Here is a 230,686-nt window from a genome sequence, read left to right as displayed (position 1 = left end):
TTCGAGCTGGATGACCCGGGTGACACAGTGTTGATGTCACGGCTGATGCGGGAGCTGGCGGATGCTGGAGTGAAACTCGCAGCAACGTCAAACACGCTGCCTGGTTCCCTGGGGGACGGCCGGTTTGCGGCCGTTGACTTCCAGCGGGAGATTCAGGTCCTTTCGGACCAGTTCGACGTCGTCCGGATCGATGGCGAGGATTACCGCCACCGTGGACTCCCGGAAGCCCCGGCACCACTGACGGAACAGCAGGTGCGCCGGCAGGCGCGGCACTTGCCGGACGACGTCACCGTTGCCGAAGACAACTTCGGCGACCTCATCAAGCACCTGGCGGGGGTTCATCCCAGCCGGTACCGGCAACTCATCGACGGAATCGACGCCGTTGCCTGGCACGGGGTGGACACCATCACCGAGCAGGCGGTCGCGCTGCGGTTCGTCGTGCTGGCTGACCGCCTGTATGACCGCGATGTGCCGATCCTCGCGAGTGGTGTGCCGCTGAGTGAACTCTTCACCCAGGAGATGATGTCCGGTGGCTACATGAAGAAGTACTATCGCGCGGTTTCCCGTCTGACTGCCCTGGCGCGTCAGGGCGGCGAAGCAGGCAGCTGAGCCGGACCGGAAGGTTTCCGGGACGACGACAAAGGCGTCGACACTGCCTCTCGGCAGGGTCGACGCCTTCTTGTCGTGCTAAAGGCTGCTGTCAGGCCGAAGTGTTGGGTGACCCAGCCGGCCGGGCGCCGTCCTGACCGTCGACGTTGTCGACCATCGAGGAGGCCTTGGACTGGACCGAGGTGATCTTGTCGGAGTACTTGCCACCGGTCTTGCTGTCGATGAAGCCGCCAGCGTGCCCGATGCCATCCTGGATCTTCCCTGAGTTCTCGCCCACAAGTCCGGCTGCCTTGCCCTTCAACTCTCCGGCCCTGCCTTTGAGCCCGTCAAATACAGACACAGACACCTCCCTTCTTTCCCGTGGAACCTGTTGTTCCACCCACTCCCACAATCATAAGGAGCGGATAGGACGCGGCCAAGGGTTTCAGCTTTCGCCCTGAGCATGAATTTTCTTGCTGCGCGTGCGGCAGTGTGCAAATCTAGGGTGGCCAAGCAGGCACCCGGACGAGGTGCGCCGTACCCGGCCAGTGACAAGACGGCGCTGGAGGAGCGAACGGACCATGGCGTGGTTTGTATTGGTTGTGTCAGGAGTGCTTGAGGCCGTATGGGCTACTGCGCTTGGGAAGTCTGAGGGATTCAGCAGATTGTGGCCGACGGTTATCTTTGCCGTCGGGCTGGTGCTGAGCATGGCTGGTCTTGCGTGGGCCATGCGAACGTTGCCAACCGGAACGTCCTATGCGGTATGGGTGGGCATCGGGGCAGCCCTGACGGTCACCTATGCGATGATTTTCGACGGCGAGGCTGCCTCGCTGCTGAAGGTTCTGCTGGTCCTCGGGATAGTCGGGTGCGTAATCGGCTTGAAGGTCCTTCACTGACCGGTTCGCACCGGAGTAAACAAAGCAGGCTCCCTCCATGAGGAGGGAGCCTGCTGATGTGCTGATGAGAGCGGACGACGGGATTCGAACCCGCGACATCCACCTTGGCAAGGTGGTGCTCTAGCCAGCTGAGCTACGTCCGCGAAAAAGCGCCTCTCATGGAGGCGCCCTGTGTGGGCGATACTGGGATCGAACCAGTGACCTCTTCCGTGTCAGGGAAGCGCGCTACCGCTGCGCCAATCGCCCAGGTCTTGCAATTCACCGTATGGAGGTGGGGACGGGATTCGAACCCGCGTATACGGCTTTGCAGGCCGCTGCCTAGCCACTCGGCCACCCCACCATGACCCGCCGAAACGGGATCACCAGCCGGAGCCAGCGAATACAGTGCCTTGCGAGCGGACGACGGGATTCGAACCCGCGACATCCACCTTGGCAAGGTGGTGCTCTAGCCAGCTGAGCTACGTCCGCAGAGAATCGCCGTGGCTTTGATGGGTTACCCCACGGCCTCCAGCGTCCTTCCAACGAATAAAAACAATATCGGAGGAACCGGGCTTCGTCCAATTGAGTGGCCTGCGGAGCGCCTGGCCCTGCGACGTGCAGTTCTACGGTATACGAACACCATTGCCAAGGTGCGGAAGTGTGCACGGCGCAGAGTTGTCAGACCGGGGTGACACACTTGTTGCATGACCGAGCCGCTCCTCGCACACGCCACAGAACGCGGGCGAATGTATTCCAGATCCGTGACGGATCCACCACTGGTCCCTTCGATCACCACCGTCATCTCACAGGCACAGAGTTCCTCTCTTGATGGCTGGTTCGGATATATGGCCGCGAGTGCCCTTGCACAGGATCCGCGCCTGGCCTCTTCGCTGGGCAACGCAAGCGAGATGCGGGCTGTCATCAAGGACGCTTCGAAGGCGGCCGAGCGTTACCGGGATGATGCTGCGCGGCGCGGAACGCGGGTCCACTACTACTGCGAGCAGGTTGCTCTCCGGGACCTCGGACGGCCCCACCGCCTCGACGAGGCCCGAACGGATCTGGCCCAGCATGGGGAGGATGCCTTCGCTGCCCGATTCGACGAGTGGTGGGATCTTTACCAGGTGAAGCCGATAGCACCCGAGATCACCGTCTGGAACTCCGAATTGGGCTATGCCGGAACCCTCGATCTGGTGGCCACGATCGCCGGACGCCTCTGCATCATCGATTTCAAGACCCGTGCCACCGATCGTGATGGCATGGTGAAGCCGCTGGACGAGAAGGTAGTCATGCAGCTCGCTGCGGGCATGAAGGCACAGGAATCGTTGGTGGACCCGCATGCAGGCACCTGGGAACCCTGGAAATACGGGAAGGATCCCGTTCTGCTGGGTGTGGCGATCGGCCAGACCGAAGTCCGCGCGCATCGGGCCAATCCGGATGTCCTCAAGGAGCACTGGTTCAAGTTCTGCGCCCTGCGGCGAGCATGGGAAGCCGGCGGCAATGCTGCCAGTGCCGGCCGCCCCCTCCTGACCGTGCCGCCTCCGCCGCGGGCTGCTGCAGATCGGGCTGCCACCAGCCGGCCGGAGGGCTCAGCCGGCAGGGACAACACCGCGAGTCAACCCGAGGGCGTGGGTCGCGACGACGCAGATCGGGGCGGAGTTCCAGCGCACTCGATGGAGGGTTGAGCCGCCCGTCTGTCCTAGAATTGACCAAGCATTCCGGACGGAAGGCGTGGTCGACAGCTCGCCAGTCCCGTCCAGGCGTCGCAGACAAATTCCCCAACGCAAAGATGAGGATGTTCAACCGGATGGCGGTTCTGAGTATCAGGATGATCGGTGATCCCGTGCTGCGCACTTCTGCTGTGGAGGTAACCGACTACGGGCCGGACCTGGCGCGGCTGGTGCAGAACATGGTGGAGACCATGCACAGCGTTGATGGTGCAGGGTTGGCGGCGCCCCAGGTTGGTGTGGGGTTACGGGTCTTCACGTATGCGGTTGACGGGGAAGAAGGCCACGTGATCAATCCGCGGTTGACAGTTTCCGGCGGAGTGCAGGCCGACGATCAGGAGGGTTGCCTCTCTGTGCCGGGCATCGGGTTCGCCCTTCCGCGTGCAGACGAGGTCCAGCTGCAAGGGTTCGATGCCACCGGACAACCGGTGCAGCTGGACGCCACGGGGATGCTCGCGCGCTGTTTCCAGCATGAAACCGATCATCTCGACGGGCGTCTCTACATTGACCGCCTGCAGGGCGAGGACCGCCGCTCCGCCATGCGCGCTATCCGGAACGCCAGGTACAGCGATGTCACCCTGGAAACCGTTACCAAGCGGTCAACCAACGTTGGATCAGCGTTCGGTGTCGGAGCTTCCCTGCCAGGCAGCCAGGGAAGCAGGGCATGAGGATTCTCTTTGCCGGAACGCCCCGGGTTGCAGTGCCGTCGTTGAACGAACTCCGTCATGCCGGCCATGAAGTGGTCGCCGTCCTCACCCGTGCGGATGCCCACGTGGGGCGGAAGAAAGTCCTGATGCCGAGTCCCGTGGCCCAGGCTGCAACCGACGCCGGACTGGAAATCATCAAGGCCAACCGTATCGACCAGTCGGTCGTTGCGCGCCTGGCGGAGCTGCACCTGGATGCGGCGGCGATCGTCGCCTATGGCGGCCTCGTTCCGCCCGCCGCGCTCCAGCTGCCCCGGTTTGGCTGGATCAACCTCCATTTCTCCCTGCTCCCCGCGTGGCGCGGTGCGGCGCCCGTCCAGCACGCCCTGATCAACGGGGATGACATCTCCGGGGCATCCACGTTTCTTCTTGAGGAAGGCCTGGACACCGGACCGGTCTTCGGAACCGTGACGGAGCCGGTGCGCCAGGAGGACACAAGCGGCACCCTGTTGGAACGCCTGTCCGAAAGCGGCGCTGTACTTCTTTCCCAGACCCTCGCCGCCATCGAGCAAGGGCGCGCCGTCCCAGTTCCCCAACGGGGAGAGGTGTCACTTGCGCCCAAGCTCTCAAGTGCAGACGGAAGAGTCCGTTGGGCTGATCCGGCCCTCGCAATCAAGCGCCGGATCAGCGGTGTGACACCCGAACCCGGCGCATGGACCCTGCTGGCCGGACAGCGCGTCAAGCTTGGAGCGGTTCTCCTTCGTCCCGACGTGGAGGAGATCCTTTCCGGAGTTGTTCGTGAAAGGGACGGAGCGGTGCTCGTGGGGACCGGTTCACACGCAGTGCAGCTGACGCAGGTTCAGCCTTCAGGCCGCACCATGCTTCCCGCTGCCGAATGGTTCCGCGGATCGCGCCGAGAGGATCTGATTTTCGAATGACACCTGAACACCGCCCCGGAGAATCACGCCGCAACGTGCGGGGGCGCGAGCGCAACAGGTCAGGCGAGCGTAGATTCTCCGCTACGGCGCCGGGAGAACGAACCAGGCGTGCGGACCCCGCCCGCCTGGTCGCCTACGAGGTTCTTCGGGCCGTCGCGGCCGATGACGCCTACGCGAACCTTGTGCTGCCGAGCAGTATCCGCAAACATCGCCTTGGCCGCCAGGATGCAGGGTTCGCCACCGAATTGGCTTACGGGGCGCTCCGGGGCCAGGGCACCTATGACGCCATCCTCTCGCTGTGCGTTGATCGTCCGCTTGCCCAGCTTGACCCGGCAGTCCTCGATGCGCTGCGACTCGGCGTACACCAGCTGATGGCCATGCGCGTGCCACCCCACGCTGCCCTTGACCAGACGGTAGGGCTGGCCAGGGCCGTCATCGGCGCCGGACCGTCCTCCCTCATCAACGCCGTGCTTCGGAAAGTTTCCCGCAGGTCCTTCGCCGAGTGGCTCGATGTGCTGACGGAGGGGATCGACGACCCGGTCCGCGTGAGTTCACTGCGCCACAGCCACCCGGAATGGATTGTCCGCACCATGCGGCAAAGCCTCGTGAATCACGGGCGCTCCGTCGTCGAGATCGATGACCTGTTGGCAGCAGACAACGCGGCCCCGGTCGTCAACCTGATTGCGCTGCCGGGTATCGGAGACCTCGACGAAGCCCTCGTAGCCGGTGCCCGCGCCGGCGAGCTGGTGGAGGACTCAGCGCTGTTCGCCGCTGGTGACGTCGGCCGGCTTGAATCAGTCCGGTCCGGGCGGGTCAGGGTGCAGGACGCCGGATCCCAGCTGGTCGCACGTGCGCTCGCCGCCGTCGAGCTTGATCAGTCGCCGGAAGACGGTGAAAGGTGGCTTGATCTGTGTGCCGGTCCCGGTGGCAAGTCGGCCCTGCTTGCGGCGATCGCCGCCCAGCGCGGTTACACGCTGGTAGCCAACGAACCAGCCGAACACCGTGCAGCGCTCGTCCAGCAGGCCCTTGCCGCAGTGGATCCGGCCGTGTGGAGCGTGCGCGTGGGTGACGGGCGCAGCATCGGCGGTGCCTACCCGGATGGATTCAACCGCATTCTCGTCGACGCGCCGTGCACAGGGCTGGGTGCTCTTCGCCGCAGGCCCGAGGCCCGCTGGCGCCGCCAACCCTCTGATCTCGCCGAACTGGGACCCCTGCAGCGGAACCTGCTCTCGGAGGCCCTGGACACCGTTCGTCCGGGCGGCGTGGTGGCCTATGTCACCTGTTCACCTCATCCGGCAGAAACAACAGCCGTCGTTCAGGACAGCCTGCGCGGCAGGGATGACTTCTTCCTTATGGATGCGGGCCAGGCATTGGATGGGGTGAGCAAGGGCGGTTCCCTCCGGGCCGGCCACGATATGACAGCGCAGTTGTGGCCGCACGTCCACGGTACCGATGCAATGTTCCTCGCCCTGATTCGACGGGCAATCTAGCTTCCGATTCCCGAAGGTCCCACCCTCAAAGAAAGGTCGAGCATGCGAACCTGCTGCATTCACCCAAGCATCCTGTCGGCGGACTTCGTCAACCTGCAGTCCGAACTCGGACGTATCGCGACCGCGGACGCCGTTCACGTGGACGTCATGGACAACAGCTTTGTTCCGAACCTCACGCTCGGGCTTCCGGTAGTGAAGCGGATTCAGGCGGTGAGCCCCGTCCCGCTGGACGTGCACCTCATGATTGACGACGCCGACCGCTGGGCCCCCGAGTACGCTGCCGTCGGTGCCGCTTCAGTGACATTCCATGCCGAGGCGGCTCAGGCACCGATCCGCCTGGCACGGGAATTGCGCTCCACAGGCACACGGGCAGGTATGGCTCTGCGCCCTGCTACCGCCGTCGAGCCCTATCTGGACATGCTTGGCGAACTGGACATGCTGCTCATCATGACAGTGGAACCCGGCTTCGGGGGACAGTCCTTCCTTGATGTGACGCTGCCCAAGATCAGGCGGGCGGCAGAGGCAATCCGCGGCGCAGACCTGCCGCTCGTCATCCAGGTCGACGGAGGTATCACAGCGGAGACCATCGTCCGCGCGGCTGAGGCCGGCGCCACGGTTTTCGTTGCCGGGTCCTCGGTTTATGGTGCCGACGATCCGGCAGAAGCCATCGCCGGGCTCCGCCGGGCAGCGTCCTGACCGAGAATCGGCAGGCGGCAAGAATCAGGTCATGGGTATGCCGGTCAGGCTGATACGCAAGGACCGCGTGTTGGCGGCCGCCTGGCGGAGCACGTCCTGGCGCGGGTCGGGAACGGGCAGGAGCGGCAGGCGGGGGAGCGCACGGTAGGCGGCCAGCTTCTCGTGTGCAAGGCACTCCGAGAAGAGTGTGGCGTCTCCGCCCGGCTGCAGGCAGGACGGTCTGTCCACACCGAACAGGGCAGCCGCCCGTTCGGCTGCCGTTTCGACCAGAGCATCCGCCTGGTTGGCCCTTCGCCGGGCGAACCTCTGCTGGGACCAGCCGCCCGCAGCGGTTCGGGACTGCACATAGCGTGTACCGTTCTTCGAAGCGATAAGGGCTCCTTCCCTGGCAAGTCCAACGCCGTAGCCGCCGCGCCGTATCAGGAGCAACCCCACGGTGACTGGAACGGACGAATACCGGATCAGTGTCTCAACCGCACGCTCCGGCTCACACGGCACCGGTTCGCTGAAGACCTCATCCCTGCTGAGAACGGCCAGGGGAGCGGCGATCTCGGCTGTGCAGCCATTTGCGGCCCGCAGCGTCACAACGCCGGACACGCCGGCGGCATGTTCTGTGGAGAAGGCACCGTTGCGCTCGCCGAAGCGCTCCACCCAGCCGGCCAGCCGCTCGGGCGGGACCAGCACCGAACGTTTGTCCTGCACGTCGCGTCCTCCGGACCCTGGGCATTGAGTGTCAGAGGTTCACAGTAGCCTTGGCACTGTGAACGACCTATTCAGCCTCGACTCCGACGGGTATGACGAGCCGGCGGCCGCTCCGGGAACGGCGCGCAACCGGCCCCGCAGTCCATTGCCGGTGCGCATGCGTCCGCGAACGGTCGATGAGGTGGTCGGGCAGCAGCATCTGCTGGGCGTGGGATCACCGCTACGGACGCTGGCTGCAGGGGAGCCTGCCGCGCGTACAGGAGCTCCGACGTCCGTCATCCTCTGGGGGCCGCCGGGAACAGGAAAAACCACCCTGGCCCACGTGATTGCGCGCGGTCCGGGCCGCAAATTCGTCGAGCTGTCCGCTATTACGGCGGGCGTCAAGGACGTCCGCCGGGTGATGGATGAAGCGCTGTCCAACCGGGACCTGCACCGCATCACCACGGTTCTTTTCCTGGACGAGATCCACCGCTTCAACAAGGCGCAGCAGGATGCGCTGTTGCCGGGCGTCGAGAACGGCTGGGTGGTGCTCATCGCTGCCACTACGGAGAACCCGTCTTTCTCGGTGGTCTCCCCGCTGCTGTCCCGTTCCCTCCTGCAGACGCTGAAGCCACTCACTGAAGACGACATCAGTTCATTGCTGCAGCGCGCGGTGGAGGACCCGCGCGGCCTGGCCGGAGAAGTCGTGCTCGACGACGACGCGCTTGCTCATCTGGTGAGGCTTGCGGCCGGCGATGCCCGGCGGGGACTGACGGCACTTGAGGCCGCTGCCGGCGTCGCGCACTCCGCGCAAATGGAACCGGCGGCGGCCGAGGATGGAGACCGGAAAGAGGAAGAGGGCGACGACGGAGCCCAGCCCGGACCTGTTCGCATCACGCTCCAGCATGCCGAGAAAGCCGTAGACGTCGCTGCCTTGCGCTATGACCGCGCGGGGGACCAGCACTATGACGTGGTCAGCGCGTTCATCAAATCCCTGCGCGGGTCAGATGTGGATGCTGCGCTGCACTACCTGGCCCGCATGCTGGAATCCGGCGAAGATCCCCGCTTCGTGGCACGCAGACTGATGATCTCCGCCGCCGAGGACGTCGGGATGGCAGATCCCACTGCGCTTCAGACGGCGGTTGCAGCGGCACAGGCGGTCCAGTTGATTGGAATGCCGGAGGGCCGCATCATCCTTGCGGAAGCTGTGGTGCATATTGCCACCGCACCGAAGTCAAACGCCGCGTACAACGGAATCAATCGGGCCATTGCGGACGTACGGGCTGGGAAGGGACAGGGCATACCCGCGCACCTTCGTGATGCCCACTATCCCGGCGCACGGCAACTGGGCCACGGAAAAGGGTACGTCTATTCCCACGACGAACCTCACGGAATCGCGAGCCAGCAGTACGCGCCGGATGACCTCGTAGGCACCGACTACTACGTTCCCACTGACCGGGGTACCGAACGGACAGTCTCAGCGCGGCTGGAGAAGCTCCGCGCCATTATTCGGAACCGCTGAGCACTGCTAGGATAGTGCGTTGACTGGCAAGTCGCGGCTCATCCATGCCCGCCACCCGCAGGTCTGAATTCTTTCAGGTCACGCAGGCAGCAGCAGCGGTGAGAACCTGCGGACTGTAGTACCGGAAAGCGGCCCCTTCCGGCTCTCCGAACGTGGAGGCCAGCGACACCAAAGAGCCCATGGCGTTCGCCGTCGTGAGCTGCTTCGCCGCAAAACAGTGAAAGGTAGACGTGGCTAACAACACACGTGCCCGCCGCAAGGTCCGCATCTCGCGGGCCCTCGGCATTGCTCTGACCCCGAAGGCCGAGAAGTACCTGGAGCGTCGTCCGTACGCACCGGGTCAGCACGGCCGCTCCCGTCGTAAGCAGGACAGCGACTACGCAGTACGCCTGCGCGAAAAGCAGCGTCTGCGCGCACAGTACGGTATCCGCGAAGCGCAGATGGCCCGCGTCTTCGAAGAGGCCCGCCGTACAGCCGGCCTGACCGGTGAGAACCTGATCGAACTGCTCGAAATGCGCCTTGACGCACTTGTGCTGCGAGCCGGTTTCGCCCGCACCAGCGCCCAGGCACGCCAGCTCGTGGTTCACCGCCACATCATGGTTGACGGTGCACGCGTGGACCGTCCGTCTTTCCGCGTCAAGGAAGGTCAGCTCATCCACGTGCACAGCCGCAGCGAGACCATGGTTCCGCTGCAGGTTGCCGCAGCAGGTGCTCACCGCGATGTGCTTCCGGCAGTCCCCGCGTACCTCGACGTTCAGATTGAGAAGCTGCAGGCCCGCCTGGTTCGGCGCCCCAAGCGCTCCGAGGTCCCTGTGACCTGTGAAGAGCAGCTCGTGGTGGAATACTACGCCCGCTGATCCAACGCCGAATCCGGCGTTTCGGCAGTACAACTGAACATCAGTTACCCAAGAGCCCGCGGCGCACGCCGCGGGCTCTTGAGTAGGTAAGGTAAATGGGGAATCGCGGGCGGTCGCCCGCTCTGCGCGAAGACTAAGGAGTTGTTCACGAATGTCAGGTGGAGATATCGCCGGGCTGATTGCCGCCGGAGTTTTTGCGGTCCTGGTCGCGCTGCTTGCTATTCCGGTGTGGAAGCTCGGCAAAGTCTTTGATGAGCTTCGCCAGGCCATCCGGTCTGTGAGTGAGGGCACCACGCCGCTCATCGACGAAGTCACCAGCACCGTGTCGACAACCCACCAGCAGTTGAAGAACGTTGACGGGATCACCTCCAACGTGTCGGATGCCTCCGCCAATATCTCCGCGCTTTCGTCGCTGGTCGCAGCCACGGTGGGATCCCCGCTCATCAAGGTGGCTGCGTTCTCCTACGGGGTGCGCAGTGCGCTCGCCTCCAGACGGAAGCCGGCCTCCCGCCGTCGTAGTCGCTGACCTATTGCTCACGCACAAGACGCACGCATAACAGATGAGGAATTCTTGATGATCAAGAGGGTTTTCTGGCTCGCGGCAGGCGCCGCCATCGGTGTCGTAGCGGTACGTAAGGTATCTGCGATGAAGTCGGCTGTCGGCCCCGAGGGACTGAACCGCGCGGTCGCGCAAATGACGGACACCGTCGCCGATTTCGCCGACGTGTTCCGCCAGGGGATGCAGGAGCGCGAGACCGACCTGCGTGCTGCCCTGGGCATCGACGCCGAGCACCGTTCCTGAGCCCTGACATACTCGAAACCGCCGCTGCGCCCCGTCCGCGCGCAACACCGAAGGATCCCCATGAAGTCCCAAGAGATCGCCCGTCGCTGGCTTGACTACTTCGAACGGCAGGGGCACACGCGCGTGCCGTCGGCCTCCTTGGTGTCCAGCGACCCGTCGCTGCTGTTCACCGTCGCAGGCATGGTTCCGTTCATTCCCTACCTGACTGCACGTGAGGTACCTCCCTACAGCCGCGCGACGAGCATCCAGAAGTGCATCCGCACTGCGGACATCGAAGAAGTCGGCAAGACCGCCAGGCACGGCACGTTCTTCCAGATGTGCGGAAACTTCTCCTTCGGCGACTACTTCAAGCAGAACGCCATCCGGATGGCATGGGACCTCCTGACGAGCAGCGTGGAAGACGGCGGCTTCGGATTGGCTGCTGACCGGCTGTGGGTCACGGTGTACCAGGACGACGACGAAGCCCTCGCCATCTGGCGGGACGAAGTGGGCTTCCCGGCCGAGCGCATCCAGAAGATGGGCAAGAAGGACAACTACTGGAACACCGGCCAGCCCGGTCCCGGCGGACCCTGCTCCGAAATCTTCTACGACCGTGGACCTGAGTACGGAAGGGACGGCGGACCGGAGGCTGACGAAGACCGTTACATCGAAATCTGGAACCTCGTGTTCATGCAATACCGGCTTTCGGCTGTGCGAAGCAAGGAAGACTTTGACATCGCCGGCGAACTGCCGCAGAAGAACATCGACACAGGCCTCGGCCTGGAACGCCTGGCGATGGTGCTGCAGGGCGTGGAGAACATGTACGAGACCGACCAGGTGCGCCCTGTCCTTGACAAGGCAGCGGAACTGTCCGGCCGCGAATACACCAGCGCGGAGTCCGATGAGGATCCGCACCATCAGGACGACGTGCGGATGCGTGTCGTGGCCGACCACATCCGCTCAGCTCTCATGCTGATCACCGATGGTGTGACGCCGTCCAACGAGGGCAGGGGCTACGTCCTTCGGCGGCTGATACGCCGCGCCGTGAGAGCCATGCGCCTGCTGGGTGTCGAGAAGGCCTGCCTGCCGGACCTCCTGCCCGTCTCCCGGGACGCCATGAAGGGTGTCTACCCTGAGGTCGCACGCGATTTCGAACGCACCAGCCGGATCGCCTATGCCGAAGAGAAGGCGTTCCTGCGCACCATCGCCTCCGGGACGGCCCGCCTTGAGGAAGCCGTCCGTGAATCGAAGGGCGCCGGGCGCGACCTGTCCGGCGAAGATGCGTTCAGCCTGCACGACACCTACGGGTTCCCCATCGATCTCACCCTCGAAATGGCGGAGGAAGCCGGCGTTAAGGTCGACGCCGAGGGGTTCCGCGCACTGATGCTCGAGCAGCGCCAGCGCGCCCAGGCTGATGCCCGCGGCAAGAAGGCCGGGCACGCCGACATGACGGTTTTCAACGAGCTGCTCACTACTGGTGAGACCGTTTTCACCGGTTATGACGAGCTGACGAGTGAGGCTGTGGTGCGGGGCATCATCAGCAACGGGGCGTCAGTTCCCGCGGCGCGTCAGGGCGAGGACATCGAACTGATCCTTGACCGCACTCCGTTCTACGCCGAGGCAGGTGGGCAGGCCGCGGACGTAGGTTTGATCACCGGAAACGGCTTCACCGTCGAGGTCACCGATGTCCAGAGGCCCATCAAGGGCCTGAGCGTTCACCGTGCGCTGGTACGCGAGGGCGAAGTCACCCAGGGTGCGCCCGTGACCGCCGCCGTCGACCGTCAGCGTCGCCACGCAGGTGAGCAAGCGCACTCGGGAACGCATATCGTCCACGCCGCGCTCCACCAGATCCTCGGCCCTGACGCGCTGCAGCGCGGTTCGTTCAACAAAGCCGGTTACCTGCGGTTCGACTTCTCCTGGGGGGAGGGCATCAGCACCGCGGCCAGGTCTGAGATCGAAGAAGTCTCGAACCTCGCCATCCGCAGCAACCACACTGTCGAAACGAAGGTGATGGGCCTCGATGAAGCCAAGGCACTTGGCGCGACAGCGCTGTTCGGGGAGGCGTACGGAGACCGGGTACGTGTCGTCGAGATCGATGGTGAGTGGTCACGCGAGCTGTGCGGCGGCACCCACGTCGAATCGACGTCGCTGATCGGTACGTTGACGCTGCTCGGTGACCAGTCTGTGGGTTCCGGCAACCGCCGTGTCGAGGCACTCGTCGGCATGGACGCTTTCCGGCACGCTGCCGCCGAGCGCGCCCTTGTCACCGAGCTGTCGGAGATGCTGAAGGTACCCTCTCCGCAGTTGCCGGAACGCCTCGGCGCCACGTTGAACCGCCTCAAGGCGGCCGAGAAGGAACTTGAGCGGCTGAGGAAGGAACAGCTGTCGAACGCTGCTGCCTCTCTCGTCGCTACCGCCCAGGACAGTGCAGGCGTGCGCCTGATCACCCACGACGCCGGAGCTGTCGGCAGCGCGGATGACCTCCGCAATCTGGCGCTCGACCTTCGAGGCCGTCTCGGCCCGGGCGCCGCCGCAGTTGCTGTGGCCGGCGTGAGCAAGGACCGTCCGGTGGTTCTCGTGGTCACCAATGAGGAAGCACGGGCGGCAGGCGTCAAGGCCGGTGCACTGGTCCGTACCGCTGCGGGTATTCTCGGCGGCGGCGGCGGCGGCAAGGACGACATGGCCCAGGGCGGCGGAGCGGATCCGGCCAGAGTGGGTGCAGCGCTGGAATCCATCCGCTCCGCCGTGGTGAACCGGTAGCAGGAGTCTTTCCATCGTGTCTTCCGGAGAGTACCCGCGCGGCGTCAAGATCGGCGTGGACGTCGGCATGGTTCGCGTCGGTGTTGCGGTCAGTGACAGGGACGGTCTCATCGCCACGCCGGTCTGCACACTCAACCGGGACATCCGGAAGAACAGGGACCTCCGCCTGCTGCTCAGGAACATTGTGGAGCTGGCAGCCGTTGAAGTATTTGTCGGGTTGCCCCGCAACCTGAGCGGGACCGAATCCGCATCTACAGCCATGGCACGCAGCTACGCGGCAACCCTCGCGGACATGCTCTCCGAAGCTCGTGTCGATGTGCCGGTGCGACTGATCGACGAGCGGCTCTCCTCCGTTTCGGCCCATAGATCGCTTCGGCAGGCTGGCTTGAACAGTCGCCAACACCGTAAGGTAGTAGATCAGGTGGCAGCCGTGGAGATCCTCCAACATGCCATAGACATGCAACGCAACCTTGAGCGGGATGTGGGGGAGCCGGTCGTTCAGGATCGGCGGCGGAGTCTTGAATCGCCGTCGGTCTCATCTGAGGAGTTAGACATTTCGCAAACCCACAGTGGGAGGAAAGAGGAGCAGTGAGCCATCGTCATCCTCCTTTCCCAGCAGCCGATCACGGAGCCGAGCAGCATCCGGACGATCACTACGAGGAGCACTATCCCGTGCACCCTGAGCCGGTCGAGCAGTTCTTCGAAGCTGATCTTCCGTCCCGCCGCAACCGCCGGCCTTCCAAAGCGCGCCAGCGCCGCCGGAGGCGCAGAACGATCGTCATGCTGATCGTTGTGCTCGGATTCGTTGGAGTAGTGGTTGCCGTCGCAATGTTCCTCAGGAGCCTCCTTGGCGTAGGGGAAGTCACTGATTACGCCGGTCCGGGAACCGGGTCGGTGACTTTCACGGTCGACGCAGGCGCTGGGCCGCTGCTTGTCGGCAATGGTCTGGAGCAACAGGACATCGTTGCGAGTTCGGACGAGTTCCTCAACGCCCTTTCCTCCGTTGCGGACGGCCGTGTCATTCAGCCCGGCGACTACGAACTGAAGTACCAGATGAGTTCCGAGGAAGCGGCCAGGGCGCTGCTCGCCGACGCTGATGCGAAGGTGCACTACGCCGCCGTCGCCCGGGATCTGAGACAGAACGAGGTCTTCGACATCCTGTCTGAGTCGACAGGCATTCCGCGTGAAGAGTTCGCGGCGCTTGCGGAGGATCCGACACAGTTCGGCATTCCGGAGCAGTCCCCCAGCCTGGAGGGTTACCTCTATCCCGGCGAGTACCGTTTCGACCTTGACGTCACGGCCACCGAGGTCATTCAGGAGATGGTGGACAATACCAATGCTGCGCTTGAGGAGGCGGGGGTCACGGATCCCGCAGAGCAATACCGCATCCTCACTATTGCGAGCATTGTGCAGGCCGAGGCCGGTCAGGCGGATTACGCGCAGGTGGCCGGTGCCATCATGAACCGACTGGGACCCAATAACACGGAGACAAACGGTCTGATCCAGTCGGATGCGACCGTCACCTACGGGCTCGACCGCAAAAGCTACAACCTGACGCCCGAGGAAAAAGCGGACACTTCCAACCCGTACAACACGTACGCCAATGAGGGGCTTCCTGTCGGCCCCATCGGTTCTCCGAGCGCGGAAGCGATCGAGGCGGCGGTCAATCCTGCCGATGTGCCGTACTACTACTGGGTAACCGTCAACCTTGACTCCGGAGAAACCAAATTCTCGGAAACGCTTGCCGAACATGCACGGTATGTCGCGGAGTACCAGGCGTGGTGCGCCGACAACGTCGGAAGGTGCGAATAGGTGGTTCCCGATCACACGCCGGCCCGCTACCGGGCCGGCGTTATCGGTCATCCCATCGCACATTCAAAATCCCCCCTCCTGCACCGCGCCGCCTACGCCTTCCTGGGTTTTGACTGCAGCTACACGGCACTCGACACTTCGCCCGCTTCGCTGGAGGACAGAGTGGCGCAGGTCAGGGCAGACGCCGCCTGGCGCGGCCTGTCCGTCACCATGCCCCACAAGGCAGCCTCCCTGGCGCTCATGGACGAACTCGGTCCCAGTGTTGCGGCACTCGGAGTGATCAACACTGTTTGCGCCGGGGGAGAGGGCGAACAGCGGCGTCTGGTTGGCTATAACACCGACATCGAAGGGATTGTCCGGGCAGTTCGCCACGCCGGCGCCGGATCCCCCAAGCAGGCCGTGGTGCTTGGTGGAGGCGGCACGGCCTCCGCGGCTCTCGCTGCCCTGGCACGGATGGGTGCCGAGCGGGTTCACGTCTGCGTGAGATCACCGCAGAAGGCGGAGCCCCTGGCCGAACTCGGTCACCGGCTCGGCATTTCCGTGGAACTCAACGAGTTCGGCGCAGCCGCAGGACTATCCAGCGGCTCGTCGCTGGTGATTTCGACACTCCCGCCACACGGTGCGGATGAGCTGGCCGGCGCACTGGTTGCGGCAGCAGCCCGTGGCGAGCCCCGGCTGCGGCGGCATTTCGGGCCACGGGTGCTCCTTGACGTGGCCTACGATCCCTGGCCCAGTGACCTGGCTCAGGCCTGGTCATCGCTTGGCGGCGTCATTGTTCCCGGCCTGGAAATGCTCCTGTACCAGGCTGTGGAACAGGTAAAACTCTTCGCCGGCGACATCTTCCGCGAGGAGTCGGCTGTCATAAATGTGATGTGTGACGCGGTGGGTGCTCCCCGGCGCTAGCGGCGCCCTTGGGCCGTGGCAGGATAGTTGTATGTTGCGTTGGTTGACGGCCGGGGAATCCCACGGCCCTGCTCTTGTCGGAATTATCGAAGGAATGCCTGCTGGCGTGGAGGTCACCAGCGAGGCCATCCAGGCGGCTCTGGCTCGCCGCCGGCTCGGCTACGGGCGCGGCGCCCGGATGAAGTTCGAACAGGACGAGGTTCGGATCATCGGGGGAGTACGCCACGGATCGACCCAGGGCGGTCCGGTAGCAATCGAGGTAGGAAACACCGAATGGCCCAAGTGGGAACAGGTCATGTCCGCCGATCCGGTGGATGCCGGAATCTTGCGGGACTCCGCGCGTAACGCGCCGCTGACCAGGCCCCGGCCCGGCCACGCGGACTTCACCGGTATGCAGAAGTACGGCTTCGATGAGGCCAGGCCGGTGCTGGAACGCGCCAGCGCAAGGGAAACAGCCGCGCGCGTAGCGCTCGGCACCGTTGCAGCCGGATTCCTGTCGGCCCTCGGTATCGAGCTCGTCAGCCACACCGTCGCCGTGGCTTCTGTCGCCGTTCCGGAAGGATCCGACCTGCCTGGTCCACGCGACGTCCTTGCCCTGGATGAAGACCCGTTGCGGTGCTTTGACCGCGAAACGTCAACCGCAATGGTGGCCGAAGTCGACGCCGCCCACAAGGAGGGCGAGACCCTGGGCGGGGTCGTCGAGGTGCTCGCCTACGGTCTCCCACCTGGACTGGGAAGCTATGTCCACTGGGATCGCCGGCTCGACGCCCGCCTCGCGGGCGCACTGATGGGCATCCAGGCCATCAAGGGTGTCGAGGTGGGGGACGGCTTTGAGACCGCCCGGCGCCGCGGCTCAGCAGCGCATGATGAGATCGTCCGAGAGCAATCCGGGCGGATCGGGCGCACAACCAACCGGGCCGGCGGGATTGAGGGCGGCATGAGCATCGGCGACGTCCTGCGCGTGCGTGCAGCGATGAAACCCATCGCAACGGTTCCGCGGGCCCTCCAAACAATTGACGTGAGTACCGGCGACGCCGCCAAAGCGCACCACCAGCGCTCCGATGTGTGTGCTGTGCCTGCGGCAGGAGTGGTCGCCGAAGCCATGGTTGCCCTGGTCCTCGCAGAAGCGGTAACGGAGAAGTTCGGCGGTGATTCGGTGGGGGAGACGAAGCGCAACCTCGAGTCATATCTGGAGAACATCCCGATGCCCCTGAAATCGGTCGCGCCCTGATGCTGCCGGCGGCCCGTAAACCGCTGGTACTCATCGGACTCATGGCCACCGGGAAATCGACCGTCGGACGGCGGATCGCTTCTCGGCACGGCTGGCGGTTCGTCGATACGGACACAGCGATCGTCGACCGCCATGGCCCGATTCCCGCGATCTTTGCTGATGTCGGCGAACCGGGCTTCCGGCAACTCGAGGCCGGCATCGTGTCCGAGGTCTTTACGGCGGTGGAACCAGGCACAGTCATCTCGCTCGGGGGAGGAGCGGTCCTCAACGAAGGGACACGGCGGCTTCTTGAATCAGCTTTCGTGGTCTTCCTCGACGCCGACCTTTCCACCGTAATGCCGCGACTCGCCGGGGACACCGGCAGGCCGTTACTGGCACGCGATCCCGTCGAGACCTGGGCACGGCTCGAGCAGGAGCGCCGTCCTCTCTACGAAGCTTTGGCGGACGCGGTGGTGGACACACGGAATGCTTCTGAAGAAACAGTGGCTGACCGTCTCGACATGCACCTGCGCCACCACCTCAAGACTGAAGATAAGGACCAACGGCCATGACCGCTGAACCTACTGCCATCCGCGTCACGGGAAGTTCCGCGGCAGAGAATTACGATGTCGTCGTCGGGCACGGCCTGCTGGACCGGCTCTCTCCGCTGCTCGGCGAGCGGGTCCGACGCGTCCTGGTGGTTCACCCCCGCGCCCTGCGATCCACGGGAGACACCGTGCGGGAGCAGCTTGCCGGAGAAGGATTCACAGCGGTCACAGCGGAGATTCCTGACGCCGAAGAAGGCAAGCACATCCAGGTGGCGGCGTTTTGCTGGCAGGTGCTGGGTCAGAACGATTTCACGCGATCCGACGCCATCGTCGCCGTCGGTGGAGGAGCAGTCACCGACGTCGCCGGTTTCGTTGCCGCGACCTGGCTGCGGGGAGTCAAGGTGGTGCATCTGCCTACCACCCTGCTCGGCATGGTGGATGCCGCCGTTGGCGGCAAAACCGGGATCAACACGGCCGAGGGCAAGAACCTGGTCGGTTCCTTCCATCCTCCGGCGGGAGTGCTGGCCGATTTGGACACCCTTCAGACACTTCCGGCCAATGAACTGATCACCGGCATGGCCGAGGTTGTGAAATGCGGATTCATCGCTGACCCCCGCATACTCGAGTTGGTCGAGTCCAATCCTGAAGCGGTCAAGGATCCAACCAGCGGCGCCGTACGCGAACTCGTCGAACGTTCAATCGCCGTGAAGGCTGCTGTTGTTTCCGAGGACCTCAAGGAGTCCGGCCGGCGCGAGTTCCTGAACTACGGGCACACGCTGGCGCACGCAATTGAACTGGCGGAACGCTACTCCTGGCGGCACGGTGCCGCCGTTTCCGTAGGCCTCGTCTTCGCGGCGGAACTGTCCCGGATGGTTGGGCGGCTGGACGATGCCACTGCTGACAGACACCGCTCGATCCTGGAAACCCTTGGTCTTCCCGTCACCTACCGGCGGGACCGCTGGGCAGCGCTCCTGGACGGCATGCGACGCGACAAAAAGGCACGCGGTGATCTGCTGCGCTTCGTGGTGCTCGACGACGTCGCCCGGCCGGGGATCCTTGAGGTTCCGGACACGTCACTTCTCTTCGCCGCCTACCAGGAGATTGCGTCCTGATCCCGGTTACCGCAGGCAGGGTAGACTGGTCTTCGGTCTTTTGGCGGGCAGATCCTGAGCAGTCCTGTGCTGCGCCTGCTGCGACGTAAGCCAAACATCAGTCAATCGACGAAAGAGATTCCGTGGCTACCACGAATGACATCAAGAACGGCACCGTTCTCAAGCTGGAGGGAAACCTCTGGAACGTGCTTGAGTTCCAGCACGTGAAGCCGGGCAAGGGCGGTGCGTTTGTCCGCACCAAGCTTCGCAACATCCTGTCAGGCAAGGTTGTCGACAAGACGTTCAATGCCGGGCTCAAGATCGAGACTGCCACCGTGGACCGCCGCGATTACCAGTACCTGTATAAGGACGGCGACGACTTCGTGTTCATGGACACGACGGACTATGACCAGATCACGGTCCCCGGCGCAACGGTGGGCAACGCAGAGAATTTCATGCTCGAAAGCCAGATGGCCACCATCGCGATGCACGAAGGGTCGCCGCTCTATCTTGAGCTGCCGCCGTCCGTCGTCCTTGAAATCACCTACACGGAACGTGGCCTGCAGGGCGATCGTTCGACCGGCGGCACCAAGCCCGCCACCGTTGAGACCGGGTATGAGATCCAGGTGCCGCTTTTCCTGGAAACCGGCACCAAGGTGAAGGTCGACACCCGCTCCGGTGAGTACCTGGGACGCGTCAACGAGTGAGCGCCCGCAGCAAGGCACGGCGCCGGGCCATGGATATCCTGTTCGAGGCCGAGCAGAGGTCCGTGTCCCCCCTGGAAGCACTGCAGGCACGCCGCGAGAAGACGGATACCGTCATCAATGAGTACTCAGTGGAGATCATCGAGGGCGTGATGGCACACGGCACGCAGATCGATGAGTTCCTTGGCACGTACTCGCAGGGTTGGACGCTCGATCGCATGCCGGCAGTGGACCGCATGATCCTCAGGGTCGGTACCTGGGAGCTGTTGTACAACGAGGATGTGCCGGACACCGTTGCGGTCAGCGAGGCAGTGCAGCTGGCAACCATGTTGTCGACCGACGAGTCACCTACCTTCATCAACGGCCTGCTGGGCAGGCTCCAGCAGCTCAAACCCACACTGCTGGCGTAGTTCCAGCTGCCTATGCCTGCTGGCGCGCCGGGAATTCAGACCCGGCGCGCGGACGCTGCGGTGATGATCCGGCGGCGGGCCGCGTCCAGTTCGTGCAGGAGACGGACCTCAAGTTGAGGATCGAACGCGGTGGCGTGGCCGGCACGGAGCCGCTGGCGCACAAAGGCCAGGCGGACGCCGGTGCTGATGAACTGCTTCATGCCAGCACCTGCCCCGACGCCGCGCGCCCACGCGATCGCCGATGAGCGACCTCGTGGAGCCGCCACCATCTCCAGCTCCTGGTTGGTGAGCCAACCGGCGCCGGAGTATTCCGCCAGTCGCTGATAGGTGACTGCCCGTTCAGCGCGGCGCAACCCCAGGACTACCGCGATCACCACGAGGAACAGCGGCACCTGAACCAGGAAATAGAACGAGAAGAAGTCGTTGAACAGGACGAGCAGTCCGCCGTTCCACAGCATGTGGCCCGCAATGGAGGGAAGAAGGCCGAGGAGGAAGGCACCAGCAAGCCGGCTTTTTCCGCGGCCCTTCGCGACCGCCATTCCGAGGACCAGTCCCAGCGCGCCGCTGAACATGACGTGGGCGAACGGGGAGAACAGTCCCCGCATCACGAATACCGTGACGAGTCCGCCGAGTCCTGCAGGATCAGTGAGCGCCGCCCCGAAGTAGAGGACGTTCTCGGTGAACGCGAAGCCGGCCGCCACCGTTCCGGCGTAGACAATTCCGTCCACCGGGCCGTCGAAGTGGCTGCGTCTGGAGAGCGCAAGAATCAGTACGCCGAGGCCCTTGGCTGCTTCTTCCACCAGCGGCGCCTGGAAGACCGGACCGACGACGTCGGGGCTGGCTCCGTCGAGCCCTGCGCTCAGAAGCGCCGTGACGGTGGGGCCGAGCAGTAGCGTGACGGCTACTGACATCCCGGCTCCCCACAGGAATGCGAAGGTCAGGGCTCCCCGCGGTTCCGGGTCCCACCGGTCCACCCAGCGGATGCCGGCCAGACAGATTGCCAGCGGAACCAGCGCAAGGGCGGCACAGAGAACCAATGCAGCCGTCCCCAGCTGCAGTGTCACCAGCACCGCAACTCCACCAAGGACGAGGGCAGCAAAAATGAGCAGCAAGCCATTGACGACGGCAGCGCCCGCCGGGCTGGAGCGCTTCCTGCCGGGTGGAACTAATCCGATGGGACGGTGGGCAGGGGGTGGGACCGGCGGCCCCGGGCTCACCTGCTGCCACATGCCCAGCGGCGGCGGTGCCTCCTGCCGTGGCTCCCGATGCGTTTCGGAGTAGGGTCGCCCAGGGTTCATACTCATCCCCACAGGATAGGCGGCAGGGGTGCCTGTGGTAGTTTTGAACGCGCAGCCCAACCCTTTAAAGGCCGTCCTGTGAGGCGGAGAAGGAGGACGCGTTCCATGAGTGTACCCAGCTCTCAAACCGGAGGCTCCGTGTTCCGCACGGTCCTCGGTGACGCCGATATTGACCGTGCCCTGACCCGGATCGCTCACGAAATACTCGAAGCGAACAAGGGAGCAGACGACCTCGTCCTGCTGGGTATTCCCCGCCGGGGTTTTCCGATCGCGCAACGGCTTGCCGGCAAGATTGCGCGCACCGATCCGTCCGTGAATCCCGAGCGCATGGTGGGCCGCCTCGATGTCACGATGTTCCGTGACGACCTGCGCAAGCACCCCACCCGTCCGCCGGGTCCCACAAAACTTCCGCCGGCCGGCATCGACAACAAGGTCGTCGTGCTGGTGGATGACGTGCTCTACTCCGGCCGCACAATCCGGGCAGCGCTTGACGCGATCGTCGATGTCGGAAGGCCCCGAATCGTCCGCCTGGCCGTCCTGGTTGACCGCGGACACCGCGAGCTTCCCATTCGAGCCGATCACGTCGGGAAGAATCTCCCCACCTCCTCCGCCGAGAAAGTCCGCGTCCGGATCAGCGAGATCGACTCCGTCGACGAAGTAGTCATCGAGGGACCGGCATGAAGCACCTCCTGTCGACAGAAAACCTGACGGGTTCGGAAGCTATCCGGATCCTGGATACGGCCGAGGAGATGGCCGCCGTCGGTGAGCGGGAAGTGAAGAAGCTGCCGGCGCTGCGCGGGCGAACCGTTGTGAACCTCTTCTTCGAGGACTCGACACGCACTCGCATCTCCTTCGAGGCGGCAGCAAAGAGGTTGTCTGCTGACGTGATCAACTTCGCAGCCAAGGGCTCGTCGGTCTCCAAGGGCGAGTCCCTCAAGGACACGGCACAGACCCTTGAGGCGATGAGCGCCGATGCAGTGGTCATCAGGCACTGGGCGTCCGGGGCTCCCGCAAGGCTTGCGGCCTCTGACTGGATCGACGCCGCCGTCATCAACGCGGGCGACGGAACCCACGAGCACCCCACACAGGCGCTGCTCGATGCCTTCACCCTACGCAGGCACTGGTCGAAGATCGCCGGACGCCCATCCCTCGGTGAGGACCTGCGGGGGCTTCGCATAGCGATTGTGGGTGACGTTCTGCACTCGCGGGTTGCCCGCTCCAATCTCTGGCTGCTCACCACACTCGGTGCGGAGGTGACTCTCGTGGCACCTCCGACCCTGCTGCCCGTCGGTATCGATACCTGGCCCTGCAGGGTCAGCTTCGACCTCGACGAGGTCTTGGCCACCGGCCCGCACGCCATCATGATGCTCCGGGTCCAGGGCGAGCGCATGAACGCCGCTTTCTTTCCCTCCACCCGTGAATATGCCCGCACCTGGGGCTTCGACGACGAGCGGTTGGCCGCGTTTGAGGCCTCCGCCGGCAAGGACACCATCATCATGCATCCTGGCCCTATGAACCGCGGTCTCGAGATCTCCTCAGCTGCCGCTGATTCACCGCGTTCAACAGTGCTCGCCCAGGTACGCAATGGCGTATCCGTCCGAATGGCTGTTCTCTACCTGCTGCTGTCGGGGGATGACTCTGCGCAGCCCACACCCGCCCAGGAGGCAATAACAGTATGAGCACCAGCTACCTGATCAAGGGCGCCACCATCGCCACCGGGGAGACCGGGGTGGACGTCCTGATCTCGGAAGGACGCATTGCTGACCGCGGGCGGTCGGTGTCAGCGGCGGGCGCCGTCGTCATTGATGCTGACGGACTGGTCCTGCTGCCCGGAATGGTGGACATCCACACACACCTCCGGGAACCGGGACGCGAAGACGCCGAGACAGTTCAGACCGGTACCCGGGCTGCTGCAAAGGGCGGCTACACGGCCGTACATGCCATGGCTAACAGCATGCCGGTGGCAGACACCGCAGGAGTGGTTGAACAGGTCTACGCACTCGGTAGGCGTGCCGGCTGGGTCGATGTGCGTCCGGTGGGCGCCGTCACGGTCGGACTTGCTGGGAAGAGGCTCGCGGAGCTCGGAGCGATGGCTGAGTCGCGTGCCGGTGTCCGGGTCTTTTCCGACGACGGCATCTGCGTGTCCGATCCGGTGCTTATGCGGCGGGCACTCGAGTACGTGAAAGCGTTTGACGGCGTGGTCGCCCAGCACGCGCAGGAGCCGCGGCTCACTGAGGGCGCACAGATGAATGAGGGCGCGGTCTCTGCGGTTCTCGGGCTGACGGGTTGGCCGGCGGTTGCCGAGGAGAGCATCATTGCCCGGGACGTACTGTTGGCGCAGCACGTCGGTTCACGCCTCCACGTATGCCACGTCTCAACGGCCGGCTCGGTCGAGATCATCCGATGGGCGAAGCAGCGCGGCGTAAATGTGACCGCGGAAGTCACGCCGCACCACCTCTTGCTGACCGATGAACTCGTCCGTTCCTGGGATCCCGTTTACAAGGTGAACCCGCCACTGCGCACGGACGACGACGTCACGGCTCTCCGCCAGGCGCTGGCTGACGGAACCATCGACGTCGTCGGCACCGATCACGCGCCGCACCCCTCTGAACACAAGGAGTGCGAGTGGGCGCAGGCTGCCATGGGAATGGCAGGCCTGGAAACCGCACTGTCCGTGGTGCAGCACAGCATGATCGAGACCGGGCTCATGGACTGGTCGCGTTTTGCCGAGGCGACGTCAATCCTCCCTGCGCGTATTGGCAGGGTTGCGACGCAGGGGAGGCCGCTGGAGGCAGGCGAAATGGCAAATCTCACACTGGTGGATCCGGCTGCCCGGTGGACGGTCGATCCCCATAAGATGGCAACCAAGGGCCGCAACAGTCCCTTCGCCGGCCTCGAACTGCCGGGCGCCGTCGTCGCAACCTTCTTCGCCGGGCATCCCACCGTGCTCGAAGGGCGGCTCAACACACCGCATCCCGATGCACAAGGGGAATGAAGCGTGGACGTAGCAACAACCGCCGTCGTTATCTCACTGGTAGTGATCGTGCTGCTGGTGGTACTCATGGCTCTCGGCTGGCGCAACCGCCAGGTGCGCCAGCAGGGGCTGCAGGCTCCGACCAGCCCTCCGGAGGATCCCGGGGCTCCGCTCTACGCGGCGGAAGGGCAATACGTGGTCACCACCACCGGCGGTGACTGGCTGGACCGGGTCACAGCCCACGGCCTGGGAAACAAGGCAACAGCGACCGCCGCCGTGTACCCGCACGGACTCCTGTTTGACCGCACCGGTGACAGCGACGTTTACATCGCCAGGGAAAACCTGACGGACGTGCGCCTGGAACGCGGCATGGCCGGGAAATTCGTAGAGAAGGACGGGCTGGTGGTTGTGTCATGGACGATGGATTCCCAGCTGTTCGATACAGGCTTCCGCACCAGGTATTCCGCGGACAAGACGCAGCTTCTGGCCGCGGTCAGCGCACTGATCGAGGACACCGACCCCCTCACCAACCCCACAAGCAAGGAAATACAGTGACGACATACGCGGGAGCAACAGTAACCGGTGCAGAGGCGGTTCTGATCCTGGAAGACGGCCGCACCTTCCGTGGACGCGGCTACGGAGCGCCCGGCACGGCCCTGGGCGAGGCAGTCTTCGCCACCGGGATGACCGGCTATCAGGAAACCATCACCGACCCCTCCTATGCGCGGCAGCTCGTGGTCCAGACGGCACCGCACATCGGTAACACCGGAGTGAATCGCGACGACGCCGAGTCCCGGCGGATCTGGGTGGCCGGCTACATCGTGCGCGACCCCGCGCGGCGCCCTTCCAATTGGCGGTCTGAGAAAAGCCTTGATGACGAGCTCGTCGAACAGGGCGTGGTCGGCATTCAGGGTGTCGATACCCGTGCCATTACCCGTCACCTCCGCGAGCGGGGCGCGATGAAGGCCGGAATCTTCTCCGGACCGGACGCAGCCCGCAGCGATGCCGAGCTCCTCGCCGAGGTGAATGGCCAGCGCAGCATGGAAGGGTTCCGGCTCGCGGAGGAAGTAAGCGTCGATGCCCGCTATGTGGTGGAACCGGCCGACCACGGTTGGGACGGCGAGCCACGGTTCACGGTGGCCGCGCTGGACCTCGGGATCAAGGCCATGACCCCGAAGCACTTCGCCCAGCGTGGCGTGCGCACCGTGGTACTGCCCGCAGATTCAACCTACGACGACGTCGTGGCGGTCGGTGCCGATGGCGTCTTCATGTCCAACGGGCCCGGGGACCCCTCAACGGCGGACGCTCAGGTTTCACTGCTGCGCCAGGTACTCGACGCGCGGTTGCCGTTCTTCGGTATCTGCTTCGGCAACCAGATCCTCGGCCGGGCACTCGGTTTCGGCACGTACAAGCTGCGTTACGGGCACCGGGGAATCAACCAGCCGGTGCTCGACCGGCGCACGGGCAAGGTCGAGATCACCAGCCAGAACCACGGGTTCGCAGTGGACGCACCGCTAGAAGGCCCCGTCACCGCCCCGGAGGAACGATTCGGCCGGGTCGAGGTGAGCCATGTGTGCCTCAATGACGACGTCGTCGAGGGCCTTGCGTGCCTGGATCTGCCGGCGTTCTCGGTGCAGTACCACCCGGAAGCGGCAGCAGGCCCGCACGATTCCGCGTACCTGTTCGACAGGTTCATCGACTTCATGGCTGAGGCAGCCCGCCTGGGCGACGGCTCCGACGAGCTTGATGCCTCCGAAGTCTCCAAAGCTCCCACCCCCGCGCAGGAAGAAAACTAGATGCCCCGCAGAACCGACCTCACCTCCGTCCTGGTCATCGGATCGGGGCCCATCGTCATCGGCCAGGCGGCCGAGTTCGACTACTCAGGCACCCAGGCGCTGCGCGTGTTGAAGGAGGAGGGCCTGAGGGTCATCCTGGTCAACTCCAACCCGGCAACCATCATGACCGACCCGGAGTTCGCCGACGCAACGTACGTCGAGCCGATCACACCGGAAGTGGTCGAAAAGATCATCGCAAAGGAACGCCCCGACGCGATACTCCCCACCCTGGGCGGCCAGACCGCGCTCAACACGGCAATCGCCCTGGACAAGAACGGCGTACTCGAGAAATACGGTGTGGAACTCATCGGCGCGAACATCGCCGCCATCGAACTCGGTGAGGACCGCGAGAAGTTCAAGGGCGTCGTCGAACGCTGCGGCGCTGAGTCCGCGCGCTCCGCCATCATCCATTCCCTGGACGAGGCCTTCGTTGCTGCGGAAGACCTCGGTTACCCGATGGTGGTCCGCCCTTCCTTCACCATGGGCGGTCTGGGCTCCGGCCTTGCCTACACCGAGCAGGACCTGCGGCGCATCGTGGGCCAGGGCCTGCAGTACAGCCCCACCAGCGAGGTGCTGCTCGAGGAGAGCATCCTCGGGTGGAAGGAATACGAGCTGGAAATGATGCGGGACAAGAAGGACAACGTCGTCGTCGTCTGTTCCATCGAGAATTTCGATCCGGTCGGAGTCCACACCGGTGACTCCATCACGGTGGCGCCTGCCCTGACGCTCACCGACAGGGAGTACCAGCGGCTGCGGGACATCTCAATCGCGGTCATTCGCGAAGTGGGCGTGGACACCGGAGGCTGCAATATCCAGTTCGCTGTTGAGCCCGGTACCGGCCGCGTCGTGGTCATCGAGATGAATCCACGCGTGTCGCGGTCCTCGGCCCTGGCCTCGAAGGCCACCGGCTTCGCCATCGCGAAGATCGCCACCAAACTCTCCCTCGGGTACACGCTCGACGAAATCCCGAATGACATCACGCGCAAGACCCCGGCCTCCTTTGAGCCCACACTCGACTACGTTGTGGTCAAGGTTCCCCGGTTCGCGTTCGAGAAGTTCCCCGCCGCGGACGACACGCTGACCACCACGATGAAGTCCGTCGGCGAGGCGATGGCCATGGGCCGAAACTTCACCGAAGCGCTGCAGAAGGCGCTGCGCTCCCTGGAACAGAAGGGGTCCCAGTTGACCTTCGACCCCGTCAGCGAATTCGATGTCCCCGAACTGATCGAGGCTGCCAAGCGGCCGACGACCGAGCGCCTCTCCCAGGTCCAGCGTGCCCTCCTCGGCGGAGCCAGCATCGAAGACCTCTACAAGGCCACCGGTATCGATCCGTGGTTCCTGGACCAGCTCGTCCTCCTCAACGAGGTGGCAGCGACCGTCCGCCAGGAAGGGATCAAGCCTGACACTCTGCGCCTGGCCAAGCGGCACGGCTTCTCCGACGAGCAGATCGGCCTCCTCACCCACACTCCGGAGGCAGTGGTGCGGGGCGTACGCCACGCGCTCGACATCCGGCCGGTCTTCAAGACGGTGGATACCTGCGCAGCCGAGTTTGCCGCGTACACGCCGTACCACTACTCGTCCTACGACGAAGAGGACGAGGTGGGCCTGCACGCCAAGCCGTCCATCATCATCCTGGGCTCCGGCCCGAACCGCATCGGACAGGGCATCGAATTCGATTACTCGTGCGTCCACGCGACCATGGCGCTGCGCAAGGCCGGCTATGAGACGGTGATGGTCAACTGCAATCCGGAGACCGTTTCCACGGACTACGACGTCTCCACCCGCCTCTACTTCGAACCGCTCACCCTGGAGGATGTGCTCGAGGTGATTGCCGCGGAGGAACGCACCGGCGGGGTGATGGGTGTCTTCGTGCAGCTTGGCGGCCAGACACCGCTGAAGCTCGCCCAGGCGCTGGCTGATGCCGGCATCCCGATCCTGGGCACATCGCCTGAGGCCATCGACCTGGCCGAGCACCGCGGGGAGTTCGCGCGGGTCCTGGCGGAAGCCGGACTGATAGCCCCGAAGAACGGCACAGCCGTTTCCTTCGAGGATGCGCGGGCGATCGCCGACGAAATCGGCTACCCGGTTCTGGTCCGCCCGTCGTACGTGCTGGGCGGTCGCGGCATGGAGATCGTGTATGACGAGGCGAACCTGTCCCGTTACATTTCCAATGCGACGGAAATCACTGCGGACCACCCGGTGCTGATTGACCGGTTCCTTGAGGATGCAGTGGAGATCGACGTCGATGCCCTGTACGATGGCAAGGACCTGTATCTCGGCGGCATCATGGAGCACATCGAGGAGGCCGGCATCCACTCCGGAGATTCCGCGTGCGTCCTGCCGCCGATCACTCTGGGTACCGACGTGCTGGACAGGGTCCGTGCAGCAACCCGCGCCATCGCCGAAGGGGTCGGGGTCCGCGGTCTCATCAATATCCAGTTCGCGCTGGCAACAGATGTGCTCTACGTACTCGAAGCCAACCCGCGTGCTTCGCGTACCGTGCCGTTCGTCTCGAAGGCGACGGGTGTGCAGATGGCGAAGGCGGCCGCCCTCATCGGTACCGGCGTGACCATTCACCAGCTCCGCACAGCGTACAAAATCCTGCCCGAGACCGGTGACGGCTCACGGCTCCCGCTGTCCGCTCCTGTGTCCGTGAAGGAGGCTGTGCTTCCGTTCAGCCGTTTCCGTACTCCTGAGGGCACCGTGGTGGATTCGCTTCTGGGTCCCGAGATGCGTTCGACCGGCGAGGTCATGGGCATCGATAAGCACTTCGACACCGCCTTCGCCAAGAGCCAGGCGGCCGCCAACAACGCTCTGCCCACGCAGGGCAAGGTGTTCGTCTCCGTTGCCAACCGGGACAAGCGTTCGATCATCATGGGTGTCAAGCGCCTCTCCGACCTCGGTTTCGAGATCGTCTCCACCGGGGGCACTGCCGATGTCCTGCGCCGCAACGGCATCCAGGCAACACCTGTCCGGAAAGTCGCCGAAGGCAGCAGCGCAGAGGGTGAGGGAACCATCGCAGACCTGGTGGTGGCCGGTGAAATCGACATGGTCTTCAACACGCCCTCGGGCGGGGAAGCACGCAGCGACGGATACCAGCTGCGCGCTGCCGCAACGTCGATCGGCATCCCCTGCATCACCACCGTCGCTGAGTTCAACGCGGCAGTGCAGGCGATTGAGGCGTTGCGCACGTACGAGTGGTCGGTCACAAGCCTGCAGGACCACGCGCGGGCTGTCCGGGGCGAAACCGTTCCGGACCCGGTCGGCGCCTAGGGTGACCTTCGGATCGCGGCTGGGCGCCGCCGTCGGGCGTTTCGGGAGCCTGTGCGTCGGGATCGATCCCCATCCCTCGTTGCTGTCGGCGTGGGGACTTCCTGACACGCCGGCCGGGTTGGACCGGTTCTCGGAAACAGTGTTGGAGGCAGTCGCGGGAAGGGTGGCGGTTGTCAAACCACAGGTCGCCCTGTTCGAGCGGCACGGTTCCCTGGGGATGGCCGTTCTGGAGCGGCTGTTGGCGCACAGCGCCGAGGCCGGCGTACTGACGATCGCCGATGCAAAGCGCGGGGATATCGGCTCGACCATGGCAGGTTATGCCGATGCCTGGCTCCGGAACGGATCCGCGCTGGCAGCGGACGCGCTCACCCTGAGCCCGTACCTGGGTTTTGAGTCGCTTCGCCCGGCACTGACCGCCGCCCGTGAGACCGGACGCGGGGTCTTCGTCCTGGCCCTGACTTCCAATCCTGAGGGCGCGTCAGTTCAGCACGTGGGCGGCGCGGACTCGGTTGCGCACCGCATAGTCCAGGCAGCGGCTGCAGAGAACGACGGCGCCGGCCCGGGTTCGGTCGGTCTGGTGATCGGAGCCACCGCAGGGGCAGCGGTGCAGCAACTCGGGCTGGATCTCAGCACGCTGAACGGGCCCATCCTCGCCCCGGGCGTGGGAGCACAGGGTGCCGGGCGACGGGAGTTGCTGGAGACCTTCGCAGGAGCCTCGGGAGTGATTTTGCCCAACTCGAGCAGGGAGATTCTCAGTGCCGGGCCCGACGTTGCAGGACTCCGCGAGGCGGTTGCCGCGGCGCAACGTTCGGTGGACCTGTCAGGGGCCGCCGGGCCGGGAACGGATTGATTTTCAGTCAGTCGAGCAGATAGGTTCAGTGCAAGCCCAAACTCCAGACCCGTCACTGCCGGTGCTTGACCGACGGTTTCAACTGCCCAGGGAGCCCGAGTGAGCCTGAAGCCTCTCACCGATAGCGAACGAACATTGGCGCGGGAAAAAGCAACGGCGGCCCGGGCTGTACGGGCGGAGCTGAAGTCCCGGCTGAAGTCCGGAGAGGTAACGGTTGACGAGGTCATCAATGGTTCAGCTCCTGAGGAAGCCATTGGAAGGCTGCGGGTTCTGGACCTGCTCAAGGCATTGCCCGGTGTGGGGGAGAAGCGTGCCGCGGGCATCATGGACGCCGTCGGAATCGCAGCTACGCGCAGGGTTCGGGGGCTCGGAGTCCACCAGCGCAAGGCCCTCGTTGAACATTTGACGCACCACCCGGCGAACAACCGCCACTAGAGAAAGAAGTATTCGTGAATCAGCCGCGGCTGACCGTGCTTGCGGGCCCAACGGCTGTGGGCAAAGGGACCGTCTCCACCTACATCCGTGACAACTATCCCGAGGTGGAGCTGTCTGTCTCGGCAACAACCCGACCGCCACGGCCAGGTGAAGTGGATGGGGTCCACTACCACTTCGTCTCTTCCGGGGAGTTCGACGCCCTGGTGGAAAGCGGTCAGATGCTGGAGTGGGCTGTGGTGCACGGGCGCAACCGTTATGGGACGCTGCGGCGGACGGTGAAGTCAGCGATGGACGCCGGAAAATCTGTCCTCCTCGAGATTGACCTGCAGGGTGCCCGGCAGGTCAAAGAGAGCATGCCGGAAGCCAATTTCGTCTTCCTGGCGCCTCCGACGTGGGAGGAAATGGTCCGGCGCCTCATAGGCAGGGGGACCGAAACACCCGAGGAACAACAGCAGCGCCTGGTAACCGCTAAACTGGAACTTGCTGCCGAACCGGAATTTGACCACACAGTGATTAATGACGACGTTCAGCGTGCAGCAGATGAGCTTGTTTCATTGATGGGCCTCACCGCGCACCCGCAGTAAAAAGCACGCGCAGTAGCTTTTGAGGCCCAGCGACTATTGGAGATTTTGTGTCTACTCAGCCCGAAGGCATCATCAACCCGCCGATCGACTCCCTGCTGGAGGCGTCGGATTCGAAGTACGCCCTGGTGATCTACGGCGCAAAGCGTGCCCGCCAGATCAACGCCTACTACTCGCAGCTGCACGAGGGCCTGTTCGAGTACGTCGGACCGCTCGTCGAGACCAAGCTGAATGAGAAGCCCCTGTCGATCGCCCTGCGCGAGATCAATGAGGGAATGCTCGTAGCGGCCCCCGCAGAAGCTTCGGAGTAAGCGCCCCGCCGGTCAGCAGGAAGATTCGACGTGCGTATCGTCCTGGGAGTTGGAGGAGGGATCGCCGCCTACAAGGTGGCGTCCCTCCTGCGTTTGTTCACTGAAGCCGGCCATGAGGTGACGGTCATACCCACCGAGGCAGCGCAACGCTTCGTGGGCACGGCCACCTGGGAAGCGCTGTCAGGTAACCGGGTCAGCAACAGTGTGTTCGACGCAGTCGATCAGGTTCGTCACGTCCGGTTGGGCCAGGAAGCGGACCTTGTGGTGGTAGCACCTGCCACCGCCGACCTGCTCGCCCGCGCAGCGGCCGGAATGGCAGATGACCTCCTCACCGGCACCCTTCTGGTGACCCGCGCTCCGGTTGTGTTCGCGCCGGCCATGCACACCGAAATGTGGCAGCATCCGGCCACCTCCGCCAACGTTGCAACGCTGAGGCTCCGCGGCGCCGTCGTTCTGGAGCCGGCGGTGGGCCGCCTGACCGGCGCGGACAGCGGGCCCGGGCGGTTACCGGAGCCTGAGGAGATCTTCGCTGCCGCACTGAGGGCAGCTTCGGGCACATCGGCCGGGGCAGCACGCCCGCTGGCCGGCCGCACGCTCATCATCACCGCAGGCGGTACCCGCGAACCGCTCGATCCCGTGCGTTTCCTTGGCAACCGGTCCTCCGGGAAGCAGGGCGCGGCACTCGCTGCTGCGGCTCTGGAGGCAGGCGCTACCGTACAGTTCATCGCAGCCCATATGGAGGTGCAGCCTCCGGCCGGCGTGCAGCTGACCGTCGTGGAAACCGCCGAAGAGCTGCGGGAGGCCACGCTGAAGCTGGCCCAGCACTCGGATGCGCTCATCATGGCGGCGGCCGTCGCTGATTTTCGACCGGAGTCAGTGTCGGAAACGAAGGTCAAAAAGCGCGACGACGGTGAGAACCCGGTGATTACGCTCATCCGTAACCCGGACATCCTCGTGGAAACGGTGCAGCAGCGCGCGGAGCTGGGATCGCCCGCGGTGATTGTCGGATTCGCTGCTGAAACGGGCGACGACGACGCCACGCCGCTTGCGCACGGGCAGCAGAAACTCCTGCGCAAGGGCTGCGACCTGCTGATACTGAACAGGGTGGGGCGGACGCTCGTTTTCGGCCAGGATTCCACCGAGATAACCATTCTGGACGCAGGCGGCGCGGAGCCTGAGACCGTGAATGGGAGCAAGACCAGCGTTGCAGCGGTCATCATTGCACGGGTTGCCGCTATCTTGAGCGGCGACGAGAGATCTCACCCGACCAAGTAGAGTGATCTCGTGAATCCTCCCCATACGCCTAGCCCTTCCTTGCGATTGTTCACCTCGGAATCGGTGACCGAGGGCCATCCCGACAAGATCTGCGACCAGATCAGCGACGGCATCCTCGATGCGTTGCTGGCGGCGGATCCGCGGTCCCGCGTAGCGGTGGAAACCCTCGTGACCACGGGCCTGGTGCACGTGGCCGGCGAGGTCACCACCGAGGCCTATGTCGAGATTCCGGAGATCGTCCGGAAAACCATCCTCGGGATCGGCTACGACTCTTCGGCAAACGGTTTCGACGGTGCACGCTGCGGTGTGTCCGTTTCGATCGGGCAGCAGTCGCCGGAGATTGCCTCAGGGGTGTTCAGGTCGCTCGAAACACGAGAGGGCACCAGCACCGACCCCTATGATGCCCAGGGCGCAGGGGACCAGGGGATCATGTTCGGGTACGCCAGCGACGAGACACCAGTGCTGATGCCGACGCCCATCTGGCTGGCCCACCGCTTGTCCGAACAGCTCACCGACGTCCGGAAGAACGGCACGCTGTCCTACCTTCGTCCCGATGGCAAGACGCAGGTCACAGTCGGTTACGACGGCGACAGGCCGGTCAGCGTCGACTCGGTGGTGATTTCCTCCCAGCACGCCGAGGGAGTCGGTCTTGACACGCTGCGGGCCGATCTCGTGGAACACGTGATCAGCCCTGTGCTGGCCACGTCCCATCTCGATGTCTCAAATGTCCGCCACATCCTCAACCCGGGCGGGGAGTTCGTCATCGGCGGGCCGGTCGGAGATGCAGGACTGACGGGCCGCAAGATCATCGTGGACACCTACGGTGGGATGGCCCGCCACGGCGGGGGCGCGTTCAGCGGCAAGGATCCGTCGAAGGTTGACCGCTCGGCCGCCTACGCCATGCGCTGGGTCGCCAAGAACGTGGTGGCTGCCGGGCTTGCCCGCCGCGCGGAGATCCAGATCGCCTATGCCATCGGCATGGCGCAGCCGGTCGGTATCTACGTGGAGACCTTCGGGACCGAGCAGGTCGATCCTGCCGCAATTGGATCGGCTATCGACGAGATCTTCGATCTGCGTCCGCTCGCCATCATCAACTCCCTTGACCTGCTCAGGCCCATCTACCAGAAGACTGCCGCACATGGGCATTTCGGTCGCGAGGGCGAGGGGTTCAATTGGGAACTCACTGACCGCACCGATGAGCTCAAGAGCTACTTCAACGCGTAGGCAGGTACCACCTTCGAACCGATGAGTTCCGACGACGGGCAGCAGCTTTCGCTGCTGCAGGGCTTCAGCGCACCGGCGGTTCCGCGCGGTACGTCACCGGTCGCAGCCGGGCTGCCGGTTGCCCGTGTCATCATCGATTCACCGCTGCCGCATCTCGACCGTCCCTTCGACTACCTGGTTCCGGCCCAGGACGACGACGCAGCCGTCCCCGGCGCGCGGGTCAAGGTCCGGTTCGCCGGGCGGGAACATGCGGCTTTTATCCTTGAGCGGCTTGCCGTCTCGGACAGTCCGGCACGTTTGCTGCCCCTGGCCAGGGTGGTGTCCGGCCAGCCGGTGGCGAGCACGGAGATCCTGGCACTTGCGGCCGCCGTCGCTGCCCGGTACGCCGGCTCCGTGAGCGATGTCCTTCGCTCGGCGGTGCCTCCGCGCGTGGCCCGAGTGGAGAAGGAGTTCGAAGTCGGTGCGGAGCCTGGTGCCGCCGTGCACGCCGGGGAGGAAAGTGGCCGGGCTTCCTTGTATGCCCGGTACGTCAACGGCGCTTCCTTCCTGTCCCGGTTGACGGCAGGTGAGAGTCCGCGGGCTGTGTTGGCAACACTCGGCGGGTACGGGCCGGCCGGCTGGCCGGCAGAACTGGCTGAAGCGGTGCATGCGGCGTGGTCGGCGGGGCGTGGCGCCGTCGTCGTCGTTCCTGACCAGCGGGACCTCCTCCGTGTCGAAGAGGCACTTAGTGCGCGCATCGGTGCGGATGCGTACGTCCGGCTTACGGCCGAAGACGGCCCCACCCCCCGGTACCGCAACTTCCTCAAACTCCTGCATGGAGAGGTCAGGGTGGCGGTGGGTACGCGGTCCGCCGCCTACGCACCGGTGCGGAACCTGGGGCTCGTGTGCCTCTGGGACGACAATGATGAGTCACACAGTGAGCCCCGCGCCCCCTACCCGCACGCCCGCGAGGTGCTCCTGCTGCGCAGTGAGCTGCAGGGTTGCGCCCTCCTGATTGCGTCGGCATCCCGCAGCGTCGAGGCCCAGCGGCTGGTCGACAGCGGCTGGGCACAGTCCCTGTCCGCGGATCGTCCGGCCATCCGGCAGTTGGCCCCGCGCGTCCTCCACTCGGCGGACACCTATCACACGGACCGCGAACCGCTGACGCACCAGGTGCGGATTCCTCCGGTCGCCTGGCGCGCAGCCCGCGACGGGTTGAAGCGCGGGCCGGTACTGATTCAGGTAGCGCGCACCGGGTTCTCACCTGCCCTGGCCTGCCAGGACTGCCGGGAACCCGCCCGCTGCCGGCACTGCGCCGGACCGTTGGCGCAGTCCGGTCGGGGCTCCGCTGTCGCGTGCCGCTGGTGCGGGCGGCCTGATCACTCCTGGCGCTGCCCGACATGCTCGGGCGCCCGGTTCCGTTCCACCGTCAGCGGGGCAGCGCGCACCGCTGAGGAACTGGGTCGGGCATTCCCCGGCGCCGTCGTCATTTCCTCGTCCGGCGATCACATTCTCGATACGGTGGATGCCTCGCCGCGCGTGGTGGTGGCAACTCCCGGCGCCGAACCGGTGGCTGCGTCGGGCTACGCCGCTGTGGTCCTGCTGGACGGAAATGCCCTTCTGGGCAGGGAATCCCTGCGCGCGCTGGAGAGTACCCTTCAGCGCTGGTTCAACGCGGCGGTGCTTGCCCGCCCCGCATCGGCAGGCGGTGTGGTGGTTGTCACCGCAGATGACGACGTCGCCGCCGGGCACCTGGTGCGTTGGGACCCTGCCGGTGCTGCGGCGCGCGAGCTCGCTTTGCGCATGGAACTGGGGCTGCCGCCGGCGGTGCGGTACGCGGCGCTGACCGGTTCCCTGGAGGCACTGGCTGCCTTTCTGGAGGGACTGGACCTGCCGCCGTCGTGCAGGGTGGTTGGTCCGACGGCAGTACGTGAGGCAGCGGGTCCGGCAGCTCCGGAGAAACCGGGTCAACAGTCGGCGGCCGGCTCGCACCGCATCCTGGTGTTCTTCCGGTATCGCGACGCGGCCGACGTTGTCGGTGCGTTGCGGGCGCGCCGGGTTTCGCTCTCGGCCAGGCGGACGTCCGAACCCGTCCACGTTCGAATCGATCCTGTCGGGGCACTTTAGGGCGTCAGCGCTGAACCCGTGTGCGGCGCCGCCCGCCGCCTGCTGGTTTGGCGTGGAGCTCAACAGCTTCCTCAAGCGCGGCGAGGAGCGAGTCAGCCGAGGTGTCCCAGGAATAGGTAAGGGCCTGTGCCCGACCGGCGGAGGACGCGCTTTTCCAGCGAGGCGGATCATCAAGGGCCCGGACGGCCCGGGTGAATTCTTCGGAAGATTCCGGGTCCACATACAGCGCGGCAGTTCCCCCAACCTCACGGAATATCGGTGTGTCCGCGGCGACCACGGGCGTGCCGACCGCCATTGCTTCAATGACGGGAAGCCCGTAGCCCTCGGCTCGGGAAAGTGTCACGAGGGCTGTGGCTGAGCGCAGCAACCGATCGTAGTCCTGGTCACTCACGCCGTTGTGGAAGACGACCGTTGCTCCGCCGGGTACACGCTTTTCAAGCTCCCCCTTCCGCTCAGGTGGAATTCTGCTCAGCAGATGGAGGGTGTAATCGGGCAGGCCTGCCATCCCGGCCAGTAGAGTCTCCACGTTCTTGTAGGGCATGAAGGATCCCATGTAGAGCAGCGACTTGTCCGGGGCAGTCACCGGTGGCCGCGGTACGGCATCTGATTGGGGGGCGTTGCCGACAATGCGGATTGGGCGCCGCGTCAACCGGTGCGTCTCCATCAGCGCGCGGGTGGTCTCCGAGATGGTGGCAACGACGTCGGCCCGGTTCAGAAGCAGCCGCTGCGGCCAGTAGGCCAGGTGGTACAGCCGCCACAGCAAGCGCACCGGCAGGGGCAGGAAGCCCGGCGGCGTTCGGTTCTGGTAGTAAATGAGGTCGTGCAGGGTGAGCACCAGTGGGTAGCGGCGTCCAAACGAGCCCATGGTCTGCATCGGGCAGAACACGGCGTCCGGATTGAGGCGGTTGATGCGCCGGGAGACAAACAGTTCGGCGGGGGAGAGCGGGCTGTTGATCATCACATGCGGCACGTCGGGCAGCAGGGCCAGCTGTCGCGGGTCATGAACGAGCATAGTTAGATCCGCATCCGGCCGCTCTGAAAGCGCTTCGATCAGGCTGGCTCCATAGCGGCTGATGCCGTCGTGGTGGTCGGTGCGGGTGAATCTGGCGTCGATCAGGATCTTCATCGGGTCCTCGCCGTCACAAACTCGGAGATGTGGCGGGCCGCGGCATCAGGGGCTTCGTAATGGATGAGGTGACCCACCTCGGGCAGCACCACGAGTGTTGAATCGGGAATAAGCGCCGCAAGGTCCTCCTGGGTCTGCACCGTGCCGAGATCATCCTTCTCAGCGGCGATCAGGAGCACCGGAAGGTGCAACCGGGAGGCGCTGTCCCGGACCGTCCCGCTGATGGACGCAGTGAATGCCTGCAGGACGACGTCCCGTGAGGCGAACGCACTGAAGTAGGCGCGATGCTGCGCGTGGATCCACCGTCGCAGCGGGCGGTTCCGGGTTTTAGCCATCAGTTCGCTCATGGCGCGCACAATGACGCGGTTGCGCAGCAGTGCCTGACCCGCCTGCTCGGGCAGCGCCGCACCAAGGCGGTAGTACAGCTCTGCCAGGCGGGTGGCAATCCGGCTGGACCCTTCCAGTGCAGGAGCGCTGATCGGGTTGATGAGGACCAACGCAGCGAAGGCGCCCGGAGCGTCTGCCGCGGCCCTGGCTGCAATGATGGACCCGAAGGAATGGCCCACCAGCACTGTTTCCGAACCAAGGGCAAGCCGCTCGATACTGCTCTGGACAAACTCAGCGTACGCCGCGACGTCGTGCTCTTTGTCCATGGATTCGGACTGGCCGAAGCCCGGCAGGTCAGGCACAATAACGCGGTACGTGGGAAGCGCCTCGATAATTCGCAGCAGGCCGTGGTGGTCACCCCGGAATCCGTGCACCATGAAAACCGGTGGCTCATCCGGTGCTCCCTCCTTCGCCGGGAACTCCCAGAACCGCCGCATGCCGCCATCCAGGTTCAGTGACCGCGCCGTGGCTGTGCGTCGCAGGACCACCATCTCAGTTGACCAGGTCCGGATGGGAACCGACCCGGGTATCCGAGTTGAGCTGGGCGATGGCCGCCATGTCCACCGTGTCGAGGGCGAAATCGGAGAGGCTGAGATTCTCCACGATCCGCTCCCGTGAACTGGCCTTTGCCACGGCCGCGCCGCCGCTTTGCAGATGCCAACGCAGTATCACTTGCGCCGGGGACCGGGAGTGCTTGGCGGCGATGTGGGTGATCGTGGGATGTGTGAGCAGGGTCCCGCGCCCGAGCGGGCTCCAGGCCTGTGTGACGATCCCATGCTGAGCATTGAAACTCCTCAGGTCCTGCTGCTGCAGGAAGGGATGCAATTCAATTTGGTTCACAGCAGGCACCACCTCTGTCCGGGACAGAAGGTTCTCCAGGTGGTGTCGCTGAAAGTTTGATACCCCGATTGCACGGACCCTGCCTCGTGAGTACAGCTCCTCAAGTGCCCGCCAGGTGTCGACATACTGGTCTTTGGCCGGGCACGGCCAATGGATCAGATAGAGGTCGAGATAGTCGAGGCCGGAACGCTTGAGGGAGTCCTCGAACGCGGCAAGTGTCGCACGGTAGCCGTGATGCTCATTCCAGACCTTCGAAGTCACGAAGACATCGCCGCGGTCGACATGGCCCGCGTCCACGGCGTCCCGGACGGCGCGGCCCACACCCTCCTCATTGCCGTACATCGCCGCCGTGTCCAGCAGCCGGTAGCCCGCCTCGAGGGCGAGGGTGCAGAGCCCGTGGGCGTCGTCGGCCGGTACCTTGTACAGGCCGTAGCCCAGCCGGTCCATGACGACGCCGTTGGAGACCGATACCTTGCCGGAAGTATGCATGCCCCGACTCTACCGAGAGTGGGAGGTCGGAATGCGTCATGACCGTCGCGTGGGTCGAATCAGCCCTGGCGCACCAGCGCGCGCGCGGAACGTTCATCAAGGATGAGATCGGTTGCCAGTCCGGCAGCGAGCGCGCCGCGCAGGCCGTTGATTTTCGATTCACCGGAAACCACACAGATGCGGCGGCTGACCTGGCCAAGCATCCCGAGGTCCGGTCCGGTGCTTCGCTGGTTGAGGACAATGTCGCTGTGGGAGCCGTCCGCACGGAAGAAGACGGTCGCCACATCGCCGACAACCCGGTTCCTGCGAAGGATGCCGAGGTCTTCTTCATCGAGGTAGCCGCCTGCGTAGACATGGCTGGGAATACCGGAGCCGGTTGACCCTACGCCGAAGATCGCCATGGTCATACGCTCCTGCAGATCGAGAATGCGCCTGACGCTGCGCTCGGCCCACATCGCCGTCTTGGTCTCGGCATGGTCGAAGAAGGCGGGGACCGGGAATTGTTCGACGCGCGCACCGTAGGCGGCGCCGAAGCGGCGGAGAATCTCGCTGGCGTAGGTGATGCCGGTGGTCTGTGTGTTACCTGCGCCGTTCAATTGAACGATCGTGCTGTCATGCGTGACTTTGCGTTTCAGGTGGTGGCTGACCGCACTGATGGTCGACCCCCAGGCCACACCGATGATGGCATTGGAGTCAACGAGCGGTCCCAGCGTCCGTGCTGCCTGGATGGCGACGCGGTCGAGCACATCCGAGTCGCTCACGAGGTCCGTCACGGGAACCACGTGTGCCTCCACATCGAAACGGTTGCGGATTTCCCGCTCGAGAGCCGGCGCCCGGTCAAGGGGATTGTTGATCTGGATCTGGACCAGCCCGGTGTCGCGCGCCATGGACAGAAGCCGGGACACGGTGGACCTGGAGGTCCGCAGTTCGCGGGCTATCGCGTTCATCGTGAGGTCCTGCAGGTAGTACATCTGGGCTGCGCGCAGCGCGTCGCGGTTGCGCGGCTGCGTAACCTCGGAGTTTCGGGCATTTGCGCGGTCAGCGGCGTTCTGGGCGGGGGTGTTCACTGAATTCTCCGAAGGGTATTGCACGTTTGTGCACTGTTGTTGACGAATATTCCCAATGCTCCAAAGAATAGGGTGCAGAACCGGATCGCACCACTAGCCAAGGAGCCCAGTAGCCCGTGAGGAACAGCACCGGGCCGACGACGCCGTCGGCCGAACAGAATCGCCCCATGCGGAACAGCGTCCAGCAACTCAGGACGTCCGCAAGGACATCCGTTTTGATCATCGGGGGCGGAATCAACGGGGTCGGAACGTTTCGTGATCTCTCGCTCCAGGGCATCGACGTCACGCTCGTTGAACGCGGCGATTACTGTCAGGGAGCCTCGGGTGCCTCGTCCCACATGATCCACGGGGGAATCCGGTACCTCGAGAATGGTGAGTTCCGGCTGGTGCGTGAGTCGGTGGTGGAGCGAAATGCCCTGTTGAAGCTAGCGCCGCACTACGTCAAGCCGCTCCAGACGACCATCCCCGTCTTCAGCACGTTCTCCGGCATTCTCGCTGCCCCGCTACGGTTCCTGACCCACCGGCAGGGCGCACCCCGCGAACGCGGCGCCGTCCTGATCAAGGCGGGGCTGACTCTGTATGATGCTTTCTCGCGCGCAGGCGGCACAGTACCCCGCCATAGGTTCGTCGGGCGGAAGGCCTCGCTGGCACAACTGCCCAGGTTGAGGCCGGATGTGAAGTACACGGCTACCTATTTCGACGCCTCCGTGCACAACCCGGAGCGGCTCACGCTCGACGTCCTCCAGGACGGACTGAGCGCCAACCCCCGGTCCCGGGCGGTCAACTACGTCAGCGCGGTGGGCAGCAGCGAGGAGGGCATCGTGCTCCGCGACGAGCTCACCGGTGAAGTATTTCCGGTTCAGGCCGACGTCGTCGTCAACGCTACGGGCGCGTGGGTGGACGGAACCAACAGTGCGCTGGGACAAACCAGCGGCTTCATGGGTGGAACCAAAGGTTCGCACATCGTGCTCGATCATCCGGAACTTCTGGCGGCGTGTGCCGGCCGGGAGATCTTCTTTGAGCACTCGGACGGCCGAATCGTGCTCATCTATCCGATGGGTGACCGGGTGCTGGTCGGCACCACCGATATTGAAACGGACATGGACACCCCGGCTGTCTGCACCGACGCCGAGATCGATTACTTCTTCGACCTGATCCATCATGTGTTTCCGACGGTGCGGGCTACCCGGGACAGCATCGTCTACACGTTCTCCGGTGTTCGCCCGCTGCCCCGCCATGATGAGACCCAGCCAGGCTTCGTCTCGCGGGACTACCGGATCGAACGGGGAACCACCGCCAACCGCCCCATGCTCAGCCTGGTCGGCGGCAAATGGACAACCTTCCGAGCGCTCTCGGAGCATCTCGCGGACGAGGTCCTCGGACTGCTGCAGCGGAGCAGGACCGTCTCCACTGCAGCCATGCCGATCGGCGGCGGATTGGGATTCCCGCAGCAACCGCGTGATGTTGCTGCCTGGATCGAAGCCAACGGATCAGGACTGCCCGCAGAACGCGTCCGGCTCTTGCTCCAGCGCTACGGCACGAGGGCCGCCGACGTCATCACCTTCCTTGCCGCTGGCGAGGATCTCCCGCTGGAGACAACGAGGGAGGTGTCCGCGCGTGAGCTCGAATACATGGTGCGGCAGGAACAGGTCCAGCACATCTCCGATGTCATCATCAGGCGGACAGCACTGGCCTTCAACGGGCTCGTCAGCGCAGAACTGATCGACGAGCTCGCTGATGTCCTCGGCACCCACCTCGGCTGGACCGCGACCGAGCGGAAGAACGAGATCGAAGACACCCGCCGATTGTTGCAGGAACAACACAAGGTGAGTGTGCATAGTTTGGTTGCATAGGTTTCAGGCAACCTTCAGCAGCCCTCGGGTGGCTGAGAACCAACGGCAGCACTTGCCGGGGGAGTAACGCGGTACCGCGACCATCACGGTACCGGGGCCACAACGGCCCACAGGTGAATTAATGGAGGAGTCAAAGATGTCTCTGGAAGTATTCGTCGCCGAAACATTCGGCACGTTCATGCTGCTGTTGCTGGGTACAGGGGTCGTGGCCAACGTTGCACTGGCCGGGACCAAGGGAAATAACGGCGGGTTCCTGATGGTCAACTTCGGCTGGGGCCTTGCGGTCTTCGCCGGTGTCTACGTCGCCGCGCTCTCGGGAGCGCACCTCAACTTCGCCGTCACTGTCGGCCTGTGGGCCAATGGCGACACCGCGGAGTTCGCCCCCGGCGTCGATAAGAACGTGGTCAACGCGCTTGCCTACTTCGCCGCACAGATGCTCGGTTCAATACTCGGTGCGGTCGGATGCTGGCTGGCCTACAAGCAGCATTTCGATGCCGAACCGGATCCCGCCAACAAGCTCGGGGTGTTCTCCACCGGTCCGGCAATCCGTAACTACGGCTGGAACCTCGTGACCGAGATCATCGGCACCTTTGTTCTCGTGTTCGTCATCATCGCCTTCGCCGGTACGCCGTCGGGACTCGGCCCGCTGGCAGTGGCCCTCCTCGTCGTCGGTATCGGCGCGTCGCTGGGTGGACCCACCGGCTACGCCATCAACCCCAACCGTGACCTCGGTCCACGCGTTGCACATGCTTTCCTGCCGATCAAGGGCAAGGGAAGCAGCGACTGGAGCTACGCCTGGGTACCGGTTGTGGGACCGGTCATCGGCGGCCTGCTCGCCGGCCTGGTGGCCATGCTGGTCACCTTCCCGACTCCCGCGGCCTGATCCACACCCGCCGGTGGAACACATGATTCTGATCCACCGCCGTCCACCAATCCAAGAAAAACACTCAATGAGGAGCAGTAATGCCGCAGTACGTTATCGCAATTGACCAGGGAACTACCTCAAGCCGTGCAATCGTCTTCGACCACCAGGGAAATATCGTTTCCTCCGGCCAGAAGGAGCATGAGCAGATCTTCCCCAAGGCCGGCTGGGTGGAGCACAACCCGATCGAAATCTGGGACAACACCCGTGAGGTCATCGGCAACGCACTCTCGAAAGCAAATTTGACCCGTCACGACATCGCCGCGGTCGGCATCACCAACCAGCGCGAGACTGCCGTGGTGTGGGATAAGAACACCGGCCAGCCGGTGTACAACGCGATCGTCTGGCAGGACACGCGTACGCAGCCGATCGTGGACGAGCTTGCTGCTGATGGCGGGGTGGAAAGGTTCAAGCAGCAGGTCGGCCTGCCCCTGGCCACCTACTTCTCCGGAACGAAAATCAAGTGGATTCTCGACAACGTCGACGGCGCCCGCGAGAAGGCGGAAGCCGGCGACCTCCTGTTCGGCAACACGGACTCCTGGGTGACCTGGAACCTGACGGGCGGAACGGATGGCGGTGTGCACATCACCGACGTCACCAACGCTTCCCGCACTCTCTTCATGGACCTCGAGACGCTGAGCTGGGACTCCTCCATCCTTGACACGTTCGGTGTACCGGCCTCCATGATGCCGGAAATCCGATCTTCCTCCGAGGTCTACGGCACGGTCCACAGCTCCCAACTCCTCCGCGAGGTTCCCGTAGCGGGAATTCTCGGTGACCAGCAGGCGGCGACCTTCGGCCAGGCGGCATTTGAGAAGGGTGGCGCGAAGAATACTTACGGCACCGGCAACTTCATGATCGTCAACACCGGTGAGGAGATCGTCCACTCGAAGAACGGCCTGTTGACGACGGTCTGCTACAAGCTTGGCGACGCCAAGACCGTGTACGCACTCGAAGGTTCCATCGCCGTCACCGGCTCACTCATCCAGTGGCTCCGGGACAACCTCGGAATCATCAAGACCGCCCCCGAGGTGGAGCAGCTTGCGAAGTCGGTCGAGGACAACGGAGGCGTCTACATCGTCCCCGCATTCTCCGGCCTCTTCGCACCGTACTGGCGTGCCGACGCCCGCGGCGCCATCGTCGGCCTCACGCGCTTCGTGAACAAGGGTCACATCGCCCGTGCAGCACTTGAGGCAACTGCGTTCCAGACCCGTGAAGTGCTTGACGCCGCCAACGCGGATTCCGGTGTCAACATGGAAGATCTCCGCGTCGACGGCGGCATGGTCGCCAACGACGCGCTGATGCAGTTCCAGGCTGACATCCTCGGCATCCCCGTGATCCGACCGAAAGTCACGGAAACCACGGCACTCGGCGCCGCCTACGCCGCGGGCCTCGCCGTCGACTTCTGGAAGGACACGGACGAGCTGGCCACAAACTGGTCCGAAGACAAGCGCTGGCTCCCCACCATGGACGACGCCGAGCGCGACCGCCAGCTGCGCAATTGGAAGAAGGCCGTCACGAAGACCTTCGACTGGGTGGATGAGGACGTCCAGTAGTTCCCTGTAGTACCAAAAGAGGCGGAGCGGACATCTGTCCGCTCCGCCTCTTTCTTGTTCAGCTCCGCGGCCGGACGGCCGCCGCGGGCCCTCCTTAGCGGAGAATCTCGCCCGAGACGTTGTCCGGATTGCCGAAACGATGCGCCGTTATCGTTACCGCCTGCTCACGCAGGAAGGGCAACATTTCGATCCGTCCGGCCTCCGTGACGGGCCCGCTGTAGATGGCGATGTCCGGATCGCCGTCGGTGGCCGCACACAGTTCCGAGTAGCCGCCGCCCACAAGGCGGACCCGGCCCAGGCCGGCCGACGGGGCGGCACCCAGCCACGCGGCGTCGTCCTCTACCCGGTGGGTGACATCGTGTGCCGACAGGACCGCTGTGAGCGCCGGCGCGAGTGGTTCCGGGGTTGATACCGACATGGTTGAGCCGCTGCGCAGACCTGCCGCTACGACCCGGATGAAGTCACCGGCAGTGCCGGCTTCGTTGAGCCGGACCGTCACCGGAGTGGGCAGGTAACGGAACTCGTTCCGTTCGACGCCGAGGGCTGAGACGTCTTCATGAGCGCCGAAGGTGCGCACCCAGTGACGCTGGTCGTCGGCGGCGGAGCGGGCGAGGAAGCCGCGGTCGCCGTCGGGCACGTCCGCCGCATGCAGGAGCTGGCGGACCGGTCCGCTGAGCGGAGCATGAACATTCCCCGGATGGAGTTCTTCGCGCTCCCAGCTGCCGAGGTGGATGAGGTAGTTCGGCCCACCTGCCTTGGCGCCCGGCCCCACGGACGAGCGCTTCCAACCGCCGAACGGCTGCCGGCGAACGATCGCACCGGTGATGCCGCGGTTGACGTAGAGGTTGCCCGCCTGCACTGATTCGAGCCACTGCGAGACCTCGTCCGGATTCAGGGTGTGGATTCCGCCCGTCAGGCCATAGGCGCTGGCGTTCTGCCACTCGATGGCCTGTTCGAGCGACTCGGCGTGCATGATCCCGAGCACCGGGCCGAAGAATTCCGTCATATGGAAGTAGCTGCCGGGCGTGACGCCGGTGCGAACCCCGGGACTCCAGAGCCGGCCGGTGTCATCGAGCTGCTGTGGCTTGACCAGCCAGGATTCGCCGTCCCCGAGCGAAGTGAAGGCGTCCTTGAGCTTGCCTGCGGCCGGCTCGATGATCGGGCCCATCTCGGTCTCAGGGTCCTCGGGGTAGCCGACCTTCAGGGAAGCCACAGCATCAACCAGTTGATTGCGGAAGCGTGCAGAGGTACCAGCCGAACCCACCAGGATGGCCAGCGACGCGGCGGAGCATTTCTGGCCCGCATGGCCGAAAGCGGACTTTGCGACATCGGCCGCAGCCAGATCGAGGTCTGAGCTGGGCGTCACAATGAGCGAATTCTTGCCGCTGGTCTCCGCGAGCAACGGAAGATCGTTCCGCCAGGACCTGAACAACTTCGCGGTGTCGTAGGCACCGGTGAGAATGACCCTGTCCACCTCCGGGTGGGAGATGAGGTGCTGTCCGACGGGACCCTCGGCGACGTCAGCGAACACCAGCACGTCGCGGGGGATACCCGCGTCCCACAGCGCCTGGACCATGACGGCAGCGCACCGTTTGGCCTGGGGAGCAGGCTTGAGGATGACGGCGCTGCCGGCAGCCAGCGGAGCCAGGACGGAGCCGGCGGGAATGGCCACGGGGAAATTCCACGGCGGAGTAGCCACGGTCAGGGCTGCAGGGACAAAACGGGCGCCCTCCACGGTGTCGAGTTCCTCGGCGAGCAGCGCGTAGTAGCCGGCGAAGTCGATTGCCTCTGAAATCTCCGGATCCGATTCGGCGATGGTCTTGCCTGTCTCGCTTGCCGACACCTCCACGAGGTCCCCGCGGCTGAGGGCGAGCTGGGCCGCTGCGCTGCGCAGCACTTCCGCCCGCTCTGCGCCCGACTTCGAAGCCCAGTCACGCTGTGCGGCGCGTGCCGTACGGACGGCGGTGTCGACGTCGTCGTGAGTTTCCAGCTCGGATGCCTCCACGAGGGCGACGCCCAGGGTGGACGCAGGGACACGGCTGAGAATTTCATGAGCCCACGTCCGGATTGCCGGCAGCGACGGGTCGGAATCGGACTGGTTCCGGAACTCACCGGGCCCGGTTGCGGTGAAGCGGTCCGGCGCCTGCGAACGGTTGGGTTGCGGCACCGTCGGTTCCAGCTCCGCGAGGGATGCGAGGAAGCGTTGCTTCTCGCGTTCGAACAGCTCCTCACTCTTCGTGAGCTCGAAAACGGCGCTCATGAAGTTCTCCTGGCTTGCGTTCTCCTCCAGGCGGCGGATCAGGTAGCTGATGGCGACGTCGAACTGCGCCGGCTTCACCACCGGGGTGTAGAGAAGCAGCGAGCCGACGTCCTTGCGCACCTCTGCGGCCTGGTCTTCAGCCATTCCGAGCAGCATCTCGAACTCGATCCGGTCCTCGACACCGCGGGCAACCGAAAGCGTGCGGGCGAGGGCGATGTCGAAGAGGTTGTGCCCGGCAACGCCGAGCCGAACGGCGTCCGCGTTCTCGGGACGCAGCGCCCAGTCCAGGCAGCGCTTGTAGTTGGTATCGGTGGCCTGCTTGCTCGGAAGTGTGGCCGGCTCCCACCCGTGCACCGCGGCATCCACCATTTCCATGGCGAGGTTGGCGCCCTTCACTAGCCGGACCTTGATGGCTGACCCGCCGGCGGCACGGCGTTCCTGCGCCCAGAAGGTCAGGTCCTGCAGTGCGCCGAGCGCATCCGGCAGGTAGGCCTGCAGCACGATGCCGGCCTCCAGGTTGCGCAGGTCGGGAGTTTCGAGGATGCGTTTGAATACCGCGACCGTGAGATCGAGGTCGTGGTACTCCTCCATGTCCAGGTTGATGAACTTCGGAGCAGGCGAGGACGCCGCAAGCCTGTACAGCGGCAGGAGCCGCTCAGTGACCCGCTCGACGGTCCCATCGAAGTCCCAGAGATTGAGGGTGCTGACCACTGAGGAGACTTTGATGGAGACGTAATCGACGTCGTCGCGTGCCAGGAGGTCCCGCGTGCCGCTGAGCCGGGCGTCCGCTTCCTTGTCGCCCAGGACGGCTTCACCGAGGAGGTTGATGTTGAGGCGGACGCCTTCGCCGCGCAGGGCGGCGATTGACTTGCCGAGATGCGACGGTCGGGCATCAACGATGAGGTGGCCGACCATCTCCCGCAGCACGCGCTGTGCCACCGGTACGACGACGCGGGGCAGGACCGGGGCCATGACCCCTCCCAGCCGAACGGCTCCCTTCATATACCAGGGCAGGAACGACGGCGCCTTCCGGGCAAGCTGCGCAAGGTTCCGTGCGGCGACAGCGGGGTCTTCCGGCCGGATCACCCGATCGACGAAACCGATCGTGAAGTCGAGGCCGTTCTGGTCCTTGAGCACCTCAGCGAGGAGTTGTGCGGACTTAGATCCGCGTGTGCTGCCTGCGGCAGCCGCTCCGGCCGTCCGCTGGGCGGCACCGCCGGATTCGCCGAGGTGCAGCCAGCGCCGCACCAGGGCAACCGCATCATCGCCAAGGGTCTGCGGCGATGGATCTGCGGTGGGAATGGTTTGTGTCATGGTTCTCGTCTACCTAACGACGACGGGCCAGAATGCCTGCAGAGCAGTCCACCTCCTGAGGGTGGCTGGCCGATCAGCCGCGGGCGCATTCCGCCTCGGCATGCTCAGGCGCAATAACAGAAAGTTGCGCCCAATGGAAATATGGTAACTCCTGAAGAACCCTGCCCGGACCAAACTGCGCTAAGGTAAGGAGCATGTTCGCGTACCTGCTCCTTACCTAGCCGCGTATTCCAGCGCGGCCGCCCCTCCTGTGTCGAGGGGCTTTTGTATGTCCGGGGCCTGCCAAGGACTTAGGACATCGTTCCGGGAGCGGGAAAGCGACGGTGAAGGACAGAGAAGACGGTCACCAGTGATCAACAGACAGGGCAAGACAGTGAGCATGAATCCCACGGCGGAAGAGCCGGACGCCGGTACATACAGTTTCGCTGACATCGAAGCGAAGTGGCAGCCTGTGTGGGATCAGCTTGACACCTTCGCACCGGTCGATGACGGCAGCCGGGAACGCCGCTATGTCCTGGACATGTTCCCCTACCCTTCCGGCGACCTCCACATGGGGCACGCGGAAGCCTTCGCGATGGGCGATGTCGTTGCCCGCTACTGGCGTCAGCTCGGTTACGACGTCCTGCACCCGATCGGCTGGGATTCCTTCGGCCTCCCGGCCGAGAACGCCGCCATCAAGCACAACGCGCACCCGAGCGAGTGGACCTACGCGAACATCGACACCCAGGCGGCGTCCTTCAAGCGCTACGCCATCAGCGCCGACTGGTCCCGACGGCTGCAGACCTCGGATCCCGAGTACTACCGCTGGACCCAGTGGCTGTTCCTGCGCTTCTTCGAAAAGGGGCTCGCCTACCGCAAGGATCACCCCGTCAACTGGTGCCCCAGGGACCAGACAGTGCTCGCCAATGAACAGGTTGTCAATGGTGCGTGCGAGCGCTGCGGAAGTCCAGTCACGAAGAAGAGCCTGAACCAGTGGTATTTCCGCATCACCGATTACGCCGACCGCCTGCTCGAGGACATGGAACCGCTGGCCGGGCACTGGCCGGAACGCGTCCTGGCGATGCAGCGGAACTGGATCGGCCGGTCGGAGGGCGCACATGTCACCTTCACGATCGAGGCCGACGGCGCCCTGCCGGCTACCGATGTCGCGGTCTTCACCACGAGGCCCGACACGCTCCACGGTGCCACGTTCTTCGTTGTTGCTGCAGATGCGGATCTCGCCGCGCAGCTGGTGACAGCCGAACATGCTGCCGCCCTGTCCGAATACCGGGAGAGCGTCAACACGCTCAGCGACATCGAGCGCCAATCCACCGAACGGGAGAAGACCGGTGTCTTCACCGGCCGTTACGCAGTGAACCCGCTGAACGGGGAGTTGCTGCCGGTGTGGGCCGCCGACTATGTGCTCGCAGACTACGGCACCGGTGCCATCATGGCCGTTCCTGCACACGATCAGCGTGACCTCGACTTCGCCCGGGCCTTCGATCTGCCGGTCCGCATGGTGGTGGACACGGGGGAAGAGGATCCCGCCGTCTCGGGCAAGGCGACCACGGGGGAGGGGATGCTGGTCAACTCCGGGGAACTGAACGGGCTCGCCAAGGAGGCGGCGATCCAGCGCGCCATCGAACTCGTCGCAGCCCAGGGTACGGGCGAGCGCACGGTCAATTACCGGCTGCGGGACTGGCTGCTCTCGCGCCAGCGCTTCTGGGGAACACCCATCCCGATCATCCACTGCCCTGCGTGCGGCGAGGTCCCCGTACCCGACGAGCAACTCCCGGTACGCCTTCCCAGCGACCTGCGTGGAGAAGACCTCGCGCCGAAAGGCACGTCGCCGCTTGCGGCAGCGACGGACTGGGTCAACGTCCAGTGCCCCCAGTGCTCAGGACCGGCCACCCGGGATACGGACACGATGGACACCTTCGTTGACTCGTCCTGGTACTTCCTGCGATTCGCCGATCCGCACTCCACCGATGTGCCGTTCGACTCCGCAAAGGTCAACGAGTGGCTGCCGGTCGGCCAGTACGTCGGCGGGGTGGAGCACGCCATCCTCCACCTGCTTTACAGCCGGTTCTTCACGAAGGTCCTGTTCGACCTGGGGCTGGTCAACTTCACGGAGCCCTTCTCGGCCCTGCTCAACCAGGGCCAGGTGCTCAACGGCGGCAAGGCAATGAGCAAATCGCTGGGCAACGGCGTCAACCTCGGTGAGCAGCTCGACCGTTACGGCGTGGACGCCATCCGTCTCACGATGGTCTTTGCCTCCCCACCGGAAGATGACGTCGACTGGACGGATGTATCGCCGTCGGGCTCTGCGAAGTTCCTCGCCCGCGCCTGGCGTCTCGGTGCCGACGTTACTTCCGAACCGGGCGCCGATTTCGCGTCCGGTGACCGTGCGTTGCGCTCGGTGACGCACCGTACCGTGGCTGATGCCTCCGACTTGCTGAAGAACAACAAGTTCAACGTGGTTATCGCCAAGGTCATGGAACTGGTGAACGCTACCCGCAAGGCGATCGATTCAGGAGCCGGCGGCGCAGACCCTGCTGTCCGTGAGGCAGCTGAGGTGACGGCGATCATCCTCAGCCTCTTCGCTCCGTACACCGCGGAAGATCTGTGGGAACGGCTTGGCCACCCCGCCTCCGTGGCAGCCGCCGGTTGGCCCGCCGTGGACCACTCGCTGCTGGTTCAGGACACCGTCACGGCTATCGTTCAGGTCCAGGGCAAGGTGCGCGACCGCCTGGAAGTGCCGGCAGACATCACCGAAGACGCGCTGCGTGAGCTGGCGCTCGGTACCGCGCAGGTCCAGCGCACGCTGGCCGGCAGGGACATCCGGACGGTCATCGTCCGTGCACCGAAACTGGTCAACATCGTTCCGGCCTGACCGGTCAGGGAGAGGATTTCGCCGTGGCATGGTTTGACCACCGTGCAGGCCGCGCCGCCGTCGGTACAGAACCGGCGGCGGAACGGACGACGGCGGTCGTCACCGATTCCGCAGCCGCCTTCCCACCGGCGTGGGTCACGGGAGGCGGCCCTGCGGAGAACGTCACGGTCATGCCGATGCCGGTCATCATTTCGGGCCGCCACTACGGCGAAGGGTCCGACAACCTGCTCGAGCCGCTCGCAGTGGCGCTCGCGGAAGGCGCGGAGGTGCGCACGTCGCGGCCTTCACCGGGGCACTTCCAGAGCGTCTACCGTCGGCTGGAGCGCGAAGGCGCCAGTGAGATCGTCTCGATCCACCTTTCCGGTGGATTGTCCGGAACGGTCGACGCCGCACGCTGGGCTGCGCGCACCCTGTCCATCCCGGTGCATGTAGTTGACAGCGGAACCGTTGGAATGGCACTGGGGTGCGGAGTAGCGGCGGCTGCTCGTGCACTTGACGGAGGAGCGACCGCTGCGGAGGCGGCAGCCCGCGCGGCCGTCCTCTGCGCCGGGACTTCCGTGTTGTTCTACGTTCCCAGCCTGGAGCAATTGCGTCGCGGTGGGCGGATCGGTGCCGCGGCCGGCATCTTCGGTGCATTGCTCGCTGTGAAGCCTCTCCTGGTTGTGCGGGATGGGGCGATCGAACCACTCGAGAAGGTCCGCACTGCGGCACGGGCCCGGCAGCGCCTCGACGAACTGGTAGGGGAGGACCTTCGCCGGCGCCCATCAGGCAGTGTTGCCGCGTACCACTACTTCGGCAACAGGCCGGAGGCCGAAACAGCCGCCGCGCGGGCACCCGAAGGGACCGACGCCGTGCTGACCCAGCTGCCGGCCGTCCTGGCCGCGCACACCGGTCTCGGTGTGCTTGCGGTGTCTCTGTCCGACCCGCTGGTGCCGGAAAGCGTCTGATCCTCCGCTCCACGCACGATCTTCTGCTCCACACGGGCAGCGATGCGGGCGGATTGTGCACATAGCCACCGGCAGAGCGGCTGAGGGGATCAAGCATTCGTACGCTGATCCCATGGCAAGGCACCGCTGGGCTACGGGGGAGCGCGTGTCCAGCCCGGACCGGCTGGACCGTGTCCTCAACCTGAACCGTGCGGAGCCGGTTCCGGAAGCCGAGCGGAATTCAGCGGCGGAGCAGGTTCCGGAACCTTCCTGGAGTCGAACGGGCGAGGGTTGGGGCAGCACGTCACCGGACGGTGCCGGCAGCTCCCTGCAGCCCGGTGACGTCGAAGCCGACACACCTCACGAGGACAGCCGGAGCCACCGCCGGCGATGGGTGGCAACGCGCCGGGCCGCGCTGGTGGCAGCGGGCTGCGCTCTGGTGGTCGGCGGCTGGCAGTTCGTCAGTTCCGACAGCGAGCCCGGCGAGGTTGTGCCGATCAGGCCGCCGGGAACCAGTACTGCTGATCCAACGCCCGGTTCTGATTCCTCGGCGAACGCCGCACCTGTCGAGGAAGCGCAGGAAGCCGGTGCGTCCGTGACGGATGCCGAACCGGCCCATGCCGGAACCGTCCTTGTCCATGTTGCAGGAGCTGTGCAGACGCCCGGCGTGGTCGAGACCGCTGCCGGGTCCCGCGTTTTCGAGGTGCTGGAAAAGGCAGGGGGAGCACTGCCTGAAGCGGAGCTCTCGGCTGTGAACCTGGCAGCCGTGGTGCAGGACGGGCAGCAGATCCTGATTCCACGTGCCGGTGAGCCCCTGCAACCCGCTGCCGGCGCATCCGCGCCCGCGCAGGGGACGCAGGATTTGCCCGTGAACCTCAATACCGCCGACGTTCCAGAGCTCGAAGAACTTCCCAGGGTGGGGCCCGTCCTCGCTGAGCGCATCGTCGAGTGGCGGACCCAGCACGGTCCCTTTGCTCGTCCGGAAGACCTCGATGCTGTGCCGGGCATCGGTCCCGCGATGCTCGAATCACTCATACCTCTGGTGACCGTCTGAATGGTACCCACAAGGTCGGGGCGGTGGGAGCATTTTGTTCGGTCTGCCGCGCACGCGCCGAAGTCGACCGGTCCCTCGGCAGTCCTGCCAGGAGGCCGGTCGGCTAGCCCACGGGCGCAACATGGAGCTCGCAGACGGCCGGAACCTGCCGCAGCCCGACCCAGCCCGGCACGGGATCTCCGACTGCTTCCGGGAGCACTCGCGGCCTGGGGAGCAGCAGCGCTGGCTATCCGTCTGGAGGCGCAGGACGCTCTGCTGCTGGGCGGACTACTGGCCCTGGGCACCCTCGGCTGCGCCGCCGTCGTCGTCGTTCGAATCAGGAAGGGCTCTCCCGCAGCGCAGATACTGCTCATCTTTTTGGGCGTGGCAGCGATGATCTGCCTTGCTGCTGCTGCGCACCTGAATCAGCGTTCCTCCGCTCCGCTTTCCGCCGCCATCTCGGCAGAGGCGCACATGACCGTGAAGCTCCGGGCTGTGTCGGACCCCCGCGAGGCGTCAACGGCCGCGCCCGACGGCACTGCCCGGTGGCTCCTCGAAGCAGAGCTTCTGGAGGCAACGTACAACGGATCAAGATTTGCGGCGAGCACGCCGGTGATGGTGCTCGGAAGTGCCGAATGGAGCACCGTGGCCCACGGAGACGTACTGCGCTCTGCGGGGAAGCCGCTGTCAACTGAGCCCGGTGCGCGTGCAGGAGCACTGCTGATTGCGACAACGGCTCCCGTCCTGACGGAGGATCAGCCAACTGCAGGATTGCTGGTCGAGCGGCTGCGGAACCGCTTCCTGACGCTGTCCTCCTCCACCTCCGTGCCCGACGACGGCCTGATGCCCGGGATGGTCATCGGCGCGCGGTCTGCGGTTGAGCAGGATCTGGTGGACACCATGAAGGCGACGGGGCTGACCCACCTGACGGCGGTCTCCGGAGCGAACTGCAGCTATGTGCTCGCCTTTGTGTTCCTCCTCTGTCGCGGATGCCGGCTGCCGCGGTGGGCCGCCGCCGGAGCGGGCGTGGCCGCGCTCGTGGGATTCGTGCTGCTGGTGCGGCCGGAGCCAAGCGTCCTCAGGGCCGCCGTCATGGGCGCTATCGGAGTGCTGGCAGTCCTGACCGGCCGCGGCCGGCTGTCCATGACGCTCCTGTTCCTGTCGATCGCCGCACTCCTGGCCGCAGATCCATGGCTGGGTGTTGAGTACGCGTTCATCCTGTCCGTCGCTGCCACCTGCGGCCTGGTGCTCGCGGGTCCGCTCCTTGCTGCGCGGCTGGCCTCGGTACTGCCGGTGTGGATGGCGCAGCTGGTCGCAGTTCCACTCGCCGCCCAGCTGTTCTGTTCACCGGTCCTTGCCCTGATCCAGCCGAGCCTGCCGACCTATTCCCTGCCGGCCAACATCGCGGCATCCCCACTCGTTCCCTTCATCACCATCACCGGCATGGTGGCCGTCGTCCTGGTGGCTCTGGCGCCATGGGCGGCGGCTCCCTTCGCCGTCGCAGCCGGGTGGGCAGCGGTGGGCGTAGCCGAGATCGCGCGGCTCTTCGCATCCGCCCCGCTCGCTGCCATTCCCTGGCCGGGCGGATGGGGCGGTGCGGTCCTGACGGCCCTCATCAGCGGCCTTGTGCTGGTAGCTGTGGTCTGGGGGCCACAGCTCATCAAAGGCATGCGGGAGGCCCTCCGGGCTCCGGCCACGGCACCCGGGGGACCGGCAGGACGATCGGGTGCGCTGATGCGCACGTCGATCTGGGTATCCGTCGGCTGCGTGCTCGGCGCCGTCGCCGTCTGGGTCTGGAACGGCGCGGGCGGGCGGGAAGCCGGGGACTGGACTGTCGCGGCGTGCGACGTCGGGCAGGGGGACGGACTGGCTGTCAGGACCGGTCCGGGCAGCGCTATGGTGTTCGACGCCGGCCCTGATCCGGGTCCGATGGATGCCTGTCTTGATCGTCTCGGCGTCGACACGGTCGATGTGCTGGTGCTTACCCATCTGCATGAAGACCATTTCGGCGGCATAGCCGGGGTATTCGAGGACCGAACGGTGGACCGCGTGCTCTACTCCACTGCTGAGGACTCCCTGCCCGGCGTCGTGACCGAAGTCACCGGGGGAGCCGGTATAGAAGCGGAAGCTGCTTCTGCCGGCGTCGCAGATACGACAGGCAACGTGAACTGGTCGGTCCTCTGGCCGGCGCCCGGACCGCTCGCCGGCTCAGAGAACAACGCCTCCGCCGTCGTACTCGTTACGGTGGCGGGAGCCGGGGGAGGGCCCGGGCTCACCATCCTTTTCACGGGTGACCTTGAGGAGGACGCCGCAGCACGCTTCCTTGCCGCGCATCCGCACCTTGCTGCCTCCGGAGTGGATATCCTCAAGGTCGCGCACCATGGCGCCCGCAATGGCGGAGCCGACATCATTGAAGCGGTCTCTCCGGAACTGGCGCTCATATCAGCCGGGCAGGAGAATGATTACGGACACCCGCATCCGGAAACACTCGATGCACTTCAGCAGGCGGGCGTAGATGTCGCCCGTACCGACCTGCGCGGTACCATACTGCTCACGCTTCGGGGCGACGACATACATATCGGTTCCTCGCGATGAGTTGGATGCACCGTGTGCCCGTGGCAAAGTTGAGCCAGCCCATCCCTCCATCGATCAGGAGCCGCACCCGTGTCCCCAAGCCCTGCAGCATCGGTTACTGCGAGCTGGCGAGAGGTGGCCCCTGCGCCTGTCATCCTGTTGCTCGGTCCGGAGGAGTACCTCGCCACGCGTGGTTTCGAGTCCGTCCGCCATCACATGCGGGAGATGGAGCCGGGCGCTGAGACAGTGCGCCTTGACGCCGCCCATTATGAGCCCGGCTCCCTGATCATGCTGGGAAGCCCTTCGTTGTTCGGCGGTACGCAGATCATCGAAGCGCGCGGGCTGGCCCAGATGAACGATGCGTTTCTGCAGGATGCCCTGCACTACATCCCGAACCCCGCTCCGGACGTAGTGCTCGTCATGCATCACGCGGGTGGCACACGGGGCAAGAAACTGCTCGATGCTTTGAAGGCGCACAAGACCGTCCTGGTTGAGTGCCAGCCACTGAAGAAGGACTCTGACAAGGCTGACTTCGTTGCAGCTGAATTCCGCAACGCACGACGGCGCATCGAACCTGACGCGGTGCGTGCACTGGTTGCCGCGGTGGGGTCCAGCCTGTCCGAGCTGGCGGCTGCGTGCCACCAGCTCGCGTCGGACGCCGAAGGCGTGATCTCCGCTGAGCTGGTGGAGAAATACTATGGCGGGCGGATAGAGGCGACGGGCTTCAAGGTGGCCGACGCCGCCCTCGCGGGCCGCGGCGGACAGGCACTGGCCATGCTCCGTCACGCGCTCTCCACCGGCGCGGATCCCGTGCCGCTCGTTGCCGCGCTCGCAATGAAGCTGCGCGGAGTGGCGAAAGTCTATGGGGTCAGGGGCAATTCCACTCAACTTGCCAAGGAACTCGGCATGGCGCCCTGGCAGGTTGACCAGGCCCGCCGCGAATCCCAGCGGTGGACCCCGGAGGGTCTGAATCACTGCATCCAGATCCTTGCCGAAGCCGACGCCCAGGTCAAAGGTGAGGCGAGGGATCCCGTGTACGCCGTTGAACGCGCCGTGACGGCAATTGCGTTGGGCGGATCCCGCTAGCCTTGCGTTCCGGGTGAAACAGCGTTCTGGGTGAAACAGCAGCGGCGTTAAACAGCAGTGGCCGGCCCGAAGGCCGGCCACACAGCTTGGTGAAGCCGTGAAACTGAAGGGCAATCAGCCGAGGTTGTTGACCCTCTTGGCGATGCCCGACTTGCGGTTGGCCGCATTGTTCTTGTGCAGAACACCCTTGCTTACGGCCTTGTCGAGCTTCCGGTTGGCAACGGCGAGCGCAGCCACCGCTCCGTCCTTGTCGGTGGACTCCACCGCGGTGGTTACGGCGCGGATAGCGGTCTTCAGCTCGGACTTGACCGAGTTGTTGCGCTGGCGGGCCTTCTCGTTGGTGAGAATGCGCTTCTTCTGGGACTTGATATTTGCCACGTATAAGACTCTCTTTGTATTGCGGACTGGTCTGAGGGATTTCGGTGTGGCCATTGACTGAGCGGCGTGGGGATACCGGGCGGCCGAGCCGAAGTGCCCGTCGACCTGCGCGGACACACAGCTATACAGGTTACCAGAACTGGGCAGGGCTTCGCGCTCCGGGCCCGATTGGGCGGTTCGCGCAGCTCCATCGAAGGACGATTTTCAGGAGAGTCGTCTGTACCGGGACAGAACCCGGTCGAAAAGCGGGCGGTCCAGCGTCGATCCGATGCGCCGCACGGCTTCGGGATCAATCGTCAGCAGGCGTTCCAGGTAGACCTCGCTGGGCCTGCCCCGGCGGTCCCAGGAGCCGCTCCCGATGTCCACATAGCCATCGTGCCGGCTCTTCGCGTTGTTGCGGTCGCGCGAGGTGAGCATGAGGGCGAGCAGCGAGCCGCCGTCCCTGCCGATGATCAGTACGGGCCGATCCTTTCCCTGGTTCGGATCGTCCTCGTACGGCACCCACGTCCACACAATCTCCCCGGGGTCGGCAGTGTTTCCCGGCTGTGGAGCGTAGGTGCCCGGAGGAACGGGTTTGGAAGCGGGCCGGGAGGCGATCGACTTCAGCGCCGCCTCCGCAAGACGGAACAGCGACTGTCCTAGTGATGCCATGGGGCCAGAGTACCGGTCAGATTGCGGGCTCGTGACGTCGCCGTGGGACAATGGAAACTGCACTTTCCGCGCGGGCCGCGGCCCCGGCGTCGTCGTCGTTCTTCCGCGGATTTTCCGAACTGTCCCACAAAGTAAGAGGTACGTCAGTGTCACCCATGGCCCGCACAGCTCCGGTGCCCGCTGCCACGGATCCCGCGATCATCAGAAATTTCTGCATCATCGCCCATATAGACCACGGCAAGTCCACCCTGGCTGACCGGATGCTCCAGCTCACCGGTGTGGTGGAGCAGCGGGATATGAAGGCCCAGTACCTGGACCGCATGGACATCGAGCGTGAACGCGGCATCACCATCAAGTCGCAGGCGGTCAGGCTGCCCTGGGAACTCGATGGCGCCAGCTACGCACTGAACATGATCGACACCCCCGGTCACGTCGACTTCACCTATGAAGTCTCGCGGTCGCTCGCGGCGTGCGAGGGAGCCATTCTGCTCGTGGATGCCGCGCAGGGGATTGAAGCACAGACGCTCGCCAACCTGTACCTCGCCATGGAGAATGACCTCACGATTATTCCGGTGCTCAACAAGATCGACCTGCCGGCCGCGCAGCCGGAGAAGTACGCGGCGGAGTTGGCGAACCTGATCGGCGGCAATCCCGAGGACGTGCTGCTGGTCTCGGGGAAGACGGGCGTCGGCGTGGAAGCGCTGCTGGACAAGATTGTTCGTGACCTTCCGTCACCGGTCGGAGACGCAAGCGCGCCGGCACGGGCCATGATCTTCGATTCCGTCTATGACACCTACCGGGGTGTGGTCACCTATGTCCGTGTGGTCGATGGGCACCTGAGCCCGCGTGAGCGCATTCAGATGATGTCCACCCGGGCCAGCCATGAACTGCTGGAGATCGGTGTCAGTTCGCCGGAACCCACGCCGTCCAAAGGTCTCGGCGTAGGTGAAGTCGGTTACCTCATTACCGGGGTGAAGGATGTCCGCCAGTCCAAGGTCGGCGATACCGTCACCAACCTCGCGAAGCCTGCAGCGGCGTCGTTGAGTGGTTACGCGGACCCCAAACCGATGGTTTTCTCCGGTCTGTACCCGCTGGACGGAGCGGATTACCCGGTGCTGCGGGATGCGCTGGAAAAGCTGATGCTCAATGATGCCGCGCTCGTGTATGAGCCGGAGACCTCCGCCGCCCTGGGATTCGGTTTCCGCGTGGGCTTCCTTGGTCTGCTGCATCTGGAAATCACCCGCGAGCGCCTTGAACGTGAGTACAACCTGAGCCTGATCTCCACTGCACCCAACGTGGAGTATGAGGTGACGCTCGAGGACAAAAAGATCGTCCATGTCACCAATCCCAGCGAGTACCCCGTCGGGAAGATTGCTACAGTCCGCGAACCGATGGTTTCGGCGACCATCCTTGCGCCCAACGAATTCGTCGGCGCCATTATGGAGCTGTGCCAGAGCCGACGCGGCGTCATGGGCGGGATGGACTACCTTTCCGAGGACCGGGTGGAGATCCGGTATCGGCTTCCACTGGCGGAGATCGTCTTCGACTTCTTTGACATCCTCAAGTCCAGGACCCGCGGGTATGGGTCCCTGGACTGGAAGGCTGACGGCGATCAGGTGGCGGATCTGGTCAAGGTGGACATCATGCTTCAGGGGGAACAGGTGGACGCGTTCTCCGCAATCACGCACCGTGACAAGGCCTATGCCTATGGCGTGATGATGACCGGGAAGCTGCGCGAGTTGATTCCGCGGCAGCAGTTCGAGGTGCCTATCCAGGCGGCTATCGGCTCACGGATTATCGCCAGGGAGAGTATCCGGGCCATCCGCAAGGATGTCCTCGCCAAGTGCTACGGCGGTGACATCACCCGGAAGCGGAAGCTGCTGGAGAAGCAGAAGGAAGGCAAGAAGCGCATGAAGATGGTGGGACGCGTCGAAGTTCCGCAGGAAGCGTTCATCGCCGCCCTGTCGTCGGATGAGTCGAAGGACAAAGCCAAGAAGTGACGACGGCGCCAACAGAGGAACGCAGCAGTGCCTAGTACCCTGCCGCTCGGCGATCCTGCACCGGCGGACGGGCTGCTGCCCGCATCCGCTGCCGCCGGTTCACGCGACCGCGCCTTCGGGCTCTATGTACACATTCCGTTCTGCGCTGTCCGCTGCGGCTACTGCGACTTCAATACTTATACCGCGGCCGAGCTCGGCGGGGGAGCATCGCAGGCCAGTTACGCGCTGACTGTCGAGCGGGAGCTGGAATTCGCCGCCGGAGCACTTGAGCAATCCGGCATTGCCCACCGGGCGCTGAGCACGGTCTTTTTCGGGGGAGGCACACCCACGCTGCTTCCGTCGCAGGATCTGGCACGGGTTCTGCAGACGGCGAAGAGCGTATGGGGCCTGGAACCCGGGGCCGAGGTGACAACAGAGGCCAACCCGGATTCGGTGACCCCCGAATCACTGGCGGAACTGGCCCGTGCGGGTTTCACCAGGGTGTCATTCGGGATGCAGTCCGCAGTGCCGCATGTACTCGCCTTACTCGACCGGACCCACGCTCCGGAGCGGGTTCCCCTTGCAGTTGAGTGGGCACGCGCGGCAGGATTGAAGGTCAGCCTCGACCTCATTTACGGAACACCCGGCGAAGAATTGTCGGACTGGGAAAGATCTCTCGAAGCGGCGCTCGTCCTGGAACCGGATCATCTGTCGGCGTACGCCCTGATCATCGAGGAAGGTACCGCGCTGGCCCGGCGGATACGCCGGGGTGAGGTGCCGATGGTCGACGACGACGACCACGCCGACAAGTACGAAATCGCTGAGAACACGCTTCGCGGGGCCGGGATGTCCTGGTACGAGGTGAGTAACTGGGCACGCCATGATGAGGATCAGTGCCGCCACAATCTTGCGTACTGGAAAGGCCACGACTGGTGGGGGGCCGGTCCGGGCGCCCATTCCCATGTGGGCGGCACGCGGTGGTGGAATGTCAAGCACCCCGCCGCCTATGCGCAGCGCCTGGACACTGGCGCGACGCCTGCGGCCGGCAGGGAAATACTCGACGAAACGGCTCGCTACGTTGAGGACGTTCTCCTGCGCTCGCGGTTGGCCGAGGGCTATCCCGTGGCGTCCCTCCGGCCTGACGGACGCCACGCGGTGGCCGGGTTGATCGCCGACGGCCTGATCGAACCGGCTGAAGCTTTCAAAGGTATTGTTCGCCTGAGCGGGCGGGGACGGCTGCTCGCTAACGCCGTCGTCCGGCGGTTGTTGCCGAACTGATCGGCTAGTGGAAGATCCGCAGGTTGAAGGGGTAGCGGTACGGTCTGCCCCGGTTGACGTGGATGCCGGCTGCAACAGAGAACGCCGCCAGCATCACCCAGATGAGCGCATTGAAGACGGCAAAGATTCCACCGATCCCGGGTATCAGGGACAGCAGAAGGCATATTCCGGCAATGATGCTCGGCGGGAAGGTGAAGTTGAACGCTTCCTTCGATTCCTGTTCGGTGAAGGCTCCCCGGTCACGGAAGATCAGGAAGATGATCAGCGACGGCACGAACCCCAGGATGCCGAGGAAGTGGGACAGGGTTGCCCATTGGCGGTCTTCCGACGGACTCAGCGGTGGAGCACTGGAACTGGCACCCTCCAATGCGGGAACGCTGTCCCGGGATGCCGGACGTGACTGGGCGTCACCGTGCCTGTCTGCGCTGTTAGACAACGGAAACTTCCTTCGGGCTGTTGAACTTCACCGCGCCTACGCGCAGAACTTACCTCCCAAGGGTACTTGGTGCGCCGGCCGTGCGCAGTCGTGCAGCCGTGCCGGAGCGTTCAGCGGCTATGCCCCGGCTCCCGGCGCTGTGAGGAAGTCGATGACTTCCTCCACGCGCCCGAGCAATGTTGGTTCGAGGTCAGAGTAGGTGCTGACGCCGCTGAGGATACGCTTCCAGCCGTTCGCCGCATCCGCCTGCGTGGAGTGGGGCCAGCCCAGCCGGCTCAGTATCCCCGTCTTCCAGTCTTCGCCGCGGGGTATGACCGGCCACGCCTCAAGACCGAGAGCGCACGGCTTCACAGCCTGCCACACATCGACGTAGGGGTGCCCGACAATCAGCACGTTCCCGGCTGCGCCCGCCACAGCCATTGCTTCGGCCGCAATACGGGCTTCCTTGGTGCCGGGCAGCAGGTGGTCGACGAGAATTCCCAGGCGGCGGCCCGCGGATGGGGTGAAGTCCCGCACCGCTGCTGCCAGGTCGTCCACTCCATGCAACGGCTCCACCACGATGCCCTCGACCCGCAGGTCGTCTCCCCACACCTTCTCCACGAGCTCGGCATCGTGTTTGCCCTCGACCCAGATCCTGCTTGCCCGCGCTGTGCGGGCCCGCTGTCCCGCAACCCGGACGGAGCCCGAGGCAGTTCTCAGCTGTGTTGCGGACTGCGCGCGCGCGGCAACCATCTCAACCGGCGAACCTTCATGGTGGAAGCCGAAGCCGAGCGGGAAGGTGCGCCGCTTTCCGTGGCGGTCCTCGAGGACCATCACGTGCATTCCACCGGACTTCTCTGTCCGGAGAATCTCGCCCACAAATCCGCTTTGCACGTCTTCAAGGACGACGCCGGGACGGGCTTCGACCTGCGCGGTTGCGGTCGGCCGGGACTGGGTGAGGTCTTGCGCCCCCCACTGGTGATACGACATGTGACTTCGCTCGCTTCCGCAAATCCCTGCCTTCGGAACAGGCACAGCCAATGCTAACAATCGCCCCGAACGTATTAGACTTGGCACTTGGGTGTGTTGAGTGCTAACTCAACTGACCGGGCATCGAAGTACATCGGAGGTGAACATGAGCGAGCCCAGACGGCTTGAAGTCCTGCGGGCCATCGTTGAGGATTACGTCCATTCCCGTGAGCCAGTGGGATCCAAGGCACTGGTCGAGCGCCACAGGCTGGGTGTTTCTTCGGCGACAATCCGCAATGACATGGCACTTCTGGAAGAAGAAGGCCTGATCACCGCTCCGCATACCAGCTCCGGGCGCATTCCGACCGACAAGGGCTACCGTCTGTTCGTCGACCGGATTGCCGAGGTCAAGCCGCTGTCGGCGCCGGAGAAACGGGCCATCCGCGCACTTCTGGAGAGTGCCGACGACCTGGACGACGTCCTGGAGCGCACCGTCCGCCTGCTCGCCCAACTCACCAATCAGGTTGCGGTGGTGCAGTATCCGCATCTGGGTGCGGCGTCCGTCCGCCACATTGAACTCGTGCTGCTCGCTCCCGGCCGCGTACTCGTAGTGCTGATCTCCACGAACGGCGCGGTACAGCAGCGTGTGGTGTCCGTTCCCTCCGAGGCACAGGAGAATGATCTGGCCGACCTGCGTCAGTACTTCCTGGAGCGGGTATCGGGTGTTCGCCTGCCGTCGGTTCCACAGGAACTTGCTGCATGCATCGCGGAGCTTCCCCCGTCGCTGCAGTCTCTTGGCCAGGCACTTGGCCACAGCCTGGAACAGCTGTCGGCCGCCAACCGGGAAGACCGTATTGTGCTGGCGGGCACGGCCAACCTTGCCCGCTCAACCCTCGATTTTCCCTTGACCATCGGTCCGGTCCTCGAAGCCCTTGAGGAACAGGTCGTCATGCTTCGGTTGCTCTCCGAGATGGGCCAGGATGCGCTCGGGATCTCCGTGCGCATCGGCCGGGAGAATCCGTACGGCGGGCTGGCCGAGGCCTCGGTGATCGCTACGGGCTACGGACCGGATTCCCTGGCGAAGGTGGGGGTCCTTGGACCCACCAGAATGGATTACCCCACCACTATGGCTGCCGTGAGGGCCGTCGCACGCTACCTTTCCCGCATCCTCGATGAATCATGACCGGATGACGGAGCCCATGAACCCCAGCCGCTCACGCGGTGAGATAACAGGAAGTGATGTGCAGGAGTGAGTAATCACTATGAGGTCCTTGGCGTTGCACGCGATGCCAGTGGCGAAGAAATCAAGAAGGCCTACCGGAAGCTTGCCCGGAAGCTTCACCCGGACGTCAACGCCGGTACGGAAGCGGCTGAGGAGTTCAAGCTCGTCACCCGCGCGTACGAGGTCCTGTCGGATCCCCAGAAGCGACGCGTCTACGACACCACCGGCAATGAGAACGGCACCGACAACGGATTCGGCGCGGGCTATTCCGGCTCCGGCTTTGCCTTCCAGGACATCTTCGAGACATTCTTCGGCGGCGGTGGCCCCAGCGGCCCGCCATCGCGAACCCAACGCGGACAGGACGCCCTCATCGCCGTCCGGATCGATCTCGAAGATGCGGTCTTCGGTACCAACAAGAAAATCGAGGTGGATTCGGCGGCGGTGTGTCCAACCTGCGACGGATCGTGTACCCAGCCCGGCACGTCGCCGAGAACCTGTGATATTTGCGGCGGATCCGGTCAGGTGCAGCGCGCGGTTCGATCCATCCTGGGTCAGGTAATGACCACGGCGACCTGCGGCACCTGTCAGGGGTACGGAACCGTCATTCCGCATCCCTGCAACGAGTGCAATGGGGACGGCCGTATCCGCTCCCGCCGCAGTCTCACCATCAAGGTGCCTGCCGGTGTCGCCACCGGCACGCGTATCCAGCTCGCCGGCCAGGGCGAGGTCGGCACGGCCGGCGGTCCGCAGGGAGACCTCTACGTTGAAATCCGGGTCAACAGCGACTCAACCTTTCTCCGGGAGGGCGACGACCTTCACGCGACCCTGAGTGTGCCGATGACAGCAGCTGCCCTTGGCACCAACGTGACAATGAAAAGTTTCGACGGTGACCAGGAACTCACGATCAAGCCCGGAACACAGTCAGGCGAAGTGATCACCCTTAGGGGTCTTGGGGTAACGCACCTGCGCGGATACGGCAGAGGAGATCTGCTGGTGCATCTGAGCGTGGAAACACCACGGAATCTCGACAGTGGCCAGGAGGAACTGCTTCGTCGCCTGGCTCAGATGCGTGGCGAAGAGTTCACCGAGGGCCAGCTGGCGAGCAGTGGATCAGGAGTCTTCGCCCGGCTTCGTGAGCGCCTCGGTAATCTCTGACGGGTTATGGGACAGTGACCAACCAGGCTTTCTTCGGCGATCCGGCCGACGTGCAGACCGCTGCTGCCGGCGGCACCTTGATGCTGCGTGGGCCCGAGGCCCATCACGCCGCAGCCGTGAAGCGCGTCAGGCCAGGTGAGAAGATCGATGTGTTGGACGGGGAAGGGCATCGCCTGGGCTGCACCATCGTCGAGGCGACGCCGGACACGGTGGTGGTGACTGTGGACATGATTTCCTTTGATCCGCCTCCCGCGATCCGGCTGGTCCTGGTTCAGGCACTGGCGAAGGGGGACAGGGCGGAGCTCGCAGTAGAGGCGGCAACGGAACTCGGCGTTGACGCGGTGCTCCCCTGGCAGGCGGACCGAAGCATAGTGCGGTGGCGCGCCGAGAAGGCAGGAAAAGGCCGTATCAAGTGGGAGTCCCTCGTCCGTGCAGCGTCGAAGCAGAGCCGGCGCTCACGCGTGCCCGAAGTACTCGATGTGCTGGACACGAAAGGTCTGGGCCGCTGGCTAGACGGTGTGGAACATCCGGTTGTGCTGCATGAGGAAGCGAGCGAGTCGCTCGCGGCATACTGGAGACGGCGGCCGGTCACCCGGTCGGGAACACTGGCCGTCATCGTGGGGCCGGAGGGTGGCATCAGCCCGGACGAACTCGATTTGCTGGCCAACGCGGGGGCGGTTCCGGCGCTGCTCGGAGTCAACGTCCTGCGGGCTTCAACGGCGGGCCCTGCGGCAATTGCCGTGCTGAACCACCTCGCCGGCCGCTGGTAGTTCCGCGTCAGCGAATACTGACCAGCTTGTCATCGGCAACCACGCCGGCAGCGGGATCCGTTCCGGGAAGTTGGCCGGCGGCTTCATAAACCTCGATGAGGAAGGTTCCCGGTTCCAACGCGACGCTGAACTCGTACAGGCCGACGCTGCCGGTTCCGGCATCCACCGGCACGGTTCCTCCGACAACATCCTCGGCCGGAACCCCACCGCCGTCCACGCGCCGCACACGCCACTCAAGGGCTGCATCCGTCGTGGTGGTGCTTCCCTGGACTATCACTGTCCGATCGGAGCGGACCGAGCTGTCCTGCGGGTTGATGATCCAGACTGGCGCAATGGCGCCCACATCCCGTCGAAGCAGGGAACTCAGCTCGACGTGCCCAAAAGCGCTGTAGCCTGCCTTGCCGTCCACCAGGAGGCGGACACTGCTGGGACTTCCGCTGGCAATCAGACCGGAATTGGCGGCTGCAGCCGTCGCGGTGTAGACAAGTTGCTGCACAGCGCGCCCCGCAACCTCCGCATCGATGCCGGCGGCGAAGGCGTCCGAGGAGATGTCGATGGTGACCACATTGTCCGGTGAGATCGATGTATTGACAGCGGACGCTTCCTGCCACGGACTGTAGTAATCGTCATCCAGCGGCTCCGCGCTTGTCATCGCCCACACGGCAGCGGCGATCGGATCTCCAGTTGACTCGGCAGGCAGGAACTCTCGGTAGAGGAGTCCGTTAGCATCGCCGAGCCAGTACACGGGAAGGAGGGAGGCGGTGTCAGGGGCTGCCGGACTCTGAAGGTCGATTTCCGGCATACTGGCCGTTGAATCCAGCAACGTCTCTGCCTCGGTGGCTATCTCCGAGGTGGACTCGGTTTGTCCGCCGATGGTGCAGGCCTGCAGGGCGAGCGCCGCGACGACGAGGATGGACCCCTTCCACCGACGCCCGGGCAGCCGCCGCTTGAGGAGAGGAAGAACGCCCATGCGTGTCCGTCTCCTCTCATTCATCGTGATCGACACTTCGACGCGCAGGGAAAGTGCCGGCGTCGCCGATCAATGGTGACGCAAGCAGGAACCGAACCGCACGGTTTTCCTCTTCAGCTTGGCATAGGAAGGAACCGCTACCAGGTGCTTTTCCCGAATCGCCGCCTGACTGAAACGCTATTGATATCGGGCCGTTGCGTTCCTGAGATATTTGCCGTCCCAGGCAAACTCGGGCTCACGTGCCGTGTGCCCCATGGGAGCGGCAGCAGGGCTGCGGCGGTACGCTAGTAGAAGGCCTTTACATGGGTCTGGACCAACCAGCACATAACCGGGTATCCCGGCGGCACAAGGAGAGATGGAAGGCCCACGGGCCGATACTATGACCGATTCTGCAGTGGGTATGGGGGCAGCAGGCCTGGACAGCCGGGTCGTCCAGTTCGATTCGGCTGATCAAATGGTGCAGGCACTCGGAGCCAACGATGAGGCACTCGCCATGATCGAAGGCGCTTTCCCGGGGGTCAGTCTGCACGTACGCGGGAATGATCTTTCCATCACCGGCCCCGGCACGGACGTTGGGCGCACCGAGCGGCTGATCAGCGAGGTCCGCACCCTCGCAGCCAATCACACTCCGGTTACCGCGCAAGTACTTGAGCAGCTGCTTTTCATGCTCAAGACGCAGGGTGCTGCCAAGCCGGCCGAAGTGCTGTCCATGAACATTCTCTCCTCGCGCGGCCGGACCATCCGCCCCAAGACGGTTAACCAGAAGGACTATGTCGAGGCGATAGATTCGCACACCATCGTTTTCGGCATCGGCCCTGCAGGCACGGGCAAGACTTACCTGGCAATGGCCAAAGCGGTCCAGGCCCTCCAGCACAAGGAAGTCAACCGCATCATCCTGACCCGTCCGGCGGTCGAGGCGGGGGAACGGCTCGGTTTTCTTCCCGGAACCCTGAATGACAAGATCGATCCATATTTGCGCCCGTTGTATGACGCACTGCACGACATGATGGAGCCCGATTCGATTCCGCGCCTGATGGCCGCCGGAACCATCGAGGTGGCCCCGCTCGCGTATATGCGCGGCCGCACCCTGAACGATGCCTTCATCATCCTCGATGAAGCGCAAAACACCACTCCGGAACAGATGAAGATGTTCCTGACGCGTCTCGGATTCGGTTCACGGATGGTGGTGACCGGCGATGTCACCCAGGTAGACCTGCCCGGTGGAACCAGATCAGGCCTCCGGATCGTCAGTGAAATCCTGCAGGGTGTGGAGGACGTTGCCTTCTCCAGACTGGATGCCACCGACGTCGTGCGCCACCGGCTGGTGGGGGACATCGTGTCCGCCTACAGCAGGTGGGACGAGTCTCAGCGGGTGGCCATGAATGGACGACGCAGCACCGGAAAGGCTGCCCGAAATGAGCATTGAGGTGAACAACGAGTCAGGTGTTGACGTGGACGATGAGGCACTCGTCAGGCTCGGTCGCCACGTGCTCGAGCGTCTCTTCGTGCATCCGGAGTCGGAACTTTCGATCATCCTCGTGGACATCGATGCCATGGAGAAGCTCCACATCGAGTGGATGGACGAGCCGGGACCAACAGACGTCCTGTCTTTCCCGATGGACGAGTTGAGGCCCGGCACGGCCACTCGACCAACGGGTTCAGGGATCCTGGGAGATGTGGTCCTCTGTCCCGAAGTGGCCCAGACCCAGGCGGACAACGCCGGACACAGCATGAATGAGGAGCTCCTCCTGCTCACAACTCACGGCATGCTTCATCTGCTGGGGTTCGATCACGCCGAGCCGGAAGAGGAGAAGGAGATGTTCGGCCTTCAGCGCCAGCTCCTTGCCGATTTCCTCGGCGGCTCCGCGCCACGGGAAACCGTTCAGTGAGTGATCTTTCAGCGGCGAGGCAGCTCAGCGAATGATCGTATTCCTTCTGGCCCTGATGGCAATCGTGTTCGTACTGATTGCCGCGCTGGTCACTGCAGCCGAAGCGGCTTTCAGCTATCTGCCCCGTCAGGACGCCGAGGCGCATCTTCACGGTCCGAAGGGGGAGCCTGTCCGGCGCGTCCTCGAATCCCCCGTGGCGCACATGCATGCACTGCGGTTTTGGCGCGTCTGGTTCGAGATGGCCGCTGCGGTAGCTGTTGCGCTGCTGTTTGCTGACGTTCTGGACAACATCTGGGTTGCGGGACTGCTGGCCACGGTGACAATGGCCGGACTCGGGTTCGTACTGGTGGGAGTGTCGCCACGGCAGCTCGGCCGCACCCACGCAGCAACTCTGGTTCCCGTGACGGCCCGCATGGTTGGCGTCCTGCGATCCATCCTTGGACCTGTTCCGCGCTGGTTGGTCGGCATCGGCAGCGCACTGTCTCCAGGGTCTGCCCGGGCCGAGGCGGCGTTCTTCACGGAAGAGGAGTTCCGGGACCTGCTCTCACGGGCCAATGAAGCAGAGATGATCGAGGACAGCGAAGCCGAGTTGATCCACTCGGTCTTTGAGCTGGGAGACACCAAGGTGCGCTCGGTCATGGTACCGCGAACGGACATGGTGTCGATCGAGGCCGGATCCACACTCCGGCAGGCGATGTCCCTCTTCCTCAGGTCCGGATACTCACGCGTTCCTGTGATCGGCGACAACGCTGATGACGTCCGGGGCATTCTGTACCTGAAGGACGTCGTCGCTGTACTGAACGGACACAATCCCAGTGATCGGGACCCGGTCGAAGGCGTCTGCCGGGATGTCCGCTATGTTCCTGAGTCCAAGCCCGTGGGAGATTTCCTTCAGGAACTGCAGCGGGAGTCAACGCATGTAGCCATCGTCATAGATGAGTATGGCGGTACGGCGGGTCTCGTTACGCTGGAGGACCTGATTGAGGAGATCGTCGGTGAAATCGTCGACGAGTACGACTCCGAGGTACCCGAGATGGAACAGTTGCCCGAGGGCGGTTTTCGCGTCAGTGCGCGCATGAGTATCGATGATTTGGGCGAGCTGTTCGACCTGGAGCTTGAGGATGATGAGGTTGACACGGTCGGTGGACTCCTTGCGAAGACTCTCGGGCGGGTGCCCATTGTCGGGAGCGAGGTTCAGGTCGGCGACATCGCCTTGCGGGCGGAACGAGTCGAAGGGCGCCGTAACCGCGTGTCCCACATCCTTGCGTGGAGGCTCGAACGGCCAACGGATGAGGACGCACGCTTAGAGCAGGACAACGAAGTTTCGAGGGAAACGGTGGAGAACAAATGAGCACCCAGCAGTACCGCGCGGGGTTCATCTCGCTGGTCGGTAGGCCCAACGCAGGGAAGTCGACCCTGACGAATGCGCTGGTGGGACAGAAGGTTGCCATCACTTCGGCCAAACCCCAGACAACACGGCACACCATCCGTGGAATTGTGCACCGGGAAGACGCGCAACTCATCCTGGTGGACACACCGGGCCTCCATCGGCCGCGAACTCTTCTCGGTCAACGTCTCAATGACCTCGTCGCTGACACCTTGGCGGAGGTTGACGCCATCGGATTTTGCCTGCCCGCCAACGAGCAGGTCGGCCCGGGCGACCGCTACATTGCGGCGCAACTGGCGCAATTATTGCGGAAGCCGGTTATCGCCGTCGTCACGAAAGCCGACCTCGTGAGCAAAGAGGCGCTGGCGCGCCAACTGCTCGCGGTGACTGAGTTGGGTCGTGAGGTCTCCGGCGAAGAGGGGTGGGCCGACGTCGTGCCTGTGTCCGCAGTGGACGGTTACCAGGTAACCACGGTGGCCGACGTCTTCGCATCACACATGCCGGAGTCTCCTCCGCTGTATCCGGATGGTGCCCTCACCGACGAGCCGGAGGCCGTGATGGTCGCCGAGCTCGTTCGGGAAGCTGCGCTCGAGGGAGTTCGCGACGAACTTCCCCATTCGCTCGCGGTCGTCGTTGAGGAGATTGTTCCGCGCGAGGGGCGCCCCGAGGACAATCCGTTGCTCGATGTCCGCGTGAATCTCTACGTCGAGCGCTCATCGCAGAAGGGGATCGTCATCGGCAAGGGCGGCGCGCGGCTTCGCGAAGTAGGAACTGCAGCGAGAAAGAGCATTGAAGCTCTACTGGGCACGAAGGTCTATCTCGACCTTCATGTGAAGATTGCAAAGGATTGGCAACGGGATCCGAAGCAGCTCGTGAAGCTCGGTTTCTAGCCGGTGCGGACTACCTCTGGGCACTTCGGAGAGCATCTGCTCGTTGAGCTACAGATGCCCTGGGCACAGGGGCCGCAGAACTTTGAATCACGTCGAAAGGGCCGAGCGAGATGAGTGAATCCGGCAGTGAGCGGATTAACTCCACGGATGGCATCCGTTTGGGGACTGGTGGCCGGCATCTCGGCAAGGGACGGCCGCGCGCCCTGCAGATAGTCGCGATCTCGCTCGTTGCAGTGCTCGTGGCGGCCATCGGATTCGTCGCGCTCTCGGTGGTCCGCCTGCAGGGAAACGTTGCCACCGAACCCCTCAATCTCTCTACCGACGGTGAATCCCAACTGCCCGTCGATCTCAGCAGGGATCCTGTCCAAATTCTGATTATCGGCAGCGACACCCGCGCCGGGCAGGGTGGTGCCGGCGAGCCCGAGGATGTCGAGGGCCAGGCGGACGTCATGATGCTCATGACCATGTCCGCAGATCGAAGCAACGTCACCATGGTGAGCTTTCCGCGCGACCTGCTGGTTCCGCTGCCGGCCTGCGAGAATCCGGAGAGCGGAGTAACCAGTGAGCCAATGGCGTTGGGCCAGCTCAACAGCTCACTTGCCAACGGCGGTCCCGGTTGCACTGTCGCGGCCATCAACGAAATCACCGGCCTGCAGATAGACCACTTCATGATGGCTGATTTCAATGCGGTCACTGAGCTTTCCAAGGCAGTGGGTGGCGTGGAAGTCTGTGTCAACCAGGCCGTTGACGACGAATTCTCCGGGTTGGAACTGCCGGCCGGTACCAGCGAGGTGGAGGGTGAGCAGGCTTTGGCCTTCCTGCGCACACGGCACAGCTTCGGCACCGGGGGAGACGAAGGCAGAATCCGCGCGCAGCAGGCTTTTCTCGCGTCGCTGGCGCGGAAGATCAAGGAAGAAGGCACGCTCAGCAACATTCCGCGCCTCTACTCCATTGCCGAAGCGGTCACCCGGAACCTGACGGTCGACGACGGTCTCGCCGAAATTCCGGAGCTGCTCAAACTGGCCGGCCGCCTGCAGGAGGTTGACCTCGGCAACGTCGCATTCGTGACTGTGCCCGTCGTTCCCTATGAACTCGATCCGAATCGTCTCGTCCTGGACGAAGACAAGGCCGATGGCCTCTTCGCGGCCCTTCGCGCCGATCGTGACATCACCGAGCCGGTACAGCAGCCCTCGCCGTCAGCGAGTGCGAGTCCCGAGACGGATCCGTCGGGCACTCCTGAGCCGACGCCGGAACCCGAGCCCACCCCGACCGCCGAGGAGCTCGCTTTCGATCCCGCGTTGGTCCCCTTTACTGTGCTCAATGCTTCCGGAGAGTCGGAGCGGGGCCAGGAACTGCAGGAGGTACTGCTCGCGGAGGGTTATATCCAGGCATCTGTCGCTGATGCAGACGATCGTCCGGCAACCCAACTTTTTGTGGGCCCCGGCTATGAGGGAATCGCACCCGTGGTCGCGGAACTGTTCGGGCTGGCTGATGTCCAGGTGATTCCAAGTGGAACCACAATCGGACTGGAACTTTCCATCGGCAGTGATTTCACCGAGGGTGAGACCATCGAGACCCAAGGCGTCTCCGGCGACCTGAGCGGCCAGACGGCCGCCCAGGTGACCTGCCAATCCTGATCAGCTCTACCAGATCCTGACCCGTTCTTCGGGTGCAAGCCACAGAGCGTCCTTCTGGTTCACGGAGAAAGCGTCATGGAACTCGTCGAGGTTGCGCACGACCTGATTGCACCGGAACTCGTTCGGTGAATGAGGATCGATGGCGATGCGCCGTGCAGCTTCTTCAGGGCGGATGTTCTGACGCCAGCATTCGGCCCAGGAATAGAAGAACCGCTGAAATCCGGTCAGTCCGTCAAGAACAGGCGCCTCTGCTCCATCCAGGCTGATTACATAGGCTGCGAGACTGATTCCCAGTCCGCCGAGGTCGCCGATATTTTCTCCAAGGGTGAGTTTCCCGTTGACCGGATGATCCGCGGCCTCTGTGGGAGCCAGCTCAGCGTATTGGCTGACAAGCCGTCCAGTGAGGGCCTCGAATGCCGTCCGGTCCGCTTCGGACCACCAATTGTGCAGCGCGCCCGTCCCGTCGAACTGTGATCCCTGGTCATCGAAACCGTGCCCGATCTCGTGACCGATGACGGCGCCGATCGCTCCGTAGTTGGCGGCTGGATCAGCATCGGCGTCGAAAAAGGGCGGCTGCAGGATCGCGGCGGGAAAGACGATCTCGTTCATTGTCGGCATGTAGTACGCGTTCACTGTCTGGGGCGTGAGGTGCCACTCGCCCCGGTCAATGGGGCCGTCGAGCTTGGCAAGCTGCCGGTCCGTTTCGAACTCGGTCGCTCTGCGCACATTGCCGTACAGGTCACCGGGGATGACCTGTAGCTTCGAGTAGTCGATCCAGCGATCGGGGTATCCGATCTTCGTGGTGAAGAGACTCAGCTTCTCCAGGGCGCGTGCACGCGTTCGGGAGCTCATCCATTCGAGACCGTTGATCCGCTGTTCGTATGCAGCAAGGACGTTCTCAACCAGTTCCAGCATGGTGGCCTTGTGCGACTCGGGGAAATGGCGTGCCACGTACTCGCGCCCAACGGCCTCGCCCATGGTTCCCTCGACAACAGCGACTCCCCGTTTCCAACGCTCCCTCAGCTGCGGCGTACCGCTCAGCGTGGTCCCGTAGAACGTGAAATGTGCTCCGACGAATTCGTCACTGAGGAACGGGGCTGCGTGCAACAGCACCCTGGCGCCCAGCCAGTTTTTCCACACATCCAGCGGAACTTCTTCCAGCGCACCTGCGAGAGCGTCCACGTAACCCGGCTGGTTGATGATCAATTCACCAGGAATCCCGACGCCGGAAGTCAGTCCAGTGAGCCAGGTTTCCAGAAGCGGCGCATCTCGGATGAGCTCCGCGGTCGTGCGCAGATTGTAGGTGGCCTGTGGGTTGCGCCTGGTTACGGTGTCCATGTGCGAAGCAGCGAGCCGGGCTTCGAGATCGAAGACGCCGGCCGCCGCGGCCCGGCTCTCGGGGCGCCCAGCCAGTTCGAACAGCTGGTGCAGCAGCTCGACGTATCCGAGCCGTGCCCCTTCGAACTTGGCCTCCCGGTAGTAGGACTCATCGGGCAGTCCTAGTCCGGACTGGTAGAGGTGGAGTAGGTAGCGTTCAGGGTTTCCTGCGTCGTTGCTGACGTAAGGCAGGACAATACCGGCTGCGCCGGCGCGGGTGAGCTCAGCGTCCAGACGGACAACGTCTGTGACAGCCGCAGCCGCATCGATTGATTCAAGCATCGGCTGGACCGGTGCGGCGCCCGCTGCGTTGAGGTGATCTGTGTCCATGAAGTCCGCGAAAAGTACTCCGATTCGGAAGCGGTCGCCGTCGTCGTCCGTGTCTGCTGCAGTATCCTCGACGATTCTGCGAACGGCCAACTCGGCAGCATCCGCCAGCTGCGAGAATGAGCCCTCGCGGGCCCGGTCCTCGGGAATGGGAGTGTTTCGAAGCCAACCGCCATTGACGTGGCGGAAGAGGTCGTCCTGGGGGCGAACATCGGGATCGACGTTCGCGACATTGATGCCGGATGCGGTCATGGAAGCTCCTTCGTTGGTGCGTCTTCTCATCCTAGAGGCCGTGCTAGTGTTGAATCGTGCGCGCAGAGCTGCTCCTTCTTAGCTGCCGTGGCGGGGCCCAACCGACTGGTTAGTCAGCACTTGACTACCGTGTCGCAGGCCGAACCCCCGCCGCGGAGTCTGTGTTGCCGGCCGCCATCCTGTGAAGCCAGAGCTTTGAAGCTCACCCAAGGAAAGGCCCCCACCGCCATGCGCAATGCACAGAAACCCTCTGGAATGCCGTTCCACAAGTATGTTCCGTTCCAGGACCAGATCACCGTGGAACTCCCGGACCGCACCTGGCCTGACAGGATCATCACGAAGGCCCCGCGGTGGTGCGCCGTCGACCTCCGTGACGGCAACCAGGCGCTCATCGATCCCATGAGCCCGGAGCGCAAGCACAAGATGTTCGACCTGCTGGTGCAGATGGGCTACAAGGAGATCGAAGTAGGTTTCCCGTCCGCTTCCCAGACCGACTTCGACTTCGTCCGCCAGCTCATTGAGGGCGATCGCATCCCGGATGACGTGACTATCCAGGTACTCACCCAGGCACGCGAGCACCTGATCGAGCGCACCTATGAATCGATCGAAGGCGCTGACCGGGCGATCGTCCACCTGTACAACTCGACCTCGGTGCTCCAGCGCCGTGTGGTGTTCAACCAGGACATGGACGGCATCGTCGACATCGCGCTCACGGGTGCACGGCTGTGCCGCAAGTTCGAGGAGAATATGGGTGACACCCACATCACCTACGAGTATTCGCCGGAATCCTTCACCGGCACCGAACTCGAATTCGCCGCGCGTATCTCCAATGAGGTCGCCGCGGTGTTCGAGGCGTCTTCCGACCGCCAGATGATCCTGAACCTGCCGGCAACCGTGGAGATGGCCACCCCTAATGTCTATGCCGACTCCATCGAGTGGATGTGCCGCAATCTCGCCGACCGGGACGCCGTGATCCTGTCGCTTCACCCCCACAACGATCGCGGCACCGGTGTCGCGGCCGCGGAGCTTGGCTACCTTGCCGGCGCTGACCGCATCGAGGGATGCCTGTTCGGCAATGGGGAACGCACCGGAAATGTTGATCTCGTGACCCTGGGCATGAACCTGTATGGGCAGGGCATCGACCCGCAGATCGACTTCTCCGACATGGATCACGTCCGCCGAACCGCAGAGTACTGCAACCAGCTCAACGTTCCCGAGCGCTCACCCTATGGTGGAGACCTGGTATTCACTGCTTTCTCAGGCTCGCATCAGGATGCGATCAAGAAGGGTTTCGAGCGGATGGAGGCGGATGCAGATACCGCTGGCAAGACGGTCGAGGACATTCCCTGGGCGGTGCCGTACCTGCCGATCGATCCGAAGGACATCGGACGGTCCTACGAGGCTGTGATCCGCGTCAACTCGCAGTCGGGCAAGGGCGGCGTGGCCTACCTGCTCAAGCATGAGCACAGCCTGGACCTGCCTCGTCGGGCGCAGATCGAATTCTCGGGTGTCGTCCAGCGCCGCACGGATACGGTGGGCGGCGAAGTGAGCGGAGCCGAGCTGTGGGAAACCTTCCAGGACGAGTACCTGCCGTCGCGTAACGGGGCGTGGGGTACCTACGTCCTGACCTCGACGAACACCGACACGTCAGAAGACGGCCGGTTCAACCTGACCGCTTCGCTTCTGGTTGACGGCATCCAGCAGCGCCGCTCTGCACAGGGCAACGGACCAATTGATGCCCTCCTGGCCATCCTCGGCCAGGACGGCGTGGACGTGCGCGTCCTCGACTACACCGAACACGCACTGTCATCGGGCGGCAACGCCAGGGCGGCGGCCTACGTCGAGTGCGCGGTGGGGGAGCGGGTGCTATGGGGCATCGGTATTGATGCCAACTCCACCATGGCCTCGCTGAAAGCTGTGATTTCCGCTGTCAACCGAGCTATCCGGGACCGTAGCTAGCATCAGCGGCAGTGCATCCCCTGGCCTGGCGCGGCGATGGCCGCGTCAGGCGCTCCGGATGGGAAAATAGAGCGTGCCCAGATCATTCGCGTCGCGAACCTACACGACGGAAGGCGTCGTCCTTCGCACGTACAAACTCGGTGAAGCCGACCGCATTATCGTGCTCCTGACCAGGGAACACGGTCAGGTACGCGCTGTTGCAAAGGGAGTCCGGCGAACCAGCAGCAAATTCGGAGCGCGCCTGGAACCGTTCATGACAGTGGATCTCCAACTGGTTGCAGGACGCACCCTTGACGTCGTCACACAGGCCCAGACGCGTGGCGCCTACGGGCACGGCATCGCATCCGACTATTCCCGCTACACCGCTGCCGCAGCTATCGCTGAAACCGCTGAGAAGCTCACGGATGCAGACGGCGAGTCCGCAGGGGCACAGTACGGCCTGGTGATCGGTGCCCTGTCCGCGCTCAGCAGGGGCCTCCATCCGGCGGAACTGATTCTTGACTCCTATCTGCTGCGTGCATTGGCCACCGCCGGCTGGGCGCCGAGCTTCACCGACTGCGCACGGTGCGGTGCGGCTGGTCCCCATACGGCGTTCTCGGCCGCTTTGGGCGGTGCCGTGTGTGCCTCCTGCCGGCCGCCCGGTGCAGCATCACCATCACCTGACGCCATGGCCTTGTTGGGGGCGCTGCTGTCGGGAAACTGGGAGATTGTGGACACAGCCGAGGCTTTTGCCCGGCGTGAAAGTGCGGGACTGGTAGCTGCCTACGTACAGTGGCATCTGGAACGAGCAGTGAAGTCCCTCAAACATGTGGAGCGCGTGTGACAAATTCCGCCAGCGAGCCGTCGCAGCCGTGGCCGCATTCCAGCGGTGAGCGTCCGCCTGCCATCCCCGCGGAACTGGTGCCGGCTCACGTGGCGATTGTGATGGATGGCAACGGACGGTGGGCCAACGAGCGTGGGCTCCCCCGTACGGAGGGCCACCGGGCCGGTGAGGCGGCGCTCCTTGACGTCATTGCCGGAGCCATTGACATCGGGGTCAGGTACGTCAGTGTGTATGCATTCTCCACCGAGAACTGGAAGCGTTCCCCGGACGAGGTGCGGTTCCTCATGGGGTTCAGCCGAGATGTGCTGCGGCGGCAGCGGGATCAACTCAACGAGTGGGGAGTGCGCATTCGGTGGGCCGGACGGAGCCCGCGGCTCTGGCGCTCGGTGATCAACGAACTCGAGATCGCAGAGGAGCGGACGCGCTCAAACTCTGTGTGCACCCTGACCATGTGCGTCAACTACGGGGGGCGGGCTGAAATTGCCGATGCGGCCAGGGGCATCGCTGAAGACGTGGCGGCCGGCCGGTTGAAGGCGTCATCTGTCTCGGAGAAGACCATCCAGCGCTACCTGGACGAGCCGGACCTGCCCGATGTCGATCTCTTCCTCCGCACCTCGGGTGAGCAGCGCACATCCAATTTCATGCTGTGGCAGTCCGCATACGCGGAAATGGTTTTCATGGATGTCCTGTGGCCGGATGTCGACCGCCGCACGCTGTGGAAAGCTGTCGATGAGTATGCCGCGCGCGATCGCCGCTATGGCGGAGCAGTCGACAAAGCCCGATCCTAGACGTCCGGCAGAGGCAGGCTCCGGCTGTAGCAGCTTACCCATCGATCGAGTTCGGCATACACCTTCCGACGCACGGGTTGAGGAGAAAGCAGGGTGTCATGGAGTGCGCCCTCGAACCGGCACACGGTGACGTGGGGCCCCAGCTGCAGCGCACGCTGCGTCATGACTGTCACATCGAGCACGCTGTCGGAGGAGAGCATTGCTTCGTTCCATACGGGACTGATGGTTGATCGCGAGGAGGACAGAACCAGGACCGGGATGTCGATGGAGAGTCCCCGGCGCACGTGGGCGTGTCCGCTCAGGACAGCGGTGAGCCAACCGGCCCGGATGGGAAACCCGAATTGCGGCCGCCATTGCCCGTTCAGTTCCCACTCGCCGTCGGCCAGGTTGCTGATGCTTCGCCAGTAGAAGCCGAACTCCGGCAGTTTCAGGCGAGCTTTGGGCCTGAACCTCGTGATCGGCTCCAGCAGTCCCTGCGTGGTGGTGCGGAGGATTGCACTTCCCTGAATGTCCAGCCATGGGCTGTTGAGGATGAGGCTTGATACCCGCCCCGGAAAGCGGTCTGCCCACAGCGACGCGACCAGGGCACCGGTGGAATGTGCCATGAGGGTGATGCCGGACGGCGGCATGCCGGTTCTGGCTGCGATGTCCTCGGCGAGGGTTTTCAATGCGGCGGCGATGTCGTCGTCGTACTCCGACAGGTCCGTTACGTACCCTGGGGTCTGCCATGGCCGCAGGCTTCGTCCATACTTCCGCAGGTCCAGGGCGTAGAAGGCAATACCGCGGTCGCTGAAGAAGTGAGCCAGCTCGTGCTGGAAGAAGTAGTCGCTCCAGCCATGGAGGTACAGCACAGCCCGCACTGCCGACGCCGGTCTATTGCGTTCGCGCAGTCGTTTCAGTGCCGCGCGCGCTGTGCTGCGCAGGCCGGCCGGCGCCGCCACGGCGGGCGGGGTATAGGAGATGAGCGTGGCTACGCAAGGGCCCTCCTCATCTGCGCCAAGGTGAAGTTCGGTCAAGGCAAATCCGTCGCCCAGGTGGTCCGGCTGCCAGTTGATGCCCATTGGTCGAGGATATCGATGCCATCGTCAACTTGGTGAAGCGGCAGCGGCCGTGGCAACTTTGATCTCATGCGAATTTATCCCGCCTTCTTCCGCGTCGTCTTCAGCGGTATGGACCCTGAGCGCGCGCACCGGATCGGCTTCAGCCTGATCCGGTGGACGGGCAGGACCCCGGCGGGCAGTGTGCTGCGCCGTATCACTGCGCCCTCCGCCGAACTGCGGACGACGGCGTTCGGCGTCACCTTCCCGTCACCGTTCGGGCTGGCGGCCGGTTTCGACAAGGAGGGACATGGCATCGCCGCCTTGACGGACCTCGGCTTCGGCCATGTGGAGATCGGAACGATCACCGGACAGGCCCAGCCGGGAAATCCGAAGCCGCGGCTGTTTCGGCTGGTTCATGACCGGGCGGTGATCAACCGGATGGGATTCAATAACGACGGCGCGGCTGCGGTTGCTCCGCGCATCGCCGCTGCACGGCGGACACTTGAGAAGCGCTACCCGTCGATACGGCCTGTCATCGGTGTGAATATCGGCAAAACGAAAACAGTGGACCTGCGCGATGCGGTGGCCGACTACCGAATCTCCGCCAGGGAGCTGGCCCCGGTTGCCGACTACCTGGTGGTCAACGTCAGTTCACCCAACACGCCGGGACTCCGCCTGCTGCAAAGTGTCCGCTCCCTCCGCCCGCTCCTGAAAGCCGTGCGTAAGGCGGCCGATGAGAGCGCGGGCCGTCACATACCGCTGCTGGTGAAAATCGCACCGGACCTGAGCAACGAGGATATCGATGAGGTAGCGGCTCTGGCCCTGGAGCTGGAACTGGACGGCATCATTGCAACAAACACCACCATTACCCGCGGGGGCCTTGTGACCGACGCGGAAACCGTGATGGCCTGTGGGGTGGGTGGGCTGAGTGGTGCTCCGCTCAAGGAACGGTCCCAAGAGGTCCTCAAGCGCTTACGGGAGGCAGCCGGTCCCGAACTGGCCCTGATCTCGGTGGGCGGAGTGGAAACAGCGGACGACGTCGTCGATCGCCTCAACGCTGGAGCCACCCTTGTGCAGGGCTACACAGCATTTCTTTACGAGGGCCCGTTTTGGGCATCGTCAATCAACCGCGCGCTGAGGAAACGCCTGCCTCTGAACCGCTGAAGCGGAGCGCGATGTTCCGCCGCTAAGCGGGGAACTGGCCGCGCTTTACCTGCGGCTTGGGCAGCCGCAGCCGCCGGATCTGCATTGCACGTGAGATTCCATACCAGAGATCCCCGCGTCCCGGTTCGCCGAACTTTTCCGTCAGCCGCGCCTTGAGCTTGCGGCGCAGGAGAAGACAGTCAACGATCACGGCCATGATGATCACCCAGAAGGTGAGCATGACGTAGCCCTGAAGAGTCAGATTGGGAATGAAGCTCAGGAAGACGAAGACCAGCGCCGCAAACATCAGGAACTCGGCGACATTCCAGCGGGCGTCCACATAGTCACGGACATAGCGTCGGGCTGGGCCCTTGTCCCGGAACGGCAAATGCCGCTCATCACCGTTCTCGAGGGCACGCCGCATGCGCAGTTGGTCTTCGCGCCGTGCCAGCCGGCTGGCGTCCCGCGCGGCCTTCCGATCATTAGGAACCAGGGGTCGCTTTCGAGCCGCCTCCTGGACGCTGCGCCTGGGCGTGGGCGCGCCCTTGCCGGCCGTTCTCAATCGTTGCTCCTCCGCAGCCTGTTCGGCGGGATTCTCAACAACGGCAGCGTCTCTTTTTCGTCCAAACACCCCTCTAGGATACCCGTCCTGCGGGTCGTGTGTTCCGCACCCGTGTGTAGGCTCGAAGGCATGAATATGCTTCCTACCACTGCCCTCCCGGACACCACCGTTGCTGCCCTGCGTTCCACCGTCGACTCGGCGTTCAGCCGGACGGTCGAAGAGCTCAAATCGCTCGTCGCCATTCCCGGTGTGGCCTGGGCGGCGTTCGACCCCGCGGAACTTGATCGCAGCGCCGAGGCGGTTGCTTCGCTTGTGAGGTCCACGGGAATCGGGGATGTGCAGATTCTCCGCGTGGACAACAACGGCACGCCGGGTGGTCCTGCCGTCGTCGGACGGCGGCCTGCTGCTGCAGGGAAACCCACCATTCTCCTGTACGCGCACCATGACGTTCAGCCTCCCGGTGAACGGGACCTGTGGGAGAGCGAGCCGTTCATCGCGGAGGAGCGCGGTGACCGGTTGTACGGCAGGGGAGCGGCCGACGACAAAGCCGGCATCATGGCCCACATCGCGGCGGTCCGTGCGGTCGTTAATGTCCTGGGGGAGGACCTTGGACTGGGCATCACCCTGTTCATCGAGGGCGAGGAGGAGGCTGGATCGCCAACGTTCCGCAGTTTCCTCGAGGAACACCGTGAACTTCTGCGCTCCGACGTCATCGTGGTGGCGGACTCAAGCAACTGGAAGGTCGGCGTTCCTGCCCTCACAACCAGCCTGCGCGGATTGGTTGACGGGACCATAGAGGTCAGAGTCCTCGAACACGCGGTCCATTCGGGTATGTTCGGCGGCCCCGTGCTGGACGCGCCGACCCTGCTTGCGCGGCTCATTTCGACACTCCACGACGACGACGGAAGCGTCGCCATCGAGGGGCTTGTTTCGACCGACGACGCGGATGTGGACTACCCGGAAGCAGATTATCGCGCGGATGCTTCGGTTCTCGACGGCGTGCAGCTGGCAGGCACCGGCTCACTTGCCTCGCGGCTATGGACGAAGCCCGCGCTGTCCATCATCGGCATCGATGCGCCAGGCGTGGCTGTATCGTCCAACACACTGTTGCCTACAGCGCGGGCGAAGTTCAGCCTTCGGCTTGCTCCCGGCCAGGACCCGCAGGAGGCTATGGCCGCCGTCGAGCGCCATGTGCGCGCCCATGTCCCGTTCGGGGCCGCGGTAACGTTCACGCCGGGGGAGTCAGGCAACCCCTTCTCCACCGATACAACGAAGCCTGCGGCCCAGATCGCACTATGGGCGTTGCAGACCGCCTGGGGAACGCAGGCCGTGGAAGCCGGAATCGGGGGATCCATACCGTTCATAGCCGATCTGACGGAGGTCTATCCGGAAGCGCAGATTCTGGTGACCGGCGTCGAAGATCCAGACTCCAGGGCGCACAGTGCCAACGAATCACTCCACCTGGGCGAGTTCAACCGTGCGGTGCTCGCGGAGGCGCTGATCCTCGCGCGGCTCAACGCCGGCGGCTGATCAGGTCACAACCGGGCCGCCCATGCTTCGGGGCGGCCCGGAATGTTTGAGGTGGATGGTTTGTTACACAGCTGGGCAGGCTGTGCGCACCGGACGTACCATGGGACGGACAGCTCTGCGAGGCGCTGAGAGCCACACGCCGCCCGGCGTCGTATCCGAGGCGCGCGAGTCGGCGTGGCGGGCACAAAGTTAAGGAGAACGCACATCATGAGCACATCAACGAGCGAACCGACCATCCAGACGGCCGCAGACACCGAACTGCCGGTCCATGAGGTCAACCTGTCGGATGTTGCTGCCGGCAAGGTACGCAGCCTCCTTGAGCAGGAGGGACGGACGGACCTGCGTCTGCGCGTAGCGGTGCAGCCCGGAGGATGTTCGGGCCTGATCTACCAGCTCTACTTCGATGAACGGGTGCTTGATGGGGATGCGGTCCGTGACTTTGACGGCGTGGAGGTCATTGTCGACCGCATGAGCGTTCCCTACCTCGCCGGGGCCTCCATCGACTTTGAGGACACCATTTCCAAACAGGGCTTCACCATCGACAACCCGAACGCCGGCGGGTCCTGCGCATGCGGTGACTCCTTCCATTAGGAGTCCATCCCGAAAGTGAACTCCAAAGCCCCCGTCACGTATCCGAAACAGGTACGGACGGGGGCTTTGTTGTCACACGATGGCTGCCGTTGCGGGTAAGCTCTACAGTGAGTAGTAAAACTGAAAGTGCATCGCGTTTGAGTAGCAGCTCAGGCAGCGTCGTGCACGGAAATGCTGCCACCGTCGGTGGCACCGCACGTGAGAAAAGGAAGGGCCGTCTGTGAGTTCGCAGGACCGAACCGGCAGCCGACGCGCGAAGATTTTCAAGGTCTCAAGCCTCGTGGTCGTGGCTGCGCTGTTCTTGTCTGGTTGTTCATCAGAAGTCCAAAAAGGTTGGTTACCCACCGAGCGTGACACCACCAATCACACCGGCCGGATCATTGACCTGTGGGTCAACTCCTGGATTGCCGCCCTGATAGTAGGCGTCATCACCTGGGGCCTGATCATCTGGTGCATCGTCGCGTACCGACGTCGTCGCAATGAGACCGGGTACCCGCGACAGATCAGCTATAACCTTCCGCTGGAAGTGTTCTATCTGACCATCCCGATCTTCATGGTGCTGGTGCTTTTCTACTTCACCGACCGCGACCAGCAGATCATCGACGCACGTGTTGAGGACCCGGACGTCATCATCGATGTGCGCGGCAAGCAGTGGTCGTGGGACTTCAACTACGTTCTTGAGGACAAGTACTCTTCAGGGGTCCAGGCTCAACTCGACGGCGAGCCAGGCGTGCCGGAAACTCTTCCGACGCTCTATCTGCCGGTTGACCAGACGGTTGAGTTCCGTCTCAACGCGCGTGACGTCATCCATTCGTTCTGGATTCCGGCCTTCCTGCAGAAGCGCGACATGATCCCCGAACGGGAAAACTACATCACCCTGACTCCCACGCGTGAGGGCGTCTTCGAAGGGAAGTGCGCCGAGTTGTGCGGCGAGTACCACTCGGAGATGTTGTTCAACGTAGCGGTTGTGTCTGAGGAGGAGTACCAGTCTTATCTGGAAACCCTTGAGGACGGCCAGCTGGGCGAAGAGTATGACCGCAATCCGCAGACTGTTACCGGCGAGAGCCCCAGCGGAGCTGACGAGCAAATTGGGCAGGATTAATTAGATGTCTACTTACGAGTACACCGCCGAGGACGCCGGCACTACGGTCGCCCCGCGGGTTGTTCCGCGGTCCAAGGGACGCATAGTCGTCAACTGGATCACCTCTACTGATCACAAGACCATCGGGTATATGTACCTGATCGCCTCGTTCGTGTTCTTCTGCCTTGGCGGCGTGATGGCGCTAGTCATCCGCGCCGAGCTGTTCGAGCCTGGTATGCAGATCCTGCAGACCAAGGAGCAGTACAACCAGCTGTTCACCATGCATGGCACCGTCATGCTGCTCATGTTCGCTACCCCGCTGTTCGCCGGGTTCACGAACGTCATCATGCCGTTGCAGATCGGCGCACCCGACGTGGCTTTCCCCCGGCTGAATGCGCTGGCTTTCTGGTTCTTCCTCTTCGGCAGCACCATCGCAGTCTCCGGGTTCATCACGCCGCAGGGCGCGGCATCGTTTGGCTGGTTCGCGTACGCTCCGCTGTCGAATACGACCTTTTCTCCCGGGGTTGGTGGTGACCTGTGGGTCTTTGGGCTTGCGCTTTCGGGATTCGGCACCATCCTCGGCGCTGTCAACTTCATCACCACAATCATTTGCATGCGTGCTCCCGGCATGACGATGTGGCGTATGCCGATCTTCACCTGGAACGCACTGGTCACGTCGATACTCGTTTTGATGGCGTTCCCCCCGCTGGCGGCCGCGCTGTTTGCGCTTGGCGCCGACCGTCGGTTCGGAGCACACATTTTCGATCCGGATAACGGGGGAGCGATCCTGTGGCAGCACCTCTTCTGGTTCTTCGGACACCCAGAGGTGTACATCATTGCGCTTCCGTTCTTCGGCATAGTGTCCGAGATATTCCCTGTCTTCAGCCGCAAGCCAGTCTTCGGCTACAAGGGACTGGTCTTCGCAACGATCGCCATTGCGGCGCTGTCCGTGACGGTGTGGGCACACCACATGTACGTGACCGGCGCTGTTCTGCTGCCGTTCTTCGCTTTCATGACCATGCTGATCGCAGTGCCCACCGGAGTGAAGTTCTTCAACTGGATCGGCACAATGTGGCGGGGTTCAATCACCTTCGAAACCCCGATGCTCTGGAGCCTCGGTTTCCTTGTCACCTTCCTGTTCGGTGGCCTGACCGGCATCATCCTTGCGTCACCGCCACTGGACTTCCATGTGTCCGACACCTACTTTGTGGTGGCTCACTTCCATTACGTGGTCTTCGGTACCGTGGTCTTCGCGATGTTCGCCGGCTTCTACTTCTGGTGGCCGAAATGGACCGGCAAGATGCTGAACGAGCGGTTGGGCAAAATCCACTTCTGGCTCCTGTTCCTCGGCTTCCACGGGACGTTCCTGATTCAGCACTGGCTCGGTGTCATCGGGATGCCCCGCCGTTACGCCGACTATCTGCCTGAGGACATGTTCACCGCTATGAACCAGTTCTCCACCATTGCCTCCTTCGTTCTGGGAGCATCGTTGATTCCATTCTTCTGGAACGTCTACATCACGTGGCGCAGCGGCACCAAGGTCGAGGTCGACGATCCGTGGGGCTTCGGAGCGTCGCTGGAGTGGGCTACTTCCTGCCCGCCACCACGACACAACTTCACCTCCCTGCCCCGTATCCGCTCGGAGCGGCCGGCACTGGACCTGCACCACCCGGAGCTGGCGCAGTGGCACACTCCCAGTTCACCGGCAGGCCAGCTGCTCGGATCCGCTGATCGGAAGGACGCTTAAGTGAAGGTAGAAACACGACTGTTCCTCCTGCTGGTGCCCTTCTTCGTGCCGGTGGCCATCGTTTACGGATTTCTGACCAACTGGACTGAGTGGGTCGGCATTCTGGGGATTCTCCTGGTGGGCGGACTCTCCGCAATGATCGGCTTCTATTTGGGCTTCACTGGTCGACGCGTCGGGCTGCGTCCTGAGGATCGCCGCGATGCGGAAATTCACGAAGGATCAGGCGAACAGGGTCACTTCAGCCCTTGGAGCTGGTGGCCCCTCGTCCTCGGCCTATCTGCTGCAGGAGGGTTCCTGGGACTCGCTGTAGGCTGGTGGATCGTATACGTCGCCGCCGGGCTTGCAGCCATCGCGCTCGTCGGTTGGGTGTTTGAGTACAGCAGGGGAGACCACGCCCACTAGGCGCCTACGAAGCGCTTCATCGAAGGGTCCCGTACATTCAATGTGCGGGACCCTTTGTGCGTCATCCTTCGGCTAGCCGGAATTCCTCCCATTTCCCAGGCTCCTCCTGCCGAGCTGTAGAATGGAGCGAGCATACCGGTCTAGTTCACTGGGGGTGGAACGCCCTTGCATACCAGGAGCCAACATGGCGGATCAGCTCAGCGCACTCAGCACTGCACTCAACGGCAGGGGCGCCAAGCACGTGCAGCTCCGCGAACTGCTGCGGGATTACATCCTGCGGCATGCGGAGCCTGGCACGGCCATCCCTTCCGAGCGAAAGCTGACCGAACACTTCGGCGTTGCGCGGATGACGGTACGCCATGCCATCGATGCGCTGGTCGCCGAAGATGTGTTGGAGCGCATCGTGGGCCTCGGCACCTTCGTTGCCCACACGAAAGTCGACCTGCAGATGAAGCTCACCTCATACAGTGAGGAGATGCACCGCCGGGGTATGGTGCCGGATGCCCGTGTACTCAGCTTCGAGCAGATGGCTGCCACGCCGCTCATTGCCCGCGAGTTGCAGATCGAGCAGGGACTCCCGGTTGTGAGGTTCCGGCGTCAGTTGCTGGCGGATCGTGAACCCATGAGCGTGGATGAGAACTTCATTCCGGCACACCGTGTACCGGGAATGCTTGATGATGACCCGCCCACGTCCCTGTACAACGTTCTCAGCGAGAAGTATGGGCTCGTTATGGAATGGGGAGAAGATACAGTGGAGGCGACTGCGGCATCGCCGTCCATTGCCCGCTTGCTGAACGTCGAGATGGGCGCGCCGCTCCTGAAGATTCAGCGGCACGCCTATGTTGCCCGCGCGATGGTGGACTATTCCGTCTCGTATTACCGGGCCGACCGCTACAAGCTCTGGGTTCCGCTTCAGCGCCCGGGCGTTCGCACTCCCCGGACGTACACTGCCAAGCGCTTCAGCTGAGGTACCTGCCGGAAGGAAAGCCGGTAAGACAAAGGAGCGGGGCGCACAGTGTGCGCCCCGCTCCCTGGCCTTTCAGCCTCCACTACCTACTGGAGATGGCAGCCTTGTCATGCTCGTTCGCAACCTCGCCATGATGGCCGTGGGAGTGAGCTTCCTCGAGCTCGGCCGGCGTCACTGGTGCAACGCGATCCTCGAAGAAGAACTTCGAAGCCCACGCCCGGCCCTTCTCGCCCTTTGACACATGGCCATTCACATCCGCCTGGGCGGACAGGGCCTCGGGGGAATCGAAGCTCACCAACTTGTACCGCTTGTACTCATCCACCGGCTCGTGAACCTCGATGAATTCGCCGTGAGGAAGCCGCACGATGCGACCGGTCTCGCGGCCATGGAGCACAATTTCGCGGTCCTTGCGCTGAAGAGCCAACGCAATCCGGCGGGCGACGATGAATCCGATGAACGGACCGATGATCACCAGAGCCCGGAGCCAATAGGTCACGTCATTCAGCGAGACCATGAAGTGCGTAGCGATGAGGTCGGAGCTGGCTGCTGCCCACATGACGCAGTAGAACACGACGCCTGCCACGCCGATGCCGGTGCGGGTAGGAGCATTACGCGGCCGGTCGAGCAAGTGCTTCTCGCGGCGGTCCTTGGTTACCCAGGCTTCGATCCACGGCCAGGCGAACAGGAGCGTGAAGACGATACCTGCAGGCACGAGCGCAGGGAACAGGACGTTCAGCGAGAGCGTATTGGTGCCCCAGGGGAACGGAATCTGCCACTCGAAGGGGAGACCAGCCAGGATGCCAGGCATAAGCCGCAGCGCGCCATCTACCCAACCGATGTACCAGTCCGGCTGCGTGCCGGCAGAAACAGGGGAGGGGTCGTAGGGTCCGTAGTTCCAGATCGGGTTGATTGTGAACGCTGCCGATATGGCGGCGATGATACCGAAGACAATGAAGAAGAAACCGCCCGCCTTGGCAGCATACACAGGGCCAACCGGGTAGCCCACCACATTGTCGTTGGTGCGGCCGGGGCCGGGGAACTGAGTGTGCTTGTGAACAACGACCAGGAAAAGGTGCATCGCGATCAGAAGGAGAATCAGAGCGGGAATCAGGAGTATGTGGAGCACATACAGGCGCGGAATGATGACGGTGCCCGGGAATTCACCCCCGAACAGGAAGAAGCTGATGTAGGTTCCCACCACCGGAATGGATTTGATCACGCCGTCGATGATACGAAGACCGTTACCGGAAAGAAGGTCGTCCGGAAGCGAGTATCCGGTGAATCCTGCGGCCATCGCCAGGATGAGCAGAACACCTCCGATGACCCAGTTCAGCTCTCGTGGCCGGCGGAATGCACCGGTGAAGAAAACCCGAAGCATGTGCACCGACACTGCAGCGACGAAGAGCAAGGCCGACCAATGGTGTACCTGGCGCATAAACAGCCCGCCGCGGATATCAAACGAGATATCCAGCGAGGAAGCGTACGCCATGGACATTTCGATACCACGCAACGGTACGTAGCTGCCTTCGTAGTGTGTTTCGGCCATCGAAGGGTCGAAGAAGAAGGTCAGGAAGGTGCCGGAGAGCAAAAGGATAACGAAGGAGTAAAGCGCGACCTCGCCGAACATGAAAGTCCAGTGGTCGGGGAAGATCTTTCGCCCAAGCTCTTTGACGATGGCGGAACCGCCAACGCGGGTGTCGACGAAGTTGGTGATCTTGCCAACGCTGGTTTTTGGCTGGTACTGGTGTCCAGTTGCGGTGCTGCTCACACTCCACGCTCCCAGTAACTTGGTCCTACGGGTTCTTGGAAGTCACTCGTCGCTACCAGGTAACCTTCATCATCCACCGAGATGGGCAGTTGTGGTAGCGGCCGGACGGCCGGGCCGAAGATGACCTTGCACTCCTGAGTGAGATCGAAGGTCGACTGATGGCACGGACAGAGCAGGTGATGAGTCTGCTGCTCGTAAAGGGCCACAGGGCAGCCCACGTGGGTACAGATCTTTGAGTAGGCAACAATGCCGTCATAGCCCCAGTCCTCACGCCCCGGAGACGGGTTCAGCGATTCCGGGCTCAGGCGCATCAGGAGGACAACGGCCTTCGCCTTTTCCTCCAGCTTGTGTTCAGCCTCATTGAGGCCCTCCGGGATGACGTGGAACGCCGAGCCCATGGTGACGTCCGATGCCCTGATCGGCGTGCCGCTCGGATCGCGGGTCAAGCGAACGCCTTCATCCCACATGGTCTGGCGAAGCACATCACCGGGCAGGGGACCAAGGTCGCGGAAGATTGCTATGGCCGGGAAGATTGCGAGGATTCCGGCGCCGAGGAGCGTATTGCGGATCAGCGGGCGTCGCTTGATTCCGGATTCTTCCAGGATGTCGCCAACGATCTTCTCGGCGTCAGCCCGGTCTGCTTCCGGTCGGATCTCGTGCCGGTCCTCAGCAATTTCATGGTCGGGCATCAGGGTTTTTGCCCAGTGCACGATCCCGACGCCAATGCCGAGCATGGCAAATGCGGTTCCCAAACCAAGGAGCAGGTTCTGAAGGCGGAGGGTTCCGATGGTCTGATCGAGCGGTATGAAGAAATACCCGAAGAAGAAAAGCAGGGTACCGAAGATGGAGACGAGGAACAGCACTCCCACCTGGCGCTCTGCGCGCTTCTCTGCGCGGGGATCGGTGTCAGCCAAGCGCGGCCGGTGCGGCGGGAGTCCAGGGTCCTGGAACTTCTGCACGCCGCCCTGACCAGGTTTAGCTACGGTAACCGCGTTCTCCGGGCTGCCGTGACTATGGTCGGCCATGATCCCTCTCATCCTTCTTTAGAAACTTCACTCGTCAATCCTGTGTAGTTGGTTATTCTGCGGCATCCGCCCGCTACGAGGAGCGGGATGTCAGCCAGACTGTGAATGCGATGATCACTCCGAGCCCTGCAACCCAGATGAAGAGACCTTCTGACACCGGTCCGAGAGAACCGAGGTCCGCTCCGCCCGGGGAACCCTGCTCTTCAATGATGTTGAGGAAGGCGATAATGTCCTGTTTGTCTTCTGGGGTGATGTTTGCGTCGCTGAATACCGGCATGTTCTGAGGCCCGGTGACCATTGCCTCGTAGATGTGCTTGTCGGTCACGCCTTCGAGCGCCGGGGCGAACTTGCCCCGGGTCAAGGCTCCACCTGCGGCCGCAGCGTTGTGGCACATTGCGCAGTTCACCCGAAAGAGTTCACCGCCGGCGGCGGGGTCGGCACCTTCAAGGCCGAGTTCCTCCTCGCCTGGAATGGACGGACCGGCACCTAGTGAGGCAACGTAGGCCGCCATCTGCTGGATCTGCTCATCAGTGAACTGAACCGGCTTCTGCAGCGCCTGGGGGCCCTGCATCTGCAGCGGCATGCGCCCGGTGCCGACCTGGAAGTCAACGGACGCGGCTCCAACGCCGATCAGCGACGGGCCGTCCTCCGTACCGGAGGCACCCATGCCATGGCAGGTGGCGCAGTTGGCCACGAATAGCTTTTCGCCTTCTTCGATGTCACTGGCCGAGAAAGTGGTTTGTGCCTTGGCCTCGTTCGCGTTGCTCGCGACGGCGTAGATGCCACCTGTTAGCAACAATCCCATGAGCAGCAGCGCTATTGCTGCCAGGGGGTGACGCCGCCTCTGCGAAAGTGCCTTCACGTCCTGTTTCCTGCCTTCTGTATTGCTTCGGTACGTTCCACGATTGGTGTCAGCCATCTTCGCGACCGCCACGCTAATTCTACACCGGGTAGAAAAGGGTTCAAGAGCAATCTACTTCAAGAAGTAGATGATGATGAACAGCCCGATCCACACCACGTCAACGAAGTGCCAGTAATACGAAGTGACGATCGCCGACGTCGCTTCGAAATGCCCGAACCGTTTGGCTGCGTAAGCACGTCCGATGATGAAAAGGAAGGCGATCAGACCGCCGATCACGTGGAGTCCGTGGAAGCCGGTGGTGATGTAGAAGGACGACCCGTAGGCGTTTGCGGAGAGGGTGATTCCTTCGGCGACGAGCTCTGCGTACTCATAGGCCTGAACCGCAACGAAGACCGAGCCCATGAGGAAAGTCAGAAGATACCACTCGACCATGCCCCACCTGGCGATATTGAAGACGCCACCTACCCTGCGCGGCTGGAGCCGCTCTGCAGCGAACACACCCATCTGGCAGGTGAATGAGCTCGAGACCAGGATGATGGTGTTGATCAGCGCGAAGGGCACATTCAACTTCTCGGTTTCGGCAGCCCAGAGTTCACCGGACGTGGAGCGCAATGTGAAGTACATGGCGAAGAGTCCGGCAAAGAACATAAGTTCACTGGAAAGCCATACAACCGTGCCAACCGAGACCATGTTCGGCCGGTTCAGTGTTGGATGCGCAGTGGAGCTGGGGGCATGGGTCGCTGTCGTCACCCTGACATTATGTCTCTAAAAGTTCCCACTTCACCAATGCGAATCGGTGTCGGCGCGCCCCGCACGCACGCGCGGGTACGCAAGTTGCCAGTAACGGCGCGGGAGTAACAACGTGATGAGTTTCTACAATTCGTAGATAACCTAGGGGAGTGACCGCGATTCCCGCTTCCGAAGCCCCTGCAACCAGCTGGCCGCAGCTGATCTCCAAACTCATCGAGGGGAAGGATCTCACCGCGCCGCAGACCCGGTGGGCAATGGATTCCATCATGGAAGGGGTTGCCTCGCACGCCCAGGTCGCCGGATTCCTGGTGGGCCTGCGAGCAAAGGGTGAATCCGTCGAGGAACTGGTGGGGCTTGTCGAAGCGATGCTCTCGCGTGCCCACCGGATCGATGTGGCAGGGCCCGCCCTCGACATCGTGGGCACCGGGGGAGACGGCCTGAACACGCTCAACATCTCGACAATGTCCTCACTGGTGGCCGTCGGTGCCGGTGCCAGGGTAGTCAAGCACGGCAACCGCGGAGCCTCTTCGTCCTCAGGTGCCGCCGATGTCATCGAGGCGCTCGGAGTGCGGCTTGACCTGTCAGTTGACGACGTCGCGCGCTCGGCGGAAGAAGCAAACATCACCTTCTGCTTCGCGCAGGTCTTTCACCCGTCGATGCGCCACGTCGCTGTGCCGCGCAGGGAACTCGGTGTCCCTACCGCCTTTAATTTTTTGGGTCCGCTCAGTAACCCGGCCGGTGTCGAAGCGCAGGCCCTGGGTTGCGCGAGTGAACGTATGGCGCCGCTCATGGCAGGCGTTCTCGCTGCCCGCGGAGTCCGGGCGCTGGTCTTTCGGGGCAGCGACGGCCGCGACAAATTGACAACAAGCGGATCATCCACCGTCTGGGAGGTACGCGGCGGCGCCATCGCCGAACACACGGTCCACCCGGGTGATTTCGACCTGCCGGTGGCGACTGTCGAGGCCCTGCGAGGTTCCGACGCCCAAAGCAACGCGAGAGTGGTCCGTGCACTGCTGGCGGGGGAGAAGGGCCCGGTGCGGGACGCCGTCGTACTTAATGCGGCAGCGGGACTGACAGCGCTGGACACTGAGCACTCGGCCCCGCTCGTTGTGCGCATCAGGGCAAACATGCGCCGCGCAGAGCAGTCTATCGATTCCGGCGCAGCGCAGGCAGCGCTTGACCGGTGGATAGCCGTCACCAGCAGATAGCTGGGCGGTCAGCCCTCGAAGCCAAGGGAGAAGGCGGCGTCGAGATCATGCTTGGAGTAGGACCTGAACGCGATCTGGGTGGTGGTCGACTCGACGCCCTCCACCTTTGAGAGCCGGTCCGCAATCACATCCGCGAGATCTTCGTGGCGGTTCACCCGCGCAATGGCGATGAGATCCCATTCACCTGTGACTGAGTACACCTCGCTGATTCCCTCAAGCTCGGAGATCTCCTGGGCGCACTCCGGGATGCGGCTGGCGTCGGTCTGTATGAGTACGAAAGCGCTGATCATGTGGATGCTCCTTGGGTTCGGCTGGTGGCGGTTGTGGTGGGTGGTAGGGGACGACGGCGCCGCACGAGACGTGCACCGGCACGCGGTGCAGTGAGGAACAGTCCCAGGACGCCGAGCGCGACAATCTGGAAGGACACAGCCGCACCGTCACCGAACAGGACCCGAAGCGCCAGGCCGCCGGCCGCCGTGCCCAGCCATAACGGGAGTGCAGTGCGCAATAGCGAAAGCGCCCGCGGCCACGGGCGCAGAATCGCCGTGGTGACGAGGTATGCAACGAGGAAGGGGAGTGCTGTCCGAGCGACACCGGAGGCGGAAAACGTCCCGTAATGGGAGAGATGTCCGAGGAGCGCAAAGAGGGAAATCAGCACGACGTCGGTGGTCAGCCAGGCTGTATATCCGCGCCTGATTCTAGCCCGGCGGCCGGGACTCGCACTCCTCATAGCCCCAGCCTACTGGTTCAGGAAGCAGGAAACCGCGTGTGTGCACGGCCCCGGCGCAGTGCGATTCGGTGCCCACCTGTTCCATGGTTCCGAAACTCGATCTACCCTTGAAACATGTGCAGGAATATCAGGACACTCCATAATTTTGAGCCCTCCGCCACCAGCGAAGAGGTTCATGCGGCTGCGCTGCAGTACGTCCGGAAAATCAGTGGTGCCACCAAACCATCAAAGGCGAACCAGGAAGCCTTCGATCGCGCTGTGGACGAGATCGGATTCATCACCGAGCGACTCCTGGCGGAGCTGGTCACTTCAGCGCCGCCGAAGGACCGGGACGAGGAGGCCGCGAAGGCGAAGGAGCGTTCAGCGCGCCGGTTCGCAACGGCCTGACTGGTTCGGTCGGTTCCTGTTTTCGCACGATCAAAGAATCAGCGTGCGGAGTACTGGGAGTCGAAACTGTTCGTGGTGCACTATGGTGACGGAGCGCACCGCAAGCGTGCCTTGATGACAGGCACCGGTCGCCCCGGTGATGCGACACGAGGAGACCGATATGACCACCCGCCTGAATCCCTACCTTGGCTTCCGGGATACCGCCAAGGATGCGATGACCTACTACCAGACCGTCTTCGGTGGTGAACTGACTCTCAGCACGTTCCGGGATTTTCAAGCCAGCGAGGACGAGAGCGAGCTGGACAAGATCATGCACGGAATGCTGACCGCCGACAACGGAATGGTCCTGATGGCGGCAGATACTCCCAACAGCATGGACTACACCCCGGGCAATACGTTTTCCATTTCCCTCAGTGGCGAGGACGAAGGAGAGCTTCGCGTTTATTGGGACCGTCTGGCCGGCGAGGGAACAGTGACTGTTCCGCTCGAAGTTGCACCCTGGGGCGACCACTTCGGAATGTGCACTGACAAATACGGTGTTGCCTGGCTGATCAACATCGCCGGTAAGCCGCAGCAGTAGCGTCAGTGGGAATCCAATCCATAAGTTGACATAATGTCGATTATCGGCACTTTACGGGAGGGGTCGGGAAGCGGCAGGCCTGGCGTCTCGCGGCGCAACGTGCTGACGGTTCTGTGCCTGACGGAAATCACCAGTTGGGGTGTTCTCTTCTACGCCTTCCCGGTTCTTGCCGGTGAGATCAGTTCGACCACCGGTTGGACGCTGCCTGTTGTCAACGGCGCGTTCTCGACCGGACTGGTCTGTTCGGCGCTCACCGGACTGGCTGTCGGTCGGATTCTGGACCGCAGCGGGCCCCGGGCCGTGATGACAGCAGGGTCTGTCCTTGCCGGACCCTCGCTGTGCCTGGTCGCTCTGGCCGGTAGCCTACCGATGTTCTTCGCAGGCTGGGTGGCAACAGGAGTAGCCATGGGCATGGTGCTCTACCCGCCGGCGTTCGCCGCTGTGACGCGCTGGTGGAGCATTGGCCGCACCCGCGCGCTGACTATTCTCACCATTGTCGGCGGGCTGGCCAGTACCGTCTTTGCACCCCTGACAGCCTTCATTTCGACCGGTGTCGGTTGGCGCTCAACCTATCTGATCCTTGCGCTCGTACTTCTCGTCGTGACCGTTCCGGCACACTTTTTCGGGCTTCGCCGGCCATGGGAGCCACACCGGGCCGAGGCCTGCGGGGTAAAGCTCACGCACCGTCCGCCCAGTGATATCGCCAGGAGCGTGCCGTTTCTGGCACTCGTGGCGGCTGTCAGCCTGGCCGCCCTGGCGTCCTTCGCCGCCGTCGTCAATCTGGTTCCGCTGCTGACCGAGCGCGGGATCGACACCACGCTGGCCGCCACGGCACTGGGAATCGGCGGCGTCGGCCAGGTTCTCGGCCGCTTGGGCTACAGCCTCTTCGAACGGCTTCCGCTCCGCCTCCGGACCGCGCTGGTGCTCTTGGCAACAACGCTGACGACGGCGCTGCTCGGCCTTACAGAGACTCTCACCGCTGCACTACTGATCGCCCTCGCGGCCGGCGTGGCACGCGGAATCTTCACCCTCTTGCACGCAACCGCGGTTCCAGATCGCTGGGGGTCGGCACACTACGGCCGGCTGACGGCGCTCGTCGCCTCACCCATCACCCTGGCGACGGCGCTGGGCCCCTGGGCAGGCGCAGCTCTCGCCGCGCTGTTCGGAAGCTACTCGCGCGCGTTTCTCGTGCTCGCGGCTATCAACGCCCTCGCCATCCTGCTGGCGTTCTACAGCGTGCCGCGGGAGGTCACCCGCGCCGACCGGCGAACCTAGGATGGGATGATGAATCTCTCCACTCGCGAGAATATCCGGGCACTGGTACGCCACGTCGTCGAACAGGAACAGCCACCGATCGTCCAGCTGGGCGACCCGGTGCTGCGCAACCCCGCCGTGCCCTTCGACGGTCAGCTCGACGATTCTGAGCTGACCGGGCTTCTCGCCGTCATGCGCAGGGCCATGCATGACGCACCGGGGGTCGGGCTGGCTGCACCGCAACTGGGAATACCGCTGCGCCTGGCGGTCATCGAGGACATCATTCCCCAGCCCGACGGGATTGCCGAGCTCTGCGAGCGGCCGCCGCTTCCCTACTTCGCAGTGATCAACCCGGCATACACACCGATCGGCCGGGACACGTCGTCGTTCTTTGAAGGCTGCCTGTCGTTCAGCGGCTGGCAGGCCGTGGTTGAGCGGCATCGCACGGTACAGCTCGAATACCAGACTCCCGAAGGTATGCATGTCACCCGGCAGTTCACCGGATGGTCTGCCCGCATCGTCCAGCACGAAACCGATCACTTGAACGGCGCCATCTACATCGACAAGGCCAACACGCGATCGCTTGTCAGCAGTGCGGCTTACAGTGAGCACTGGGCGCAGCCCGGAATCGAACTGGCCCAGCGCTCACTCAACTTCTAGGTACTTGCACCGCACGTACGCCCTGGGTCAAGCCGGCTGGTTCTTCTTGCTCGGCAACTTGTCAGCCCACCACCGCAGGATGTGCTCGAACCGCTGCCGCCGGTGCCAGGGAGTGCCGGTCCGCGACAGCTCGTGCGTCTCCCCCGGAAAAATCAGCATTTCAGTTTCCACGCCGTGACGCTTCAATGCGGTGTAGTAACGCTGTGCCTGCTCAAGCGGACACCGCAGATCCTCCTCCGAGTGAATGACGAAAGTGGGAGTGCGGACCTTGTCGACGTGCGCATACGGGCTCTGCGCGCGCACCTTCTCGGGGTCCGCGCCGGTGTAGGCCTCGGAAAAGAACCAGCCGATGTCCGACGAGCCGATGAAGGATTCAGGATCGAGGAAGCCCCGTTCAACGATGGCGCCCTGGAAACGGTGGTCGTTCGCGATCAGCCAGGCTGTCAGGTAACCGCCATAGGAGCCGCCCATGACACCCAGCCGATCGCCGTCGAGCTGGTCATACTTCTCCACGGCGCCCTCAAGGAACGCGAGGACATCCTGCATGTCCACGGTGCCCATGGCCTCCTTGATCACGCGGCCATGCTCCTGGCCGTACCCTGCTGCGCCACGGGGATTGCACATGAGAACTGCGTACCCGGCCTCCAGGAACACCTGCGCCTCGTCGAAGTAGCCCCACCCGTATTGCGCATACGGGCCGCCGTGGATGTTGAGGAGGACAGGATGCGGGCCCTCTCCCTCGGGCACCAGGACCCACCCGTGCACGGGATAGCCGTCCGGCGCGCTGAACGTCTCCTCCTGCGGTTCGATGACGGTTGTCCCGGTGCGCAGAGCAGCCGAGAAGTCGGTCATCCGCGTCAACGACTGGCCGTCGATCCGCGCGAGCTCCCCCATGGTGCCCGGTCCCGTGTAGGCGACGACGACGATGCCGCCAACGCTTGCGGCGCCAGTCACGATGTATTCACCGTCCGCCAGGGTCTGCATAGCACCCTGGGAATCGACGCGGCGCAGATCTCCGGTGCCCCGGCTGCGGTTGAAGACAAGGACGCTGTCCGCTCCGGCAGGTACGACCTCGCCTACTTCCCCAAGGTCGAGAATTTCGGGGTCGGTCAGCACGCGCACCCGAGCCGGGTCGTCGGCCGGCGCAACGTACAGTGCCGCGTTTCGCGCGACGAAGTCGACGCCGCTTGGTGACAGCGAACTGCCCAGGTAGAAGAGCCACTGGCCATCCTCGCTGTGCACCGGGCTACCGCAGCTGATGAGTTCGTCGGTTAAGTTACTCAGGCGCTGCCGGTCGGTGCCGTCCAGGGCAATGGAATAGATGTCCGAGCGCAGGTTCGTCGCTGAATCCGGCTCCAGGGCTGCGCTGAACAGGATCCGCGAGCCGTCAGCGGAAAATGTCGGCGCAGAGTGGTCAGCATCGGCATCGGTGAGCTGTCTGGGCTCCGCGAACGCCGACGGTGTGTCCTCCTGCCCGGAGTGTGCCGCCCGCCCGACAGGCGTCACGAAAGGCTCCTCCCCCAGCGACGGAACGTCCAGGAGGAACAACTGGGACCGCTTATCCGCGATGTAGCCGGCACCGTTCATCTGGTACTTGAAGCCGGTGATGAGGCGCGGATCCTCCTGTCCGCCCGATACGCCGTCCACTGTGCCGTAGCGGCCGTCTTCGGGCACACGAGCGGAGAACACCAGTTGCCGGGAGTCGGGTGACCATTCAAACCCGGATACGCCGAGCGGCCGATCCGTCAGCTGCTGCGGCTCCCCTCCCCTGCTGTCCGCAAGATATACCTGGGGCTTACCGTCCTGGTTTGTCCGCAGGAAGGCAAGCGCAGCGCCGTCGGGTGAGTATGTGGGTGAGGTATCCCGGAAGCCACGGGTGAGGCGGCGGGGTGCACCCTCGCCCAGCGGCACCTCCCATAGCTGACCGACGTAAGCGTCGGCGTCGTAGTCCGGCCGGGTTACGGAGACTACGCAGCGTTCGGCGTCCGGGTGGAGCGAGGGTGCGCTTACTGAATTGAGCAGATCAAGTGTGTTTGGTTTCACAGTCCGAGACTATGCCTTTGAGCCGCTGCCGCTCAAAGTGGGAATGGGTCCACTTACGATGGTGGGGTGCCGACTCACCCGGAATCCGTCCTCCTCTGCCCGGTCTGTCGGGATCCGCTGACGGTACGTTCTGCCGTTCCAACAGGGAGATCAAGGGACCACGGCACTCCGCGCGTCCTCTGCTGCGCGCGGGGACACCGCTTCGACGCGGCACGACAGGGTTACTTCAATCTGTTGACCGGGCGGGGAACCGGGTTCAGACCGGATACCGCAGCGATGGTGCAGGCACGTATCGATTTCCTTGAGAAAGGCCACTTCGAGCCGCTCGCGAACGCGGTGATAGCTACCGCACAGAGATTCAGCGGAAAGCAGCCCCTGGTCCTGGATGTCGGAGCGGGCACCGGGTACTACCTCAATGCGCTTCAGGAACAGGTGTCCGTCTCTGCAGCGGTGGCGCTCGACATATCGAAGTATGCATTGAGGCGGTCAGCCAGACTGCTGCCGGATGCGCTGTGCCTCGTGTGCGATGTCTGGCGACCACTGCCGGTGGCTGGAGAGAGCGTGGACCTGCTTCTTAACATCTTCGCTCCGCGGAACGTACCTGAGTTCGCGCGGGTTTGCCGGGACGAAGGGGTTGCGCTGGTGGTCACTCCGCTGCCGCACCATCTTCGGGAAATTGCGGAACCTGCGGGACTCCTCGACATCCGACCAGGGAAGGACATCGAGGTTGCCGCCTCCATGGCCGACTTCTTTGACGTGGTTGACAACGTGAGAGTCGAATTCACGATGGCCCTCTCCCCCGTGGATGTCAGCAATGTAGCGACCATGGGCCCGGCGGGCCACCACAACCTGCCCGGTGATGTCGATCCCCTTCCGCACTCTGCGGACACTACTGCGGCATTCAGCGTTCAGGTCTTCCGCCGGCGCCCACGCACGAGAGATTAGCGGGTCGGGATATTCCGCGAGGGCTATATTTCGTTGCGGGTGTTTGGCATGATGGTAGGAGGCACATGCGGGCGAATTGCGGTGTTGGCAGTGCCGCCACTGAGGGGAAGACGTGATGCTTGACTGGCTGGTACAGAACACCTGGATACTTTGGCTCGTACTTGTGCTCGGTCTGGCCGCCGTCGAGACGCTGACGCTTGACCTGTTCTTTCTCATGCTTGCAACGGGTGCCCTTGCCGGACTGGTGGGAGCCCTGGCCGGAGCCACCTTCTTCATCCAGGTTGTCGTCTTCTGCGTAGTCTCACTTCTGATGGTGCTGCTCGTTCGGCCAGTGGCCCTCAGGCACCTCAAACGCGGCTCGGCCGAGCAGCTCAGCAATATCGACCGACTGATCGGTGAGCAGGCACTCGCTTTGGAACCGGTGACTTCAGTGACTGGAACCGTCAAGATCGGTGGTGACACCTGGACCGCGCGCACCGCCGACGGCTCATCGCTGCCCGCCGGGAGCCGCGCCACTGTCTCTCGGATCGATGGGGCAACCGCCGTCGTCGTCGGCACACAGCAGGCCGAAAGCGGGCCGATCATCCCGTCGTGAGACGGGTCCTGCACCATTCACACAACAAGGGGAACCATGTTCACAGATTCAGGCGCAATCGGACTCACCATTGTTCTGATTGTTCTGATCGTTTTCGTTCTGATCATCCTGGTGAAATCCGTGAGGATCATTCCGCAGGCTCGCGCCGGCGTAGTTGAACGACTCGGAAAGTACCAGCGAACACTCCTGCCGGGACTGACAATCCTGATTCCGTTTGTCGATCGGCTGCTGCCGCTTCTCGACCTACGCGAACAGGTTGTCTCGTTTCCTCCGCAACCTGTGATTACCGAAGACAACCTGGTGGTGTCCATCGATACGGTTGTCTACTTCCAGGTGACGGACGCCCGCGCGGCGACCTATGAGATTGCCAATTACATCCAGGCTGTCGAACAGCTGACCACCACCACGCTTCGAAACGTCGTCGGCGGGCTGAATCTTGAAGAAGCGCTGACCTCTCGGGACCAGATCAATGGCCAACTCCGTGGAGTCCTTGATGACGCCACCGGACGGTGGGGTATCCGGGTCTCACGGGTAGAGCTCAAGGCGATTGATCCCCCGCACTCCATCCAGGACTCGATGGAGAAGCAGATGCGTGCAGAACGCGATCGTCGTGCTGCCATCCTCACTGCCGAAGGAACCAAGCAGTCCCAGATCCTCACCGCGGAGGGTCAACGGCAGGCCGCGATCCTCGCAGCCGAAGGTGATGCAAAGGCTGCCATTTTGAGGGCCGACGGTGAGTCGCAAGCCATTCAGAAAGTCTTCGACGCCATCCACAAGGGGAATCCGACCCAGAAGCTACTCGCTTACCAATACCTGCAGACACTCCCAAAGCTCGCTCAGGGCAATTCAAACAAGCTGTGGATCATCCCAAGCGAAGTAGGGGAAGCGCTCAAGGGTATAGGTAACGTGTTGGGAGCACAGGATCGCGGGGATACGGACGATTCCGGCTATCCCGTACCGGCTGAGGACAACTCGCGCCCCTGACGTCCTCCATGGAGGTCACCTTGTCAGCTTTACCCCGCTGCTCGAATTGGGCTATCCCACAAGCTTCGGTAGAGTGGGGTGTTTGCCGGATAAGCGCACCGTCGGGAACAGACGACGGTTGAGTGACGTTACACCTATGTGACGCGGCGTTGACGTCGTTGTGCTGTACGCCCAAAGGGAGTGCGGCAGAGGCATCTGGGAGTCCAGGATGCCATACGTAGTTTAGGGAGAAAAGATGAGCGACCGTAGCCTGCGGGGTATGCGCCTTGGCGCCCAGAGCATGGAGACTGAGTCCGGCGTGGAGCCGGCGCCCCGCCAGCGTGTTGAGTACCGTTGCGAGGACGGCGAACGCGTCTTTGTGACCTTCGCCGCTGAAGCGGAGATTCCTCCGGTGTGGGTTTCCAAGACCGGCAAGGAAGCGCTGCTGGTGGATGGGGAGCGTCCGGACACCTCCGGAGACAAACACGTCCGTACCCACTGGGACATGCTCCTGGAGCGCCGTTCCATGGCGGAGTTGGAGCAAATCCTTGAGGATCGCCTTACGATCCTCCGGGAGCGCCGCGGAGAGCGCCGCTCCGCCTGATTCATTCACGAGAGCCCGGGAACTTCGGATGAGTTCCCGGGCTCTTCGTTGTCGAACGTGTACTCCTGTCGTGCCGCGCGCCGAGTGCTCAGCCACCGGCCAGTGGCTGATTACCTGTCGGCTGGTCGCCCGGTTAGAGCCGACCACCGCGCTGCCAGACCCCATCGGGTGACGTTTGCAATGGCTTCGAAAACGATATTGCCGCTCATCTTGGAATCGCCATACTCACGCTCCACGAAGGTGATCGGTACCTCGACGATGCGGAGCCCGCTCTTGGCTACGCGGAACGTCATGTCGACCTGAAACCCGTAGCCAACAGAATCCACGGTGGCCAGATCGACGCTTTCGAGGGTCTCCCTGCGAAAAGCCCGATAACCGGCTGTGATGTCGCGGACCGTGAGACCCAGCATCGTCCGTGAATACAGGCTGCCTGCACGGGACAGCAGCTTGCGGTGGAACGGCCAGTTGACCACTGACCCTCCCGGAACCCAGCGGGACCCGATGACCAGGTGAGCGTTTGAGACGGCATCAAGCAGCGCTGGAAGTTGTTCCGGTTGATGTGACCCGTCAGCGTCCATTTCAACGAGGACGTCGTAGCCCCGCTCGAGCGCCCAGCGAAAACCGGCGATGTAGGCAGCCCCCAAACCCTCCTTGCCGTGCCGATGCAACACATGCACTGCGGGATCCTTGCCAGCGATCCTGTCCGCTACCGAGCCCGTGCCGTCTGGACTGTTGTCATCCACCACCAGGACATCCGAGTGCGGGACTGCCGCCCGAAGCCGGTCAAGTGTCAGCGGAAGGGACTGGCGCTCGTTGAAGGTGGGGATGATGGTGACAACGCGCACTCATGAACCTTTCGATGGGCGGGTGCGCTGGGCGCAGCAGCCGAAGAATCCGGACAGGCTTCCCAGTATAGGCAGATGCAATGAAGGCATTATGAACATGGTTACGGGTAGGCTCGCACGCCTTCGGGCCAGCAGTGACCAATCGATCGGCGCTGTTTTCTACTGACGTGCAAACCTACCCGTTGTGATTACCAAGCCTTTCACCGCACGAAAGTCCGCACCATTCACGTCTCTCGTCCCCTTCGGCGTCGCGGTATGCGGTGGCTCGGTCAGGTCTGTCCGGAATGCCGGATTTCAACCCGTAGATCTAAAAGCTTACGGCCTGTGGAGGACGTGTCAACAGCGCTTTGACCTGCTGTTTTATGCGTTTCTGCAGGTCAGCGTACCGGCCGGCAGCCGAGACTGTTTAGCTTTCCTCAAAGCCGGCGTTCATCGGGTGGCAAGCACGCCGCGGGTGTAAAGCTGTTTGCCGTGGTGCACGGTCTCAAGGCAACGCGGCTCGTTTCCGGTGTCCAGTGCGGGAAGCAGAGGTGTGCCTGCCCTCGGGTCGGTGCTCCACGACTGTACTCTGCTGTCCGGCGTCTGGACCATGAGTTCATCCACCTCCCACACCGCGTACGACGCCGGAGACCCGGGAACCAGTTGACCCAGCAATGGGTTGCCGGCACCCACTGCTCGCCATCCCGCACGGGTATGTGCAATGAATGCTGCGCGCGCAGAGACTCGTTCCTCCGGGCTGGCGTGCGTCATGCATGCCCGGACAGACTGCCACGGGGACATTCTGGTCACGGGTGAATCGGATCCCAGGCACACCGGCACGCCCTGATTCAAGAGGCTGCCCACCCGATTCATCGGCATATAGCGGTCATGGCCGAGGCGCTGTTCGTACAGGCCTCCCGGAGCTCCCCATAGCGCGTCGAAACCGGATTGGGCGCTGACGATCGCGCCGAAGTGGACCAGGCTGCGGATGGACTCGTCATCGGCCATCTCGACGTGTTCCAGGCGGTGCCTTGCAGCTCGCACCTTCTCGATTCCGTGAATTGCCGCGGCCTTTTCGAGCCCAGCGATTACCGTATCGAGTCCCTCGTCACCGATCACGTGGAAGCCGGCCTGCCTGCCCGCCGCCGTTGCCGCGCCGAGGTGGGAAGCGACGTCGTCGGCGTGCATGAAGGCGGTTCCACTGGAGTGTGGCGCATCAGCGTAAGGAACGCGCATGCGCGCTGTATGGGAGCCGATCGAACCGTCGACGTTGAGATCGCCGCCCAGCCCCAGTATCCGGCCGCCGAAACCATCGAGAACTGAGCGAAGCTCCTCCTCGGAGGTCACTGCCTGCCCCCAGTAGGCAAGAACTTCTGGATGCGGTCCTTCGAGCGAGAGCAGCGAAAGAACGTCCTCCCGCGGCGCAATGTGCGGTGCAGCCATTTCGACGACTGCGATGATTCCGTCCGCGGCCGCATGGTCCAGCGCGGTCCGCTGCAGTGTCGCCCGCTCAGCCGCACCGGGACTGCGGACGGCGGTCCGCGCGGCGAGGTGCGCCTCGCGGATGACGAACCCGTTGTCCCACCCAGCATGGGTGTGGAGGGCAAGCCGTTGTGCCAGGGACGCTGATACGACGGCGGAATGAACGTCAGCCCGGACAAGGTAGACGTCCCTGCCGCCGGTGGCGTTGTCGAGTTCTGCCGCTGTAGGCGGGCGTCGCTCGGACCACCGCGATTCGTCCCAGCCGTTCCCCATGATTGTTCCGGGGATACTTGCGGCAGCCTTGGCCACCAGTTCCAGCAGTTCGCCGAGGCTGTCGACCTCCGTAAGGTCAAGGGACGTGAGCGCTAGTCCGGTCTCGGTGGTGTGGAAGTGTGAATCGACGAAGCCGGGGGCTATGAGCGCTCCCTGGAGGTCAATCACCTCCATGCTGCTGTCCGCCAGCGACGCCGCCGCATGCTCAGACCCGACCCAGGCCACGGTGTCGCCCGTGACCAGCATCGCGGTTGCGAACGGATCGGCTGCACTATAGACGGAACCGTTGCGGTAAAGAACGGGCTTTCGATCATGTGGGGACACAGGCGTGCAACTTTCGGTGAGGTAAGCCGGCAGGCTATTCGGTAACGGCGGAGTAGGCGACGACGCCACGGCGGATGAGGTCGATCGAACTGATGCACAGGCGGCGGAAGCCAGGCGGAAGGTCCGGCACCTTTGCCAACTGATCGATGAGGTCGATGATCTGCTTTGCCCATCGTACGAAGTCCCCCGCAGCGAGATCGGTACCCTGCAGGGCGCTTTGGAGCCCCTTGCCGCGAGCCCACTTGTAGATGGGCCAGACCAGGCCGAAGTCGGGTTCGCTGGTGACCGAGAGGCGGTACTGCTCCTCCATGTCCGTCAGGCGTGACCACTGGCGGATAACGACGTCGATGGACGTTTCAAGAGACACTGACGGCATCCGTGGACGAAGGCCGCGCTCCTCCCGTTTGGCCTGGTAGACCAGCGCCGACGCAAACGCAGCGAGCTCCGCCGCATCGAGGTCGTCGAATGCGCCGTGTTCAAGCGACAGCGCGATCAGCAGATCCTTCTCGCCATAGATGCGGCGCAGCTTCTGGCCTGCCGGTGTGATGGCCAGACCCTGCTCAGCGTCTTCCTGCAGGTAGCCGTACTGAAGCAGGACTTCGGAAACCCTGTCAAACGTTTTCGCAATGGTGTTTGTGCGGCCCTGGATCTGTTGAGCCAGGCGATCGGTTTCCCGGCGCAGCTTCCACCATCGTTCTGCCCATCGGGCGTGGTTCTCGCGGTCGCTGCAGCCGTGGCAGGGATGCGCCCTGAGCCGGCGGCGGAGCTCAGCGATTGCCTTTTCCTGGCGTTCGGTACCGGTGCCGGGAAACTCGACCGGTGCCCGGGTGGTGGGCGGGCGCCTGTCGTTCAGGGAGTTCCTGAGAGAGGCGGCCAGATCCCGTCGGTCCTTCGGCTTTCGCGCGTCGAACTGTTTGGGGACCCGGACCCGCGAGAGGATGGCTACCGGCCCGTCGAGGTCCTGTACCGACAGCCGGCGAACGTGTTTTTCCATCGTGAGGACGGTGGGGCGGGGATCCCGCGTGGGGTCAGCAGAGAGTACGACGGCATAGCCGGCGATCCGACCGGCAGGAATATCGACAACATCGCCGGGGCGGAGTGCCTCAAGTGAGGCGGCAGCGGCGCTGCGCCGGTTCCGGGTGCCCGCCTTCGACGCGGCTGCCTCGAGATCGGACAATTCACGGCGGATCGACGAGTACTCGGAGAAGTCGCCGAGATGGCACGTCATCGCCTCCTCATAGCCCTTGAGGGATTCCTCGCGCGTGCGGACCTGACGGGCAAGGCCCACTACCGAGCGGTCAGCCTGGAACTGGGCGAACGACGTCTCAAGAATCTCCCGCGTCCGGTACTGTCCGAACTGCGAGACGAGGTTGATGCTCATGTTGTAGGTGGGCCGGAAGCTGGAGTTCAGCGGGTAAGTCCGGCGCGAGGCCAGACCAGCGACCGCCCCGGGATCCGTTCCCGATTGCCAGAGCACGACGGCGTGGCCCTCGACGTCGATCCCGCGCCGGCCCGCGCGGCCCGTGAGCTGCGTGTACTCCCCCGCCGTGATGTTTACGTGGGCCTCGCCATTGAACTTGTCAAGCTTCTCAAGCACCACGGACCGGGCCGGCATATTCACGCCAAGCGCCAGGGTTTCGGTGGCGAAAACGGCTTTGACCAGTCCCTCTTCGAAGAGCTTCTCCACGACCTCTTTGAAGGTAGTCAGCATTCCCGCATGATGTGCGGCGAATCCGCGGATCAATCCTTCGCGCCAGGACCAGAACCCGAGTATCTCCAGGTCTTCCTCGGGGATGTCGAGGGTTGCTTCATCGACGCGGTGGCTGATGATGCCGCGCTCGTACTCCGTGGTGAGCCACAATCCGGCGTCGAGACATTGTGTGACAGCCGCCTCGCAGCCGTTGCGCGAGAAGATAAAGGTGATGGCGGGCAGAAGGCCTTCCCTGTCAAGGGCGGCGATCACCTGAGGGCGGCTTGCCCGTCGTATCGCGGTCTGCGGCTGCTGGTAGCGGTTCGGGCCGCCGCGTCCGCGTTTGCCCCCTCCTGCCCCCCAGCGCGCCCTTTGATTCAATCGGGTTTCGGTGGTGGCCAGGTCCAGCAGCTCCGGGTTCACTGCGAACTTTTCTTCCGCACCGCTGGAGGAGCCCCCGGCCGCCGCCTCGTCGAAGGCGACCTCCCCGGCAAAGAGGTCGAGCAGGTCATGACCGACCATCACGTGCTGCCAGAGTGGTACGGGCCGGTGCTCGGAGACCACCACATCGGTGTCTCCCCGCACGGTATCCAACCAGGAACCGAATTCTTCGGCGTTGGACACCGTTGCGCTCAGGGAAACAACCTTGACTTCGGTTGGCAGGTGGATGATCACCTCTTCCCAGACCGCGCCACGGAACCGGTCAGCCAGGTAGTGCACTTCATCCATGACGACATAGCCGAGACCTGCCAGGGTGTCCGAGTCCGCATACAGCATGTTGCGGAGCACCTCGGTGGTCATGACGACGACGGGTGCTTCAGAGTTGATGCTCGTGTCGCCGGTGAGGAGGCCGACACGGTCGGCGCCGTGGACGGCCGCTAGCTCTGCGTATTTCTGATTGCTGAGCGCCTTGATGGGGGTGGTATAGAACGCCTTCAGGTTGTCCTTCAGCGCCATGTAGATGGCGAATTCCCCGACTACTGTCTTTCCTGCCCCCGTGGGCGCGGCCACGAGCACTCCCCGGCCCGCTTCGAGCGACATGCACGAATCACGCTGGAACTCGTCGAGTTCAAAACCCAGGGTCTGTTCGAACTGGTGAAGCCGGCTCTTCTCGTACCGGTTGCGTGCCTGCGCTGCCTGATACTGCTCGGCTGGGGAGGTCATGGATCAACCCTAGACTCTTCAGCGGTGCGGCTTCTGCACCCTGAGCCTGGGCTCAGAGTGCGTCGATCCCCGATGCGGTGTCAGCGTTCGCTTCAATATCTGCATCCCTCGCAGCGTTTCGCTTGTCGCGGCGTTTGTCATTGATCAGGCAGAGTGCAATTGCCACAAAGAACAGCAGCAGCAGTGGCACGGCAAGATAGAACATGCTCATGGCATCGCCTCCCGGTGCCGCCATCGCCGCGAAGAGGCAGATCAGGAATACGGTGACGCGCCATGACTTCAACACCTGCTTTCCTTTGATGACCCCGACAAGGTTGAGCCCGAAAAGCACCACAGGCAGGAGGAAGGCAATACCGAAGGCGAGCATCAGGCGCAGGAGGAAGGTTATGTACACAGGAACCGAAATGAGGTTTGCGAAACCCTCCGGCGTGAAGTCTGTCAGCACCCGCACGGCGCCGGGCAGGATCAGCCAGGCCAGGTAAAGGCCGCCGATGAACAGCGGGACGGCAACAGCGATGAAGCCGAGCGCAATGCGTCGTTCCTTTACCCGCAGTCCCGGAGTGATGAAGGCCCATAACTGGTAGAGCCAGACCGGGCTGGCAATAACGAGACCGAGGAAGACCGAGATCTGAATCATCAGGTCAAAAGGGGACCCGACGCCGTCGAAGTTCAGCGCCGCATTTCGTCCGTCAATCTCATTGATGTTCCGTACGGGCTCGGCCATCGCTTCGAGCACCGGGTTGTAGATGAAGAATCCGACGACGGTGCCCACTACGAGGGCGATGGCCGACTTGAAGAGCCGGTTGCGCGCCTCGATCAGATGTTCCTTGAGCGCCATCCTCCCCTCGGGGTTCGATTTGCGCCCTTTTACCCGTTGCATCCTGCTCAGTTGGTTGAGGACGTGCTGCCCGGTCCCGAGGGGCGGGTGGAACCGTGCTGGGGATCATTGGTCCGCTGTGCATCATCACGACGCGGCTGATCCACCACTCGCCCTTCGACCGGGGCGGAATCGTCAGGGTCAGTGGAACCGTTTTCTTCCTTCATCTGCCGGACTTCCGACTTGAAGATACGAAGCGACTGGCCGACGCTGCGCGCAAGACCCGGAAGTTTGGGCGCGCCAAACAGCAGGATCGCAAGAGCGATGATGATAAGGATGTGCCAACCCTGGATCTGCATGACGAATGTCCTCTCGGTGAGTCTAGGTTCAAGTCTAGGTCATAGGTGCGGTAAGTCACGCAGGAGCTGAGGCCGCCCGTGCAGTGAGCGCCGCCGCACTCTTCGCTCCAACCGCTGCCACCTACGCGTTCTGGAGGCAACGGCATTCCGAGCTCGGACCTCGGACGGATCCTTGAAGATGGCGAGCTGCACCGGGCGTACCTCAGCCGCCGGCTCCGATGCGTCAAAATCAGGTGCCAACAGCTCCGAAGCTCTCCCTGCCTCCTCCATGAGCGCGGTGAAACCACGAAAGATACGCCAGGCGAGGAAACCCAGAAAGAGAAGCGCCAGGGCGGTAAGCGCAAGCCACAAGAGAATCCACGTCCACCATTCCATGGGCCAAGTCTAGTTGCCGGTGCGCGGTGCGTAGACGGCCAGGGCTGCTTCGACGAAGCGCAGAGCGCTCTCCCGCTCGGTTTCCGGCTCCGCCACGCTGCATTCGCCACCGAGACTCGCCACCAGTCCGGGGAGCCAGGCGGAGGTGCTGACCATGATTTCCGCGGCGACCCTGCCGTCAGCGGTCGTGGCAGTTCGTTCGGCAGCATAGGACTCGACGATCCACTGCGCGCCCGGTGTCAGAACGAGCACAACGGCGCTGTGCGCGCCTGTTGGATCGAAAATGGCGGACGGCGTCTCCGCTTTGGCGGTGGCCGGCAGGTCGGTCAATTCGACCTGCTGCACCCGGTCAAGACGGAAGTTGCGCCGGCCGCCCGCGCTGTGACACCAGGCATCGAGATACCAGGCATCCTGGTGAAGGAATGCGCCGAGCGGCTCGACGAACCTCTCGGTCACCTCGTCGCGGGCAGGTACGACGTAGCGGAGGTGCAGCTGTCTCTGCTGCTCGATTCCGGCACGCACCGTGGCAAGGACGGGAGCTACTTCGTCTTCCGTGATCCTGGTGGCGATTGAGTCATTCATCCGCCCTGCGTCCCCTGCACCGGCGCGGAGCTTCTCCCGTGCCGAGCGGACCGCCGAGTCGTCAGGCAGGCCCGGGAGGTTGATCAGGGCGTCCAGCCCCACCAGCAACGCGCAGACTTCATCCAGCCCGAAGCGGATCGGATCGCCGAGGAACTGCGGGTCGCTGATGTGGATCCGGTCGTCTTCCAGCTGGATGTCGATCAGGCCGTCCGGATAAAAACGCGGGCCGCTGACGAAGATCAACTCGACATCCGTGATCAACTGAGCGGGAGAGATACCGAAGTCGCGGGCGGCTACGGCCACCTCCACCCCGGGGTGGTTAAGGAGATAGGGCACCAGGTCGAGCAACCGCAACAGTCGGTCCTCGGTTGAGCTGGTCGGCCTTCCGGAAGCTGGCTTCGCTGCCTTCCCGTCGAAAGAGTACGACGGCGGCGCGTCCCGCAGCGCCCGCGCCGCACCGTCCAGCCGGCGTCGTACTTCCGCTACGAGCGGTTCAGGGGAAAGCGCCTCTGCGTTCGACCCGAAGGAAGCGATCTCGCGCGCCGCCGCTCCTTCGTCGGCGTAGCTGAACTCAAGAGTGTCCCATCCCCCGCTTCTCGGTGTGGAGTTGGCACCGGGCCGCGTGCGGAGAAGGTGGCAGGTGCCCGTCCGGACGGCGACGGTCGCCCGTCGACCAAGGGCTTCCGCATTGAGTGTTGCGAGGGAAGCTGACATGGAGAAGTGGGGTGGAACACTGTAGATCGCGGTCTGCGTGGCGGGCGGCGTCGTCATGCGGCTGAGTCGGAACCAGCGCTCTGCCTTGCGGTCGAGATCGAAGCCGACTAGGTACCAGTGCCCAAACCGGCTTCCCATTCCCCACGGCTGCACCCTGCGCTCCCGTTCCTCCCCGGTGCTTGCCGCCCGGTACCCGAAGCGAACCGCTCGACGCGCGGAAGTGGCTTGCCAGAGCTCGTCCCAGAACGGTTCGTTTGTTTGGATACGGGCATCGATCGGAGGCGGCGGGGACAACTCCGCGCCTACTCCCCTGCCCTGCAACTTTCGTAGCGCGCGTGATGCCGCCGAACCCAGCGAAGCTTCCTTCCACATCCCTGCCGCGATGGTGAGAGCCGCCGATTCCGCAGCTGTGAAGCTCATCCCCGGGAGGCGATATTCGTCGGCATTGATCCGGTAACGGGTGGACGCATTGTCATTGTCGAACAAAGGGTCTTCCGTGAATGACTCAAGCGGGATCCCCTGTTCGCGCAGCGTTGCTTTGTCCCGGTCGAAGAGCTTCTCCCGTGCGGCAGCGGTGGGTGCCTGTTCGTACTGTTCGATCTCACGGAACAGTTCCTCCTTGGTCCATCCCTGGCGGGTGGACAGGAGCAGCATCACCAGGGTGAGCAGGCGTTCCGTTCGTTTCGCTGACACGGTGGCAAGGATACCTTCCCGGAGAGCTCCAACGATGAAGGGCGGGCAGCCACACCCGTTGGTGTTGCTACCCGCCCGATTTATCGGTCCGTTACCGGACGCCCATCAAATCCACGACGAAGATCAGTGACTCTCCCGGTGCGATGGCGGAGCCTGCACCGCTATCGCCGTACGCCAGATGCGGCGGGATCTCCAGCCGGCGCCGGCCGCCGACCTTCATACCCGCAATACCCTGATCCCATCCCTGGATGACCTGACCCACACCGATGCGGAAATCCAACGGCGCGCCGCGGTTCCACGACGAGTCGAATTCCTCTCCGGTGGAGAATGCCACGCCGACATAGTGGGCGGAGACGGTATCCCCCACCTGGGCTTCGCGGCCTGTCCCTTCGATCAGATCCTTGATGACGAGCTCCGCCGGAAGATCGCCGGGGAAATCGACCTCTGGCTTGGTGCGGTCATATTCGCGCTGTCCGAAAGACATAAGAACTCCTCTTACTCTGCGGGTACTTTTTCAACGACTTCGACATAGAAGGCAAGCGGTCCGGCCGGTCCCTGCGTAGCCTCGTCACCGTAAGCCATGACGGAGGGGATCACCAGGAGAACTTTTGCACCTTCCTTGAGACCGGACAGGCCTTGGGTCCATCCGGGAATAACCCCGCTGAGTGGGAACTCGGACGGCTCGCCGCGCTCAAAGCTGGAATCGAACTGTTCGCCCTGCCATGACCAACCGGTGTAGTTCGCAGCGATGGTGTCGGCCTCGGTGATTTCCTCGCCGGTACCTTCCTCGATGACTTTGACCACGAGGTCTGCCGGGGCTTCGTTGTCCGGGAATTCGATCGACGGAACGCCCTCGTCATCAAGCGTTACGGTAGGGAGCTGGCCGGCCTCTTCGAGGTCCGCTACTTCTTCGGAGGAAAGCTTCTTCGGCGGTGCGGGGGGCGTCTCAGCGCTGATGACCTTGAGAACGAGCAACTGATTCGGCGTCGCAGTCTCTTGTCCTTCGGGTATTTCGAGAGGCGCGGTGTAAGCGATCTGCGACCCGACCTTCGTCCCGACGAGCACTTCATAGAGCTCCGGGTCTACTTCTTTCAGCTGATCGGTGAGCTGCAGGGACTGCGGCTCACCGGCCTCGTACGAATTCTGAAGGACGCTACCGTCGTCGGCGTTCAGAAAGACCAGATGGAACTGCAGGTTCTGCCCGGCCTCAATGACCTCGCCGTCGCCTTCGGTGACAGCCCGGACTGCTGTGTCGGTGATATCAAGCGGGGCATCGAACTCCACTTCAGGTGCGGTGTCCGGTCCGGCGTCCGTGACCTCAACGGATTCGAGGATTTCGGACGCACCAGCCGACTTGCCGCTCTCTTGTTCGAAGTCCGCGGGAGTGCTGGCTCCGCCGCATGCCGTCAGGAACAGCAGCGCGGGCAGCAGGAATGCTAATACTTTGCGCACGGTATTTCTTTCACGTGGGATGGAGAACGCGGGTTCGCGATCCTGCCGGCAGTCCTTGAGACACCGGACCTAACTAGCCTAACGGGTTGGGCCGCGAACTTTCTCCCGTCCGGGCGAGTGCGGGGAGGCCTAGAGGTGCTCGAGAAGAGCGCTCACGCGCTCATCTTCAGCGGCGAACGGGTCCTTGCACAGGATGGTTTGTTGCGCTCGGTCGTTGAGTTTCAGGTGCACCCAGTCGACGGTGAAGTCGCGGTTGGCTTCCTTTGCCCTGCGCACGAACTCGCCCCGCAGCCGGGCTCGGGTGGTCTGTGGCGGGATATCCACGGCGGCCTTGATGTCGACGTCATCTAATACCCGCGCTGTTTCCCCGCGCGCCTGCAACATGAAGAAAAGGCCCCGCGACCGGGAGATGTCGTGGTAAGTGAGATCGAGCTGTGCGATCCGTGCGGCGTCAAGGTCGAGATTGTTTCGTTCCATGTAGCGGTCGACGAGCTTCTTCTTGATTGCCCAGTCAATTTCGCGATCCACCAGCGTGTGGTCGCCGGTCTCAACAGCGTCGAGGGTGCGTTCCCATAGTTCCAGTACTCGGGGAAGGTGCGGAGTGTGGGCGCCTTCGGCGGCGACGAAGGCGCGTGCCCGGCTGAGATACTCGCGCTGGATGTCCAGCGCTGATACACGACGTCCGTTGGCAAGCTTCAACGGTTGCTTGCCGGTGAGGTCGTGGGAAATTTCACGGATGCTCCGGATGGGATTCTCCAACCGGAAGTCCCGCATGATGACGCCCGCTTCAATCATGCGCAGGATCAGATCGACGGACGCGATTTTCAGCAGTGTGGTCGTTTCTGACATGTTCGAGTCCCCGGCGATGACATGCAGCCGCCGGTAGTACTCGGCGTCGGCATGCGGCTCGTCGCGGGTGTTGATGATCGGCCTGGAGCGGGTGGTTGCTGAGGACACACCTTCCCAGATGTGATCGGCGCGCTGTGAGAAGGCGTAAAGGGATCCGGACTGCGTCTTCAGGACTTTGCCCGCTCCGACCAGGAGCTGACGGGTCACAAGGAACGGGATCAGGATGTCGGACAGACGGGAGAATTCCAGCTTGCGCGGGATGAGGTAGTTCTCATGTGAACCGTAGGAGTTGCCCGCGGAATCGGTGTTGTTCTTGAAGAGATAGACCCGGCCGTCGTAACCCTCCTGGGCGAGCTTGCGCTGGGCCTCGGCAATCAGGTCTTCAAGGATGAGTTCGCCGGCACGATCATGCGCTATCAACTGCGCGACGTCGTCGCACTCAGCGGTTGCGTATTCAGGGTGCGAGCCCACGTCCAGATAGAGCCGTGATCCATTGGTCAGGAAGACGTTCGAGGACCGGCCCCAGCTGACCACCTTGCGGAAGAGATAGCGAGCCACCTCCTCCGGCGAGAGCGGCCGCGAGTTGGGACCGGAGTAGGCAATCCCGAATTCCGTCTCGATTCCATAGATTCGACGGTCCATTACAGCGCCGCCCCATCGGGGGTCAGCATGACATCCAGCTCCTGGTTACTGACGCGGCGGAATGCACGAACGGTGCCGCGCGTGGTCAGCGGGCTACGGTCCAGAACCGCGACTTCAAGGGTTTGGGATCCGAGGTGTGCCCTGGGCTCGGAGTTTGGCCCGCCATCATAGCGCAGGGAGTCGACTGCTGCACGGATGCCTTCACCGAAATCCTGGTCAGCGTTCCAGCGGCCCTTGAGGGCTTCGACGACGGCGTCCGCCTGACCTCCCATCACAATAAAGCCGGTCTCATCGGCGATGGAGCCGTCGAAGGTCAATCGATAGATGTGGTCCTGGGTCATGGATGCCCCAACCTCCGCCACAGCAAGCTCCACCTCGAACGGCTTGCTTTCAGCGGTGAATACCGCACCGAGACTCTGGGCGTAGACGCTCGCAAGGCCTCGAGCGGTGACGTCCTCGCGATCATACGAGTACCCGCGCACGTCCGCATACCGGACGCCGGCCTGGCGAAGGCTTTCAAACTCGTTGTACTTGCCCACGGCAGCGAAAGCTATGCGGTCGTAGATCTCACCAAGCTTGTGCAGCGAGGGTGAGGGATTCTCGGCGACCAGGGCGATGCCTTCCCTGCAACTGAGAACGACGACGGACCGGCCGCGCGCAATTCCCTTCCGCGCGAAATCGGCTCGGTCCTTCATGAGTTGTTCGGGAGAAACGTAGAACTGCTGAGTCATTGTCAAGCCTCCCGCCCTGAGACCGAGCGCGACGCGATGATCTCCTCGGCGGCTTCCGCCAGGGTCCGTTCGGGGATCCGCCGCGCTCCTGCCCCGTTGACCGTGTAGACCACGGGCCAGAGCTGCCGCACGACGTCGGGACCGCCGGTCGCGGAGTCATCGTCTGCAGCGTCATACAGGGATTCCACAGCCACCTTCACGGCCTCGTCTTCTCCGAGGTTTGGCTTCCACAGCTTCTTCAGTGCACCGCGGGCGAAAACGGAACCGGAGCCAACTGAGTGGTGCTCCTGTTCTTCGTAGCGGCCGCCAGTGACATCGAAGGAGAAAAGGCGTCCGATTCGGCGGGTGGTGTCGAAACCGGCGAAAAGCGGAACGACGGCCAGGCCCTGGAGGGCCAGCGGCAGGTTTGCCCTGATCATGGCGGCAAGGCGGTTCGCCTTGCCGTCGAGGCTCATTCGTGTGCCCTCGATCTTCTCGTAGTGCTCCAGTTCAACCTGGAACAGTCGCGTGATATCGAGTGCGATTCCAGCGCTTCCGGCAATCCCGAGGACCGAGAACATGTCCGCCGGAAAAACCTTCTCGATGTGGCGGCTGGCAATGATGTTTCCCATCGTTGCGCGCCGGTCACCGGCCATCAGCACGCCGCCTGCATAGGTCAGCGACACGATGGTCGTGGCGTGCGGTGCTAGATCAGCGCCGCCGGCGGCATGGTTTCCTGCATTGCGGGCAGAGGGAAGCGCGGCTGGATTCTGTGCGGCTATGTAGTCGGAGAAAGAGGTGGATGCGGCCCGGCCTATGGTTGCGGCCGCGTCTTCCGGCAGCATGCGCTACTGTCCGCCCTTCTGCACGAATCCCCGGACGAACTCTTCCGCGTTTGATTCCAGTACGCCATCAATTTCATCGAGAAGATCATCCACGCCTTCGGTCTGGCTGCTGTCCTGCGACTGGCCGGCGCCAGGCGCCGGCGCGGGGTCGACGGTGGCCTCGTCCTGCTCCTCGGGGCGCGATCCGGTGTTCCGCTGGTCCTGTGTTGCCATGATGAGAGCCCTTCTCTTCGGCCTGTTGTCGGCTACTTCTATGGTGCCATGCTGGGTTCCGGACCGCCCTGCAGCCGGAGGACAAATTCCTCAGCCGTCCGCGAACCGGCAAACAGGGCCTCCGTCAAAGCGGCTGTCCCGCGAAGGGGTTCCCGCGTCTGGATACGCTGAAGCCTTCGCTGCGACGGCAGTTCGAAGATAATGGAATCCCAGCTCGCGCCGACCACCTCCTTCGGGAAGGAGGAGATGCAGCGTCCGCGAAAGTAGGCCCGGGTGTCCGTGGGCGGATCCGTGACTGCCGCAACGACGTCGTCGTCACTCACCAGGCGTTCCATCGCGTTCCTGGCCGCGAGCCGGTAATAGATTCCCTTGTCCGGTCTGAGATCTGCGTACTGCAGGTCGATCAGCGCCAGCCGGGGATCTTTCCAGTCCAGGGAATCCCGGTCCCGGTATGCCTGCAACACCTTCAGCTTGGCCACCCAGTCAACCTGACGGGCAGCTTCCATGGGATCCCGGCGCAGCGTTCCAAGCAGGGACTCCCAACGGGCAAGCACATCCGCTGTTTGCGCATCCCCGCCGCCCTGCGCGTCCACGGCAGACCGCGCAGCTTCGAGGTACATCTCCTGAACGTCAAGAGCGGTAACCCGTCGGCCGTCGGTGAGTGTGACGAGATGGCGCAGGGAGGGGTCGTGGCTGACTGCCTGCAGCTCGCGGACCGGTTCAGCAATTTCCGGTATGGGAACCAGCTCATTCTCGATCAGCGACAGTATCAGCGAGGTGGTGCCGAGCTTCAGATAGTTGGATACCTCGCTCAGATTCGCATCACCGATGATGACATGCAGTCGGCGATACTTCTCGGCGACCGCATGCGGCTCGTCGCGCGTATTGATGATCGGCCTGCGGACGGTGGTTTCCAGGCCGACTTCATTCTCGAAGAAGTCAGCCCGCTGGCTCAGCTGGAAACCGGGCTGCTGATTGAGGGAGCCCAAACCCACCCGTCCCGCTCCACACATGACCTGTCGGGTCACGAAGAACGGGATCAGTGCGGCGGCGATCCTGCCGAACGGAACGCTTCGGGGTACCAGGTAATTCTCGTGAGACCCGTAGGAGACGCTCTTGCTGTCCGTGTTGTTCTTATAGAGGACTACCGGTGCGAAGCCGGGCGTTGCCGCTATACGCGCCATCGCGCGCTGCCCGACAACATCTCCGGCACGATCCCAGCGCACCACATCCAGTGGATTCGTCACCTCCGGACTTGAGTACTCGGGGTGGGCATGGTCCACGTAAAGCCGGGCCCCGTTGCCCAGAACGAGGTTCATCAGCACAGCAACCTCTTCCGAAGGATCGCTGCCGCCCTGGTCAACAAGCGCAACCTGCTCCGCCGTGAGGACGGCGGGTTCATCGGTGAGCTGGGAAGAATCAGCGACGGACCGGCTCATCTGCCAGCCACGCGCGTCCGACAACGGAGCTTCGTCCGTATAGTCCCAGCGGGTGCCTGCGAGGTTCCCCAAACCTTCGCGCAGTGTTGCAGCGTAGGCGTTCACAACCTGTGTCGAGAGCACTGTTGCGTTCGCGTCGGCGACGCCGGGAGCGATGATCCCGTATTCGGTTTCGGTTCCCATGACCCGGTGTACGGTCAGGGGCGGCACATCGACTGCAGCGGCGGATGAAGATGCCGTCACAGATACTGCCCGGTGTTGGCGGTGGTTTCGATTGTTTTGCCCGGTTCCTGTCCGGCCTTGCCCTGCACGATCGTCCGGATGTATGTGATGCGTTCACCCTTTTTGCCCGAGATGCGCGCCCAGTCGTCCGGATTGGTGGTGTTGGGCATGTCCTCGTGCTCACGGAACTCGTCCACTACTGCCTGCAGAAGGTGCTCGATGCGAAGGCCCTTCTGGCCGTCCAGCAGGAAGTCCTTGATAGCACTCTTCTTCGCGCGGTCCACCACATTCTGAATGACTGCACCCGAGTTGAAGTCCTTGAAGTAGAGCATCTCCGTGTCACCGTTGGCGTAGGTCACCTCCAGGTACTCGTTCGACTTCTCGGTTGAATACATCTTCTCTACTGTGCGGCGCACCATAGCCTGGATAGTGGCGGCGGCGCTGCCGTTGTATTCGGCCAGATCGTCCCGGTGAAGCGGCAGGTTGCCGGTCACGTACTTGGCGAAGATCTCCGCCGCACCCTCTGCATCCGGACGATTGATCTTGATTTTCACATCAAGGCGCCCGGGGCGGAGGATGGCCGGATCGATCATGTCCTCACGGTTTGAGGCACCGATCACAATGACGTTCTCGAGCTTCTCGACGCCGTCGATCTCGCTGAGCAGCTGAGGCACGATGGTTGTCTCTACGTCGGACGACACTCCCGTGCCGCGTGTGCGGAACAGCGAGTCCATCTCGTCGAAAAAGACGACGACGGGCGAGCCGTCCGATGCCTTCTCCCGGGCCCGGGCGAAAATCAGTCGAATGTGTCGTTCTGTTTCGCCGACATACTTGTCCAGCAGCTCGGGGCCCTTGATGTTCAGGAAGTAGCTCCGGGTCTCCTCCGACCCGGTGCGCTCGATGGCCCTCGCCGCCAATGAGTTGGCCACGGCTTTGGCGATGAGTGTCTTGCCACAGCCTGGCGGACCGTAGAGAAGGATCCCCTTCGGAGCCTTCAACCCGTGCTCGCGGTAAAGGTCCGGGTGAAGGAACGGCAGCTCGACGGCGTCCCGAATCTGCTCAATCTGCGGGCCCAGCCCGCCGATATCCTCGTAAGCGATGTCAGGAACCTCTTCGAGGACAAGGTTCTCCACCTCGGAGCGGGCGATTTTCTCCAGGGCATAACCGGTCCGGTTATCCACGGACAATGCATCCCCAACGCGGATCTTCTGCTGCTGCAACGGGCCGCTCAGCCGGACTACGCGTTCTTCATCGGCGCGGCCGATCACCAGAACCCTGTCCTTACCCAACAGCTCCTTAGTGGTCACAAGTTCGCCGGCACGCTCGAATGAAAGCCCCGCGACGATCGTCAGCGACTCGTTGAGCAGAACCTCCTGCCCGGGCATGAGCTGGTCCACGCTCACAAGCGGGCTGACAGCGACCCTGAGTTTCCTGCCCGACTGGAAAATGTCCGCACTGTCCTGTTCGGCGGCCTGCGCGCCGTTGGCGTCGTCGGACGAAATGCGGGCGTTCACCTCGATGACAGTCGCGAAGCTGAAGGGCGCTGCCCCCTCCTTCTCCAGTGCGGCCTTCAACCGCACGATCTCCGTCCGGGCAGCTTCCAGCGCGGAAACGAGCTTGGAGTTGTTCTGGGTGGCGGACGCCAGCTGACGATCGATGTGCCGGAGCTTGTCCCGCAGGACGTTGATCTGGCGCTGGGCAACTGCCAGCTGTCCGTCGCTGGGGGCCGGGTTGGCAGTGGGCGCTGAGCGGGGCGTTCCGGACTCGTTACTCGATGTATCCAACGCGATCGCCACCTTCACCGTTGTCTGTTGCGTTCTCTTTTGACCATAGCGCAGTGCACATCGGATTATGCCTAACGTGACAACTTCGTCACCTTCCGTAGGGGGCGGGTCAGTCGGCCTGCCCGGACACCTGGGATTCGCGCCGTGCCTGCGCTTCCTCAGGAGACAGTGCGCCGCTCTGGATGGTCGAACTTGCGTCACGCGCCACGCGCCGCAGCCGCTTGTCCGAGACTGCGCGCTCGCCCACCGCCTGCGGTGTCCAGGCATTGAGGTCTTCTTCGCTGAAACCGGTCTTCGATGGTCTGCGCTTCGTGCTGATCCCGGTCACGCCGTGGGCCAGACGCCGGGTGATGAGAAGGAATCCGGTGTGCGCCACCATCCGGTGATCTGGGCGCACGGCCAGCCCTTCGAGGTGCCACCCGCGTACCATCGATTCCCAGGCGTCCGGCTCAGTGAACCGGCCATCCGCGCGGATCGCCTCGGCTGTCCGGGAGAGCTGTGTGACAGTTGCCACGTAGCTGATCCATACTCCGCCCGGAGCCAGTACGGTGGCGACGGCGTCGAGGCATTCCCATGGCGCCAGCATGTCCAGAACAACACGATCAATACTTTCGGGTTCCTCTGCTTCCAGAACCTGCTCCTGGAAATCACCCAGGGTGATCTGCCAGGCGGGATGCTCGCCGCCGAAGATCGTCTCGACATTGCCCTTCGCAATGTCCGCAAACTCCTCACGGCGCTCGAATGAATGCAGGTATCCGTTGTCACCGACTGCGCGGAGCAGCGAGATGGACAGTGCGCCCGAGCCCACGCCGGCTTCCACTACCCGGGCTCCCGGGAAGATGTCCGCCATCGTGATGATCTGGCCGGCATCCTTCGGGTATACGACCGCCGCCCCGCGAGGCATCGACAAGACAAAATCAGACAGCAGCGGGCGGAGCGCCTGATACTGCCCGCCGGTCGTGTTGGTGACGATCGTTCCCTCCGGGATCCCGATCAGCTGATCATGGCTGAGGAACCCCTTGTGGGTGTGGAAGGCGCCGCCGGGAGTCAGGGTCACGGTGTTCATGCGCCCCTTTTCGTCGGTCAACTGCACACGCTCACCGGGACGCAGCGGTCCGCGGCGAGCTGCCGCTCCGTGGGGTTGCGGTGCCGTGCGCTGGTTGGACGGAGATTGAGTATCCGTCTCATGCTGGCTGGTGTTCATGAAGTCCTCCGGTGGTTCTGCTGAGGCAACCTGTAGGCGCCTGCGTGCGTAAGTCTCAGTTACTGCCTGGCTGGGGACGACCAGTGATTGCCGCGATGACCACGGACTGATGGAGTAGGCCGGTGACCGAGCCTTGCCTGTCCGTCACGGCATACTCACTTCCAGCGAGTCGCGCCAGGTACTGCACAAGTTCCTGCCCTTCGGCGAATTCAGGCACATGGGCGCCGGGCGCAAGCGCCCGGGCAACAGCGTTGGCGGGCGTCCGCTCGGCCTGTGCAGCCGGAACGGCTGTCAATGCGACCTGATCCACCACCGCTTCCGGCAGCCCGTCCGGACTGGTCAGGACGACGTCGTATCCCGGCCGGTCGGCGAGCAATCGCTTGACCTGCTGCACGGAGGTCCCGGCCGGCACGCCCAGCGCGGGACGCTTCAGTCTCCCTGCGCTGACCTCGGGTAGCCTCAGCCTCATCTGCGCATTGGCTATTGCTGAGCTGGCCCCAAGCCAGAGGAAACCACCCATGACGACGGCGACAATCACCGTGACAGTGCTGGGTTGGGATCCGATGAGAAGCGGCACCAGCACGACGGCAGCGACGAGGAGGACGGCGATCGCCCTTCCCGTCCAGCCGGCGGCCACCGTTCCTTTTTCCTGGCTGCCGGTTGCACGCCAGACAGCGGATTCGACGATCCGCCCGCCGTCGAGGGGCAGGCCGGGCAGTACGTTGAAGGCCGCGACGAGGAAGTTGGCCCAGATCAGGATGTTCGCCAGGAGGTTGGCCACCCCGGATGGCTCGATGAGGACCAGTGCTCCCCAGCCGGCAAGGGCAAGGACCAGATTGGCCGCAGGACCCGCCATGGCAACGATCAGAGACCGGCCGGGGCTGGCGGCGAAGTTTTCGAACTGTGTGTGTCCGCCCCAGAGGTTCAGGACGATCCGTGTAGTCGGCCACCCGAACCTCCGTGCTGAAAGCGCATGGGCAAGTTCATGAATAAGAACAGAAACTGCGAGCAGGACGGCATAAGTGAGCGCAACACCATACGCGCCCAAGCCGATGGCAGGGTACAGGTCTGCCACCTGCGGGCCGAAGACGATCACAACGAAGGCCGTAATGATGAACCATGACCAGGCCAGCACCACCGGGATGCCGAAGATCCGTCCCAGCGGAATGCCTTCCTGCCGGACCGGCTCAGGGCGGCGCGGCCTGTTCACGCAGTTGCCCTTCCGCCGGTGGCGCGTCCCACGTGGGAGCGGACCAGGTTCTGCAGATCTTCCACAGTGCGCCCGGCGAGGGTGGTCCACTGGTAATCAGCGGCATCTTCAGGCAAGGCAACGAAATGCGGCACTCCGAGGGTGACTACGCCGGCGGCCCGGGCTGATGTGACCCCGGGTAGGGAATCCTCGATAGCTACAACGTGCTCCTTGTGCAGCACGCGGGCTTTGGCGAGTGAGTCAAAGGCCGTCTGGTACGCCTCAGGATCCGGCTTTCCCCTGGCTACCTGATCACCCGTTACGAGCAATTCGAACGTGCCGTCCGGCAGATGGCGTGATACTTCGAGCGCCAGCTGCTGCTCCGACATCGTGACCAGTGCACAGGGAACTCCGCCTTCGTGCAGCGCGCTCAGGAGTTCCCGCGCACCAGGTCGCCAAGGAACTGCCTCGCTTACCCTTGCAGTCACCTGATGCGTGAGTGTGTCGATGATCTCGCGCACGCTCAGCTGGACCCCGGCGGCCTGCAACACGCCGGCTGAAAAGGTGAGGGCCTGGCCCACGAGACCCTTTGCCTGCTCATCGGACCACGATCCGCCATGCGCCGCGACCAGCGCACGCTCAGCCTCGATCCAGTACGGCTCCGTATCCACGATCGTGCCATCCATGTCCCACAGCACAGCCTGGAGACCGTGTTCTGAAGGGGCATGGTACCCGGCAGGCTGTCCGACCTCTGAGGGCACAGCCGTATTGCTGAAAGGGGTGACCATGCCCCTAGTCTACGTGGCCACACAGGGCCGGCCGGCGGGTCCGCTCTGCGCGAAGCGGCGTTGGCACGACTGACACGACAGCGGTGGAGGTTTAGGGTGAAACGGTGAGTACGTTCGAAGACAACCAGACTCAGGGTGTTCCTGACGGCATTCCCAGCCTGTTCCCGGCAACGGAGACCGGAGGAAGAGTCACGGTCATGCTCGCTGCGTTCGAGGGATGGAACGACGCCGGCGAAGCCGCCAGCGATGCCCTTAAGTTTCTCGGCAAACAGTGGGGCGGGGAGAAAATTTCGACTATCGATGCTGATGAGTTCTACGACTTCCAGTTCACCCGGCCCGTCATCAAGCGCAACAGTTCCGGACTGCGGCGCATCAAATGGCCCACGACCCGCATCAGTAAGGCCTCAGTGACTGAGAGCAATCTCGACGTCATCCTGGTTCATGGTGTCGAACCGTCCTACAAGTGGCGCGGATACACAGCCGAGCTGGTGGGTATGGCAAAGGAACTCGACGTGGACTGCCTTGTCCTGGTCGGTGCGCTGCTGGCTGATGTACCGCACACCCGTCCGATCCCGATCACGGTCTCCTCCGATGACGACCTGATTCGCGAATCCCTCAACGTCGAGGCCTCCACCTACGAGGGGCCAATCGGGATTGTCGGGGTACTCGCGGAGGTAGGCCAGCTCGCTGACATACCCACATTGTCCATGTGGGCGGCCGTCCCCCACTACGTCGGACAGGCTCCGTCCCCCAAAGCGCAGCTCGCCCTGTTGAACCGGCTCGAAGAACTTCTCCGCGTCGGCCTCGACACGCATGCGCTCGCAGAGGAAGCCGAGGCATGGGAGCGGGGCGTGGATGAGCTGTCCACCGAAGACCCGGAGGTTGCGGCATATGTCCGCCAGCTCGAGGAGGCGAAGGACACCGCGGATCTTCCGGAGGCAAGCGGCGAATCCATTGCCCGTGAGTTTGAGCGTTACCTCAAGAAGCGCCGCAAGGACTAATCCTTCAATCGGATTCCCAGTAGGGCGTCGAACGCGTCAGCAGCCAGGCGCGCTCCAGAGTCTGTTCCAGTGAGGTGCGCAGTCTCAACACACCACCGGTCCACGGCGGCCATAGCCGCCGGAGCATCGAGGTCGTTGGCCAACGCCTTCCGCATCCCTTCGATAAGATCCACGACCGATTCCACCGTCGCAGCAGCGAGCGCAGCACGCCACGTGTCCAGCCTGTAGCGCGCGGTGTCGAGACCATTCGACGTCCATGACCAGTCGGAACGGTAGTGGTTCGCGAGGATGGCGAGGCGAATGGCCGCCGGATCGGTGCCGGCTTCGCGCAACGCTGATACCAGCACCAGATTCCCTTTGGACTTGCTCATTTTCTCGCCGTCGAGTCCGACCATGCCCGCATGTGCGTAATGGCGGGCCAGTGGAAGCCCGGAAATGGCTTGCGCGTGACCAGAACTCATCTCATGGTGCGGGAACATCAGGTCCGCTCCCCCGCCCTGCACCGCGAAGGGTGCCGGGAGGTGCTGGAGCGCAATCACCGAGCACTCGATGTGCCAGCCAGGCCGTCCGGCACCGAGGGACGCACCGTCCCACGCCGGTTCCGACGGCCTGGCGGCCCGCCAGAGGAGAGGGTCGAGTGCATGGCGTTTTCCGGGGCGGGCAGGATCGCCGCCGCGCTCAGCGAAAGTGGGAATCATCTCCTCCTCGCCCAGATGTGAAATGAAACCAAGCTTCCACTGCGTTTCTTGCGAGGCATCCGACAACTCTGTTGCCCGCTCGACCGAGAAGTACACGTCGCCGTCCGGGTCGGTTTCGGAGCCGGGGACCCGGTAGGCAAGGTTGCGCGCCAACAGATCCTCGATGACCGGGACGATGGCAGCGACGGATTCGACCGCTCCCACATAGTGCGCGGGGGCGAGGACGTTGAGCGCCTCCATGTCCGTCCGGAAAAGGTCCGTTTGCGATCCGGCAAGATCCATCCAGTCGACGTTGGTGGCGCTGGCGCGCTCAAGCAGCGGATCGTCCACGTCTGTCACGTTCTGGACGTAGTCCACCTCAGACCCCGCATCCCGCCAGAGCCGGTTCAACAGGTCGAATGCCACGTAGGTGGCCGCGTGGCCCATATGCGTGGCGTCGTAGGGGGTGATCCCGCAGACATACAATCCCTGTCGCTGCCCAGCGGGAAGTTCTACGATGCGCTCCAGAGCGCTGTCCCACAGGCGAATAGGCGGAGGGCTGCCGGGCAGGCCCGTAACGGTCCGGGAATTCCAGGAAATCACTGTTCCACCTTACGTGGTTGGATGGTGGCGAACGGCGCGACGGACTCGTCAGGCGGTGATGACGCCAAAGCCGAGGAGCAGGAAAATTACCAGTCCGAGAGCGATCCGGTACCAGACGAAGACGCCATAGCTGCGGGTCGAAACGAACTTCAGGAACCACCCGATGATGACGTAGCCCACCGCGAAGGCGATTACGGTTGCGAGCAGGGTCTCCAGGCCGCCGTAGGGGCCGGGCGTTCCAGCGCTCTTATAGAGCTGGTAGAGACCGCTGCCAAAGACTGCGGGTATCGCGAGCAGAAAGGAGTATCGGGCGGCCGCCTCGCGTGTGTAGCCCATCAGCAGGCCGGCAGTGATGGTTCCGCCCGAGCGGGAGACCCCGGGGATAAGGGCGAGCGCCTGTGCCAGACCGTACAGGATTCCGTGCTTGTAGGTGAGCCTGTCGAGAGTCAGACGTTGGCGACCAACGGCGTCCGCGATGGCGAGGATCACCCCGAAAACGACGAGCATGGTGGCCACCAGCCACATGCTGCGGAACGTGCTTTCGATCTGCTCCTGAAAAAGCAGCCCGAGGATGACGATGGGCAGGCTGCCGAGTATGACCAGCCACCCCATCCGGGCGTCCGGATCGTCCCGCGCAGTCTTGCCGGTAAGAGAGCCGAACCATGCCCTGATGATTCTGACGATGTCCCTCCAGAAGTACACGATCACCGCGGTTTCCGTACCGAGCTGGGTAATCGCCGTGAAAGCTGCCCCCGGATCCTGTGCCCTGGGCAGAAGCTCTCCGACGATCCGCAGGTGTGCACTGGATGAGATTGGCAGGAATTCGGTAAGGCCCTGAACGAGGCCCAGGACGGCCGCTTCGATCCAATTCACAGATAAGACCCTACGTCACCATGCCCGGCGTGGCCTTCAACGACTTCCGGCCTCCTACCTCCTCGATGACGCTCGGCGCTGGACCCTCGGCCAGTAGGCTTGGGCGTATGCAGTGGCGAAACGCGGGCAGTAGCGGACAACTGGTATCTGTGCTTGGCCTCGGGACAATGACCTGGGGCAGCGACGTTGATGAAGAAGCGGCGCGGGAGCAGTTGCGCCTGTTCGTCGAGGCCGGCGGAACGCTGGTCAGCACGGCCGCACGTTTCTCTGACGGGCAGGCAGAGGCCGTGCTTGGTTCGCTGTTGGGTGATCTTGTCGCGCGTTCCGAGGTGGTGCTTGCCGTGTCCGGCGGTACTCCGCGGCACTGGTCCGGGGGCCGCCTTGACGCATCGCGGAAAGGGTTGCTCGACTCCCTAGATGCTTCGCTGTCGCGCCTGGGTACCGACAGCATTGATTTCTGGATGGCGCCTTCGACGGAGGCAAACGTACCCGTCGATGAGACACTGGCAGCGCTGGAGTACGCCTACCGGTCCGGCCGTGCCCGCTATGTAGGTGTGACCAACTACACAGGCTGGGAACTGACCCGGTTGTGTTCGACAGCTGGTTTCCCCCTCTCCGTCCACGAGACGGAGTACTCGCTGCTCAGTCGGCGGCCCGAGGATGAGGTACTGCCGGCCTCGGGCGCTCTCGGCGTGGGAACCTTCGCTTGGGCGCCACTTGGACGGGGTGCCCTGACAGGCAAATATCGATCGCAAATACCGTCGGACTCACGAGCGGCATCCGATGAGTGGGCTGAGTACCTAGAACCGTACTTGTCCGGGCGTGCAGCACGCATCACCGAAGCGGTCGCCACCGCGGCGAGGGGTTTGGAACTTTCACCCGCCGAAGTAGCGCTTCGCTGGCTTGTCCAGCGACCCACCGTGGCCTCGGCCGTGCTGGGAGCACGCACAGGTGTACAGCTGAAGGAACTGTTGGCGTGTCCCCTGGCTCCGCTTCCCGCACAGATCTCCGAAGTGCTGGACGAAGTTTCCGCGCCACGCTGACCGTTCCCATGCGGGCCCGGTCGCGATCCGGCGGGTCGACAGAAACCGGAGGCCACGTCAGGAGCCGGTGGCCGATTCCCGCACTTCGCCTTTGCTGCTGTTCTCTTCGTCATCTTCCTCTTCGTCATCTTCATAGATGACGAGAGGCGTAACTTCGCCGTGGGCGTCATACAGGGATTCCTCGTACGCTTCGAAAGAATCAGCTATCGAAAGATAGGCGGCCTCGACCGCGGGATCATCCTCTCCCCTGCGTGATGCCGCAGCGGCCAGGTGTTCTTCGAGTGCGGAAACCAGCGATTGCAATGCGACACGCGGATCGATGCTCATGGTCTAGACGTTATCGGTAAAGTGAAGCAAATTGGAGGGAAATGCGCGAACAATTTCTGAACTCAACCGCCATTCGAAAACGGGATTACGGCCGCCAGTACGAGTACCTCGTCCTCACTGTGAACGCCGGCGAACCACTCTCCAGGGCCCGCCAGCTGCTGACCGAGCACGCGGAGTACGGCAAGTGGGAACTGGAGCGGAGCTGCATCTACCTGGGTGGGCACCGACGCTACTGGTTGAGGCGCAAAGTGCTCCGGGTAGAGCGCACGGCCTGATCAGCGGTTCTTATCCCTGCTGCTCCGGCCCAAGCAATGCGGATGCAACGGTGCGCCGTGCCGACTCCAGGTTCGATGGATGGAAGGAACCTGCTGCTACATCCCGTGAGAGGCGACTGATCTCGCTGTCATTGGAGTAACCCTTTCCGCCGGACAGAGATACTGCGGCATCAACCAGCTCGCGGGCGGCACTCGTGGCATGGACCTTCAGCGCCACCAGTTTGGCGAACCAACGGTCCCCATGGTCGATTCCGGAATCAAGGTCAGCGGCGAGCAGCCGAACGTGGGCATCAAGGTTGTCCCAGCTCATGGCGGCATCAGCCACCGCGGAACGGACCGCGGGACGGGATGCAACAGGAATCCCGTCCATTCCCGGAGCCCGCTGGAGCGCCGCCTGTGCAGCAATCTCGAGGGCGCGGTCGGCGATGCCCGCATAGACGGCGCTGATCAGTGTCTCAAATGCCGCAAAAATCGCAAAGACAAGCGGGTCCCGGTTCGGCCCGACCGGTAGCTTCCGAAAGATTCTTTCCGCTGGAATCACGACGCCGTTCAGCCGGGTTGTGTGGGATTGCGTTGCCCGCATGCCCACCGTGTTCCAGTCCTCAATGATTTCCGTGCCCGCCGAGCCGCGGGTGACGAATCCATGGACGAGCCGCTCATCGTCTCCACCCGTGCTCTTCCCGAACACGCCAAGGCGAGTCCATACGGGCGAGAGGCTGGTGAAGATCTTGGTGCCCGTGAACACGTAGCCGTCATCCGGTTGACGCTCGGCGACAGTTTTCGAGTCGAATAGCACCGAATCGTTGCCCGGCTCAGACAGTCCGAAGGCGAACACTTCCCCCGCGGATGCCTCGCTGAGAATGAAGCCAAGCGAATTGTCCCCTGTCTGTGCGAGCAGCCTGGCCACAGCTGTCCAGACCAGGTGCATGTTCACAGCGAGGGCGGTCGCAGGGGCGGCCGCTGCAAGCCTGCGCTGGCAGGCAACTGCCTGGGCCATACCCACGGCTGCCCCGCCGTCGTGCTCCAGGCAGAGCAGGCGCAGATAGCCGCGTGAGGCGAGTTCATCGAAATCTTCCCGGCAGAAAACATTCCGGGCGTCGTAGTCCGCAGCCCGCCCCCGGAACCGCTCCAGGAGGTCCGCGGGAAGGATGTCCTCGGGGACGGAACCCATCAGCTACCCGTAAGCAGCCGATTGAGCACACGCGCACCGAATCGAAGGGAATCGGTGGGCACCCGCTCGTCCACGCCGTGGAACATGCCGGTGAAATCCAGGTCGTCCGGCAAGCGCAAAGGAGCAAAGCCATAGCCGGTGATGCCGAGCCGGCTCAGCGACTTGTTGTCAGTGCCACCGGAAAGCGTATAAGGCAGCACCTTTGCTCCCGGATCTTCAGCGAGTAGTGAATCCACCATGCGGTCCACCAGATTGCCCGCGAACGGCACCTCGAGTGAGACATCCTTATGGGCGTAGCTGACGTCCACGGAATCTCCGGCGAGGGACCTGATCGTCGCGAAGACCTCCTCTTCCTGTCCTGGAAGAGTGCGGACATCAATGAGGGCTTCGGCGCTGCCGGGAATCACGTTGTGCTTGTAGCCGCCCTTCAGCACGGTGGGATTGGACGTGTTCTGCAGCGTCGCGCCGACAAAGCGGGCGACAGTGCCCAGCTCCTTCAGAAGGATGTCCGGATTGTCTGCGTCGAACTCGACCCCCGTCAGTTCCGTAACGCCGTCAAGGAATTGTCGCGTCGTTGGCGTGAGTTCTATCGGCCACGGATGTTCACCGATGCGCGCCACCGCCCGGGCGAGCTGAGTAACCGCGTTATCGGTGTTGATCTGTGAACCGTGACCGGCACGGCCGTGCGCCACCAACCGAAGCCAAGAGATGCCCTTCTCCGCCGTCTGCAAAAGATACGTGCGTTGGCCGCCGATTGTTGCCGAGAAGCCGCCGACCTCCGAGATGGCCTCGGTTGCGCCGTCGAACAGTTCAGGTTTGTTGTCCACCAGCCATGAGGCGCCGTAGTTTCCACCTGCTTCCTCGTCTGCGAAAAACGCAAAAATGAGGTCGCGTTTCGGCCGCATGCCGTCGCGTTGCATGGAGCGCAGGACCGAGAGAATCATGGCGTCCATATCTTTCATGTCCACTGCGCCCCTGCCCCAGATCAATCCGTCGCGCTCCTCCGCACTGAACGGATCGACACTCCAGTCCTCTTTCTGGGCAGGTACGACATCGAGGTGGCCATGAACCACAAGCGCAGGAAGGCTGGAGTCTGTTCCGGACATCCGGGTCAGAACAGAAGCCCGTCCCGGGGCTGACTCGAACAGTTGAGCCTCCAGTCCGACTTCTTCGATGAGTCCCGCCGTGTACTCGGCGGCCTTGCGCTCCCCTGGTCCCTGGTTATCTCCGAAGTTCGAGGTGTCGATCTGGATGAGTTCCCGGCAGATCCGGACGACTTCTTCTTCGGGGGCGATGCCCATTGCAGACCTCCATCGGGTAGTGGGTGTTGGGACCAGCCTACCGATGCCGCGTTTAGGATCCGGCCACACGCTGTGATTTCCAGCACGTTCAACCCGGCTTCGGCTTCGGTTGCCTCAGGCTACGGCTATTCTGATGGGCGTCGACGCCATTTCAGGCGCACCACTTACCTTTACTGGGGAGATCATGAAGACCATCAAGATTGCGGCCACCGCCGCCGTCGCCCTTGCTATGCTCACCGGCTGCGGGGAGTCCACCGACTCCGCCGCCACGCCGTCCAACGCGGCGCCCACTCCGGCAAGCTCCACTGCACCGGCAGAGAATATCGCCGAGCCTGCTGTCAATGACCTCATGGGTGAGCCCACCGCCGACGGCGCCAAGGCCTTCCTGCACCATGTGTTCCAGCTCAAGTCCTATGCTCAGCAGACTGGCGACGTGGAGGCACTGCTTGCCTCGCTCGACGGTGCTGAGGCAGCCGTTACCGATGCAGAAACAATCAAGGGCATCTACGACGACGGCGGCTGGATCCTGGGCGGGCAGCCCAAGGTGAAGCAGATCCTCATCACGACCGCTGCGGACGAGGTCGCGGAGGGCGTGGAGGTTGACGCGATGATCCCGGTCAATCCGGATGCCTACACCGAGTTCAATGAGGCCGGCGACGTGGAGGAGACGCGTCCCTTCGATTCGGCCGGTTCAATCTACTCGGCCACCGTGGTGTACTCCGAGGGTGCCTGGAAGGCCACCTACCTTGAGGAAACACCGGACGCGGAGCTTCCTGCCGCCGAGTAGGACCGTCCAGACGGTACCAAGCACCCGCTCCCTGTATTCGGCAGGAGCGGGTGCTGTCATTTGATGGACCGGAATCGGCAGAAGCGCACCGAACCCGGATGGCTACCGCAGTCGCTATCGATCGGGCGAGAGATCCTCGTAGGTCCTGGTTCGTCGTTCGGTTTTCCGCCTGTTGAAGTAGCCCACGCAGGACAGCACGATTCCTCCCATCAGCAGGACGAGAGCTGTGATCAGGAGGAAGAGCGCCATCGCGAGACCGCCGCTTCCGTCCCGATGAACCACCTCAACATACTGGCTCACACCTGCGATGAGCAGGCCAACTCCGATCAGGGTAGAGATGGACCCCGCGAAGATCTGTCGTCTTCCAGCAGACTCAATGTGCTTCCGCCATGAGTTGGAAATGGAGAGCGACATCCACGGAACAGGGCGGTCAAGACGTCGTTCGTGTTGGTCTCGACGATGACCGAGAAATCCAGGTACTGGTACACGCACCGGGCACCCTGCAGATAGGTCTGATCCGGCTGAGCCAATGCGTCCGCGAGGTCACGCGGTGAGATGTTCCGCTCGACCATCTTCGCGATGGCATGGTCCGGACAAAAAGACTTGACCGTCGACTCGGCTCTCATATTCATTCTGCATGGCGGCCGTCCCTCTCATGGCAGCCGACAGCCCGGCCGCTCTTACTGCTTTGTGTGCGGCCGGGCTTCGAAAGTGCGTGTGACTAGTGGTTTTACTACTGTGCGGCGGTGATGATGAGGTTGTGGTAGCGCTTGCCGGCTTCCCTCGCCTCGAAGCCGACGTCCAGTGGAACAGTCATGACGACATAGTCGCGCGGTGGCACATTGGTGCCGATGAGGACAGGGTAGATGAAGTACCCGTTCTGGTCGGCGACCGCAGTGGCCGGCTCCACGATGTAGTTGGAGTCGGTGTTGGGCCAGCCGAGCCCGACATAGATGCGTTGGCCCGGGGCATACCCGTCCCCGATGACGGCCAGCGTCTGGCCCTGCTGGATCGTCGCCGTCGGGGCCGTCGCCGCGCCGCCCGGGACCGGAGTGACCTTCACCCAGTCGAAGTAGGCAGGGTCGACGTGCGGTGTGGTCCCGTCGGCGATGACAATCGGTGGCGTCATCGGATTCGGCTCACCGTGCGGCGGTGGGACGAACGGGTCGTTCGGCCCGGTCGGCAGTGGCTCAAGGTTCGGTGCCGTTTCCTCGGGAACCTCCACGACCGGCTCTGCGGGTGGTTCTTCCGGCGAGGGCTCAGGAGTCGGTTCTGGGCTCGGCTCGACGGGCTCCTCGGATGCGGTCTCCTCAGCCGGCGGCGTCTCAGTTTCCTCTTCGGTGGGAGAGGTCGAAGGCGAAGCCGATTCGGATGTTGCGGCAGGACGGGCGTCGGGCTCCTCTGCGGTCGTGGAGCAGCCAGCAAGAAGAGCGGCGGCAACGGCGAGAGTGATGATGGATGGCAGCTTGGACAAAGGCGTACTTTCGTGAAGAGTGGATAAATGGTGGCGGAGACTCGCCTGGCAAACCTTGCACTGCTGCATCCCCCACTGCGGACGCTACCGGCTAATTTGCCTTGTCAACAGCACAGAATGGTCACGTAAGCGAACCGTTATGTGTTGAGGTCGGGCGTGCTTCTTTGGCACCGGCATTGGATGTTCCCGAGGCCTAAGCAAGCTGCAGTCGGTCGATATCGACCTGAATTACGCAACCGGTCCGAGGCCAACAGAATATGTCTTAGAGACGGTCAATTAGAGGTCCATCAACCGCCATTCTGATTTGAGCTCAGGAGCTCTCGCCCTCGTACAGGCGGCTGCTCCTTTCGCAAGAGTGAACGGCGAGGCTTGCTTCCTCGGCGTTAGCGCGACCAAGAGTTGCGTCAATGTGGTTACCCCGCATAGCGCCGTACTTGTGAACGGTGTAGCCGTTTGCGTTGGTCAGCAACCCGATATGGTCCTTGAGCATATCGGACACTGTGTACACGGCCTGGTAGTGCTTAAGCACGTTCTCCAATGCTCGTTCCGTGTGTCGTGCGCATGGGCCTCGAGTACCAGAAACATACGTCGCGCATCGTGCTCGTTGTCGAACCTGTGCGATCTCCGCTCCCTGGTCTGCTTGTCCGTCCACCGGATGAACGCAGTTCTACCGTTTTGCGATGTCTCTTTTCTACCCTCGCCATAAAAGTGACTATGCGAGCTTCCGACCCGCAGATGTCGCATTTCCGGGTTCGGGTGGTCGAGAACGCACTCCGCGTGGTCGCGGGCACAAAAAAACCCCGGAAAACCGGGGTTTTTCTTGTGCGCGGAGGGGGACTTGAACCCCCACCCTCAATAAGAGGACTAGCACCTCAAGCTAGCGCGTCTGCCATTCCGCCACCCGCGCAGGTGGTGATTTCGGGGCTCAAAACCCCCGAAAGCAGCGAGAAAAACTCTAACACGATCATGGCCCAAGAGTTTAATCGAGCGCCGTCGACGGGAGCCTTTCCGCTATGGCGCGGATACCTGCCAACGTCTCCTCGAATGAGGTGGACAGCGGTGACAACCCCAGGCGGAGTCCGTCGGGGTTGCGGTAATCGGGAATCACGCCGTCCTGCCACAGCCCTGGCAGCACCGTTCGGAAAGACTCATGGTCAACGGTTAGGTGGCTGCCGCGCTGCGAAGCATCCCGCGGCGATGCGACTTTTACCCCGGCTGGGCCCATCAGTTCGTCGACTGCTTCGATCGCGAAGGACGTCAGCTTCACGGACTTCGCTCGAATGGCGTCAATACCCACGCCCTCAATCAGGTCCAGCATGTCCTGCAGCGCAAGCATTCCGAGGATCGGTGGCGTCCCGGAGATCATGCGTCGGATTCCATCCGCGGGCTGGTAGCTCGAACCCATTCCGAACGGATCAGCACTGCCAAGCCAGCCCTGAATGGGCTGGACGAGATCAGCGAGATGCCGACGCGCCACGTAAGCCCAGGCGGGCGCACCCGGCCCGCCGTTGAGGTATTTGTAGCTGCAGCCCACCGCGAAGTCTGCGCCGCAGGCATCCAATCGCACAGGCACCGACCCTATGGAATGGCTGAGGTCCCACACGATCAGCGCTCCGGCGTCGTGGGCAAGCCCGGTGATAGCTTCCATGTCGGCGATGTGGGCGGAGCGGTAGGCAACATGGCTGAGGACGACGACGGCGGTGTCCGGGCCGAGCACGCTCGCCACCCCCTCGGGTGTGGGACCTGCGTCGGACGCTGACTCCACCCAACGGACCGTCAGCCCGCGGTCGGCGGCGATTCCTTCGACGATGAACCGGTCAGTGGGAAAGTTGTCGCGTTCGATCACTATCTCCGTGCGGCCCGGGCGCGCGGCGAGTGCTGCACGTATGACCTTGTACAGCAGGACGCTGGTGGAATCGGCGACGACACATTGACCGCTCTCCGCACCGAGCAGCACGCGTCCGATGCGGTCCCCCAGGCTCTGGGGAAGCTGCAGCCACTCCTCGTCCCAGCCGCGGATGAGCCTGCCTCCCCACTGTTTCCGAACGAACGCAGGAAGGCGCTCCGTGGTTGCTTTCAGCGGACGCCCGAGTGAATTGCCGTCGAGGTAGGCAACGATCGCGTCGTCGTCGTGCCCTTCAAAGAGCGGGCGGCAGGAGGCCAGGGGGTCCTCCGCATCGAGATTGCGGGCTTGGGCAAGCCGGGAGTCGTTTGTCATGAAATCAGTGTAGGTGCGCCCGCGCCGGCGCCCCGGCGACGCGAAGGCCGGCCCCACCCGATGCGGTGGAGCCGGCCCTCCGGTCCGGTGAGCGTTGTGCGCTAGCGGTTGGACGCGTTGGAGTACGCGCTCTGGATAGAGCCTCCGAAATACGGGCCGTACATGACGTTCTTCTGGGTGTTGTATCCGAAGCTGTTCACCGAGTTCTGGGTGCCGCCTGAGCCGGATCCGATGAACCAGGGGCCGCCGGACGAGCCGCCGGTCATGTCACACGGGATTCCCTGGGACTGCGTGCCGCCGATGCGGTCCCGTGAGGCGGTGCCGTAGCAGTTCTTCAGCGTTTCCCCGTTGAATGGAGCAGCTGCCGGATAGCCGTAGGCGGTGTAGGTGAGGCCGCGGGCGAGGTTGAAGCCGATCTTCGACGCTCCTACCGTGCCGGCAAGGGTGCGCCCGTTCAGCGGCGCCACAACGGCGAAGGCGCCGTCGTAGCTGATGTCGTTACGGGAGATCCATTCGCTGGTGGAGTGCAGCGACGTTGCCGACCACATGCCAAACGGAGCCGAGCCGTTGTTGTAGGCGGGAACGAACACGAACTTGGTGGCCCACCCTGCGTTGATGTCATAGGTGCAGTGCCCGGCTGTGGCAACGGTGCTCTGGTTGGCGCTCTGGACAGAGTTGGCCGAGCAGACGTAGTTCTGGCCGCCGAGCGTGAAGAAGACCTTCCCGATGTGCGATACCGGAGCAGGGCTTCCGGCGCGCTTGACCGGTGCTGCCTTCGGTTGTGGTGCAGCCAGGGTTTCCGAGCCTGCCTTCGGCATGACGGAGCGCCCTTGCTCCGCCCAGCCCTGCGAGTTGATGGTGTTGCCGGGCTTCGCGTTCTTCATCCGTTCCGGCGTCCAGTACGCCTCGAGCGCCTCCTGCGACTCAACCTGTGCGTGGGAGATAGTAGCCGCCGGCGCCTTCAGCGGCGCCTGTGGAGCGGCGTGGGCCGCCCCGCCGGTCATCAGTGCCGTAGCCATCAGCGTCGATGCTGCGAGAACGGCTGCCTTCAAACCTCGTGAATTCACGAAATTCCTCGTTTCGATCAGTGGTGAACCGTCAGCGGTAGCTGACTTCTGGAGTCTGCCCTGTTCGGAACGCCGATCACAGACCAAAAGACCATCTGGGTTGAAACTGGTGGTGAATCAGGCTCTTGCTCTGGACTTTGAAGGACGGTCGTGCAACTATTCCGCGCCTGCGCTACTTCCCAGCCTTTCCAGGCTCCCGGAAAAATGCGTACGACGACGACGCGGATCCCAGGCGACCACCTCGGCCCCGCGCCACTGGGCGGCAACGGAACTGTTTATGCCTGCCGAAAGGAAGACCGCCGAAGGTAGAGAGACCGGCGCCCTGAACTCAACCGACCAGCGGAAGGGCGTTGCGTCTCCCGGTCCCATTTCTGCAGCCATGCGCGAGGCCAGGTACATGCCGTGGGCAATCGGCTGCTTCATGCCTGCTACCCGTGCCAACGGGCCGCTGAGGTGAATGGGATTGTAGTCTCCCGAGACTGCCGCGTAGCGGCGCCCGATGTTCCTCGCCAGCACCCACTCCCGGGTGGGGAATCCCGGTAGCTGTTCCGTTGACCGATCGCCCCCGGACGGCGCCGCGGTTCCCTTTGGACCGTTGGCTTTGACGCCCTTCGCCAGGTAGGTGGACCTGCCCTTCCATACGGGCTCGGAGCTACTCCTGATGTCAACCATTACGTCCACCTGCATACCACTGCGGTGCTGCAACAGATTCTCGACCCAGGCAGTGACACTCAGACACTCGTTGAGCGCGATCGGACGCAGGTGGTGAATCTCGTTGCGGAGGTGGATCATACCGAGCAGTGGAAGCGGAAAGTCAGGCCTGGCGAGAACACTGACTGCGACCGGAAACGCGAGGGTGTGGAGGTACCCCGAAGGCAGAAACTCTGCCCGCGGCCGGCCCATCAGCCGCTGGAAGGCGTCAAGCTTCTCCTGATTGGCGGTGAGGTTGTCAAGCCTGTGCCGCTCTGTCGGTAAACGGTCCGCACGCGCACCCCTGCGCAAGGCACTCCCCGCTGAGCGGGCCAGCGCCGCAGCGTAGAGCGCCGGCAGCTTTGGCGGGGCGTCCAACCGGCGATCCATCAGGCACCCACCAGGTTCTGTCCGCAGACACGCAGCACCTGACCGTTGATTCCGGCGGCGCCGGATGAGGCGAGAAAGGAGACCGCTTCAGCAACATCGAGCGGAAGTCCGCCCTGCTGCAGACTGCTGAGGCGCCGTGCCACCTCGCGGGTGGCGAAAGGAATCTTCGCCGTCATGTCCGTCTCGATGAACCCGGGCGCAACGGCGTTGATCGTGCGTCCGGAGCCCGCCAGGGCATCGGCAGTGGCGCGAACCATGCCGATCACACCTGCCTTGGACGCGGCATAGTTTGTCTGGCCCCGATTGCCCGCGATCCCGCTGGTCGACGCGAGGCACACAATGCTGCCGTCGGCGTCGAAGATATCTGAATCCAACAACTGCTCATTGATGCGCAGCTGCGCCTCCACATTGACAGCGAGTACGGAGTTCCACCGTGCCTCGTCCATGTTGGCGAGCAACCGGTCCCTCGTGATGCCGGCGTTGTGGACCATGATGTCGAGCCCGCCGTACCGGCTGGCAGCGTGCTGCAGGATTCGCTCGCAGGCATCGGGGGCGGTGATATCCACCTGTAAGGCAGTGCCGCCGGCACCGTTCGCGACCTGCGCCAGCTGCTCCCCCGCCGCCGGTACGTCCACAGCGATGATCTGCGCGCCGTCGCGCCGGAGCACGTTGACAATCTCCGCACCGATTCCGCGAGCGGCCCCGGTGACTACAGCCGTGCGGCCGGCGAGCGGCAACACTGCAGGCTTCTGCCTCTTGCCGGAATCCGACCCGACTGTGATGAACTGTCCATCCACATAGGCGCTCTTGCCGGACAGCAGGAATTCAAGCGCATCTCTGACACTGGGTGCGCCTACATCCACACCTTCGCCCAGCAGGATCCCGTTTGCAGTCGCTCCGCCGCGCAGTTCCTTCGCCAGGCTCCGGAGCATCCCGTCGACGGCCTGCCGCGCGGCGGCAACCTGGGGCGGCAGCCCGGAGGCTACCGACCGCGAGATGGTGACGATCCGTCCGCCTGGAAGCAGGTTCCGCAGTCCGTTGCCAAGTTCGAGGAGGACATCCGACAGCTCGCCGGGGTGCGCCAGATCATCAAGTACGACGACGGCCGCGCCGAACTTCTCCTTTGGCCGCAGGTGCCGACGAACGTCGAGGTTCCATTCGAGGAGGGTCTCAGCCGCGGCCTGCGTGCTGCGGGATCGGCCAAGCACCAGGACCGGCCCGGGTACAAGCGGAGCACCCGGAACGTAGCGGCGGAGCGGCACTGGCCGCGGGAGCCCGGCCGCCTTCGCAACCCTGCTGAAGGGCTGGGCATTGACAAGCTTGAGATAGGTGTCCGTCATGTTCAGCGCGCCTCCAGGATAGCCACGACGCCCTGGCCTCCGGCGGCACAGACGGAGATGAGACCGCGCCCCGAGCCCTTCTCGGCGAGGGACTTCGCCAGTGAAGCGACTATCCGTGCACCGGTCGCTGCGAACGGATGGCCCGCGGCCAGCGAAGAGCCGTTGACGTTGAGTTTGGTGCGGTCCACCGTTCCGAGCGCACCGGGCAGACCGAGCTGGGTGCGGCAGAAATCCTCGTCCTCCCAGGCTGCGAGGCTGCTCAGCACGGTGCTTGCGAAGGCTTCGTGAATCTCGAAGAAGTCGAAGTCATCGAAGGTCATGTTGTTGCGTTGCAGCAGGCGCGGCATCGCGTAGACCGGCGCCATCAGGAGCCCCTCCTTGCCGTGCACAAAGTCGACGGCGGCCGCTTCAGCGTCCACAACGTTCGCCAGCATGGGCAGATTGTGCTCGCGCGCATAATCCTCGGAGCCCAGAAGCACCGCTGCCGCACCGTCTGTCAGCGGCGTGGAATTACCGGCGGTCATCGTGGCCTCCCCCGTCAGGTTTCGGCCGAATACCGGCTTGAGCGCTCCCAGCTTCTCGAGGGAGGTGTCGGCGCGCAGATTTCCGTCCCTCGAGACTCCGCGGAAGGGCGTGACGAGGTCATCGAAGAACCCGCGGTCATAGGCGGCAGCCATGTTCGCGTGGCTTGCCAGCGCCAACTCGTCCTGCGCCTGCCTGCTGATGCTCCAGCGCGACGTGGTGATTGCCTGGTGCTCTCCCATGGACAGCCCTGTGCGGGGCTCCGCCGTTGTCGGGGCATTCGGCTTGAGATCGGCGGGGCGAAGTTTGGTCAGCGCGGCAATCTTCTGCGGGGTAGTCCGTGCCCTCGCGAGTTCCAGCAACACCCGCCGCAGGCCCTCGCTCACGGCCACGGGCGCGTCCGAAGCGGAATCGACACCGCCGGCGATCCCCGATTCGATCTGTCCGAGCTTGATCTTGTTGGACAGCCCGATCACCGTTTCAAGGCCGGTAGCACACGCCTGTTGCACATCGTAAGCGGGCGTGTCTGCGGCCAACGCGGATCCGAGCACCGCCTCGCGGGTCAGGTTGAAGTCCCGGGAGTGCTTGAGGACGGCACCGGCCGCGACCTCACCGATCCGCTCGCCCTGTAACCCGAACCGTGCCACCAGGCCGTCCAGAGCGGCCGTCAGCATCTCCTGATTCGACGCGTGGGCGTACTGTGCCCCCGAGCGGGCGAACGGGATCCGGTTCCCACCGATGACGACGGCGGTGCGCGGACTCCCCGTGCCGGGGCTGCTGTGGGAGGTGGTGTTCTGCTGGCTGGGAAGAGTACTCAATGCTGCTCCTTGGGCTCGGATGCATGGAAGCGCCTGGAGGAATTTCACGTCTGATCTCCGGCGGACCACGCCTCAGTTATCGATACTCAGCGTACCTGATACGCTGGGTATCGTGAATCAGGTCATGGCTCCGGTAGGACGCCCCACGGCGGACGGGCGATCCAGCAGATGGTCAAAGCATCGCGAAGCCCGCCGTGCTGAACTGATCAGGACTGCCCGCAAGGCCGTTCACCGGATCGGTCCCGGCGCTTCAATGGAGGACATCGCTTCCGCCGCAGATACCTCGAAGTCTGTCTTCTACCGGTACTTCGGAGACAAGGCTGGTCTACAGCGCGCGATGGGCGAGGTAGTCGTGGGCCGGATGCAGGAGCAACTCATCGAGGCCGCACGGAAGGCCAGCACGCCGAGGGACGGTCTGCGGGCCATGGTTTCGGCATATCTCCAGATGGCGGAATCCTCGCCCAGTGTCTATGTTTTCGTGACCCAGCCGGCACCGGATTCAGGGTCCACGCTGGACGCGTCACCCACGCTCAGCTCCTTCTTCGACGCAATCTCCGCAATGCTTGCCAGTCCCATGGAGGACTATCTCGCCGAAGAACCGAGAGCGGCAGCGGTTGCGCAGCCTCTGGCACTGTGGCCACGCGCCGCCATCGGCATGGTCCGTGCTGCCGGCGAACAATGGCTGTCCATGCCGCCCGGCACCGCGCGACCGTCTGAATCCGATCTTGCGGACTCCATCACTACCTGGCTCTTTGAAGGCATCGCAGCAGCGGTGCCGAACGCTTCCCTTGCCCATACCTCCCGCCGCAATCCACGTTCGAAGGACGAATCATGACCCAGACCGCAACGCGTCCCGAGTTATCGGTCCCCGCTACCCTTCCAATCCACGACGACGACGCCGCCGTCGTCAACGTCGCATCCCTCGGCGAGCAACTGCTCGGCCGTTGGGCCGACTCCCGCCGCGCTGCGCGGGCACTGGCGGCCGACCCGGCCCTCCACAAGGCGGAGGGCGCGTCCTCTGCGGAGCACCGCGCACGCTGCCTGGACCAGCTTCATCTTCTGGTTCAGAATAAAGCGGTACACCGGGCGTTCCCCACAGCGTTGGGCGGTTCCGATGACCACGGCGGGAACGTGGCCGGGTTCGAGGAACTGGTGGTTGCCGACCCCTCCCTCCAAATCAAGGCGGGTGTCCAATGGGGACTGTTCGGGGCCGCGGTGCTGCACCTCGGAACCGAGGAGCACCACCATGAGTTGCTTCCCGGCATCATGAACATGGATATTCCCGGGTGCTTCGCGATGACGGAAACCGGGCACGGATCAGATGTCTCCAGCATCGCCACCACAGCTACCTTCAACCCGGAGAGCAATGAGTTCATCCTCCATACGCCGTTCCGCGCCGCATGGAAGGACTACATCGGCAACGCGGCAAGCGACGGGAAAGCGGCGGTTGTGTTCGCCCAACTGATCACCCGCGGAGTGAACCACGGCGTTCACGCCCTGTACGTGCCGCTGCGGGATGAGGAGGGCAACTTCCTGGAGGGGATCGGCGGCGAGGACGACGGACTGAAGGGCGGCCTGAACGGTATCGACAACGGCCGCCTGCACTTCACGCAGGTACGGGTTCCGCGCGCGAACCTCCTCAACCGCTATGGGAATGTCGCAGCCGACGGAACCTACACCTCATCCATCGAATCCCCCGGCCGGCGCTTTTTCACGATGCTTGGAACGCTCGTGCAGGGTCGCGTCTCCCTCGACGGCGCCGCCGTCGCAGCCTGCAAGCTGGCCATGAAAACCGCGATTCAGTATTCGGTTGAGCGCCGCCAGTTCAGTACTTCCTCCGAGCTGTCCGAGGAAGTACTGCTCGACTACCAGCTTCACCAGCGCCGGCTCTTCCCACGCCTGGCAACCACCTACGCAGCATCGTTCGCACATGAGGAACTGCTGGCGAAGTTCGACGGCGTGTTCTCCGGCGAACATGACACCGACGAGGACCGCCAGGACCTGGAGACCCTCGCGGCAGCGTTGAAGCCGTTATCCACCTGGCACGCACTCGACACGCTGCAGGAGTGCCGGGAAGCGAGCGGAGGGGCAGGGTTCCTTACCGAGAACCGGTACACCTCCCTGCGCGCAGACCTCGATGTGTACACCACTTTCGAGGGTGACAACAATGTGCTGCTTCAACTCGTGGCCAAGCGGCTCCTCGCGGATTACGCCAAAGAGTTCCAGGGAGTCGATTTCGGGGTCCTCGCCCGTTTCGTCGCAACCCAGGCGGCAGACCGGACCCTTCACCGGACGGGCCTGCGGCGAGTGCTGCAGACGGTCGTCGACACCGGGTCGGAGCGGAAATCCGCTATCGCGCTGAGGGACGAGGGAACGCAGCACGAACTGCTGTGCGGCCGTGTGGACACCATGGTCGGCGAGCTCGCCGGAGCCCTCCGTGGTGCGCGCAAACTTCCGCAGGCGAAGGCCGCCGAGATTTTCAACCAGCATCAGCAGGAACTGATTCAGGCGGCCCGCGCCCATGCCGAACTTCTGCAATGGGAAGCGTTCACGGCGGCGCTCGCCCGGACCGAGGATGCCGGGACGCGACAGGTGCTCACCTGGCTCCGCGACCTGTTCGGGTTGTGCCTCATCGAGGAAAACCTCGGCTGGTACCTGATGAACGGCCGGCTGTCAGCGCAGCGCGCCCGAACCCTTGGTCCGTACATCAACCGGCTGCTTCTGAAGCTGCGACCGCACGCTGTCGATCTGGTCGACGCCTTCGGTTACGGCCCTGAGCATGTGCGGGCGGCCATCGCGACGGGAGCCGAGCGGGAGCGGCAGGAAGAATCCCGCGACTACGCGCGTCTTCAGCGAGCCAGCGATGATGCGCCCTTGGATGAGAAGATCCTGATCGCGCGCAAAAATCGATCCAGCTAAAGAACTGATCGGTAAACGCTCAGCGTGGACTCTGCAATGGAGTCCCAGGAGAAGTGCTCCTCTGCCCGGATGCGTCCGCGCGCTCCCATGGCGCGGGCGCGTTCCGGATCGGCAACCAGTGCGTTGAGTGCCTGGGCGAAGTCATCCACGAACCCTTCGGGATCAAGCGGGGTTCCCGTTCCGTCCTGAACCTGCTCGAGGGGCACGAGCACCCCGGTCACGCCGTCGTCCACCACTTCGGGGATGCCGCCGGTTGCACTCGCTACGACCGCAGCGCCGCACGCCATTGCCTCAAGGTTCACAATGCCGAGCGGCTCGTAGATTGAGGGGCAGGCGAAGACCGTTGCGTGGCTGAGTACCTGTACCAGCTCGTGGCGCGGAAGCATCCGCTCGATCAGGATCACCGAACCACGCTGCGCGCGCAGGTCGTCGATCAGGCGGGCGGTCTCGGCTGCGAGCTCAGGCGTATCCGCTGCTCCGAGGCACAGAACCACTTGGACGTCGGCGGCCAGCTTCGCAGCGGCGCGCAGCAGGTAGGGGACACCCTTTTGGCGTGTGTTCCTGCCCACGAAGACCACGCTGGGACGGTCGGGGTCGATTCCCAACGCACGGACGGCGTCGTCATTGGAATCTGCGGTCCACGCCTCAGTGTCAATACCGTTATGAACAACCTGCACGCGGGCCGGATCAACCTCCGGATAACAGCGGAGGATGTCCCGGCGCATGCCGTCGGAAACCGCAATGACCGCCGCAGCAGCCTCATAAGCGGTCTTCTCCACCCAGGACGAAAGCGCATAGCCGCCGCCGAGCTGCTCGGCCTTCCACGGACGCAGCGGCTCCAGGCTGTGTGCACTGAGCACGTGCGGAATGCCGTGCAGGAGCGAGGCGAGATGGCCGGCCATATTGGCGTACCAGGTGTGCGAGTGTACGAGGTCCGAGCCGCTGATGCCCTGCAGGATGGACAGATCCGTGCCCAGTGTCTGAACCGCCGCGTTCGCTTCGGTCAGCCCGTCAGGGACGCCGTAGGTGCTCACCCGGGCGCCGTGATAGTCAGCGGGGGGCTCTGAGCCGAAGCAGTGCACGGCCAAATCGACGCGCCCGGCGAGCACACGGGCCAGTTCGGCAACGTGCACACCTGCGCCGCCGTAGATCTCGGGCGGAAACTCTTTTGTCACAATGTCTATTCGCACAATTCCAACGTAGTGCAGGCCGGGCGAGTCCTCTAGTGTGAGTCGAACGAGGTCATACTCAAGGACGAGCGGAAGGGGTTTACCCGTGGCAGTCAAAAAAGTGCTCGCGGTGGTTCTGGCGGGCGGGGAGGGTAAGCGGCTTATGCCGCTTACGGCGGACCGGGCCAAACCTGCGGTCCCGTTCGCGGGCAGTTACCGGCTCATCGATTTCGCCCTATCGAATGTGGTCAACTCCGGCTACCTCCAGATCGTGGTGCTCACTCAGTACAAGTCGCACAGTCTCGACCGGCACATCTCCGAGACCTGGCGCATGTCCACCCAACTGCAGCAGTACATCGCCTCAGTGCCCGCGCAGCAGCGGCGCGGTAAGAGCTGGTTCTTGGGCAGCGCCAACGCCATCTACCAGTCCCTCAACCTGATCCATGATGCGCGGCCGGACATCGTCGTCGTCATCGGGGCGGACCACGTGTATCGCATGGACTTCGAGCAGATGGTTCACGCACATCAGCAGAGCGGGGCGTCAGTCAGCGTAGCGGCGGTGCGGCAGCCGCTGCACCTCGCCGACCAGTTCGGCGTCATCGAGGTCGATTCCAGCGACCCTGGGCGAATTTCGGCCTTCGTCGAGAAACCCGCAACCACGCCGGGGCTTCCCGATGACCCCGACAGCTTCCTGGCCTCCATGGGCAATTACGTTTTCAACACGGATGCGCTGATCGAAGCGCTCGAAATCGACGCCGCTCGCCTGAACACGAAACATGACATGGGCGGGGATATCATTCCGCACTTCGTGGAGCGCGGAGACGCGGCGGTGTATGACTTCACCACCAACGAGATCCCCGGCTCCACTGATCGGGACAACCAGTACTGGCGCGACGTAGGAACCCTCGATTCCTACTACGACGCGAACATGGATCTCATTACCCCGCTGCCGCTGTTCAACCTGTACAACCTTGAGTGGCCGATCTACACCCGGCAGAGCATCTCCCCGCCCGCCAAGTTCGTGCGCAGTGCCACCGGCGTTTCGGGGGTTGCCCACGACTCCATCGTGTCCAACGGCGTCGTCATTTCCGGCGGCGCGGTTCAGGGATCGGTGCTGGCAACGGATGTTTTCGTCGACGAAGGCGCCGACGTGACGGGCTCTGTCCTGCTCGATCACGTCACGATCGGTTCAGGGGCGGTCGTCCGGAAGGCGATCATCGACAAGAACGTCCGCATTCCCGCCGGGGCGAAGATCGGCGTGGACCGCGAGCTGGATATCAGCCGTGGGTTCACCGTCACGGACTCAGGACTGACTATCCTCAGCAAGGGACAGGTCGTCGAGGGGTAACGGGAGATTGTGCAGCCCGACGAAGGGCGGCGGGCCGCTCGACCCGCAGCCCTTCGTCAGGCGACGCGGGTGATTTCAACCGTCACGTTGAGTGAGGACCCGCCGCCGCCCGAGAGGATTCCCTTCAGGGGCGAGACATCGCGGTAGTCACGGCCCCGCGCCACCGACACATGGAAGTCGCTGACGGGGCCGCTGTTCGTCGGATCCCACCCCCGCCACTCGCCGTCCCACCACTCGACCCAGGCATGGGACTGGCCGGCCACTGCCTCGCCGACTGCCGCCGTCCTGCGCGGGTGCAGGTATCCCGAAATGTATCGGGCCGGGATGCCGAGGCTCCGCAGCGCTCCGATTGCGACGTGAGCAAGGTCCTGACAGACGCCCTGGCGTTCGGACCAGGCGTCGCGTGCATTGGACTGCACACCGGTCACGCCCTGCACGTATTTCATTTCGCCCTTGAGCCAGTCGAAAACGGAGTGTGCGGCGGTGTGAGGGTCCTCGCCGTCGACGACCTCCCGGACGAGCGAGCGTATTTCGGCATCCGGCTGCGTCAGGTGCGTGTCCGGAAGCCAGTCTGCGTAATCGTTCACGACGTCATCAGAGCGCAGATCCTCCCAACTCACCACTTCCTCCGGAGCGGGAATGCGTTCGGTGCGGCTGACTTCCACGAGGGTCCGGGCAGATACTTCCAGCCGGTCGTGGGGCACGTGTACATCGAACGAGGTCACACGGGTTCCCCAGTAGTCACGATAGGTTGCCATCGAGGCACCGGACGGATTGAGGGTGACGGTGGATTCGAGCACCACCTGCTGGGAGTCAGTCAGCGGTGTCATACGCGCTTCGTTGTAGGACAGGGACACACGGCGCAGATAGTCGTAGCCGGTGCGGTGTTCAATCAGCAAGCGGGTCATGAGACCTCCCCAACCCAGGACAGCTCATCTGCCTGCGAGAAGTAGGTGCGTGAGACGGCGTCGGAGGCGCGTGCGCACGCTTTCTGGACTCTTTCCATGTGCTCGGGCAGTTCCAGCATGAGGTCGTCCGTCTGGTGGAATTCAAGGAAGGTGCGGGCCTGGCCAACGATTCTGCTGGCGTCATTGATGAAGCCGACGCGCTGGTAGGCCGGGTTCAGGTTTGCCAGGCATTTCTCGGCGTCGCTGAGGGCATAGACGATCGAGCGCGGAAACAGCCGGTCCAGGAGCAGGAACTGCGCCGCGTGCTGTTCGCCGAAGGATGCGCGACGGGTTCGGAGGAACGACTCGTACGCACCGGCGCAGCGCAGCATGTTCACCCACGACAGGCCGGACGCGTGGACGTCACGCGTGGAGAGCATCCGGGCAGTCATGTCTGCCCGTTCAAGGCTCCGGCCGAGCACCAGGAACTGCCAGCTTTCGTCGTGGCTCATGGTGGTGTCCGACAGACCGCGCACCATTGCGGTGCGTTCGATGACCCAGTGGCAGAAGCGGTAGGTCCCTACTACGTCTTTCCGGTGCTGCGTAAGGCCGTACCAGGTGGTGTTGAGCCCCTCCCACACGCTTCCGGATACCGTTTCCCTGGCTCGACGAGCGTTCTCTCGGGCAGCGCCGAGGGCCCCTGCGATGGACGTTGCGCTGCTGCGGTCGAAGGCGAGCGCCTCGATGAGCTCGGGCAGGCCGAAGTCATCAGACTCGGGCTTGTTGCCCATGACCCCGAGCAACTGGCGCGAAACGTCCCGCTGAACGGGCCGCGGCATCTGGTTCAGCCGCTCAAGGTGAACATCGAGGATCCGGGCGGTGCCGTCAGCCCGCTCGACGTACCTGCCAATCCAGAACAGAGACTCCGCAATCCGGCTAAGCATTGTCCTGCACCTCTCCTTCGCCGCTGTCCTGTTGATGCTGTTGCTGTTGCTGCTCGGGCTGCCGGTCCCGCCAACCCGTCTCCACGGGCCACACGCTGACCCGTTCCCGCAACGGCGCCGCTTCGGGAGGAACAGGCGCGCTGTCCGACTGGCCGTCGACAACCCACGTATCCTTCGAGCCGCCTCCCTGACTGGAGTTCACGATCAGCGAGCCCTCCTTCATGGCCACGCGGGTCAGACCGCCGGGAAGGACCCAGACGTTCTCGCCGTCGTTGACTGCGAACGGACGCAGGTCGACGTGACGGGGACCGAACTGGCCGCCGGACATGGTGGGCACAGTGGAGAGCTGGAGGACGGGCTGCGCGATCCAGCCCCGCGGGTCGGCAAGAATCCTGCCGCGGAGGGCCGCAAGTTCGTCCGCCGTCGCATCGGGACCGATCACCAGGCCCTTGCCTCCCGATCCGTCCACGGGCTTCACCACCAGCTCATCCAACCGGTCGAGCACTTCCTCCCGGGCAGCGGGTTCCTCCAGCCGGAACGTGTCAACGTTGGCGATGATCGGTTCCTCGTTGAGGTAGTAGCGGATCAGGTCCGGCACATAGGTGTAGACGAGCTTGTCATCGGCGACGCCGTTGCCTACCGCGTTCGCGATGGTGACCATGCCGGCGCGCGCAGCGTTCACGATCCCGGGACAGCCGAGCACTGAATCTGCGCGGAACTGCAGGGGGTCGAGGAATTCGTCGTCGATGCGCTTGTAGATCACGTCGACGCGCTGTTCCCCGGCCGTCGTGCGCATGTACACGCGGTTGCCTCGGCAAATGAGGTCCCGTCCCTCGACGAGCTCCACGCCCATGAGCCCGGCGAGCAGAGTGTGTTCGAAATACGCGGAATTGAACACACCCGGGGTGAGCACGACGACGGTCGGATCCTCCGCGCCCGACGGTGCCGTTTTTCGCAGGGCGGCAAGAAGGCGGCGCGGGTACTCCTCGACTGGGCGGACGTGCTGCTGACCGAAGGCCTCGGGAAGCCCCTTCGCCATGGCGCGACGGTTCTCCAGCACGTAGCTGACCCCGCTGGGGACCCTCACGTTGTCCTCGAGGACGCGGAAGGTGCCCGCGGCATCGCGCACGACGTCAATTCCGGAGATATGTACGCGCACCCCTCCGGCGGGATCGAAACCGGCAACCTCCCGGTGAAAGTGCGCCGAGGAAGTGATCAAGCGGCGGGGTATGACGCCGTCACTGACCACGGTCATCTTGTCGTAGATGTCGTTGAGGAAGGCTTCGAGCGCGTGCACCCGCTGCGTCACACCGCGTTCAAGGGAGTCCCAGTCCGAGCCGGCTATGACGCGCGGCACGATATCGAGCGGGAAGGGCCGCTCCTCCCCCGCGAAATCAAAGGTCACTCCACGATCAAGGAACGTCCTCGCCATCGAATCCGCCCGCGCCGTCACATCGGCGAGGTTGAGCTCATCAAGGGCGGCTGCCACCGGTCTGTACTCGGCCCGCGGCTGGTTCGCATCGTCGAACATCTCGTCGTAGGCGGCGGTGCGCCGGGCAACGGTTGCGTAGTCTTCAAAGAGCTCGGACATGGCTCCACAGTGCCATGTATCGGACGTGTTTACCTACCGGGACCTCCGGCGGCACGCCGCCGCCGGACCGTGAACTGCCATCGCGGCAGGCCGCACCGACCGTGGTTGAATAGGCCGGTGCATAACGAGACTCTGCGCCGCGATGAGGCGGCGGACCGGTCAGCGATCATCACCGTCTCCAGTTACGACATCACGCTGGACCTCCGTACCGCGATGGACGCCGAGATTGGGGGATTCCCTTCGCGGACGGTTGTGGCGTTCGACTGCTCATCCCCCGGTGCGGACACCTTCCTCGACTTCATTTCCGCCGGAGTGCAGGCCGTCACGCTGAACGGTACGGTGCTCGAACTTGAGCAGGTTGTTGACGGCGCACGCATCAGACTCCCTCACCTTGCCGAGCAGAACACCGTAATTGTGGACGGTATAGCGCTCTACAGCCGCAGCGGCGAAGGTATGCACCGTTTCGAGGACCCTGCCGACGGCGAGACCTACCTTTACACCCAGTACGAGCCGGCCGATGCCCGCCGCGTCTTCGCCTGCTTCGAACAGCCGGACCTCAAGGCGTCCTTCACTTTCCATGTGCGGGCGCCGGAGTCTTGGACCGTCGCATCGAACGGTGCCGAGAGCAGCCGCGACCAGCACGACGACGGCTCCGCTACCTGGCACTTCGCGCCGACTATGCGCATCCCGACCTACATCACGACAGTATTGGCTGGCCCGTACGAGTCCGTGAGCGACGAATGGACCGGTATTCTGGAGGGCGGTGAGGTGCTCACCATCCCCCTGTCCCTGTTCTGCCGACGGTCGCTCAGCGGTCACCTCGATGCAGCGCGCATCTTCGACACCACCCGGCGCGGACTCACTTACTTCCACGACCTGTTTCACTACCCCTACCCGTTCGGGAAGTACGATCAGGCGTTTGTGCCCGAATACAACCTCGGCGCCATGGAAAACCCGGGTCTGGTGACCTTCACCGAGTCCTATGTGTTCAAGTCGAGGGCCACGCACGCGCAGTACGAGGCGCGGGACAACACGATCATGCACGAGATGGCGCATATGTGGTTCGGCGATCTGGTGACCATGACCTGGTGGGACGATCTGTGGCTGAAGGAATCCTTTGCTGACTTCTCGGGGGCGCTCGCGGTCGCGGAGGCATTGGATTCCCCGACCTCGTGGGTCACCTTCGCCACCCGGCGCAAGGCCTGGGCCTACCTGCAGGACCAGCTGCCTTCCACCCACCCGATTGTCGCGGACATCGTCGATCTGGAGGCGGCAAAACTCAACTTCGACGGCATCACCTATGCCAAGGGCGCGTCGGTCCTCAAACAGCTCGTCGCCTACGTCGGATTCGAAGCCTTTGCGTCCGCGGCACGGTCTTATTTCCGCAAGCACGCCTTCTCCAATACAACCCTCGACGACCTGCTGGCCGCTCTGAGCGAAGCCTCAGGCAGGGACATGTCGGATTGGGCGCAGCGGTGGCTGCAGACCTCGGGAGTCCCGCAACTTGCCGCTCAGGTGGAAACCGACGACGACGGCGTCTATACCTCCGTGGCGATCCTCCAGCACGCGCCGGACCCCGTGACCTCCAGACCCGCCCCCCGCCCGCACAGCGTCCGTCTGGGACTCTACTCCCTCGATGCGAATGGGAGACTGCTTCGCGCAGCCTCCCACGATGTCATGCTGGACGGAGACCGCACAGAGATTCCCGAGCTCGTCGGCAGTGACCAGCCCGACCTGCTGCTCATCAACGATGATGATCTGACGTATGCAAAGCTCGTCTTCGACGATCGCTCCCTTGCGACGCTCCTGTCCTCCGCGGATCGGCTTGAGGAACCCCTGGCGAGGGCAGTGAGCCTGACTGCACTGTGGTCCTCCACCCGCGATGGCCTGCTCAGCGCAGCAGACTACGTGGATGCCATACAGAGGACTGCACTGGTCGAGGAGGGCATCGGAATCCTCCAGCAGCTGCTTCAGAACGCGCGGTACGCGGTCGAACACTACACCCCGGTGTCGGCGCGCAGGGATCTGCGCGAACGCCTCGCGATCTTCCTGCTCCGCGGATTGGAAGCCGCCGGACCGGGTTCCGATCATCAGCTGGTCTGGGCTCGGGCGCTGGCAGCAATCACCCGGAAGACCGCAACCCACACTCCACTGCTTCGCGGACTACTGGAAGGGACGCGGACAATTGACGGTCTAGTGATCGACGACGAACTTGCCTGGCAGCTGTGGCAGGCGCTGGCTGCGCAGAAGCTTGCAACCGTCGAAGAGCTCGAAGCAGCCCTTGAGCGTGACCGCACCGCATCGGGACGGACGGGCTTCACCACAGCCTGCACGTCCTTTCCGGACGCTGCAGTCAAGGCCACGGCCTGGAAAGAGGTCGTCTTCGGCGATCGGCTGTCGAATGAACTGCTCAGCGCCACCATCGCCGGCTTCCAGGAAGGGCCGCCGGACTTGCATGAACCGTATATCGACGCCTATTTCCAGGAGGTCGACAGGGTCTGGCGCGAGCTGCCGATTGAGATGTCAGCCAGGATTGTGCGTGGACTGTATCCCGGCGACCAGGATCTTGTTGCGGGAACCGTTCCGGAAGATCATCCGGTACTGGTGCTGACAGACTCCTGGCTGAAGGAACACGCGAAGTCTCCGCAATCCCTCCGGAGGATCGTGGTGGAGGAACGTGACCACCTGCTGCGCGCGCTGCGCGCCCAGGCTGCTGCGGATTGACGGGTCACGGCACGCGGTAGAGCCATTCGTCGGTGCCGAACTTCTCCTCCACCAGCGCCTGCGCGGTTGTCAGCTCGGCCTGAGTGAGTGTCCCGTCCACGGCCTGGTAGCGCTCCCGGAAGGTCTCGCTCAGGACCTGGATAATCTCCTCACGCGTCAGCCCGGTCTGCCGTCGGAGGGGGTCCACCCGTTTCTTGGCGCTCTTGATCCCCTTGTCGGAAAGCTTCTCGCGTCCTATCCGGAGGATCTCGAGCATCTTGTCGGCATCAATGTCGTAGGACATCGTCACGTGATGGAGCATGCCGCCGTTGCTGAGACGTTTCTGCGCCGCGCCGCCGATCTTGCCGATATCAGTCGCGATGTCGTTGAGCGGCTGGTACCAGGCTGAAATGCCGAGCTTTTTCAACCCTTCCATCACCCAGTCATCGAGGAACGGGTAGGAGTCAGCAAAGCTCAGTCCATCCACCAGCGACTGCGGGAGGTACAGCGAATAGGTGATGGCGTTGCCGTGCTCCATGAACATGGCTCCGCCGCCGCTCATGCGACGGACCACGCTGACGCCGTGGCGAAGGACGGCGTCAGCATCGACTTCGTTGCGCATGGACTGAAAGCTGCCAATGACCACCGAGGGACTCTCCCACTCCCAGAAGCGCAGCGTGGGGTTACGAAGCCCGGCGCCCACCTCGCGGGTCAGCACTTCGTCCATGGCGACGTGCATGGCCGTCGGAAGCGGCGTGGGACCAATGATTTCCCATTGATGGTCAGCGAAGCCCGAAGCCTTTCCCAGCGCCCGGCGGACGGCGGTGGCGATCGCCTCGGGAGAGAATCCGAAGAGTTGCGCATCCGGGCGCAGCTCCCGCCTGATCGCCGCTGCCAGTTCACCGTGGGACGTTTCGGCGTCAAGGCCTTCCAGGGCGGCATTGATGTCATACAGCGCCTCGTCCGGCTCCAGGAAGAAATCTCCGTTCACCGACACACGGCTGAGCTTGCCTCCGACGACGTCGGTGTCCACCACTACCAGCTTCCCGCCGGCGACCTTGTATTCCCCGTGATACTCCCGCATTGCCCCGTGCTCCATGATTCTCCTGCTGCCTCGTCCGGCTACACCTTGGTATATCTGCTTAAAGCACTGGGCCCGAACCGGAAATTCCAGTTCGGGCCCAGTAACGATGTTCAGGCGATTTACTTCTTGCCGAAACCCTTGAAGCGCTGGTTGAAGCGCTCGACGCGGCCAGCGGAGTCCATGATGCGCTGCTTGCCGGTGTAGAACGGGTGGGACTCCGAAGAGATTTCCACCTCTACCAGCGGGTAGGTGTTTCCATCTTCCCATTCAACCGTCTTGTCAGAAGTGACCGTTGAGCGGGTGAGGAACGACTTCTCAGAAGCGAGGTCGCGGAAGACGACCGATGCGTACTTGGGGTGGATATCAGACTTCATGGGAGTACTTTCTGTAGTTGCCTGGATTTTGCCAGGCACCGGTGGTTTGAAAGTTGACGGCCCGTAGGCCAGCAACCAACTCTACCGCACGCGCGCGGGATCCGCGAAAGAGCCATCGACGCGCTGGAGTGCGAGCGGTCGGCACTCCCAGAAGGCAACGGCGCCCGCCGCCGCCACGTTGAGGGAATCCACGGCGGAACTCATGGGAATCCTCACGGAGACATCTGCCTCTTCGAGTGTGGACTGCGAGAGCCCCTCACCCTCGGTACCCAGAATGAGAGCCAGTCGGTCCGGATCGCGCTGCGACAACTCCTGCAGTTCGAGCGAATCCGGCGCCAGGGCCAGTGCCGCCACCAGGAAGCCGGACCCGCGTAGCGTTCCGATGCTGCCCGGCCACGATTCCAGTCTGACCCACGGCACCTGGAAGACCGTTCCCATACTGACCCTGATAGCCCTTCGATACAGCGGATCAGCGCAGCGTGGCGTGATCAGGACCGCGTCCACGCCGAGCGCCGCCGCGGAACGGAAAACGGCGCCCAGGTTGGTGTGATCCACCATGTCTTCGAGGATCGCCACGCGGCGCGCGTTGTGCAGCACGTCCTCCAGCGCCAGCGGAGCAGGGCGGTTCATGGCCGCCAGGGCTCCGCGGTGAAGGTGGAATCCGGTGATTTCCTCCAGTACCGACTCGGACCCGACATAGGCAGGTATGTCCGGGAAACGGGCAAGGACGTCTTTGAGCTCCGGGAGCCATTTGTCCGTCAGGAAGAAGGATCGCGGCGTATGTCCGGCGTCGATGGCCCGCCGGAGAACCTTCGTGCTTTCTGCGATGTACAGGCCTTCAGCCGGCTCGCGGCGTCGACGCAGCTGCGTGTCGGTCAATCCGGTGTAGTCAGTGACCCGGGGGTCCGCTGCATTGGAAAGGCGCTCCAGTGCCACGCTAGCTCACCAGCCGCACGATCATGACGTAGAGGGCAACCAGACCGAGCAGCACAATGACGCTCCGCAGAACGATGGGGGAAAGGCGCCTGCCGACCTTCGAACCGATGATGCCTCCCACAAGGGAACCAACGGCGATGAGCAGGACAACCCACCACTCGATACGGTCAAAGGCGAAAATCATGTAGGAGACAGCCGCAATCAGATTCACACCAAGCACCAGAACGTTCTTCATTGCGTTGGCTGACTGCATGGTGCCGGAAAGAAAGATACCCAGGATTCCCACCAGCAGAATGCCCTGCGCGGCGACGAAATATCCGCCGTAGACGCCGGCCAGGAAGACGAGCACCGTCAGGGCCAGCGGATGGGACGTTGTGGGCGCCCTGGCCTCAGCACGACGCCGCACCCAACGCTGCAGCTTCGGCTGGAAGATCACGAATCCGAGCGCCACCACGATCAGGAACGGCGCGACCAGCTCGAAGACGGTCTCGGGAAGATTAAGGAGGAGGGCTGCTCCGACTATGCCACCGAGCAGCGAAGCCGGCAGCAGCCGGGCAAGAATCCGGCCGTTTCCCTTCAGCTCTTCCCGGTATCCCCACGCACCCGTTACGTTGCCGGCCACGAGGCCCATGGCATTGCTGATGGTAGCGGTCACCGGGGCATACCCCAGGGCAACCAGGATGGGGAAGGTCACGAGGGTGCCGGAACCGACGATGGTGTTGATGGTTCCGGCCCACAAACCGCCGAGCAGTATCAGCGCATCGCGCCACAGGTCCACGAAGTTTCCTCCGCTGCGTCAGGACCGCGCGACGGCGCTGTAACGGCCATCCCGCCGGGTGACCTCGAGAGGCATGTCGAACGCCCGGCTCAGATGTTCGGCCACCAGCACCTCCCCGACGGGTCCGGCCGCCACCACTGCCCCTTCACGCAGGAGCATCGCGTGGGTAAAGCCGGGAGGTACTTCTTCGAGGTGATGCGTCACCAGGACGATCGCCGGCGAATCCTCGTCGGCAGCGAGTTCGCTGAGACGTGCGACGAGGTCCTCGCGCCCGGCCAGATCCAGGCCGGCGGCAGGTTCGTCGAGCAGCAGCAGCTCCGGGTCGGCCATCAGGGCACGCGCTATCTGGACACGTTTGCGTTCGCCCTCGCTCAGGGATGCGAAAGGCCTGTTCATCAGGGTGGAGACACCCCAGGCGTCGAGCAGCCGGAACGCCCTGCGCTCGTCGAGCCGTTCATACTGTTCGCGCCAGCGGCCGGTCACTCCGTAAGAGGCCGTGACGACGACATTGAGAACTGTTTCGTGTTCCGGGATCTGGGACGCCAGCGCCGCCGACGCCAGGCCGATACGGGGCCGCAGCTCGAACACGTCAACGGCTCCCAGCACCTCATCGAGGATTCCCACAACGCCCCGGGTTGGGTGGATCCGCGCGCCCGCGATCTGCAGCAGCGTCGTTTTGCCCGCGCCGTTGGGGCCCATGACCACCCAGCGCTCGCCTTCACGGACCTGCCAGTCGACGTCATCCAGGAGCGCTTTCCCTCCGCGGACAAGGCTCACCCCGGAGAGTTCCAGAACATCACTCATGACAGTAGACACTAGGTTAAGAGCGGCCTTGAACGTTAAATGAATGGCGCGGATGACCGGAGAATCCGTGGAGCCGGTTCCCGGTTTCATCGCCGCCGGGCAGGGCACCATAATGACAGGTGAGACTCGGATCGAGGAAAGGCCGTTGGCACACGTGGCGGAGATGTTCAGGGTGGTCAGCTTCGGCACCCGGTTGGGGGATTCGCACGGCTCCTGGGTGCGCCGCGCCCTGCAGGAAAACGGCGCCGTCGTCGTCGGTGAGAGCAGCACCGACGCCGGCAGCTACCAGGTGGCCTGCCTGACCGTCAGTTCCGACGACGGCATCGACACGCTTCGGACGGCGGTTGCGCCGCTATTGTCGGATGAAACCGGCATCGCGGTGGTGCCGCCCGCGCTCCTCCGTGAGGGAACCAAGCTGCTCATCATGGATGTTGACTCGACGCTCATCAAGCAGGAGGTCATCGAGCTCCTTGCAGCCCACGCCGGCCGGGAGGCGGAGGTTGCTGCCGTCACCGAATCCGCTATGCGGGGTGAACTTGATTTTTCCCAGAGCCTGCATGCCAGGGTCGCCGTGCTTGCCGGGCTGGCAGAAGGGGTCATCGAGGACGTCGGAACCCGGATCGAATTGAGCGAAGGGGCAGAGCAGCTGGTGGAGGCGTTCCTGGATGCGGGTCACCTAGTTGCGGTGGTGTCCGGCGGGTTCAGCCAGATCCTCGAGCCCCTGGCCGCGCGCCTGAACCTGACGCATGCCAAGGCAAATGAGCTCGGTGTGGATGCCGGCACACTCACGGGTTCGGTGATCGGGCCGGTGGTGGACCGGGCGGAGAAGGCGCGCTGCCTGCAGGCATGGGCGGAGGCCGCCGGCATACCGCTCGAACGCACGGTGGCAGTGGGCGACGGCGCCAATGACCTGGACATGCTGGCCGCAGCCGGGCTTGGCGTTGCGTTCAATGCCAAGCCGGCCGTGAGGAAAGCCGCTGATGTTGCGGTGAACTTTCCCTACCTTGACGTGGTCCGCCACTTCGTGCGGCTATAGGACCACGCTCTTCAGGGCGGCCGGCAGGGGTTCAGCGCGTGAAGTGCTCCGCGCCGCCCACGTACTCGGTATGGCCGGTGGGAACATCGGCGGTTGCCATGGCGACAATCTCGGCCGCGAACTCCTCCACCGTGTAGAGGCGTCCGGCTTCCTGCCGGCGGGCCTCGATGGCGCCGGGCGCCGCGCGGTCGAGCAGGGTGGCGGTGACGGTGCCCTCGATCATGTCTCCTGAGACGACGACGAAGCTGATGCCGCGTTCGGTCAGCGCCGGAACCATCTCCCGAAGCGCATCCTCACCGGCGCGCTTGCTGCGCGCAACGGGTTCGTAGGCATCCATCGTTTCCACCGTGTTGATGAAGTGGGCCTGGTGGCTCGTGACAAAGACCACGCGGGCGCCGGCGGGCATGGCTCCGAGGGCTGCCTGGAGCATGCCTACCTGGGCATCGCGGTTGAGCTTGAGCGCGTAGTCCTCCCCGAGTCCGGATTCCATACCGCCGGAAGCGTTGAGGACCAGCAGATCGAGCCCACCAAAATTCTGCACTGCGGCGTCAACAAGTGCCTGGGCGCCCTCCTGCGCAGTCAGGTCCGAGCCCACCGCGACGGCCCGGCCACCGGCAGCCTCGATGCCCGCCACCACCTTGTTGGCCCGGGGCGCTTTCTGCCGGTAATTGACGACGACGGCGGCGCCCTGCGCGGCAAGCAGCTTTGCCACCTCAGCGCCGATTCCGCGGGACGATCCCGTGACGATTGCCGTTGTGCTGTCCAGTGCGCCCATGTCCGGGGCCTCCTTGATTCGGTTGTGCCAATAGCTTTGTGGAGCGGAGAACTGCCGGGCGGTGGTCAGTGACCCATCCCGAGTCCGCCGTCGACGGGGAGAACGGCGCCTGAAATGTAGGCTGCCTCGTCGCTGGCGACCCAGCGGACCACGTTGGCAACCTCGCCCGCATCCGCGAACCGGCCGGCCGGAATAGACGAAAGGTAGGTCTTCTGGGTTTCCGCCGGAAGGGCAGCGGTCATGTCCGTGTTGATGAAGCCGGGAGCAACCACATTGCAGGTAATTCCCCTGGATCCGAGTTCCCGCGTCAGCGAACGGGCGATTCCCACGAGTCCGGCCTTGGATGCAGAGTAGTTGATTTGTCCCGGCGCTCCGTACAGCCCGGAGACAGAAGAGATGAGGACGATCCGGCCCTTGCGAAGGCGAAGCATTCCCCTGCTGGCCCGCTTGATCACCCGGAAGGCGCCGGTGAGGTTCGTGTCCACGACATCCGTGAAATCGGTCTCACTCATCCGAAGAAGCAGGGTGTCCCTGGTGATGCCCGCATTGGCAATGAGCACCTCAACGGCCCCATGGGCGTCCTCCACCTCACTGAAGGCGGCATCAATCTGTTCGGTGTCCGTGACATCCGCTTTCACCCCGAGCATGCCCGCCGGAACATCGCCACTTCGGTAAGTGATGGCCACCCGGTCACCATTGGCGACGAAGGACTGCGCAATGGCCAGTCCGATCCCGCGGTTTCCTCCCGTTACCAGGACGCTGCGCCCGGTCTTGCCCTCGGGCGTTCCAGCGGTGTCTTGTTCCTGCACGGAGTGTCCTTTCGGATGGAGGGTGCTGAGCGTCCGTTCGATCCTATCGGCGATGCAGGTGAACTTTAACAACGGCCGGCGGAGTGAGACAATGGGAGTGTCCCCTTGGAGTGTGATGATCAAGCTGAGCCATCAGTCGAAGCGCCGCCCGGAAGTCCATAACATCAGTGATGCCCGCGAGGCACACAGCGATGACATGCGCCAACGGATGATCAAGTATTCCGTGTCGATGGGAATCCGCATGGTCTGCCTGATCCTCGTCTTCGTGGTGGAGGGCTGGCTGCAGTGGCTCATGATCGCGGGAGCCGTGTTCCTGCCCTATTTCGCGGTGATTATTGCAAACGGCGGTAGTGACACCAGCAACCTGGCCCACAGCGACTCCCTGCTCGACCGGGCGCCCGTCCCGGAGCTGGAAGCGCCGGCACCGGCGGCCCCGAAAGATGAGCCGGTTACGCTGCAGGGAGAGATCATCGACGACCAGCCGAACCTTGATCAGGAAACCGAGGAGAAGGAAGGAACAACGTGAGCATCTTCGACCAGTTGGCTGGCGCAGTTCCCTCGACCGAGCAGCCTTCAACCCGCGCTGCATCGACCGGACACGGCGAACCCATCTGCTCCCGGAAAGCCTGCGGCCGGAGCGCGTCCTGGCAACTTCTCTGGAACAATCCCCGCATTCACACTCCTGAGCGCAGGAAGACGTGGCTGGCCTGCAGCGGGCACCGCGAGTGGCTGGAGGAGTACCTCACCACCAGAGGGCTCTGGAAGCAGACGCTGCCGCTGGAAGGCAGCCCGGCGGCGTCGTGAAGATACTGAAATACCTGGCGACACCCCGCTGGTTCGGCTGGTTGGCGCTCGTTCTGGTGCTGGCCGCAGCCTGCAGCGCATTGGGGCTGTGGCAGCTGGACCGGCGGGACCAGGCCGCGGCTACGGTCAACACGGTTCAGGCAAACTATGACCTGGCGCCGATCCCCTACTCCCCGCCGCTCTTCGAGTCCTTCGAGGGGACAACGGAATGGGCGCCTGTCACGCTCGTCGGGCACTATGACTCCGCCAACCAGCGCATCGTACGAAACCGGCCGCTGGGCGGCCGGCCGGGCTATGAGGTTCTGGTTCCCTTGAAGCTCCAGGACGGCACCGCCGTCGTCATCAACCGGGGGTGGCTGCCCATCGGCAACGACCGCGCAGGCCGGCCGGATACTGTTCCCCCGGCGCCGGACGGCGAAGTAACAGTCGTCGCGCGCATTCGTCCGGCAGAGCCGGAACTGGACCGGTCGGCCCCGCCGGGACAACTGGCGTCCATTGACCTCGCTGCCTATCAATCGCAGCTGGGGTATCCAATCTCCACCGGCGCGTACGGTCTGGTGGCCAACGAAACACCGGCCCCGGCCGCCGCGCCGATCGCGCCGGCCAAGCCGGCCATCGATCTCGGGCCGCACCTGTCCTATTCCATGCAGTGGTTCGCCTTCGGAGTGCTGTTGTTCGTAGGGCTGGGTTATGCCGCCCGCCAGCAGTACCTCATCGACCATGAGGACGAGCACCCGCAGTCCACGCCTTCACGGGCACGACGACGCCCCTCCTCCGAGCAGGAAGAGGACGCAATCCTCGACGCCCAGGGACTCTAGGCGAGCGTCACCAGATCAAGGTAGTCGTCGTTCCAAAGGTCCTCGACGCCGTCAGGAAGCAGCACAACGCGTTCCGGGTTCAGTGCGTCCACGGCGCCTTCGTCGTGGCTGACCAGCACCACCGCGCCGGAGTAGTTCCGCAGCGCGCCAAGGATCTCCGCACGGCTTGCCGGGTCCAGGTTGTTGGTTGGCTCATCCAGCAGCAGCACGTTTGCGGATGATGCCACGATCGTTGCAAGGGCCAGGCGGGTTTTCTCGCCGCCCGACAGGACGCCTGCCGGCTTGTCGACGTCGTCACCGGAGAACAGGAAGGAGCCGAGAATGCCCCGGACCTCCGCGTCCCGCATGTCCGGTGCCGAGGACCGCATGTTTTCGAGGACGGTGCGCTCGGTGTCAAGCGTTTCATGCTCCTGGGCGTAGTAGCCGACCTTCAGGCCGTGGCCCGGCACGATCTTTCCCGTGTCCGGCTGGTCCACCCCCGCAAGCATGCGCAGAAGCGTAGTCTTGCCCGCACCGTTCAATCCGAGGATTACGACCTTGGAGCCACGGTCGATCGCCAGATCGACGTCGGTGAAGATTTCCAGCGACCCGTAGGACTTGCTCAGGCCCTCGGCAGTCATCGGCGTGCGGCCGCATGACGCCGGTTCGGGGAAGCGCAGCGCCGCGACGCGATCCTGTGCGCGTACCTCATCGAGGCCGGATAGCATCCGCTCAGCCCGCTTCGCCATGTTCTGGGCAGCGACCGCCTTGGTTGCCTTGGCGCGCATCTTGTTGGCCTGGTCGATCAGCACCTGGGCCTTCTTCTCGGTGTTGGCCCGTTCCCGCTTCCGCGCCCGCTCATCGGTCTCCCGCTGCTGCACATACCGCTTCCAGCCCATGTTGTACAGGTCGATGGTGGCCCGGTTGGCATCAAGCTGGAACACCTTGTTGACGGTTGCTTCAAGCAGATCAACATCGTGGCTGATGACAATCAGCCCGCCCTGGTGGTTTTTCAGGAATTCCCGCAGCCAGGTGATGGAGTCGGCGTCCAGGTGGTTGGTGGGTTCGTCGAGGAGCATGGTCTCCGCGCCGGAGTAGAGGATGCGGGCGAGTTCCACCCGTCGGCGCTGACCGCCCGACAGTGTTTTCAGCGGCTGGTTGAGGATTCGTTCCGGAAGCGCGAGATTCGAAGAGATGGCAGCGGCCTCGGCTTCTGCCGCGTACCCGCCGTGGGCGAGGAATTCCGTCTCCAGGCGGTCATAGCGGGCCATCGCCTTATCCCTCACGCGGGGATCGTCGCTTGCCATCTCCTCCTGCGTCTCACGCAGCTTCCGGACGACAACGTCCAGGTTGCGGGCAGAAAGAATCCGGTCACGGGCCAGCTGCTCCATGTTGGGAGTGCGCGGGTCCTGCGGCAGATAGCCGATCTCTCCGTTGCGGGTGATTGTGCCGGCGGCCGGCAGACCCTCCCCCGCTAATACCCGGGTCAGCGTTGTCTTGCCGGCGCCGTTTCGCCCGACGAGCCCGATCTTGTCTCCCCGGTCCACCCGGAAGGACACCTGATCCATGAGCAGCCTTGCGCCCGCACGCAATTCAAGATTCGACACGGTAATCACGGTGGCTGGGCCTTTCCTGTTCCGGCGCGGTGGGCCGGACCTCAATGTTGTAGGAAACCTACAAGAGTGTTTGCTTCTTTCCGCACTAATCTCGGTAAGTAACAGCTCACCGTTGTGTAGATCTCACAGAAAGCGTCACGATGCAACAGACGAATCCGGCCCCGCATTCCACACCCACCGATGCTCCGGCACGGGCTCGTTCTTCCTGGAATGCGACCGATCTCTCGCTGATCGCGGTCTTCGCAGCCGTCGTGGCCGCCAGTGCCATCCTACCCGCTATACCGGTGGGGCAGGTGGGGGTGCCCATCACTCTGCAGACGCTGGCGATCATGGTGACCGGAATTGTGCTCGGCCCGTGGCGGGCGGGAGCAGCCCTCAGCCTGTACGTGGCCGTTGCGCTCGCGGGCCTGCCGATCTTCAGCCAGTTTCGAGGCGGTATCGGTGTCCTCTTCGGCCCATCGGCCGGTTACATCATCGCCTTCCCCATTGCAGCCTTTGTGGTCGGCTTCCTCGCACGTATTGTTTTCCGCCGGTTCTCCCGCTACCGGTTCCTCGCTCTGTTCGCGGCCTGCACTGTGACCAGCCTTCTTATCACGCACCCTTTGGGGATCATCGGCATGATGGTCAATGCAAAACTTGACCTCGCCGCGGCCGTCGCAGCCGACGTCGTTTTCCTCCCGGGGGACGTCCTGAAGAACCTGGCAGCTGCCGCAATCGGACTCAGTGTCATCAAGGCGTTCCCCCGTCTCCAGTCCCGTCCGGCGCCGCGGCGCTGAGTCGCGATGATCCGGTTCATCGACGCGGCAGTCCAGGCAGACCATCCTGCACCGCGACAGATCCTGGCGCCGCTGAATCTGTCGCTGGCCGAACGACGCATCAGTATTATCGGCGCAAACGGTTCCGGCAAGTCCACCCTGTTGAAGCTGATGAATTCGCTGGTGCTGCCGACGTCCGGGCGGGTGACGGTCGACGGGCTGGACACCGCGCGCAAGGGCCCGGCGGTCCGGCGAAGCGTTGCCTTCATGTTCACGGACCCGCTGTCCCAGCTGGTGATGCCCACCGGGCGCGAAGACGTGGAGCTGTCCCTGCGCCGGCGCCACCGCAACCGCGAGGAGCGGCGCACTGCAGCCGGTGACGTTCTTGCCCGGTTCGGTCTGGCCCATCTTGCGGACCAGAGTGTGTACGACCTCTCCGGCGGCGAACGCCAACTCCTGGCCCTCGCGACAGTCCTTGCGTGCGATCCGGCAGTCCTCGTTGCCGACGAACCGACCACTCTTCTGGACCTGCGCAATGAGGAACGCGTGCGGCGCCTGTTCCTCGATCTTACCCAGCAGGTCATTTTCACCACCCACTCGCTGGACTTCGCGCTGCAGGCGGAGCGCACCCTGGTGGTGGATTCCGGCCGGGTGGTTTTCGACGGCGCGCCCGCCGACGCAGTCGCCGCCTACCGGAACCTCAGTCTGCATGATGCGGCCGTTGAAGGGCCGCTGTGAGGGGGCACGCAAGCCTGCTTGGCGCGTACGTGGAGCGCAGATCGATCCTGCATGCCGCTCCCCTGTGGGCCAAGTTCGCGCCGGTGGCCGTGCTGTCGGTGCTAATCCTGGCCCTCAGCTCGCTGGAGGCGACACTGGCCGGTCTCGGCCTGGTTGTCCTCGCCTACCTTCTAGGTGCGCGGCTCGGGTTCCGCGAGCTGGCCCAGCCCCTCAGGAAGATGTGGCTGCTCATCGTCATTCTTGGTGCTTTCCAGTGGTTCAGCGCAGGGCTCCTTCCAGCGTTCCTCGTCGTCGGGAACATCGTGGTCTGCGTTCTGGCTGCCCTGCTGATCACCCTTACGACCGAGAGCCAGCGCATTCTCGACGGCCTGGTCTCACTGGCTCGTCCGCTGCAGCCGCTGGGCGCGGATCCGGAACGCTTCGGGCTCACTGTCGCGCTGATGCTGCGCAGCATCCCCTACCTGGTCGGCTCTGCGGAGGATTCCCGCGACGCAGCGCGTGCCCGCGGCCTGGAACGCAATCCGCGCGCGCTGATCCTTCCGGTCTTCATTGGTGCCGTGGCATATGCACAGCAGACAGGAGACGCGCTCGCAGCGCGGGGGCTCGCTGAGGCAGACAACGACGACGACGCTTCCGGTGCCGGGCACAGGCAAGGCTCATAGAGCTGCTGCACAGCGGCTCCGCCGGCTCCTATTGGAGCCTCACCGCACGGAAAGCGGCAGCCGTCCCCACGCCGCCGGCTGCGCTCACCGCTGCGACCGACCAGCCGCCGTCGTAATCCTGGCCGCCGGGCATTGCGGACTGGCGGAGGAGGTTCGCAACCAGCATTGCGCCGGACGCGCCATACGGATGGCCATAAGCGAGTGCACCGCCGTGCAGGTTGAACCGTTCGGGGGCAACTCCGATCAGCTGTGTGCAGGCGAGCACCTGCGCTGCGAACGCCTCGTTGAACTCCCAGGTGGAGACAGCATTCCTGTTCAGCTGGAGCCGTTCGAGGAGTTTCAGCACCGCGTATGCGCCGGCGGTTCCAAAGAGTGCGGGCGGGCCTCCGGCAGACGCGGAGCCGTGGAACTCGAGCACCGTGTTGAAACCCGCCGTCCTGGCACGTGCGAGGCTCGTCACCACGGCGACTACGGCACCGTCTGCGTCGGCACAGGAATTGCCTGCGGTGACGCTTCCGTGGTCAGTGAAGGCCGGTGGGAATCGGGACAGCAGTTTCGATGACATCCCATGGCGCGCTGTCTCATCCCTGCCGCACCCTGCAACAGGCACTACCTCCGCTGCCATTGCCTCGAACGCGGCCGCGGCGCGGCTGTAACTGCGTAGGGCGTACCGGTCCTGCCGCCCGCGTTCGATGCCGAAGGCAACCGCGACGTTCTCAGCTGCTTCCCCGGCATCCGGATCACCATGCGTCTCCGGTGCGAACCGTGCGCGGGAGAAGAAGTCGGGCGCGCCGGGCAGGGAGGTCAACCGATGTGCCCGCAAGGGAGCGGTGCTGCAGCTCTCCACTCCCCCGGCAATGAACCACGCGCCTGCTTCCGACTCCACCAGTCGGCAGGCCAACGAGATCGCGTCGAGGCCGGAAGCGCACTGACGGTCGATTGTAAGGCCGGGTACCTTGACCGGCAGGCCCGCGGTTAGCGCCGCCAACCGCGCGACATTACCTCCGCCACCGGTGGCGTTGCCGATGATGACGTCCGCCAGGTCACTCTCCGCGAGATTAGCCCCGTGAAACGCGGCGGGCAGGACGGCTGCGAGCAGGTGATGGGCCTCGATTGACGAAAATACTCCGCGCAGGCGTCCGAACGGGGTACGGCGGCAAAGGACAACGACTGCCCGCCTCCCGTCCGAACGGTCCTCAGGCAAGCCGCTCAAGGGCACCATCTCCCGCGAGTACTGACACCTTCAGGGCCGTGCGATCCGGTTTGCCCGCTGCGGTCAGCGGTAGCCGCGCGGTCCGGAAGACCAGCTGCGGCACCTTGTTGATGGGCAGCAGCTCCTTCAACCGGGAGCGAAGGGCGTGTGCATCGATGATGGTGTCCGGCGGCGTCTGGATGACAGCGGCGAGTGCGCAGCCGCGGCGTGCGTCCGGAATACCGAGCACGACGGCGGCCGGGCAGCCTGCCCGCGCGAGCGCACCTTCGACCTCGCTGGGATAGACGTTGCTTCCGGCGACCACAATCATGTCGCCGTGCCGGCCCGTCAGGTGCAGCGCGCCGTCGTCGTCGATCCAGCCCTGGTCCTGCACCGTGACCCATTCTCCGTTGCGCCGGAAGGCGCGTCCGTCGTCACCGAAAAGGTAACCTTCGATCGCTGTGTCGGTGTGGACGTGGATGGTACCCACAGTGCCGTCCCGCCCGGAGTCGCTGTCCGCGTCGATCCTGATCCGCACCCCGGGAAATGGGCGCCCGACGTCGTTCCCATCAGCGCCGTCAACCCGCCGCGCGGTGACCAGGCTCAGCTCCGACGCGCCGTAGTACTCGAAGATGCGGGCGGATGGCGCTTTGCGCAGGATGATGCCGGTGTCCGCCGCGGAAAGCCCCGCGCCGCCGGAGACCACCGTGCGCAGGTCCGGCAGGTCTCCCTCGATTCGTTCCAGGGCGAGCCTCAGGGCGGACGGTACTCCGATGAGATGCTCAATGCGTTCGGAACGAAGAACCTGCGCCATCAGCGGACCTTTCGCTACCGGATCACCGGGTGCAAGTGAGTGGAAGGTGCAACCGGAGTAGAGGCACTCTGCCAGGGCATACAGATTCAGGCTTGCCGCCAGCGGACCCGGCGCACATACCCGCAAGCCCGGAGTGAGGCCGAACCAGTCCACGCTCCGCGCCAGTGAGCGGGACCACGAACCGACAGTGCGTACAAATCCCTTCGGGACTCCCGATGTTCCGGAGGTGAATCCGCAGTAGAAGCGCGCGTCCTCGGGCGCGTCAGCCAGTTGGGACGGGTGCGGGGCTTCCATCAAGTCGGCTGAAGTGATTACGGCGTCCGGTCGGAGGGCCTCCAGGATCCTGCCCCTCACATCTTGCGGCCACGCCGAATCAAGGACAGCAGCGCACCTGCCCCTCCCGACCACTGCGGTGAAGGTGACCGCGAAATCCAAGGGATCGTCGATCTGTTGGGCGATCATTTCGCCCGCCGGCACCTGCAGCGAGGACGCCCGCCCGGCCAGCTCGCCGTAGGTGATTCGCCGGTCCCCGACGACGACGGCGTCGCGCGCGGGTTCGCAGCGTGCCCAGTACAGCAGGCGGTCAATGAAGGGCATGATCCGGAAAGTCTTCCTCTTCTGGCAGTGCAGCAAACGCTAGTACATTGGTGCACACGCTCGACACCGTCAACAGCGCCCGGCCGCGTTTCGGGCGGGAACGGACGTGGCCGTCATGGCATCGGAAGTTCAGATAGTCCAGGGTGACATCACCACCCAGCAGGTGGACGCCGTCGTCAATGCTGCCAACTCCTCGCTGCTTGGCGGAGGTGGTGTAGACGGCGCCATTCATGCGGCGGCGGGGCCGGAACTGCTGGAAGCGTGCCGGGCACTCCGGGCGGGCTCGCTGCCCGATGGTCTCCCGGTTGGTCAGGCTGTCGCGACACCGGGGTTCGGGCTGCCCGCCCGCTGGATCATCCATACCGTCGGTCCCAACCGCCATGCGGGCCAGAGCGACCCGGCACTGCTTGAGTCCTGTTTCCGGCGGAGCCTCGAGGTCGCCGACGAGCTAAACGCCCGCTCGGTTGCCTTGCCCGCCATCAGCGCCGGGATTTTCGGCTGGGACCCCGAAGCGGTGGCCAGAATTGCGTTCGCGACGGTTGCCGATTACGACGGCGGCGTCCGGCAGATCAGATTCGTGCTGTTCTCGGCGCTGCTTGTCGAGGTCTTCCGGCACGCGCACAGGGACAGTAGGGACTGACAACTGACGCGCAGAAGGGGCGGCAGCGCGCTGAGCGCTGCCGCCCCTTCAAGGCAAAACCGCTGTCACGGATGGGCTAGATATTGAAGCCCAGTGCCCGCATCTGGTCGCGTCCGTCATCGGTGATCTTTTCCGGACCCCACGGGGGCATCCATACCCAGTTGAGCCGCCAGTCGTCGACTACCCCGTCAAGCGCCTGTCCGACCTGTTCCTCGATCACGTCCGTGAGGGGGCAGGCTGCGGTGGTGAGGGTCATGTCGATCAGCAGGGCGCCGTCGTCGGCGTACTTCAAGCCGTACAACAGCCCGAGATCGACAATGTTCACGCCGAGCTCAGGATCAATGACGTCCTTCAGTGACTCTTCCGCATCCTCAAGGGATGTCTGTGCTGCGTTCACATCGCTCATCTGTCAGAAGCCTTTCTTTCTGCCGGTAGCCGGATCAGGCGCCGGCTGGAGCCGTACCGGGGACAAGGAAGCGGTCGTAGCCCTCTTCCTCCAGGCGGTCGGCGAGCTCCGGGCCGCCCTCTTCAGCGATCCGGCCGTCAACGAAGACGTGCACGAAGTCAGGCTTGATGTACCGCAGGATGCGGGTGTAGTGCGTGATCAGGATAGTTCCCATGGCGCCCTTGCTGTGCTCGCGGTTCACTCCCTCCGAGACAACTTTCAGCGCGTCAACGTCCAGGCCGGAGTCGGTTTCGTCAAGGACAGCGAACTTCGGCTTGAACAGTTCGAGCTGGAGGATCTCCACCCGCTTCTTCTCGCCGCCGGAGAAGCCCTCGTTGACGTTACGCTGTGCGAAGTCGGCGTCGATCCGCAACTGCGACATCGCCTCCTTGACGTCCTTGGTCCAGTGCCGAAGGCTGGGAGCCTGGCCGTCGAGCGCGGTCTTGGCCGTGCGCAGGAAGTTGGTCATGGTGACGCCCGGGATTTCCACCGGATACTGCATCGCGAGGAAGAGCCCCGCACGGGCACGCTCGTCGACGCTCATGGCCAGCACGTCCTCACCGTCGAGGGTGACGGAGCCACTGTCCACGGTGTAGCGCGGGTGTCCGGCGATCGTGGAGGCAAGTGTGGACTTGCCGGATCCGTTGGGACCCATGATGGCGTGGGATTCGCCGGTGTTCACTGTCAGGCTGACGCCCTTGAGGATCTGCTTGGTTCCCTGTTCAGTCTCAATGCTGACGTGGAGGTCCTTGATTTCAAGCGTGGACATCTGTTGGTTCTCCTTTGCACCCTGCGGCGCAGGGCTTGCCGTAATAGTCGAAAAGTCTCTGACGATCTAACCGAGATCGGGGACCGGTGCTCCGTTGGTCACGGTGGTGACATCCACGTAGACCTCGTCCCCGTGAATTTCCAGCGCGAATACCGGGACCGGCTCATAGGCGGGAAGCTGGAGCGGCTGGCCGCTGCGAAGATCGAACTGGGAGCCGTGCCCCCAGCACTCGATCCTGCAGCCCTCGACGTCGCCTTCGGCCAATGAAATATCGGCGTGTGAACAGGTGTCACCGATGGCATGAATGCCGCCGTCGGAGTCCTTCACCACTGCTACCGGGTAGTCGTCGATCAGGATTCGAAGGGCCTGTTTGACCTCAATGTCATTGACATTGCAGACCAGCTCCCCCCTGGGTGTCTCCAGCGCGTCGGTCATCAGAGGTTTCCTGCCGCGAGCTCGCGCTCCACCGCTTCGGTGAGACGCTCTTCCAGAACCGGAACCTTGATCTGCTGGATGACTTCGTGGAGGAACCCACGCACGACCAGTCGGCGGGCCGTCTTCTCGTCGATTCCACGGGCCATCAGGTAGAACAGGTGCTCGTCGTCGAAACGGCCGGTGGCACTGGCATGCCCTGCACCCTCGATCAGGCCGGTCTCGATCTCGAGGTTCGGTACGGAATCCGAGCGGGTGCCGTCGGTGAGCAGCAGGTTCCGGTTGGTCTCGTACGTGTCCGTTCCCTCTGCTTCCTTGCGGATCAGCACGTCGCCCACCCAGACAGTGTGAGCGTCCTGCCCCTGCAGGGCACCCTTGTAGGTGACGCGGGACTTGCAGTTGGGCACCGCATGATCCACCAGCAGGCGCTGTTCCAGATGCTGTCCGGCGTCAGCGAAGTAGAGGCCGTACATTTCCACTTCCGAGCCTGGAGCGGTGAAGAACGACGACGGCGTAAGCCTCACCAGGTCCCCACCGAGGGTGATCACTACATGCTTGAATCGGGCGTCACGCCCGATTTTCGCCTGCTGCGAGGAGGCGTGCACCGCGTCGTCGTCCCATTCCTGGACGCTCACCACGGTGAGCTGCGCGCCGTCCCCGACCACAATCTCAACATTTTGTGCCAGAGTGGCTTTTCCGTGATGGTCGAGGACCACGACCGCCTTCGAGAACTTCCCGGCATGGATGATGAGGTGCTGCGCAGCCGGAGCCTCATCGGCGCCGTTGACCGAGATAGTGACATCGCAGTCGGCTTCCGTTTCATCCGGGATGGTCACAATCGTGGCCTGCTGCACTGCTTCCCACGCCGCGGCGGCTACCCGGTCCTCCGGGATCGCTGCGGATCCGAAGCGGGGATCCGTGCGCTCGACGGTTTCCACCCGGATGTTCGATGCGCCGGATACGGTGACATCGGGACCGCTGCCTGTCAGGGCATCCGTGTGCAGACCGCGGAGGCGCTTGATCGGGGTGAACCGCCAGTCCTCTTCACGGCCTGTCAACGCCGGAAAATCGGCCAACTTATAGGACTTGAGCCGCTCGCCGCGTGATGCTTCCGGCACAACGGGCTCATCTCCGTGGCTGTGCCTTTTCAGCCCGTGCTGCTCGCTGCCGGTATTCGTCGGGGAGAGGTTTTCGCCTTCCTCGGTGAAGCCGTCGATGGCAATCTTCTCTGGGGTCGACGGCGACCCGATACGGGCCTTCTCGTCAGTCAGTTCGGGGGTCAACTGGGTGGTGTCAGCCATTAACCTACGGCTCCTTCCATCTGGAGTTCGATCAAGCGGTTCAGTTCAAGCGCGTACTCCATGGGGAGTTCCCGGGCGATGGGCTCAATGAACCCGCGCACGATCATCGCCATGGCCTCGTCCTCGGGCATCCCCCGGGACATGAGGTAGAACAACTGCTCTTCGCTGACCCGCGAAACCGTGGCCTCGTGGCCCATTGTGACGTCGTCTTCCCGGATATCCACATACGGGTAGGTGTCCGAGCGGGAAATGGTGTCAACCAGCAGGGCATCACACCGCACGGTATTGGCCGAATGCGTTGCCCCCTCCCGGACCTGCACCAACCCGCGGTACGCTGCACGCCCGCCGCTGCGGGCAACGGACTTCGAGATAATCGAAGACTTGGTGTTGGGCGCAATGTGCACCATCTTGGACCCGGTGTCCTGGTGCTGGCCTTCGCCGGCGAAGGCGATGGACAGGGTCTCGCCCTTGGCATGCTCCCCCACCAGGTAGACCGCCGGGTACTTCATGGTGACTTTGGAACCGATGTTTCCGTCGATCCACTCCATGGTGGCGCCTTCGTGGGCTATGGCGCGCTTGGTCACCAGGTTGTAGACGTTGTTGGACCAGTTCTGGATGGTGGTGTAGCGCACGCGTGCGTTCTTCTTGACCACGATTTCGACGACGGCGGAGTGCAGCGAATCCGACGTGTAGATGGGTGCCGTGCAGCCTTCGATGTAGTGCACGTAGGAACCTTCGTCGGCGATGATCAGCGTCCGCTCGAACTGGCCCATATTCTCCGTGTTGATGCGGAAGTAGGCCTGCAGCGGAATCTCGACGTGGACACCGGGTGGTACGTAGACGAAAGAGCCTCCGGACCAGACGGCGGTGTTCAGGGACGCAAACTTGTTGTCACCCACCGGAATGATCGAGCCGAAGTACTCCTCGAAGAACTCGGGGTGCTCCCGCAGCGCGGTGTCGGTGTCCATGAAGATGACGCCCTGGCGCTCAAGTTCCTCATTGATCTGGTGGTAGACAACCTCGGACTCGTACTGCGCGGCGACGCCCGATACCAGACGGTTACGCTCGGCCTCGGGGATGCCGAGCTTCTCGTAGGTGTTCTTGATGTCGTCAGGAAGGTCTTCCCAACTACCGGCCTGCTTTTCGGTGGAGCGCACGAAGTACTTGATGTTGTCGAAGTCGATCCCGGAAAGATCCGCGCCCCAGGTGGGCATGGGTTTGCGGTCGAAGTACTTCAAGCCCTTCAGCCGCATATCGAGCATCCACTCGGGCTCGTTCTTCTTGGCGGAGATGTCGCGGACAACCTCTTCACTCAGGCCACGGCGGGCGTTGGCGCCGACGTCGTTCTTGTCGGACCAGCCGTACTCGTAGGTACCGATGCCTTCGAGCTCCGGGTTCCTCTCGAGGATGTCGCTGACTACTGAAGCGGGCACGGCGTCGGGAACCAATGCCTTCTGATCTGTCTGATCCGTCATCACGGCCTTCCTTGCTGATGGTTGGAGACGTTTGTTATGTATGGGTGCGGCGCCGGGACGGCGCTGTCGGGTGATTGGGGGCCAGGTTCACCGGAACGGGCGATGCGGCCGATCGGAATGTGGGTCGTACAGACATGCCCGCCGCCGGCGAGCGTGGACAGCCTGCGCACGTCGACACCGAGCAACCGCGCGAAGACCTCGGTCTCCTGCTCGCAGAAATCAGGGAAGTCCACTGCAAGCTCCTGGATGGGGCAGTGCCCCTGGCAGAGCTGCACGCTGAGCATCGCCGCATTGGGTGCGTTCCGGCCGATTTCCCGGGTGGAACCGACGAATCCGTCAAGGCTCAGCGCTTCGGCAAGCGCTGCAGCCTTGTCCTCAAGGCGCTCTCCTGCCGACTCGATGACCGGGCGGTACCGTTCTTCCATGTCGGCGAACCTGCCCGCTGCAAACCGGCGAACCGCGTCCGGCCCGGCAACCTCGCGCAACTGACCCAGTGCGGCCTGCGCGATGTGCAGATAGTCGTTGCCCAAGCGCGTCTGCCCCCGCTGACTGAGAACATAGCGTCGGGCGGGACGGCCGGCGCCCGGGAATGGGCTCCCGACTACCTTGACCTCGATCAGGCCGTCACGGGACAGCGCGTCAAGGTGGCGCCGGACTGCTGCCGGGGTGAAACCCAACCGGTCGCCCAGTTCAGCGGCACTCACGGGACCATGTTCCAGGACCGCGGAAAGCACCTTGTCCCGTGTCCGCTCTTCAACCGAGCGGCGCGAATCGGCATCATCTGTGCCCACGACAGCGCGGTTTCCCCTGGCACGACCCGGCACAACGGAATGTGAAATCGGGGGCCTCCTTAGGGTGCGCTGGGGAACAGGCCTGGAACTCGACGGAGCACGACCGGCCAATTAAGACAACATAACCGTGTCCTAATCTATTCCAGAAGCCCACCCGCTTCCAGTAAGGCGAGGCTACCCATCCGGTGTGCGCTGAGCCGCATCGGAATGCAGTTACTACGTGGCGTAGAATTATGCGGTGCCTTCCTCCTCCCCCGCCGTCGAAGTCAGCGGGCTCGTCAAGGACTTCGGCCCGGTCTCATCCCTCGACGGCAAGATGATCCGCGTGCTCGACGGCGTCAACCTCCGCGCTGACATGGGTCGCGTCACTGCCTTGCTGGGCGCCAACGGAGCAGGCAAGACCACCACGCTCGAGTGCGCCCAGGGCCTTCAGAGGCCCAGCGGCGGCAGCGTCCGTCTACTGGGTGAAGATCCATGGCGAGCGGGCGCCACACTTCGCAGCCGAGTCGGCATCATGCTGCAGGAGGGCGGGCTGCCTCCGGCCGTCAGGCCACTGCCCCTGCTGCATCACGTGGCCGGCATGTATGCGTCGCCGCTCAACGTGGAAAAGCTGGCAGCCCGGCTTGGCATCGATTCATTCGCACGCACCTCGGTGAGGCGGCTCTCGGGAGGCCAGAAGCAGCGCCTTGCCCTCGCGTGTGCCCTCGTGGGCAATCCCGAAGTGCTCTTTCTCGATGAACCCAGCGCAGGACTTGATCCGCAGTCACGCAATATAGTCTTCGAGCTGATCACCGAGCTCCGGAACGAGGGCCTTGCGATCATCCTGACCACTCACCTGCTCGACGACGCCCAGAAGCTCGCCGACTACGTGTACATCATCGACCAGGGCCGGACGGTCAGGCAGGGAACGGTGGCAGAACTGACGGCCCACGCCGCAGACGCCGCACGGGAGCTGTGGTTCGAAGCGCGGGCTGGTCTCACGCTTCCAGCTGCGCTCCTGGCTCACCTCGAAGTCACTGAACCCTCGCCCGGCCGGTACCGCATCAACGGCGCACTCACACCGGAGGACCTCGCCGTGCTCGGCGCCTGGTGGGCTGAGAAGGGCATCCTGCCTGCTTCGATTTCCCTGACCTCCCGCTCATTGGAGGACGTTTTCCTCGATGTCTCCGGGCGGAGTATCCGATGAGTGCCTCCCCCCTCCCCGTGCGCATCCTGCAGCATGGCAGGTACGAGACCATCGCCATGCTCCACAACGGAGAACAGCTCGTCCTAGCCATCGTGCTGCCGCTGCTCGCCCTGACGGCGATTGCCTTCACCCCCTTCTTCGATGTCCTCGGCGTGCCGCGGCTCGGGACCGGCACGCCGGGTGTGATTGCCCTGTGCGTACTTTCCACGGCCTTCACAGGACAAGGAATCGCAACGGGATTCGACCGCCGGTACGGGGTGCTTCGCTTCCTTTCCACCACGCCTCTCGGCCGGAGTGGGCTGATCCTGGGAAAGGTCCTTGCCGTCGGTGCGGTTCTCGCCATCCAGGTCGCCGTCATCAGCACGATGGCGGTTTTGTTCGGTTGGCAGCCTCCGCTCAGCGGGCTTCTTCCTGCGCTTGCCATGCTGGTCCCGGGAATCGCAGCCTTCACCGGGCTGGGCCTTCTGATAGCCGGAACCCTCCGGCCCGAGGCAACCCTTGCTGTCACCAACCTGGCGTGGGTGCTGCTTGCGGCCGTCGGCGGCACTGTCATCCCCCGCACCAGCATGCCTGAAGCCATCCAACCGGTTGTTGCACTGCTGCCTTCAGCCGCATTGGGAGACGGGCTGCGCGCCGCACTCAGCTCCGGCACCTTCGATTTTTTGTCCTTCTCACTGCTGTGCGGCTGGGCCGCTGTCGTGGGGCTGGCCGCCGTCCGCTGGTTCAAATGGAGTTAGGAACATGACCCAGATCTCACCTGCCCGCCTGGCCGGGAATCTCCCCCGGACGGTCACACCGTCGGTACGCGCGTTGGCGCTTGCCTCGCTTGTCTCCCAGATCCTCATCGTCGTCACGGGTGGTGCGGTGCGGCTCACCGCATCCGGGCTGGGCTGCCCCGAGTGGCCGCGCTGTACCGCCGACTCCATGGTAACGACGGCGGAGATGGGCGTACACGGCATCATCGAGTTCGGGAACCGCCTGCTGACGTTCGTACTCACCGCGATCGCGATTGCCATGCTCGTCTCCCTCTGGAACATGAGAAAGACCCGCCGCGACCTTTTTGTGCCCGCCGTTGTGCTCCTTGCGGGAATCCCCGCGCAGGCAGTGGTGGGAGGGATCACCGTCCTGACTCAGCTCAACCCCTGGGTTGTTGGCTGGCACTTCATCATCTCGATGGTCTTGATCGCCGTTGCCACGGTGCTGGTGAACCGTACACGGCTCTCCAGCGCCGAAGCTGTTGCCGACACCCAACCGCGTGCCACCCCGTTGCTTCGACAGCTGCTCGTCGCCGCTGGGGTACTGGTGACCGCGGCGGTGCTGCTCGGCGTCGTCGTCACCGGATCCGGACCCCATGCGGGGGACGCGGGGGCGGCCCGGAACAACCTCAACCCTGATCTGATGACCCGCATCCATGCCGCCCCGGTATACCTGCTCGTGCTGACGGTGCTCATCCTGGTGGTTGCCGCATACCGGCTTCAGGTTGCCCACCGGCTGCGCGTCGCCCTGGTCCTTCTCGCCGCCGTCGTCTTCGCCCAGGGAGCCGTAGGCTACCTGCAGCACTTCCTTCACCTGCCGGTAGCGCTGGTTGCGCTGCACATGCTGGGGGCTTCCCTGCTCACTGCGGCCATGGCGCACGCCATCTACGTCGGGTTCACCCGGCGGCGGACAGAGGCTCCAGCCGGCGCCGAATAACAGTCAGCCGGGCACGCCGTCCTCAACATCATCGAACGCCTCGGCCAGCCGCGCCAGGTCCCGCTGTTCACTGCCGGCAATCGGAAGAAGCGGTCGTCGAGGATCTCCGGCGTCCACTCCGCAGGCCCTACCGAGGGCGTGCAGGCCGCTGAGCTTCCGCAGGCGGTGCACAGCCTGGACAACAGGCACCAGCCGGGACCGTTCTGCCGCCACCCTCGCCGCATCCCCCTCCAGCACCGCGGCGCGGAAGGCGAGGTAGCTGGCCGGCAAGAGTGCCGCGAGCCCCGTGTGCCACGCGTCCGCCGTCACCTCGCCGGTGGCGATGAGTGGATCCCCGCTCGCTCCGTGGCTGATCTGCCGATTGAGCACCGCGCGCAGCCGGGCGGCACGATCAGCGAATTCGGCGGGTGTGGCAGCGGTGTCCTTGAAGGCGACAAGGGTGGGCACGTGCGCCAGCCGCCCCACCAGCTCCACGTCGATCGAGAACTGCGTGGTGGACGGATTGTTGTACAGGCAAATGGGGAGAGTAGTGGCAGAGGCAACTTCCTCCACCAGTGCGATGAGCTCGTCGTCGGTCAACGGCAGATAGGACACCGGTGAGAGGACCACTCCGTCCGCCCCCAGCCGTTCAGCGGCCCGGGCTCCTGCCACAACCTCGCGGGTAGCGACGGCACTGATGCCCACCGCCAGCGGAACGCGGCCCGCAGCGGCGTCAACGGCGCAGGAGATAACCTGCTTCCGTTCATCACCGTCAAGATAGGCGAAGCTGCCTGACGACCCGAGGACCGTGACGGCATCGACCCCGGACCGGGCCAGGCGATCCACAAGGAGTGAAAGTTCAGCTGAGTTCACCCCGCTGTCCGCAGTGAAGGGCGTCAGGGGGTAGGCAACGACTCCGGTGAAGACCATTCCACCATCCTAGGTGGAGAGTGCTCCTGCCTAACCCGCGAAGATGGCAGCGCCGACGAACGGGTCAATGGCGAGAGCCAGGAACAGAACGGTGAGGTAGCTGATTGAACCGTGAAAGACCTTCATCGCCGTCTTGCCCGTGGCAGTGCCCGCTCTGGCCGAAGCGTGCAGCTTGTGGGACTCCAGAATGAACCACCCGCCGCTGAGAATTGCTGCGGCAGCGTAAACCCAGCCTGCCCCGCCCACCGGAACAAGGAGGAGCGAGCAGATCACCGTGGCCCAGGCATAGAGAACGACCTGAACGGAAACAACTCCGGCACCCGCAATGGCGCCAAGCATTGGCACGTTCGCTGCGTTGTAGTCATCGCTGTATTTCATGGACAGCGGCCAATAGTGCGGCGGCGTCCACAGGAATATCACCAGGAAGAGGACAACGGCCGGCCATTCGACCGTCTCTGTGACGGCGGCCCACGCGATCAGTACGGGCATGCAGCCGGCTGCTCCGCCCCACACGATATTTTGTGCAGTGCGCCGTTTCAGGATGAGCGTGTAGATGACCACATAGAAGAAGATCGCGGCCACTCCTAGCCCGGCAGCGAGGGGGTTGGTTCCCACCCACAGGATGGCGACAGCAGCAATGCCGAGCGCCCACGCGAAGATCAGTGCTTCCCGCGGCGTCACTTCTCCGGTCACCAGCGGCCTGTTGACCGTGCGGTTCATGACCTTGTCGATGTCCCGGTCGAGGTAGCAGTTGAAAGCACCCGCGCTACCGGCCGCAAAGGCACCGCCGACCATGGTGGCTATGACCAGGCCCAGCGACGGAAAACCGCCCTGGGCGAAAATCATGGTGGGAAGGGTGGTGACCAGCAGCAGCTCGATGACCCGCGGTTTGGTCAGTGCCAGATACGCGCGGAGCTTGCGGGATACGCCGCTGCCTGCCTGATTCACGCTGGGCGCAACTGCCACCTGATCGAAATTCACGGGAGGATGCTCTGCTTCTGAATTGAGGATAAAGTCCATCGCCATCATACCCGGTCCATCGGTGTTTTTTACAGCTCGTAGAAAAGACGGAGGCCGCGGCAGCTTAGGATCACACGCCGTCGTTCGTGTCTTTGTGTGACCCTTCACAAAAGGTCGGGCCACGCGCATTCGGAATCGAAAGCGCTAAGCTGGCCTGTATCGCCTGGATCACTACCGCACGCCGGTACACACAACGAATGCCCGAGGAGATTTTTGCTCGGAGATGTATAGCATCACCCCAACGTGCGGGGATTCGGGTTTGGTCGAAACGCAGCAGTATTCAAGTTTTCAACGGTGAACGGCCGGCTGGCCGCGGGGACTTTCGCTTCCGTGGCGCAGTCCCACTCGGCGCCGCGGCGCCGGCCGTGACGTAAAGAGAGGGGCCCGGTGAACGTGCCACAGCTGGAAAAGCAGGACCTGGACTGGAATGAACTGGATGAGCGCGCGGTAGACGCAATCCGCATACTCGCGGCGGATGCCGTCGAGAAAGTGGGAAACGGGCACCCGGGAACGGCAATGAGCCTCGCCCCGGCGGCCTACCTCCTCTTCCAGAAATTCATGCGCCATGATCCCACCGACCCGGAGTGGACCGGCCGCGACCGCTTTGTGCTTTCTCCCGGGCACACCTCACTGACCCTCTACATCCAGCTCTTCCTCTCCGGCTACGGCCTTGAGCTCGAGGACCTGAAGGCTTTGCGTACCTGGGGCTCCAAGACCCCCGGCCACCCGGAGTACCGTCACACTGCCGGCGTGGAGATCACCACCGGACCGCTTGGCCAGGGTCTGGCTTCCTCCGTGGGCTTCGCCTACGCCCAGCGCCGCATGCGCGGCCTCCTTGACCCGGAAGCGCCTCAGGGTGAGAGCCCGTTCGACCACACCATCTGGGTGATCGCTTCCGACGGTGACCTGCAGGAAGGGATCACCTCAGAGGCATCCTCCCTCGCCGGCCACCAGGAACTGGGCAACCTCGTGATGATTTACGACGAGAACCACATCTCGATCGAGGACAACACCGATATCGCCTTCACCGAGGATGTCCTCGGCCGGTACGCCGCCTACGGCTGGCACACCCAGCGCGTGGACTGGACCAAGACGGGCGAATACGTCGAGGACATCGCCGAACTGTACAGCGCACTTAAGGCGGCGAAGGCAGAGACCTCCCGTCCCTCCATCATCTCCCTCCGCACCATCATCGGCTGGCCTGCTCCCAACAAGCAGAACACCGGCAAGATTCACGGTTCAGCACTCGGGAAGGATGAGGTCGCGGCACTGAAGTCCGCTCTGGGACTCGATCCGGAACAGCATTTCCACGTCGACGACGAAGTCCTGGCTCATGCCCGGAAGGTTGTGGACCGCGGCCAGGAAGCCCGCAGGAGTTGGGAAGACACGTTCAGCGCCTGGAAGTCCTGCAACCCGGACAGTGCCGCGCTGCTCGACCGCATCTCCGCCCGGGAACTTCCCGACGGCTGGGAAGCGAGCCTTCCGGAGTTCGAGGCAGGCAAGGACATGTCCACCCGTGCCGCCTCCGGCAAGGTGCTCAGCGCAATCGGTCCTGTCCTTCCGGAGCTCTGGGGCGGCTCAGCCGACCTGGCGGAATCCAACAACACCACGATTGAGGGATCCCCGTCCTTCGTTCCTGCCAGCAAGCAGACTGATGCCTGGTCCGGGAATCCCTACGGCCGGGTTCTGCACTTCGGTATCCGTGAACACGCCGCCGCCGCGATTGTGAACGGCATTGTGATGCACAGCAGCACCCGGGCGTTCTCGGGCACCTTCCTGATCTTCAGCGATTATCAGCGGCCGGCCATCCGGCTTGGCGCGCTCATGGGAGTGCCGGCGATCTACGTGTGGACCCACGACTCCATCGGTCTCGGTGAAGATGGTCCCACGCATCAGCCGGTCGAGCAGCTGGCGTCCCTCCGCGCTATCCCGGGGCTCGATGTCGTCCGCCCCGGGGACGCGAATGAGGTTGCCGTTGCGTGGCGCACCATTCTTGAAAACACCTCCAATCCCGCGGGAATCGTTCTCACCCGGCAGAATATTCCCACCTGGGAACGCGGCGACAGCGCAGCAAGCGGAGATACCTTCGCATCGGCTGAAGGCGTCGCCAGAGGCGCTTATGTCCTTGCGGAAGCGCCCGAGGGTGACCCGGACGTCATTCTGATCGCCACCGGCTCAGAGGTTCAGCTGGCCGTCGAAGCCCGGTCCGAGCTGCGCAAGGACGGCATCGCCGCGCGCGTCGTGTCCCTGCCCTGCCTCGAATGGTTCAACAAGCAGGATGAGTCCTACCGCGAATCGGTTCTGCCCTCGGGCATCCGGGCGCGCGTTTCCGTCGAAGCCGGGATCGCCCAGGGATGGCGGGAGCTCGTCGGTGATGCCGGCCGCTCCGTCTCGCTTGAGCACTTCGGGGCCTCAGCTGACTACAAGACCCTGTTCCGCGAGTTCGGAATAACCACCGAAGCCGTGGTTGAGGCTGCCCGCGATTCCATCGCTGCCGCGGAGACCCGGGATGCTCCGGACGGAACGGCGGCAGCAGCGGGCGCCCCTGCTTCGACAACCGGCGATCGCCTTTAGCACTGCCTCACACACAGCACAATCCACCCTGGATCAAGGAGAAAACCCATGACTCCCACCCCTACCGCCGCACTTTCCGAAGCCGGCGTGTCCATCTGGCTGGATGACCTCTCCCGTGAGCGGATCACCACCGGAACACTGAAGGCGCTTATCACCGATCGCGACGTCGTCGGGGTCACCACCAACCCAAGCATCTTCGCCGCAGCCCTGAAGAACGGCGAGTCCTACTCAGCCCAGGTCAAGCAGCTAGCTGCATCCGGCGCGGACGTCGACACTGCCGTTTTCGAAATCACCACCACGGATGTCGCCCAGGCGTGCGACATCTTTGCCCCGGTCGCTGAAAAGACGGGCGGCGTAGATGGACGCGTATCCATCGAAGTTGATCCCCGGCTTGCCCGCGACACCGCAGGCACCATTGCCGAGGCCCGGCACCTGTTCGACGCGGTGGGCCGGACCAACGTCCACATCAAGATCCCTGCCACCGTCGAGGGCCTCGAAGCGATCACGGCAACCCTCGCAGCCGGAATCAGCGTCAATGTGACCCTGATCTTTTCGCTTGAGCGCTACCGCGAAGTGATCAATGCCTTCATGCTGGGCCTGGAGCAGGCGAAGGACAACGGGCATGACCTCTCCACGATCCATTCCGTGGCTTCCTTCTTCGTCTCCCGCGTGGATGCAGAGATCGACAAGCGCCTTGATGCCCTGGGAACCGAGGAAGCAGGGGCGCTGCGCGGCCAGGCCGGGCTTGCCAACGCACGCCTCGCCTACCAGGTCCATGAAGAAGCCTTCGGTTCCGAGCGCTGGAAGGTCCTCGCAACAGCCGGCGCCCACCCGCAGCGCCCGCTCTGGGCCTCGACCGGTGTCAAGGACCCCGCGTACCCGGATACGCTGTACGTCACGGGCCTCGTGGTCGCCGGTGTCGTGAACACCATGCCGGAGAAGACCCTCGAAGCCACTGCAGACCACGGCGAGATCACGGGCGACACCGTCACCGGCTCCTATGCGGAGTCCAACGACCTTTTGGACCGGCTGGAGAACATCGGGATTTCCTACAAGGAAATCGTCGAGCTGCTTGAAGAAGAGGGCCTGGACAAGTTCGTCGCCAGCTGGGGCGAACTCCTCGAAACAGTCACTACCGCGCTCGATTCCGCGAAGGGCTGATCACCCATGGCTACCCTCTTTGTCAACGCATCCGGGGCCGCCGCTGAAGCGATCGAGCGGGCTATACCCGAACTGGTGCAGGAGCGGGTTGCTTCCCGGATCGCGGCGAAGGACCCCACACTGTGGGGACCCGAATCGGAGTCCGAAGCATCAGCGCGTCTGGGCTGGGTGGACCTCATCGATGCGTCGCGGACCCTCCTCCCCGAGATCGAGCGGTTGCGCCTTGATCTACAGGGCGAAGGGGTAAACCACATCGTGCTGTGCGGCATGGGTGGCTCGTCGCTTGCGCCTGAAGTCATCACCCGGTCCGCCGGAGTCGAACTGACCGTGCTTGACTCGACCGATCCTGCTCAGGTCCGCGGCGCGCTCGCCGACCGCATAGGGAGTACCGCAATTGTGGTGTCCTCAAAGTCGGGTTCAACTGTAGAAACCGATTCCCAGCGTCGGGTCTTCGAGCAGGCCTTCACTGATGCCGGACTGGACGCGAAGAGCCGGATCATTATCGTCACCGATCCCGGCTCGCCGCTGGATGAATCCGCCCGGGCTGCCGGCTACCGCGCCGTGTTCAACGCGGATCCGAATGTGGGCGGCAGATATTCCGCTCTCACCGCGTTCGGCCTCGTGCCTTCGGGCCTTGCGGGGGCCGATGTGGCCACCCTGCTCGACGACGCAGAATCCATCGGTGAATTCCTGTTCGATGACGACGCCGGCAACGTCGGCCTGCGCCTTGGCGCAGTCCTCGGCGGCACCCTCCCACTGCGCGACAAAATCGTGTTCGTTGACGAAGGGTCGGGAATCGTCGGCCTCGGTGACTGGGTTGAACAGCTCATCGCCGAATCGACAGGCAAGCTGGGAACAGGAGTGCTTCCCGTCGTCGTGGAACAGGATGCTCCTGAACTGTCTTCCGGTGCCCCGGATGTGTTGGCAGTGCATCTGGTCTCCCCCGAGTCCAACACTGAGCCCGCGGGGAACGCCATAGCGGTCGGCGGCAGCCTCGGCGGCCAGCTCCTGGCATGGGAATTCGCCACCGCGGTTGCCGGCAGGCTTCTGGGCATCAACCCTTTCGACCAGCCGGATGTGGAGGCGGCCAAGCAGGCTGCCCGCGGACTGCTGGACGCGCAGCCTGAGACCGTACCTCCGAACTTCGTTGACGGAGCTGTCGAAGTGCGCGGAAGCGGAGCCCTGCTCGGCTCGGCAACCACGCTGGGAGAAGCGCTGGAAGCTCTGATCGGGTCGCTGGAGCCGAACGGCTACCTTGCGGTGCAGGCTTACCTTGACCGCATTGCGGAGGCTCCGCTGGCCGGGATCCGACCGGCTCTGGCGCGTGTATCCGGCCGTCCTGTGACCTTCGGCTGGGGGCCCCGCTTCCTGCACTCGACCGGGCAGTTCCACAAGGGCGGAACACCGGTGGGCGCCTACCTTCAAATCACCGGAGCGACGACGGAAGACCTGGCCGTTCCCGAACGGCCCTTCAGCTTTGGAGAGCTGATTGCAGCCCAGGCTGCCGGAGACGCAAAGGTCCTGGAAGATGCTCACCGGCCGGTCCTGCGCCTCCATCTGGCAGACCGCTCTGCAGGAATCCGGCAGCTTCACGACGTCATGGACCACCTGGCCGGCCGATCAGTTGAAAACGGAAACGGGTAGATGCCTGATAACACCAAATCCAGGAATCCGCTGCGGGACCCGAGGGACCGGCGCCTCAACCGGATCGCGGGTCCGTCGTCGCTGGTCCTGTTCGGCGTCACCGGTGATCTTGCGCGCAAGAAGCTGATGCCGGCCGTCTACGACCTCGCGAACCGCGGGCTACTGCCTCCGAGTTTTGCGCTGGTGGGGTTCGGCCGCCGGGACTGGAGTGATGAGGACTTCGCCCACGAGGTACTTTCTTCGGTGAAGCAGTACGCGCGAACGCCGTTTGACGAGTCGGTGTGGGAACAGCTGGCGGAGGGCATCCGCTTCGTTCAGGGAAATTTCGACGACGACGACGCCTTCATTCAGCTCAAGAAGACCGTCGAGGAACTCGACTCAACGCGTGGAACGCGCGGTAACCACGCGTTTTACCTCTCCATTCCGCCCAAGGCGTTCGAGCTGGTGTGCCAGAAGCTGTCCGAGCACGGCCTCGCTCAGCCGGAGGAAGGCAAATGGCGTCGGGTGGTCATCGAGAAGCCCTTCGGCCACAATTTGGAATCCGCCCGCGAGCTGAATGCGATCGTCGAACAGGTCTTTCCTCCCGATGCGGTATTCCGCATCGACCACTACCTTGGCAAGGAAACCGTCCAGAACATCCTCGCCCTCCGCTTCGCCAATCAGCTCTTCGAGCCGCTCTGGAACGCCAACTACGTTGACCACGTCCAGATCACGATGGCGGAAGACATCGGTATCGGCGGCAGAGCGGGTTACTACGACGGCGTCGGGGCTGCACGCGACGTCATCCAGAACCACCTCCTTCAGCTGTTGGCGCTGACGGCCATGGAGGAACCGATCTCATTCAACGCGGAGGATTTGCGCGCGGAGAAGGAGAAGGTTCTTGCCGCCGTCAAACTGCCCGAGGATTTGTCCACCCACTCTGCGAGAGGCCAGTACGACGGCGGCTGGCAGGGCGGCGAACTGGTGAACGCCTTTCTGGACGAGGATGGCATCCCTGCCGACTCGATGACGGAGACCTATGCGGCAATCCGGTTGGACATCAATACCCGGCGCTGGAGCGGCGTACCGTTCTATCTGCGGGCCGGAAAGCGGTTGGGTCGCAGGGTGACGGAGATCGCCGTCGTCTTCAAGCGTGCACCGAACCTCCTGTTCCGTGATCACGGTGAGGGAGATTTCGGACAGAATGCCGTAGTCATTCGCGTCCAGCCTGATGAGGGTGCCACCATCCGCTTCGGTTCGAAGGTTCCCGGGACGCAGATGGAGGTGCGCGACGTGACCATGGACTTCGGTTACGGCCACTCCTTCACTGAGTCCAGTCCGGAAGCCTACGAGCGCCTGATTCTCGACGTGCTGCTCGGAGAACCGCCGTTGTTCCCGCGCCATCAGGAGGTGGAGCTGTCGTGGAAGATCCTCGATCCATTCGAAGAGTACTGGTCGACCCTCCCGTCAGCACCCGAGAAGTACGTTCCCGGAAGCTGGGGCCCGGACTCCGCTGACGAATTGCTGTCCCGTGACGGAAGGACCTGGAGGCGGCCATGATCGTCGATCTACCTGACACGACAACCTCCAAGGTTTCGAAGGAAATCATGACCATGCGGGACAAGGGCGGGGTCGTCGCCCTTGGCCGGGTGTTGACGCTCGTGGTCATCACCCGATCGGGTCATGAGGAAGAAGCGATCCTCGCGGCGAACGAAGCGAGCAGGGAACACCCCTGCCGAATCATCGTGCTGGCGGAGGGAACGGACTCCGCACAGACACGTCTCGACGCGCAGATCCGGGTAGGCGGCGATGCCGGCGCTTCCGAGGTGATAGTCCTGAGGGGGTACGGTGAGCTCGCGGGAGAAAGCGAGTCCCTTGTTTCGGCGCTTCTGCTGCCTGACGCACCGATCGTTGCCTGGTGGCCGCATGGTGTTCCAGAGTCCGCCGCACAGACCTCAATCGGCAGTATCGCCCACCGACGCATCACCGATTCAGCCAATGAAACCGATCCGACGGCGGCGCTGTTCAATATCCGCCGAACGTATCAGGCCGGAGATACCGATCTTGCGTGGACGAGACTGACCAATTGGCGCATCCAGCTCGCGGCCGTTCTGGAGCAGCTCGATGGATCGCCCATCACCTCAGTAACTGTGGAAGGGGCATCCGACTCCCCCAGTACAGTGCTGCTTGCAGCGTGGCTGACACTGGCACTCGACACGCCTGTCTCAATCGAGGCCGGAGAACCCGGGACCGGGCTGCACCGCGTAGTGCTGTCCCGTCCCGCCGGAGACGTCGAACTCAACCGTCCGAGGCGGTCCGTCGCGGAACTGCACCAGCCGGATCAACCGGTTCAGAGGATTTCCCTCCCCCGCCGCAGCCTGCAAGACTGTCTCGCGGAAGAGTTGCGGCGTCTTGACCCTGATGATGTGTTCGGCGAAGTCATCACCGATGGGCTCGCACGGACCAATTTGAGGAGCGTACGGACCAGTGAACACTGAACCCAAAGTCAGTATCCATCCTGATGCAGGACTGTTGGCAGCGTCAGTGGCAGCCCGGCTCGTCACCCGGCTCGTGGACATCCAGAACGAACGCGGAACAGCAACCGTGGTCCTCACCGGTGGGACACTCGGAATCGGAGCGCTCCGCGCGGTTGCGGAATCTCCGGCGTTATCGGCAGTTGACTGGTCCGCCGTGGACTTCTGGTGGGGGGATGAGCGTTTTCTGCCGACTGGCCATCAGGACCGCAATGTCGTCCAGGCCAGGGAGGCCCTCCTGGACCGGATAGGCGCCTCAGCCGACCGTGTGCACGAATTCGGCAGCTCTGATTCCTTCAGTACCGAGGATGAGGCAGCCGCCGACTACGCGTCGCACCTCCAGGAAGCGGCGGACAAGGAAGCAGCGACAGGCACGAAACTGGCGGACCCCCGTCTTCCACAGTTCGACATCCTCCTGCTGGGCGTCGGTCCGGATGCACACATCGCCTCGCTCTTCCCGGAAATGTCGGGAATTCGAACCAAAGGTCAGACCGTCGTGGGCGTTCGGGATGCACCGAAGCCGCCGCCCGAACGCGTAAGCCTCACGCTGGAAGCAATCAATTCAGCTGAGGAAGTCTGGTTGGGAGTTGCCGGGCAGGACAAGGCAGGTGCGGTAGGACTCGCACTCGCGGGGGCGGGTCCCGTACAGGTTCCTGCGGCAGGGGCGCGCGGTCGGCGAAAGACCCTGTGGCTGATCGACCAGGAAGCCGCGAGCCAGCTCCCCGGGCGCCTGATCAATGCGGGCGAGACCGACGCCGGCTAGAAGGAATGGCGCTGGCGCAACTGCGCCAGCGCATTTTCCAGCACCTTTTTTGCTTCAGCTTCGGTGCGGCGCTCCTTGACATACTGCAGATGGCTCTTGAACGGCTCATCGCCGTCGATAGTGAGATCCATCCCCGGCGACCGCCCGGCGGGCCGGCCGCAGCGGCCGCACTCCCAGACCTCAGGAATCTCGGCTTCGCTCAATTTTGCGAACGTGGGCCTGGTTTCATGGCCGTCCAGGCACCAGTAGCTGACCACAGTGCGATCGAGCACGCCCTGCCTGCGTTCTGCATCGAGGTGCCGCCCGGATGCTGGCGGACTATAGCCAGAACCGATGCGTGACCCCTTAAAAGCGTGTCCCGCGTTCACCATGGATTGCTCCCATCAGTACCGCACACGACCTGCGTTCGAGGTTCAGTGTACGCCCTGACGTGGTGGACGCGGGATAGCTGAAGGTGTTCTACGAGTCCCCGGCGAAGCGTTGGATCAGCCCCAGGGCGACGATGACTACACCCCAAGCCAGCCCAAGGGCAACCGTGAAACGGTTGAGGTTGCGCTCAGCGACTCCGGAAGACCCCATGCTGGTTGTCATGCCGCCGCCGAACATGTCGGACATACCGCCGCCCCTGCCCTTGTGAAGCAAAATGAGCAGTGTCAGCAGCAAACTGGTGATACCCAGCAGTACCAACAGGATGATACGGAGAATTTCCACGGTGACCTTTCAGCGTGACCTTAGTCGGTCACCAGATGGTGCTCGAACCTGACAATATTAGCAAACTCATCGACGTCCAGGCTCGCCCCGCCGACAAGCACGCCGTCCACGTCGCGCTCCTTGAGGATTGCGGCAGCGTTCGATGCCTTGACGGAACCTCCGTAGAGAAGCCGGACACGCGCAGCGACTGATTCGTCAAAGATCACCGCAAGTTCCGATCGGATGGCCGCGCACATCTCCTGAGCGTCGCCCGGCCCGGCGACCTCCCCGGTTCCGATGGCCCACACGGGTTCGTAGGCGACCACCAGATTGGCTGCCTGCTCCGTGCTCAGCCCGGCGACGTCTTCGCGAAGCTGCCCGAGCGTGTGTTCAACGTGGTTTCCCGCCTGGCGGATCTCAAGGCCCTCGCCCACGCACAGGACCGGAACCAGATTGTGGCGGTATGCGGCCTGCACCTTTCGGTTCAACAGCTCGTCCGACTCGCCGTGGATGGTTCGCCGTTCCGAGTGGCCCACAAGTACGTAGGCGCATCCGAGCTTCTCCAGGAACTGACCCGACGTGTCGCCGGTGTAAGCGCCGGAATCGAATGGTGAGAGGTCCTGGCCGCCGTAGACGACGTCGAGATCATCACCCTTGACGAGTGTCTGGACTCCGCGGAGGTCGGTGAAGGGAGGGAACACCGCCACCTCCACGCGCGAGTAGTCGTGCTTTGCGTCGTCGAGGGTCCACGCCATCTTCTGCAGCAGGGTGATGCCCTGGACGTGGTCCAGGTTCATCTTCCAGTTGCCGGCGATCAGCGGACGACGGTCGTAGGTTCCGTTCGTCGAGGAAGTCATGGGTTCTCCAGTTCTAGAAGTCTGCGGAAATGGTGTCAGCGCTGCAGCGCGGTCAGGCCCGGCAGTTCCTTGCCCTCAAGGTATTCCAGGCTGGCGCCGCCACCGGTCGAGATGTGGCTGAAGCTCGATTCGTCAAAGCCCAGGCCGCGTACAGCCGCAGCCGAATCACCGCCGCCAACCACCGTGAGCGCTCCTGCCGCCGTCGCCTCGGCAAGTGCCTGCGCCACGGCTTTGGTACCGGCCGCAAAGGCGTCAAACTCAAACACGCCCATGGGTCCGTTCCAGAAAACCGTGCGCGCCTGACTGATATGCCGGGCGAAATCAACACCCGACTCAGGACCGATATCCAGTCCCAGCCCCGTGGCACCGTACTGCCCTGATTCCATGACGCCGGAAGGGATGGTCTCGTGGCCTGCGTCGGCCGCAAACTTCTCCGCAACCACTATGTCGGTAGGCAAAACGAATTCAGTGCCGGCCTCCCCGGCACGGTCAAGATAGCCGCGCACGGTGTCCAGCTGGTCCTCTTCAAGCAGGCTTGCACCAACTGAGTGTCCCTGGGCCGCGAGGAAGGTGAAAACCATGCCGCCGCCGATCAGCAACCGATCCGCTGTGCCGATGAGGTTTTCGATGACTGCAAGTTTGTCTGACACTTTCGAACCACCGAGCACGACGACAAAGGGCCGCTCCGGTTCCGTGGTGAGGCGCTGCAGCACGTCGACTTCAGCCTTCACGAGGTCCCCCTGGTATGCAGGCAGACGTGAAGCGACGTCGTACACACTCGCATGCTTGCGGTGCACGGCGCCGAAGGCGTCGTCCACGTATGCACCGTTTCCCCCCGTCAACTGCACGAGCTCGTCAGCGAACGCAGCCCGTTCGGAATCGTCCTTGCTTGTCTCACGGGCATCGAACCGGACGTTCTCCAGAACGAGTACACTTCCCTCGGACAGGGCCTGGGCGTGCGACCGCGCGCTTTCCCCGGTGACGTCGTCGGCGAAGGCGACGTCGAAGTCCGCCAGCTCCGTCAACCGGTCCACCGCTGGCTTGAGAGAGTACTTGTCTTCAGGTGCGCCCTTGGGACGGCCCAGGTGCGCCATCACGATCACTGCGGCGCCGGCCTCGGTGAGCTTGCGCAGGACCGGCAGTGAGGCCCTGATCCGGCCGTCATCGGTTACTCGCAGGTCGGGGAGGTCGCCCTCGAGCGGCACGTTCAGGTCCGACCGGACCAGAACGCGCCGCCCGCGGACACCAACGTTCAGCAGGTCATTCAGCGATGAATAGCTCACAGTGTCCCTAGGAGAGCTTTGCCGCGACGATTTCGGTGAGATCAACGAGGCGGTTCGAGTAGCCCCACTCGTTGTCGTACCAGCCGACCACCTTGACCTGGTTGCCGATGACCTTGGTCAGGCCGGAGTCGAAGATGCACGACGCAGGATCCGTCACGATGTCGGAGGAGACGATGGGCGCCTCCGTGTACGAGAGGTAGCCCTTGAGCGAGCCGTCGGCTGCCGCCGCCTTATAGGCCGCGTTCACTTCCTCTGCAGTCACTTCGCGGCCAACAGTGACGGTGAGGTCGGTTGCCGATCCGGTGGGAACCGGCACGCGGATCGCGTAGCCGTCGAGCTTGCCCTTCAGTTCGGGCAGCACCAGGCCGATCGCTTTGGCTGCTCCAGTGGACGTGGGCACCATGTTGATTGCTGCTGCGCGGGCGCGGCGGAGGTCCTTGTGGGGACCGTCCTGAAGGTTCTGGTCCGCCGTATAGGCGTGGACCGTGGTCATGAGGCCGCGTTCGATGCCGAAGGAGTCGTTGAGGACCTTCGCGAGCGGACCGAGGCAGTTGGTGGTGCAGGAAGCGTTGGAGATGATGTGGTGGTTCTCGGGGTCGTAGTCGCCGTCATTGACGCCGAGCACAACGGTGAGATCCTCATCCGACGCAGGAGCGGAGATAAGAACCTTCTTGGCACCGGCGTCGATGTGCTTCCGGGCGTCCGAGGCCTTGGTGAAGAACCCGGTGGACTCGATGACGATGTCAACGCCGAGATCTGCCCATGGCAGATTCGCCGGATCCCGCTCGGCCAGGACCTTGATGGTCTTGCCGTCCACCACGAGGGCGCCGTCGGCAACCTCAACGCTGACGCCGAGACGGCCGGTGACGGAGTCGTACTTCAACAGGTGAGCGAGCGTCTCGGGGCTGGTGAGGTCATTGACGGCAACGATTTCGAGATCGGCGCCCTGTTCGAGTGCTGCGCGGAAGTAGTTGCGCCCAATGCGCCCGAAGCCATTGATTCCAATACGGGTAGTCACTGTTTCTATCTCCTTGCTAGGGGTTGCTGCCGGCGCTTTTGCCCAGGGAGCTAGAGCCGCCCGGCGACTGAAATGTCTTGCACCGCACTGTGCGCGTTGTGAAATCGTTTCGTTCCCGTGTACTAGCCGCTCGAGGACCGGCCACTGCACTCCATATTACGCACCGGCGCCCCTTCCCGCCGGGTCGGCGGGAAAGGTTACGCGCGGCGCGAATCGATCAGGAAAGGGTGATAAGACCCGATGCGTTGGTGCGTGCACCCTCGAAGCGGCGGGCAACATCAGCCCAGTTGACGATATTCCAGAAGGCCTTCACGTAGTCTGCCTTGACGTTCACGTAGTCGAGGTAGAACGCGTGCTCCCACATGTCAAGCATGAGCAGCGGGGTGGTTCCGACAGGAACGTTGCCCTGCTGATCGTAGAGCTGCTCGATCACCAGGTTGCCGCCGATGGGTTCCCAGGCAAGCAACGCCCAGCCTGAACCCTGAAGGCTCAGTGCGGCGGCGTTGAAGTGTCCGCGGAACGCGTCGAAAGAACCGAATGCATCATCGATCGCGGCTGCGAGCTCGCCCTCGGGCTTGTCGCCGCCGTTCGGCGAAAGGTTGTTCCAGAACACGGAGTGGTTGATGTGTCCACCGGTGTGGAACGCAAGATCCTTTGACAGCTTGGGGATGTTTGCGAAGTCCCCCTTCTGACGAGCCTCGGCGAGCTGTGCAAGGGCGTCATTGGCACCCTTGACGTACGCTGCGTGGTGCTTGCTGTGGTGAAGCTCCATGATCCGCGCCGAGATATGCGGTTCAAGCGCCGCGTAGTCGTAGTTGAGTTCGGGCAGTACGTATTCGCTCACGAAATCCTCCAGGTCCTGTATTCCGGGCAGCAGCCCGGCTGTTGCGGTTCTCCAGGCTAGGCCCCGCACCCTTGGCGGCGTGCGGGAGGCCCTTGAACTTCCATCCTATGCACGTATTCAGTCATCCAACATGTCGGCGGTCACATTGGCCTCGGTTCCCGGGATTCCGAGTTCGATGGCCCGCTTGTCCGCCATAGCGAGCAGACGGCGGATACGCCCGGCGATTGCGTCTTTGGTCATGGGAGGATCCGCAATCCGGCCCAATTCGTCAAGGCTTGCCTGTTTGTGGCCCACGCGAAGCTCGCCCGCGTACTTCAGGTGGTCAGGCACTTCGTCGGCGAGGATTTCCAGCGCACGTTCGACCCGCGCGCCCGCCGCCACCGCTGCCTGCGCCGACCGCCGCAGGTTTGCGTCGTCGAAATTGGCCAGGCGGTTGGCGGTGGCGCGGACCTCCTTGCGCATCCTCCGTTCCTCCCAGACCATCAGCGCGTCATGGGCGCCCATGCGGGTAAGCAGAACCGCGATCGTATCGCCGTCGCGGATGACGACGCGATCCACACCGCGGACTTCCCGCGCTTTCGCCGCGATTCCCAGCCGGCGCGCCGCACCGACGAGTGCGAGGGCCGATTCCGGCCCGGGACACGTGACCTCCAGTGCCGACGAACGGCCCGGCTCGGTCAGCGAGCCATGGGCGAGGAACGCTCCGCGCCACACCGCTTCGGCGTCAGCTGCCGAGCCATTGACGACGGCGGACGGCAGTCCCCGCACCGGCCTCCCCCGGCTGTCCAGCAGCCCGGTTTGCCGTGCGAGTGATTCACCGTCCCGAACGACGCGAACGACATAGCGGTTTCCCCGCCTCAGGCCGTTTCCCGAGACCACGATGATGTCGCTGGTGTGCCCGTAGACGTCCGCGATGGCAGTGCGCAGCCTGCGCGCGGTCGATGCGAGGTCCACTTCCGCCTCGATGACAATCCGCCCGGAGATGATGTGCAGGCCGCCGGCGAAGCGCAGGAGTGCGGAGACCTCAGCCTTGCGTACCGACGATTTTTTGACGTCGAGGTGCGAGAGTTCCTCTTTCACATCCGCGGTCAGCGCCACAGACACCCTCCTAGAATTCGCCGAACATGTCGTGGTAGGCCGTTGCCAGGCGCAACGCGTCATGGACCGGTCCGCCGCTTGAAGACCCTACTTTACCCAAGAACGCCCGGCCTCCCATCTCTGCTACCGCGGCTTCGAACTCGCCGCGGTCCGCGACCACCGAGGGGTCAGCGATGACGGCATCGATGCGGAATTCAGGAGCATAGCGCCTGATCACCGAGAGGTGGTCCACAGCGCTCATCCCCTGTGTTTCCTTGGTGTCATTGGTCAGATTCATGGTCAGGCAACGCCGCGCCGTCGTGTTGCACAAAGCATCCCGCAGCTCGGGCAGAAGGAGGTGAGGAAGCACGGAGGTATACCAGGATCCCGGCCCGAGGATGACCCAGTCCGCCAACTCAATGGCGTTGAGAGCATCAACGCAGGCCGGCGCGTCCTCGGGGAGCAGGCGGACCCTGCTGACGTTGCCCGAACTTCCCGCCATGGCGAGTTGCGCCTGCCCGGACACCTTCCGGAGCCGCAGGCCGCCGTCGACCTCTGTCAGGACATCGCCCTCGATTGTCAATGGCACGCTGGCCATAGGCAGCACACGCCCACGTGCGCCCAAAAGCGCCCCCGCCCATTGAAGGCCCGCGACGGGGTCCCCCAGCAGCTCCCACAGCGTGACGATGAGGAGATTGCCGAGCGCGTGGTTGTCGAGCGAACCCTCTACTCCGTCCCGGGAGGCGAATCGGTGCTGCATGACGTCCCGCCAGGTCCTTCCCCAGTCGGTGTCATCACACAGGGCTGCCAATGCCATCCGGAGGTCACCGGGCGGGAGGACACCGAGTTCGTGGCGCAGGCGCCCGGAGGAGCCGCCGTCGTCGGCGACTGTCACGACAGCCGTGAGCTCAGAGGTGAGCAGGCGCAGCGCAGACAGCGACGCTGACAATCCGTGACCGCCGCCCAGAGCGACCACCGAAGGGGCGCTGTCCTGCGACCCCCCAGCGGAACGCGCAGCCGACAGGGCTGGAATCAGCGGCAGCGATCCGGTGAGGACCGCCACTATTCGCGCCCGAGATCTCGGTGGTGGGCGGTCACCTGCACGCGGGGCAGTTGCGCGAGCCGCTGCGCGATCTCCTCGGTCACCGCAACGGAACGGTGCTTGCCGCCCGTGCAGCCGACGGCAATCGTGGCATAGTGCTTGTTCTCGCGGCGATAGCCTTCGAGGACCGGCTCGAGGGCGTTGACGTACCTGTCAATGAACTCCGCGGCACCGTTGGCCTCGAGGACATAGTCCCGGACGGGTACATCCATGCCGGTCTGCGGCCGCAGCACTGGTACCCAGTGCGGGTTCGGGATGAAGCGGACGTCCGCGACGAAGTTGGCATCGACCGGCAAGCCGTACTTGAAGCCGAAACTCATGACGTTCAACCGCAGGACGATCGGACCGGAGTCAGAGAACAGTTCAGTGATGGTCGTTGCGAGCGCGTGCACATTGAGCTGCGTGGTGTCCACCACGAGATCCGACGCGTGCTTGAGCTCCTTCAGCACCTCCCGCTCCGCCGAGATGCCGTCCAGGATGCGTCCGTCCCCCTGGAGCGGATGAGGGCGCCGTCCCTGCTCGAACCGCCGCACCAGTGTGTTGTCCGCCGCATCGAGGAACAGGACCCGGTAGGTGATACCCGCCGCCCGCAGCGCTGCCAGGGATCCCTGTACGTTCTGGAACAGTTCCTTGCTCCGCACGTCGATGACGACGGCAAGCTTCGGGATGGACTCCGGGGTGCGGGACACGATCTCGGTCAGGGTGCTCAGCATCTGCGGCGGAAGGTTTTCCACGACATACCAGCCGTGGTCTTCCAGCGCGTTTGCCGCCGTACTGCGGCCGGCACCCGACATGCCCGTGACTACGAGCAGTTCGGATTCGGCAGGTTTGACCGGCGTCAGACCGTCAGTCTCGTTCATATGTTCGTTTTCCGTCCCACCATCGCACGCACATGTACACCAGCCTCAGGGCCAGCGTCCACGTCTACCCTAACTAAGAATCGAGTATTTCGCCGGTCGCCATATTCACGGCAGCGACGGGCTCCCTGTCCGCGCCTTCGCCGCTGCCTGCCGCGAGGTGCCGCCGGATTGTAGCGGCCAACGCAGGGCCCACTCCCTGCACTGCCTGCAGTTCCTCCACGCTTGCCGCCTTGAGTTTGCGGACCGAGCCGAAGTGCTTCAGCAGGGCGCTCCGTTTCGCCGGGCCGAGCCCGGGAACTTCATCCAGTACCGACACCGTCATTGATTTCCCGCGCTTCTGACGGTGGTACGCCAGGGCGAAACGGTGGGCCTCATCGCGGATGCGCTGGAGGAGGAACAATCCTTCGGAAGCGCGGGGAAGGATGACAGGAAAATCTCCCTCTGAAAGCCAGACCTCTTCCAGCCGTTTTGCGAGCCCGATGACGAAGACATCGTCAATTCCAAGGTCTGCCAGTGCCCGTGCGGCCGCGCGCACCTGCGGTTGGCCACCGTCAACCACCACCAGGTTCGGAGGATAGGCGAACTTCTGGCGTGCCGGTGCTTTCGGTTCCATGGGCACAGGGCCGCTGACGCCGTCGTCGTCTGTGTATCCGTTTCCGGGAAGGGAATCCAGCGGATTACTCTCGGCAAGGTAGTTGCGGAACCTGCGCGAGATGACGTCATACATCGACGAGGTGTCATCGCGGGCAGCGTCGCCGGTGATGGAGAACCTGCGATAGTCGGACTTGCGCGGCAGCCCGTCCTCCACCACGACCATCGACGCCACCACATTGGTGCCCTGGACATGGGAGATATCGAAGCATTCGATCCTCATCAGCGGCATCGGCAGATCCAGCGCTTCCTGCAACTCCTGCAGGGCAGCAGACCGCGTGGTGATGTCACCGGCGCGGCGGCTTTTGTGGAGCCTGAGCGAGTCCGCGGCGTTCTGAGCGACAGTACCGAGCAGGGTCGCCTTGTCCCCCCGCTGCGGCACCCGGATGTCCACGCGGGCGCCTCGCAGCCGGTACAGCCATTCCCGCATCTGATCCTCGTTGCTCGGCATCTGGGGAACGAGGACTTCCCGCGGAATGCGGTTGTTGCTGCTGTTGCCCTCGCCGTAAACCTGCTGCAGGAGGTGCTCGACGAGATCCGCGGTGGTCATGTCCTCCACCTTTTCCACCATCCATCCGCGCTGGCCCCGGATCCTTCCCCCACGCACGTGGAAAACCTGGACTGCGGCTTCGAGTTCATCCTCGGCAAGGGCGAAGACGTCAGCGTCGGTGTCTTCGCTGAGTACGACGGTGTTGCGTTCAAAAACCCTTTTCAGCGCGGCGATGTCATCGCGGACGCGCGCGGCCGACTCATAATCGAGTTCGGCGACGGCAGCGGACATCTTCTGTTCGAGTTCCCGGACGAATCGGCCGGCCTGCCCGGACATGAAGTCACAGAACTGGACCGCGAGCTCGCGGTGGTCCTCCGGCGAGATGCGTCCGACGCAGGGTGCGGAGCACTTGTCGATGTAACCGAGCAGGCACGGCCGCCCGGAGCGTTCAGCGCGCTTGAACACACCGGCGCTGCAGGTGCGGACCGGGAATACGCGAAGCAGGGTGTCGACCGTTTCCCGGATCGCCTTCGCCGGGTAGAACGGACCAAAGTAGCGGGTGTCCTTGCGCCGGTCACCGCGCATGACTTGGACCCGGGGGTACTTCTCCCCCAGCGTGACTGCCAGGTAGGGGTAGGACTTGTCGTCGCGGAACATCACATTGAAGCGCGGATTGAATTCCTTGATCCAGGTGTACTCCAATTGGAGCGCCTCGAGCTCGCTGCCGACGACTGTCCACTCAACGCTCGCCGCAGTGTGGACCATGGCCCGGGTGCGCGGCATCAACCCCTGGGGGTTGGCAAAGTAGGAGTTAAGCCTTGAGCGAAGGTTCTTCGCCTTGCCGACGTACACAACCCGCCGATGCGGGTCCCGAAACCGATACACCCCGGGATCTTGAGGGATCTCGCCGGCCTTCGGGCGGTACGTTGCTGGATCTGCCACCCGAGTATCCTACCGGCGTGACGCCACCCAACCGTCGGTGCTGCAGTCAGCTTCGGCAGCCGGGCGTCATTCGGCCGGGCCGGTGTTGTAGCCGGCGGCCCTGGGCTGCTTGGTCAGCGCCGCTATCGCGTCCATGATCGTATCTGTGGCCTGCCTGCGCGCCGGAAGGGAATGGTCCGGGCCGGTCCGCTCGAAATACAGCGGCTCCCCGATCCTCATCGTGAAGTGCTGCGGGCGGACCCAGCGGCTGCCCGCCGGCTGAAGACGATCCGTGCCAAGCAGCCCGACCGGCACCACCGGCGCCCCGGTGGTCAGGGCGAGCCATCCCACGCCGGTCCTTCCCCGGTACAGCAGGCCGTCGCGGGATCGGGTTCCTTCCGGGTAGATGCCGACGCCGTCTCCCGCCTCCAGCATGCCGAGGAGCGTCTTCAGTGCCTGGACGCTGGCTGCCTGTTGGCCCCGCTGCACGGGAATCGATCCGACACCTTCGAAGAACGAGCGCATGAGCGCACCCTTCACGCCGGTGCCGGTGAAGTATTCAGCTTTCGCGAAGAACGCGACGGGGCGCGGCATGAGGGCCTGCACGAGGACGCTGTCGAGAAATGACAGATGGTTGGGCGCGACGATGAATCCGCCGCCGGGCGGTACGTTCTCCAACCCGTGGACGGTGGGCCTGCACAGACCGGCGATCAGGCCGCGGGTGCTGCTGCGCGTCAGGTCATAGACGCCCACGGGTCACCGCCCGGGACGGCTCCGCGTAGGCAAGGATGTGTTCGAGCAGGCTTTCCGCGGTGCTCACGACGCCGGCCGGTCCGCCTGATTCAAACTCCCTTTCGCTGCCGAATCCCCATGCGACGGCGATGCAGTCCAGGCCATTTGCTGCTGCTCCTTCAATGTCATGCACGCGGTCACCGACCATGAGTGCACGATCAAAGCTGCCCTGGTGCCTGGCGAGGGCCTGCGCAATGATGGTCCGCTTGCCGTCCAGCAGGGCGGCCGCCTGCTCGTCGTCCGGTGAGCCGTGGATGGATGCGAAAAGGCTCGTCATGCCCTGGACATCAAGGAGCTCACGGGCGAGCCTTCCGGGCTTCTGCGTGGCGACGGCGATCAGATGCCCGCGCTCCGTGAGCGCCTGGACGGCCTCCGCGATGCCCGGGTACGGTTTGCTTTCCGCCATTCCGTGAGCCCGATACCCTGCCCGGTAGAGGGAAATCACCTCAGCAACGCGATCCTCGGGGACCTTCGCGATGTCCACGAGCGACCGCACCAGTGCCGGTCCTACCATCCGGCGCATATCCACCGGCCCCGGCACCGGCAACCCGAGTGTACTCAGCGCCCCAGCGATTCCGCCCGTGATCGCGCCCTCCGGGTCTACCAGCGTGCCATCCAGATCGAACAGGACGAGGAGCCGGGTATTCTTCACCGGGCAAGTTTCCCATAGCTGCGCGCCGGCCCGGAAATTGCATTCCCGTTCAAGAATATGGGATCAGGAGTTCAGGGCCTCCGCCAGGAACTTGCCGGTGTAGCTCACGTCCGCGACAGCAACCTGCTCCGGGGTTCCCGTGGCGATGATCTCGCCGCCGCCAGACCCGCCGTCAGGGCCGAGGTCGATCACCCAGTCAGCACTCTTGATGACGTCAAGGTTGTGCTCGATGGTAATTACGGTGTTCCCCTTGTCCACGAGACCCTGCAGGACCTGCAGCAGCTTGCGGATATCTTCGAAGTGCAGCCCCGTCGTGGGTTCATCAAGAACATAGATGCTGCGTCCGTTCGAACGCTTCTGCAGTTCGCTGGCCAGCTTCACGCGCTGCGCTTCACCACCGGACAGGGTGGTGGCGGGCTGCCCGAGGCGTACGTACCCCAGACCCACCTCCACCAGGGTGGTGAGGTGCCGCGCGATTGGGGTGAATGCAGCGAAGAACTCCGCTGCTTCCTCGATCGGCATATCGAGCACATCGGCGATTGTCTTGCCTTTGTAGTGAACCTCAAGCGTTTCCCTGTTGTACCGAGCGCCATGGCACACCTCGCACGGCACATAGACATCGGGCAGGAAGTTCATTTCGATCTTCAGCGTGCCGTCGCCGGAGCATGCCTCGCATCGGCCGCCCTTGACGTTGAAGGAGAACCTGCCGGGCAGGTACCCGCGGACCTTTGCCTCCGTTGTTTCAGCGAACAGCTTGCGGATGTTGTCGAAGACCCCGGTGTAGGTAGCGGGGTTCGAGCGCGGGGTCCTGCCGATCGGGCCCTGGTCAACGTGGATGACCTTGTCCAGGTGTTGGAGCCCGTCGATTCGGCGGTGGCGTCCGGCCACCTGCTTGGCGCCGTTGAGCTTATTGGCGAGCACCTTGTACAGGATCTCGTTGACAAGCGTGGACTTACCCGATCCGCTGACCCCGGTCACGGCAGTCAGAACTCCCAGCGGGAACGTTGCGTCAACGCCCTTCAGGTTGTGTTCGCGGGCGCCCACAACCTTGAGCTGGCGGGAGCGGTCAATCTTGCGGCGCTTGGCCGGCAGCTCGATCTTCCGGCGCCCGGACAGGTAGTCCCCGGTGATGGACCGCTCGTTGAGGAGGAGGTCTTCCAGCGAACCGGAGTGGACAACTTCGCCGCCGTGTTCCCCCGCACCCGGTCCGATATCGACGATCCAGTCAGCCTCATTGATGGTGTCTTCATCGTGTTCAACCACGATTAGGGTGTTGCCAAGGTTCCGCAGCCGCGTCAGCGTCTCAATGAGCCGCCGGTTGTCCCGCTGGTGGAGCCCGATGGAGGGTTCGTCCAGGACATACAGCACGCCGACCAGACCGGAGCCGATCTGCGTGGCAAGACGGATCCGCTGCGCCTCCCCGCCGGAAAGCGTGCCCGCGGCCCGTTCCAGATTGAGGTACTCGAGCCCGACGTCCAGCAGGAAGCGCAGCCGCGCCTGGATCTCCTTGAGAACCTGGGACGCGATCTGCGCCTCGCGCCCCGTGAGGACGAGGTTGTTCAGGAAGTCGCTGCACTCCCGCATGGGCATGGCGGCTACTTCAGCGATGGACCGCCCGTTGATCAGGACGGACAGCGACGCAGGGTTGAGCCGCGCTCCTCCGCATTCGGGGCAGGGAATCTGCCGCATGTATTCCTCGTAGCGGTCCCGGGCGTGGTCCGACTCCGTCTCGAGGTGCTTGCGGTGGATGTACTGGACTGCCCCCTCGAAGCCGGTGCTGTACTTCCGCTCGCGGCCAAAGCGGTTGCGGTACTGCACCACCACCTTGTGGTCCTTGCCGTACAGTGCGGCATCCCGGGCATGCGCAGGCAGCTTCTTCCAGGGTGTGGTCATGGAAAAGTCGAGTTCCTTGGACAGCCCCTCGAGGAGACGTGTCCAGTACTCAAGCGTCGCTGTGCCCAGGGCCCACGGGGCGATGGCTCCCTCACCGAGGGCGAGGTCCGGGTTGGGAACGACGAGTTCCTCATCCACCTCCAGCTTGGTGCCGATACCGGTGCAGGCGGGACATGCGCCGAAGGGATTGTTGAAGGAGAACGACCGCGGCTCGATCTCGTCGATCGCAAGCGGGTGCTCATTGGGGCATGCCAGATTCTCCGAGAAGGCGCGCAGCCGGTGAGGGTCACCGGACTCCAGATCGACGAAGTCAGCGAGTACGCGGCCCTCGGCGAGGTTGAGCGCGGTTTCGATGGAATCGGTCAGCCGCTGCCGGACACCGCCCTTGATCACCAGACGGTCCACGACCACCTCGATGGTGTGCTTGAACTGCTTGCCAAGCTTGGGGGGGTCAGTCAGCTGGACAAGGTCGCCGTCCACGCGTGCACGGGAATAACCCTTTGCAGCCAGATCCTGAAAGAGGTCGACAAACTCACCCTTGCGGCCCCGCACCACGGGCGCGAGGATCTGAAACCGGGTGCCTTCTTCAAGCTCCATAAGCTGGTCGACAATCTGCTGGGGTGTCTGCTTGGTGACAGCCTCCCCGCACACCGGGCAGTGCGGCCTGCCGACGCGGGCCCACAGCAGACGCATGTAATCGTAGATCTCTGTGATGGTGCCGACGGTGGACCGCGGGTTCTTGCTGGTCGACTTCTGGTCGATCGACACGGCCGGTGAGAGGCCTTCGATGAAATCCACGTCCGGCTTATCCACCTGGCCGAGGAACTGGCGGGCATAGGCGGAGAGCGACTCGACGTAGCGTCGCTGGCCCTCGGCGAAGATGGTGTCGAACGCCAGGGAAGACTTGCCGGAACCGGAAAGCCCGGTGAAGACGATCATCGCGTCCCGCGGCAGGTCAAGGTCGACGTTGCGCAGGTTATGTTCCCTTGCGCCCTTGACGACGAGCCGTGAAAGATCCTGGGGCATCTTGTCAGGGTGGGAGAGACCGGAATCCACGGAGGTTGCTATAGACACCATTACACTTTAGTGGAAACACTGTTCGAAGACATATTCGAATGGACGTTTTCCCGGCGTGTCGTGCCGGATGTTCACCGACGGCGCAGAGCCGCACGCAGGTATGAGACCGCTTCTTCCTCAGTAAGTCCGTTGGCCTTGATGAGCCTGGCATATTCTGCGGCTCCCTCGGCGGCCTTGCGCCTTGCTTCATCCCCCGCGGCCGCCACCACCGTACCCGCGCGCGAGCGGGTGACGACAATGTGGGCCTGCTCCAGTTCCCGGTATGCGCGGGCCACGGTGTTGACCGCTACACCCAGATGTCCCGCAAGGGTGCGCACAGGGGGAAGCCGCGTACCGACCGGAAGCGAGCCGTCATTCGCCGCATCCAGGATTTGTACGCGCAACTGCTCGTATGGCGGGACCGAACTGGTCGGATCGATCCGGAGCCACGCCGATACATCAGAATTCACGGTGCGCGCTCCTGGACGACAGTGGAAGGGTGCTCACATTCTGCCACGCGGTGTGGTGCATCACCATCGGCACTAAAGTTGCACCATGCATGACCTAACCGACGTGACCATCCGTTCCCAATCCGTCAGTGACATGGACAACAACGTGTACCTGATCACAGCGAAGGCGACGGGTGTGCAGGTCCTCATCGACGCAGCCGACGACGCTCCGGCCATCGAACGCCTGCTCGCGGACGGCGCCGGGGACGCCGGCGTCCCCGTAAAGCTCGCCCTTGTCATCACCACGCACTCCCACTGGGACCATGTGCGCGCGCTCGCAGACGTTGTACGCGCCACCGGAGCCCGCACTGCTGCCGGCGTTGACGACGTGGGTGACATCGCGGTGCCCACCGACGTCCCGCTTGCCCATGGCGATGTGGGCACCTTCGACGGTTTCACCCTGGAAGCCATCGCCCTGCGCGGACATACCCCCGGTTCTGTAGCGCTCGTCTACCGCGACCCGGGCGGGCCCGTCCACCTGTTCACCGGCGACTCGCTCTTTCCTGGCGGCGTCGGCAACACGGGCTCGGATCCGCAACGTTTCGAGTCCCTGTACACCGACGTGGTTGAGCGCATCTTCAACTCGTTCGACGACGATACGATCGTGCATCCCGGTCATGGGAAGCCGACCACCCTCGGTGCGGAGCGGCCGTCCCTCGCCCAGTGGCGCTCACGCGGCTGGTGAGCTCCCGGCTGTCGGTGTGGTGCCCACGGCGAAAATCCGCCTGAAAGCAAACAGCGTGCCGCTGTCGGCCTCGGGTGGGTACGCCTCAGCAAGCATTCGGGCGTAGGTGCGCTCGAATTCTGCTGCGTCAGCGGCGGGAAGCGCCGCAAGAACCGGCCGCAGGCCGGTCCCCCGCACCCATTCCAGCACCGGATCCGCTCCGGTGAGCCGATGCTGGTAGGTGGTCTCCCAGACTTCGGTTTCCAGACCGGCACCGCACAGGAGGCGATGGTAATCCTCGGGTGAGCTGACGGCGTCGTCATGACGGAGAACCGAACCGAGCTGGTCATTCCAGCGTTCTGACTCCGCCAGCCCGCGCATCAGCACATGGGAGGGCGCTGAGAAGTTGCCCGGAACCTGGAAGGCCAGCCAGGCGCGGTCCTCCAGTGCTACGGCCCACCGTCGCAATAAGGCCTGATGGCCGGGCACCCACTGCAGGACGGCGTTGGAAACGACGACGTCGGTGGCTGCCTCCGGCATCCAGTCGCGGACATCTCCCAGGGCAAAAAAGAGGTTGGCCGGGGTGTCCTCCAGGCTGTGCGCTCGCTCGATCATCTCGGGAGAGGAATCGATGCCCAGCACCTCTGCCTCCGGCCATCTGCGTGCGAGCACGACGCTGAGTTCACCGGGCCCACAGCCCAGGTCGATGACCCGTCGCGGAGCCGGATGCTCAATACGGCCGACCAGGTCGAAGAACGGCCGCGAACGGTGATCGGAAAAGGCGGCGTACTTTGCGGGGTCCCAGCGCATCGCCCAAGCGTATCGCGCGCCCTCAACGGATAGGCTGGGAGGACATGAGCATCCAGGAGCACCTCCCCCAGAGTGAGCGCGCGGGCACACCCGACGCCGACGCCGTCTACACGGCCTTCCATGCGTGGTCCGCGAGCACCGGACTCACCCTGTATCCGGCGCAGGACGAGGCCGTTCTCGAGCTCGTATCGGGCAACAACGTGATCCTCGCGACCCCAACCGGTTCGGGGAAGTCGCTCGTGGCCGTTGCCGCGCATTTCCACGCTGTCGCTGAAGGTCGCCGGAGCTACTACACTGCCCCCATCAAGGCGCTTGTCTCGGAGAAGTTTTTCGCCCTCTGTGCAATTTTCGGTGCCGAGAATGTCGGCATGGTCACCGGTGACTCCGCCGTGAACCAGGACGCTCCGATCATCTGCTGCACCGCGGAGATCCTGGCGAACATCGCGCTGCGTGAGGGCACTCGAGCCGATGTGGGCACCGTTGTCATGGACGAGTTCCACTTCTACGCTGATCCGCAGCGCGGCTGGGCGTGGCAGGTCTCGCTGCTTGAGCTGCCGCAGGCCCAGTTCCTCCTGATGTCCGCGACGCTCGGTGACGTCGAGCGCTTCGAGAAGGACCTGACGGAACGCACCGGCCGCGCAACCGTCCTTGTCAGTTCCGGTGACCGGCCGATTCCACTCAACTTCTACTATTCCGAAGACCCCCTGCAGGAAGCGCTCGAGGAGTTGCTTTCGACGCATCAGGCGCCGGTCTACGTGGTGCACTTCAGCCAGGCGGAGGCGATCGAGCGCGCGCAGAACCTGATGAGCATCAACGTGTGCACCCGCGAGGAGAAAGACCGGATAGCGGCGCTCATCGCTAGCTTCCGGTTCTCTTCCGGGTTCGGCAAGACGCTGAACCGGCTTGTACGGCACGGAATCGGCGTGCACCACGCCGGAATGCTGCCGAAGTACCGGCGGCTGGTCGAGCAGCTTGCCCAGGCGGGGCTGCTGAAGGTGATCTGCGGTACCGACACCCTGGGCGTGGGCATCAACGTGCCTATTCGCACCGTCATGCTGACCGCCCTCAGCAAGTACGACGGCGTCCGTACCCGACCGCTCAACGTGCGGGAGTTCCACCAGATCGCCGGCCGAGCCGGGCGTGCCGGTTATGACACCTCCGGCACGGTGGTGGTCCAGGCGCCGGACCACGTCGTGGAGAATACCAAGGCGATGGCGAAAGCGGTCGCAAAATTCGGTGACGACCAGAAGAAGCTGCGTCAGGTGGTTCGCAGGAAGCCCCCGCAGGGATTCGTGTCCTGGGGCAAACCCACGTATGACCGCCTGGTCGGGGGCACACCGGAACCGCTGGCGTCCAGCTTTGCCGTCAGTCACTCGATGCTGCTCAACCTGCTTGAGCGCCCGGGCGACCCCCTGAGTGCCGTCCAGAACCTGCTGCGCAACAATCATGAACCGCAGGCGCGGCAGTTCGCGCACCTCCGGCGGGCGATCAGCATCTATCGGGAGCTGGTGACTGCCGGGATCGTCGAGCGTCTAGCCGAACCGGACGAGGAAGGCAGGACGGTGCGGTTGCGCGTCCACCTGCAGGCCAACTTCGCACTGAACCAGCCGCTGTCTCCGTTCGCCCTGGCCAGTCTGGAGCTCCTCGACCCGGAGAGCCCGGCCTACGCGCTTGACGTCGTCTCCGTGATCGAAGCAACCCTGGAAAAGCCGCGGCAGGTACTGAACGCCCAGGAAAAAAAGGCCCGCGGTGAAGCCGTCGCAGCCATGAAGGCGGACGGCCTCGACTACGACCAGCGCATGGCCAGGCTTGAGGAGATTTCCTACCCGCAGCCGCTGGCTGAGCTCCTGCAGCAGGCCTTCGACACCTACCGGTCCGGCGCTCCCTGGCTCGGCGACTTCGAGCTCACCCCGAAATCAGTGGTCCGCGATATGTACGAACGGGCCATGAACTTCGGCGAGTACGTTGCGTTCTACTCCCTCGCGCGGTCCGAGGGGATTCTGCTGAGATACCTGGCTGACTGCTTCAAGGCCCTGCGCCAGACCGTTCCGCGGGACGCCCTCCGGGAGGACCTGACCGACATCATCGAGTGGCTCGGTGAAATGATCCGTCAGGTGGACTCAAGCCTATTGGACGAATGGGAGCAGCTGGCGGCCGGCGCTGCCGCGTCGGATACCGCAACCGTCAATCTGCCGCCGGAACCGGATTCAGTCACGTCGAATGAGCGCGCGTTCCGGGTGATGGTCCGCAACGAGATGTTTCAGCGTGTTCAGCTTTTCGCTGACGAGGATGAGGACGCGCTCGGCCGGCTGGACGAGTCATCGGGCTGGAACGCGGCTCGTTGGGCCGAGGCTCTGGACGGATACTTCGATGCCCATGACGACATCGACGACGGCCCGAACGCGCGCGGTCCGGCGCTGCTGATCATCAAGCAGTTTCCGGACCGCTGGGAAGTACGGCAGATTCTCAAGGACCCGTCCGGCGATCAGGACTGGGGGATCAACGCTGTGGTCGATCTCGGTGCCTCGGACGAGGCCGGTTTCCCGGTTGTCGCCATCACGTCCGTCGGCGGCCCCTGATCCTACTAGGCTTGGGAACCATGACTCCCATCCGCGAAGCACGCCGGGACGACGTGCCCACCATCCTGCAGCTGATCCACGACCTCGCGGTCTATGAAAAGGAACCGGACGCCGTGCGCAACACGGTGGAAGGGCTCGAGGAAGCCCTGTTCGGCCCCAACCCGCGCATCTTCGCCCACATCGCCGAGGACGACGGCGGCGTTCAGGGATTCGCCCTCTGGTTCCTCAATTACTCCACCTGGGAAGGCGTCCACGGCATCTACCTCGAGGACCTCTATGTTCGCCCCGAAGCCCGGGGTTCCGGTTACGGGAAAGCGCTGCTGCGGAACCTCGCAGGCATCGCTGCCGAACGCGGGTATGCCCGGGTGGAATGGTCGGTCCTGAACTGGAACGAGCCCTCGATACGGTTCTACCAGAGCCTGGGTGCCCATCCGCAGGACGAGTGGACAACCTTCAGGCTGACAGGAGCACCGCTGGCCGCGTTCGCTGGAACCGGCGCATGAACTCTGCGATCCACCACACCGGACCTGTGAACGTGATGCGGGGCGTGCGCAGCACCTCCCACCGTTTCCGGGTTCCGCTCGACCACGGGGATCCGACGGGCGAGCAGATATCACTCTTCGCCCGGGAATACAGTTCCACGGACCACTCCGACGCCGAGGCCGCCCGGCTTCCCTGGCTCTTGTTCCTGCAGGGCGGACCAGGTGTGCGCGGCAACCGCACCACCCAGCTGTCGGGCTGGATGAAGGCGGCCGCCAGGGACTTCCGGATCCTGATGCTGGACCAGCGCGGCACAGGCTTCTCCACGCCGGCCGATCCCTTGACCCTGCCCCAGCGTGGCACCGCTGTTGAGCAGGCCGGGTACCTGCGGCATTTCCGTGCCGATTCGATTGTTGCGGACGCTGAGGTGATGCGCGCTGCGCTCGGCTCCGCGCCCTGGACCGTGTTTGGGCAGAGTTTCGGCGGATTCTGCACACTCTCCTACCTCTCCTTCGCGCCCGAGGGAATGGACCGTGCGATCATCACCGGCGGATTGGCGCCGCTCGCCGGGCCAGTCGAGCGCGTCTACCGCTCGACTTTCAAGCGGGTGGCGAAACGCAATGCCGAATACTTCGGCCGCTACCCCCAGGACAGAACCGCAGTCACGCACATCATGCGGCACCTGGACCGGGTGGAGGAGGTCCTGCCCACCGGAGAGCGCCTGACTCCCCAGCGTTTCCAAATGGTCGGCTCGTTCCTGGGTGGGAACACGCGGGTCGATGCGCTCCACTATCTGCTGGAGGACGCCTTCGTTGGAGCGTACGACGGGGACCGCCTCTCCCCTGTCTTCCTGGACCAGCTCCAGTCAGTGGTGAGCAGGCGCTCGAACCCGCTCTACGCGCTCCTCCACGAGTCCATTTACTGTCAGGGCCAGGCCTCCAGCTGGGCTGCCTGGAGGGTATTGGAGGAATTTCCGGACTTCGCGCCGGACGCCGCTGATCCGCTGCTCACCGGAGAGATGGTCTACCCCTGGTATTTCGATGAGGACCCCTCACTGGTTCCGCTGCAGGAAACGGCTGAGCTGATCGCCGCGGCGGACGATTGGGGCCCGCTGTATGACGTGCCCCGGCTGGCGGCCAATGCGGTACCTGCTGCCGCAGCGGTCTACAGCGATGACATCTACGTGGACCGGGACCTGTCCCTTGAGACGGCGGCCTCGGTTCGGGGCCTGCAGGTGTGGGAAACCGCCGACTTTCACCACGACGGCATCCACGACGACGGCGACGCCATCTTCTCGCGACTGCTCGCTATGACCCACACCGGTTAGATTCCCCCTCAACGCGGAAGGCGCCGCCCCTGCACAGCAGGACCGGCGCCTTCCGCGCTGCTCTTCAGCGAAGAGTTCAGTGTTCCGGACCGCCGGTACGGGCACGCTCGGCGTCTGCGGCGAGTTCGGCGTCGAGCTTGGCGCGCTTGCCGGCCGGGCTGAGCAGGCTCGCGATGACCGCAACGACGATGGTGGCGACGATAAAGCCCAGCGAAGCGAACGTCGGGATCACGGGAGCCCACTCGATGTGCTGGCCGCCGTTGATGAACGGCAGCTCATTTTCATGCATCGCATGCAGGATCAGCTTCACGCCGATGAAGGCAAGAATGATCGACAGCGCGTGCTTGAGGAAGACCAGGCGGGTCATGAGACCACCCAGCAGGAAGTAGAGCTGGCGAAGCCCCATCAGTGCGAAGAGGTTCGCCGTGAACACGATGAACGCGCTTTCCGTCAATCCGAAGATCGCGGGAATGGAATCCACCGCAAACAGCAGGTCAGTCAGGCCGATTGTGATGAACACGATCAGCATGGGAGTGAAGACCTTCTTACCGTTGACCACGGTGCGGATCTTGTTGCCGTCGTAGTGCTCTGACATGGGAAGCACACCGCGCAGTTTGGTGATGAGCTTGTTTTCCTTGTCCTCTTCCTCTTCACCGGAATCCTTGGCCTGGTGGTAGGCAGTCCACAGGAGGAAGGCACCGAAGATGTAGAAGATCCACGAGAAGTTGCTGATCAAGGCAGCGCCGAGCAGGATAAAAATTCCACGCAGGATCAGCGCAATGATGATGCCCACCATCAGCACTTCCTGCTGGTACTTCCTCGGTACGGAGAACCTCGCCATGATGATGATGAAGACGAAGAGATTGTCGATACTCAGGCTGTACTCAGTCACCCACCCGGCGACGAACTGGCCGCCGAACTCCGGTCCGGTGACGGCAAACATGATCGCCGCGAAGACCAGCGCGAGGCCGACGTAGAACGACACCCACAGTCCGGCTTCCTTCATGGAGGGTTCGTGCGGACGCTTCACGACGAGGAGAAGGTCGAACAGGAGCACGAGCCCCAGGACGACGAAGGTGCCTATCTGGAAGGCAAGGGGCAGTTCAAGCACAAGGAACCCTTTCGAAGGTACAACGGGATTCGCAAGTCTCTCCGCCGCATTCTGAGTGCGACCGCTACGCCCGGCAGGCCGTCGTCGGCCTGCGTGTTGACGTTCGTAGCGCGAAAGGATACTCCCCTACGTTGATCCCATCGTACCTGCGTCGGGAACGGATGAGGAAACATTGCGTGCCTCAGGCACGGCGCGGGGCGAGGCGTGCGACGTGGGTTACGATCTCCGGTTCGGTCCAGTAGTCGCTGTGACCCCGAACGATTCCGTCATCCCGCGGGTCTGGAAGTTCACGGTTTGTGGCGTGAGGAACGGGAGATCCGACAGGGTCGGTGCCGCGCCAATAGTTGGTCCATGTCCGGGTTCCCGCCGCAACACGACCGAGCAGGTGCGGCGTGAAGGTGGCGGGAAAGAACGTCGCATAGACGGATCCGAGCGGCGAGCCCGCTGTGACCAGGTGTGGACGCAGGTTCCCGACTGGTGCGTGCGCGACCAACCAGGCGCACAGCACCGACCCCTGGCTGTGGGCGACAAGCACTACCTCGGCCGCGGCATTCCTGCCCACCAACCCGGAGATGCCGTCAACGGCAGCGTCCCGGTAGGACGATCCTGCCAGCGGATGGTCACGGACCGGCCAGAAGCCGGCGACGTCGGCAATCTTTCCGAGCACCTCGCGCAGGGCGCGAAGCTGCCCGAGCAGGACCACCAGCACCACTATGGCGCCGGCGATCTGCAGCAGCAGGATTGCCAGAGCCAGCCACGGACCACCCAGTCTGCCCTCCCCGAGGGTTATGGCCGCGGCCATGGCTGCCAGCGAGAGCACCAGCGCGAGTGGCAGGATCCGCGGCAGCAGACGGGGCGCATGCGTGCTGACGCTGTGCCACCAGCGCCCGCGGGCCGCCTTGCCGGATGTCAGCGGCGGCAGGCCCGGACCCGCTGCCGTAGCAAGGACGACGGTGATCGTCAGCAGCACCGCCGCTGCGGCGATGAGGGCAAGGAACGGGAAAAGGTCGAGACGGCTGTCGCCGGGGTCCGCGGGGATGTCATAGGGAAGGAGGATCCCTGAATGCGGTTGCGGCGCGCGTACCCAGCCGAACAGGCCGGTGACATAGCCGAGCAGATTATCCAGGACCATTCGCACCAGGGCGGTGACCGCATGCATGAGCGGCACCGAAACGGCGAGCAGGACGCCGGCCGCCGCGAGCGGTGCGTTGGAACTGCGTCCGTCCCTGGATCCGGAGTTGGCGCGCACGGCGAGTATGAGTGCCGCAGCAAAAGTTATGCCGATGCTCAGAGCTATCCACAACGCCATTGCATCCAGTCGGGGCGGTCCCCCGGGCGTGGGTGTGGATGGCCACCCTCCGTGGATGAGCTGGGCGGGTGGAGCGATGCCCAGGAGCACGCCCGTGCAGAGAACAACTGCCGCGTGAATCAGGGGCACCACCACCACCCGGGAACCGCGCTGGCCCGGTTGAACGTCGACCACCGTCCGGTAGCGGTGCGCCAGCCAGGCGATGAGCAGAGCGGCGGCGACCAGCGGCACGGCCCGCAGGGCGGACGGCGCGGGGTTGAGGTAGCGCAGGATCGTCTCGCCAAGGATGATCAGCCATGCTAGCTGGGACACCGTCAGCACAACGGCGACTACGCCCACGACGGCGCGCAGGAGCGCCGCCGGCGCGGCACCGGTACCAACCGGCTGCATACGGCCCGCGACATTCGCCAGCGTGAACGGAAAGGCGAGGTACCACAGGAAACCCGTCTTCCGCCGGCGCGAACGTGACCAGTTGACAATGCGCAGCCGGTGTTCCGGCAGCGGTGGCGGCGCCGCTACCTGCACCCACGCGTTCAGTCGCTTCTCAACCGGCCGCCCGAGGCTGGTGTAGTACTCATGGTCCCCGATCCCGTGAACCCGAATCTCGGTGAATGACCTGCTGCCGGCTCCGGCCTGCTTACCCATGGATCAGGCGTGGCCGGCGGACTGCATCTGCCGCAGCTCCTTCTTCAGGTCCCCCACCTCATCACGCAAACGCGCCGCAAGCTCGAACTGGAGCTCCTCTGCGGCGGCATGCATCTGGGCGGTGAGCTGGCTGATCAGATCCGTCAGGTCCTCTGCCGGGACAGCGGCGAGACCGTCATGGCGGATGGCCGTGCCTTTACCCTTCCCTTTGCCCTTGGCGGACTTCGCCGTCTGCTCCAGCAGCGCACGGGTATCGGCGTCTTCCCGGGCGATGGTGTCCGTGATGTCCGCAATGCGCTTGCGCAAGGGTTGCGGATCCACGCCATGCTTGGTGTTGTAGGCCACCTGGATCTCACGACGGCGGTTGGTTTCCTCGATCGCCTTGGCCATCGAATCGGTGATTCTGTCTGCGTACATGTGCACCTGGCCGGACACGTTTCGGGCAGCACGACCGATGGTCTGGATCAGCGATGTCGCGCTGCGGAGGAATCCCTCCTTGTCCGCATCGAGAATGCTTACCAGGGAGACCTCCGGAAGGTCGAGGCCTTCCCGCAGCAGGTTGATACCGACCAGCACGTCGAAGGTACCCATCCGGAGCTCGCGCAGGAGCTCCACCCGGCGCAGGGTGTCGACATCGGAGTGGAGGTACTCGACCTTCACCCCGTGCTCAAGCAGGTAACCCGTGAGGTCCTCGGCCATGCGCTTGGTCAGCGTGGTGACCAGGACGCGCTCGTCCCGCTCCACCCGGATCTGGATCTCGCCGAGCAGGTCGTCGATCTGGCCTTTGCTGGGCTTGATGATGACTTCCGGATCCACCAGGCCGGTGGGCCGGATGATCTGCTGGACGTAGCCGTCGGACTTGCTGAGCTCGTATTTTCCCGGCGTTGCCGACAGATAGACGGTCTGGCCGATGCGCTCCAGGAATTCATCCCATTTCAGCGGCCGGTTGTCCATGGCGGACGGCAGGCGGAACCCATGGTCCACAAGCGTGCGCTTGCGGGACATGTCACCCTCGTACATGGCACCGATCTGCGGGATGGTCACGTGGGACTCGTCCACTACCAGCAGGAAGTCATCAGGGAAATAATCAATCAGGCAGTGTGGTGCGCTGCCGCCGGTCCGGCCGTCGATGTGGCGTGAATAATTCTCGATGCCGTTGCAGAATCCCATCTGCTGCATCATTTCGAGGTCATAGGTGGTGCGCATACGCAACCGCTGTGCCTCGACGAGCTTGTTCTGCGATTCCAGCTCCTGAAGGCGCCCCCGCAGTTCATCCTCGATCCTGGTGATTGCACGGCCCATGCGCTCCGGCCCCGCCACGTAGTGGGAGGCGGGAAAGACATACATCTCTGTCTCCTCGCGGATCACCTCGCCCGTCAGCGGGTGCAGGGTGTAGATCCGCTCCACCTCATCGCCGAAGAACTCGATCCGGAGTGCGTGCTCCTCGTACATGGGAATGATCTCGACCGTATCTCCGCGTACCCGGAAGGTGCCGCGGTGGAAATCCATGTCATTGCGCACATACTGCATTGCGACGAACTGGCGCAGCAGGTCATCCCGGTTCATCTCCTGGCCCTGCCGGAGGGTGACCATGGCAGCGACATATTCTTCGGGGGTACCGAGACCGTAGATACAGGACACGGTGGCGACCACGATGACATCGCGCCGGGTCAGGAGGGCGTTGGTGGCGGAGTGCCGGAGCCGCTCCACTTCCTCGTTGATCGAGGAGTCCTTTTCAATGAAGGTGTCAGTCTGCGGAACGTAGGCTTCGGGCTGGTAGTAGTCGTAGTAGGAGACGAAATATTCAACTGCGTTGTTGGGCAGAAGTTCCCGGAATTCATTGGCGAGCTGCGCCGCGAGGGTCTTGTTCTGCACCATCACCAGGGTTGGCCGCTGGACCTGCTCAATGAGCCAGGCCGTGGTTGCGCTCTTGCCGGTACCCGTGGCGCCGAGCAGCACCACGTCCTTCTCTGCGGCGTTGATCCGCTCGGAAAGTTCCCTGATGGCGGTGGGCTGGTCGCCCGCCGGCTGGTACTCACTGATCACCTCGAAAGGCGCGACAATACGGTTGATCTCCTGCGCAAGACTCATAGTCTTACGTTACCGCCCACCTGCGGACAACGACTGTCCGCAGAGGCGCTCTTTGCTGGAGGCTGAACCGGCATCTCAGCGTGGAACGGATCGCCCGGGCGACCACCCGGCGTCGTTCTTCCAGGTGTTCAACCGGGGCGCAGCGAACGTGGTGAACCAGTCCTCCTTGCAGGCCGCGTAGCCGGCCAGGGTGGCGTCGCCACGGTGGATTGCGGCACACCGGTCCTTCTCCGCAGCGTACGCCGCCAGCATGTCCGGGTTGGTCCGCAGCCAGTCGCGGAACGCCAGGGCATACTCCCAGCCGGGTGAACCGGCCACACGGACGTGCAGGTTGACCGGGCGGCCCGGATCCGCGTTGCAGTGCAACCGCTTCTGCCACATCCGAGGCTGCGGCACCTCCGCGGTGGGAGTGTCCTGCCGGATACCGGGAAGGCGGGGGTACCCCGCCTCAGCGAGAGCATCGGACAGACCGTCGGCATCCTGAAGGGAAGCCACTGTCAGCTGCAGGTCGAGGACGTCCTTCGCACGCAGCCCGGGGATGGAGGTGGAACCGATGTGCTCCACACCGAGGACGCGCGGATCGATCCGCGTCAGCCGCCGGATCAGCAGGGAGGCCTGCCGCGGCCAGTCCCGGTCCTGAACCAGCGCAGGTCCGCCCCGTCGTTCAGCCCGTTGCCGCTGCTCGATGTTGCGGGCAAAGGGGAGAATCCGCTGCTGCCACAGGTTCCGGACCTCAGCCGCCAGATCTGCCGGGGTTCCCGCGTTGTGCAGCACCACGTCGGCTGCGGTATTGCGGGTCCCGGAGTCGGCCTGCGCCCCGATGCGGTTCAGAGCTTCCTCTTCGGTCATTGCGCGGTTCTCCACCATGCGGCGCAGGCGCGTTTGGTGCGGTGCATCGATGACAAGAACGAGGTGGAAGCTGTCTTCCTGTCCCGTTTCCACGAGGAGCGGGATGTCATGCACGACGACGGCGTCCGCCGAAGCCGAGTGGGCGGTTGCTTCAGCAACGGCAGCCTCGCGCCGGACACGCGGGTGGATGATCGCGTTCAGCCGTGCCCGCCCGTCAGGATCGGCGAAGATCCGTGCACCGAGTGCCGGCCGGTCCAGCGAGCCGTCCTCCTGCAACACTTCCGGCCCGAACGCCTCGGCTATCTCGAGCAAACCCTCGGTTCCCGGTTCGACGACGGTGCGCGCCAGCTGGTCGGCGTCGATCAGCACGGCTCCGAGTTCCTGCAGGGTCGATGCCGCCAGTGACTTACCCGCGGCGATTCCGCCCGTCAATCCAACCCTCAGCATGAACCCAAGGCTACCGCCGTCACTGACCGTCCTCCGGACGTTCCGGGCATCGCCGGATGCCTACACTTGGACAGTGACTGAGACGGCGGGGACGGTAGCGCGGTACACCACGATCGCCGGCCAGTACCGACATGAGCTGGAGATCCGCCGCTCCCGCTTCATCACCGTCCTGCAACGGGTGGAAAACGAAGCTGATGTCGTGGACCTCATGAACGGCCTGCGCCGCGAATTCTCCGACGCCAGGCACCACTGCAGTGCCTTCATCCTCGGCCCCGGTCGCGACCTTCAGCGCTCCAATGACGACGGCGAACCTTCCGGAACAGCCGGCCAGCCGATGCTCGAAGCGCTCAACCGACGCGTGACGCCGTACGGGCTGACTGATCTGAGCGACATCGCGGCCGTGGTGGTGCGCTACTTCGGCGGCGTCCTCCTTGGAGCAGGCGGCCTTGTGCGCGCCTACTCCGAGTCCGTCTCGAGGGCGTTGGATACCGCGCGGCTGGTTCACCGGGAACGACGGCGGCTATTCGTCATCCCAGCTCCCCCGGCAACCGCCGGCCGGCTGGAGAATGAGTTGAGGGGAGCCGGCATGAACATCGCGGCAGTGGAGTATAAAGGGATGTCCACGCGCCTGACCGTCGCCGTGCAGGACGAAGACGCAGCACTGGATGCATTCCATGGCCACCTCGCCGGAATCAGTGCGGGAGAACTGACCGCCATACCGGCCGGTCAGGAGTGGGTGGACCGTGCCTGATTTCCCTTTCGAACAGCTCCGGCGCCGGCCCGACGTCGAGGCGGACAACCTCTTCGCCTACGACGCCACCGACCGCCTGCTCCTCGACACCATGTCGGAACACCTGCCAGTCAACGGCGGTGTCGCGGTTGTGGGCGACACCCACGGCGCACTGACGCTGGGTGCCCTGCACCTGGGTGTGCGAAAGGTACTCGTCCATCAGGACCCGGTGACGGGCGAACGCGCATTGAACGCAAATGCCGCCCTGCTCGGCTCTCCAGGGGAATACGCCTTTCATCCGCTGGGACGGGACCTGTTCGACGGCGCCCAGCTGGTTCTGCTGCAGCTGCCCCGTTCCCTGGATGCGCTCGAAGAAATAGCCTGGCATATCGCGGCCGCTGCTTCGGCCGACGTGACAGTGCTGGCGGGCGGCCGGGTGAAACACATGACGCCGGCGATGAATCAGATACTCAGCAGGTACTTCGGGTCGGTCGCAGCCGGTTTGGCGAGGCAGAAATCCCGCGTGGTCACCGCCACCGGTGCCCTGCCTGTGGGTCCATGCCCTTTTCCCACCCGCGCGGAGTACGACGTCGGCCTCCCCCGTCCGCTGCAGATCCGCGCCTACGGTGCCACTTTCGGCGGCGCCAAACTCGATCCGGGGACGCGGTTCCTGCTTCAGCACCTTCACAATGCGCCAGCGGCTGCCTCCGCAGTGGACCTCGGCTGCGGGAACGGCACTATCGCCGCCTATCTGGCGCTCAGCCGCCCGACGCTCGCGGTCACAGCCACAGACACCTCCGCGGCCGCTGTTGCCGCGACCAGGGCGACAGCCGGGGCGAACGGTGTAGGCGGGCAGGTCGCCGTCGTGCGTGAAGACGGGCTGGCAGGACGACCGGACGCCGGGGACGAACTCATCGTCCTCAATCCACCGTTCCACTCGGGGCACACCGTTCATGCGGGTATCGCGCTGAAGCTGTTCGCGGAGGCAGGGCGTACGCTGCAACCGGGCGGCGAGCTGTGGACGGTGTGGAACAGCCATTTGCAGTACCGGCGCGCGCTCGAGAGGCTTGTGGGCCCAACGGAGCAGGTGGCACGGGATCGGCGATTCACAGTCACCGTGTCCACGCGGACGCGGTGACTCCTCCGGGACGTTCCGCTCCGGTTAACGCAGGAAGCTCCCGCCCAGTGGGCGGGAGCTTCCTGCGTTAATAGGACCCAGGGAAGAGGACCTAGTTGCCGGTCAGCTTCTCACGGAGTGCTGCCAGCGCCTCGTCGGATGCGAGGGTACCGGTACCGGCGCCTGCATTCGTCTCCGGAGCAGGCTCCGAGGAGTAGCTGGTGGTGCCGGAGTCGGCAGGCTCGTTGGCTGCTGCAGCGTCGTCGTTAGCGTGCTGCTCAACCTGCTTCTTGTGGGACTCCCAGCGGGACTGAGCCTCAGCGTACTGCGCTTCCCAGGCCGCGCGCTGCGTGTCGTAGCCTTCAAGCCACTCGTTGGACTCGGGATCGAAGCCCTCGGGGTACTTGTAGTTGCCCTCTTCGTCGTACTCAGCGGCCATGCCGTAGAGAGCCGGATCGAATTCGGTGCTGTCGGCGTCGACGCCCTCGTTGGCCTGCTTGAGGGACAGCGAGATGCGGCGGCGCTCAAGGTCGATGTCGATGACCTTGACGAACAGTTCATCACCCACGGAGACAACCTGCTCAGCCAGTTCAACGTGGCGGACAGCGAGCTCGGAGATGTGGACAAGGCCCTCGATGCCGTCTTCAACGCGGACGAACGCGCCGAACGGAACCAGCTTGGTGACCTTACCCGGAACAACCTGACCCAGCGCATGGGTGCGGGCGAAGGTCTGCCACGGATCTTCCTGGGTGGCCTTCAAGGACAGCGAGACGCGCTCGCGGTCCAGGTCGACCTCGAGAACCTCGACGGTTACTTCCTGGCCAACCTCGACAACCTCGGACGGGTGGTCGATGTGCTTCCAGGAAAGCTCGGAAACGTGAACCAGTCCATCTACGCCGCCCAGGTCCACGAAGGCACCGAAGTTGACGATGGAGGACACGACGCCCGGACGGACCTGACCCTTTTCCAGCTTGTTGAGGAAGGTGGAGCGCACCTCGGACTGGGTCTGCTCAAGCCAGGCACGGCGGGAAAGCACAACATTGTTGCGGTTCTTGTCCAGCTCGATGATTTTGGCTTCGATCTGCTGACCGATGTACGGAGCGAGATCGCGGACACGACGCATTTCCACGAGGGAAGCGGGGAGGAAGCCGCGCAGGCCGATGTCGAGGATAAGACCACCCTTGACAACTTCGATGACCGTACCGGTGACGACGCCGTCTTCTTCCTTGACCTTCTCGATGTCGCCCCAGGCGCGCTCGTACTGCGCACGCTTCTTGGAGAGGATCAGACGGCCTTCTTTGTCTTCCTTCGTGAGGACAAGCGCTTCAACCTCGTCACCAACGGAGACCACGTCTCCCGGATCGACATCGTGCTTGATGGAAAGCTCGCGGGAAGGGATGACACCTTCGGTTTTGTAACCGATGTCGAGCAGGACTTCGTCGCGGTCAACCTTGACAACCGTTCCTTCGACGAGATCTCCGTCGTTGAAGTACTTGATGGTGGCGTCAATGGCTGCGAGGAAGTCCTCAGCGGTGCCGATGTCGTTGATAGCGACCTGCGGGGCACCTGGCTTCTCGGTGGTGGTGATGGTCATGTAGTTGGGGCTCCGTTGTGGATTATGAGTTGATCCGGGCACTTGCGGAACCGCAGGGAAGAGCACACAAAATATGTACCCACCGTGATGAGGAACCTGCCCGGATGCGGACAAATGGAAAATGAAAATATCAGATGAAGCTTATGCAGGACCCACTGTGCGTGGGACATGCCTACCTAGTCTAGCGTTGCGGCACAACGCCGGTCAAAGCGCCGGATCACCGGCGTCGCGGGATCCCAGGTTAGCCATGACGATCGAATACGCAGCCCTGCTGGTCAGAAGTGCGTGATGCAGTACGGCTGGCGCGAGACGCTGAACAGCCGGTCCGCGCGCTCCAGTCCGTCGGCAGATTTCGTCTTGATCCGCCCGGCACTTGCCAGGGTTGATGCGGTGACACCACCGAGGTACAGCGAGCCGAGCGCTGCGACATCCATGTGGAGGTCCGCTGCGTTCGAACCAAGCTTCTCCACCTCAGCCTTGCCGCCCTTCACCTCCAACAGGAAAGCGCCGCCCGCATGGCCCAGCGGGTCTTCCACGTGAAGCACTACCGAGCCGTCGTGCTCATACGCCCTTGCTTCGAGGGCAGCCACGGGATCAAGGACGCGCAGCCACAGCACGTCCTCGCCGGACTTCAATTCACGGCAGCGCCGGTCAGCCAACGCCCACGGAAGCGGATCCTGGACGGACGCCATATTGAAGGTGACCCGTTCGATCAGGTCAAGGGACCCGAGATAGCGCCACAGCTCAAGGTATGCGGCCTCCGACTCGGCTACGAGATCCTTCACCCGCATGGTGTAGGGCGTTTTATCCCATCCCGCGAACGAGTAGGAGACAAAGGCGTCCGGGCGGCCGTCGTCGTCGTAATGGACAGCGGTGCGCAGCGCCTTGTCCGGCTGCGGGCGCTCCTCGCCCCACAAACCGGACGACCGGCGGGCGTACGCGTACTGGCGGCCGACCGATCCGAGCGTTCGGGCGTGGAAGCCGGCGAATACTTCCTGCGCGAGATTGACGGCGGCGTCCGCTTCCACAACCTCCATCCGTCCGTACGGCGGGGACGTGACCGCAAACCGCTCGCGGACGTCCACTTCCACCGATGTGGTGTGGGTTGCCGTTCCGAAACCGAACCGGCCATAGATTGTTGCTTCGGATGCAGTCAGCGCCGCAAGAGCATGCCCGCGGTCCGCCGCTGACTGCAGGTCCTCGGTGATCATGCGGCGAAGGAGCCCCCTCCGCCGGTGCGTTGCCCGGACGGTGACGGCAGTGATCAGGTGCGCGTCAAGGAACCTGCCGCCGCCCACATTGAGCGAGTTCACCATGGTGCCGTACGTGGCCACCGGAATGCGCGGATTCCAGGCGTGCGGACCGGGGTTGTCGTCATACGCACCCCACAGGATGCGGCCGTCCGCCGCATGCGCCTCGGCGAGCTTCGGCAGATCCTCCGCCTCAAGCCGGCCCTCGTGAAATCCGAAACTCACACCCTCGAACCAGGCGGCAAGTGCGCCGTCGGGAGAGGTGTCGGTGTTCGCGTCCACCGAGAAAGTCTCGATACGGGGTGCTGGTGCTGCGGTGCCAATCTGCGTATGCGTACTCACGAGAACCCACCCTAACCGTCCGCGCCCTCACGGGCCACGCCTGGAAACCCTGCGCCTAATGCGCTGCTTCGTGCCAGCTGGTGCCGGTGCCGACCGAGACGTCGAGCGGGACCGAGAGATCCGCTGCCCCGGCCATTTCGGCGCGGACCAGCTGCTCGACTTCATCCCGCTCGCCGGGAGCAATTTCTAGCACCAGTTCATCGTGGACCTGGAGCAGCATCCGGGAAGTAAGCTGCCGTGACCGCAGTTCATCGTCGACGCCGAGCATCGCCTTCTTGATGATGTCTGCTGCTGATCCCTGGATGGGCGCGTTCAACGCTGCCCGCTCTGCCATCTCCCGCAGCTGCCGGTTGTCGCTCGACAGGTCCGGCAGATACCGCCTCCTTCCCTCAATGGTTGAGGTGAAGCCGTCCTTGCGCGCCTGCTCGACGATTCCGCGCAGGTAGTCCCTCACCGCCCCGAACCGGTCGAAGTAGTCCCCCATGAGGGTTCGTGCCTCATCCACGGAGATGGCAAGCTGTTTTGACAGGCCGAAGGAGCTCAAGCCGTACACGAGTCCGTAGGACATGGCTTTGACCTTCGAACGCATGGCATTGGTGACATCCTCCGGAGCAACGTGGAAGATGTGCGAACCGACGAAGCGGTGAAGGTCCTCCCCCTCCTTGAATGCCTCTATCAGGCCCTCATCACCGGACAGGTGCGCCATGATCCGCATTTCGATCTGCGAATAATCGGCGGTCATCAGGGACTCATAGCCCGGGCCCACCACGAACGCCTCCCGGATCCTGCGCCCTTCATCGGAGCGGATGGGAATGTTCTGCAGGTTCGGGTTCATCGAGGACAGGCGTCCGGTGGCCGCGATCGTCTGAACGTACGTGGTGTGGATGCGCCCGTCGTCGGCCACTGATTTGCGCAGGCCCTCCACCGTCTGGCGGAGTTTCGAGGCGTCGCGGTGAGCCAGCAGCTGCTCAAGGAATGGGTGGCCCGTCTTGACGATCAGATCCGTGAGGGCGTCCGCGTCCGTGGAGTAGCCGGTCTTGATCTTCTTCGTCTTGGGCAGCGCAAGCTCGTCGAACAGCACCGCCTGGAGCTGCTTGGGTGAGCCGAGATTGATCTCCTTGCCGATGATCCTGAAGGCTTCGGCGCTGGTGTTCGCCATGGTTGCCGAGAAGTCGTCGTAGAGGCGGTCCAGGCCGTCCACCGCGACGCTGATTCCCGTGAGCTCCATACGCGCCAGCACCTCGGACAGAGGCAGTTCCAGCCCCGCGAGCAGCTGGTTGGCTCCGCGCTCCACCAGCTGACCCGCGAAATGCCTGCTCAGCTCGAGTGCGGCGTAGGCCGCGGCAACGGCCGGAGTGGCGACGTCCTCCTCCTCGAGTGCCAGCGCCTGCTGCCCGCCGGCGGCAGCCGCCGCCGTCGGAAGGGTGAGCTTCAGGTGGACCTGGCTGAGATCAGCGAGTTCGTAGCTGCGCCGGTCTGGCTGGATGAGGTAGCCGGAGATTGCGGTGTCATCCACCTCGCCGGCAAGGACGAAACCCCGGGCATGAAGGAGCTTGTAAGCCGCCTTGAAGTCATGCACCACCTTGGGTGCATCCAGGTCCTGGAGCCACTGCGCGATGACGTGCTCTTCGTCAGGGCCCAGTTCCTCGAACGGAACATACACCCCTGCCGACGCCGTCACGAGCGCGACCCCGATGGCCTCCTCTCCCCCGCTCGTGGACCGCGTGACAACCTGCACTGCCGCTGTTGCCTGATTGGTTCCGTTGAACCAGCCGGTCAGTTCTGCTGCCGTTGAGAGCGTCTGATGCTCCGGCGGTGCCATTTCATCCCTGGCGGTGTCCGGCTCTTCCTCTCCGAAGAGATCGAACAGGCGCTTCCTGAGCACATTGAACTGCAGCGCGTCGAACAGGTCCTCGACTGCATCCCGGTCAGGGCGCTGCGCGGCCATGGCCTGCAGGTCGACCGGCAGTTCCAGGTCTGTCAGGAGGCGGTTCAGCCGCCGGTTGCGCTTGACGTTCTCGATGTTCTCGCGAAGGGCATCCCCGACCTTGCCCCCGATGGCGTCGAGGTTCTCGAGGATGCCTTCAAGGCCCCCGTACTTCAGGATCCACTTGGCGGCTGTCTTCGGGCCGACGCCCGGAACGCCGGGGAGGTTGTCCGCCGTCTCCCCCACGAGCGCGGCCAGATCCGAGTACAGGTGCGGAGGAACGAAATACTTCTCCTCCACCGCCTTGGCGTCCATCTGCGGGATATTGGTGACGCCCTGCTTCGGGTACAGCACCGTCACCCGGTCATTCACGAGCTGGAAGACGTCGCGGTCCCCGCTGACCACCTGGACATCCCAGCCCCGCTCTGCCGCCCCGACTGCCAGAGTGGCCAGGACGTCATCAGCCTCAAAGCCCTCCATGGAGAGGGTGGGAATGCGCATGGTCTCAAGCACCTTGATGATGAGGTCGATCTGGCCATGGAACTCCTCCGGGGTGCGGGAACGCCCGCCCTTGTACTCGGAGTATTCGGTATCCCGGAAAGTCGGTGTATCCAGGTCGAAGGCGACGGCGACGTGCGTGGGCTCCTGGTCGCGCAGCAGGTTGATCAACATGGCAGTGAACCCGTATACCGCGTTGGTGTGCTGGCCGGTATCCGTGGAGAAGTTTTCAGCAGGCAGGGCGTAGAACGCCCGGAATGCCATGGAATGGCCGTCTACGACCAGCAGTCGGGAACGCTCCAGCGTGTTGACGGCAGCCGGCGCGGCGCCCGTCTCGACATCTGGTTGCACGCTGCCCGGTACACCGGAGCGCTCGTCAGTCTGGACGGTTTGGTTTGTTTGGCTCACAGGTGCCAGCCTAGTTCCCATGGATGACAAATTCACTCCGGACGCAGCACCCGAGCGCTCCCACCCCTTCCTCGCGGAGCTGACTGCCGCCGGAGTGCCGGCGCACATGCACGACTGGCTGCGAGGACACGGCATCGGGCGGCTCGCCGCCAAGATGGGCATCGTTTTCCAGGAGATGAGTGCGGAGCGGATGGTCGCCACCATGCCGGTCGAGGGAAATCAGCAGGTGGCGGGCATCCTGCATGGCGGAGCGCACCTCGTTCTGGCGGAAACGCTCGGTTCTTTCGCAGCGGGAATCCATGCCGGACCCAACCGGCAGGCAGTCGGTATAGAGATCGGGGCCACGCACCACCGGTCCGCCGCAGCTGGACTGGTCACCGGCACAGCCGTCGCCATCCATCTTGGCCGCACCCTTGCCACCCATGAGGTGGTCATGACGGACGAGCAGGGCAGGAGGCTATCCACTGCCCGCATCACCAACCTGATCAGGGACGTACGCCAGCCAAACGGGTGAAGCGGCGCTCAGGGCTCTTGGCTCAGGCGTAGGCTGCGGACGCGGCGGTTCCGATGCCCAGCACTCCGAGGACGCCACCGGATGAAATCTCCAGGTTCCGGGTGACCCGCGGCCGGTTCAGCCAGGCGTTTGCCTTGGCGGCGACCAGGCACAGTCCTGCCAGGTAGACCAGCACGATGAGTCCGAGGGTTGCGCCAAGCAACATGGTGACGGCCAAGACTGAACCTTCCCTGGGAAGGAACTGCGGCACCACGGCGAGGAAGAACAGGCCCACCTTCGGATTCAGCATGGTGGAGGTCAGCCCGGCAGCACAGGAATTCCAGACCCGCGCACTTCCCATCCCCGCGTCGGCAGGAACGGTCGCCGAAGACTTCTTCCGGTCTCCGCGGATGGCTTTGATTCCCAGATAGACCAGATAGATGCCACCGAGCACTTTCAGCCCCCGGAAAGCGACGGCGGACTGTTCAATGAGCGCCGCAAGACCGACGGCGACCAGGCCGGCCCATGCGAGGTAGCCGACGGCGGAACCGAAGGAAGCCGCTACGCCGGATGAAAGCTTCCGGAGACTGAAGCGGAGAATGAGGAAACTGTCAGGGCCGGGCGTCACCGCCAGCGCCACGCACAACCCGCAGAACGCCAGGTAGGAAGACATCGACATGTTCCCATTAGAAAGCATGTGAAGCCGTCATACAGCAATAAGTCGCAACTGCGACGAGGTGAACCAGACAGTGCCCGAAGTGGGACTCGAACCCACACACCTTTCGATACTGCATTTTGAGTGCAGCGCGTCTGCCAATTCCGCCATTCGGGCCGGGCAACGCACCCAACGTGACTTCCATGACTCATGGACCCCCGGGTGCGCGAATCTACTCTACATGCCGATAGGCTGTTCCAGTGAACCGGTGCAGCGCGCCCTGATAGCAGGGCTGCTGCGCCCGGAAAACGCAGAATCATTGAACGCATACCTAGGAGCCCATCAGTGTCTGAAAACCGCGACTCAGCTAACTCGAGCCCGGCCCGGCGCGTGATCGTCGCTGAGGATGAAACCCTCATACGCCTCGACATTGTGGAGATCCTGCGTGGCGAGGGCTATGACGTTGTCGCCGAGGCTGATAACGGCGAGAAGGCCGTTGAACTGGCCAAGGAACACAAGCCGGACCTGGTGCTGATGGACGTGAAAATGCCGGTGATGGACGGAATCACCGCCGCAGAGCAGATCGTGAAGGCCCGCATAGCGCCGGTCGTCCTTCTCACGGCCTTCAGCCAGAAGGAGCTCGTGGAGCGTGCCCGCGACGCCGGTGCAATGGCCTACGTGGTCAAGCCCTTCACGCCAGCGGATCTGGTTCCCGCGATCGAGATCGCTCTTTCCCGCCACGAGGAAATCAAGGCGCTGGAGAACGAGGTCTCCGACCTTCAGGAGCAGTTCGCCACCCGCAAGCTTGTTGAGCGCGCAAAAAGCCTGCTCACCACCAAGATGGGGCTCACCGAACCGGAAGCTTTCCGCTGGATCCAGAAGACCTCCATGGACCGCCGCCTGAGCATGCGGGAAGTTGCCGAGACCATCATCAACCAGGTCAACTAAGCTCACACAAGACACAGAAAACACCATAGACAGAAGGGACCTTGCCGCTGAGGCAAGGTCCCTTCTTCAGTCTGTGCCGGATTCAGTTCCTGCGCAGGCCGCTACTTGAGCTTGTTCTTGACCGGCCAGGGACCGACCTTTTCCTTGCTCGGCGAGTAGTGGTCAGGCAATTGCCCGGCGTCCGCGATGTCGCCGACCTTGTGAACCTTGATCGAGTTCGTCGAGCCGGACTGGCCGGGAGGGGACCCGGCAGCGATGACCACGAGGTCGTTCAGGTCCACCAGCTTCTGCTCGAACAGCACCCGGTCAACCTGGGCGGTCATCTGGTCGGTATGTTCGGCGTACTCCACGAGCATCGGCTGGACACCCCAGATCAGCGACATGGTGTTGAGCGTGGACTGCACCGGCGTGAAGGCGAAAACAGGCTTCGTCGGGCGAAGGCGGGACAGGCGGCGTGCGGAATCGCCTGACTGGGTGAAGGTGCAGATGTACTTTGCATCCAGCTGGTCAGCAATTTCCACTGCTGCACGCGTGATGGCGCCACCGCGGGTCTTGGGCTTGCTGCCCAGCGGGGGTACGCGGTCAAGCCCGTGCTTCTCCGTGGATTCGATGATGTCGGCCATGGTGCGCACCGTCTCGATCGGGTACTTTCCGACGCTGGTCTCTCCGGACAGCATGACTGCGTCGGCGCCGTCGAGCACTGCATTGGCGCAGTCCGAGGCTTCCGCGCGGGTGGGACGGGGATTGTCGATCATCGATTCGAGCACCTGCGTGGCGACGATGACCGGCTTGGCCCAGCGGCGGGCAAGCTCAACGGCGCGCTTCTGCACAATAGGGACGTCCTGAAGGGGCAGTTCGACGCCGAGATCGCCTCGCGCCACCATGATCGCGTCAAACGCATCGATGATTTCTTCGATCGCGTCAACGGCCTGCGGCTTCTCGATCTTGGCGATGACCGGAACGCGCCGGCCCTCCTCATCCATGATCTCGTGCACGCGGTCGACGTCTGCAGCACTACGCACGAAGGACAGCGCCACCATGTCGACGCCGCGCTGGATTGCCCAGCGGAGGTCTTCTTCGTCCTTGTCGCTGAGGGCGGGAACGTTCACTGCAACACCGGGCAGGTTGATGCCCTTGTTATTGGAGACTGCGCCGCCCACGGTGACCTCCGCGGTCACCTTGACGTCGTCGACCGCGACCGCGACCATCGCGACCTTGCCGTCGTCGATCAGCAGGGTGTCGCCGACGTTGACGTCCTGCGGCAGTCCCTTGTGGGTGGTCGAGCAGATCTCGGCGGTACCCTCTATGTCCTCCGTGGTAATGGTGAACGTGTCACCCGGAAGCAGTACATGGGGTCCATCGATGAAGCGGCCCAGTCGGATCTTGGGGCCCTGCAGATCCGCGAAGATGCCCACGGGACGGCCGAGTTCCTCTGCCGCCTTCCGGACGAATTCGTAGGTCTGGTTGTGCACGGCGTGGTCGCCATGACTCATGTTCATTCGAGCGACATCCACCCCGGCCCTAAGTACTGCGAGGGTGTTCTCATAGCTCGCGATTGCCGGGCCGAAGGTGGCCACTATCTTTGCGCGTCTCATAAAACCTTGCCTGTCGTATCGTTTTCGTGGATTGCTGTGCGCCCTTAGGGTCCCTGGGAAACTACAGGACGTTGAGAGCGCGGTCTGTCGGTGCCACCGGTGCAGGCAGCTTGGTATGACCCATCAGCCACTGATCAACCGCAGCTGCACACGCGCGCCCCTCCGCGATCGCCCATACGATGAGGGATTGTCCGCGTCCCGCGTCGCCTGCAACGAAGATTCCGGGCGTGTTGGTCATGTAGTATCCATCGCGCTCAACGTTACCGCGCCCGTCAAAAGCGGCGTCGAGCTGATCAGCTATACCCGCAGGCTCCGGGCCGGTGAATCCCAGGGCGAGGAACACCAGATCCGCGGGGATATCCCGCTCACTTCCGGCCTTCGGAAGCCTCTTCCCGTTGATGAACTCGGTTTCAGCGACGCGGACGGCGCTCAGCTTGCCGTTCTCGCCGACGAACTCGACTGTCGACGCAAGGTAGGTACGCTCACCGCCCTCCTCGTGTGCACTGGCTACCTCGAACAGCGTGGGGAACGTGGGCCAGGGCTGGTTGGGCATGCGCTCGATCGGCGGCTGCTGCCCGATTGCCAGCGTGGTGACCGACGCTGCCTTGTGCCGGTGTGCGGTGCCGATGCAGTCGGCGCCCGTGTCCCCACCGCCGAGAATGACGACGTGCTTGCCTTCGGCGTGGATCTGGTCCTCGATCTCCTCCCCCGCGACCACCCGGTTTGAGTCAACGAGATACTCCATGGCGAAATGCACTCCGTCGAGATCCCGGCCGGGAATCGGCAGGTCGCGCGGTACCGTGGCGCCGGTTGAAATCACGACGGCGTCATACCGGCGGCGCAGCTGGTCCCAACTGATGTCGCGGCCTACTTCAACACCTGCGCGGAAACGCGTCCCCTCGGCCTTCATCTGCTCAAGGCGCCGATCGAGCTGGATCTTCTCCATCTTGAAGTCCGGGATCCCGTAGCGCAGTAGGCCGCCGATGCGGTCATCGCGCTCATAGACCGCGACCGTGTGCCCGGTACGGGTGAGCTGTTGCGCTGCAGCAAGGCCGGCCGGACCCGAACCGACGACGGCGATGGTCTTGCCAGTCAGCCGCTCCGGCGGATGGGGGTGGACCCAGTCGTTCTCGAACGCCTCGTCGATGATCGAAACCTCGACCTGCTTGATCGTGACCGGAGGCTGGTTGATGCCGAGAACGCAGGATGCCTCACAGGGAGCGGGGCACAGCCGTCCGGTGAACTCCGGAAAATTGTTCGTGGCGTGCAGCCGGTCGATCGCCTCGCGGCCCTTGTCCCGCGACGTCAGGTCATTCCATTCCGGGATGAGGTTGCCCAGTGGGCAGCCTTGGTGGCAGAACGGGATGCCGCAGTCCATGCACCGGCCGGCCTGGCTCTTCAGCACGCCCTTTTCCTGGGCCTCGTACACTTCTTTCCAGTCCATGATCCGGACCGGTACGGGCCTGCGCGGCTGCGTCTGCCGCTCGCGCACCTTCATGAATCCACGTGGGTCAGCCACCGGTAACCTCCAAAATTCTGTTCCAGACCTCTTCCCCGTCGGGGTCGAGCCCCTCTTCGATGGCAGCGGCGCGGGCATCGAGAACACGTGCGAAGTCGCGCGGCAGCACCTTGGTGAGCCGGGGCACGGTGGTCTCGAAATCGTCGAGCAGCTTCGCAGCGAGCGGTGACTCCGTTTCTTCCTGGTGCCGGAGCAGCAACTGGCGGACGATTTCAATATCTTCCGCGTCCAGTTCCTCCAGTTTCAGTTCACCGCTGTTCAGCGCCTGCACATTCAGGCGCGTCTCATCGAGGTCAAGGACATAGGCGGTTCCTCCGGACATACCGGCGCCGAAGTTCCGCCCGGTGCGGCCAAGGATCAGCGTCTGCCCACCGGTCATGTACTCGCATCCGTGGTCGCCGATACCCTCGACGACGGCGGTCGCGCCGGAGTTGCGTACCAGGAACCGCTCCCCCACCTGACCGCGGAGGAAGATCTCGCCGCTTGTCGCGCCATAGCCGATGACGTTGCCTGCAATAACGTTGCGTTCGGCCGCGAAGACGTTCGCGCGGTCCGGACGCACGATAATGCGCCCGCCGGAGAGGCCCTTGCCGACGTAGTCATTCGAGTCACCGAGCAGCCGCAGTGTGATGCCCGCTGGGAGGAAGGCACCGAGTGACTGGCCGGCCTGGCCGGTCAGGGTGACATCGATGGTGTCCGTTGCGAGGGTCTCCGTACCGAATCGGCGGGTGACCTCGTAACCCAGCATCGTGCCGACTGAGCGGTCGGTGTTGACGACGTCGAGTGTGATGCGGACAGGAGCACGGTGGTTCAGCGCGTCACTGCTCATGTCGATCAGCTTGTTGTCGAAGTGCTGGTCCAGCTCGTGATTCTGCCCGAACATGTTCCGGAGCGGAGCATCCTCACCGAACTCGTTTCCACGCAGGATGGGGTCGAGATCCAGCCCGTCCGCCTTCCAATGCCGGACGGCGCGCTGGACGTCGAGCACCTCATTGTGGCCGATCGCTTCATCCATCGTGCGGAAGCCGAGTTCGGCGAGCAGCTCGCGGACTTCTTCGGCGATGAACTCGAAGAAGTTCACCACGAACTCGGGCTTGCCGGTGAAGCGGCTCCGCAGTTCCGGGTTCTGCGTTGCCACGCCTACCGGACAGGTGTCGAGGTGGCAGACGCGCATCATGATGCAGCCCGACACCACCAGCGGTGCGGTAGCGAAGCCGAACTCCTCGCCGCCGAGCAGCGCTGCGATCAGGACATCGCGCCCGGTCTTGAGCTGTCCGTCGACCTGGACGACCACGCGGTCGCGCAGCCCGTTGAGCATCAGCGTCTGCTGGGTCTCAGCGACGCCGAGCTCCCACGGCACGCCCGCATGCTTGAGCGAGTTGAGCGGGCTGGCACCCGTTCCGCCGTCGTGTCCGGAGATGAGTACGACGTCGGCCTTCGCCTTCGTGACGCCGGCTGCCACTGTGCCGATTCCGACTTCCGATACGAGCTTCACGTGGACACGCGCCGAAGTGTTGGCGCGCTTCAGGTCGTAAATCAGCTGCGCCAGGTCCTCGATCGAGTAGATGTCGTGGTGCGGGGGCGGCGAGATCAGCGCGACCCCGGGGGTGGAGTGCCTCGTCCGGGCAACCCACGGATAGACCTTCTGGCTCATCAGCTGGCCGCCCTCACCGGGCTTTGCTCCCTGCGCCATCTTGATCTGGATGTCGTCGGCGTTGGTCAGATACAGGCTGGTGACGCCGAAGCGCCCCGACGCAACCTGCTTGATCGCCGAGCGCCGCTCCGGATCAAGCAGCCGGTCCACGTCCTCGCCGCCTTCACCGGTATTGGACTTGGCTCCCAGACGGTTCATGGCGATGGCGAGGGTCTCGTGGGCCTCCTGCGAGATGGACCCGTAGCTCATGGCACCCGTCGAGAAACGCTTGACGATGCTCGATACCGGCTCGACTTCCTCAAGCGGAACCGGTGGCCGCAGCCCCTCTTTGAAGCCGAGCAGGCCGCGCAGGGTCATCAGCTCGCGGGACTGGTCGTCGACACCCTTGGTGTAGGACTTGAAGATGTCGTAGCGGCGTTCACGCGTGGCGTGCTGCAGGCGGAAGACCGTTTCGGGATTGAACAGGTGAGGCGGGCCTTCCCGGCGCCACTGGTACTCGCCGCCGTTGTCCAGGCTGCGGTACGGGTCCTCGATCCCATCCTGCGGGTATGCGTACTCGTGGCGTGCCGCGGCCTCGGCAGCGACCACATCAAGGCCGACACCGCCGAGCTGAGTCTGCGTTCCGTGGAAGTACTCGTCCACGAGTTCCTGGGCAAGGCCGAGGGCTTCGAAGGTCTGTGCTCCGCAGTAGGAGCTGACAGTGGAGATACCCATCTTCGACATGATCTTCAGGACGCCCTTGCCGAGCCCCTTGATCAGGTTCGCGACAGCCTGCTCCGCAGTAACCCCGTTGATCTCCCCATTGCGGACCAGTTCCTCGCAGCTTTCCATGGCGAGGTAGGGGTTGATGGCAGACGCACCATAACCGATGAGCACGGCGACATGGTGTACTTCACGAACGTCGCCCGCCTCAACCACGAGGGAGGTCTTGGTACGCGTGGCGCTCTTCAGCAGGTGGTGGTGGACGGCGCTGGTCAGCAGCAGCGAGGGGATTGGAGCCCACTGAGCGTTGGAATCGCGGTCCGAGAGCACCACGTACTGGATGCCGCGGTTGATCGCGCTCGAAACCTGCTCGCAGATTTCCGCAAGCCGCGCACGCAGGGAGGCCTCGCCGCCGTCGACCCTGTACAGGCCGCGCACGCGGACGGTGAGGCGGTCGCCGTCGTCGGATTCAAGGTTTGCGATCTTCGCCAGCTCGTCATTATCGATGACCGGGAACGTCAGCGCGATCTGCTTGGAGTGGACCTGCCTGGAAGACAGCAGGTTTCCGTCCGGACCAATGGTGACGCCCATGGAGGTGACCAGTTCCTCGCGGATCGCGTCCAGCGGCGGGTTGGTGACCTGCGCGAAGGACTGCACGAAGTAGTCGAACAGGAGCCGCGGGCGCTTGGAGAGTACCGCGATCGGTGTGTCCGAACCCATTGCGCCCAGCGGCTCTGCACCGGCCTTCGCCATGGGACCCAGCAGGATGCGCAGTTCCTCCTGCGTGTAGCCGAAGGTCCGCTGACGGCGGTTGATCGAAGCCTTGGTGTGCACTACGTGCTCGCGCTCGGGAAGGTCCTTCAGATCAATCAGGTTTTCCTTCACCCATTCGCCCCACGGGTTGGCCGCAGCGACCTCCGCTTTGACCTCTTGGTCTTCGATGATGCGGCCATCCTCCGTATCAACGAGGAACATCTTGCCGGGCGACACGCGCCCCTTGCGCACGATCTTGGAGGGTTCGACGTCGATGACGCCGACTTCGGAGGCAAGGACGACGAGCCCATCCTCCATCACCCAGTACCGGGCGGGGCGCAGCCCGTTGCGGTCCAGGACCGCCCCGACAAGCCGTCCATCCGTGAAGGAGACCGCGGCCGGGCCGTCCCAGGGCTCCATGAGCATCGAGTGGTACTGGTAGAAGGCGCGCCGGGCGGGGTCCATCGAGGTGTGGTTCTCCCACGCCTCCGGGATCATCATCATGATCGCGTGCGTGATGGGGCGTCCCGCCAGCATCAGCAGTTCCGCTACCTCATCGAACGAAGCGGAGTCTGAGGCACCGGGAGTGCAGATAGGGAACAGTTCCTCGGGAGAGTCGCCGAGCAGGGGGTTCCCAAGCTGCGACTGCCGTGCCCGCATCCAGTTCCGGTTGCCCTTGACGGTGTTGATCTCGCCGTTGTGCGCAATGGTGCGGAAGGGCTGGGCCAGCGGCCAGGAAGGGAAAGTGTTGGTGGAGAAGCGCGAGTGGACAATTCCGAGCTTCGTCTTGAAGCGTGGGTCCGACAGGTCCGGATAGAACGGCTCGAGCTGCGCCGTGGTCAGCATGCCCTTGTAGACCATGGTTTTGGAAGACAGCGAGGGAAAATAGACGCCGTACTTGTTCTGGGCCCGTTTGCGCAGGCGGAAGGCCTTGGCATCGAGATCCTGCACCCTGTCGGCAACAGGGGCAATGAACAACTGAACGAAGTGCGGCATGCACGCCCTCGCCATGGAACCGACGAGGTCAGCGGTGATGGGAACCTCGCGCCAGCCGAGAACCGTCAGGCCCTCGGACTCGGCAAGGCTTTCAATCCCGGCCCGGGCGGTTGCCTCTTCGCCGGCCTCGGCGGGAAGGAAGGCAGTACCGACCGCGTAGTTCCCTGCGGCCGGTAGGTCGAAATCAACGACCGCGCGGAAGAACTCGTCCGGAACCTGGGTCAGGAGGCCCGCGCCGTCGCCTGTTCCTTCGTCAGCGCCGACGGCGCCACGGTGTTCCAGGTTGCGCAGGGCGGTAAGCGCTGCATCAACGATGTCGTGGCCCGGCTCCCCGCGAAGCGTGGCAATGACTGCCAGGCCGCAGGCGTCCTTCTCATTCTCCGGGTTGTAAAGCCCGGACGCCTTCGGGTATGAGGCGAAGCGCGTGAACGGCGATTCGGTGTGGGTTGCCTCCGGGAGCATACCGGTGGTGGGTGCAGTCATAGATAGAGTCCTTCCCCCATGATGGAGCGTCGGGAGGGGACAGCTTCGGCCCCGGGGCACGCTTTCCCTGCAGGAAAGCGCTTCATTTCCTTGTGCACATTGTAGAACCGGCACGCAACATGCCGGCATGGATTGCGGGCGTGAATTGACGGCGGCGCGGCCTGGTCAATCCCGGTACGGGGCGAAAGCCTGTGAGCCAGCTGATATACCGAGCAGAGCCACGACGCTGTGACGGTGTCCTGAGCTAGGGCGGTGGCCCAGCTGGGAGCTATTTTCGGGGATCTGATTCCCGGGGTTCCTCGGGGGCGAGTCCAGCGGAGGCAGACGTGCCCGAGGCGTCTTTTGTTTCTGGAAGATTAGCACGGTCCGGCTCCGTCCCAGCCGATGTGTCCGAACTCTGGACCTCTGTGCCTGATCCGTTATCTGCGGCCGCCGGCGCGGCGTCGTCGTTGTCTGTACCGTCAGGAGCGCGTCCGGGCAGGTAGACGGAGTGCTCTTTCACGCCCCGCTGCTTCACCGAAAGATAGACGAAGATGGCGAGGGAGACCCCGAGCACAAGGACGCTTGTCCAGACATTCAACCGCTGGGTCACGCCCAGAATGGTGATCATTTCGGCATCGTCGATCCGCAGGGCCTCAATCCAGACCCGGCCCGCCGTGTAGTACGCGGCATACAGCCAGAACATGCGTCCGCCCCGCAGCCGGAGCCTGCGGTCCAGGAGAAGCAGGAGTGCAACACCCACGAGGTTCCAGAGCGATTCATACAGGAACGTGGGATGGAACAGGGTTCCCGGATCCGCACCCGGGGGGAAGTTGGGGTTGTCGGCGTCGATCTCGAGTCCCCAGGGCAGATCGGTGGGCGCTCCGAACAGCTCCTGGTTGAACCAGTTGCCCCAGCGGCCGATCGCCTGCGCCAGCAGGACTCCCGGCGCGGCAGCGTCCGCAAACGCCGCCAGCCGGACACCGGCGCGGCGGCAGCCTATCCAGGCGCCGACCGCTCCGAGCGCGACGGCCCCCCAGATCCCCAGGCCGCCTTCCCAGATCCGGGGAATGCGTGAAAGATCTCCGTCAGGTCCGAAATACGCGTCCGGTGAGGAGAAGACGTGGTAAAGACGGCCGCCGATCAGACCGAAAGGAACTGCCCAGATGGCTACGTCCCAGACGACGTCGGGGTTGCCGCCGTAACGCTTCCAGCGGGCCGAGGTGAGAAGTAGCGCAACGATGATGCCGGTGAGTATGCACAGCGCGTACGCGTGGATGGTGGCCGGGCCGATCGAGAAGCTTGCCCATTCTGCGGGCGGGCTGGGGATGCTGGCGGGGATCATGGTCAACTCTTTCCGGTTCCGGTGCTCAGGTCTTTCGCCAGCGCGGCCACGGCGGGAACGCCGCCGTCACGCAGGGCAGCGACCAGGGCGGTGCCGACAATGACGCCGTCGGCATAGGCTCCGATTTCCCGGACATGCTCAGCAGTGGACACTCCGAGTCCGACGCAGGCGCGCTCGGCACCGGCCCGGTGCGCCGCCGCGACAACCTCGCGCGCTGCCGAACTGACCGAGGAGCGGGCGCCGGTGATGCCCATGATGGACACGGCATAGACAAATCCCCGCGTTGAATCGACCGTGGACTGCATGCGTTCCGGAGAGCTTGAGGGAGCGACAAGGAAGACCCGGTCGAGCCCGAACTCTTCCGAGACAGCCATCCACTCGGCTGCCTCGTCCGGAACGAGGTCAGGCGTGATGAGTCCGGCTCCTCCGGCTGCAGCCAGGCGACCGGCGAACTCTCGGACTCCCATGCGCATAACGGGATTCCAGTAGGTCATCACGAGTACTGCCGCTTCGGTTCGTCTGGTGATTCCCTCGACAACGTCGAAGATCTGCCGCACAGTGAAACCGTTCTGCAGCGCCTCGACGGTCGCCTGCTGGATGACCGCTCCGTCCATCACGGGGTCCGAGTAGGGAATCCCGATCTCGATCAGATCCACGCCGTTCTCCGCGAGTGCGACCGCGGCGTCGATGGTGGTCTGCACGTCGGGGAATCCGGCGGGAAGATAACCGATCAGGGCGGTGCGCCCTTCGGCGCGGGCACGCTCGATCGCGGCGGCTGA

Annotated in this window: 206 protein-coding genes, 6 tRNA genes, 1 pseudogene and 1 riboswitch (2 of these 214 cut by a window edge); of the genes and pseudogenes, 104 read left to right on the top strand and 109 right to left on the bottom strand. The window is 63.8% G+C overall.

The annotated features are described in order from the left end of the window. Positions 1 to 609: the 3' portion of a cell division protein ZapE gene (gene zapE / locus JOD47_RS16970; protein WP_204536132.1), read on the top strand. It extends 426 nt beyond the left edge of the window; 609 of the gene's 1,035 nt are visible here — the last part of the coding sequence; its start codon lies off the left edge, out of view; its stop codon occupies positions 607 to 609. Positions 610 to 700: 91 nt separating this feature from the next. Here the strand turns inward: zapE and JOD47_RS16965 are convergent, their stop codons facing one another. Beyond that, a complete protein-coding gene (locus JOD47_RS16965) occupies positions 701 to 949 on the bottom strand; it encodes an antitoxin (RefSeq protein WP_204536129.1) in 249 nt (82 codons plus the stop codon). A gap of 142 nt (positions 950 to 1,091) precedes the next feature. Further along, positions 1,092 to 1,154, top strand: a riboswitch (guanidine-III (ykkC-III) riboswitch). Between the two features lie 15 nt (positions 1,155 to 1,169). Here JOD47_RS16965 and JOD47_RS16960 point away from each other — a divergent pair. Further along, a complete protein-coding gene (locus JOD47_RS16960; RefSeq protein WP_204536127.1) occupies positions 1,170 to 1,484 on the top strand; it encodes a DMT family transporter in 315 nt (104 codons plus the stop codon). Positions 1,485 to 1,553: 69 nt separating this feature from the next. Here JOD47_RS16960 and JOD47_RS16955 read toward each other — a convergent pair. The 4 genes from JOD47_RS16955 to JOD47_RS16940 all read right to left on the bottom strand — a co-directional run bounded on the left by JOD47_RS16955 (position 1,554) and on the right by JOD47_RS16940 (position 1,952). Beyond that, positions 1,554 to 1,627: transfer RNA gene (locus tag JOD47_RS16955), tRNA-Gly, on the bottom strand. A 31-nt stretch (positions 1,628 to 1,658) separates the two neighbouring features. Beyond that, positions 1,659 to 1,730, bottom strand: a tRNA-Val gene (locus JOD47_RS16950). A gap of 20 nt (positions 1,731 to 1,750) precedes the next feature. Continuing rightward, positions 1,751 to 1,824 (bottom strand) — tRNA-Cys (locus JOD47_RS16945). Positions 1,825 to 1,878: 54 nt separating this feature from the next. Beyond that, positions 1,879 to 1,952 (bottom strand) — tRNA-Gly (locus JOD47_RS16940). Positions 1,953 to 2,167: 215 nt separating this feature from the next. On the opposite strand from JOD47_RS16940, the gene JOD47_RS16935 reads away from it, so the two are divergent. The 5 genes from JOD47_RS16935 (at position 2,168) to rpe (ending at position 6,955) form a co-directional block, all read left to right on the top strand. Beyond that, positions 2,168 to 3,145, top strand: coding sequence for a cytochrome (locus JOD47_RS16935; protein WP_239548148.1), 978 nt, complete (start codon positions 2,168 to 2,170; stop codon positions 3,143 to 3,145). Between the two features lie 122 nt (positions 3,146 to 3,267). Next, positions 3,268 to 3,855, top strand: coding sequence for a peptide deformylase (def, locus tag JOD47_RS16930; RefSeq protein WP_204536125.1), 588 nt, complete (start codon positions 3,268 to 3,270; stop codon positions 3,853 to 3,855). Continuing rightward, positions 3,852 to 4,769, top strand: a complete 918-nt coding sequence (gene fmt / locus JOD47_RS16925) for a methionyl-tRNA formyltransferase (protein ID WP_204536123.1) — start codon at positions 3,852 to 3,854, stop codon at positions 4,767 to 4,769. Before def ends, fmt begins: the two co-directional genes overlap by 4 nt. Then, entirely contained in the window at positions 4,766 to 6,259 is a 1,494-nt protein-coding gene (locus JOD47_RS16920) for an RsmB/NOP family class I SAM-dependent RNA methyltransferase (RefSeq protein WP_239548147.1), read from the top strand. Before fmt ends, JOD47_RS16920 begins: the two co-directional genes overlap by 4 nt. Positions 6,260 to 6,301: 42 nt before the next feature. After that, positions 6,302 to 6,955, top strand: a complete 654-nt coding sequence (gene rpe, locus JOD47_RS16915; protein WP_204536119.1) for a ribulose-phosphate 3-epimerase — start codon at positions 6,302 to 6,304, stop codon at positions 6,953 to 6,955. A 24-nt stretch (positions 6,956 to 6,979) separates the two neighbouring features. On the opposite strand, the gene JOD47_RS16910 is transcribed toward rpe, so the two are convergent. Beyond that, positions 6,980 to 7,657, bottom strand: a complete 678-nt coding sequence (locus JOD47_RS16910; protein WP_204536117.1) for an acVLRF1 family peptidyl-tRNA hydrolase — start codon at positions 7,655 to 7,657, stop codon at positions 6,980 to 6,982. 58 nt (positions 7,658 to 7,715) lie between these two features. On the opposite strand from JOD47_RS16910, the gene JOD47_RS16905 reads away from it, so the two are divergent. The 13 genes from JOD47_RS16905 (at position 7,716) to nusB (ending at position 20,234) form a co-directional block, all read left to right on the top strand. Next, positions 7,716 to 9,158 carry a replication-associated recombination protein A gene (locus tag JOD47_RS16905; protein ID WP_307836368.1) on the top strand — a complete coding sequence of 481 codons (1,443 nt, stop codon included), beginning with the start codon at positions 7,716 to 7,718 and terminating at the stop codon, positions 9,156 to 9,158. 230 nt (positions 9,159 to 9,388) lie between these two features. Then, positions 9,389 to 10,015: a 30S ribosomal protein S4 gene (gene rpsD, locus JOD47_RS16900; protein WP_056549410.1), complete on the top strand. Its 627-nt coding sequence runs from the start codon at positions 9,389 to 9,391 to the stop codon at positions 10,013 to 10,015. Positions 10,016 to 10,166: 151 nt separating this feature from the next. Next, on the top strand, positions 10,167 to 10,541 hold the full coding sequence (locus tag JOD47_RS16895) for a DUF948 domain-containing protein (protein WP_204536115.1): 375 nt from the start codon (positions 10,167 to 10,169) through the stop codon (positions 10,539 to 10,541). A gap of 48 nt (positions 10,542 to 10,589) precedes the next feature. Beyond that, positions 10,590 to 10,817: a hypothetical protein gene (locus JOD47_RS16890; RefSeq protein ID WP_204536113.1), complete on the top strand. Its 228-nt coding sequence runs from the start codon at positions 10,590 to 10,592 to the stop codon at positions 10,815 to 10,817. Between the two features lie 60 nt (positions 10,818 to 10,877). Beyond that, positions 10,878 to 13,556, top strand: a complete 2,679-nt coding sequence (gene alaS, locus JOD47_RS16885; protein ID WP_204536111.1) for an alanine--tRNA ligase — start codon at positions 10,878 to 10,880, stop codon at positions 13,554 to 13,556. A 16-nt stretch (positions 13,557 to 13,572) separates the two neighbouring features. Then, entirely contained in the window at positions 13,573 to 14,148 is a 576-nt protein-coding gene (gene ruvX / locus JOD47_RS16880; RefSeq protein WP_204536109.1) for a Holliday junction resolvase RuvX, read from the top strand. Further along, positions 14,145 to 15,368: an endolytic transglycosylase MltG gene (mltG, locus tag JOD47_RS16875; RefSeq protein ID WP_204536107.1), complete on the top strand. Its 1,224-nt coding sequence runs from the start codon at positions 14,145 to 14,147 to the stop codon at positions 15,366 to 15,368. The genes ruvX and mltG overlap by 4 nt, the downstream gene beginning before the upstream one ends. Beyond that, on the top strand, positions 15,369 to 16,271 hold the full coding sequence (locus JOD47_RS16870) for a shikimate dehydrogenase family protein (RefSeq protein WP_204536105.1): 903 nt from the start codon (positions 15,369 to 15,371) through the stop codon (positions 16,269 to 16,271). Between the two features lie 31 nt (positions 16,272 to 16,302). Continuing rightward, on the top strand, positions 16,303 to 17,502 hold the full coding sequence (gene aroC, locus JOD47_RS16865; RefSeq protein WP_204536103.1) for a chorismate synthase: 1,200 nt from the start codon (positions 16,303 to 16,305) through the stop codon (positions 17,500 to 17,502). After that, positions 17,502 to 18,053: a shikimate kinase gene (locus JOD47_RS16860; RefSeq protein WP_204536101.1), complete on the top strand. Its 552-nt coding sequence runs from the start codon at positions 17,502 to 17,504 to the stop codon at positions 18,051 to 18,053. Before aroC ends, JOD47_RS16860 begins: the two co-directional genes overlap by 1 nt. After that, positions 18,050 to 19,141 (top strand): 3-dehydroquinate synthase, encoded by a 1,092-nt coding sequence (gene aroB, locus JOD47_RS16855; protein ID WP_204536099.1) that lies wholly within the window; start codon positions 18,050 to 18,052, stop codon positions 19,139 to 19,141. The genes JOD47_RS16860 and aroB overlap by 4 nt, the downstream gene beginning before the upstream one ends. Before the next feature lie 122 nt (positions 19,142 to 19,263). Then, positions 19,264 to 19,827, top strand: coding sequence for an elongation factor P (efp, locus tag JOD47_RS16850; RefSeq protein WP_204536097.1), 564 nt, complete (start codon positions 19,264 to 19,266; stop codon positions 19,825 to 19,827). Continuing rightward, complete coding sequence (gene nusB / locus JOD47_RS16845; protein ID WP_204536095.1) at positions 19,824 to 20,234, top strand: transcription antitermination factor NusB; 411 nt, start codon at positions 19,824 to 19,826, stop codon at positions 20,232 to 20,234. The genes efp and nusB overlap by 4 nt, the downstream gene beginning before the upstream one ends. Positions 20,235 to 20,269: 35 nt before the next feature. Here nusB and JOD47_RS16840 read toward each other — a convergent pair whose 3' ends face one another. Continuing rightward, positions 20,270 to 21,538, bottom strand: a complete 1,269-nt coding sequence (locus tag JOD47_RS16840) for a PrsW family intramembrane metalloprotease (RefSeq protein WP_204536093.1) — start codon at positions 21,536 to 21,538, stop codon at positions 20,270 to 20,272. A gap of 99 nt (positions 21,539 to 21,637) precedes the next feature. Here JOD47_RS16840 and pyrR point away from each other — a divergent pair, with 99 nt between their 5' ends. The 13 genes from pyrR to JOD47_RS16775 all read left to right on the top strand — a co-directional run bounded on the left by pyrR (position 21,638) and on the right by JOD47_RS16775 (position 36,396). Then, on the top strand, positions 21,638 to 22,213 hold the full coding sequence (gene pyrR / locus JOD47_RS16835; protein ID WP_204536091.1) for a bifunctional pyr operon transcriptional regulator/uracil phosphoribosyltransferase PyrR: 576 nt from the start codon (positions 21,638 to 21,640) through the stop codon (positions 22,211 to 22,213). Further along, positions 22,210 to 23,211 carry an aspartate carbamoyltransferase catalytic subunit gene (locus JOD47_RS16830; protein WP_204536089.1) on the top strand — a complete coding sequence of 334 codons (1,002 nt, stop codon included), beginning with the start codon at positions 22,210 to 22,212 and terminating at the stop codon, positions 23,209 to 23,211. The genes pyrR and JOD47_RS16830 overlap by 4 nt, the downstream gene beginning before the upstream one ends. After that, a complete protein-coding gene (locus JOD47_RS16825; RefSeq protein WP_204536086.1) occupies positions 23,208 to 24,527 on the top strand; it encodes a dihydroorotase in 1,320 nt (439 codons plus the stop codon). The genes JOD47_RS16830 and JOD47_RS16825 overlap by 4 nt, the downstream gene beginning before the upstream one ends. A 3-nt stretch (positions 24,528 to 24,530) precedes the next feature. Beyond that, the gene (locus tag JOD47_RS16820; protein ID WP_204536085.1) at positions 24,531 to 25,061 is read left to right on the top strand and encodes a PH-like domain-containing protein; all 531 of its coding nucleotides are present in this window, start codon (positions 24,531 to 24,533) and stop codon (positions 25,059 to 25,061) included. Beyond that, on the top strand, positions 25,058 to 26,302 hold the full coding sequence (gene carA, locus JOD47_RS16815; RefSeq protein WP_204536886.1) for a glutamine-hydrolyzing carbamoyl-phosphate synthase small subunit: 1,245 nt from the start codon (positions 25,058 to 25,060) through the stop codon (positions 26,300 to 26,302). Before JOD47_RS16820 ends, carA begins: the two co-directional genes overlap by 4 nt. Next, the gene (gene carB, locus JOD47_RS16810; protein WP_204536083.1) at positions 26,303 to 29,614 is read left to right on the top strand and encodes a carbamoyl-phosphate synthase large subunit; all 3,312 of its coding nucleotides are present in this window, start codon (positions 26,303 to 26,305) and stop codon (positions 29,612 to 29,614) included. It abuts the gene before it with no gap. Position 29,615: 1 nt separating this feature from the next. Further along, positions 29,616 to 30,464, top strand: coding sequence for an orotidine-5'-phosphate decarboxylase (pyrF, locus tag JOD47_RS16805; RefSeq protein ID WP_307836364.1), 849 nt, complete (start codon positions 29,616 to 29,618; stop codon positions 30,462 to 30,464). 99 nt (positions 30,465 to 30,563) lie between these two features. Further along, on the top strand, positions 30,564 to 30,899 hold the full coding sequence (gene mihF / locus JOD47_RS16800) for an integration host factor, actinobacterial type (RefSeq protein WP_204536081.1): 336 nt from the start codon (positions 30,564 to 30,566) through the stop codon (positions 30,897 to 30,899). Positions 30,900 to 30,913: 14 nt separating this feature from the next. Then, positions 30,914 to 31,483 (top strand): guanylate kinase, encoded by a 570-nt coding sequence (gene gmk, locus JOD47_RS16795; protein WP_204536079.1) that lies wholly within the window; start codon positions 30,914 to 30,916, stop codon positions 31,481 to 31,483. A gap of 47 nt (positions 31,484 to 31,530) precedes the next feature. Next, positions 31,531 to 31,791, top strand: coding sequence for a DNA-directed RNA polymerase subunit omega (gene rpoZ / locus JOD47_RS16790; protein ID WP_026544007.1), 261 nt, complete (start codon positions 31,531 to 31,533; stop codon positions 31,789 to 31,791). Positions 31,792 to 31,821: 30 nt separating this feature from the next. Next, a complete protein-coding gene (gene coaBC, locus JOD47_RS16785; protein WP_204536077.1) occupies positions 31,822 to 33,066 on the top strand; it encodes a bifunctional phosphopantothenoylcysteine decarboxylase/phosphopantothenate--cysteine ligase CoaBC in 1,245 nt (414 codons plus the stop codon). A gap of 9 nt (positions 33,067 to 33,075) precedes the next feature. After that, the gene (metK, locus tag JOD47_RS16780; RefSeq protein WP_307836363.1) at positions 33,076 to 34,290 is read left to right on the top strand and encodes a methionine adenosyltransferase; all 1,215 of its coding nucleotides are present in this window, start codon (positions 33,076 to 33,078) and stop codon (positions 34,288 to 34,290) included. Positions 34,291 to 34,311: 21 nt separating this feature from the next. Continuing rightward, positions 34,312 to 36,396 carry a primosomal protein N' gene (locus JOD47_RS16775; protein ID WP_204536075.1) on the top strand — a complete coding sequence of 695 codons (2,085 nt, stop codon included), beginning with the start codon at positions 34,312 to 34,314 and terminating at the stop codon, positions 36,394 to 36,396. 4 nt (positions 36,397 to 36,400) lie between these two features. Here JOD47_RS16775 and JOD47_RS16770 read toward each other — a convergent pair whose 3' ends face one another. The 4 genes from JOD47_RS16770 to JOD47_RS16755 are packed head-to-tail and all read right to left on the bottom strand — an operon-like array spanning position 36,401 to position 40,209. Continuing rightward, positions 36,401 to 37,522 carry a glycosyltransferase family 4 protein gene (locus JOD47_RS16770; protein ID WP_204536073.1) on the bottom strand — a complete coding sequence of 374 codons (1,122 nt, stop codon included), beginning with the start codon at positions 37,520 to 37,522 and terminating at the stop codon, positions 36,401 to 36,403. Then, positions 37,519 to 38,400, bottom strand: coding sequence for an alpha/beta fold hydrolase (locus JOD47_RS16765; RefSeq protein ID WP_204536071.1), 882 nt, complete (start codon positions 38,398 to 38,400; stop codon positions 37,519 to 37,521). Before JOD47_RS16765 ends, JOD47_RS16770 begins: the two co-directional genes overlap by 4 nt. A gap of 1 nt (position 38,401) precedes the next feature. Then, positions 38,402 to 39,238, bottom strand: coding sequence for an aldo/keto reductase (locus JOD47_RS16760; RefSeq protein ID WP_204536069.1), 837 nt, complete (start codon positions 39,236 to 39,238; stop codon positions 38,402 to 38,404). Positions 39,239 to 39,297: 59 nt separating this feature from the next. Beyond that, complete coding sequence (locus JOD47_RS16755) at positions 39,298 to 40,209, bottom strand: sugar-binding transcriptional regulator (protein ID WP_204536850.1); 912 nt, start codon at positions 40,207 to 40,209, stop codon at positions 39,298 to 39,300. Between the two features lie 263 nt (positions 40,210 to 40,472). Between JOD47_RS16755 and JOD47_RS16750 the strand changes: the two genes are divergently transcribed. From JOD47_RS16750 to glpK, 3 genes are all read left to right on the top strand, one after another. Then, entirely contained in the window at positions 40,473 to 42,158 is a 1,686-nt protein-coding gene (locus tag JOD47_RS16750; protein WP_204536848.1) for a glycerol-3-phosphate dehydrogenase/oxidase, read from the top strand. A gap of 136 nt (positions 42,159 to 42,294) precedes the next feature. Further along, positions 42,295 to 43,041: an MIP/aquaporin family protein gene (locus JOD47_RS16745; RefSeq protein WP_204536067.1), complete on the top strand. Its 747-nt coding sequence runs from the start codon at positions 42,295 to 42,297 to the stop codon at positions 43,039 to 43,041. Positions 43,042 to 43,121: 80 nt separating this feature from the next. Further along, positions 43,122 to 44,636 (top strand): glycerol kinase GlpK, encoded by a 1,515-nt coding sequence (gene glpK / locus JOD47_RS16740; protein WP_204536065.1) that lies wholly within the window; start codon positions 43,122 to 43,124, stop codon positions 44,634 to 44,636. Between the two features lie 94 nt (positions 44,637 to 44,730). On the opposite strand, the gene JOD47_RS16735 is transcribed toward glpK, so the two are convergent. Further along, entirely contained in the window at positions 44,731 to 48,210 is a 3,480-nt protein-coding gene (locus tag JOD47_RS16735) for a bifunctional proline dehydrogenase/L-glutamate gamma-semialdehyde dehydrogenase (RefSeq protein ID WP_204536063.1), read from the bottom strand. A 379-nt stretch (positions 48,211 to 48,589) separates the two neighbouring features. On the opposite strand from JOD47_RS16735, the gene leuS reads away from it, so the two are divergent. The 5 genes from leuS to holA all read left to right on the top strand — a co-directional run bounded on the left by leuS (position 48,590) and on the right by holA (position 56,701). Then, complete coding sequence (gene leuS, locus JOD47_RS16730; RefSeq protein WP_204536061.1) at positions 48,590 to 51,082, top strand: leucine--tRNA ligase; 2,493 nt, start codon at positions 48,590 to 48,592, stop codon at positions 51,080 to 51,082. Positions 51,083 to 51,105: 23 nt separating this feature from the next. Next, positions 51,106 to 52,029, top strand: a complete 924-nt coding sequence (locus tag JOD47_RS16725; protein ID WP_307836361.1) for a DegV family protein — start codon at positions 51,106 to 51,108, stop codon at positions 52,027 to 52,029. Positions 52,030 to 52,141: 112 nt separating this feature from the next. Beyond that, on the top strand, positions 52,142 to 53,062 hold the full coding sequence (locus JOD47_RS16720; protein WP_204536059.1) for a ComEA family DNA-binding protein: 921 nt from the start codon (positions 52,142 to 52,144) through the stop codon (positions 53,060 to 53,062). Continuing rightward, positions 53,063 to 55,636, top strand: coding sequence for a ComEC/Rec2 family competence protein (locus JOD47_RS16715; protein ID WP_204536057.1), 2,574 nt, complete (start codon positions 53,063 to 53,065; stop codon positions 55,634 to 55,636). A gap of 69 nt (positions 55,637 to 55,705) precedes the next feature. Beyond that, positions 55,706 to 56,701: a DNA polymerase III subunit delta gene (gene holA, locus JOD47_RS16710; RefSeq protein WP_307836360.1), complete on the top strand. Its 996-nt coding sequence runs from the start codon at positions 55,706 to 55,708 to the stop codon at positions 56,699 to 56,701. 114 nt (positions 56,702 to 56,815) lie between these two features. Here holA and rpsT read toward each other — a convergent pair whose 3' ends face one another. Both rpsT and JOD47_RS16700 read right to left on the bottom strand, forming a co-directional pair. Continuing rightward, on the bottom strand, positions 56,816 to 57,079 hold the full coding sequence (gene rpsT / locus JOD47_RS16705; protein WP_204536055.1) for a 30S ribosomal protein S20: 264 nt from the start codon (positions 57,077 to 57,079) through the stop codon (positions 56,816 to 56,818). Between the two features lie 204 nt (positions 57,080 to 57,283). Continuing rightward, on the bottom strand, positions 57,284 to 57,730 hold the full coding sequence (locus tag JOD47_RS16700) for a type II toxin-antitoxin system PemK/MazF family toxin (RefSeq protein WP_204536053.1): 447 nt from the start codon (positions 57,728 to 57,730) through the stop codon (positions 57,284 to 57,286). Positions 57,731 to 57,876: 146 nt separating this feature from the next. Here JOD47_RS16700 and lepA point away from each other — a divergent pair, with 146 nt between their 5' ends. Continuing rightward, complete coding sequence (gene lepA / locus JOD47_RS16695) at positions 57,877 to 59,730, top strand: translation elongation factor 4 (RefSeq protein ID WP_204536842.1); 1,854 nt, start codon at positions 57,877 to 57,879, stop codon at positions 59,728 to 59,730. Between the two features lie 27 nt (positions 59,731 to 59,757). Next, positions 59,758 to 60,987, top strand: a complete 1,230-nt coding sequence (gene hemW, locus JOD47_RS16690; protein WP_204536051.1) for a radical SAM family heme chaperone HemW — start codon at positions 59,758 to 59,760, stop codon at positions 60,985 to 60,987. A 4-nt stretch (positions 60,988 to 60,991) separates the two neighbouring features. On the opposite strand, the gene JOD47_RS16685 is transcribed toward hemW, so the two are convergent. Beyond that, a complete protein-coding gene (locus tag JOD47_RS16685) occupies positions 60,992 to 61,423 on the bottom strand; it encodes a DUF4870 domain-containing protein (protein ID WP_204536049.1) in 432 nt (143 codons plus the stop codon). A gap of 117 nt (positions 61,424 to 61,540) precedes the next feature. Then, positions 61,541 to 62,392 carry a DUF3097 domain-containing protein gene (locus JOD47_RS16680; protein WP_204536047.1) on the bottom strand — a complete coding sequence of 284 codons (852 nt, stop codon included), beginning with the start codon at positions 62,390 to 62,392 and terminating at the stop codon, positions 61,541 to 61,543. Positions 62,393 to 62,537: 145 nt separating this feature from the next. Between JOD47_RS16680 and hrcA the strand changes: the two genes are divergently transcribed. The 3 genes from hrcA to JOD47_RS16665 all read left to right on the top strand — a co-directional run bounded on the left by hrcA (position 62,538) and on the right by JOD47_RS16665 (position 65,518). Next, positions 62,538 to 63,554, top strand: a complete 1,017-nt coding sequence (gene hrcA / locus JOD47_RS16675; RefSeq protein WP_204536045.1) for a heat-inducible transcriptional repressor HrcA — start codon at positions 62,538 to 62,540, stop codon at positions 63,552 to 63,554. A gap of 66 nt (positions 63,555 to 63,620) precedes the next feature. Beyond that, complete coding sequence (gene dnaJ / locus JOD47_RS16670) at positions 63,621 to 64,748, top strand: molecular chaperone DnaJ (RefSeq protein WP_204536043.1); 1,128 nt, start codon at positions 63,621 to 63,623, stop codon at positions 64,746 to 64,748. A gap of 14 nt (positions 64,749 to 64,762) precedes the next feature. After that, positions 64,763 to 65,518, top strand: a complete 756-nt coding sequence (locus JOD47_RS16665) for a 16S rRNA (uracil(1498)-N(3))-methyltransferase (RefSeq protein WP_204536041.1) — start codon at positions 64,763 to 64,765, stop codon at positions 65,516 to 65,518. A 7-nt stretch (positions 65,519 to 65,525) separates the two neighbouring features. On the opposite strand, the gene JOD47_RS16660 is transcribed toward JOD47_RS16665, so the two are convergent. Then, positions 65,526 to 66,488, bottom strand: a complete 963-nt coding sequence (locus tag JOD47_RS16660) for a GerMN domain-containing protein (RefSeq protein WP_204536039.1) — start codon at positions 66,486 to 66,488, stop codon at positions 65,526 to 65,528. Positions 66,489 to 66,867: 379 nt separating this feature from the next. On the opposite strand from JOD47_RS16660, the gene JOD47_RS16655 reads away from it, so the two are divergent. From JOD47_RS16655 to JOD47_RS16635, 5 genes are all read left to right on the top strand, one after another. Further along, complete coding sequence (locus JOD47_RS16655; protein WP_204536037.1) at positions 66,868 to 67,914, top strand: PhoH family protein; 1,047 nt, start codon at positions 66,868 to 66,870, stop codon at positions 67,912 to 67,914. Beyond that, on the top strand, positions 67,904 to 68,377 hold the full coding sequence (ybeY, locus tag JOD47_RS16650; RefSeq protein WP_204536034.1) for an rRNA maturation RNase YbeY: 474 nt from the start codon (positions 67,904 to 67,906) through the stop codon (positions 68,375 to 68,377). The genes JOD47_RS16655 and ybeY overlap by 11 nt, the downstream gene beginning before the upstream one ends. 31 nt (positions 68,378 to 68,408) lie before the next feature. Continuing rightward, positions 68,409 to 69,728: a hemolysin family protein gene (locus JOD47_RS16645; RefSeq protein WP_204536032.1), complete on the top strand. Its 1,320-nt coding sequence runs from the start codon at positions 68,409 to 68,411 to the stop codon at positions 69,726 to 69,728. Next, the gene (gene era / locus JOD47_RS16640) at positions 69,725 to 70,654 is read left to right on the top strand and encodes a GTPase Era (protein ID WP_204536030.1); all 930 of its coding nucleotides are present in this window, start codon (positions 69,725 to 69,727) and stop codon (positions 70,652 to 70,654) included. The genes JOD47_RS16645 and era overlap by 4 nt, the downstream gene beginning before the upstream one ends. 110 nt (positions 70,655 to 70,764) lie before the next feature. Beyond that, positions 70,765 to 72,291, top strand: coding sequence for an LCP family protein (locus JOD47_RS16635; RefSeq protein ID WP_204536028.1), 1,527 nt, complete (start codon positions 70,765 to 70,767; stop codon positions 72,289 to 72,291). Positions 72,292 to 72,297: 6 nt separating this feature from the next. Here JOD47_RS16635 and JOD47_RS16630 read toward each other — a convergent pair whose 3' ends face one another. Beyond that, complete coding sequence (locus JOD47_RS16630; protein WP_204536026.1) at positions 72,298 to 74,247, bottom strand: M13 family metallopeptidase; 1,950 nt, start codon at positions 74,245 to 74,247, stop codon at positions 72,298 to 72,300. Between the two features lie 228 nt (positions 74,248 to 74,475). On the opposite strand from JOD47_RS16630, the gene leuA reads away from it, so the two are divergent. The 3 genes from leuA to JOD47_RS16615 all read left to right on the top strand — a co-directional run bounded on the left by leuA (position 74,476) and on the right by JOD47_RS16615 (position 77,817). Continuing rightward, on the top strand, positions 74,476 to 76,206 hold the full coding sequence (leuA, locus tag JOD47_RS16625; protein WP_204536024.1) for a 2-isopropylmalate synthase: 1,731 nt from the start codon (positions 74,476 to 74,478) through the stop codon (positions 76,204 to 76,206). A gap of 73 nt (positions 76,207 to 76,279) precedes the next feature. Further along, on the top strand, positions 76,280 to 77,029 hold the full coding sequence (gene recO / locus JOD47_RS16620) for a DNA repair protein RecO (protein ID WP_204536022.1): 750 nt from the start codon (positions 76,280 to 76,282) through the stop codon (positions 77,027 to 77,029). Beyond that, positions 77,026 to 77,817, top strand: coding sequence for an isoprenyl transferase (locus JOD47_RS16615; protein WP_204536020.1), 792 nt, complete (start codon positions 77,026 to 77,028; stop codon positions 77,815 to 77,817). The genes recO and JOD47_RS16615 overlap by 4 nt, the downstream gene beginning before the upstream one ends. On the opposite strand, the gene JOD47_RS16610 is transcribed toward JOD47_RS16615, so the two are convergent. After that, positions 77,814 to 78,878 (bottom strand): alpha/beta hydrolase, encoded by a 1,065-nt coding sequence (locus JOD47_RS16610; RefSeq protein ID WP_204536018.1) that lies wholly within the window; start codon positions 78,876 to 78,878, stop codon positions 77,814 to 77,816. The two genes, JOD47_RS16615 and JOD47_RS16610, sit on opposite strands and share 4 nt — an antisense overlap. 66 nt (positions 78,879 to 78,944) lie before the next feature. Here JOD47_RS16610 and JOD47_RS16605 point away from each other — a divergent pair, with 66 nt between their 5' ends. Further along, the gene (locus tag JOD47_RS16605; RefSeq protein ID WP_204536016.1) at positions 78,945 to 80,021 is read left to right on the top strand and encodes a quinone-dependent dihydroorotate dehydrogenase; all 1,077 of its coding nucleotides are present in this window, start codon (positions 78,945 to 78,947) and stop codon (positions 80,019 to 80,021) included. 22 nt (positions 80,022 to 80,043) lie between these two features. On the opposite strand, the gene JOD47_RS16600 is transcribed toward JOD47_RS16605, so the two are convergent. After that, a complete protein-coding gene (locus JOD47_RS16600) occupies positions 80,044 to 80,631 on the bottom strand; it encodes a DUF3043 domain-containing protein (protein ID WP_204536014.1) in 588 nt (195 codons plus the stop codon). Between the two features lie 60 nt (positions 80,632 to 80,691). Here JOD47_RS16600 and JOD47_RS16595 point away from each other — a divergent pair, with 60 nt between their 5' ends. The 6 genes from JOD47_RS16595 (at position 80,692) to JOD47_RS16570 (ending at position 86,880) form a co-directional block, all read left to right on the top strand. After that, positions 80,692 to 82,092, top strand: a complete 1,401-nt coding sequence (locus tag JOD47_RS16595) for a dipeptidase (RefSeq protein WP_204536012.1) — start codon at positions 80,692 to 80,694, stop codon at positions 82,090 to 82,092. Between the two features lie 207 nt (positions 82,093 to 82,299). Further along, on the top strand, positions 82,300 to 82,683 hold the full coding sequence (locus tag JOD47_RS16590) for a HesB/IscA family protein (RefSeq protein WP_204536010.1): 384 nt from the start codon (positions 82,300 to 82,302) through the stop codon (positions 82,681 to 82,683). A gap of 220 nt (positions 82,684 to 82,903) precedes the next feature. Next, positions 82,904 to 83,785: an aa3-type cytochrome oxidase subunit II gene (gene ctaC / locus JOD47_RS16585; protein ID WP_204536008.1), complete on the top strand. Its 882-nt coding sequence runs from the start codon at positions 82,904 to 82,906 to the stop codon at positions 83,783 to 83,785. Positions 83,786 to 83,789: 4 nt separating this feature from the next. Then, positions 83,790 to 85,511: an aa3-type cytochrome oxidase subunit I gene (ctaD, locus tag JOD47_RS16580; protein WP_204536006.1), complete on the top strand. Its 1,722-nt coding sequence runs from the start codon at positions 83,790 to 83,792 to the stop codon at positions 85,509 to 85,511. Continuing rightward, positions 85,512 to 85,913 carry a cytochrome c oxidase subunit 4 gene (locus JOD47_RS16575; protein ID WP_204536004.1) on the top strand — a complete coding sequence of 134 codons (402 nt, stop codon included), beginning with the start codon at positions 85,512 to 85,514 and terminating at the stop codon, positions 85,911 to 85,913. It abuts the gene before it with no gap. A gap of 184 nt (positions 85,914 to 86,097) precedes the next feature. Beyond that, positions 86,098 to 86,880 carry a GntR family transcriptional regulator gene (locus tag JOD47_RS16570; RefSeq protein WP_204536002.1) on the top strand — a complete coding sequence of 261 codons (783 nt, stop codon included), beginning with the start codon at positions 86,098 to 86,100 and terminating at the stop codon, positions 86,878 to 86,880. Between the two features lie 82 nt (positions 86,881 to 86,962). Here the strand turns inward: JOD47_RS16570 and qcrB are convergent, their stop codons facing one another. The 4 genes from qcrB to ctaE all read right to left on the bottom strand — a co-directional run bounded on the left by qcrB (position 86,963) and on the right by ctaE (position 91,285). Beyond that, complete coding sequence (gene qcrB / locus JOD47_RS16565) at positions 86,963 to 88,648, bottom strand: cytochrome bc1 complex cytochrome b subunit (protein ID WP_307836358.1); 1,686 nt, start codon at positions 88,646 to 88,648, stop codon at positions 86,963 to 86,965. Continuing rightward, on the bottom strand, positions 88,645 to 89,673 hold the full coding sequence (gene qcrA, locus JOD47_RS16560; RefSeq protein ID WP_204536000.1) for a cytochrome bc1 complex Rieske iron-sulfur subunit: 1,029 nt from the start codon (positions 89,671 to 89,673) through the stop codon (positions 88,645 to 88,647). The genes qcrB and qcrA overlap by 4 nt, the downstream gene beginning before the upstream one ends. A 73-nt stretch (positions 89,674 to 89,746) precedes the next feature. Then, positions 89,747 to 90,535 (bottom strand): cytochrome bc1 complex diheme cytochrome c subunit, encoded by a 789-nt coding sequence (gene qcrC / locus JOD47_RS16555; protein WP_204536839.1) that lies wholly within the window; start codon positions 90,533 to 90,535, stop codon positions 89,747 to 89,749. Positions 90,536 to 90,646: 111 nt separating this feature from the next. Continuing rightward, positions 90,647 to 91,285 (bottom strand): aa3-type cytochrome oxidase subunit III, encoded by a 639-nt coding sequence (gene ctaE, locus JOD47_RS16550; protein WP_204535998.1) that lies wholly within the window; start codon positions 91,283 to 91,285, stop codon positions 90,647 to 90,649. A 149-nt stretch (positions 91,286 to 91,434) separates the two neighbouring features. Here ctaE and trpD point away from each other — a divergent pair, with 149 nt between their 5' ends. After that, positions 91,435 to 92,493 (top strand): anthranilate phosphoribosyltransferase, encoded by a 1,059-nt coding sequence (gene trpD / locus JOD47_RS16545; RefSeq protein ID WP_204535996.1) that lies wholly within the window; start codon positions 91,435 to 91,437, stop codon positions 92,491 to 92,493. Positions 92,494 to 92,501: 8 nt separating this feature from the next. On the opposite strand, the gene JOD47_RS16540 is transcribed toward trpD, so the two are convergent. Continuing rightward, positions 92,502 to 92,783 carry an Lrp/AsnC family transcriptional regulator gene (locus tag JOD47_RS16540; RefSeq protein ID WP_056549538.1) on the bottom strand — a complete coding sequence of 94 codons (282 nt, stop codon included), beginning with the start codon at positions 92,781 to 92,783 and terminating at the stop codon, positions 92,502 to 92,504. Then, positions 92,780 to 93,223, bottom strand: a complete 444-nt coding sequence (locus JOD47_RS16535; RefSeq protein ID WP_204535994.1) for a DUF3054 domain-containing protein — start codon at positions 93,221 to 93,223, stop codon at positions 92,780 to 92,782. The genes JOD47_RS16540 and JOD47_RS16535 overlap by 4 nt, the downstream gene beginning before the upstream one ends. Positions 93,224 to 93,337: 114 nt before the next feature. On the opposite strand from JOD47_RS16535, the gene JOD47_RS16530 reads away from it, so the two are divergent. The 4 genes from JOD47_RS16530 (at position 93,338) to JOD47_RS16515 (ending at position 96,104) form a co-directional block, all read left to right on the top strand. Further along, positions 93,338 to 93,610 (top strand): DUF2277 domain-containing protein, encoded by a 273-nt coding sequence (locus JOD47_RS16530; RefSeq protein WP_204535992.1) that lies wholly within the window; start codon positions 93,338 to 93,340, stop codon positions 93,608 to 93,610. A 160-nt stretch (positions 93,611 to 93,770) separates the two neighbouring features. Next, on the top strand, positions 93,771 to 94,190 hold the full coding sequence (locus JOD47_RS16525) for a VOC family protein (RefSeq protein ID WP_204535991.1): 420 nt from the start codon (positions 93,771 to 93,773) through the stop codon (positions 94,188 to 94,190). 33 nt (positions 94,191 to 94,223) lie between these two features. Continuing rightward, positions 94,224 to 95,465 carry an MFS transporter gene (locus JOD47_RS16520; protein WP_204535989.1) on the top strand — a complete coding sequence of 414 codons (1,242 nt, stop codon included), beginning with the start codon at positions 94,224 to 94,226 and terminating at the stop codon, positions 95,463 to 95,465. 9 nt (positions 95,466 to 95,474) lie between these two features. Then, on the top strand, positions 95,475 to 96,104 hold the full coding sequence (locus tag JOD47_RS16515) for a peptide deformylase (RefSeq protein WP_204535987.1): 630 nt from the start codon (positions 95,475 to 95,477) through the stop codon (positions 96,102 to 96,104). Between the two features lie 27 nt (positions 96,105 to 96,131). Here the strand turns inward: JOD47_RS16515 and JOD47_RS16510 are convergent, their stop codons facing one another. Beyond that, complete coding sequence (locus JOD47_RS16510; RefSeq protein WP_204535985.1) at positions 96,132 to 98,147, bottom strand: S9 family peptidase; 2,016 nt, start codon at positions 98,145 to 98,147, stop codon at positions 96,132 to 96,134. A gap of 66 nt (positions 98,148 to 98,213) precedes the next feature. Here JOD47_RS16510 and JOD47_RS17920 point away from each other — a divergent pair. The 5 genes and pseudogenes from JOD47_RS17920 to JOD47_RS16490 all read left to right on the top strand — a co-directional run. Continuing rightward, positions 98,214 to 98,372 (top strand): annotated as a pseudogene (locus JOD47_RS17920) (hypothetical protein); the annotation flags it as partial. A 51-nt stretch (positions 98,373 to 98,423) separates the two neighbouring features. Next, entirely contained in the window at positions 98,424 to 99,092 is a 669-nt protein-coding gene (locus tag JOD47_RS16505) for a methyltransferase domain-containing protein (RefSeq protein ID WP_239548145.1), read from the top strand. A gap of 115 nt (positions 99,093 to 99,207) precedes the next feature. After that, positions 99,208 to 99,687, top strand: a complete 480-nt coding sequence (locus tag JOD47_RS16500; protein ID WP_204535981.1) for an NfeD family protein — start codon at positions 99,208 to 99,210, stop codon at positions 99,685 to 99,687. Between the two features lie 36 nt (positions 99,688 to 99,723). Next, on the top strand, positions 99,724 to 100,671 hold the full coding sequence (locus JOD47_RS16495; RefSeq protein ID WP_204535979.1) for an SPFH domain-containing protein: 948 nt from the start codon (positions 99,724 to 99,726) through the stop codon (positions 100,669 to 100,671). A gap of 235 nt (positions 100,672 to 100,906) precedes the next feature. Continuing rightward, a complete protein-coding gene (locus tag JOD47_RS16490; RefSeq protein ID WP_204535977.1) occupies positions 100,907 to 101,254 on the top strand; it encodes an RNA polymerase-binding protein RbpA in 348 nt (115 codons plus the stop codon). A 110-nt stretch (positions 101,255 to 101,364) separates the two neighbouring features. On the opposite strand, the gene JOD47_RS16485 is transcribed toward JOD47_RS16490, so the two are convergent. The 17 genes from JOD47_RS16485 to JOD47_RS16405 form a co-directional block, all read right to left on the bottom strand. Beyond that, positions 101,365 to 102,099 (bottom strand): polyprenol monophosphomannose synthase, encoded by a 735-nt coding sequence (locus tag JOD47_RS16485; protein ID WP_204535975.1) that lies wholly within the window; start codon positions 102,097 to 102,099, stop codon positions 101,365 to 101,367. 429 nt (positions 102,100 to 102,528) lie between these two features. Beyond that, entirely contained in the window at positions 102,529 to 104,157 is a 1,629-nt protein-coding gene (locus JOD47_RS16480; protein ID WP_307836357.1) for an amidohydrolase, read from the bottom strand. 34 nt (positions 104,158 to 104,191) lie between these two features. Continuing rightward, positions 104,192 to 107,011 carry a DEAD/DEAH box helicase gene (locus JOD47_RS16475; RefSeq protein WP_204535972.1) on the bottom strand — a complete coding sequence of 940 codons (2,820 nt, stop codon included), beginning with the start codon at positions 107,009 to 107,011 and terminating at the stop codon, positions 104,192 to 104,194. Between the two features lie 52 nt (positions 107,012 to 107,063). Then, the gene (gene tatC / locus JOD47_RS16470) at positions 107,064 to 107,849 is read right to left on the bottom strand and encodes a twin-arginine translocase subunit TatC (RefSeq protein ID WP_239548144.1); all 786 of its coding nucleotides are present in this window, start codon (positions 107,847 to 107,849) and stop codon (positions 107,064 to 107,066) included. 47 nt (positions 107,850 to 107,896) lie between these two features. Continuing rightward, complete coding sequence (tatA, locus tag JOD47_RS16465) at positions 107,897 to 108,187, bottom strand: Sec-independent protein translocase subunit TatA (protein WP_204535968.1); 291 nt, start codon at positions 108,185 to 108,187, stop codon at positions 107,897 to 107,899. Positions 108,188 to 108,571: 384 nt separating this feature from the next. Continuing rightward, positions 108,572 to 110,551 (bottom strand): helix-turn-helix transcriptional regulator, encoded by a 1,980-nt coding sequence (locus JOD47_RS16460; protein WP_204535966.1) that lies wholly within the window; start codon positions 110,549 to 110,551, stop codon positions 108,572 to 108,574. A gap of 91 nt (positions 110,552 to 110,642) precedes the next feature. Further along, entirely contained in the window at positions 110,643 to 111,035 is a 393-nt protein-coding gene (locus tag JOD47_RS16455; protein WP_204535964.1) for an FKBP-type peptidyl-prolyl cis-trans isomerase, read from the bottom strand. 11 nt (positions 111,036 to 111,046) lie between these two features. Continuing rightward, positions 111,047 to 112,003: an FKBP-type peptidyl-prolyl cis-trans isomerase gene (locus tag JOD47_RS17835; protein WP_204535961.1), complete on the bottom strand. Its 957-nt coding sequence runs from the start codon at positions 112,001 to 112,003 to the stop codon at positions 111,047 to 111,049. Between the two features lie 129 nt (positions 112,004 to 112,132). Then, the gene (pafA, locus tag JOD47_RS16445; RefSeq protein ID WP_204535959.1) at positions 112,133 to 113,494 is read right to left on the bottom strand and encodes a Pup--protein ligase; all 1,362 of its coding nucleotides are present in this window, start codon (positions 113,492 to 113,494) and stop codon (positions 112,133 to 112,135) included. After that, positions 113,494 to 114,225 carry a proteasome subunit alpha gene (gene prcA / locus JOD47_RS16440; RefSeq protein WP_204535957.1) on the bottom strand — a complete coding sequence of 244 codons (732 nt, stop codon included), beginning with the start codon at positions 114,223 to 114,225 and terminating at the stop codon, positions 113,494 to 113,496. Before prcA ends, pafA begins: the two co-directional genes overlap by 1 nt. A gap of 2 nt (positions 114,226 to 114,227) precedes the next feature. Further along, positions 114,228 to 115,046: a proteasome subunit beta gene (gene prcB, locus JOD47_RS16435; protein WP_372432852.1), complete on the bottom strand. Its 819-nt coding sequence runs from the start codon at positions 115,044 to 115,046 to the stop codon at positions 114,228 to 114,230. 6 nt (positions 115,047 to 115,052) lie between these two features. Further along, positions 115,053 to 115,262 carry a ubiquitin-like protein Pup gene (locus JOD47_RS16430; protein ID WP_204535953.1) on the bottom strand — a complete coding sequence of 70 codons (210 nt, stop codon included), beginning with the start codon at positions 115,260 to 115,262 and terminating at the stop codon, positions 115,053 to 115,055. A 38-nt stretch (positions 115,263 to 115,300) separates the two neighbouring features. Further along, positions 115,301 to 116,884, bottom strand: a complete 1,584-nt coding sequence (gene dop / locus JOD47_RS16425; protein ID WP_204536835.1) for a depupylase/deamidase Dop — start codon at positions 116,882 to 116,884, stop codon at positions 115,301 to 115,303. A 56-nt stretch (positions 116,885 to 116,940) separates the two neighbouring features. Further along, positions 116,941 to 118,632 (bottom strand): proteasome ATPase, encoded by a 1,692-nt coding sequence (arc, locus tag JOD47_RS16420; protein ID WP_239548812.1) that lies wholly within the window; start codon positions 118,630 to 118,632, stop codon positions 116,941 to 116,943. Positions 118,633 to 118,816: 184 nt separating this feature from the next. Next, on the bottom strand, positions 118,817 to 119,911 hold the full coding sequence (locus JOD47_RS16415; RefSeq protein ID WP_204535949.1) for a tRNA (adenine-N1)-methyltransferase: 1,095 nt from the start codon (positions 119,909 to 119,911) through the stop codon (positions 118,817 to 118,819). A gap of 55 nt (positions 119,912 to 119,966) precedes the next feature. Next, a complete protein-coding gene (locus tag JOD47_RS16410) occupies positions 119,967 to 121,121 on the bottom strand; it encodes a site-2 protease family protein (RefSeq protein ID WP_204535948.1) in 1,155 nt (384 codons plus the stop codon). After that, the gene (locus tag JOD47_RS16405) at positions 121,118 to 121,888 is read right to left on the bottom strand and encodes an HAD family hydrolase (protein WP_204535946.1); all 771 of its coding nucleotides are present in this window, start codon (positions 121,886 to 121,888) and stop codon (positions 121,118 to 121,120) included. Before JOD47_RS16405 ends, JOD47_RS16410 begins: the two co-directional genes overlap by 4 nt. Before the next feature lie 104 nt (positions 121,889 to 121,992). Between JOD47_RS16405 and JOD47_RS16400 the strand changes: the two genes are divergently transcribed. After that, positions 121,993 to 122,889, top strand: a complete 897-nt coding sequence (locus JOD47_RS16400; RefSeq protein ID WP_372432835.1) for a proteasome assembly chaperone family protein — start codon at positions 121,993 to 121,995, stop codon at positions 122,887 to 122,889. Here the strand turns inward: JOD47_RS16400 and mshC are convergent. Next, positions 122,886 to 124,169, bottom strand: coding sequence for a cysteine--1-D-myo-inosityl 2-amino-2-deoxy-alpha-D-glucopyranoside ligase (mshC, locus tag JOD47_RS16395; RefSeq protein ID WP_204535944.1), 1,284 nt, complete (start codon positions 124,167 to 124,169; stop codon positions 122,886 to 122,888). The two genes, JOD47_RS16400 and mshC, sit on opposite strands and share 4 nt — an antisense overlap. A gap of 48 nt (positions 124,170 to 124,217) precedes the next feature. Further along, positions 124,218 to 125,042: an undecaprenyl-diphosphate phosphatase gene (locus JOD47_RS16390; protein WP_204535942.1), complete on the bottom strand. Its 825-nt coding sequence runs from the start codon at positions 125,040 to 125,042 to the stop codon at positions 124,218 to 124,220. 107 nt (positions 125,043 to 125,149) lie between these two features. On the opposite strand from JOD47_RS16390, the gene JOD47_RS16385 reads away from it, so the two are divergent. Further along, a complete protein-coding gene (locus JOD47_RS16385) occupies positions 125,150 to 126,085 on the top strand; it encodes an aldo/keto reductase (protein WP_204535940.1) in 936 nt (311 codons plus the stop codon). 57 nt (positions 126,086 to 126,142) lie between these two features. On the opposite strand, the gene JOD47_RS16380 is transcribed toward JOD47_RS16385, so the two are convergent. Then, the gene (locus tag JOD47_RS16380) at positions 126,143 to 126,412 is read right to left on the bottom strand and encodes a hypothetical protein (protein WP_204535938.1); all 270 of its coding nucleotides are present in this window, start codon (positions 126,410 to 126,412) and stop codon (positions 126,143 to 126,145) included. Between the two features lie 41 nt (positions 126,413 to 126,453). Between JOD47_RS16380 and JOD47_RS16375 the strand changes: the two genes are divergently transcribed. Continuing rightward, a complete protein-coding gene (locus JOD47_RS16375; RefSeq protein ID WP_204535936.1) occupies positions 126,454 to 126,687 on the top strand; it encodes a DUF5703 family protein in 234 nt (77 codons plus the stop codon). Positions 126,688 to 126,697: 10 nt separating this feature from the next. Here the strand turns inward: JOD47_RS16375 and JOD47_RS16370 are convergent, their stop codons facing one another. Beyond that, positions 126,698 to 127,858: an acyl-CoA dehydrogenase family protein gene (locus JOD47_RS16370; protein ID WP_204535934.1), complete on the bottom strand. Its 1,161-nt coding sequence runs from the start codon at positions 127,856 to 127,858 to the stop codon at positions 126,698 to 126,700. Continuing rightward, positions 127,858 to 129,159, bottom strand: coding sequence for a M20/M25/M40 family metallo-hydrolase (locus tag JOD47_RS16365; RefSeq protein WP_204535932.1), 1,302 nt, complete (start codon positions 129,157 to 129,159; stop codon positions 127,858 to 127,860). The genes JOD47_RS16370 and JOD47_RS16365 overlap by 1 nt, the downstream gene beginning before the upstream one ends. Before the next feature lie 184 nt (positions 129,160 to 129,343). On the opposite strand from JOD47_RS16365, the gene JOD47_RS16360 reads away from it, so the two are divergent. Further along, positions 129,344 to 129,946, top strand: a complete 603-nt coding sequence (locus JOD47_RS16360; protein ID WP_204535930.1) for a DUF6318 family protein — start codon at positions 129,344 to 129,346, stop codon at positions 129,944 to 129,946. Between the two features lie 114 nt (positions 129,947 to 130,060). Here JOD47_RS16360 and JOD47_RS16355 read toward each other — a convergent pair whose 3' ends face one another. From JOD47_RS16355 to JOD47_RS16315, 9 genes are all read right to left on the bottom strand, one after another. Next, on the bottom strand, positions 130,061 to 130,360 hold the full coding sequence (locus JOD47_RS16355; protein WP_204535928.1) for a hypothetical protein: 300 nt from the start codon (positions 130,358 to 130,360) through the stop codon (positions 130,061 to 130,063). A gap of 319 nt (positions 130,361 to 130,679) precedes the next feature. Then, positions 130,680 to 131,420 (bottom strand): hypothetical protein, encoded by a 741-nt coding sequence (locus tag JOD47_RS16350; RefSeq protein ID WP_204535926.1) that lies wholly within the window; start codon positions 131,418 to 131,420, stop codon positions 130,680 to 130,682. A 310-nt stretch (positions 131,421 to 131,730) separates the two neighbouring features. Then, positions 131,731 to 131,958 carry a hypothetical protein gene (locus JOD47_RS16345; RefSeq protein ID WP_204535924.1) on the bottom strand — a complete coding sequence of 76 codons (228 nt, stop codon included), beginning with the start codon at positions 131,956 to 131,958 and terminating at the stop codon, positions 131,731 to 131,733. Positions 131,959 to 132,243: 285 nt separating this feature from the next. Continuing rightward, positions 132,244 to 132,327: transfer RNA gene (locus JOD47_RS16340), tRNA-Leu, on the bottom strand. A gap of 72 nt (positions 132,328 to 132,399) precedes the next feature. After that, positions 132,400 to 133,638 carry a kynureninase gene (locus JOD47_RS16335; protein ID WP_204535922.1) on the bottom strand — a complete coding sequence of 413 codons (1,239 nt, stop codon included), beginning with the start codon at positions 133,636 to 133,638 and terminating at the stop codon, positions 132,400 to 132,402. A gap of 101 nt (positions 133,639 to 133,739) precedes the next feature. After that, entirely contained in the window at positions 133,740 to 134,705 is a 966-nt protein-coding gene (locus JOD47_RS16330) for a trypsin-like serine peptidase (RefSeq protein WP_307836354.1), read from the bottom strand. A 156-nt stretch (positions 134,706 to 134,861) separates the two neighbouring features. After that, on the bottom strand, positions 134,862 to 135,773 hold the full coding sequence (locus JOD47_RS16325; protein ID WP_204535920.1) for a MaoC family dehydratase: 912 nt from the start codon (positions 135,771 to 135,773) through the stop codon (positions 134,862 to 134,864). Positions 135,774 to 135,784: 11 nt separating this feature from the next. Beyond that, positions 135,785 to 137,125, bottom strand: a complete 1,341-nt coding sequence (locus JOD47_RS16320; protein WP_204535918.1) for a 3-oxoacyl-ACP reductase — start codon at positions 137,123 to 137,125, stop codon at positions 135,785 to 135,787. A 2-nt stretch (positions 137,126 to 137,127) separates the two neighbouring features. Beyond that, on the bottom strand, positions 137,128 to 138,387 hold the full coding sequence (locus JOD47_RS16315; protein ID WP_372432851.1) for an acetyl-CoA C-acetyltransferase: 1,260 nt from the start codon (positions 138,385 to 138,387) through the stop codon (positions 137,128 to 137,130). Between the two features lie 202 nt (positions 138,388 to 138,589). Between JOD47_RS16315 and JOD47_RS16310 the strand changes: the two genes are divergently transcribed. Together JOD47_RS16310 and JOD47_RS16305 are read left to right on the top strand one after the other, a co-directional pair. Continuing rightward, entirely contained in the window at positions 138,590 to 139,300 is a 711-nt protein-coding gene (locus JOD47_RS16310; RefSeq protein WP_204536829.1) for a TetR/AcrR family transcriptional regulator, read from the top strand. After that, a complete protein-coding gene (locus JOD47_RS16305) occupies positions 139,297 to 141,384 on the top strand; it encodes an acyl-CoA dehydrogenase family protein (protein ID WP_204535914.1) in 2,088 nt (695 codons plus the stop codon). Before JOD47_RS16310 ends, JOD47_RS16305 begins: the two co-directional genes overlap by 4 nt. Here the strand turns inward: JOD47_RS16305 and glgA are convergent. After that, positions 141,381 to 142,574 (bottom strand): glycogen synthase, encoded by a 1,194-nt coding sequence (glgA, locus tag JOD47_RS16300; RefSeq protein ID WP_204535912.1) that lies wholly within the window; start codon positions 142,572 to 142,574, stop codon positions 141,381 to 141,383. The two genes, JOD47_RS16305 and glgA, sit on opposite strands and share 4 nt — an antisense overlap. 85 nt (positions 142,575 to 142,659) lie before the next feature. Between glgA and glgC the strand changes: the two genes are divergently transcribed. Then, a complete protein-coding gene (gene glgC, locus JOD47_RS16295) occupies positions 142,660 to 143,901 on the top strand; it encodes a glucose-1-phosphate adenylyltransferase (RefSeq protein WP_204535910.1) in 1,242 nt (413 codons plus the stop codon). Between the two features lie 56 nt (positions 143,902 to 143,957). Here glgC and JOD47_RS16290 read toward each other — a convergent pair whose 3' ends face one another. The 3 genes from JOD47_RS16290 to JOD47_RS16280 are packed head-to-tail and all read right to left on the bottom strand — an operon-like array spanning position 143,958 to position 147,323. Then, entirely contained in the window at positions 143,958 to 144,809 is an 852-nt protein-coding gene (locus JOD47_RS16290) for a transglutaminase family protein (RefSeq protein WP_204535908.1), read from the bottom strand. Further along, a complete protein-coding gene (locus tag JOD47_RS16285) occupies positions 144,806 to 145,732 on the bottom strand; it encodes an alpha-E domain-containing protein (protein WP_204535906.1) in 927 nt (308 codons plus the stop codon). The genes JOD47_RS16290 and JOD47_RS16285 overlap by 4 nt, the downstream gene beginning before the upstream one ends. Continuing rightward, positions 145,725 to 147,323 carry a circularly permuted type 2 ATP-grasp protein gene (locus JOD47_RS16280; RefSeq protein WP_204535904.1) on the bottom strand — a complete coding sequence of 533 codons (1,599 nt, stop codon included), beginning with the start codon at positions 147,321 to 147,323 and terminating at the stop codon, positions 145,725 to 145,727. Before JOD47_RS16280 ends, JOD47_RS16285 begins: the two co-directional genes overlap by 8 nt. Positions 147,324 to 147,440: 117 nt before the next feature. Between JOD47_RS16280 and pepN the strand changes: the two genes are divergently transcribed. Beyond that, complete coding sequence (gene pepN / locus JOD47_RS16275) at positions 147,441 to 150,047, top strand: aminopeptidase N (protein ID WP_204535902.1); 2,607 nt, start codon at positions 147,441 to 147,443, stop codon at positions 150,045 to 150,047. 4 nt (positions 150,048 to 150,051) lie between these two features. Here the strand turns inward: pepN and lplAB are convergent, their stop codons facing one another. The 5 genes from lplAB to JOD47_RS16250 form a co-directional block, all read right to left on the bottom strand. Continuing rightward, complete coding sequence (lplAB, locus tag JOD47_RS16270) at positions 150,052 to 151,125, bottom strand: lipoate-protein ligase LplAB (RefSeq protein WP_204535900.1); 1,074 nt, start codon at positions 151,123 to 151,125, stop codon at positions 150,052 to 150,054. 104 nt (positions 151,126 to 151,229) lie between these two features. Next, entirely contained in the window at positions 151,230 to 151,484 is a 255-nt protein-coding gene (locus tag JOD47_RS16265; RefSeq protein WP_204535898.1) for a type B 50S ribosomal protein L31, read from the bottom strand. A gap of 81 nt (positions 151,485 to 151,565) precedes the next feature. Next, complete coding sequence (locus JOD47_RS16260) at positions 151,566 to 152,420, bottom strand: TrmH family RNA methyltransferase (RefSeq protein ID WP_204535896.1); 855 nt, start codon at positions 152,418 to 152,420, stop codon at positions 151,566 to 151,568. Between the two features lies 1 nt (position 152,421). After that, positions 152,422 to 153,198 (bottom strand): sulfite exporter TauE/SafE family protein, encoded by a 777-nt coding sequence (locus JOD47_RS16255; RefSeq protein ID WP_204535894.1) that lies wholly within the window; start codon positions 153,196 to 153,198, stop codon positions 152,422 to 152,424. Positions 153,199 to 153,216: 18 nt separating this feature from the next. Then, positions 153,217 to 154,002: an ABC transporter ATP-binding protein gene (locus JOD47_RS16250; RefSeq protein WP_204535892.1), complete on the bottom strand. Its 786-nt coding sequence runs from the start codon at positions 154,000 to 154,002 to the stop codon at positions 153,217 to 153,219. A 154-nt stretch (positions 154,003 to 154,156) separates the two neighbouring features. Between JOD47_RS16250 and serB the strand changes: the two genes are divergently transcribed. After that, positions 154,157 to 155,038, top strand: a complete 882-nt coding sequence (gene serB, locus JOD47_RS16245) for a phosphoserine phosphatase SerB (protein WP_372432850.1) — start codon at positions 154,157 to 154,159, stop codon at positions 155,036 to 155,038. A gap of 31 nt (positions 155,039 to 155,069) precedes the next feature. Here the strand turns inward: serB and JOD47_RS16240 are convergent, their stop codons facing one another. Beyond that, entirely contained in the window at positions 155,070 to 155,813 is a 744-nt protein-coding gene (locus tag JOD47_RS16240; RefSeq protein ID WP_204535890.1) for an SDR family oxidoreductase, read from the bottom strand. Positions 155,814 to 155,878: 65 nt separating this feature from the next. Beyond that, positions 155,879 to 156,622: a 3-oxoacyl-ACP reductase FabG gene (gene fabG / locus JOD47_RS16235; protein ID WP_204535888.1), complete on the bottom strand. Its 744-nt coding sequence runs from the start codon at positions 156,620 to 156,622 to the stop codon at positions 155,879 to 155,881. Positions 156,623 to 156,737: 115 nt separating this feature from the next. On the opposite strand from fabG, the gene JOD47_RS16230 reads away from it, so the two are divergent. Genes JOD47_RS16230 through JOD47_RS16220 form a run of 3 tightly spaced genes read left to right on the top strand, consistent with a single transcriptional unit; the run spans position 156,738 to position 158,244 of the window. Beyond that, positions 156,738 to 157,148 (top strand): DUF3099 domain-containing protein, encoded by a 411-nt coding sequence (locus JOD47_RS16230; RefSeq protein ID WP_239548141.1) that lies wholly within the window; start codon positions 156,738 to 156,740, stop codon positions 157,146 to 157,148. Then, positions 157,145 to 157,426, top strand: a complete 282-nt coding sequence (locus JOD47_RS16225; protein ID WP_204535884.1) for a hypothetical protein — start codon at positions 157,145 to 157,147, stop codon at positions 157,424 to 157,426. Before JOD47_RS16230 ends, JOD47_RS16225 begins: the two co-directional genes overlap by 4 nt. Positions 157,427 to 157,428: 2 nt before the next feature. Then, positions 157,429 to 158,244, top strand: coding sequence for an SURF1 family cytochrome oxidase biogenesis protein (locus JOD47_RS16220; RefSeq protein ID WP_204536826.1), 816 nt, complete (start codon positions 157,429 to 157,431; stop codon positions 158,242 to 158,244). Here the strand turns inward: JOD47_RS16220 and JOD47_RS16215 are convergent. Further along, on the bottom strand, positions 158,241 to 159,839 hold the full coding sequence (locus JOD47_RS16215; RefSeq protein ID WP_204535882.1) for an ABC-F family ATP-binding cassette domain-containing protein: 1,599 nt from the start codon (positions 159,837 to 159,839) through the stop codon (positions 158,241 to 158,243). The genes JOD47_RS16220 and JOD47_RS16215 overlap by 4 nt on opposite strands. 140 nt (positions 159,840 to 159,979) lie before the next feature. On the opposite strand from JOD47_RS16215, the gene JOD47_RS16210 reads away from it, so the two are divergent. From JOD47_RS16210 to JOD47_RS16200, 3 genes are read left to right on the top strand one after another with little or no spacing between them, the layout of a single operon-like run. Then, positions 159,980 to 160,615 carry a biotin transporter BioY gene (locus JOD47_RS16210; RefSeq protein WP_204535880.1) on the top strand — a complete coding sequence of 212 codons (636 nt, stop codon included), beginning with the start codon at positions 159,980 to 159,982 and terminating at the stop codon, positions 160,613 to 160,615. A 6-nt stretch (positions 160,616 to 160,621) separates the two neighbouring features. Further along, positions 160,622 to 161,332, top strand: coding sequence for an energy-coupling factor ABC transporter ATP-binding protein (locus JOD47_RS16205; RefSeq protein WP_204535878.1), 711 nt, complete (start codon positions 160,622 to 160,624; stop codon positions 161,330 to 161,332). Continuing rightward, on the top strand, positions 161,329 to 161,994 hold the full coding sequence (locus JOD47_RS16200; protein WP_204535876.1) for an energy-coupling factor transporter transmembrane component T family protein: 666 nt from the start codon (positions 161,329 to 161,331) through the stop codon (positions 161,992 to 161,994). The genes JOD47_RS16205 and JOD47_RS16200 overlap by 4 nt, the downstream gene beginning before the upstream one ends. A 28-nt stretch (positions 161,995 to 162,022) precedes the next feature. On the opposite strand, the gene JOD47_RS16195 is transcribed toward JOD47_RS16200, so the two are convergent. Together JOD47_RS16195 and JOD47_RS16190 are read right to left on the bottom strand one after the other, a co-directional pair. Continuing rightward, entirely contained in the window at positions 162,023 to 163,216 is a 1,194-nt protein-coding gene (locus JOD47_RS16195; protein ID WP_204535874.1) for a thiolase family protein, read from the bottom strand. Then, the gene (locus JOD47_RS16190; protein WP_204535872.1) at positions 163,191 to 164,597 is read right to left on the bottom strand and encodes a class I adenylate-forming enzyme family protein; all 1,407 of its coding nucleotides are present in this window, start codon (positions 164,595 to 164,597) and stop codon (positions 163,191 to 163,193) included. The genes JOD47_RS16195 and JOD47_RS16190 overlap by 26 nt, the downstream gene beginning before the upstream one ends. 115 nt (positions 164,598 to 164,712) lie before the next feature. Here JOD47_RS16190 and JOD47_RS16185 point away from each other — a divergent pair, with 115 nt between their 5' ends. Further along, positions 164,713 to 165,237: an O-acetyl-ADP-ribose deacetylase gene (locus JOD47_RS16185; protein WP_204535870.1), complete on the top strand. Its 525-nt coding sequence runs from the start codon at positions 164,713 to 164,715 to the stop codon at positions 165,235 to 165,237. A gap of 76 nt (positions 165,238 to 165,313) precedes the next feature. Here JOD47_RS16185 and JOD47_RS16180 read toward each other — a convergent pair whose 3' ends face one another. The 6 genes from JOD47_RS16180 to JOD47_RS16155 all read right to left on the bottom strand — a co-directional run bounded on the left by JOD47_RS16180 (position 165,314) and on the right by JOD47_RS16155 (position 170,450). Beyond that, positions 165,314 to 165,643 carry a metal-sulfur cluster assembly factor gene (locus JOD47_RS16180; RefSeq protein WP_204535868.1) on the bottom strand — a complete coding sequence of 110 codons (330 nt, stop codon included), beginning with the start codon at positions 165,641 to 165,643 and terminating at the stop codon, positions 165,314 to 165,316. Positions 165,644 to 165,677: 34 nt separating this feature from the next. Then, positions 165,678 to 166,451 carry a Fe-S cluster assembly ATPase SufC gene (gene sufC, locus JOD47_RS16175; RefSeq protein ID WP_204535866.1) on the bottom strand — a complete coding sequence of 258 codons (774 nt, stop codon included), beginning with the start codon at positions 166,449 to 166,451 and terminating at the stop codon, positions 165,678 to 165,680. Positions 166,452 to 166,517: 66 nt separating this feature from the next. Further along, complete coding sequence (locus JOD47_RS16170) at positions 166,518 to 166,886, bottom strand: non-heme iron oxygenase ferredoxin subunit (RefSeq protein WP_204535865.1); 369 nt, start codon at positions 166,884 to 166,886, stop codon at positions 166,518 to 166,520. After that, a complete protein-coding gene (gene sufD / locus JOD47_RS16165; RefSeq protein WP_204535863.1) occupies positions 166,886 to 168,184 on the bottom strand; it encodes a Fe-S cluster assembly protein SufD in 1,299 nt (432 codons plus the stop codon). Before sufD ends, JOD47_RS16170 begins: the two co-directional genes overlap by 1 nt. Next, entirely contained in the window at positions 168,184 to 169,659 is a 1,476-nt protein-coding gene (gene sufB, locus JOD47_RS16160; protein ID WP_239548139.1) for a Fe-S cluster assembly protein SufB, read from the bottom strand. The genes sufD and sufB overlap by 1 nt, the downstream gene beginning before the upstream one ends. Continuing rightward, positions 169,659 to 170,450 (bottom strand): helix-turn-helix transcriptional regulator, encoded by a 792-nt coding sequence (locus JOD47_RS16155; protein ID WP_307836353.1) that lies wholly within the window; start codon positions 170,448 to 170,450, stop codon positions 169,659 to 169,661. The genes sufB and JOD47_RS16155 overlap by 1 nt, the downstream gene beginning before the upstream one ends. Before the next feature lie 238 nt (positions 170,451 to 170,688). Between JOD47_RS16155 and JOD47_RS16150 the strand changes: the two genes are divergently transcribed. The 3 genes from JOD47_RS16150 to JOD47_RS16140 are packed head-to-tail and all read left to right on the top strand — an operon-like array spanning position 170,689 to position 173,328. Continuing rightward, complete coding sequence (locus tag JOD47_RS16150; protein ID WP_307836352.1) at positions 170,689 to 171,636, top strand: ABC transporter ATP-binding protein; 948 nt, start codon at positions 170,689 to 170,691, stop codon at positions 171,634 to 171,636. Continuing rightward, positions 171,633 to 172,373, top strand: coding sequence for an ABC transporter permease (locus JOD47_RS16145; protein ID WP_204535858.1), 741 nt, complete (start codon positions 171,633 to 171,635; stop codon positions 172,371 to 172,373). Before JOD47_RS16150 ends, JOD47_RS16145 begins: the two co-directional genes overlap by 4 nt. A 4-nt stretch (positions 172,374 to 172,377) precedes the next feature. Beyond that, positions 172,378 to 173,328 carry a COX15/CtaA family protein gene (locus tag JOD47_RS16140; protein ID WP_204535856.1) on the top strand — a complete coding sequence of 317 codons (951 nt, stop codon included), beginning with the start codon at positions 172,378 to 172,380 and terminating at the stop codon, positions 173,326 to 173,328. Positions 173,329 to 173,331: 3 nt separating this feature from the next. On the opposite strand, the gene JOD47_RS16135 is transcribed toward JOD47_RS16140, so the two are convergent. Both JOD47_RS16135 and JOD47_RS16130 read right to left on the bottom strand, forming a co-directional pair. Then, entirely contained in the window at positions 173,332 to 174,237 is a 906-nt protein-coding gene (locus JOD47_RS16135; RefSeq protein ID WP_204535854.1) for a dihydrodipicolinate synthase family protein, read from the bottom strand. Positions 174,238 to 174,267: 30 nt separating this feature from the next. Then, positions 174,268 to 175,218, bottom strand: a complete 951-nt coding sequence (locus tag JOD47_RS16130) for a heme o synthase (protein ID WP_307836351.1) — start codon at positions 175,216 to 175,218, stop codon at positions 174,268 to 174,270. Between the two features lie 441 nt (positions 175,219 to 175,659). Between JOD47_RS16130 and tkt the strand changes: the two genes are divergently transcribed. The 6 genes from tkt to pgl are packed head-to-tail and all read left to right on the top strand — an operon-like array spanning position 175,660 to position 183,912. Then, the gene (gene tkt / locus JOD47_RS16125; RefSeq protein ID WP_204536819.1) at positions 175,660 to 177,831 is read left to right on the top strand and encodes a transketolase; all 2,172 of its coding nucleotides are present in this window, start codon (positions 175,660 to 175,662) and stop codon (positions 177,829 to 177,831) included. 48 nt (positions 177,832 to 177,879) lie between these two features. Beyond that, entirely contained in the window at positions 177,880 to 178,992 is a 1,113-nt protein-coding gene (gene tal, locus JOD47_RS16120) for a transaldolase (protein WP_204535852.1), read from the top strand. A 6-nt stretch (positions 178,993 to 178,998) separates the two neighbouring features. Continuing rightward, positions 178,999 to 180,636: a phosphoglucose isomerase-related protein gene (locus JOD47_RS16115; RefSeq protein WP_204535850.1), complete on the top strand. Its 1,638-nt coding sequence runs from the start codon at positions 178,999 to 179,001 to the stop codon at positions 180,634 to 180,636. Continuing rightward, positions 180,637 to 182,175, top strand: a complete 1,539-nt coding sequence (gene zwf, locus JOD47_RS16110) for a glucose-6-phosphate dehydrogenase (protein WP_204535848.1) — start codon at positions 180,637 to 180,639, stop codon at positions 182,173 to 182,175. After that, the gene (locus JOD47_RS16105; protein WP_204535847.1) at positions 182,172 to 183,113 is read left to right on the top strand and encodes a glucose-6-phosphate dehydrogenase assembly protein OpcA; all 942 of its coding nucleotides are present in this window, start codon (positions 182,172 to 182,174) and stop codon (positions 183,111 to 183,113) included. Before zwf ends, JOD47_RS16105 begins: the two co-directional genes overlap by 4 nt. After that, positions 183,103 to 183,912, top strand: coding sequence for a 6-phosphogluconolactonase (pgl, locus tag JOD47_RS16100; protein ID WP_204535845.1), 810 nt, complete (start codon positions 183,103 to 183,105; stop codon positions 183,910 to 183,912). Before JOD47_RS16105 ends, pgl begins: the two co-directional genes overlap by 11 nt. Here pgl and JOD47_RS16095 read toward each other — a convergent pair. From JOD47_RS16095 to JOD47_RS16030, 14 genes are all read right to left on the bottom strand, one after another. Next, positions 183,909 to 184,283: an RNA polymerase-binding protein RbpA gene (locus tag JOD47_RS16095; protein ID WP_204535843.1), complete on the bottom strand. Its 375-nt coding sequence runs from the start codon at positions 184,281 to 184,283 to the stop codon at positions 183,909 to 183,911. The genes pgl and JOD47_RS16095 overlap by 4 nt on opposite strands. An 88-nt stretch (positions 184,284 to 184,371) precedes the next feature. After that, positions 184,372 to 184,623: a preprotein translocase subunit SecG gene (secG, locus tag JOD47_RS16090; RefSeq protein WP_026543639.1), complete on the bottom strand. Its 252-nt coding sequence runs from the start codon at positions 184,621 to 184,623 to the stop codon at positions 184,372 to 184,374. Positions 184,624 to 184,643: 20 nt separating this feature from the next. Then, on the bottom strand, positions 184,644 to 185,459 hold the full coding sequence (gene tpiA, locus JOD47_RS16085) for a triose-phosphate isomerase (protein WP_204535841.1): 816 nt from the start codon (positions 185,457 to 185,459) through the stop codon (positions 184,644 to 184,646). Positions 185,460 to 185,494: 35 nt separating this feature from the next. Then, positions 185,495 to 186,742 carry a phosphoglycerate kinase gene (locus JOD47_RS16080; RefSeq protein WP_204535839.1) on the bottom strand — a complete coding sequence of 416 codons (1,248 nt, stop codon included), beginning with the start codon at positions 186,740 to 186,742 and terminating at the stop codon, positions 185,495 to 185,497. A 7-nt stretch (positions 186,743 to 186,749) separates the two neighbouring features. Continuing rightward, complete coding sequence (gene gap, locus JOD47_RS16075) at positions 186,750 to 187,760, bottom strand: type I glyceraldehyde-3-phosphate dehydrogenase (protein WP_204535837.1); 1,011 nt, start codon at positions 187,758 to 187,760, stop codon at positions 186,750 to 186,752. Between the two features lie 217 nt (positions 187,761 to 187,977). Beyond that, positions 187,978 to 188,604 carry a superoxide dismutase gene (locus tag JOD47_RS16070; protein WP_204535835.1) on the bottom strand — a complete coding sequence of 209 codons (627 nt, stop codon included), beginning with the start codon at positions 188,602 to 188,604 and terminating at the stop codon, positions 187,978 to 187,980. Between the two features lie 117 nt (positions 188,605 to 188,721). Then, a complete protein-coding gene (whiA, locus tag JOD47_RS16065) occupies positions 188,722 to 189,702 on the bottom strand; it encodes a DNA-binding protein WhiA (protein ID WP_204535832.1) in 981 nt (326 codons plus the stop codon). A 10-nt stretch (positions 189,703 to 189,712) separates the two neighbouring features. After that, complete coding sequence (locus JOD47_RS16060; protein WP_204535830.1) at positions 189,713 to 190,744, bottom strand: gluconeogenesis factor YvcK family protein; 1,032 nt, start codon at positions 190,742 to 190,744, stop codon at positions 189,713 to 189,715. Continuing rightward, on the bottom strand, positions 190,744 to 191,643 hold the full coding sequence (gene rapZ / locus JOD47_RS16055) for an RNase adapter RapZ (protein WP_204535828.1): 900 nt from the start codon (positions 191,641 to 191,643) through the stop codon (positions 190,744 to 190,746). The genes JOD47_RS16060 and rapZ overlap by 1 nt, the downstream gene beginning before the upstream one ends. 73 nt (positions 191,644 to 191,716) lie before the next feature. Then, a complete protein-coding gene (gene uvrC, locus JOD47_RS16050; protein WP_204535826.1) occupies positions 191,717 to 193,726 on the bottom strand; it encodes an excinuclease ABC subunit UvrC in 2,010 nt (669 codons plus the stop codon). Positions 193,727 to 193,792: 66 nt separating this feature from the next. Next, positions 193,793 to 194,458: a lysophospholipid acyltransferase family protein gene (locus JOD47_RS16045; RefSeq protein ID WP_204535824.1), complete on the bottom strand. Its 666-nt coding sequence runs from the start codon at positions 194,456 to 194,458 to the stop codon at positions 193,793 to 193,795. Then, entirely contained in the window at positions 194,445 to 195,149 is a 705-nt protein-coding gene (locus JOD47_RS16040; protein ID WP_204535822.1) for an HAD hydrolase-like protein, read from the bottom strand. The genes JOD47_RS16045 and JOD47_RS16040 overlap by 14 nt, the downstream gene beginning before the upstream one ends. A 63-nt stretch (positions 195,150 to 195,212) precedes the next feature. Beyond that, positions 195,213 to 198,119 carry an excinuclease ABC subunit UvrA gene (gene uvrA, locus JOD47_RS16035; protein WP_372432833.1) on the bottom strand — a complete coding sequence of 969 codons (2,907 nt, stop codon included), beginning with the start codon at positions 198,117 to 198,119 and terminating at the stop codon, positions 195,213 to 195,215. 71 nt (positions 198,120 to 198,190) lie between these two features. Continuing rightward, a complete protein-coding gene (locus JOD47_RS16030) occupies positions 198,191 to 198,568 on the bottom strand; it encodes a GntR family transcriptional regulator (RefSeq protein WP_204535820.1) in 378 nt (125 codons plus the stop codon). An 85-nt stretch (positions 198,569 to 198,653) separates the two neighbouring features. On the opposite strand from JOD47_RS16030, the gene JOD47_RS16025 reads away from it, so the two are divergent. Further along, positions 198,654 to 199,292 carry an MBL fold metallo-hydrolase gene (locus tag JOD47_RS16025; RefSeq protein WP_204535818.1) on the top strand — a complete coding sequence of 213 codons (639 nt, stop codon included), beginning with the start codon at positions 198,654 to 198,656 and terminating at the stop codon, positions 199,290 to 199,292. On the opposite strand, the gene JOD47_RS16020 is transcribed toward JOD47_RS16025, so the two are convergent. Then, positions 199,278 to 200,081, bottom strand: a complete 804-nt coding sequence (locus JOD47_RS16020; protein WP_204535816.1) for a trans-aconitate 2-methyltransferase — start codon at positions 200,079 to 200,081, stop codon at positions 199,278 to 199,280. The genes JOD47_RS16025 and JOD47_RS16020 overlap by 15 nt on opposite strands. Positions 200,082 to 200,125: 44 nt before the next feature. On the opposite strand from JOD47_RS16020, the gene JOD47_RS16015 reads away from it, so the two are divergent. The 3 genes from JOD47_RS16015 to JOD47_RS16005 are packed head-to-tail and all read left to right on the top strand — an operon-like array spanning position 200,126 to position 204,467. Then, positions 200,126 to 202,660, top strand: coding sequence for a DEAD/DEAH box helicase (locus JOD47_RS16015; protein ID WP_204535815.1), 2,535 nt, complete (start codon positions 200,126 to 200,128; stop codon positions 202,658 to 202,660). A 20-nt stretch (positions 202,661 to 202,680) separates the two neighbouring features. Further along, positions 202,681 to 203,163: a GNAT family N-acetyltransferase gene (locus JOD47_RS16010; protein WP_204535813.1), complete on the top strand. Its 483-nt coding sequence runs from the start codon at positions 202,681 to 202,683 to the stop codon at positions 203,161 to 203,163. Beyond that, entirely contained in the window at positions 203,160 to 204,467 is a 1,308-nt protein-coding gene (locus JOD47_RS16005; protein ID WP_204535811.1) for an alpha/beta fold hydrolase, read from the top strand. The genes JOD47_RS16010 and JOD47_RS16005 overlap by 4 nt, the downstream gene beginning before the upstream one ends. 76 nt (positions 204,468 to 204,543) lie before the next feature. On the opposite strand, the gene JOD47_RS16000 is transcribed toward JOD47_RS16005, so the two are convergent. The 4 genes from JOD47_RS16000 to coaE form a co-directional block, all read right to left on the bottom strand. Then, complete coding sequence (locus JOD47_RS16000) at positions 204,544 to 205,578, bottom strand: TerC family protein (RefSeq protein ID WP_204535809.1); 1,035 nt, start codon at positions 205,576 to 205,578, stop codon at positions 204,544 to 204,546. Positions 205,579 to 205,759: 181 nt separating this feature from the next. Next, positions 205,760 to 207,532, bottom strand: a complete 1,773-nt coding sequence (locus JOD47_RS15995) for a hypothetical protein (protein WP_204535807.1) — start codon at positions 207,530 to 207,532, stop codon at positions 205,760 to 205,762. 3 nt (positions 207,533 to 207,535) lie between these two features. Further along, on the bottom strand, positions 207,536 to 209,623 hold the full coding sequence (gene uvrB / locus JOD47_RS15990) for an excinuclease ABC subunit UvrB (protein ID WP_204535805.1): 2,088 nt from the start codon (positions 209,621 to 209,623) through the stop codon (positions 207,536 to 207,538). Positions 209,624 to 209,698: 75 nt separating this feature from the next. Then, a complete protein-coding gene (coaE, locus tag JOD47_RS15985; RefSeq protein ID WP_204535803.1) occupies positions 209,699 to 210,919 on the bottom strand; it encodes a dephospho-CoA kinase in 1,221 nt (406 codons plus the stop codon). A 73-nt stretch (positions 210,920 to 210,992) separates the two neighbouring features. On the opposite strand from coaE, the gene JOD47_RS15980 reads away from it, so the two are divergent. Together JOD47_RS15980 and JOD47_RS15975 are read left to right on the top strand one after the other, a co-directional pair. Continuing rightward, positions 210,993 to 211,670: an IMPACT family protein gene (locus tag JOD47_RS15980; protein ID WP_307836350.1), complete on the top strand. Its 678-nt coding sequence runs from the start codon at positions 210,993 to 210,995 to the stop codon at positions 211,668 to 211,670. After that, entirely contained in the window at positions 211,663 to 212,787 is a 1,125-nt protein-coding gene (locus JOD47_RS15975; protein WP_204535799.1) for a class I SAM-dependent methyltransferase, read from the top strand. Before JOD47_RS15980 ends, JOD47_RS15975 begins: the two co-directional genes overlap by 8 nt. 91 nt (positions 212,788 to 212,878) lie before the next feature. Here JOD47_RS15975 and rpsA read toward each other — a convergent pair whose 3' ends face one another. From rpsA to polA, 3 genes are all read right to left on the bottom strand, one after another. Then, a complete protein-coding gene (rpsA, locus tag JOD47_RS15970; RefSeq protein ID WP_204535797.1) occupies positions 212,879 to 214,360 on the bottom strand; it encodes a 30S ribosomal protein S1 in 1,482 nt (493 codons plus the stop codon). Positions 214,361 to 214,635: 275 nt separating this feature from the next. Then, the gene (locus JOD47_RS15965; RefSeq protein ID WP_307836349.1) at positions 214,636 to 215,952 is read right to left on the bottom strand and encodes a GNAT family N-acetyltransferase; all 1,317 of its coding nucleotides are present in this window, start codon (positions 215,950 to 215,952) and stop codon (positions 214,636 to 214,638) included. A gap of 55 nt (positions 215,953 to 216,007) precedes the next feature. Next, the gene (gene polA, locus JOD47_RS15960; protein ID WP_239548775.1) at positions 216,008 to 218,641 is read right to left on the bottom strand and encodes a DNA polymerase I; all 2,634 of its coding nucleotides are present in this window, start codon (positions 218,639 to 218,641) and stop codon (positions 216,008 to 216,010) included. Positions 218,642 to 218,804: 163 nt separating this feature from the next. Here polA and JOD47_RS15955 point away from each other — a divergent pair, with 163 nt between their 5' ends. Then, complete coding sequence (locus JOD47_RS15955; RefSeq protein ID WP_204535793.1) at positions 218,805 to 219,299, top strand: hotdog fold thioesterase; 495 nt, start codon at positions 218,805 to 218,807, stop codon at positions 219,297 to 219,299. 22 nt (positions 219,300 to 219,321) lie between these two features. Here the strand turns inward: JOD47_RS15955 and JOD47_RS15950 are convergent, their stop codons facing one another. Continuing rightward, on the bottom strand, positions 219,322 to 219,951 hold the full coding sequence (locus tag JOD47_RS15950; RefSeq protein ID WP_239548137.1) for a LysE family translocator: 630 nt from the start codon (positions 219,949 to 219,951) through the stop codon (positions 219,322 to 219,324). A gap of 77 nt (positions 219,952 to 220,028) precedes the next feature. Continuing rightward, a tRNA-Leu gene (locus tag JOD47_RS15945) sits at positions 220,029 to 220,110 on the bottom strand. A gap of 168 nt (positions 220,111 to 220,278) precedes the next feature. Between JOD47_RS15945 and JOD47_RS15940 the strand changes: the two genes are divergently transcribed. Then, positions 220,279 to 220,881 carry an ANTAR domain-containing response regulator gene (locus JOD47_RS15940; protein ID WP_204535789.1) on the top strand — a complete coding sequence of 201 codons (603 nt, stop codon included), beginning with the start codon at positions 220,279 to 220,281 and terminating at the stop codon, positions 220,879 to 220,881. A 101-nt stretch (positions 220,882 to 220,982) separates the two neighbouring features. On the opposite strand, the gene pyk is transcribed toward JOD47_RS15940, so the two are convergent. The 5 genes from pyk to trpA form a co-directional block, all read right to left on the bottom strand. Then, entirely contained in the window at positions 220,983 to 222,476 is a 1,494-nt protein-coding gene (gene pyk / locus JOD47_RS15935; protein ID WP_204535787.1) for a pyruvate kinase, read from the bottom strand. Between the two features lie 61 nt (positions 222,477 to 222,537). Beyond that, positions 222,538 to 223,995, bottom strand: coding sequence for a glutamate synthase subunit beta (locus tag JOD47_RS15930; protein ID WP_204535785.1), 1,458 nt, complete (start codon positions 223,993 to 223,995; stop codon positions 222,538 to 222,540). Beyond that, the gene (gltB, locus tag JOD47_RS15925) at positions 223,988 to 228,583 is read right to left on the bottom strand and encodes a glutamate synthase large subunit (RefSeq protein ID WP_204535783.1); all 4,596 of its coding nucleotides are present in this window, start codon (positions 228,581 to 228,583) and stop codon (positions 223,988 to 223,990) included. The genes JOD47_RS15930 and gltB overlap by 8 nt, the downstream gene beginning before the upstream one ends. A gap of 268 nt (positions 228,584 to 228,851) precedes the next feature. Beyond that, entirely contained in the window at positions 228,852 to 229,907 is a 1,056-nt protein-coding gene (lgt, locus tag JOD47_RS15920; protein ID WP_204535781.1) for a prolipoprotein diacylglyceryl transferase, read from the bottom strand. 2 nt (positions 229,908 to 229,909) lie between these two features. Next, positions 229,910 to 230,686, bottom strand: partial view of a tryptophan synthase subunit alpha gene (gene trpA, locus JOD47_RS15915; RefSeq protein WP_204535779.1) — the 3' portion only. 24 nt of this gene lie beyond the right edge of the window; 777 of the gene's 801 nt are visible here — the last part of the coding sequence; the start codon falls outside the window, past its right edge; the stop codon is at positions 229,910 to 229,912.

Source organism: Arthrobacter tumbae, assembly GCF_016907495.1.
GTDB classification, from domain to species: domain Bacteria; phylum Actinomycetota; class Actinomycetes; order Actinomycetales; family Micrococcaceae; genus Arthrobacter_D; species Arthrobacter_D tumbae.
The sequence above is the reverse complement of the archived record's forward strand: the minus strand, read 5'-3'. Positions and strand labels throughout refer to the sequence as shown.

What these genes read in the sequence shown, in the direction of transcription:
- sufB (WP_239548139.1), bottom strand. Translation starts at nt 169,659, where the DNA reads ATGACGGATCAGACAGATCAGAAGGCATTGGTTCCCGACGCCGTGCCC.
- era (WP_204536030.1), top strand. Translation starts at nt 69,725, where the DNA reads ATGAGCACCCAGCAGTACCGCGCGGGGTTCATCTCGCTGGTCGGTAGG.
- pyrR (WP_204536091.1), top strand. Translation starts at nt 21,638, where the DNA reads ATGAGTGTACCCAGCTCTCAAACCGGAGGCTCCGTGTTCCGCACGGTC.
- pafA (WP_204535959.1), bottom strand. Translation starts at nt 113,494, where the DNA reads ATGGACCGTCGAATCTATGGAATCGAGACGGAATTCGGGATTGCCTAC.
- JOD47_RS16310 (WP_204536829.1), top strand. Translation starts at nt 138,590, where the DNA reads ATGGCTCCGGTAGGACGCCCCACGGCGGACGGGCGATCCAGCAGATGG.
- JOD47_RS16595 (WP_204536012.1), top strand. Translation starts at nt 80,692, where the DNA reads ATGAATATGCTTCCTACCACTGCCCTCCCGGACACCACCGTTGCTGCC.
- JOD47_RS16305 (WP_204535914.1), top strand. Translation starts at nt 139,297, where the DNA reads ATGACCCAGACCGCAACGCGTCCCGAGTTATCGGTCCCCGCTACCCTT.
- tatA (WP_204535968.1), bottom strand. Translation starts at nt 108,187, where the DNA reads ATGCAGATCCAGGGTTGGCACATCCTTATCATCATCGCTCTTGCGATC.
- JOD47_RS16355 (WP_204535928.1), bottom strand. Translation starts at nt 130,360, where the DNA reads ATGTCGCTCTCCATTTCCAACTCATGGCGGAAGCACATTGAGTCTGCT.
- sufC (WP_204535866.1), bottom strand. Translation starts at nt 166,451, where the DNA reads ATGTCCACGCTTGAAATCAAGGACCTCCACGTCAGCATTGAGACTGAA.
- JOD47_RS16360 (WP_204535930.1), top strand. Translation starts at nt 129,344, where the DNA reads ATGAAGACCATCAAGATTGCGGCCACCGCCGCCGTCGCCCTTGCTATG.
- JOD47_RS16890 (WP_204536113.1), top strand. Translation starts at nt 10,590, where the DNA reads ATGATCAAGAGGGTTTTCTGGCTCGCGGCAGGCGCCGCCATCGGTGTC.
- JOD47_RS16570 (WP_204536002.1), top strand. Translation starts at nt 86,098, where the DNA reads ATGGCGGATCAGCTCAGCGCACTCAGCACTGCACTCAACGGCAGGGGC.
- uvrA (WP_372432833.1), bottom strand. Translation starts at nt 198,119, where the DNA reads ATGGTGTCTATAGCAACCTCCGTGGATTCCGGTCTCTCCCACCCTGAC.
- JOD47_RS16290 (WP_204535908.1), bottom strand. Translation starts at nt 144,809, where the DNA reads ATGACCCGCTTGCTGATTGAACACCGCACCGGCTACGACTATCTGCGC.
- glpK (WP_204536065.1), top strand. Translation starts at nt 43,122, where the DNA reads ATGCCGCAGTACGTTATCGCAATTGACCAGGGAACTACCTCAAGCCGT.
- JOD47_RS16750 (WP_204536848.1), top strand. Translation starts at nt 40,473, where the DNA reads ATGCGGAACAGCGTCCAGCAACTCAGGACGTCCGCAAGGACATCCGTT.
- JOD47_RS16285 (WP_204535906.1), bottom strand. Translation starts at nt 145,732, where the DNA reads ATGCTTAGCCGGATTGCGGAGTCTCTGTTCTGGATTGGCAGGTACGTC.
- dop (WP_204536835.1), bottom strand. Translation starts at nt 116,884, where the DNA reads ATGGGAACCGAAACCGAATACGGGATCATCGCTCCCGGCGTCGCCGAC.
- JOD47_RS16025 (WP_204535818.1), top strand. Translation starts at nt 198,654, where the DNA reads ATGCATGACCTAACCGACGTGACCATCCGTTCCCAATCCGTCAGTGAC.
- JOD47_RS15950 (WP_239548137.1), bottom strand. Translation starts at nt 219,951, where the DNA reads ATGTCTTCCTACCTGGCGTTCTGCGGGTTGTGCGTGGCGCTGGCGGTG.
- JOD47_RS16230 (WP_239548141.1), top strand. Translation starts at nt 156,738, where the DNA reads ATGATCAAGCTGAGCCATCAGTCGAAGCGCCGCCCGGAAGTCCATAAC.
- JOD47_RS16170 (WP_204535865.1), bottom strand. Translation starts at nt 166,886, where the DNA reads ATGACCGACGCGCTGGAGACACCCAGGGGGGAGCTGGTCTGCAATGTC.
- rapZ (WP_204535828.1), bottom strand. Translation starts at nt 191,643, where the DNA reads ATGAACGAGACTGACGGTCTGACGCCGGTCAAACCTGCCGAATCCGAA.
- JOD47_RS16860 (WP_204536101.1), top strand. Translation starts at nt 17,502, where the DNA reads ATGCTGCCGGCGGCCCGTAAACCGCTGGTACTCATCGGACTCATGGCC.
- JOD47_RS16195 (WP_204535874.1), bottom strand. Translation starts at nt 163,216, where the DNA reads ATGGTGCCCTTGAGCGGCTTGCCTGAGGACCGTTCGGACGGGAGGCGG.
- JOD47_RS16250 (WP_204535892.1), bottom strand. Translation starts at nt 154,002, where the DNA reads ATGAGTGATGTTCTGGAACTCTCCGGGGTGAGCCTTGTCCGCGGAGGG.
- JOD47_RS16715 (WP_204536057.1), top strand. Translation starts at nt 53,063, where the DNA reads ATGGTACCCACAAGGTCGGGGCGGTGGGAGCATTTTGTTCGGTCTGCC.
- JOD47_RS16490 (WP_204535977.1), top strand. Translation starts at nt 100,907, where the DNA reads ATGAGCGACCGTAGCCTGCGGGGTATGCGCCTTGGCGCCCAGAGCATG.
- JOD47_RS16635 (WP_204536028.1), top strand. Translation starts at nt 70,765, where the DNA reads ATGAGTGAATCCGGCAGTGAGCGGATTAACTCCACGGATGGCATCCGT.
- fmt (WP_204536123.1), top strand. Translation starts at nt 3,852, where the DNA reads ATGAGGATTCTCTTTGCCGGAACGCCCCGGGTTGCAGTGCCGTCGTTG.
- JOD47_RS16775 (WP_204536075.1), top strand. Translation starts at nt 34,312, where the DNA reads ATGAGTTCCGACGACGGGCAGCAGCTTTCGCTGCTGCAGGGCTTCAGC.
- aroC (WP_204536103.1), top strand. Translation starts at nt 16,303, where the DNA reads ATGTTGCGTTGGTTGACGGCCGGGGAATCCCACGGCCCTGCTCTTGTC.
- hrcA (WP_204536045.1), top strand. Translation starts at nt 62,538, where the DNA reads ATGAGCGAGCCCAGACGGCTTGAAGTCCTGCGGGCCATCGTTGAGGAT.
- JOD47_RS16180 (WP_204535868.1), bottom strand. Translation starts at nt 165,643, where the DNA reads ATGAGCGATGTGAACGCAGCACAGACATCCCTTGAGGATGCGGAAGAG.
- JOD47_RS16010 (WP_204535813.1), top strand. Translation starts at nt 202,681, where the DNA reads ATGACTCCCATCCGCGAAGCACGCCGGGACGACGTGCCCACCATCCTG.
- JOD47_RS16320 (WP_204535918.1), bottom strand. Translation starts at nt 137,125, where the DNA reads ATGACGGACACCTATCTCAAGCTTGTCAATGCCCAGCCCTTCAGCAGG.
- JOD47_RS16515 (WP_204535987.1), top strand. Translation starts at nt 95,475, where the DNA reads ATGAATCTCTCCACTCGCGAGAATATCCGGGCACTGGTACGCCACGTC.
- lplAB (WP_204535900.1), bottom strand. Translation starts at nt 151,125, where the DNA reads ATGGAGCACGGGGCAATGCGGGAGTATCACGGGGAATACAAGGTCGCC.
- coaE (WP_204535803.1), bottom strand. Translation starts at nt 210,919, where the DNA reads ATGCTGAGGGTTGGATTGACGGGCGGAATCGCCGCGGGTAAGTCACTG.
- JOD47_RS16375 (WP_204535936.1), top strand. Translation starts at nt 126,454, where the DNA reads ATGCGCGAACAATTTCTGAACTCAACCGCCATTCGAAAACGGGATTAC.
- JOD47_RS16500 (WP_204535981.1), top strand. Translation starts at nt 99,208, where the DNA reads ATGCTTGACTGGCTGGTACAGAACACCTGGATACTTTGGCTCGTACTT.
- JOD47_RS16530 (WP_204535992.1), top strand. Translation starts at nt 93,338, where the DNA reads ATGTGCAGGAATATCAGGACACTCCATAATTTTGAGCCCTCCGCCACC.
- JOD47_RS16610 (WP_204536018.1), bottom strand. Translation starts at nt 78,878, where the DNA reads ATGGGCATCAACTGGCAGCCGGACCACCTGGGCGACGGATTTGCCTTG.
- JOD47_RS16520 (WP_204535989.1), top strand. Translation starts at nt 94,224, where the DNA reads ATGTCGATTATCGGCACTTTACGGGAGGGGTCGGGAAGCGGCAGGCCT.
- JOD47_RS16385 (WP_204535940.1), top strand. Translation starts at nt 125,150, where the DNA reads ATGCAGTGGCGAAACGCGGGCAGTAGCGGACAACTGGTATCTGTGCTT.
- JOD47_RS16895 (WP_204536115.1), top strand. Translation starts at nt 10,167, where the DNA reads ATGTCAGGTGGAGATATCGCCGGGCTGATTGCCGCCGGAGTTTTTGCG.
- JOD47_RS16430 (WP_204535953.1), bottom strand. Translation starts at nt 115,262, where the DNA reads ATGGCAACACAGGACCAGCGGAACACCGGATCGCGCCCCGAGGAGCAG.
- lgt (WP_204535781.1), bottom strand. Translation starts at nt 229,907, where the DNA reads ATGATCCCCGCCAGCATCCCCAGCCCGCCCGCAGAATGGGCAAGCTTC.
- JOD47_RS16700 (WP_204536053.1), bottom strand. Translation starts at nt 57,730, where the DNA reads ATGGCATCACTAGGACAGTCGCTGTTCCGTCTTGCGGAGGCGGCGCTG.
- polA (WP_239548775.1), bottom strand. Translation starts at nt 218,641, where the DNA reads ATGGCATTCCGGGCGTTCTACGCCCTGCCTGCTGAAAACTTCTCCACG.
- JOD47_RS16005 (WP_204535811.1), top strand. Translation starts at nt 203,160, where the DNA reads ATGAACTCTGCGATCCACCACACCGGACCTGTGAACGTGATGCGGGGC.
- JOD47_RS16825 (WP_204536086.1), top strand. Translation starts at nt 23,208, where the DNA reads ATGAGCACCAGCTACCTGATCAAGGGCGCCACCATCGCCACCGGGGAG.
- rpsA (WP_204535797.1), bottom strand. Translation starts at nt 214,360, where the DNA reads ATGACCATCACCACCACCGAGAAGCCAGGTGCCCCGCAGGTCGCTATC.
- JOD47_RS16240 (WP_204535890.1), bottom strand. Translation starts at nt 155,813, where the DNA reads ATGGGCGCACTGGACAGCACAACGGCAATCGTCACGGGATCGTCCCGC.
- alaS (WP_204536111.1), top strand. Translation starts at nt 10,878, where the DNA reads ATGAAGTCCCAAGAGATCGCCCGTCGCTGGCTTGACTACTTCGAACGG.
- JOD47_RS16735 (WP_204536063.1), bottom strand. Translation starts at nt 48,210, where the DNA reads ATGACACAAACCATTCCCACCGCAGATCCATCGCCGCAGACCCTTGGC.
- JOD47_RS16760 (WP_204536069.1), bottom strand. Translation starts at nt 39,238, where the DNA reads ATGCATACTTCCGGCAAGGTATCGGTCTCCAACGGCGTCGTCATGGAC.
- JOD47_RS16745 (WP_204536067.1), top strand. Translation starts at nt 42,295, where the DNA reads ATGTCTCTGGAAGTATTCGTCGCCGAAACATTCGGCACGTTCATGCTG.
- JOD47_RS16015 (WP_204535815.1), top strand. Translation starts at nt 200,126, where the DNA reads ATGAGCATCCAGGAGCACCTCCCCCAGAGTGAGCGCGCGGGCACACCC.
- JOD47_RS16960 (WP_204536127.1), top strand. Translation starts at nt 1,170, where the DNA reads ATGGCGTGGTTTGTATTGGTTGTGTCAGGAGTGCTTGAGGCCGTATGG.
- JOD47_RS16505 (WP_239548145.1), top strand. Translation starts at nt 98,424, where the DNA reads ATGGTGCAGGCACGTATCGATTTCCTTGAGAAAGGCCACTTCGAGCCG.
- JOD47_RS16655 (WP_204536037.1), top strand. Translation starts at nt 66,868, where the DNA reads ATGACCGATTCTGCAGTGGGTATGGGGGCAGCAGGCCTGGACAGCCGG.
- JOD47_RS16020 (WP_204535816.1), bottom strand. Translation starts at nt 200,081, where the DNA reads ATGCGCTGGGACCCCGCAAAGTACGCCGCCTTTTCCGATCACCGTTCG.
- tal (WP_204535852.1), top strand. Translation starts at nt 177,880, where the DNA reads ATGACTCCCACCCCTACCGCCGCACTTTCCGAAGCCGGCGTGTCCATC.
- zwf (WP_204535848.1), top strand. Translation starts at nt 180,637, where the DNA reads ATGCCTGATAACACCAAATCCAGGAATCCGCTGCGGGACCCGAGGGAC.
- JOD47_RS16415 (WP_204535949.1), bottom strand. Translation starts at nt 119,911, where the DNA reads ATGAACACCAGCCAGCATGAGACGGATACTCAATCTCCGTCCAACCAG.
- JOD47_RS16365 (WP_204535932.1), bottom strand. Translation starts at nt 129,159, where the DNA reads ATGGGCATCGCCCCCGAAGAAGAAGTCGTCCGGATCTGCCGGGAACTC.
- JOD47_RS16605 (WP_204536016.1), top strand. Translation starts at nt 78,945, where the DNA reads ATGCGAATTTATCCCGCCTTCTTCCGCGTCGTCTTCAGCGGTATGGAC.
- leuA (WP_204536024.1), top strand. Translation starts at nt 74,476, where the DNA reads ATGCGCAATGCACAGAAACCCTCTGGAATGCCGTTCCACAAGTATGTT.
- gltB (WP_204535783.1), bottom strand. Translation starts at nt 228,583, where the DNA reads ATGACTGCACCCACCACCGGTATGCTCCCGGAGGCAACCCACACCGAA.
- aroB (WP_204536099.1), top strand. Translation starts at nt 18,050, where the DNA reads ATGACCGCTGAACCTACTGCCATCCGCGTCACGGGAAGTTCCGCGGCA.
- JOD47_RS16680 (WP_204536047.1), bottom strand. Translation starts at nt 62,392, where the DNA reads ATGTCGTATCACCAGTGGGGGGCGCAAGACCTCACCCAGTCCCGGCCG.
- uvrB (WP_204535805.1), bottom strand. Translation starts at nt 209,623, where the DNA reads ATGAGTCTTGCGCAGGAGATCAACCGTATTGTCGCGCCTTTCGAGGTG.
- JOD47_RS16280 (WP_204535904.1), bottom strand. Translation starts at nt 147,323, where the DNA reads ATGTCCGAGCTCTTTGAAGACTACGCAACCGTTGCCCGGCGCACCGCC.
- JOD47_RS16405 (WP_204535946.1), bottom strand. Translation starts at nt 121,888, where the DNA reads ATGGTCACCCCTTTCAGCAATACGGCTGTGCCCTCAGAGGTCGGACAG.
- JOD47_RS16590 (WP_204536010.1), top strand. Translation starts at nt 82,300, where the DNA reads ATGAGCACATCAACGAGCGAACCGACCATCCAGACGGCCGCAGACACC.
- tpiA (WP_204535841.1), bottom strand. Translation starts at nt 185,459, where the DNA reads ATGACTTCCTCGACGAACGGAACCTACGACCGTCGTCCGCTGATCGCC.
- JOD47_RS16185 (WP_204535870.1), top strand. Translation starts at nt 164,713, where the DNA reads ATGGCATCGGAAGTTCAGATAGTCCAGGGTGACATCACCACCCAGCAG.
- ctaD (WP_204536006.1), top strand. Translation starts at nt 83,790, where the DNA reads ATGTCTACTTACGAGTACACCGCCGAGGACGCCGGCACTACGGTCGCC.
- JOD47_RS16840 (WP_204536093.1), bottom strand. Translation starts at nt 21,538, where the DNA reads ATGAGTATGAACCCTGGGCGACCCTACTCCGAAACGCATCGGGAGCCA.
- JOD47_RS16935 (WP_239548148.1), top strand. Translation starts at nt 2,168, where the DNA reads ATGACCGAGCCGCTCCTCGCACACGCCACAGAACGCGGGCGAATGTAT.
- JOD47_RS16765 (WP_204536071.1), bottom strand. Translation starts at nt 38,400, where the DNA reads ATGGTGGTCCTGCGACGCACAGCCACGGCGCGGTCACTGAACCTGGAT.
- JOD47_RS16210 (WP_204535880.1), top strand. Translation starts at nt 159,980, where the DNA reads ATGCAACAGACGAATCCGGCCCCGCATTCCACACCCACCGATGCTCCG.
- JOD47_RS16265 (WP_204535898.1), bottom strand. Translation starts at nt 151,484, where the DNA reads ATGAAGTCTGATATCCACCCCAAGTACGCATCGGTCGTCTTCCGCGAC.
- JOD47_RS16920 (WP_239548147.1), top strand. Translation starts at nt 4,766, where the DNA reads ATGACACCTGAACACCGCCCCGGAGAATCACGCCGCAACGTGCGGGGG.
- JOD47_RS16095 (WP_204535843.1), bottom strand. Translation starts at nt 184,283, where the DNA reads ATGGTGAACGCGGGACACGCTTTTAAGGGGTCACGCATCGGTTCTGGC.
- JOD47_RS16540 (WP_056549538.1), bottom strand. Translation starts at nt 92,783, where the DNA reads ATGATCAGCGCTTTCGTACTCATACAGACCGACGCCAGCCGCATCCCG.
- JOD47_RS16525 (WP_204535991.1), top strand. Translation starts at nt 93,771, where the DNA reads ATGACCACCCGCCTGAATCCCTACCTTGGCTTCCGGGATACCGCCAAG.
- qcrA (WP_204536000.1), bottom strand. Translation starts at nt 89,673, where the DNA reads ATGGCCGACCATAGTCACGGCAGCCCGGAGAACGCGGTTACCGTAGCT.
- JOD47_RS16755 (WP_204536850.1), bottom strand. Translation starts at nt 40,209, where the DNA reads ATGTACTACCTGCAGGACCTCACGATGAACGCGATAGCCCGCGAACTG.
- JOD47_RS16140 (WP_204535856.1), top strand. Translation starts at nt 172,378, where the DNA reads ATGACCCAGATCTCACCTGCCCGCCTGGCCGGGAATCTCCCCCGGACG.
- def (WP_204536125.1), top strand. Translation starts at nt 3,268, where the DNA reads ATGGCGGTTCTGAGTATCAGGATGATCGGTGATCCCGTGCTGCGCACT.
- JOD47_RS16105 (WP_204535847.1), top strand. Translation starts at nt 182,172, where the DNA reads ATGATCGTCGATCTACCTGACACGACAACCTCCAAGGTTTCGAAGGAA.
- JOD47_RS16630 (WP_204536026.1), bottom strand. Translation starts at nt 74,247, where the DNA reads ATGACCGCATCCGGCATCAATGTCGCGAACGTCGATCCCGATGTTCGC.
- JOD47_RS16770 (WP_204536073.1), bottom strand. Translation starts at nt 37,522, where the DNA reads ATGAAGATCCTGATCGACGCCAGATTCACCCGCACCGACCACCACGAC.
- JOD47_RS16455 (WP_204535964.1), bottom strand. Translation starts at nt 111,035, where the DNA reads ATGTCTTTCGGACAGCGCGAATATGACCGCACCAAGCCAGAGGTCGAT.
- sufD (WP_204535863.1), bottom strand. Translation starts at nt 168,184, where the DNA reads ATGGCTGACACCACCCAGTTGACCCCCGAACTGACTGACGAGAAGGCC.
- JOD47_RS16115 (WP_204535850.1), top strand. Translation starts at nt 178,999, where the DNA reads ATGGCTACCCTCTTTGTCAACGCATCCGGGGCCGCCGCTGAAGCGATC.
- prcA (WP_204535957.1), bottom strand. Translation starts at nt 114,225, where the DNA reads ATGACTCAGCAGTTCTACGTTTCTCCCGAACAACTCATGAAGGACCGA.
- JOD47_RS15955 (WP_204535793.1), top strand. Translation starts at nt 218,805, where the DNA reads ATGGATGACAAATTCACTCCGGACGCAGCACCCGAGCGCTCCCACCCC.
- JOD47_RS16475 (WP_204535972.1), bottom strand. Translation starts at nt 107,011, where the DNA reads ATGACCTCCCCAGCCGAGCAGTATCAGGCAGCGCAGGCACGCAACCGG.
- JOD47_RS15995 (WP_204535807.1), bottom strand. Translation starts at nt 207,532, where the DNA reads ATGGGTAAGCAGGCCGGAGCCGGCAGCAGGTCATTCACCGAGATTCGG.
- JOD47_RS16535 (WP_204535994.1), bottom strand. Translation starts at nt 93,223, where the DNA reads ATGAGGAGTGCGAGTCCCGGCCGCCGGGCTAGAATCAGGCGCGGATAT.
- JOD47_RS16145 (WP_204535858.1), top strand. Translation starts at nt 171,633, where the DNA reads ATGAGTGCCTCCCCCCTCCCCGTGCGCATCCTGCAGCATGGCAGGTAC.
- JOD47_RS16645 (WP_204536032.1), top strand. Translation starts at nt 68,409, where the DNA reads ATGATCGTATTCCTTCTGGCCCTGATGGCAATCGTGTTCGTACTGATT.
- JOD47_RS16720 (WP_204536059.1), top strand. Translation starts at nt 52,142, where the DNA reads ATGGCAAGGCACCGCTGGGCTACGGGGGAGCGCGTGTCCAGCCCGGAC.
- tatC (WP_239548144.1), bottom strand. Translation starts at nt 107,849, where the DNA reads ATGGCGCTCAAGGAACATCTGATCGAGGCGCGCAACCGGCTCTTCAAG.
- JOD47_RS16335 (WP_204535922.1), bottom strand. Translation starts at nt 133,638, where the DNA reads ATGACAAACGACTCCCGGCTTGCCCAAGCCCGCAATCTCGATGCGGAG.
- JOD47_RS16830 (WP_204536089.1), top strand. Translation starts at nt 22,210, where the DNA reads ATGAAGCACCTCCTGTCGACAGAAAACCTGACGGGTTCGGAAGCTATC.
- JOD47_RS16205 (WP_204535878.1), top strand. Translation starts at nt 160,622, where the DNA reads ATGATCCGGTTCATCGACGCGGCAGTCCAGGCAGACCATCCTGCACCG.
- JOD47_RS16135 (WP_204535854.1), bottom strand. Translation starts at nt 174,237, where the DNA reads ATGGTCTTCACCGGAGTCGTTGCCTACCCCCTGACGCCCTTCACTGCG.
- JOD47_RS16380 (WP_204535938.1), bottom strand. Translation starts at nt 126,412, where the DNA reads ATGAGCATCGATCCGCGTGTCGCATTGCAATCGCTGGTTTCCGCACTC.
- leuS (WP_204536061.1), top strand. Translation starts at nt 48,590, where the DNA reads ATGAATCCCACGGCGGAAGAGCCGGACGCCGGTACATACAGTTTCGCT.
- pyk (WP_204535787.1), bottom strand. Translation starts at nt 222,476, where the DNA reads ATGAGACGCGCAAAGATAGTGGCCACCTTCGGCCCGGCAATCGCGAGC.
- JOD47_RS16370 (WP_204535934.1), bottom strand. Translation starts at nt 127,858, where the DNA reads ATGGGTTCCGTCCCCGAGGACATCCTTCCCGCGGACCTCCTGGAGCGG.
- JOD47_RS16495 (WP_204535979.1), top strand. Translation starts at nt 99,724, where the DNA reads ATGTTCACAGATTCAGGCGCAATCGGACTCACCATTGTTCTGATTGTT.
- JOD47_RS16190 (WP_204535872.1), bottom strand. Translation starts at nt 164,597, where the DNA reads ATGCCCTTCATTGACCGCCTGCTGTACTGGGCACGCTGCGAACCCGCG.
- JOD47_RS16660 (WP_204536039.1), bottom strand. Translation starts at nt 66,488, where the DNA reads ATGGGCGTTCTTCCTCTCCTCAAGCGGCGGCTGCCCGGGCGTCGGTGG.
- carB (WP_204536083.1), top strand. Translation starts at nt 26,303, where the DNA reads ATGCCCCGCAGAACCGACCTCACCTCCGTCCTGGTCATCGGATCGGGG.
- rpe (WP_204536119.1), top strand. Translation starts at nt 6,302, where the DNA reads ATGCGAACCTGCTGCATTCACCCAAGCATCCTGTCGGCGGACTTCGTC.
- ybeY (WP_204536034.1), top strand. Translation starts at nt 67,904, where the DNA reads ATGAGCATTGAGGTGAACAACGAGTCAGGTGTTGACGTGGACGATGAG.